This window comes from Undibacterium sp. GW821-FHT11B02 (genome assembly GCF_058808955.1).
The window spans coordinates 57,672-288,357 of sequence record NZ_JBXASD010000006.1 but is presented as its reverse complement, the minus strand read 5'-3'; the positions used below and the strand labels follow the sequence as shown (position 1 = coordinate 288,357).

The 230,686-nt window shown below is 51.1% G+C and carries 209 protein-coding genes, 1 tRNA gene and 2 pseudogenes (2 of these 212 only partly in view); 137 read left to right on the top strand and 75 right to left on the bottom strand.

The genetic code is table 11. The features are described 5' to 3' along the window. Both AC1RVX_RS14815 and AC1RVX_RS14810 read left to right on the top strand, forming a co-directional pair. Positions 1–273, top strand: partial view of a glycoside hydrolase family 2 protein gene (locus AC1RVX_RS14815; protein ID WP_493217359.1) — the 3' end only. 2,280 nt of this gene lie to the left of the window's left edge; only the last 273 of its 2,553 coding nucleotides appear in the window; its start codon lies off the left edge, out of view; its stop codon occupies positions 271–273. A gap of 14 nt (positions 274–287) precedes the next feature. After that, entirely contained in the window at positions 288–2,138 is a 1,851-nt protein-coding gene (locus tag AC1RVX_RS14810; RefSeq protein WP_493217358.1) for an alpha/beta fold hydrolase, read from the top strand. On the opposite strand, the gene AC1RVX_RS14805 is transcribed toward AC1RVX_RS14810, so the two are convergent. Next, on the bottom strand, positions 2,107–3,390 hold the full coding sequence (locus AC1RVX_RS14805) for a lipopolysaccharide biosynthesis protein (protein WP_493217357.1): 1,284 nt from the start codon (positions 3,388–3,390) through the stop codon (positions 2,107–2,109). The genes AC1RVX_RS14810 and AC1RVX_RS14805 overlap by 32 nt on opposite strands. Positions 3,391–3,571: 181 nt before the next feature. Between AC1RVX_RS14805 and queC the strand changes: the two genes are divergently transcribed. From queC to AC1RVX_RS14790, 3 genes are all read left to right on the top strand, one after another. Next, on the top strand, positions 3,572–4,303 hold the full coding sequence (queC, locus tag AC1RVX_RS14800) for a 7-cyano-7-deazaguanine synthase QueC (protein WP_493217356.1): 732 nt from the start codon (positions 3,572–3,574) through the stop codon (positions 4,301–4,303). A 63-nt stretch (positions 4,304–4,366) separates the two neighbouring features. Further along, complete coding sequence (locus AC1RVX_RS14795) at positions 4,367–5,110, top strand: metallophosphoesterase family protein (RefSeq protein ID WP_493217355.1); 744 nt, start codon at positions 4,367–4,369, stop codon at positions 5,108–5,110. Positions 5,111–5,159: 49 nt separating this feature from the next. Continuing rightward, positions 5,160–6,596: a protein kinase domain-containing protein gene (locus AC1RVX_RS14790; protein WP_493217354.1), complete on the top strand. Its 1,437-nt coding sequence runs from the start codon at positions 5,160–5,162 to the stop codon at positions 6,594–6,596. A 171-nt stretch (positions 6,597–6,767) separates the two neighbouring features. On the opposite strand, the gene AC1RVX_RS14785 is transcribed toward AC1RVX_RS14790, so the two are convergent. Both AC1RVX_RS14785 and AC1RVX_RS14780 read right to left on the bottom strand, forming a co-directional pair. Further along, on the bottom strand, positions 6,768–7,523 hold the full coding sequence (locus AC1RVX_RS14785; RefSeq protein WP_493217353.1) for a DUF3108 domain-containing protein: 756 nt from the start codon (positions 7,521–7,523) through the stop codon (positions 6,768–6,770). A 1-nt stretch (position 7,524) separates the two neighbouring features. After that, positions 7,525–8,484 (bottom strand): DUF3108 domain-containing protein, encoded by a 960-nt coding sequence (locus tag AC1RVX_RS14780; protein ID WP_493217352.1) that lies wholly within the window; start codon positions 8,482–8,484, stop codon positions 7,525–7,527. Positions 8,485–8,863: 379 nt separating this feature from the next. Here AC1RVX_RS14780 and AC1RVX_RS14775 point away from each other — a divergent pair, with 379 nt between their 5' ends. The 3 genes from AC1RVX_RS14775 (at position 8,864) to AC1RVX_RS14765 (ending at position 12,070) form a co-directional block, all read left to right on the top strand. Further along, on the top strand, positions 8,864–10,165 hold the full coding sequence (locus AC1RVX_RS14775; RefSeq protein WP_493217351.1) for a branched-chain amino acid ABC transporter substrate-binding protein: 1,302 nt from the start codon (positions 8,864–8,866) through the stop codon (positions 10,163–10,165). A gap of 45 nt (positions 10,166–10,210) precedes the next feature. Further along, positions 10,211–11,086, top strand: coding sequence for a PhaM family polyhydroxyalkanoate granule multifunctional regulatory protein (locus AC1RVX_RS14770; RefSeq protein ID WP_493217350.1), 876 nt, complete (start codon positions 10,211–10,213; stop codon positions 11,084–11,086). A gap of 237 nt (positions 11,087–11,323) precedes the next feature. Then, complete coding sequence (locus tag AC1RVX_RS14765) at positions 11,324–12,070, top strand: substrate-binding periplasmic protein (protein WP_493217349.1); 747 nt, start codon at positions 11,324–11,326, stop codon at positions 12,068–12,070. 71 nt (positions 12,071–12,141) lie between these two features. Here the strand turns inward: AC1RVX_RS14765 and AC1RVX_RS14760 are convergent, their stop codons facing one another. Then, on the bottom strand, positions 12,142–13,116 hold the full coding sequence (locus tag AC1RVX_RS14760) for a hypothetical protein (protein WP_493217348.1): 975 nt from the start codon (positions 13,114–13,116) through the stop codon (positions 12,142–12,144). 402 nt (positions 13,117–13,518) lie between these two features. On the opposite strand from AC1RVX_RS14760, the gene AC1RVX_RS14755 reads away from it, so the two are divergent. The 19 genes from AC1RVX_RS14755 to AC1RVX_RS14665 all read left to right on the top strand — a co-directional run bounded on the left by AC1RVX_RS14755 (position 13,519) and on the right by AC1RVX_RS14665 (position 35,532). Beyond that, entirely contained in the window at positions 13,519–14,763 is a 1,245-nt protein-coding gene (locus AC1RVX_RS14755; RefSeq protein WP_493217347.1) for an MFS transporter, read from the top strand. Positions 14,764–14,917: 154 nt separating this feature from the next. Continuing rightward, positions 14,918–16,303, top strand: coding sequence for a NarK family nitrate/nitrite MFS transporter (locus AC1RVX_RS14750; protein WP_493217346.1), 1,386 nt, complete (start codon positions 14,918–14,920; stop codon positions 16,301–16,303). A 299-nt stretch (positions 16,304–16,602) separates the two neighbouring features. Continuing rightward, positions 16,603–20,331 carry a nitrate reductase subunit alpha gene (locus tag AC1RVX_RS14745; RefSeq protein WP_493217345.1) on the top strand — a complete coding sequence of 1,243 codons (3,729 nt, stop codon included), beginning with the start codon at positions 16,603–16,605 and terminating at the stop codon, positions 20,329–20,331. Then, the gene (narH, locus tag AC1RVX_RS14740; RefSeq protein WP_493217344.1) at positions 20,328–21,881 is read left to right on the top strand and encodes a nitrate reductase subunit beta; all 1,554 of its coding nucleotides are present in this window, start codon (positions 20,328–20,330) and stop codon (positions 21,879–21,881) included. The genes AC1RVX_RS14745 and narH overlap by 4 nt, the downstream gene beginning before the upstream one ends. Before the next feature lie 52 nt (positions 21,882–21,933). Next, positions 21,934–22,593, top strand: a complete 660-nt coding sequence (narJ, locus tag AC1RVX_RS14735) for a nitrate reductase molybdenum cofactor assembly chaperone (protein ID WP_493217343.1) — start codon at positions 21,934–21,936, stop codon at positions 22,591–22,593. Between the two features lie 14 nt (positions 22,594–22,607). Continuing rightward, on the top strand, positions 22,608–23,291 hold the full coding sequence (gene narI, locus AC1RVX_RS14730) for a respiratory nitrate reductase subunit gamma (RefSeq protein ID WP_493217342.1): 684 nt from the start codon (positions 22,608–22,610) through the stop codon (positions 23,289–23,291). Positions 23,292–23,435: 144 nt separating this feature from the next. Beyond that, the gene (locus AC1RVX_RS14725; protein ID WP_493217341.1) at positions 23,436–24,182 is read left to right on the top strand and encodes a peptidylprolyl isomerase; all 747 of its coding nucleotides are present in this window, start codon (positions 23,436–23,438) and stop codon (positions 24,180–24,182) included. A gap of 39 nt (positions 24,183–24,221) precedes the next feature. After that, the gene (locus AC1RVX_RS14720) at positions 24,222–24,650 is read left to right on the top strand and encodes a hemerythrin domain-containing protein (RefSeq protein WP_493217340.1); all 429 of its coding nucleotides are present in this window, start codon (positions 24,222–24,224) and stop codon (positions 24,648–24,650) included. A gap of 55 nt (positions 24,651–24,705) precedes the next feature. After that, positions 24,706–26,001, top strand: a complete 1,296-nt coding sequence (locus AC1RVX_RS14715; protein WP_493217339.1) for a hypothetical protein — start codon at positions 24,706–24,708, stop codon at positions 25,999–26,001. An 84-nt stretch (positions 26,002–26,085) separates the two neighbouring features. Continuing rightward, entirely contained in the window at positions 26,086–27,093 is a 1,008-nt protein-coding gene (moaA, locus tag AC1RVX_RS14710) for a GTP 3',8-cyclase MoaA (protein ID WP_493217338.1), read from the top strand. A gap of 30 nt (positions 27,094–27,123) precedes the next feature. After that, a complete protein-coding gene (locus AC1RVX_RS14705; protein WP_493217337.1) occupies positions 27,124–27,819 on the top strand; it encodes a carbonic anhydrase in 696 nt (231 codons plus the stop codon). A 54-nt stretch (positions 27,820–27,873) separates the two neighbouring features. Then, positions 27,874–29,811, top strand: a complete 1,938-nt coding sequence (locus AC1RVX_RS14700) for a type IV pili methyl-accepting chemotaxis transducer N-terminal domain-containing protein (RefSeq protein ID WP_493217336.1) — start codon at positions 27,874–27,876, stop codon at positions 29,809–29,811. A 145-nt stretch (positions 29,812–29,956) separates the two neighbouring features. After that, the gene (locus AC1RVX_RS14695; RefSeq protein ID WP_493217335.1) at positions 29,957–30,604 is read left to right on the top strand and encodes a response regulator; all 648 of its coding nucleotides are present in this window, start codon (positions 29,957–29,959) and stop codon (positions 30,602–30,604) included. 156 nt (positions 30,605–30,760) lie between these two features. Then, positions 30,761–31,453: a Crp/Fnr family transcriptional regulator gene (locus AC1RVX_RS14690; RefSeq protein ID WP_493217334.1), complete on the top strand. Its 693-nt coding sequence runs from the start codon at positions 30,761–30,763 to the stop codon at positions 31,451–31,453. A gap of 85 nt (positions 31,454–31,538) precedes the next feature. Beyond that, the gene (gene ubiU, locus AC1RVX_RS14685) at positions 31,539–32,543 is read left to right on the top strand and encodes a ubiquinone anaerobic biosynthesis protein UbiU (RefSeq protein WP_493217333.1); all 1,005 of its coding nucleotides are present in this window, start codon (positions 31,539–31,541) and stop codon (positions 32,541–32,543) included. Between the two features lie 2 nt (positions 32,544–32,545). Further along, positions 32,546–33,475 carry a U32 family peptidase gene (locus AC1RVX_RS14680; RefSeq protein WP_493217332.1) on the top strand — a complete coding sequence of 310 codons (930 nt, stop codon included), beginning with the start codon at positions 32,546–32,548 and terminating at the stop codon, positions 33,473–33,475. A gap of 15 nt (positions 33,476–33,490) precedes the next feature. Beyond that, positions 33,491–33,943, top strand: coding sequence for a ubiquinone anaerobic biosynthesis accessory factor UbiT (gene ubiT, locus AC1RVX_RS14675; RefSeq protein ID WP_493217331.1), 453 nt, complete (start codon positions 33,491–33,493; stop codon positions 33,941–33,943). After that, positions 33,943–34,326, top strand: a complete 384-nt coding sequence (locus AC1RVX_RS14670) for a putative zinc-binding protein (protein ID WP_493217330.1) — start codon at positions 33,943–33,945, stop codon at positions 34,324–34,326. The genes ubiT and AC1RVX_RS14670 overlap by 1 nt, the downstream gene beginning before the upstream one ends. Before the next feature lie 60 nt (positions 34,327–34,386). Then, positions 34,387–35,532, top strand: a complete 1,146-nt coding sequence (locus AC1RVX_RS14665; protein ID WP_493217329.1) for an NnrS family protein — start codon at positions 34,387–34,389, stop codon at positions 35,530–35,532. A 9-nt stretch (positions 35,533–35,541) separates the two neighbouring features. On the opposite strand, the gene AC1RVX_RS14660 is transcribed toward AC1RVX_RS14665, so the two are convergent. Together AC1RVX_RS14660 and AC1RVX_RS14655 are read right to left on the bottom strand one after the other, a co-directional pair. Continuing rightward, complete coding sequence (locus tag AC1RVX_RS14660; RefSeq protein ID WP_493217328.1) at positions 35,542–36,126, bottom strand: superoxide dismutase; 585 nt, start codon at positions 36,124–36,126, stop codon at positions 35,542–35,544. A gap of 76 nt (positions 36,127–36,202) precedes the next feature. Next, positions 36,203–36,652 (bottom strand): OsmC family protein, encoded by a 450-nt coding sequence (locus tag AC1RVX_RS14655; protein WP_493217327.1) that lies wholly within the window; start codon positions 36,650–36,652, stop codon positions 36,203–36,205. A gap of 348 nt (positions 36,653–37,000) precedes the next feature. Here AC1RVX_RS14655 and AC1RVX_RS14650 point away from each other — a divergent pair, with 348 nt between their 5' ends. Both AC1RVX_RS14650 and AC1RVX_RS14645 read left to right on the top strand, forming a co-directional pair. Next, positions 37,001–37,213, top strand: a complete 213-nt coding sequence (locus AC1RVX_RS14650) for a hypothetical protein (RefSeq protein WP_493217326.1) — start codon at positions 37,001–37,003, stop codon at positions 37,211–37,213. A gap of 46 nt (positions 37,214–37,259) precedes the next feature. Continuing rightward, complete coding sequence (locus tag AC1RVX_RS14645) at positions 37,260–37,853, top strand: hypothetical protein (RefSeq protein WP_493217325.1); 594 nt, start codon at positions 37,260–37,262, stop codon at positions 37,851–37,853. 91 nt (positions 37,854–37,944) lie between these two features. On the opposite strand, the gene AC1RVX_RS14640 is transcribed toward AC1RVX_RS14645, so the two are convergent. Beyond that, positions 37,945–38,478 carry a PadR family transcriptional regulator gene (locus AC1RVX_RS14640; protein WP_493217324.1) on the bottom strand — a complete coding sequence of 178 codons (534 nt, stop codon included), beginning with the start codon at positions 38,476–38,478 and terminating at the stop codon, positions 37,945–37,947. 168 nt (positions 38,479–38,646) lie between these two features. Between AC1RVX_RS14640 and AC1RVX_RS14635 the strand changes: the two genes are divergently transcribed. Beyond that, the gene (locus tag AC1RVX_RS14635) at positions 38,647–40,662 is read left to right on the top strand and encodes an oxidoreductase (RefSeq protein ID WP_493217323.1); all 2,016 of its coding nucleotides are present in this window, start codon (positions 38,647–38,649) and stop codon (positions 40,660–40,662) included. On the opposite strand, the gene AC1RVX_RS14630 is transcribed toward AC1RVX_RS14635, so the two are convergent. Further along, positions 40,659–40,823: a hypothetical protein gene (locus AC1RVX_RS14630; RefSeq protein WP_493217322.1), complete on the bottom strand. Its 165-nt coding sequence runs from the start codon at positions 40,821–40,823 to the stop codon at positions 40,659–40,661. The two genes, AC1RVX_RS14635 and AC1RVX_RS14630, sit on opposite strands and share 4 nt — an antisense overlap. Positions 40,824–40,902: 79 nt before the next feature. Between AC1RVX_RS14630 and AC1RVX_RS14625 the strand changes: the two genes are divergently transcribed. After that, on the top strand, positions 40,903–41,331 hold the full coding sequence (locus AC1RVX_RS14625; protein ID WP_493217321.1) for a nuclear transport factor 2 family protein: 429 nt from the start codon (positions 40,903–40,905) through the stop codon (positions 41,329–41,331). Positions 41,332–41,333: 2 nt separating this feature from the next. On the opposite strand, the gene AC1RVX_RS14620 is transcribed toward AC1RVX_RS14625, so the two are convergent. Genes AC1RVX_RS14620 through AC1RVX_RS14590 form a run of 7 tightly spaced genes read right to left on the bottom strand, consistent with a single transcriptional unit; the run spans position 41,334 to position 47,203 of the window. Then, positions 41,334–41,792, bottom strand: a complete 459-nt coding sequence (locus AC1RVX_RS14620; RefSeq protein ID WP_493217320.1) for a nuclear transport factor 2 family protein — start codon at positions 41,790–41,792, stop codon at positions 41,334–41,336. After that, entirely contained in the window at positions 41,793–42,560 is a 768-nt protein-coding gene (locus AC1RVX_RS14615; RefSeq protein ID WP_493217319.1) for an SDR family NAD(P)-dependent oxidoreductase, read from the bottom strand. Continuing rightward, positions 42,557–43,114: a DUF3833 domain-containing protein gene (locus AC1RVX_RS14610; RefSeq protein WP_493217318.1), complete on the bottom strand. Its 558-nt coding sequence runs from the start codon at positions 43,112–43,114 to the stop codon at positions 42,557–42,559. Before AC1RVX_RS14610 ends, AC1RVX_RS14615 begins: the two co-directional genes overlap by 4 nt. A 52-nt stretch (positions 43,115–43,166) precedes the next feature. After that, positions 43,167–43,763: a chalcone isomerase family protein gene (locus AC1RVX_RS14605; RefSeq protein ID WP_493217317.1), complete on the bottom strand. Its 597-nt coding sequence runs from the start codon at positions 43,761–43,763 to the stop codon at positions 43,167–43,169. Next, positions 43,760–45,040, bottom strand: a complete 1,281-nt coding sequence (locus AC1RVX_RS14600) for a class I SAM-dependent methyltransferase (RefSeq protein WP_493217316.1) — start codon at positions 45,038–45,040, stop codon at positions 43,760–43,762. Before AC1RVX_RS14600 ends, AC1RVX_RS14605 begins: the two co-directional genes overlap by 4 nt. Further along, on the bottom strand, positions 45,037–45,882 hold the full coding sequence (locus tag AC1RVX_RS14595) for a DUF1365 domain-containing protein (RefSeq protein WP_493217315.1): 846 nt from the start codon (positions 45,880–45,882) through the stop codon (positions 45,037–45,039). The genes AC1RVX_RS14600 and AC1RVX_RS14595 overlap by 4 nt, the downstream gene beginning before the upstream one ends. Positions 45,883–45,886: 4 nt before the next feature. Beyond that, complete coding sequence (locus tag AC1RVX_RS14590) at positions 45,887–47,203, bottom strand: NAD(P)/FAD-dependent oxidoreductase (RefSeq protein WP_493217314.1); 1,317 nt, start codon at positions 47,201–47,203, stop codon at positions 45,887–45,889. A 295-nt stretch (positions 47,204–47,498) separates the two neighbouring features. Here AC1RVX_RS14590 and AC1RVX_RS14585 point away from each other — a divergent pair, with 295 nt between their 5' ends. Beyond that, the gene (locus AC1RVX_RS14585) at positions 47,499–48,119 is read left to right on the top strand and encodes a TetR/AcrR family transcriptional regulator (protein ID WP_493217313.1); all 621 of its coding nucleotides are present in this window, start codon (positions 47,499–47,501) and stop codon (positions 48,117–48,119) included. On the opposite strand, the gene AC1RVX_RS14580 is transcribed toward AC1RVX_RS14585, so the two are convergent. The 3 genes from AC1RVX_RS14580 to AC1RVX_RS14570 all read right to left on the bottom strand — a co-directional run bounded on the left by AC1RVX_RS14580 (position 48,116) and on the right by AC1RVX_RS14570 (position 51,180). Beyond that, a complete protein-coding gene (locus tag AC1RVX_RS14580) occupies positions 48,116–48,352 on the bottom strand; it encodes a DUF2783 domain-containing protein (RefSeq protein ID WP_493217312.1) in 237 nt (78 codons plus the stop codon). The two genes, AC1RVX_RS14585 and AC1RVX_RS14580, sit on opposite strands and share 4 nt — an antisense overlap. Continuing rightward, on the bottom strand, positions 48,330–50,045 hold the full coding sequence (locus tag AC1RVX_RS14575; RefSeq protein ID WP_493217311.1) for an FAD-dependent oxidoreductase: 1,716 nt from the start codon (positions 50,043–50,045) through the stop codon (positions 48,330–48,332). The genes AC1RVX_RS14580 and AC1RVX_RS14575 overlap by 23 nt, the downstream gene beginning before the upstream one ends. 172 nt (positions 50,046–50,217) lie before the next feature. Further along, positions 50,218–51,180: an MBL fold metallo-hydrolase gene (locus AC1RVX_RS14570; RefSeq protein WP_493217310.1), complete on the bottom strand. Its 963-nt coding sequence runs from the start codon at positions 51,178–51,180 to the stop codon at positions 50,218–50,220. A 135-nt stretch (positions 51,181–51,315) separates the two neighbouring features. Between AC1RVX_RS14570 and AC1RVX_RS14565 the strand changes: the two genes are divergently transcribed. Next, entirely contained in the window at positions 51,316–52,107 is a 792-nt protein-coding gene (locus AC1RVX_RS14565) for an IclR family transcriptional regulator (RefSeq protein ID WP_493217309.1), read from the top strand. 57 nt (positions 52,108–52,164) lie between these two features. On the opposite strand, the gene AC1RVX_RS14560 is transcribed toward AC1RVX_RS14565, so the two are convergent. After that, complete coding sequence (locus AC1RVX_RS14560; protein WP_493217308.1) at positions 52,165–52,731, bottom strand: glutathione peroxidase; 567 nt, start codon at positions 52,729–52,731, stop codon at positions 52,165–52,167. Positions 52,732–53,099: 368 nt separating this feature from the next. Between AC1RVX_RS14560 and AC1RVX_RS14555 the strand changes: the two genes are divergently transcribed. The 15 genes from AC1RVX_RS14555 (at position 53,100) to rfaE2 (ending at position 66,844) form a co-directional block, all read left to right on the top strand. Beyond that, positions 53,100–54,116: a sulfate ABC transporter substrate-binding protein gene (locus tag AC1RVX_RS14555; protein ID WP_493217307.1), complete on the top strand. Its 1,017-nt coding sequence runs from the start codon at positions 53,100–53,102 to the stop codon at positions 54,114–54,116. Positions 54,117–54,148: 32 nt separating this feature from the next. After that, complete coding sequence (gene ssuE, locus AC1RVX_RS14550; RefSeq protein ID WP_493217306.1) at positions 54,149–54,739, top strand: NADPH-dependent FMN reductase; 591 nt, start codon at positions 54,149–54,151, stop codon at positions 54,737–54,739. Between the two features lie 126 nt (positions 54,740–54,865). Continuing rightward, a complete protein-coding gene (locus AC1RVX_RS14545; RefSeq protein ID WP_493217305.1) occupies positions 54,866–55,897 on the top strand; it encodes a sulfonate ABC transporter substrate-binding protein in 1,032 nt (343 codons plus the stop codon). A gap of 5 nt (positions 55,898–55,902) precedes the next feature. After that, complete coding sequence (locus AC1RVX_RS14540) at positions 55,903–56,913, top strand: sulfonate ABC transporter substrate-binding protein (RefSeq protein WP_493217304.1); 1,011 nt, start codon at positions 55,903–55,905, stop codon at positions 56,911–56,913. Beyond that, entirely contained in the window at positions 56,910–58,061 is a 1,152-nt protein-coding gene (ssuD, locus tag AC1RVX_RS14535) for an FMNH2-dependent alkanesulfonate monooxygenase (RefSeq protein WP_493217303.1), read from the top strand. The genes AC1RVX_RS14540 and ssuD overlap by 4 nt, the downstream gene beginning before the upstream one ends. 92 nt (positions 58,062–58,153) lie before the next feature. Further along, positions 58,154–58,954 carry an aliphatic sulfonate ABC transporter permease SsuC gene (gene ssuC, locus AC1RVX_RS14530; RefSeq protein ID WP_493217545.1) on the top strand — a complete coding sequence of 267 codons (801 nt, stop codon included), beginning with the start codon at positions 58,154–58,156 and terminating at the stop codon, positions 58,952–58,954. Between the two features lie 2 nt (positions 58,955–58,956). Beyond that, positions 58,957–59,886 (top strand): ATP-binding cassette domain-containing protein, encoded by a 930-nt coding sequence (locus tag AC1RVX_RS14525; protein WP_493217302.1) that lies wholly within the window; start codon positions 58,957–58,959, stop codon positions 59,884–59,886. 67 nt (positions 59,887–59,953) lie between these two features. Next, positions 59,954–60,169 carry a TOBE domain-containing protein gene (locus AC1RVX_RS14520; RefSeq protein WP_493217301.1) on the top strand — a complete coding sequence of 72 codons (216 nt, stop codon included), beginning with the start codon at positions 59,954–59,956 and terminating at the stop codon, positions 60,167–60,169. Between the two features lie 32 nt (positions 60,170–60,201). Next, the gene (locus AC1RVX_RS14515; RefSeq protein WP_493217300.1) at positions 60,202–61,047 is read left to right on the top strand and encodes an EAL domain-containing protein; all 846 of its coding nucleotides are present in this window, start codon (positions 60,202–60,204) and stop codon (positions 61,045–61,047) included. Positions 61,048–61,352: 305 nt separating this feature from the next. Then, the gene (gene cysT / locus AC1RVX_RS14510) at positions 61,353–62,207 is read left to right on the top strand and encodes a sulfate ABC transporter permease subunit CysT (RefSeq protein WP_493217299.1); all 855 of its coding nucleotides are present in this window, start codon (positions 61,353–61,355) and stop codon (positions 62,205–62,207) included. After that, entirely contained in the window at positions 62,207–63,100 is an 894-nt protein-coding gene (cysW, locus tag AC1RVX_RS14505) for a sulfate ABC transporter permease subunit CysW (protein ID WP_493217298.1), read from the top strand. The genes cysT and cysW overlap by 1 nt, the downstream gene beginning before the upstream one ends. Positions 63,101–63,121: 21 nt before the next feature. Beyond that, on the top strand, positions 63,122–64,183 hold the full coding sequence (locus tag AC1RVX_RS14500) for a sulfate/molybdate ABC transporter ATP-binding protein (RefSeq protein WP_493217297.1): 1,062 nt from the start codon (positions 63,122–63,124) through the stop codon (positions 64,181–64,183). A gap of 11 nt (positions 64,184–64,194) precedes the next feature. Next, a complete protein-coding gene (locus AC1RVX_RS14495; RefSeq protein ID WP_493217296.1) occupies positions 64,195–65,127 on the top strand; it encodes a CysB family HTH-type transcriptional regulator in 933 nt (310 codons plus the stop codon). A 122-nt stretch (positions 65,128–65,249) separates the two neighbouring features. Continuing rightward, positions 65,250–66,113, top strand: a complete 864-nt coding sequence (locus tag AC1RVX_RS14490) for a ferritin-like domain-containing protein (protein WP_493217295.1) — start codon at positions 65,250–65,252, stop codon at positions 66,111–66,113. Between the two features lie 251 nt (positions 66,114–66,364). Then, entirely contained in the window at positions 66,365–66,844 is a 480-nt protein-coding gene (gene rfaE2, locus AC1RVX_RS14485; RefSeq protein WP_493217294.1) for a D-glycero-beta-D-manno-heptose 1-phosphate adenylyltransferase, read from the top strand. Between the two features lie 98 nt (positions 66,845–66,942). Here the strand turns inward: rfaE2 and AC1RVX_RS14480 are convergent, their stop codons facing one another. The 3 genes from AC1RVX_RS14480 to AC1RVX_RS14470 form a co-directional block, all read right to left on the bottom strand. Then, on the bottom strand, positions 66,943–69,417 hold the full coding sequence (locus tag AC1RVX_RS14480) for a sensor domain-containing protein (protein WP_493217293.1): 2,475 nt from the start codon (positions 69,415–69,417) through the stop codon (positions 66,943–66,945). Between the two features lie 177 nt (positions 69,418–69,594). After that, positions 69,595–70,065 (bottom strand): tRNA (uridine(34)/cytosine(34)/5-carboxymethylaminomethyluridine(34)-2'-O)-methyltransferase TrmL, encoded by a 471-nt coding sequence (trmL, locus tag AC1RVX_RS14475; protein WP_493217292.1) that lies wholly within the window; start codon positions 70,063–70,065, stop codon positions 69,595–69,597. Positions 70,066–70,078: 13 nt separating this feature from the next. Continuing rightward, positions 70,079–70,822 (bottom strand): phosphoribosyltransferase family protein, encoded by a 744-nt coding sequence (locus AC1RVX_RS14470; protein ID WP_493217291.1) that lies wholly within the window; start codon positions 70,820–70,822, stop codon positions 70,079–70,081. Between the two features lie 94 nt (positions 70,823–70,916). On the opposite strand from AC1RVX_RS14470, the gene AC1RVX_RS14465 reads away from it, so the two are divergent. The 7 genes from AC1RVX_RS14465 (at position 70,917) to AC1RVX_RS14435 (ending at position 76,725) form a co-directional block, all read left to right on the top strand. Continuing rightward, positions 70,917–71,831, top strand: coding sequence for a methyltransferase domain-containing protein (locus AC1RVX_RS14465; protein ID WP_493217290.1), 915 nt, complete (start codon positions 70,917–70,919; stop codon positions 71,829–71,831). A gap of 220 nt (positions 71,832–72,051) precedes the next feature. Continuing rightward, positions 72,052–73,239, top strand: coding sequence for a cytochrome c oxidase subunit II (gene coxB / locus AC1RVX_RS14460; protein ID WP_493217289.1), 1,188 nt, complete (start codon positions 72,052–72,054; stop codon positions 73,237–73,239). A 24-nt stretch (positions 73,240–73,263) separates the two neighbouring features. Further along, on the top strand, positions 73,264–74,859 hold the full coding sequence (ctaD, locus tag AC1RVX_RS14455; RefSeq protein ID WP_493217288.1) for a cytochrome c oxidase subunit I: 1,596 nt from the start codon (positions 73,264–73,266) through the stop codon (positions 74,857–74,859). 49 nt (positions 74,860–74,908) lie between these two features. Beyond that, on the top strand, positions 74,909–75,016 hold the full coding sequence (locus AC1RVX_RS14450; protein WP_493217287.1) for a cytochrome oxidase small assembly protein: 108 nt from the start codon (positions 74,909–74,911) through the stop codon (positions 75,014–75,016). A gap of 12 nt (positions 75,017–75,028) precedes the next feature. Further along, a complete protein-coding gene (locus tag AC1RVX_RS14445; protein WP_493217286.1) occupies positions 75,029–75,613 on the top strand; it encodes a cytochrome c oxidase assembly protein in 585 nt (194 codons plus the stop codon). Next, positions 75,610–75,825: a DUF2970 domain-containing protein gene (locus tag AC1RVX_RS14440; RefSeq protein WP_493217285.1), complete on the top strand. Its 216-nt coding sequence runs from the start codon at positions 75,610–75,612 to the stop codon at positions 75,823–75,825. The genes AC1RVX_RS14445 and AC1RVX_RS14440 overlap by 4 nt, the downstream gene beginning before the upstream one ends. A 39-nt stretch (positions 75,826–75,864) precedes the next feature. Beyond that, positions 75,865–76,725, top strand: a complete 861-nt coding sequence (locus tag AC1RVX_RS14435) for a cytochrome c oxidase subunit 3 (protein ID WP_493217284.1) — start codon at positions 75,865–75,867, stop codon at positions 76,723–76,725. A 136-nt stretch (positions 76,726–76,861) separates the two neighbouring features. Here the strand turns inward: AC1RVX_RS14435 and AC1RVX_RS14430 are convergent, their stop codons facing one another. Then, positions 76,862–77,062, bottom strand: coding sequence for a twin transmembrane helix small protein (locus AC1RVX_RS14430; protein WP_493217283.1), 201 nt, complete (start codon positions 77,060–77,062; stop codon positions 76,862–76,864). A 60-nt stretch (positions 77,063–77,122) separates the two neighbouring features. Between AC1RVX_RS14430 and AC1RVX_RS14425 the strand changes: the two genes are divergently transcribed. The 5 genes from AC1RVX_RS14425 to AC1RVX_RS14405 are packed head-to-tail and all read left to right on the top strand — an operon-like array spanning position 77,123 to position 80,985. After that, entirely contained in the window at positions 77,123–77,839 is a 717-nt protein-coding gene (locus tag AC1RVX_RS14425; RefSeq protein WP_493217282.1) for an SURF1 family protein, read from the top strand. Next, on the top strand, positions 77,832–78,428 hold the full coding sequence (locus AC1RVX_RS14420) for an SCO family protein (RefSeq protein ID WP_493217281.1): 597 nt from the start codon (positions 77,832–77,834) through the stop codon (positions 78,426–78,428). The genes AC1RVX_RS14425 and AC1RVX_RS14420 overlap by 8 nt, the downstream gene beginning before the upstream one ends. 3 nt (positions 78,429–78,431) lie before the next feature. After that, positions 78,432–79,517, top strand: coding sequence for a COX15/CtaA family protein (locus AC1RVX_RS14415; protein WP_493217280.1), 1,086 nt, complete (start codon positions 78,432–78,434; stop codon positions 79,515–79,517). After that, positions 79,514–80,398: a heme o synthase gene (gene cyoE, locus AC1RVX_RS14410; RefSeq protein WP_493217279.1), complete on the top strand. Its 885-nt coding sequence runs from the start codon at positions 79,514–79,516 to the stop codon at positions 80,396–80,398. The genes AC1RVX_RS14415 and cyoE overlap by 4 nt, the downstream gene beginning before the upstream one ends. Beyond that, on the top strand, positions 80,395–80,985 hold the full coding sequence (locus AC1RVX_RS14405; protein ID WP_493217278.1) for an SCO family protein: 591 nt from the start codon (positions 80,395–80,397) through the stop codon (positions 80,983–80,985). The genes cyoE and AC1RVX_RS14405 overlap by 4 nt, the downstream gene beginning before the upstream one ends. A 97-nt stretch (positions 80,986–81,082) precedes the next feature. Here the strand turns inward: AC1RVX_RS14405 and rpoH are convergent, their stop codons facing one another. The 4 genes from rpoH to ftsY all read right to left on the bottom strand — a co-directional run bounded on the left by rpoH (position 81,083) and on the right by ftsY (position 85,201). Continuing rightward, a complete protein-coding gene (rpoH, locus tag AC1RVX_RS14400) occupies positions 81,083–81,982 on the bottom strand; it encodes an RNA polymerase sigma factor RpoH (RefSeq protein WP_493217277.1) in 900 nt (299 codons plus the stop codon). A 249-nt stretch (positions 81,983–82,231) separates the two neighbouring features. Beyond that, positions 82,232–83,146 carry a cell division protein FtsX gene (locus tag AC1RVX_RS14395; RefSeq protein WP_493217276.1) on the bottom strand — a complete coding sequence of 305 codons (915 nt, stop codon included), beginning with the start codon at positions 83,144–83,146 and terminating at the stop codon, positions 82,232–82,234. A 37-nt stretch (positions 83,147–83,183) separates the two neighbouring features. Continuing rightward, positions 83,184–83,858 carry a cell division ATP-binding protein FtsE gene (locus AC1RVX_RS14390; RefSeq protein ID WP_493217275.1) on the bottom strand — a complete coding sequence of 225 codons (675 nt, stop codon included), beginning with the start codon at positions 83,856–83,858 and terminating at the stop codon, positions 83,184–83,186. 269 nt (positions 83,859–84,127) lie between these two features. Further along, positions 84,128–85,201 carry a signal recognition particle-docking protein FtsY gene (gene ftsY, locus AC1RVX_RS14385; protein WP_493217544.1) on the bottom strand — a complete coding sequence of 358 codons (1,074 nt, stop codon included), beginning with the start codon at positions 85,199–85,201 and terminating at the stop codon, positions 84,128–84,130. A gap of 110 nt (positions 85,202–85,311) precedes the next feature. Between ftsY and rsmD the strand changes: the two genes are divergently transcribed. From rsmD to AC1RVX_RS14370, 3 genes are all read left to right on the top strand, one after another. Further along, positions 85,312–85,968 (top strand): 16S rRNA (guanine(966)-N(2))-methyltransferase RsmD, encoded by a 657-nt coding sequence (rsmD, locus tag AC1RVX_RS14380; protein ID WP_493217274.1) that lies wholly within the window; start codon positions 85,312–85,314, stop codon positions 85,966–85,968. 54 nt (positions 85,969–86,022) lie between these two features. After that, positions 86,023–86,517, top strand: a complete 495-nt coding sequence (coaD, locus tag AC1RVX_RS14375) for a pantetheine-phosphate adenylyltransferase (RefSeq protein ID WP_493217273.1) — start codon at positions 86,023–86,025, stop codon at positions 86,515–86,517. An 81-nt stretch (positions 86,518–86,598) separates the two neighbouring features. Next, positions 86,599–86,859: a YfhL family 4Fe-4S dicluster ferredoxin gene (locus AC1RVX_RS14370; RefSeq protein ID WP_493217272.1), complete on the top strand. Its 261-nt coding sequence runs from the start codon at positions 86,599–86,601 to the stop codon at positions 86,857–86,859. 43 nt (positions 86,860–86,902) lie between these two features. Here the strand turns inward: AC1RVX_RS14370 and AC1RVX_RS14365 are convergent, their stop codons facing one another. The 3 genes from AC1RVX_RS14365 to AC1RVX_RS14355 all read right to left on the bottom strand — a co-directional run bounded on the left by AC1RVX_RS14365 (position 86,903) and on the right by AC1RVX_RS14355 (position 90,058). After that, the gene (locus tag AC1RVX_RS14365) at positions 86,903–88,051 is read right to left on the bottom strand and encodes a GGDEF domain-containing protein (protein WP_493217271.1); all 1,149 of its coding nucleotides are present in this window, start codon (positions 88,049–88,051) and stop codon (positions 86,903–86,905) included. Positions 88,052–88,068: 17 nt separating this feature from the next. Next, complete coding sequence (locus AC1RVX_RS14360) at positions 88,069–88,926, bottom strand: MOSC domain-containing protein (protein WP_493217270.1); 858 nt, start codon at positions 88,924–88,926, stop codon at positions 88,069–88,071. Between the two features lie 121 nt (positions 88,927–89,047). Next, complete coding sequence (locus AC1RVX_RS14355) at positions 89,048–90,058, bottom strand: GlxA family transcriptional regulator (protein WP_493217269.1); 1,011 nt, start codon at positions 90,056–90,058, stop codon at positions 89,048–89,050. Between the two features lie 125 nt (positions 90,059–90,183). On the opposite strand from AC1RVX_RS14355, the gene AC1RVX_RS14350 reads away from it, so the two are divergent. Both AC1RVX_RS14350 and AC1RVX_RS14345 read left to right on the top strand, forming a co-directional pair. Continuing rightward, positions 90,184–90,831: a cysteine hydrolase family protein gene (locus tag AC1RVX_RS14350; protein WP_493217268.1), complete on the top strand. Its 648-nt coding sequence runs from the start codon at positions 90,184–90,186 to the stop codon at positions 90,829–90,831. 207 nt (positions 90,832–91,038) lie between these two features. Further along, positions 91,039–94,761, top strand: coding sequence for an ATP-binding protein (locus tag AC1RVX_RS14345; RefSeq protein ID WP_493217267.1), 3,723 nt, complete (start codon positions 91,039–91,041; stop codon positions 94,759–94,761). 23 nt (positions 94,762–94,784) lie between these two features. Here AC1RVX_RS14345 and AC1RVX_RS14340 read toward each other — a convergent pair whose 3' ends face one another. The 3 genes from AC1RVX_RS14340 to ychF form a co-directional block, all read right to left on the bottom strand. Further along, entirely contained in the window at positions 94,785–101,183 is a 6,399-nt protein-coding gene (locus AC1RVX_RS14340) for a DUF4347 domain-containing protein (RefSeq protein WP_493217266.1), read from the bottom strand. Between the two features lie 243 nt (positions 101,184–101,426). After that, entirely contained in the window at positions 101,427–102,602 is a 1,176-nt protein-coding gene (locus AC1RVX_RS14335; protein ID WP_493217265.1) for a GGDEF domain-containing protein, read from the bottom strand. A gap of 304 nt (positions 102,603–102,906) precedes the next feature. Continuing rightward, on the bottom strand, positions 102,907–103,998 hold the full coding sequence (gene ychF / locus AC1RVX_RS14330) for a redox-regulated ATPase YchF (RefSeq protein ID WP_493217264.1): 1,092 nt from the start codon (positions 103,996–103,998) through the stop codon (positions 102,907–102,909). 243 nt (positions 103,999–104,241) lie between these two features. Here ychF and AC1RVX_RS14325 point away from each other — a divergent pair, with 243 nt between their 5' ends. Then, positions 104,242–105,036 (top strand): type IV pili methyl-accepting chemotaxis transducer N-terminal domain-containing protein, encoded by a 795-nt coding sequence (locus AC1RVX_RS14325; RefSeq protein ID WP_493217263.1) that lies wholly within the window; start codon positions 104,242–104,244, stop codon positions 105,034–105,036. 25 nt (positions 105,037–105,061) lie between these two features. On the opposite strand, the gene AC1RVX_RS14320 is transcribed toward AC1RVX_RS14325, so the two are convergent. Continuing rightward, the gene (locus tag AC1RVX_RS14320) at positions 105,062–106,444 is read right to left on the bottom strand and encodes an MATE family efflux transporter (RefSeq protein ID WP_493217262.1); all 1,383 of its coding nucleotides are present in this window, start codon (positions 106,442–106,444) and stop codon (positions 105,062–105,064) included. Between the two features lie 289 nt (positions 106,445–106,733). On the opposite strand from AC1RVX_RS14320, the gene AC1RVX_RS14315 reads away from it, so the two are divergent. Next, a complete protein-coding gene (locus tag AC1RVX_RS14315; protein WP_493217261.1) occupies positions 106,734–107,963 on the top strand; it encodes a glycoside hydrolase family 30 protein in 1,230 nt (409 codons plus the stop codon). Positions 107,964–108,078: 115 nt separating this feature from the next. Here the strand turns inward: AC1RVX_RS14315 and AC1RVX_RS14310 are convergent, their stop codons facing one another. Then, a complete protein-coding gene (locus tag AC1RVX_RS14310; protein ID WP_493217260.1) occupies positions 108,079–109,764 on the bottom strand; it encodes an SgrR family transcriptional regulator in 1,686 nt (561 codons plus the stop codon). A 142-nt stretch (positions 109,765–109,906) separates the two neighbouring features. Here AC1RVX_RS14310 and AC1RVX_RS14305 point away from each other — a divergent pair, with 142 nt between their 5' ends. The 5 genes from AC1RVX_RS14305 (at position 109,907) to AC1RVX_RS14285 (ending at position 113,663) form a co-directional block, all read left to right on the top strand. Beyond that, the gene (locus AC1RVX_RS14305; protein ID WP_493217259.1) at positions 109,907–111,205 is read left to right on the top strand and encodes an MFS transporter; all 1,299 of its coding nucleotides are present in this window, start codon (positions 109,907–109,909) and stop codon (positions 111,203–111,205) included. Positions 111,206–111,370: 165 nt separating this feature from the next. Then, positions 111,371–112,294 (top strand): SPFH domain-containing protein, encoded by a 924-nt coding sequence (locus AC1RVX_RS14300; protein ID WP_493217258.1) that lies wholly within the window; start codon positions 111,371–111,373, stop codon positions 112,292–112,294. 19 nt (positions 112,295–112,313) lie between these two features. After that, positions 112,314–112,769: a hypothetical protein gene (locus AC1RVX_RS14295; RefSeq protein WP_493217257.1), complete on the top strand. Its 456-nt coding sequence runs from the start codon at positions 112,314–112,316 to the stop codon at positions 112,767–112,769. Beyond that, positions 112,769–112,981: a type II toxin-antitoxin system antitoxin gene (locus tag AC1RVX_RS14290; protein ID WP_493217256.1), complete on the top strand. Its 213-nt coding sequence runs from the start codon at positions 112,769–112,771 to the stop codon at positions 112,979–112,981. Before AC1RVX_RS14295 ends, AC1RVX_RS14290 begins: the two co-directional genes overlap by 1 nt. 64 nt (positions 112,982–113,045) lie before the next feature. Beyond that, positions 113,046–113,663, top strand: a complete 618-nt coding sequence (locus tag AC1RVX_RS14285; RefSeq protein ID WP_493217255.1) for an acyl carrier protein phosphodiesterase — start codon at positions 113,046–113,048, stop codon at positions 113,661–113,663. Between the two features lie 3 nt (positions 113,664–113,666). On the opposite strand, the gene AC1RVX_RS14280 is transcribed toward AC1RVX_RS14285, so the two are convergent. From AC1RVX_RS14280 to uvrA, 3 genes are all read right to left on the bottom strand, one after another. Further along, positions 113,667–114,770: a patatin-like phospholipase family protein gene (locus AC1RVX_RS14280; RefSeq protein WP_493217254.1), complete on the bottom strand. Its 1,104-nt coding sequence runs from the start codon at positions 114,768–114,770 to the stop codon at positions 113,667–113,669. Continuing rightward, a complete protein-coding gene (gene pth, locus AC1RVX_RS14275; RefSeq protein WP_493217253.1) occupies positions 114,767–115,339 on the bottom strand; it encodes an aminoacyl-tRNA hydrolase in 573 nt (190 codons plus the stop codon). The genes AC1RVX_RS14280 and pth overlap by 4 nt, the downstream gene beginning before the upstream one ends. A gap of 187 nt (positions 115,340–115,526) precedes the next feature. After that, positions 115,527–118,466: an excinuclease ABC subunit UvrA gene (gene uvrA, locus AC1RVX_RS14270; RefSeq protein ID WP_493217252.1), complete on the bottom strand. Its 2,940-nt coding sequence runs from the start codon at positions 118,464–118,466 to the stop codon at positions 115,527–115,529. Between the two features lie 242 nt (positions 118,467–118,708). Between uvrA and AC1RVX_RS14265 the strand changes: the two genes are divergently transcribed. Beyond that, on the top strand, positions 118,709–119,893 hold the full coding sequence (locus AC1RVX_RS14265; protein ID WP_493217543.1) for an MFS transporter: 1,185 nt from the start codon (positions 118,709–118,711) through the stop codon (positions 119,891–119,893). A gap of 79 nt (positions 119,894–119,972) precedes the next feature. Beyond that, complete coding sequence (gene ssb, locus AC1RVX_RS14260) at positions 119,973–120,461, top strand: single-stranded DNA-binding protein (protein WP_493217251.1); 489 nt, start codon at positions 119,973–119,975, stop codon at positions 120,459–120,461. 479 nt (positions 120,462–120,940) lie between these two features. On the opposite strand, the gene AC1RVX_RS14255 is transcribed toward ssb, so the two are convergent. Together AC1RVX_RS14255 and AC1RVX_RS14250 are read right to left on the bottom strand one after the other, a co-directional pair. Then, positions 120,941–121,138 carry a hypothetical protein gene (locus AC1RVX_RS14255; RefSeq protein WP_493217550.1) on the bottom strand — a complete coding sequence of 66 codons (198 nt, stop codon included), beginning with the start codon at positions 121,136–121,138 and terminating at the stop codon, positions 120,941–120,943. Beyond that, complete coding sequence (locus AC1RVX_RS14250) at positions 121,102–121,257, bottom strand: hypothetical protein (protein ID WP_493217542.1); 156 nt, start codon at positions 121,255–121,257, stop codon at positions 121,102–121,104. The genes AC1RVX_RS14255 and AC1RVX_RS14250 overlap by 37 nt, the downstream gene beginning before the upstream one ends. Here AC1RVX_RS14250 and AC1RVX_RS14245 point away from each other — a divergent pair. After that, positions 121,201–121,326, top strand: a complete 126-nt coding sequence (locus AC1RVX_RS14245) for a hypothetical protein (RefSeq protein ID WP_493217549.1) — start codon at positions 121,201–121,203, stop codon at positions 121,324–121,326. The genes AC1RVX_RS14250 and AC1RVX_RS14245 overlap by 57 nt on opposite strands. Before the next feature lie 424 nt (positions 121,327–121,750). On the opposite strand, the pseudogene AC1RVX_RS14240 reads toward AC1RVX_RS14245, so the two are convergent. Both AC1RVX_RS14240 and AC1RVX_RS14235 read right to left on the bottom strand, forming a co-directional pair. After that, positions 121,751–122,914: pseudogene (locus AC1RVX_RS14240) on the bottom strand (helix-hairpin-helix domain-containing protein); the annotation flags it as partial. An 84-nt stretch (positions 122,915–122,998) separates the two neighbouring features. Continuing rightward, positions 122,999–123,580 carry a GNAT family N-acetyltransferase gene (locus AC1RVX_RS14235; RefSeq protein WP_493217541.1) on the bottom strand — a complete coding sequence of 194 codons (582 nt, stop codon included), beginning with the start codon at positions 123,578–123,580 and terminating at the stop codon, positions 122,999–123,001. 824 nt (positions 123,581–124,404) lie between these two features. On the opposite strand from AC1RVX_RS14235, the gene AC1RVX_RS14230 reads away from it, so the two are divergent. Continuing rightward, entirely contained in the window at positions 124,405–127,260 is a 2,856-nt protein-coding gene (locus AC1RVX_RS14230; protein ID WP_493217250.1) for a TonB-dependent receptor domain-containing protein, read from the top strand. Positions 127,261–128,411: 1,151 nt separating this feature from the next. Here AC1RVX_RS14230 and AC1RVX_RS14225 read toward each other — a convergent pair. Then, positions 128,412–128,801 (bottom strand): annotated as a pseudogene (locus AC1RVX_RS14225) (alkaline phosphatase D family protein); the annotation flags it as partial. Here AC1RVX_RS14225 and AC1RVX_RS14220 point away from each other — a divergent pair. Beyond that, the gene (locus AC1RVX_RS14220; RefSeq protein WP_493217249.1) at positions 128,746–129,135 is read left to right on the top strand and encodes a hypothetical protein; all 390 of its coding nucleotides are present in this window, start codon (positions 128,746–128,748) and stop codon (positions 129,133–129,135) included. The pseudogene AC1RVX_RS14225 and the gene AC1RVX_RS14220 sit on opposite strands and share 56 nt — an antisense overlap. 642 nt (positions 129,136–129,777) lie before the next feature. Here AC1RVX_RS14220 and AC1RVX_RS14215 read toward each other — a convergent pair. Together AC1RVX_RS14215 and AC1RVX_RS14210 are read right to left on the bottom strand one after the other, a co-directional pair. Further along, on the bottom strand, positions 129,778–130,032 hold the full coding sequence (locus tag AC1RVX_RS14215; protein WP_493217248.1) for a HipA domain-containing protein: 255 nt from the start codon (positions 130,030–130,032) through the stop codon (positions 129,778–129,780). Positions 130,033–130,282: 250 nt separating this feature from the next. Then, positions 130,283–131,224 (bottom strand): LysR substrate-binding domain-containing protein, encoded by a 942-nt coding sequence (locus AC1RVX_RS14210; RefSeq protein WP_493217540.1) that lies wholly within the window; start codon positions 131,222–131,224, stop codon positions 130,283–130,285. Between the two features lie 106 nt (positions 131,225–131,330). Here AC1RVX_RS14210 and dsdA point away from each other — a divergent pair, with 106 nt between their 5' ends. Next, positions 131,331–132,677 (top strand): D-serine ammonia-lyase, encoded by a 1,347-nt coding sequence (dsdA, locus tag AC1RVX_RS14205; protein ID WP_493217247.1) that lies wholly within the window; start codon positions 131,331–131,333, stop codon positions 132,675–132,677. A 243-nt stretch (positions 132,678–132,920) separates the two neighbouring features. Here the strand turns inward: dsdA and AC1RVX_RS14200 are convergent, their stop codons facing one another. Next, a complete protein-coding gene (locus AC1RVX_RS14200) occupies positions 132,921–134,816 on the bottom strand; it encodes a hypothetical protein (protein WP_493217246.1) in 1,896 nt (631 codons plus the stop codon). A 35-nt stretch (positions 134,817–134,851) separates the two neighbouring features. Then, positions 134,852–135,859 (bottom strand): ferritin-like domain-containing protein, encoded by a 1,008-nt coding sequence (locus AC1RVX_RS14195; RefSeq protein WP_493217245.1) that lies wholly within the window; start codon positions 135,857–135,859, stop codon positions 134,852–134,854. A gap of 2 nt (positions 135,860–135,861) precedes the next feature. Here AC1RVX_RS14195 and AC1RVX_RS14190 point away from each other — a divergent pair, with 2 nt between their 5' ends. After that, on the top strand, positions 135,862–135,990 hold the full coding sequence (locus tag AC1RVX_RS14190; RefSeq protein ID WP_493217244.1) for a hypothetical protein: 129 nt from the start codon (positions 135,862–135,864) through the stop codon (positions 135,988–135,990). Between the two features lie 884 nt (positions 135,991–136,874). Here AC1RVX_RS14190 and AC1RVX_RS14185 read toward each other — a convergent pair. Continuing rightward, on the bottom strand, positions 136,875–137,288 hold the full coding sequence (locus tag AC1RVX_RS14185) for a VOC family protein (RefSeq protein WP_493217243.1): 414 nt from the start codon (positions 137,286–137,288) through the stop codon (positions 136,875–136,877). A gap of 312 nt (positions 137,289–137,600) precedes the next feature. Continuing rightward, on the bottom strand, positions 137,601–138,158 hold the full coding sequence (locus AC1RVX_RS14180; RefSeq protein WP_493217242.1) for an ester cyclase: 558 nt from the start codon (positions 138,156–138,158) through the stop codon (positions 137,601–137,603). A gap of 101 nt (positions 138,159–138,259) precedes the next feature. Between AC1RVX_RS14180 and AC1RVX_RS14175 the strand changes: the two genes are divergently transcribed. After that, positions 138,260–138,832 carry a PadR family transcriptional regulator gene (locus AC1RVX_RS14175; protein WP_493217241.1) on the top strand — a complete coding sequence of 191 codons (573 nt, stop codon included), beginning with the start codon at positions 138,260–138,262 and terminating at the stop codon, positions 138,830–138,832. A 124-nt stretch (positions 138,833–138,956) separates the two neighbouring features. On the opposite strand, the gene budA is transcribed toward AC1RVX_RS14175, so the two are convergent. Both budA and AC1RVX_RS14165 read right to left on the bottom strand, forming a co-directional pair. After that, entirely contained in the window at positions 138,957–139,739 is a 783-nt protein-coding gene (gene budA / locus AC1RVX_RS14170) for an acetolactate decarboxylase (RefSeq protein ID WP_493217240.1), read from the bottom strand. Between the two features lie 109 nt (positions 139,740–139,848). After that, entirely contained in the window at positions 139,849–140,064 is a 216-nt protein-coding gene (locus AC1RVX_RS14165; RefSeq protein ID WP_493217239.1) for a hypothetical protein, read from the bottom strand. 210 nt (positions 140,065–140,274) lie between these two features. Here AC1RVX_RS14165 and AC1RVX_RS14160 point away from each other — a divergent pair, with 210 nt between their 5' ends. From AC1RVX_RS14160 to AC1RVX_RS14145, 4 genes are all read left to right on the top strand, one after another. Next, positions 140,275–141,585 carry a glycoside hydrolase family 28 protein gene (locus AC1RVX_RS14160; protein WP_493217238.1) on the top strand — a complete coding sequence of 437 codons (1,311 nt, stop codon included), beginning with the start codon at positions 140,275–140,277 and terminating at the stop codon, positions 141,583–141,585. Between the two features lie 67 nt (positions 141,586–141,652). After that, positions 141,653–144,019, top strand: coding sequence for a pectinesterase family protein (locus AC1RVX_RS14155; RefSeq protein ID WP_493217237.1), 2,367 nt, complete (start codon positions 141,653–141,655; stop codon positions 144,017–144,019). A gap of 52 nt (positions 144,020–144,071) precedes the next feature. Then, positions 144,072–146,909, top strand: coding sequence for a TonB-dependent receptor plug domain-containing protein (locus AC1RVX_RS14150; protein ID WP_493217236.1), 2,838 nt, complete (start codon positions 144,072–144,074; stop codon positions 146,907–146,909). Between the two features lie 58 nt (positions 146,910–146,967). Continuing rightward, positions 146,968–148,641 carry a glycoside hydrolase family 43 protein gene (locus tag AC1RVX_RS14145; protein ID WP_493217235.1) on the top strand — a complete coding sequence of 558 codons (1,674 nt, stop codon included), beginning with the start codon at positions 146,968–146,970 and terminating at the stop codon, positions 148,639–148,641. Positions 148,642–148,714: 73 nt separating this feature from the next. Here the strand turns inward: AC1RVX_RS14145 and AC1RVX_RS14140 are convergent, their stop codons facing one another. From AC1RVX_RS14140 to AC1RVX_RS14125, 4 genes are all read right to left on the bottom strand, one after another. Further along, on the bottom strand, positions 148,715–149,068 hold the full coding sequence (locus AC1RVX_RS14140; RefSeq protein ID WP_493217234.1) for a hypothetical protein: 354 nt from the start codon (positions 149,066–149,068) through the stop codon (positions 148,715–148,717). A gap of 97 nt (positions 149,069–149,165) precedes the next feature. Beyond that, the gene (locus AC1RVX_RS14135; RefSeq protein WP_493217233.1) at positions 149,166–149,486 is read right to left on the bottom strand and encodes a hypothetical protein; all 321 of its coding nucleotides are present in this window, start codon (positions 149,484–149,486) and stop codon (positions 149,166–149,168) included. A gap of 283 nt (positions 149,487–149,769) precedes the next feature. Next, a complete protein-coding gene (locus tag AC1RVX_RS14130) occupies positions 149,770–151,155 on the bottom strand; it encodes a PQQ-dependent sugar dehydrogenase (protein WP_493217232.1) in 1,386 nt (461 codons plus the stop codon). Positions 151,156–151,175: 20 nt separating this feature from the next. Continuing rightward, positions 151,176–152,855 carry a GH39 family glycosyl hydrolase gene (locus AC1RVX_RS14125; protein WP_493217231.1) on the bottom strand — a complete coding sequence of 560 codons (1,680 nt, stop codon included), beginning with the start codon at positions 152,853–152,855 and terminating at the stop codon, positions 151,176–151,178. 357 nt (positions 152,856–153,212) lie between these two features. On the opposite strand from AC1RVX_RS14125, the gene AC1RVX_RS14120 reads away from it, so the two are divergent. The 30 genes from AC1RVX_RS14120 to tatC all read left to right on the top strand — a co-directional run bounded on the left by AC1RVX_RS14120 (position 153,213) and on the right by tatC (position 182,272). Then, complete coding sequence (locus tag AC1RVX_RS14120; protein ID WP_493217230.1) at positions 153,213–153,920, top strand: GntR family transcriptional regulator; 708 nt, start codon at positions 153,213–153,215, stop codon at positions 153,918–153,920. Between the two features lie 63 nt (positions 153,921–153,983). Then, the gene (locus AC1RVX_RS14115; protein WP_493217229.1) at positions 153,984–156,098 is read left to right on the top strand and encodes a TonB-dependent receptor family protein; all 2,115 of its coding nucleotides are present in this window, start codon (positions 153,984–153,986) and stop codon (positions 156,096–156,098) included. Positions 156,099–156,564: 466 nt separating this feature from the next. After that, entirely contained in the window at positions 156,565–156,909 is a 345-nt protein-coding gene (locus AC1RVX_RS14110; protein ID WP_493217228.1) for a hypothetical protein, read from the top strand. Positions 156,910–157,042: 133 nt separating this feature from the next. After that, positions 157,043–157,741, top strand: a complete 699-nt coding sequence (locus tag AC1RVX_RS14105) for a transposase (protein ID WP_493217227.1) — start codon at positions 157,043–157,045, stop codon at positions 157,739–157,741. A 374-nt stretch (positions 157,742–158,115) separates the two neighbouring features. Beyond that, entirely contained in the window at positions 158,116–162,804 is a 4,689-nt protein-coding gene (locus AC1RVX_RS14100; RefSeq protein WP_493217226.1) for a glutamate synthase-related protein, read from the top strand. A 115-nt stretch (positions 162,805–162,919) separates the two neighbouring features. After that, complete coding sequence (locus tag AC1RVX_RS14095) at positions 162,920–164,383, top strand: glutamate synthase subunit beta (protein ID WP_493217225.1); 1,464 nt, start codon at positions 162,920–162,922, stop codon at positions 164,381–164,383. Positions 164,384–164,952: 569 nt separating this feature from the next. Beyond that, on the top strand, positions 164,953–165,756 hold the full coding sequence (locus AC1RVX_RS14090; protein ID WP_493217224.1) for an ABC transporter ATP-binding protein: 804 nt from the start codon (positions 164,953–164,955) through the stop codon (positions 165,754–165,756). Further along, complete coding sequence (mlaE, locus tag AC1RVX_RS14085) at positions 165,753–166,523, top strand: lipid asymmetry maintenance ABC transporter permease subunit MlaE (RefSeq protein ID WP_493217223.1); 771 nt, start codon at positions 165,753–165,755, stop codon at positions 166,521–166,523. Before AC1RVX_RS14090 ends, mlaE begins: the two co-directional genes overlap by 4 nt. 190 nt (positions 166,524–166,713) lie before the next feature. After that, complete coding sequence (mlaD, locus tag AC1RVX_RS14080; protein ID WP_493217222.1) at positions 166,714–167,193, top strand: outer membrane lipid asymmetry maintenance protein MlaD; 480 nt, start codon at positions 166,714–166,716, stop codon at positions 167,191–167,193. Further along, positions 167,190–167,972: an MlaA family lipoprotein gene (locus AC1RVX_RS14075; RefSeq protein WP_493217221.1), complete on the top strand. Its 783-nt coding sequence runs from the start codon at positions 167,190–167,192 to the stop codon at positions 167,970–167,972. The genes mlaD and AC1RVX_RS14075 overlap by 4 nt, the downstream gene beginning before the upstream one ends. A 208-nt stretch (positions 167,973–168,180) precedes the next feature. Beyond that, positions 168,181–168,759 (top strand): MlaC/ttg2D family ABC transporter substrate-binding protein, encoded by a 579-nt coding sequence (locus AC1RVX_RS14070; protein WP_493217539.1) that lies wholly within the window; start codon positions 168,181–168,183, stop codon positions 168,757–168,759. Beyond that, the gene (locus AC1RVX_RS14065; RefSeq protein WP_493217220.1) at positions 168,734–169,051 is read left to right on the top strand and encodes an STAS domain-containing protein; all 318 of its coding nucleotides are present in this window, start codon (positions 168,734–168,736) and stop codon (positions 169,049–169,051) included. Before AC1RVX_RS14070 ends, AC1RVX_RS14065 begins: the two co-directional genes overlap by 26 nt. A gap of 189 nt (positions 169,052–169,240) precedes the next feature. After that, positions 169,241–170,161 carry an ABC transporter ATP-binding protein gene (locus AC1RVX_RS14060; RefSeq protein ID WP_493217219.1) on the top strand — a complete coding sequence of 307 codons (921 nt, stop codon included), beginning with the start codon at positions 169,241–169,243 and terminating at the stop codon, positions 170,159–170,161. A 5-nt stretch (positions 170,162–170,166) separates the two neighbouring features. Next, entirely contained in the window at positions 170,167–170,922 is a 756-nt protein-coding gene (locus tag AC1RVX_RS14055; protein ID WP_493217538.1) for an ABC transporter permease, read from the top strand. A 91-nt stretch (positions 170,923–171,013) separates the two neighbouring features. Next, entirely contained in the window at positions 171,014–171,250 is a 237-nt protein-coding gene (locus AC1RVX_RS14050; RefSeq protein WP_493217218.1) for a BolA family protein, read from the top strand. Next, entirely contained in the window at positions 171,250–172,500 is a 1,251-nt protein-coding gene (gene murA, locus AC1RVX_RS14045; RefSeq protein ID WP_493217217.1) for a UDP-N-acetylglucosamine 1-carboxyvinyltransferase, read from the top strand. Before AC1RVX_RS14050 ends, murA begins: the two co-directional genes overlap by 1 nt. Positions 172,501–172,511: 11 nt before the next feature. Further along, on the top strand, positions 172,512–173,165 hold the full coding sequence (gene hisG / locus AC1RVX_RS14040) for an ATP phosphoribosyltransferase (protein WP_186947935.1): 654 nt from the start codon (positions 172,512–172,514) through the stop codon (positions 173,163–173,165). Between the two features lie 17 nt (positions 173,166–173,182). Then, positions 173,183–174,499 (top strand): histidinol dehydrogenase, encoded by a 1,317-nt coding sequence (gene hisD / locus AC1RVX_RS14035; RefSeq protein WP_493217216.1) that lies wholly within the window; start codon positions 173,183–173,185, stop codon positions 174,497–174,499. Between the two features lie 37 nt (positions 174,500–174,536). Further along, the gene (locus AC1RVX_RS14030; protein ID WP_493217537.1) at positions 174,537–175,310 is read left to right on the top strand and encodes a DNA-methyltransferase; all 774 of its coding nucleotides are present in this window, start codon (positions 174,537–174,539) and stop codon (positions 175,308–175,310) included. Between the two features lie 57 nt (positions 175,311–175,367). Next, complete coding sequence (gene hisC / locus AC1RVX_RS14025; protein WP_493217215.1) at positions 175,368–176,444, top strand: histidinol-phosphate transaminase; 1,077 nt, start codon at positions 175,368–175,370, stop codon at positions 176,442–176,444. After that, positions 176,441–177,043: an imidazoleglycerol-phosphate dehydratase HisB gene (gene hisB / locus AC1RVX_RS14020; RefSeq protein WP_162060928.1), complete on the top strand. Its 603-nt coding sequence runs from the start codon at positions 176,441–176,443 to the stop codon at positions 177,041–177,043. The genes hisC and hisB overlap by 4 nt, the downstream gene beginning before the upstream one ends. 31 nt (positions 177,044–177,074) lie before the next feature. Continuing rightward, a complete protein-coding gene (gene hisH / locus AC1RVX_RS14015; RefSeq protein ID WP_493217214.1) occupies positions 177,075–177,713 on the top strand; it encodes an imidazole glycerol phosphate synthase subunit HisH in 639 nt (212 codons plus the stop codon). 73 nt (positions 177,714–177,786) lie between these two features. Beyond that, a complete protein-coding gene (hisA, locus tag AC1RVX_RS14010; RefSeq protein WP_493217213.1) occupies positions 177,787–178,578 on the top strand; it encodes a 1-(5-phosphoribosyl)-5-[(5-phosphoribosylamino)methylideneamino]imidazole-4-carboxamide isomerase in 792 nt (263 codons plus the stop codon). Beyond that, on the top strand, positions 178,575–179,339 hold the full coding sequence (gene hisF / locus AC1RVX_RS14005; RefSeq protein WP_493217212.1) for an imidazole glycerol phosphate synthase subunit HisF: 765 nt from the start codon (positions 178,575–178,577) through the stop codon (positions 179,337–179,339). The genes hisA and hisF overlap by 4 nt, the downstream gene beginning before the upstream one ends. Continuing rightward, the gene (hisI, locus tag AC1RVX_RS14000; protein ID WP_493217211.1) at positions 179,336–179,737 is read left to right on the top strand and encodes a phosphoribosyl-AMP cyclohydrolase; all 402 of its coding nucleotides are present in this window, start codon (positions 179,336–179,338) and stop codon (positions 179,735–179,737) included. Before hisF ends, hisI begins: the two co-directional genes overlap by 4 nt. Before the next feature lie 52 nt (positions 179,738–179,789). Further along, a complete protein-coding gene (locus AC1RVX_RS13995) occupies positions 179,790–180,143 on the top strand; it encodes a phosphoribosyl-ATP diphosphatase (protein ID WP_493217210.1) in 354 nt (117 codons plus the stop codon). A 47-nt stretch (positions 180,144–180,190) separates the two neighbouring features. Next, entirely contained in the window at positions 180,191–180,562 is a 372-nt protein-coding gene (locus tag AC1RVX_RS13990) for a histidine triad nucleotide-binding protein (protein ID WP_493217209.1), read from the top strand. A 138-nt stretch (positions 180,563–180,700) separates the two neighbouring features. Continuing rightward, positions 180,701–180,919 (top strand): Sec-independent protein translocase subunit TatA, encoded by a 219-nt coding sequence (gene tatA, locus AC1RVX_RS13985; protein WP_162060924.1) that lies wholly within the window; start codon positions 180,701–180,703, stop codon positions 180,917–180,919. 46 nt (positions 180,920–180,965) lie between these two features. Next, positions 180,966–181,451: a Sec-independent protein translocase protein TatB gene (gene tatB, locus AC1RVX_RS13980; protein WP_493217208.1), complete on the top strand. Its 486-nt coding sequence runs from the start codon at positions 180,966–180,968 to the stop codon at positions 181,449–181,451. Positions 181,452–181,495: 44 nt separating this feature from the next. Next, positions 181,496–182,272, top strand: coding sequence for a twin-arginine translocase subunit TatC (gene tatC, locus AC1RVX_RS13975; protein WP_493217207.1), 777 nt, complete (start codon positions 181,496–181,498; stop codon positions 182,270–182,272). On the opposite strand, the gene AC1RVX_RS13970 is transcribed toward tatC, so the two are convergent. Both AC1RVX_RS13970 and AC1RVX_RS13965 read right to left on the bottom strand, forming a co-directional pair. Next, positions 182,255–182,932 (bottom strand): DUF2461 domain-containing protein, encoded by a 678-nt coding sequence (locus AC1RVX_RS13970; protein ID WP_493217206.1) that lies wholly within the window; start codon positions 182,930–182,932, stop codon positions 182,255–182,257. The two genes, tatC and AC1RVX_RS13970, sit on opposite strands and share 18 nt — an antisense overlap. A gap of 6 nt (positions 182,933–182,938) precedes the next feature. Next, positions 182,939–184,114, bottom strand: coding sequence for a Do family serine endopeptidase (locus AC1RVX_RS13965; protein WP_493217205.1), 1,176 nt, complete (start codon positions 184,112–184,114; stop codon positions 182,939–182,941). A 7-nt stretch (positions 184,115–184,121) separates the two neighbouring features. Between AC1RVX_RS13965 and AC1RVX_RS13960 the strand changes: the two genes are divergently transcribed. Next, positions 184,122–184,889, top strand: coding sequence for a Nif3-like dinuclear metal center hexameric protein (locus AC1RVX_RS13960; protein WP_493217204.1), 768 nt, complete (start codon positions 184,122–184,124; stop codon positions 184,887–184,889). Between the two features lie 50 nt (positions 184,890–184,939). Here the strand turns inward: AC1RVX_RS13960 and mscL are convergent, their stop codons facing one another. After that, complete coding sequence (mscL, locus tag AC1RVX_RS13955) at positions 184,940–185,359, bottom strand: large conductance mechanosensitive channel protein MscL (RefSeq protein ID WP_493217203.1); 420 nt, start codon at positions 185,357–185,359, stop codon at positions 184,940–184,942. Positions 185,360–185,702: 343 nt separating this feature from the next. Here mscL and petA point away from each other — a divergent pair, with 343 nt between their 5' ends. The 9 genes from petA to AC1RVX_RS13910 all read left to right on the top strand — a co-directional run bounded on the left by petA (position 185,703) and on the right by AC1RVX_RS13910 (position 195,195). Continuing rightward, complete coding sequence (petA, locus tag AC1RVX_RS13950; protein ID WP_493217202.1) at positions 185,703–186,317, top strand: ubiquinol-cytochrome c reductase iron-sulfur subunit; 615 nt, start codon at positions 185,703–185,705, stop codon at positions 186,315–186,317. After that, positions 186,317–187,729: a cytochrome b gene (locus tag AC1RVX_RS13945; RefSeq protein WP_493217536.1), complete on the top strand. Its 1,413-nt coding sequence runs from the start codon at positions 186,317–186,319 to the stop codon at positions 187,727–187,729. Before petA ends, AC1RVX_RS13945 begins: the two co-directional genes overlap by 1 nt. Positions 187,730–187,751: 22 nt before the next feature. After that, the gene (locus AC1RVX_RS13940; protein ID WP_493217201.1) at positions 187,752–188,516 is read left to right on the top strand and encodes a cytochrome c1; all 765 of its coding nucleotides are present in this window, start codon (positions 187,752–187,754) and stop codon (positions 188,514–188,516) included. Between the two features lie 149 nt (positions 188,517–188,665). After that, a complete protein-coding gene (locus AC1RVX_RS13935; protein WP_110256517.1) occupies positions 188,666–189,277 on the top strand; it encodes a glutathione S-transferase N-terminal domain-containing protein in 612 nt (203 codons plus the stop codon). Between the two features lie 111 nt (positions 189,278–189,388). After that, entirely contained in the window at positions 189,389–189,877 is a 489-nt protein-coding gene (locus AC1RVX_RS13930) for a ClpXP protease specificity-enhancing factor (RefSeq protein WP_493217200.1), read from the top strand. Between the two features lie 58 nt (positions 189,878–189,935). After that, positions 189,936–190,011, top strand: a tRNA-Thr gene (locus AC1RVX_RS13925). 359 nt (positions 190,012–190,370) lie between these two features. Next, positions 190,371–192,368: a sensor histidine kinase gene (locus AC1RVX_RS13920; RefSeq protein ID WP_493217199.1), complete on the top strand. Its 1,998-nt coding sequence runs from the start codon at positions 190,371–190,373 to the stop codon at positions 192,366–192,368. After that, entirely contained in the window at positions 192,361–192,801 is a 441-nt protein-coding gene (locus tag AC1RVX_RS13915) for a response regulator (RefSeq protein WP_493217198.1), read from the top strand. The genes AC1RVX_RS13920 and AC1RVX_RS13915 overlap by 8 nt, the downstream gene beginning before the upstream one ends. Positions 192,802–192,996: 195 nt before the next feature. Next, positions 192,997–195,195, top strand: a complete 2,199-nt coding sequence (locus AC1RVX_RS13910) for a S9 family peptidase (protein WP_493217197.1) — start codon at positions 192,997–192,999, stop codon at positions 195,193–195,195. A gap of 53 nt (positions 195,196–195,248) precedes the next feature. Here AC1RVX_RS13910 and AC1RVX_RS13905 read toward each other — a convergent pair whose 3' ends face one another. Beyond that, positions 195,249–195,911, bottom strand: a complete 663-nt coding sequence (locus AC1RVX_RS13905; protein WP_493217196.1) for a glutathione S-transferase family protein — start codon at positions 195,909–195,911, stop codon at positions 195,249–195,251. A gap of 12 nt (positions 195,912–195,923) precedes the next feature. Then, entirely contained in the window at positions 195,924–196,343 is a 420-nt protein-coding gene (locus AC1RVX_RS13900) for a DoxX family protein (protein WP_493217195.1), read from the bottom strand. A 77-nt stretch (positions 196,344–196,420) separates the two neighbouring features. Between AC1RVX_RS13900 and AC1RVX_RS13895 the strand changes: the two genes are divergently transcribed. Further along, complete coding sequence (locus AC1RVX_RS13895; protein WP_493217194.1) at positions 196,421–197,305, top strand: LysR family transcriptional regulator; 885 nt, start codon at positions 196,421–196,423, stop codon at positions 197,303–197,305. Between the two features lie 4 nt (positions 197,306–197,309). Here the strand turns inward: AC1RVX_RS13895 and AC1RVX_RS13890 are convergent, their stop codons facing one another. Both AC1RVX_RS13890 and grxD read right to left on the bottom strand, forming a co-directional pair. After that, positions 197,310–197,903, bottom strand: coding sequence for a UbiX family flavin prenyltransferase (locus tag AC1RVX_RS13890; protein WP_493217193.1), 594 nt, complete (start codon positions 197,901–197,903; stop codon positions 197,310–197,312). Positions 197,904–197,910: 7 nt separating this feature from the next. Beyond that, complete coding sequence (grxD, locus tag AC1RVX_RS13885) at positions 197,911–198,222, bottom strand: Grx4 family monothiol glutaredoxin (RefSeq protein WP_493217192.1); 312 nt, start codon at positions 198,220–198,222, stop codon at positions 197,911–197,913. A gap of 269 nt (positions 198,223–198,491) precedes the next feature. On the opposite strand from grxD, the gene AC1RVX_RS13880 reads away from it, so the two are divergent. Then, a complete protein-coding gene (locus tag AC1RVX_RS13880; protein WP_493217535.1) occupies positions 198,492–200,354 on the top strand; it encodes a sigma-54-dependent Fis family transcriptional regulator in 1,863 nt (620 codons plus the stop codon). On the opposite strand, the gene AC1RVX_RS13875 is transcribed toward AC1RVX_RS13880, so the two are convergent. The 3 genes from AC1RVX_RS13875 to AC1RVX_RS13865 form a co-directional block, all read right to left on the bottom strand. Continuing rightward, complete coding sequence (locus tag AC1RVX_RS13875) at positions 200,355–200,744, bottom strand: DUF779 domain-containing protein (RefSeq protein ID WP_493217191.1); 390 nt, start codon at positions 200,742–200,744, stop codon at positions 200,355–200,357. Between the two features lie 365 nt (positions 200,745–201,109). Further along, positions 201,110–202,630 (bottom strand): aldehyde dehydrogenase, encoded by a 1,521-nt coding sequence (adh, locus tag AC1RVX_RS13870; RefSeq protein ID WP_493217190.1) that lies wholly within the window; start codon positions 202,628–202,630, stop codon positions 201,110–201,112. Positions 202,631–202,915: 285 nt separating this feature from the next. Beyond that, positions 202,916–205,258, bottom strand: a complete 2,343-nt coding sequence (locus AC1RVX_RS13865; RefSeq protein WP_493217189.1) for a Tex family protein — start codon at positions 205,256–205,258, stop codon at positions 202,916–202,918. A gap of 275 nt (positions 205,259–205,533) precedes the next feature. Between AC1RVX_RS13865 and AC1RVX_RS13860 the strand changes: the two genes are divergently transcribed. The 6 genes from AC1RVX_RS13860 (at position 205,534) to AC1RVX_RS13835 (ending at position 211,405) form a co-directional block, all read left to right on the top strand. After that, positions 205,534–206,736, top strand: coding sequence for a toxin-antitoxin system YwqK family antitoxin (locus AC1RVX_RS13860; protein ID WP_493217188.1), 1,203 nt, complete (start codon positions 205,534–205,536; stop codon positions 206,734–206,736). 35 nt (positions 206,737–206,771) lie between these two features. Further along, a complete protein-coding gene (locus AC1RVX_RS13855; RefSeq protein WP_493217187.1) occupies positions 206,772–207,764 on the top strand; it encodes an alpha/beta hydrolase family protein in 993 nt (330 codons plus the stop codon). A 186-nt stretch (positions 207,765–207,950) separates the two neighbouring features. Continuing rightward, positions 207,951–209,474: a COG3014 family protein gene (locus AC1RVX_RS13850; RefSeq protein WP_493217186.1), complete on the top strand. Its 1,524-nt coding sequence runs from the start codon at positions 207,951–207,953 to the stop codon at positions 209,472–209,474. 24 nt (positions 209,475–209,498) lie between these two features. Then, positions 209,499–209,900: a YcfL family putative periplasmic lipoprotein gene (locus AC1RVX_RS13845; protein ID WP_493217185.1), complete on the top strand. Its 402-nt coding sequence runs from the start codon at positions 209,499–209,501 to the stop codon at positions 209,898–209,900. 45 nt (positions 209,901–209,945) lie between these two features. Further along, positions 209,946–210,560: a penicillin-binding protein activator LpoB gene (lpoB, locus tag AC1RVX_RS13840; RefSeq protein ID WP_493217184.1), complete on the top strand. Its 615-nt coding sequence runs from the start codon at positions 209,946–209,948 to the stop codon at positions 210,558–210,560. A 20-nt stretch (positions 210,561–210,580) separates the two neighbouring features. After that, positions 210,581–211,405 carry a hypothetical protein gene (locus tag AC1RVX_RS13835; RefSeq protein ID WP_493217183.1) on the top strand — a complete coding sequence of 275 codons (825 nt, stop codon included), beginning with the start codon at positions 210,581–210,583 and terminating at the stop codon, positions 211,403–211,405. An 80-nt stretch (positions 211,406–211,485) separates the two neighbouring features. Here the strand turns inward: AC1RVX_RS13835 and AC1RVX_RS13830 are convergent, their stop codons facing one another. Both AC1RVX_RS13830 and AC1RVX_RS13825 read right to left on the bottom strand, forming a co-directional pair. Further along, on the bottom strand, positions 211,486–213,111 hold the full coding sequence (locus AC1RVX_RS13830; RefSeq protein WP_493217182.1) for an alkaline phosphatase D family protein: 1,626 nt from the start codon (positions 213,109–213,111) through the stop codon (positions 211,486–211,488). A gap of 84 nt (positions 213,112–213,195) precedes the next feature. Continuing rightward, positions 213,196–213,876, bottom strand: a complete 681-nt coding sequence (locus AC1RVX_RS13825) for an energy transducer TonB (protein ID WP_493217181.1) — start codon at positions 213,874–213,876, stop codon at positions 213,196–213,198. Between the two features lie 433 nt (positions 213,877–214,309). On the opposite strand from AC1RVX_RS13825, the gene AC1RVX_RS13820 reads away from it, so the two are divergent. Together AC1RVX_RS13820 and AC1RVX_RS13815 are read left to right on the top strand one after the other, a co-directional pair. Continuing rightward, positions 214,310–214,963: a response regulator gene (locus AC1RVX_RS13820; protein WP_493217180.1), complete on the top strand. Its 654-nt coding sequence runs from the start codon at positions 214,310–214,312 to the stop codon at positions 214,961–214,963. A 25-nt stretch (positions 214,964–214,988) separates the two neighbouring features. Then, positions 214,989–216,497, top strand: a complete 1,509-nt coding sequence (locus AC1RVX_RS13815) for a sensor histidine kinase (protein ID WP_493217179.1) — start codon at positions 214,989–214,991, stop codon at positions 216,495–216,497. A 31-nt stretch (positions 216,498–216,528) separates the two neighbouring features. Here AC1RVX_RS13815 and AC1RVX_RS13810 read toward each other — a convergent pair whose 3' ends face one another. Beyond that, complete coding sequence (locus AC1RVX_RS13810; protein WP_493217178.1) at positions 216,529–217,425, bottom strand: dioxygenase family protein; 897 nt, start codon at positions 217,423–217,425, stop codon at positions 216,529–216,531. Between the two features lie 201 nt (positions 217,426–217,626). Here AC1RVX_RS13810 and AC1RVX_RS13805 point away from each other — a divergent pair, with 201 nt between their 5' ends. Together AC1RVX_RS13805 and AC1RVX_RS13800 are read left to right on the top strand one after the other, a co-directional pair. Continuing rightward, positions 217,627–218,316 (top strand): response regulator, encoded by a 690-nt coding sequence (locus tag AC1RVX_RS13805; RefSeq protein ID WP_493217534.1) that lies wholly within the window; start codon positions 217,627–217,629, stop codon positions 218,314–218,316. A gap of 2 nt (positions 218,317–218,318) precedes the next feature. Then, entirely contained in the window at positions 218,319–219,554 is a 1,236-nt protein-coding gene (locus AC1RVX_RS13800) for a sensor histidine kinase (RefSeq protein ID WP_493217177.1), read from the top strand. A 21-nt stretch (positions 219,555–219,575) separates the two neighbouring features. Here the strand turns inward: AC1RVX_RS13800 and AC1RVX_RS13795 are convergent, their stop codons facing one another. From AC1RVX_RS13795 to AC1RVX_RS13770, 6 genes are read right to left on the bottom strand one after another with little or no spacing between them, the layout of a single operon-like run. Then, positions 219,576–220,949: a sensor histidine kinase gene (locus tag AC1RVX_RS13795; protein ID WP_493217176.1), complete on the bottom strand. Its 1,374-nt coding sequence runs from the start codon at positions 220,947–220,949 to the stop codon at positions 219,576–219,578. Beyond that, the gene (locus AC1RVX_RS13790) at positions 220,946–222,280 is read right to left on the bottom strand and encodes a sigma-54-dependent transcriptional regulator (RefSeq protein ID WP_493217533.1); all 1,335 of its coding nucleotides are present in this window, start codon (positions 222,278–222,280) and stop codon (positions 220,946–220,948) included. Before AC1RVX_RS13790 ends, AC1RVX_RS13795 begins: the two co-directional genes overlap by 4 nt. 34 nt (positions 222,281–222,314) lie before the next feature. Next, positions 222,315–223,562, bottom strand: a complete 1,248-nt coding sequence (locus tag AC1RVX_RS13785) for an ABC transporter permease (protein WP_493217175.1) — start codon at positions 223,560–223,562, stop codon at positions 222,315–222,317. Positions 223,563–223,569: 7 nt separating this feature from the next. Beyond that, positions 223,570–224,883 carry an ABC transporter permease gene (locus AC1RVX_RS13780; protein WP_493217174.1) on the bottom strand — a complete coding sequence of 438 codons (1,314 nt, stop codon included), beginning with the start codon at positions 224,881–224,883 and terminating at the stop codon, positions 223,570–223,572. Between the two features lie 11 nt (positions 224,884–224,894). Next, positions 224,895–225,647: an ABC transporter ATP-binding protein gene (locus tag AC1RVX_RS13775; RefSeq protein ID WP_493217173.1), complete on the bottom strand. Its 753-nt coding sequence runs from the start codon at positions 225,645–225,647 to the stop codon at positions 224,895–224,897. 17 nt (positions 225,648–225,664) lie between these two features. After that, entirely contained in the window at positions 225,665–226,933 is a 1,269-nt protein-coding gene (locus AC1RVX_RS13770) for an efflux RND transporter periplasmic adaptor subunit (RefSeq protein WP_493217172.1), read from the bottom strand. A 425-nt stretch (positions 226,934–227,358) separates the two neighbouring features. Between AC1RVX_RS13770 and AC1RVX_RS13765 the strand changes: the two genes are divergently transcribed. After that, positions 227,359–227,493 (top strand): hypothetical protein, encoded by a 135-nt coding sequence (locus tag AC1RVX_RS13765; RefSeq protein WP_422983190.1) that lies wholly within the window; start codon positions 227,359–227,361, stop codon positions 227,491–227,493. A gap of 216 nt (positions 227,494–227,709) precedes the next feature. On the opposite strand, the gene AC1RVX_RS13760 is transcribed toward AC1RVX_RS13765, so the two are convergent. Continuing rightward, a protein-coding gene (locus AC1RVX_RS13760) for a DUF4347 domain-containing protein (protein ID WP_493217171.1) crosses the window boundary here: on the bottom strand, positions 227,710–230,686 show its end. Its footprint extends 6,461 nt past the window's final position; only the last 2,977 of its 9,438 coding nucleotides appear in the window; its start codon lies beyond the right edge, outside the window; it ends in the stop codon at positions 227,710–227,712.

Here is a 230,686-nt window from a genome sequence, read left to right as displayed (position 1 = left end):
TATCAGTTTGCCCAGGTGCCTGATCTGGGTTTGCATGCACAATGCACACTAACTGATGATGGCAATGCCATCTTGCATCTGAGTACCCAGAAAATGGTACAGGCGGTGGCGATACAAATACCAGGCTGGCTGCCTGACGACAATTATTTTCATCTGGCCCCCGCAAGCGAAAAGCAGCTCATCCTGCACGCTACGGGGGGCAAACAAATCCAGACCGGGCAGGTGCAGGCGCTGAATGCACAGGGCACTATCCGGATACAGATTCCTCAATAGCGGGCGGACTAGATTTGGCAACGCAACTGTATCCGAGCAAAGACATTCTGTATTCACCCCAGGCTACCTGGTTTGGTGATGAGGCTAGTCCCATGCTGGGCTGGTATCATCCGGCAAAATTGCGTGATGCCGGTGGCAGTCGCCAGTGTGGTGTGGTCTTGTGTCCGCCGTTTGGCCATGAGTATATGGTGTCGTATCTGGCCTACAAACACCTGGCGAACCAGTTAGCGAGGGCTGGGTTTGATGTCTTCTTTTTTGATTATGGTAATACTGGTGATGCTGCCGATGTCGATGCCGGTACCGACAGAATCAGTTTGTGGCAAGAAAATATTCGCCAGGCTGCGGCGCAATTGCGACAAATGGCGGGCGTGCGGCACATCGCCCTGTTTGGCCTGCGCCTGGGCGGCTTGCTGGCGGCCAGTGTGGCTCAGGATATTGACGCCAAGGCCATGCTCTTGATGGCACCAGTGATTTCTGGTCGCACTTATGCGCGTGAAATGCTGGTCTTACGTAATATGAGTAGCATGAGTAGCTTGCAGACCAATGTCGATCTGGATCAGCCGCTTGATCCGACGCATACAGTCACTGATGATGAACTGACCGGCTATGAATTTAGCGCCACCACCCGCAGCAGCCTGGGTAAGCTGGATCTGTTGAAGATGCCCGTGCCAGCCATGCCCGTATTTATCCAGGCCCGTGACGATATCAGCGGCCCGGAAGAAAAACTGGCGAATGTCTGGCATCACCACGATCACGCCCTGTATTTATCCGATTTGCCCGGCTATGCCGCCATGATGACTGAAGACGCGCATGATACCGTGGTACCGGTGGCGATATGGGAATCCATGCAAAGCTGGCTGGCTCGCTACTTCCCGCTGGTAAGTATTGACAGTAGTGCTTATCCACCTACCTGCGATGTTGCTGACATAGGATTTAATGGCCAAGTCATAACAGAAGAATTGCTTGAATTTGAAGGCATGTTTGGCATCGTCAGCCATCAGACTGGTGCAGATCCAAAGACATTACCTGCCGTTATTTTGTGCAACATTGGTGCCAATCACCATGTCGGCAATCATCGTTTGTATGTGACACTGGCGCGTACCCTGGCCAGTCATGGTTTTCATGTACTGCGTTTTGACAAGTCTGGCATAGGCTATAGCAAAATGACGCCGGATGACAGGGAAAACGATGTGCATGCTGCCTCGGGTGTGGATGATGTCAGCAGTGCCATGTATTTCATGCAGGGCAAATACCACAGCCCTTCATTTGTGCTGGCTGGCCTTTGCTCGGGCGCTTACCTGTCGTATATGGCTGCCCTGAATGATGAACGGGTCAGTGGCCTGGTCCTGATGAACCAGCTCACTTATCGCTGGCAGGATGGCGATACCATCGATGCACGCCGTAAAAACACCATCAAATCCAGCCATTATTACCTGCATGCGATAGCCAAAGCCGATACCTGGAAACGTGTATTCAAAGGGCAAGTAGGTTTACGTCAGATAGCTGGCAATATGTTGCGCCGCATAGGCAAGCGCTTGCGCACCCAATGGCAGTTACTGATTACAAGTCTGACGCACAATAATTTATTGCTGGGGCGGGTCGCACGCAATTTCAGAAATATGGAAGCACGTGGTACTGAACTTTTGTTGATCTATGAAGCGAGTGATACTGCTGTTGACGTGATGACAGAGCAGTTGGGCAGACATGCCAGTTTATTGGGGCGTAGTGAACGCATACGTCTGGAAATCTTCAATGGTGCAGATCACACTTTTACCCCGCGCTGGGCGCAGGGCGCGCTGGCAGAGCTAATCAGCAAACACTTGTACAAGCGTTTTAACGTTGCTTCTGCAAACGCGGCAAAATAAAACGCCATACTACGACCAGTTCAAAAACCTCGACCACGATCAGGGCCAGGATCGCCCCGGGTGCACCCATTCTGGGAATGCTGAACGCGGTGATCAGCAATACCAGGACCAGTGTGACACTGCCGAGGAAAAACATTTCCTTGTAAGCGCCGCCACTGGACAACCATGACGTTCCCACCCAGCGTGCTGCATTGATGGCGAAATAGCCTCCCCACAGCATGACCATGGGATCAAGCCCGCTGTATTTCGCACTGATGACGTGGCCTTCCAGCCATGGCAGTGCCATCAACAGCAATGCGACATAGGCAACAACCACCAACTCTATGCCAGCGATGGAAAACAGCGTCAGTCTGCGCAAGCCACGCCAGTTACTTTCCGCCATCAGGCGACTGGCTTCCGGGCGTGCTACGCGCGACCAGGCCGCGACCGCCAGCGGAATCGGCATCAGCATTAGCCGTGATGCATTCAGGTCGGCAATCGCTGCAACACCCAGCCAGGCACCTGACAGATATACATAACTGTAATTCGATAACCAGCCGACGATGCCGCCTGATACTGCCCAGCGTCCATGCCCACGTATGGTTTCATGGTGGGCAACCATGGCTTGCTGGATTTCTTCTTTGGCGTGGGCTTCGGCATCGCTTGATGTCTGGGTCAGGAAATGCTGGCGGCTGGCCAGCGTACACAGAAAGGATGAACTCGCCAGCAAGCCAAATACCGTGATCAGATCAAAATGATGGCTGAAATACAGGGCAGCAAGGCCACCAGCAACCAGGCTGACGTATAAGCCATCCTGTCGCAAGACAGAGACAATGTCTGACTGGATAAAACCGACGGTACGCCCATATTCACGTATGCCGTTGCCGAACAGATAGGCGGCAAAAGCGATGGCCAATACCCAGTTTTTGTTGCTGTAGTGCGTTGCGGCAGGAAAAAATTCAACGATGACAAAGGCCAATGCGCCCATCACCAGTGTCCAGCTGACTTGCCGGTACCAGTAATGGCGCAACAGGGATTTGCGGGTGTCGCCATGGACCGAAGAGGCCACCGTGGTCAGTGGACCAGCTATCCAGGAATCCACGATCAACCCCACCAGCAAACCACCGGCGTACAATTGGCCATATAGGCCATAGTCATCTTTTGTCACCAGATTCATGAGCAAAATGCCAATGACAAAATTCAGGGCACTGAGCATGCCCTGATCGATGACCGATAAAATGGAAGAAGACAGAAATTTTTTATAAAAGCTCATGGGCTTGCACGAGAGGCGCGTTGGCTTATTATGCGGATTGGGCGGCCAGAACTCATAACATGAGTTTTTAAAGCAACTATAAGCGTACTATATTTTTCAACAGAACCTTACCATCAAGGGCTGTTGTTATACAAAGTGTTTCATTCTTTTACAATGGCTTTACCTAATTTTTCGACGAACTATGAATAAAATAACCACCAATGACCGTGCCCTGGTTCTGTTTAGCGGCGGTCAGGATTCTGCCACCTGCCTGGCTTGGGCCCTGTCACGTTATGCGCATGTCGAAACCATAGGCTTTGATTATGGACAAAGGCATGCCATAGAACTGACGGTACGCCCCACACTCATAGAAAAAATGCGGCAATTTTCACCCGAGTGGCAAAGCCGCCTGGGCGAAGATCATATGATAGATCTTGGCCTGATCTCACAGCTGTCGCATACCGCCATGACAGAAGACATCGCCATAGAAATGCAGGACAACGGTTTGCCAAATACCTTTGTACCTGGCCGTAATTTGATGTTTATGCTGACCGCAGCTACGCTGGCTTACCGGCGTAGTTTGAATGTGCTGGTCGGTGGCATGTGCGAGACCGATTTTTCGGGTTACCCGGATTGCCGTGACGACACCATGAAAGCCCTGCAGGTTGCTCTTAATCTGGGTATGAATACCCGGCTCAAGCTGGAAACCCCGCTGATGTGGATTAACAAGGCCCAGACCTGGCAATTAGCAGAACAACTGGGTGGATCGGCCCTGGTCGACCTGATACGTGAAGATACGCATACCTGTTACCTGGGGCAGCGTGGCGAAATGCATCCCTGGGGTCATGGTTGTGGCACCTGCCCGGCCTGTGCATTGCGCGCACGCGGCTATGAAAAGTACCGTGCCGGCGAGTTTGCCATGGGCGAAAATTGATTTGTAAGCCTGAAGTTAGTTAGTGGGTCTACAATGAAGTCTTGATTCAATGAATGAATACCCATGTTGATTGCTATTCTGACCGACCTGCACGCCAATCGCGAAGCTGTAGAGGCTTGCCTGGCGCATGCCCAACAGCAAAAGGCAACACGCTACGCCTTTCTGGGGGATTTGGTCGGCTATGGTGCTGACCCCGGCTGGGTGCTGGATACGGTGATGGAACATGTCCGTCAGGGAGCCTGGGCGCTGATAGGCAACCATGACGCTGGTTTGTTGCTGGGCGACAAGCAGGGCATGAATCCAACTGCGCGCAAGGTGGTGGACTGGACCAAAGAACAATTGCGTCCCGATCAGCTGGAATTCATCACCCAGTTGCCTTACCGCATTGAATGGGAAGACATCCTGTTTGTGCATGCAAATGCCTGGGCACCGGAAAAATGGGAATACATTGATGGCGTCATGGAGGCTACCCGCAGTATGCATGCAACCAAGGCCAGTATTACGTTTTGTGGGCATGTGCACATGCCCACACTGTTTCATCTGAGCCTGACCGGCAAGACCGGTGAGTTTATGCCGACGCCGGAGCAGGGCATTCCTTTAAGCAAGCAGCGACGCTGGCTGGTGATTCCTGGTTCTGCTGGCCAGCCACGTGATGGTAACCCCGCGGCCTGTTATGCAACTTTCGATACAGATACTCAGGAACTGACGTATTACCGTATCCCCTATGACACAGAAACCGCCTGCCAGAAAATCATCAGCGCTGGCTTGCCACCTGCTCTGGGTCACCGGCTGATCCACGGTAACTAAGAAAACAGAGTGACAGCATGCAAATCATTATCAAACGAAAGCGGGCACGATGAGTGTAGGTAGTCCGCACGCCTTGCAAGCCGGTATGGAATTCGATGGCTATCGCCTCGAAGAAAAATTGCACACGGGTGGTATGGCAGCGTTGTGGCGCGTTACCGATTTGCGCGAACGACATCCGGCAACGTCAGATACGGATCAAGCGTTTCCATTGATCATGAAAGTACCCTTGCTGTATTCCAGCGATGATCCCACGGCTATCGTCGCTTTTGAAGTCGAACAGATGATCATGCCCAAGCTAAAGGGCAAGCATGTGCCACGGTACATCGGTGCAGGTGATTTTGATGCACAGCCGTATATTGTCATGGAACAGATCGCTGGCACTTCTTTGCGCAGTCGTTTCGAGCAGGCACCTTTGCCGGTGGAAGAGGTGGTGGATGTCGGTATCAAGGTAGCGCATGCGCTGCAAGACCTGCATAAACAGCATGTGATTCATCTTGATATCAAGCCCAGCAACATCATGTTTCGTCCGGATGGCACGGCAGTGCTGATCGATTTTGGCCTGTCGCGACATGACCGCTTGCCGGATTTGCTGGATGAAGAATTCCGGCTGCCTATGGGAACCGGTCCTTACATATCGCCCGAGCAGGTCATGGGTGTGCGCAATGAACCGCGCAGCGATCTGTTTTCGCTAGGCGTGTTGCTATATCACCTGGCTACCGGTGAAAGACCTTTTGGTCATCCGACTTCAGTCTCTGGTTTGAAAAAACGGCTGTATCGTGACCCCATACCACCGCGCAGCCACAGGGCAGACCTGCCTTTGTGGTTACAGGAAGTCATTTTGCGTTGCCTTGAGGTAGACCCGCAGGCGCGCTTCGACACCGCTGCACAGTTGGCTTTTTTATTGCAACATCCAGACCAGATACAATTGACGGGCAGGGCAGAAAAACAAAGTCAGGATGGTTATTTGTCGGTGTTGAAACGACGCTTCCAGATAGCTGGTGCCGAGCCTTTGCCTACCCACAGCGTGTCGGAACAGTTGGCCAAGGCACCTATCATCGTCGTGGCCCTGGACTTGAATCACGGGTCGGAAGCGCTGGCAGAGAGCCTGCGCAATATCACCCGACGCATGTTGCAGACCGAACCAGGCGCGCGCCTGGCTTGCCTGACGATACGCAAGATCAGCCGCATAGGGATGGACGACAGCCTGATACAGCAGGGTGAAAACATCCATGTAAAACAACTGGTGGATTTAAAACATTGGGCGCGCCCATTAAGTTTGAACCCGGATAAAATCACATTTCATGTACTGGAGGCGCCGGACCCGGCTGCCGCCATCGTCGATTATGCCCACAGTAACCGGGTTGATCACGTCATCATCGGTTCACGCGGCAGTTCTGCCTTGCGCCGCTATTTGGGCAGTGTATCGGCGCAAGTGGTAGCTGAAGCAGAATGCACGGTCACCGTAGTCAAGGTACAGGACAAATGAAGTGGAGATGCGAGGCTTAGAACCTGTTCACGATCTGTAGCGAGCGGGCGTCAGCGGGGAGAAGAGCAGCGCAAAAAGCGGAATGTACTCTAGTACATGAGCATTTTGAGCAGCGCATGAGCCCCGCGTGGTCTCTGATTGCGCCCGCGCAGTAAGATCGTGAACAGGTTCTTAGTTCTTCTTCACGCTTTCCAGAACCTGATCCACAAAATCACCGTCGACATCACTGAATTTCAGGCGTACTGGATACCATTCCAAGCCCGGTGCAAGCCATAATTCAAGTTGCTGGTCTTTAGAATCAGGTGGTGGTGCCTTGCTGACGTGGATTACGGCCATGTCACCCATTGGCGTTTTGATGGTGGCTGGCCCGATGACCTTGAAGGTCCAGGGATCGGCATCACGCCTTCCTGCAACGAACATTTTCCATTCTGTGCCAGCTTTGAAATTGTCGCCGGCTGCGCGGGCGATGGAGATCAGTTGCCAGCTGGCGCTGGTGCGGTCTTGTTCGCCACCTTTCAGCTTATAGGTTTCGCCCGAAGCCGTAAAACTCAGGGTCTTGCTATCCCGATCAAAGCTGGACGTAGTGGCGGGTTTGCCAAAACGCTTTTCGACAAACTTGTCCGGTGCCAGGCCGTAATCGTCGATGGCTCCCTGGCTGCTGGCATCCAGTATCTTGCCCACTATCATGGCACGGGTCTCGGTCAGGATGCTGTATTTTTGATCGGCGTACTGCCATTTGACTGAAGCCGATCCACTTAATGACAAGCCACTCTGGCGCGCCTTGATACTGTATTGCAATTCTGCTGGCGGCGGCAATTTATAGGCATGTTTTACTGCCGTTTCACTGCTTTGATTGCCTTGGGCTGCGGTGCTCAGACTGGTTGTTGCCAGCAACAAGCTGGCCATCAGGATGGAGATTGTGCGCATTTTATCTTTCTGTATTGTTACCGCTGATTATCTTGTTGGCAGTCTGGATCGTGACAGCGCCATTACTTTCTGTATTACGTATTTGTACCGGATACCAGTAGTAGTCAGGTGCCAGCCAGATCTCAAGCCTGGAATTGTATGAGCCAGGTCGTGGCGGGCGGTTCACATGCCAGGTTGTGATTTTCCCCATAGGCGTGTCAATTTCTTCCTTGCCGGTGACGACGAAAAGAAAACTGCTGACATCTCGGTCTTCCGCAACTTGCAGAATGATTTCTCGCCCGGCCTGGAATTTTTCTGGATCAGCATAGGCGATACCAGCCAACTGCATCATGATACTGGCTTTGTCCTGCACACCATTGTTGACGGCACTGGTTTTATTCGATGAAGAAAAACTGACACTACGCTCATCATGATTAAAATGTGTTGCCGTTTCACTGCGGCTGCGTCTGGTTTCAGTGCTGAGCAGAGGGGCAATACCATAGTTATCCTGCTTACCCTCACTGTGCAAGGTGTACAGATTAAGTGAAGTAATCAACAAATTCAGTGACGCTTCGACACGCATACTGTATTGCCCATTTTCAAAGTTCCAATGTATCTCACCCTGGCCATTGACGGGATGGCGATTGTTTTCCGTACGGACGATACGCATCATGATGATACCGGAAGGTGGTAGCCGTACCGGATACGCCGGTTCGCCATCTGTGGCAGGGTTTGCGGTGGCTGGCTGAGATTCCTTGGCTGCGACCTCTATGGGGGGCGTGTTTGCCGCCAGTAGCGCCACGGTATCGGGCACACTGGTTTTTTCCATTATCTTTGGCACGGCCAGGCCGGGCGGGTTCTGCGCTTTCCATAGCGAGGCGGTGTGTGTGCTTGCCGTACCTGCAACGGGCCTGGCCCTGGTAACTACAGGTGTAATGGATGTTGAAATTAGTTCTGGTGGAGAAATTGTACTTTCACGCAAGCTTACCCGCACTGTTTGCTCACTGGTCAAGGACTTATCAGCTACTGACACATTGCTCAAATTGAACAGCACAAGCAAGTGCAACAGCAGAGCCAGGGCGCAAAATGCCAGGCCTTGACCGTTTGGTAAGCAACTGAGCAAGCAACTGAGCAGGCTATAGTTTGCAGGTTTGAAAGTTGGGTTCATCACAAAGTTGTAAACGCAGCAGTCATCAGATGGATGACCGGGCCAAGTCAGCTAAAGGGTAGAATGCTATCTTTATTGCAAGAAACTGTTAATAGTGTGGTGCAGAATGCGTCGCATTTTCTCATGCCTGCGGCCTGGTAAGGAATCTCGGCTTCAGGCATGGCTGTGCAGAAGTGTTCTGGAAGGAATTTGAATGTTCATATTAAAGAAATCTTATAAAAGACCGGCCCAGTTCGCCGACCTGTTGTTGTCTGTCACATTGGTCGTGGCATGCCTTCCCGTGCAAGCAATTGCGGCTGATAAGGCTTTGCCGCCGGTACGCATAGGCATGATAGATGGCCTCAGTGGTGCATTTGGTAATGCTGGCGAAGCGGTGCAAAGAAACCTGCAAATCGCTATCGACCGTGTGAATGCACGTGGTGGAGTGCGTCTGTCGGATGGCCAGCACAAACTGACATTGAGCAGTTTTGACAATAAACAGGGTGTGGAAGAATCCCTGACTGCGCTTAAACACCTGACCGATCAGCATATTCCCTTTGTGGTACAGGGTAATAGTTCTGCGGTTGCCCTGGCGCTGGTAGATGCCATCAACAAGCATAATCAGCGCACGCCGGATAACAGGGTCTTGTTTTTTAACTATTCCGCCGTGGACCCGGTGCTGACCAATGAAAAATGCAGTTACTGGCATTTTCGTTTTGATGCCAATGCCGACATGCGCATGCATGTCTTGACCGAGGTCATCAAAGACGACAGCCGTGCCAAGAAAATCTATCTGATAGGGCAGGATTACAGCTTTGGTCGCCAGGTTGCCAGGTCGGCGCGCAGCATGCTGGCGGAAAAACGCCCGGATATCACTATCGTTGGTGACGATCTGCACCCCATAGGCAAGATCAAGGATTTTGCCCCCTATGTCGCCAAGATCAAAGCCAGCGGTGCCGATGCAGTGATTACCGGCAACTGGGGCAATGATCTCAGCCTGTTGGTAAAAGCCGCCAAAGACGCTGGCATGGCACTGAAGTTTTACACCTTTTACGGCAACGGCCTGGGTGCGCCCGCAGCTATTGCGGATGCTGGTATAGGTCGGGTCAGGGCTGTTGCCGAATGGCATCCGAATGCTGGTGGCAGTGACAGCGATGCGTTCTACAGCCTGTTCCGCCAGCGTTATCCTGATCCCCGTGATGACTATGTACACCTGCGTATGCAAGTCATGATAGAGATGCTGGCCAGCGCCATAGAAAAAGCCAAATCCACCGAAGCTGCTGCGGTGGCGCACGCTTTGGAAGGCGCACAGTACAAGAATGCCTTCCACAATGCCCTCATGCGTGCTGAAGATCATCAATTGATACAGCCTTTGTATGTATCCGTCATGCAAAAAAAGGGTGAGAATGGCGTGCGTTTCGATAATGAAGGCAGTGGTTACGGTTTCAAGACCGAGCGTTATTTCGATGCGCGATTGACGGCCTTGCCGACCTCATGCAAGATGACTAAGATGTAATTACGTGTATTTTTTGTCTGCTGGAAAAATTAAAGGAAGAAACCCATGAGTAATCCGTTTTCTGGTACTGAAATCCCCGGCATGAATGCCATGGGTGACACCCTTTCCTTTGTCAAAAAACTCTGGGGCAGCATGCAGGTACCGGGGATGGTGGCACCGCCGATGTCGCTCGATGAGCTGGATAAGAAAATTCAGGACTTGAAGACTGTGGAATCCTGGCTCACCGTCAACATGAATATGCTGCGCGGAACGATACAGGCGCTGGAAGTACAGCGTGCCACTATCGCCGCCTTGCAATCGCTGGGCGAAAGTTTTGCCCAGCATGCGCAGCAAGCCAGTGCCATGGCCGAGCAGGCCACGGCAAATTTCAGTGCTGCGGGCAGCGCAGGACAAGCAAGCGCTACGGCAAGCAATAGCAATGCTGACTGGCCCATGCATCCTGCAACTGCCAAAGAGCCAGAACCGGATCCAGACGAAGAAGTTGATGAATCGATTGACGACATGCCGCCAGAAACGGCGGAGCCCATAATTAGCCAGGAAGAAGAAAAAACTGCGGAAAAATCTGCAAATCAATCCGATGCCAGTGCCCAATTCGTCAATCCTGCCGCCTGGTGGGGATTATTGCAGGAACAGTTTAAACAAGCTGTCAGCAAAGCCATGGAGGGTGAACAGCCAGATATCACGGCAGATGACGGCCAGGCCTCCGGGTCTGCAGCACCTAAGGCAAAATCGCCAGCCAAGACGAACAAACCAAAAACTGCAACATCAGGTAAGCCGGCCAAGGTAACTGCCGCCAGCAAGACAAAAAGCGCGGCAAGCATGAAGACAGCGGCAAAGGCCGGTGTCAAGGGTAGCAAGCCTGCTGCAAAAGCGGCAGGCAAACCGGCCACCAAAGCTGCCGGAACTACTTCCGGGAAGTAGTGATCAAATAGTGACGAATATGGGGCAGGCAACTGGCATAGGGGTTTGATGCTTGGCCGGCAAATTTCGGCGCTGCGGTGCAGTCAGGGCTTCAGGCAGCATGTTGCCTGCCTATGTAACTAAGCTCCCTTGCAAGCTTGGTTTCCGAAAAGCGATAACCTTGCCGGGACGATTTTGCCTAAGCCCTATTGATGATACAAATTTTATTCAAATGCGCTGGGATAACCGGGAGTAGGCATGCGTCGTGGATTGTTGCTCGTGTTTGTCTGTATGGTGTGTTCTTATCCGGCACTATCCCAATCCAGGGGACGCACATCTGGTCAAGTATTGAATCTGGTGACCGAGCACTATCCTCCCTATAATTTTGTCAAACCCAACACCGCTGAAGTGACGGGGATATCCACCGAAAAAGTTCGTGAGATCATGCGCCGGTCAGACACACCTTATACCATCAGCGCCTATCCATGGTCGCGAGCTTTGCAAATGGCGCGCAGCGACTCCAATACCTGTATTTTTTCAACCACCAGAACAGCAGAGCGTGAATCCAAATTCAAATGGATAGGGCCGCTGATCAAAAAAAATATCTGGACCATTTTTGCCCGTGCCAACGATACGCGCCAACCCAAGTCGCTAGAACAGTTAAAACCCTATGTTATCGGTGCCTATCGCAATGCGGCAGTCGGTGATTTCCTGGCTTTGAAAGGTTTTCGTTCAGAACTGGCGAACGTAGACGCAGATAACCCGCGCAAGCTTTTGTATGAACGTTTTGATTTCTGGGCAACCGGACGGCTGCTTGGCATTGCCATACTGAAGGAACAAAAACTCAGTAATGACATTATTCCCCTGTTCGATTTTCATCAGGTAGAAATGTATCTGGCATGCCATGCCAGCATGTCGCAGAGCAAGGTCAATCAACTCACTCGCATCTTGAAAGCCATGGAACAGGATGGCACGGTAGCTGCGATCGAAGCCAGATACAGATAAGACTAACATTGTCATGAAAGGACACCTGCAGGTGTCCAATTCAAATTTTTATGATAGCTTGCAAGGGCCTTTCAATAGAAAGCGCTTGTTTGTGGGCATTTGATCTTGCTGGCGGGCTTGACTTCAGTCAGTTGCAGCTTGCTATCCAGCATCCAGCCACTGACACGCTTGCGGGTGAGAATATTCCCTTTTCCATAGCTGTCTATACTGATTACAAAGGCCATGGCAGATTTGCCATAACTGCATTCGGTTTCAAATTTCACACCTTCTTTGGCTGTGACAACCGGCAAAGGAAGTGCGTACTGTTTCAAAGGCGGTTTTGCCATCTCTACAGCACTGGCTTTTTCATAGTCGTTAATGGTATCGACAATAACTGCCGCATTTGAATAATGATCAAGTCCAGGGCCTGCCGGGGTGTCATTGGACCGTTGTGCCAATACCTGCACAAATTGGCCAGTGATGAATTCAGCCGTAACCTGGCCCCATTTATCTTTCCATTCCTTGCGCGACAGTGACATCGTGCTGGTGGGCGCGGTGGCCGCGCCAGCGGGCTCAGCAGCCGGGGCGGGCATAGTGCTTGCGGCAGGCGCTGGCGCAGCTGCTTTGGGAGCTGCAGCAACTAATGCTGGTTTGGCAGGAACGGCAGCAACTTCCTCACCCTGGTACGCATATTTACCATCAAAGGGAACATCGCCCCAGGAACCGGCACATGCCTCTACATGCATTTGCATGCCACCGGCAGCGCGTTTCAAGGTCATTGTGCAACGGCCTTCGCTAAAGTTCCATCCGCCAGGCGCATCTGATAATTTACCTTCCCCGGCTCCGCTGCGCAAATTGCCCGGCTTGCCTTTTTCAGAAACTTCCAGTGTGAATTTGCCGTCAGGTTTTACCGTCAGCAAACGCTCAAAACCCTTATCGCTGGCATCATAAATACCGGCTTTGGGATAAGGACTATAGTCCGCCGCCAGCACAGGTGCTGCCAGACAAGACAGTGCCAGACTTGCTGACAACAAACGGATGGTGCCGGAGGTAGTTGATTTTTTCATGTAAGCAAATGAAGTTGAATAGGGTGGATGAACAAAGCCGCATATCCACATGCCCCAGGCATGAAGACAGAGCACAATTGCTGCATTAGGCCGGATGATGGTGCATGACCGTAAAAACCATGTCAATCAATTAATTGCGTGTTTTATATTAATGCGCAACAAAGTGTAAGTGGACTTGTGCTGACTGTTTGACTTTGATAGCTGCACTCTTTGCTCTGACTCGCTTTGTCCTTGAGATAGGCATGCATGATTTGCGGAGAAGGGTATTGAAAGCGGGAAGAACTAGTTCTTTCGGACATAAGCCTTCTCCTTTTGCGTCGCGGAAAACCTCCGTCAGAGGAATTTCAAAATATCCCTGCAGTTCTTAAGCTGATAGCACCTATAAAAGTAAAAGGAGCTGTCATGGCTAGTCAGGGCAAAGCCTATTCGGTGCTGGGTTCCAGCACGCTGGCGTTCACTGTATGTTTCACCATCTGGATGATGTTTGGCGTGATTGGTATCCCGATCAAAGCCGCATTACATCTCAACGAAACGGAATTTGGCCTGCTGACGGCAATGCCGGTGCTGACTGGTTCGCTGATACGCGTACCACTTGGTATCTGGACCGACCGGTTTGGTGGTCGTATTGTCTTGTTCTTGCTGATGTTGTCTACCGTCCTGCCGATTTACCTGATCAGCTACGCAACGGCTTACTGGCATTTTCTGGTATTGGGCTTGTTTGTTGGCCTGGCCGGCGGTTCTTTTTCCGTTGGTACTCCTTACGTCGCACGCTGGTTCAAGAAAGAGCGGCAAGGTCTCGCCATGGGAATATTTGGGGCCGGTAACTCTGGTGCAGCGGTGAATAAATTCATTGCACCGTCACTGATTGCAGCCGCAGGCTGGACTCTGGTACCCAAGGTTTATGCTGTCATGATGCTGGCTGCTGCATTGATATTCTGGGTATTCTCTGCAACTGACCCCAGTCATAACGTCAAATCAAATATCAGCTTTCTGGCCCAGCTCAAAATGCTGAAAGACCCTAAAGTCTGGCGCTATTGCCAATATTACTCCGTCGTTTTTGGAGGCTATGTGGGCTTGAGTTTGTGGATGGTCAAGTACTACGTGACTGAATACGGTTTTGATATCAAGAGCGCTGCCTTGCTGGCTGCTTGCTTCTCTTTACCTGGCGGCGTCCTGCGTGCCTTCGGTGGCTGGCTGGCCGACAAATTTGGTGCCTACAAAGTGACATGGTGGGTCATGTGGGTATGCTGGGTTGCCTTCTTTGTGCTGTCTTATCCACAAACTGATTTCACGATCAAAACCATCAACGGCATGCAGACTTTCCATATCGGTCTCACCCCAATGATGTTCACTGCCATCCTGTTTGTCGTTGGTATTGCCATGGCAGTAGGTAAAGCATCTGTATTCAAATTTATCTCGGATGACTACAACAGCAATATCGGTGCTGTATCCGGTGTGGTTGGATTGGCTGGCGGTCTGGGTGGCTTTATCTTGCCAGTCTTGTTTGGTGCCATTGTCGATATTACCGGCGTGCGCAGTTCTTGTTTCATGCTGCTGTACGGCACGGTTTGCGTATCTTTGGTATGGATGCATTTCCAATTCCGCAGAGAGGGCATGTTGGCAGCCCAGGCCGCTATGCCAGCCTGAAGGCCTTACGAAAAATCGCCCCAGCTCGTTGCAACTCCTCTCCTAGGAGCCGCGTACTAAAGTACTGTCTTCGTCGCTGCGCCTTGCTGGGACAATTTTGCGTAAGTCCTAAACAGAAAATTGTAATTACAAGTGATTTGAAAACCAGGAGCATATGATGAGTCATGTATTAAACCGGTGGGAGCCAGAGAACCTTGAGTTCTGGCACAAGGAAGGCAGTTCGATTGCGAATAGAAATTTATGGATATCCATTCCCAGTCTGATGTTGGCATTTACAGTGTGGATGCTATGGAGCGTGGTTGCGGCTAATCTGGACAAGGCCGGGTTTCATTTCGGCAAGGATCAACTATTCTTTTTGACAGCTTTGCCCGCCCTGTCTGGCGCGACCTTGCGGATTTTCTATTCTTTCCTGGTGCCTGTATTTGGGGGCCGCAAATGGACAGCGATTTCCACAGCGAGTTTGTTGATCCCTGCTATTGGCATGGGCTTTGCCTTGCAAGATCCAACTACCAGTTATTCCACATTGCTGGTGCTGGCGCTGCTGTGCGGTTTGGGTGGTGGGAATTTTAGTTCCAGCATGGCGAATATCAGTTTCTTTTTTCCAAAATCACGAAAAGGTTATGCCACTGGCATGAACGCCGGTATTGGTAATCTTGGCGTCTCGGTCGTGCAGTTCGTTACTCCGCTGGTGATTTCTTCTGCCATGTTCGGTGCTGCGATATCTGGTGACGGCTACCTGTTTCATAACGCCAAAACCGGTGCAGACAATATGTTCTGGCTGGGGAATGCCGGATTTATCTGGGTGCCGTTTATCGTTGTCGCTACCCTGATGGCCTGGTTTGGCATGAATGATATCGCCTCGGCCAAAGCCTCTTTTGCCGATCAGGCGGTGATATTCAAACGCAAACACAATTGGCTGATGTGCTGGTTGTATATCGGTACCTTTGGTTCTTTCATTGGTTTTTCTGCTGGGTTTGCGATGCTGATCAAGGCACAGTTTCCAGAAATTGATGTCGCGAAATTCGCTTTTCTTGGACCTTTGGCTGGTGCACTGGCCAGGCCGATTGGTGGCATGATCTCTGACAAAATTGGCGGTGCCAGATTGACATTCTGGGTATTCGTCGTCATGGCTGCCACAATTCTGGTCGGCATTTTGCCAGCCTTGCACGAGCATCAGTTCATGACGTTTTTAGTGTCCTTTATAGTCATGTTCATTTTGACTGGTTTGGGAAACGGCTCGACCTTTTGCATGATACCGATTATTTTCCAGCTTGACCGCGAACGTGCAGCGAAGGGCAAGGGAGACTCCGCCTTGAAACAAGCCCGGCTGGATGCTGCCAAAGAATCTGCTGCTGTGCTTGGTTTTTCCGGCGCTATCGGTGCTTACGGTGGTTTCTTTATTCCGCAAAGCTTCGGTACTTCCATCAAGATGACTGGTGCTCCTGACATGGCACTGTATGTGTTCATTGCCTTTTATGTCAGTTGTATGGCCATCACCTGGTGGTATTACTCACGCAAAGGTGCTGAGATGCCTTGCTGAAATTTTTGTACACGTCAGCGTCGCTATAAGAACCTCACCCTGTCAATCGCAGGGTGAGGTTTTTTATTGAAAAAACAAAACGTGAATGAAACAGCATTATTCAAACTGTGCATGGGCGGGCCATAGTCACAATTTGTGACGAGGCCGGCCCTAGTTCTAAAGGACTAGATGGACTAGTGCGAATGCGCAGCTTGGTACACCGCACCGAAGAATGGGCGGGACAGCTTTGATTCCCTACACTCTCAGTATGTAAATAAAGAACATGTGGGTACGTCGCCCACCTGATATGGAGAGTTACGATGAGTCATTTTCTGGATAGATTGAAGTTCATGTCGCGGGTGAAGTCTACCTTTTCCGATGGTCATGGCGCCGTGGTAGAAGAAGACCGAAAATGGGAAAATGGCTATCGCAGCCGCTGGCAGCACGACAAGATTGTGCGTTCCACCCATGGCGTCAATTGCACTGGATCCTGCTCCTGGAAAGTGTATGTCAAGAACGGTTTGATTACCTGGGAAACCCAGCAGACTGATTATCCGCGTACCCGCCCTGATCTGCCAAATCATGAACCACGCGGCTGCCCGCGCGGAGCATCCTATAGCTGGTATGTGTATTCAGCACAGCGCGTCAAATATCCGATGATACGTGGCCGCCTGATGGAAATGTGGCAAGAAGCCCGCAAACTCATGGGGCCGATAGAGGCATGGGAAGCCATCAGCCAAAATCCGGAAAAAGCCAAACGCTACAAGTCAGTTCGCGGCCTTGGTGGCTTTGTCCGTGCTGACTGGGATACGGCGCAAGAAATTATTGCTGCATCGAATGCCTATACCATCAAAAAATTTGGTCCGGATCGTGTGGTAGGGTTTTCACCTATCCCGGCTATGTCCATGGTGTCCTATGCTGCCGGTTCACGCTACCTGAGTCTGATCGGTGGTGTACCGCTGTCTTTCTATGACTGGTATTGTGATTTGCCACCAGCCAGTCCGCAAATCTGGGGTGAGCAAACTGATGTACCTGAGTCCGCTGACTGGTATAACTCGACTTACCTCATGGTATGGGGATCGAACGTGCCGCAGACCCGTACGCCAGATGCCCACTTCTATACTGAGGTTCGCTACAAAGGTACCAAGACAGTAGCCATTTCATCTGACTTTGGTGAAATGGTCAAGTTTGGTGACATCTGGATGGCCCCGAAGCAGGGTACTGATGCCGCGCTCGCCATGGCCATGGGCCATGTGATACTGAAGGAATTCCATCTCGGGAATAAATCGGCCTATTTCCGCAGCTATGTTAAACAATACACCGACATGCCCATGCTGGTACGCCTGGTAGAGCGTAATGGCAGCTATGTGCCAGATCAGATGCTGCGCGCTTCACAACTACCTGGCAATTTGAACGAAGCCAATAATCCAGACTGGAAAACCCTGGCTATCGATGAAATTACTGGTGACATCGTGTCCCCCAACGGTTCTATTGGGTATCGCTGGGGCGAGGGGAAATTTGACGACGGAGCCAAAGTCGGTCGCTGGAATCTGGAAGCCAAAGACGGCAATTCCGGCCGTGTAATTGATCCGCAATTGAGCCTGGTCGGTACGCATGACGAAGTGGTCGCCGTTGGTTTCAATTACTTTGGCGGTGCTGATGCCAATGATATGTTGTTGCGTCATTTGCCAGCAAAACGGGTCACTTTGGCGGATGGCAGTGTTGCCCTGGTGGCGACTGTATATGACTTGTCAATGGCGAACTATGGTGTTGATCAGGGTCTGGGTGGTGCGGTTGCGTCATCGTATGACGATGATGTCCCCTACACACCAGCCTGGCAAGAAAAACATACCAGCGTCAAGCGTGATCTGGTCATCCAGGTAGCGCGCGAATTTGCACAAAATGCCCATGACACCGAAGGCAAGAGCATGGTCATCGTCGGTGCTGCCTTGAATCACTGGTATCACAACGACATGATTTATCGCGGCATCATCAATATGCTCATGATGTGCGGTTGTATCGGTAAATCCGGTGGTGGCTGGGCGCATTATGTAGGACAAGAAAAACTGCGTCCACAGTTTGGCTGGGCACCACTGGCATTTGCCAGTGACTGGATGCGTCCTGCACGCCAGATGAATGGCACCAGCTTCTTCTATGCCCATACCAGCCAATGGCGTCATGAGAAACTGGCGCTGGATGAGATTCTTGCGCCGACTGCGGACAAGTCCAGGATCAGCCACATGAGCATGATAGACATGAATGCCAAGTCTGAACGTTTGGGCTGGTTACCGTCAGCACCGCAACTGGAAACCAATCCGCTGGATGTCTGTGACGCGGCAGCGGCAGCCGGCCTGACACCACAAGATTATCTGAAGAACAGTCTGAAATCAGGCACAGTCAACATGAGTTGCGATGATCCGGATAATCCTAAAAACTTCCCACGCAATATGTTTGTCTGGCGCTCGAACATCCTTGGCAGCTCTGGCAAAGGTCATGAATACTTCCTCAAGTATTTGCTGGGTACACAAAATGCCTTGTTTGATGACCCGGATGAAGCGGTCAAACCTTCTGAAGTCAAATACCGCCCGGTGGCGGCAGAAGGCAAGCTTGATTTGCTGGTGGTCCTTGATTTTCGCATGAGTACCACTTGCCTGTACGGCGATATCGTCTTGCCGACTGCAACATGGTATGAAAAGGATGACCTCAATACCTCTGACATGCATCCCTTCATTCACCCATTGAGCGAAGCAGTGCAACCGCTGTGGGAAAGCAAAACGGATTGGGAAATCTATAAAGGCATCGCCAAGAAATTTACTGAAATTGGTGGTGAATATCTTGGTACCCGTAACGACATCGTATTGCAACCGTTGATGCACGATACCCCGGGTGAACTTGGTCAGGCTTTTGAACCCAAGGACTGGAAAAAAGGTGAATGCGACCTGATACCTGGCAAGACTGCACCTAACTTCTTTGTCGTAGAACGGAACTATAAAGATATCTACAAGAAGTTTACTTCGATAGGTCCTTTGCTCGACAAACTGGGCAATGGCGGTAAAGGGATTAACTGGAATACCGAACATGAAGTCAAAGAAATCGGCGGTATTACCAAGGTCGTGACTGAAGAAGGTATCAGCAAAGGTCGCCCACGTCTGGAAAGTGCCATTGATGCCTGCGAAATGATACTTACCTTCGCACCGGAAACCAATGGTCATGTATCAGTCAAGGCATGGGAAGCGCTGGGCAAGATTACAGGTCGTGATCACACGCATCTGGCGGTTGGTCGTGAACATGACAAGATTCGCTTCCGTGACGTGCAGGCGCAACCACGCAAGATCATTTCAGCACCAACCTGGTCGGGCCTGGAATCTGAAGAAGTCAGTTACAACGCCGGTTACACCAATGTGCACGAATATATTCCATGGCGCACGCTGACTGGCCGCCAGCAGTTCTATCAGGATCACCGCTGGATGCTGGATTTTGGTGAGGGTCTGTGTGTCTACAAACCGGCTATTGATACAAAAACTGTGGCACCGATGTTGAATAAATCGCCGAATGGTGAAAAAGAGATTGTTCTCAATTTCATTACGCCGCATCAGAAATGGGGTATCCACTCTACCTATTCTGACAACCTGCGCATGCTGACCTTGAGCCGCGGTGGTCCACACGTGTGGATATCTGAAGGCGAAGCGAAAGAAGCCGGCCTGGTGGATAACGACTGGGTTGAAGTCTTTAACAGCAACGGCACTTTGACAGCACGTGTCGTGGTCAGCCAGCGTGTGCCAAAAGGTATGTGCCTGATGTATCACGCCCAGGAAAAAATCATCAATACCCCTGGAGCGGAACTTAGCGGCAAACGCGGCGGCATACATAACTCGGTGACGCGTGCTGTATTGAAGCCTACCCACATGATAGGTGGCTATGCGCAACTCGCTTACGGCTTCAACTATTACGGTACCGTCGGCAGCAACAGGGATGAGTTCATTGTCATGAGAAAAATGAAGAAAGTTGATTGGTTGGAAGGCAAACTGGAAGAGGAGTCAGCATCATGAGAATTCGCGCACAAGTCGGCATGGTACTGAATCTGGATAAGTGTATCGGTTGCCATACATGCTCAGTCACTTGCAAAAATGTCTGGACCAGTCGTGACGGTGTTGAATACGCATGGTTCAATAATGTTGAAACCAAGCCAGGCATAGGTTATCCCAAGGAATGGGAAAACCAGAAGAAATGGAAAGGTGGCTGGCACCGCAATGAGGCCGGCAAGCTGGAGCCAAAGCAGGGCGGCAAGCTGCGCATACTCGCCAATATCTTCGCCAATCCGAACTTGCCTTCGATTGATGATTATTACGAGCCATTCACATTTGACTATGAACATCTGCAAAATGCGCCCTTGATGCAGACACCGCCGACAGCCCGCCCTATCTCTGTGCTGACTGGCAAGAAAATGGACAAGATAGTCTGGGGCCCGAACTGGGAAGACGATCTTGGTGGCGAGTTCAGCGCACGCAGCAAAGACGCCTTGTTTGAAGGTGTGCAAAAAGAGATGTACAGCACCTTTGAATCCACCTTCATGATGTATTTGCCACGTCTGTGTGAACACTGCCTGAATCCGGCTTGCGTCGCTTCCTGCCCTTCAGGTTCGATCTACAAACGCGAAGATGACGGCATCGTGCTGGTGGATCAGGATAAATGCCGTGGCTGGCGCATGTGTATTTCTGGCTGCCCATACAAAAAGATTTATTACAACTGGAGCTCGGGCAAGGCTGAAAAATGCACCTTCTGCTATCCACGCATTGAGGCTGGTCAGCCTACTGTTTGTTCAGAAACCTGTGTAGGTCGCATACGCTATCTTGGTGTCTTGCTGTATGACGCCGACAAAATTGAGGCAGCCGCATCGGTGCCGGATGAAAAGGATTTGTATGAAGCGCAGCTTGGTTGCTTCCTGGATCCGCATGACCCGGAAGTGATAGCCGAAGCGCGCAAGCATGGGATACCTGAAAGCTGGATACAGTCAGCGCAAAAATCCCCCGTCTACAAAATGGCGATGGAATGGAAGATTGCTTTTCCTCTGCATCCGGAATACCGCACTTTGCCTATGGTCTGGTATGTACCGCCGCTGTCTCCTATCCAAAAGGCAGCAGAAGCAGGTCATATGGGCATGAACGGCATTATTCCTGATGTGAAGTCTTTGCGCATCCCTGTGCGTTACCTGGCCAATTTGCTGACAGCAGGCAAGGAAGAACCGATAACCAATGCCCTGGAACGCATGCTGGCCATGCGCGCCTACAAACGTTCTGAAACTGTGCATGGACAACTGGATCATGAAGTGTTGAAACAGGTCGGACTGAATGCCGCCCAAGTGGAAGACATGTACCAGACGCTGGCGATTGCCAACTACGAAGATCGTTTCGTGATTCCGTCTTCACACAAGGAAATGGTGGAAGACAGCTTCAATGAAAAAGGCAGTTGCGGATTTACTTTTGGTAACGGTTGTTCGGGTGGTACCTCGGATGGTGCCCTGTTTGGCAAGAAACCACAAGGCAGCGTGATTTTTGTGGAAATGCCCAAGTCGCGCAAGAAAATGTCGACCACCGAATAATTTGTCCGGGCGCAGAAAATGCGCCCTGTACTGACGCAAAAAAGGAAATCGTATGCAAATTTATCGCATTTTATCGGCATTGATGAGCTACCCGCAGCCGGATCTCATTGCAGCCTTGCCTGAAATTGAGCAAGCCTTGCAAAATGAGCCAGAATTTCTGGATGCCTTGCAAGTCATATTGAGTTATCTGAAGTCAAACAGTCTGATAGCGCTGCAAGAAAACTATGTAGGTACGTTTGACCGCACACATTCATTGTCCCTGCATCTGTTTGAACATATTCATGGTGAAAGCCGTGACCGTGGGCAGGCCATGGTCGATTTGATAGAAGAATACCGCGCCCATGGTTTTGAGCCAGAGGCCAGTGAATTGCCGGATTTCGTTCCGCTGTTCCTGGAGTTCCTGAGTCTGATGGATGAAACAACGTCTGAAAAACTGCTTGGCGAAGCCATTCATGTGCTGGCAGCGATAGGTATGCGTTTGCAACGCAAGGACAGCCCCTATGCCAATCTGTTTTTGTTGCTGACAACATTGACTGATGTGGTACCACATGAACAGGGGGAGCCTCCGGTACGTGACATGGATGATGCAATGGAAACTTTTGGTCCTGGTGCGGATGGCGTGGAACCTTTATTGAAGCCCAATTTGTCGGGCACGCATCCAGTGAATTTTTATCCCAGACAGCCTAAACAAGGCGCTGTTGCAGCCCAATAATCAGGGAGACCCTCATGACTTATCTGCATCAATTTATTTACGGGATTTATCCCTACATCGCGCTGGCCATTTTTCTGTTTGGCAGCCTGGCGCGTTTTGAGCGTGAACAATATACCTGGAAGAGTGACTCTTCGCAGATGCTACATACCGGCAATCTGCGGCTGGGCAATATCCTGTTTCATGTGGGCGTGTTAGGTCTGTTCTTCGGCCATCTGGTCGGTTTGCTGACCCCGGTCATCGTGTGGGACACAGTAGGTATCAGCCACAGCTTCAAGCAAATGATCGCCATGGTTGCTGGTGGTATCTTTGGCACGCTGTGCATGTTGGGCTTGCTGATCTTGTTGCACCGTCGTCTTACTGATGCCCGTATTGCTGCGGTGACAAAAACGGGTGACAAGGTCTTGCTGTTATGGATATTTGTGACACTGGGCCTGGGCTTGTCGACAATTTTTGAATCGGCAAATCATAGTGATGGCCACATGATGGTGTTGCTGATGACCTGGGCGCAGCACATCGTTACTTTCAAAGGAGATGCTGCCGAGTTCATCGTTGCTGCACCTTTGCTGTTCAAGCTGCATTTATTCATGGGTTTGAGCTTGTTCGTGATCTTCCCGTTCACCCGTCTGGTGCATGTCTGGAGCGGTTTTGCTTCAGTAACTTATATCAGCCGTGCATGGCAGTTGGTAAGGCCACGCTGATTTTTCATAGGACTGACGCAAAACCGCCCCAACTGCGTTGCAGCTCCTTGCCGTACTAAAGTACTGTCTTCGTCGCCGCGCCTTGTTGGGACGATTTTGCGTAAGTCCTGATAACGTAAGTTGAGTTAAGTAAGGGAGAACAATATGCCAGTCATTGTCAATGATTACGAACTGACAGACGCCGATATGGAGCAGGAATTGCCAGCGCATCAGGATGCCCCAGATGCGATGAAAAGTGCCATGACTGCTCTGGTACTGCGTCGTGTCTTGCTCGATGAGGCACGACATCTGGGCTTTCAGCAAGAAGACGAAGATGCCCGCATCGATGCCTTGCTGCTGCAGGAAGTTAAAGTGCCGACACCTGGGCGTGCCGAATGTCTGCGTCAGTACCAGGCCTATCCGGATCGCTTCAAGGTCGGTGAACTGGCCGAAGCCAGTCATATCCTGTTTCAGGTCACGCCCGGTGTTGATCTGGAAGTCTTGCGCAAACATGCCTCCGTGGTGCTGGCAGACTTGCTTGAAAATCCATCTCTGTTTGCCGAATGTGCAAAGGCAAATTCAAATTGCCCGTCAAGTGAAGTGGGTGGCAGCCTGGGACAGATAACACGCGGTGCGACAGTGCCAGAGTTTGAGCAAGCTGTATTTGCGGCAGATGCTGGACGCATTATTCCCAAACTGGTGGAAACACGCTTCGGCCTGCACATCATTCAGGTAGGTCGCAAGATGGAAGGGAACTTGCTGTCTTTTGAAGATATAGAAAACAGTATCGCCAAGGCGATGCATCGGGCCAGTCACGATCATGCCTTGCGCCAGTATCTGCAATTGCTGGTGGGGCGTGCAAAGATTTCTGGCATAGATATACAAGGTGCGGATACTCCGCTCGTTCAGTAAAAGAGAAAGTGAATCATGTCACAGGCAATGCAAAAACTCGTGCTTCAACATAACGAATGTGATGAGCAGTTAAATCGCTGTGAAGCTGCTTTGCACAAGGGGGATATGTCTGCAGCCGGACGTAATTTCCGTTTGTTCAGCGAGCAACTGGATAGTCATTTCAAACTTGAAGAAGACAAGCTTTTTCCTGCACTGGAAAAAGCGACCGGAATGCAGAATGGCCCGACCGTGGTCATGCGCAGTGAGCATGCTGAAATCCGCAGTTTGCGTGATGAGGCAAGTGCTGCCATCGAAGCTGGCCAGGCAGATCAGGCGTTGGCTGTCCTGGATACACTCAACGTCTTGATCCAGCAGCATAATGTTAAAGAAGAGAACATCCTGTATCCCATGTGTGGTGGCAGTATTCCCAATCTGGAAGCGGTTCTGGGTATGGGTAGTACTTGTTGCGGTGCCTGTTCTTGCGGTTAAGACTGGGGCCGTTTGCTCTGTTTATCCGATGAGGTCAAGAACCTGATGCACGTCAATGGCTAGCCTGAAAGTTCTTAACTACGAGCTATCCCCATCACCAGCCACTATCTTTGGCTGTTTATTACCTGCGCCATGGATGGGTATGTTGACGGGTCTGTTGCTGGTGTTAGGCCCTCATCAGGGCTTGCCGGACAGGTTTGCACCTTTGACTTTGGCGCTGACTCACTGTCTGGTACTGGGGATGCTGGCACCCATCATGATTGGTGCCTTGTTTCAATTAATGCCTGTGGTGGCAGGACAAGCAGTGACAGGCGCACGCAGAATAACCCCTTTTGTTGCGCTTGGCTCTGCTTTGATTGCAACGGGCCTTAGCCTGGGATTTTTGCAGGGTATCACCAAAGGTTTCATTTTTGCCGGCATGCTGGCTTTGCTACTGTATGGCGCAGTTATATTGGCTTTGCTGGCAGCGGCGTGCAAGATCGTAGTCGTCGATGCCACCACTCGTACTTTGCGGTGGATAGCACTGGCGTTTTTTCTGGTCGTGGCACTGGGTATCGGCCTGGCAGGCAACTTTGCCGGGTGGTGGCAACTTGATGTCACCTACTTGCTGAACCTGCATGTGGGCTGGGGATTGACTGGCTGGATAGCGACGCTGGTGGTTGGTATCGCATCGACCACGGTGCCCATGTTCTGGCAAACGAAACGACCGTCAGCCTATTGGCAAAGGGCATTACCCGGTGTACTGTGGCTACCGCTATTGTTGGCATTCTGGCCAGCGCTGCAGCAGTTTGCTTTGCTGTTTGCCTGCCTGATGATTTTCCTGCTGGCGTTTGTTTCGGTTGTGCTTGTCTGGCGTGCCAGGCGTCGCTTTGATCCGGTCTGGGGCTTATGGCTGGTGTGTGCTGCCAGCTATATGTGCGCGGCGCTTGTGGCTGCTCTGCCCGCTTTGCTCAAGCATATTGGTGGGGCTACCCTGCCGGGTTTTATGTTGCAGGCACTACCCTGGTGGATTGGAGTGCTGATACTGGTTGGTGGTGCGGTATTACCGGTCAATGCAATGCTGGGTAAAATTATTCCATTCCTGGTGTTTCTGCATTTGAGAAGACAGACACCAATGGGGCAACGCGTACCCACCATGCAGGCAGTACTGCCGCCCCAGCGGCTGATATGGCAAGCGCGTACCGTATTACTGGCATTTGGCTTGCTGTTGTTATTGCCGCTAGCACCGGTCTGGCTTGCTCCGCTGGCAGGAATTACCTTTTCAATATCACAGGCATATCTTGGCACCTTGCTGATTAAGTGTTTATTGCGTTATCGGCATGAATTGAAAGCCGTGTTTCAGACCGGCTAAAATATCCATATACGCCAAAAGAACTATTCATCTTTAGCTTTGCGGCGAATTGTGCCATTGCATGTCAGCGACCACAATGCAGATATGGACACTCCTGCCTCCCATTCATCTGAATCTTCCCTGATAGACCGTTTTGGTCGCCGGGTCAGTTATTTGCGTCTGTCCGTAACTGATCGTTGCGATCTGCGTTGCAGTTATTGCATGCCCAAAGGGTTCTCCGGTTTTGAAGAGCCAGAGAATTGGTTGCGCTTTGATGAAGTCACGCGTGTTGTTGCTGCATTTTCCCGCATGGGAGTGGGGCGTGTGCGCTTGACTGGTGGCGAACCGCTGTTACGTCGCGGCTTGCCACAACTGGTGACACAATTATCCAGCTTGCCAGGTTTGAAAGATATTTCGCTGTCCACCAATGCGACGCAATTGCACAAACATGCTCAAACCTTGCATGACGCAGGCGTGCACCGCATCAATGTCAGTCTGGATAGCCTGGACCGGGCTTGTACAGAAAAAATCACCGGGCGTGACAGTTTCGACAGCATCATGGCCGGGCTGCAAGCTGGCAAGCAAGCGGGTTTCGACCCCATCAAGCTCAACATGGTGGTGATGCGTGGCATCAACGACCATGAAATCATGCGCATGGCGCAATTCTGTTTTGAAGAAGGCTTTATCTTGCGTCTGATCGAAGCGATGCCCATGGGCGAAACCGGGCGCAATAGCCAATATATGGATATTGGACCGATACGTGATCAATTGGTCAGCAAATTTAATTTAATTCCCGCTGCGGCAGAGTTGGGTGGAGGACCTGCCCGTTACTGGATGACGGGCGACAGTAAAGGCACGATAGGATTCATTTCCCCGATCAGCCAGCATTTCTGCGCTACGTGCAACCGTGTGCGTTTGTCGGTAGATGGCACCTTGTATATGTGCCTGGGTCAGGAAGAGAAATTCGAATTGCGCCCTTTGCTACGCGCTGGTGTCAGTGATGCAGAGCTGGAAACAGCCATACGGACAGCAATAGAATTAAAACCAGAGCGCCATGAATTTAAGGAGCAACCACAAAAAATTATCCGTTTCATGTCCCAGACCGGCGGCTAGCAGCGCAATGGAATAAAAGCGGAGTAAAAAATGGAAGTCAGAAATATTCAGCAATTCATCGAAGGTTTTCAGCGCTTTCAGAGTAAATATTTTACGGGTGAAGATCGCCTGTATGAAAAGCTGAATCACGGTCAGAATCCCACGACTTTATTGATCGGCTGTTGTGATTCACGCGTGGATCCTGCCCTGTTACTGGATTGCGATCCTGGGGATATTTTCGTGATTCGCAATGTTGCCAACCTGGTGCCACCCTGCAATGAATCAGCACAGCAGCACGGCGTCAGCGCGGCAATACAGTTTGCCGTCGAGGCATTGAATGTCAAGCGTGTCATCGTCATGGGGCATGAAAAATGCGGTGGCATTCGCGCTCTGATGCAAGGATACCAGCCGAGTCGGCAAATCGATTTTATTGGACGCTGGATGAAAATAGTTGAGCCAGTCAAACAGCAAGTGTTGCAGCAATTGGTGAATTGCTCAGAACCAGAACAAAACCGTGCCTGCGAATTGGGCGCAGTGATTAATTCCTTGAATAATTTACGTAGCTTTCCATGGATATCCGAGCGCGAAGCTGCAGGCGAAATTGCCTTGCACGGATGGTACTTTGATATGAGTAACGGCGCCTTGCTGGCATATTCGGAACGTTCAGATGCATTTTTACCAATGGTATGCCCGCTAAACATTTCTGCTAAAACCAAAATTAAGGACATCTCTTACAGTGAGCCATAAAATATCCTGCAAAGAGCATATACTTCATTTAACTATGCCAATTAAGTACCTGCCATGAATCCAATACAAGGTTCACCTACTGACTTACCCGTAGGTAAACGCCTCACTTTCAGGATATTGCTGACGACCCTGATTGGGTTAGGTCTTACTTTGGCGGCCGTTGGGTATACTTTATTGCTATCTTGGCAATTAGAGGGCGGCGGCGCAGCGATCAATGAAGCGGGTAGTTTGCGTATGCGTTCTTACCGTCTGGCCATGGAACTTGAACATAACCAGAGTGCCACCAGGATCGAGCAAGAACTGGACGATTTCAATCGCACTTTGGCCGATTTGCAAACTGGGGATGCGAAACGCCCCCTGTTTTTGCCAAGCTCCGAGCCTATCCATGAGCAAATGCTATTGGTGCAAAATGAATGGCAGCAACATATTCAAATTAATGCAAGAAAAGTGTTGATTGAAACAAATTCTCAAAATAAGCAATTGGCGCTTGCACGGTATGCAAAAGAGCTTCCGGTTTTTGTAGAGAGCATCAATAAACTGGTGTCGCTGGTAGAACTGGATCTGGCAGAGAAAACGACCTGGTTGCGATTATGCCAAACCACATTGATTTTTATGTCACTGGCGGCCAGTATTGCGCTGTTATATCTGTTGTATTTATGGATAGTCGGTCCGGTGACCCGCATGCAGGCAGGTATCGCCCGTATGTCCAAAGATGATTTGAGCGTGCGACTGCCAATAGAGACAGAGGATGAATTCGGTGTTCTTGCCCAAGCCTTTAACAACATGGCGGATCATGTACAAACTGTGCATCGTACGCTGGAGCAGCGTGTCGCAGAAAAAACAGCCAAGTTGCAAGACCAGAATCATGAGATCAGTACCCTGTATGAAATTGCCGGTTTCCTGGCAGGGCCCCACGCGATAGAAGAGTTATGCCGAGGATTTTTGCACAGGATAATGCAAAGAATAGAAGCCGATGGCGGCACTGTACGGATTCTGGATAACCGTAGTGACAACTTGCATATTACAGTCCATGAAGGTATCTCGGAGCAAATGATAGAAGAAGAACATTGCATCAAGGCTGAAGATTGCCTGTGTGGTACGGCCACTCGCCAAGGTGTTATTGTCGTCAGGGATTTTCGTAAGTTGGATCAGCAACGTCGTTATCGTTGTCTGGAAGAGGGTTTTTTCTCGCTTGCTGTGTTCCAGATACTGTCACGCGAACAAGTCATAGGCAGTTTCTCATTACATTTCTCAAAAGAACGCAACGTCACTAGCGAAGAGCGGCGTCTTTTGGAAATCTTGGGGAAAAATCTGGGTACCGCAATTGAAAACCAGCGACTGATCGCCAAAGAAAAAGAGTTTGCCGTATCGAATGAACGCAACTTGTTGGCTCAGGGTTTGCACGACAGCATTGCCCAAGGCCTGAACTTCCTGAATTTGCAAGTACAGATGCTGGAAGACTCGCTGAGTCGCAATGACGTAGAAGAAATAAAAGATATCACCCCCCTGTTGCGCGCTGGAGTACAAGAAAGCTACGAAGACGTAAGGGAACTATTACTTAATTTTCGCACGCGTCTGCAAGACAGTAATCTGGAATCGGAAATGCGCAATGTCGTCAGTAAATTCCAGCGCCAGACCGGTGTCCATGGTGAGATTGAATTTGTCGGCAATGGCGCGCCACTTGCACCTGAGCAGCAATTGCAAGTACTGTTCATTTTGCAAGAAGCTTTGTCAAATGTGCGCAAGCATGCGCAGGCCAGTGAGGTCAGAGTCAAGGTACATAACGAGCGTGATTTTTCCTTGACGGTGACTGATGACGGCGAGGGCTTCAATATGAATCGCGTTCACGAAAAAGGCGAAGCACATGTTGGCTTGCGTATTATGCAGGAACGAGCAGAACGGCTGGCCGCCAAATTTGATATCCAGAGTCAGGTTGGCGAAGGGACTACAATCGCACTGGAGTTATTGCGGCAAGAACGTCTGGTAGCATGATGTCATTGTCAAGGCCTACGCAAAAACTGCCCTGCTGCGTTGCAGCGCCTCTACTGGGGTCGCGTACTAAAGACTGTCACTACTCTTTGCCGGACAATTTGCGTCAGTCCTCATTGTATAAAAAAACAGAAAGCACGGAAAATAAATGCCAATCAAGATTTTGTTAGTGGATGACCATACTCTTTTTCGTAGCGGTATCCGCTTGCTGCTGCAGCGCAATCCAGAATTTGAAGTGGTGGGCGAAGCCGTTGATGGCCTGGACGGCGTCAAGCGGGCAAAACAATTGCGTCCTGACGTGGTGCTGATGGATTTGAATATGCCGGGCTTGTCAGGGCTGGAAGCGATGCAGCTCATCGTTGAAGATTTACCTGACACGGCGGTTTTAATGTTAACCGTATCCGAAGAAGCCGAAGATTTGACCACGGCATTAAAGAACGGTGCGCGTGGTTATTTATTGAAAAATATAGAAGCCGAATATCTGACGCAGGCAATCAAACGCGCTGCTGCAGGCGAACCGGTGATCGCCGAATCCATGACAGCCAAGCTTGTCATGCAATTTCGTTCCGGTCACAATCAAAGCAACATCCCCAAGAAGGAAAAGCTGACACCCAGAGAACGCGAAACTATGATCTGTTTGGCACGTGGTGAAAGCAACAAAGAAATTGCCCGCAATCTGGATGTTGCGGAAAGCACAGTCAAAATTCATGTGCAAAATATTCTAAAGAAACTGAATTTAACCAGCCGTGTGCAGATTGCCGTGTATGCGGTTGAGCATGGCCTGGATAAAAATTAGAGATTACGAAAAAAATCCTACTTACCGAGGCAGATTAACGCGCCAGCTTTTTATTTTCCTTATCCATTTGCAGCAACTGTCTAGTCCTCCCGGAGTATAGGCACAGGAGCCCGCCACTTCTACACTTGATCTCTATCAGTTTGCCGGAGATCTGTGATGACTAAAATAAATTTGTTGAGTTTGCTGCAAAATCATGCACTCTTCCGTCAAGTTTCGATAGAAGATTTCAGTGAACTGCAAAAGGAAGTCGTCAAGATAGAATTGGATAAAGGCGGGATGTTGTTTCGCAAGGGCGACATCGCAGAAGGAACATACATTGTCGTATTTGGATTGATGAAGCTTTGCATCCCTTCATTGCAAGGTAATGACAAGGTTCTGGAATTAATTCGCGCAGGGCAAAGTCTGGGCGAAGCCATGATGTTCCTCGATGAACCCTATCCCTTCTATGCAGAAGCCCTGGAAAATACTCTGCTGCTGAAAATTCCCCGGCATGCCTTACTGCAATTGCTGGATCGCTCTCCCATGATTTCGCGGCAAATGATGGCAGGGCTGTCTTATCGCTTATTGGGATTTATTCGCAATGTTGAGCGCTATTCCCTGCAAAATTCAACACAAAGAGTGATCGATTATCTGTTGCAGCTATCTGCCTTGCAGAGTAGCAATGATATTCGCCTGGAACTCAAAAAACATCTGGTTGCTTCATTATTGAACTTATCCCCCGAGACTTTATCACGTGTCCTGCACCAATTGACAGATAAGCAATTGATCAAGGTATGCGGTGCCACTATTCACATCGATTCGGCAGAAGCACTGAAATCCTATCAAAAAAATGTTCCGGTTCTGGGTTAATGCACTCTGGAGCAGATAATTGCCAACGCGTTTTATTGACCCAGGACAATGAGCATGCAAATAATTTTCGTTACCATTTATCGTCATGAAACCTATTGATTTGGTGGCTCCTGCCGGTAGTCTGGTTGCCTTAAAAGCAGCGGTGGACAAAGGGGCAAACGCGGTATACCTCGGTTTGCGCAATGCGACCAATGCACGCAATTTTGGCGGTCTGAACTTCGGTGACCATGACATCCGGCAAGGTGTTGCTTATGCCCATGCACGTGGTCGGCAAATCTTGTTTGCCATTAATACCTACCCTCAGGCGCGCGCTGTTGCAGAGTGGCGGACCGCAATTGACACTGCAGTGCAGATGGGGGCAGACGCCGTGATACTGGCTGATCCCGGCCTGATGGCCTATGCGCGTGACCGCTACCCGGATTTACGCTTGCATCTGTCTGTACAGGGATCAGCAACGACGCTCGATGCCATAGAACTGATGCGAGAGCAATTTGCGATCAGGCGGGCGGTATTGCCACGTGTTCTTACCTTGTCAGAAATTGAAAAAATCATCCGTCAGACCAGTGTGGAAATCGAAGTCTTCGGTTTCGGCAGCCTGTGTGTCATGGCAGAAGGGCGTTGTCTTTTATCCAGTTATGTGACTGGCGATTCGCCCAACAACAAAGGTGTTTGTTCCCCAGCCCATGCGGTCAGTTGGGAAGAGAAAGAACAGACCATGTATGCCCGTCTGGGGGGAACCCTGATTGATCGCTATGCGCCAGACGAAGCAGCCGGTTACCCAACCTTGTGTAAAGGGCGCTTTGAAGTCGAGGGCGAGATTGGTTACGCACTGGAAGAGCCAACCAGCCTCAATGCTATAGGCCTGCTGCCCAAACTCATCAATATGGGCGTTGCAGCCATCAAAATCGAAGGCCGGCAACGCAGTCCCAGCTATGTGAGCCAGGTGGTCGGCACCTTGCGCGCTGCCCTTGACGCTGCACAGCGTGATCCCGAACGCTATTCGCCGCGTACCGACTGGCAAGCCAGCCTGGCTCGCCATGCCGAAGGCGCGCAGGTCACACAGGGCGCTTTTGAACGTCCATGGAAATGAATATGTCTGACAACTTACAAGCGACAGCACCTTTACTTTCTCTCGCACCTTTAGCCTACTACTGGTCAAAAGAAGACACTATGCGTTTTTATGTCGACGCGATGCAGTGGCCGGTCGACATTGTCTATCTGGGGGAAGTCATTTGCTCTCGACGACATCTGATGAAGCTGGATGACTGGCTGGCATTGGGAAAGGAACTGCGTGCTGCCGGCAAGCAAGTGGTGTTGTCGAGCCTGACGCTGATTGACAGCGAAGCTGACCGGCGCAATATGCAAAGAATGATAGAGCGTGCCTGTGCTGAAGATTTTCTGGTCGAAGCTAACGATTTCAGTGCCGTGCGTGCCATGCAGGGCAAGGCCTTTGTCGCTGGCCCGCATTTGAATATCTACCATGCAGACACGCTGTCATGGCTTGCCAGCCTGGGCGCCAGTCGCTTTTTACCACCGATAGAAATGGGCCGCGACGATCTTGCCACGCTGCAGCGCCAGCGTGGCGAACAGATGCAGACTGAAGTGCAGGTATGGGGACGGCTTGCATTGGCGTTTTCATCACGCTGCTTCACCGCACGACATCATCGCTTGCGCAAGGATAGTTGTGAATTTCGTTGTGAACAATATCCCGATGGCCTGGCGTTGGCGACGCGTGAAGGCAAGGATTTTTTAACGATCAACGGTATTCAAACTCAAAGTGCCAACTGTCTCGATCTGGGGGCGCAATTGCCCGAACTGACTGCGATGCAGGTTGATATTTTACGTCTGCAGCCGCAAGCACAAGGTATGGCAGAAGTGATTTCAGCATTTGACGACGCCAGGAAAAAAAGCGCTGGTGCTATTGTCAGTGAAAGCTTATTGCCGCCACATGCACAGCGCAGCAATGGTTATTGGGTAGATAAACCTGGCATGCAATGGTTGGCTAACGAACAGATAGGCTAACGAGGACTATATAAAATGGATTTGAGCAATTTTCGTTTTCCTAAAGGCGTACAGATTTTGGGTAGTTATTTGCCTGCACCTCTGGCGAATGCGCCTTTAATGCTGATGCTGGAACTGGCCAGGCGACGTGCGCTGTTGGTAGCGCCGGAAAGCCTGTATGGCAAAAGCTTTCGTATCAAGGTGGAAGATCTGGGTCTGTCACTTTGCTTTTATTGTGATCAAGGTAAATTCAAGTCACGTTCTTCTTTGATTCAGCCGGATGTCAGCCTGTCTGCCAGTGCCATGGATTTTTTCAAATTGGCTTCGGGTCAGGAGGATGCAGATACACTTTTCTTCCGTCGTCGCTTGAAAATGGAAGGCGATACCGAACTGGGTGTCGCCGTGAAATACTGGATAGATGCAAGTGAACGTCCAGTCTGGCTGAGTCAGTTTGCCCAGCGTTTTACCCATGCCGGTGAGACTATGTGATGAAAACCGATCCCTTGCCCCTGGTCTATGCATGTTCAGGCTGTTCCAGCGTTGCTCAGTTGGCTAACGATTGCGCGGTCAGACTGGACCGTGAGCAAAAGGCACAAATGTCGTGCATTAGCGGCGTTGGTGGGGGTGTCAGCAGTCTGGTCAAGCTCGCCCAGTCTGGCAGGATTATACTTGCTCTGGATGGCTGTGCGTTGGCTTGTGCCAAAGCGTGTTTGCAACAAGCCGGGGTAGAGCCAGATGTTCACCTGGTGCTGAATCAGCAGGGTGCACGCAAGCGTTTTCATGCTGATGCAACTGAAGATGAGACGCAGCAGGTATGGCAAACCATAGAGATGGCGTTGCAGTCGTTAAATTCCAAAGTGCTGACAGATTGATGTCAACAATACTTAGCTTGAATTATTCCTGAGCTTTATTTACTTACCGGACCAGCCATCATGAAACGCCTTGCAACCGCCCCCCACAGGCTGTATTTTTTTCTCGGTGCAGTGGCTGTCTTTATCCTGTTTTTCTGGTGGTGGTTGCAGGTTCAACATCCGCAAACGATGGCAATACCTTTGCATGCTTTGCTGATGCCATTGGGTGTTTTTCCCTTATTCATTTTGGGCTTTACTTTTACTGCAGGCCCTAAATGGTTAGGAGTCACAACAAAAGATGACTATTTTTTACTGCATGGCGCTACTTATTTCTGTGGATTGATACTGGCAATGCTGGCGGCTAGCCTTGGATTGCATGCTTTGCGTAGTTCCGGGTTTGCCCTGATGCTGTGCGCCTGGCTTGCCGTGACCTGGCGCTGGGGTAGTCTGATACAGCGCAGTACCGTGCCGGATAAAAAACATGCCATGGCCATTTTCGTTGCCATGTGTGGTGGTGCATGTGCTATTGCTGCGACCCTGATATGGAGCGGTGGTTGGGACGGTGCCTGGATGATTGCCCGGCAATGTGCTTTTTTCGGCTTTTTACTGCCGGTATTTTTGACGGTATGTCATCGCATGCTGCCGTTTTTCAGCAGCAACGTAATAAGACCCTATGACATCTGGCGTCCCTATTGGTTACTGGGTATGTGGCTGGGCGGATGCCTGATACTGGTGGTCGCTGGCATCATGCAATGGCATCTACCTGAGGCCATCACTGCAACAGCATTGAGCCTGAGTTTCATCTATACCTCATGGCGGTGGGGTGTCATGCGTTGCATGGCGAACCGTTTGCTGGCGATGCTGCACTTTTCGTTTGCCTGGCTGTCCATCGTATTTGCGTTGCAGGCAGCATCTGCATTTGGTCTTGAGGTAGGCTCTGCGCCGATACATGCCCTGGGTCTGGGCTTCATGGGAACCATGCTGGTTGCATTCGTGAGCCGGGTTTCCTTTGGACACAGTGGCCGGCCCTTGCAGGTATCGAATCTGTTGTGGTGCATGTATCTTGGATTGCACCTGGCTGCCTTGTTGCGCATTAGTGCGAGCTTGTTCTCGCTCCCCCTGTTAATCACCCTATCCGCAACGGCTTGGTTGCTCCTGCTGGCAGGCTGGATAAGCATGATGTTACCTATCTACCTTAAAGCACGTGCAGATGGCCAATCCGGTTAGGGTGTGTTGTCACAAATCAGCAAAATTCGCTGCAGCGAAATCCCAGTTCACCAGACTCCAGTAAGCTTCCAGATAGGCGGGACGCTGATTACGATAGTCGATATAGTAGGCATGTTCCCAGACATCACATGTCAGCAATGGCTTGTCGACGCCGACCAACGGTGTGGCCGCGTTTGAGGTGTTGGCAATTGCCAGTGAACCGTCAAAGCGTTTCAGCAGCCACGTCCAGCCAGAGCCAAAATTACTGATACAGGATTGAGTAAATTCCTGCTTGAATTTCTCAAATGAACCCCATTGGGCAGTGATGGCGTCACCCAATGCACCTGTAGCGACACCGCCACCGCTGGGTGTCAGGCTTTGCCAGTAAAAATTGTGGTTCCACACCTGGGCGGCATTATTGAATATGCTGCCAGTGGATTTCTTGATGATATTTTCCAGAGACTCGTCGGCAAACTCTGTATCCTTGATCAAGGTATTCAGGTTCGCGACATAGGTCTGATGATGTTTACCATAGTGATACTCCAGCGTTTCCTTTGAAATATGCGGTTGCAATGCATCGATTGCATAGGGTAGCTCGGGTAAAGTATGTAGCATGATAGATCCTTTTGGAACTCGTCTCACCTCTATTGATGAAATGAGTTCTAGTGAGTGTTGATTTGCCTGCGGAATACTATGGCGTGGTATCCACTCGCAGTGTTGCTTGCAGTGCTATCTCTGGAACACCGGCAAGTGCTTTCGATAAAGGGCATTCACGTTTTGCCACTGCCGCAATTTCCTGGAATTGCGCATCATTGATACCTGCAACTGACGCTTCCATCGTCAACTGAATGCGGTCAATGACGAAACCCTCACCCTGTTTGGATAGTCTGATACTGGCCTTGGTATCAACATCTGTGGTTTTCCAGCCAGCTCTTTCGCAGGCAAATGAAAATGCCATGGTGAAGCACGCAGCATGGGCAGCGCCCAGTAATTCTTCCGGGTTGCTGCCACGCCTGTCATCTTCAAAACGGCTGGCAAAGCCGTAGGGATAGTCTTTCAATGCACCGGTTTCCGTGCTGATATTGCCTACCGCAGTTTTGCCTGAGCCTTCCCAATGTACGCTTGCAGTTTTTTCGGTCATGGTAAATCCTTTTCTGTGAATGCTGCTAAAGAGGCTAGCGGAAACAGCTTATTTATCGGCACAAAAATTGGTCTGCGCGTCAATTGCTCTGATCACGAACTTGAATCTGACAGCAGCTTATGCCTTTGCCTTAAACATATCTGTTCGCTAACACACGGAAGAGTGTTAGGACAGTTTGTTATTGGTGCTGAGGCTTACATGTTTTGCCTTCCTATTTATGAAATGAGTTCTAGTCATATGTTTGCCAACGTACAGATTGGTTTCTGGTTTTTGCCTAATCTTCATGAACATGCTCAGTGATGAAAATCCTTTTTTCTGACAATACTCACCGAATGGAATTGGAAAATCATGGTACAGATACGTATACGAGAAAGAAAAGCTCAAATCAGTCGTGATGAAGCTGGTGTGCGTTATCGAGCCAATATTATTTATCCTATTTTTCGCGCAAAAGAATTGGCTATAGCCAGACAGGAAGAAACCGGTCAACGAATTCCCTGCAGGTTGTTTTCAGATCGTTTGCAAGCTGCGCTGATGGATGTGCAGCGGCCGAGGCCGAAATGAAATTTTTTGATATGAAAATCGTCATCATCAGTTTGAAAGAAATAAAATGAACACTTATCTTCATCATGTATCCGGCTTTTTTGCGCAACGTAGCGATGCAGAAAGTGCTCTGAGTACCTTGCTTTTAAGAGGTATTCCTTCAGGCCGTATGCAGATTTTTGACAGCAAGCTTGCTGCGCCTCCGGCGGCGGGCTTGCCGCACCAGCCTGGTCCTGTAGCGGGCAGTGACAAGGCATTGAAAGATATATTGGTTGGCGGCACGATAGGTACCGTGGTCGGCACAGGACTGGGGGCGCTGGCTGAAGTGGCATTGGTTGCTGCCAATGTCAGCCTTTTTATTGCCAGTCCACTGATCGCTCCTCTGGTGATGATGGGATGGGGAGCCAGTATCGGTGGTTTGCTTGGCGCCACTCAAGGTGCGTTCAAGAAAGATGCTGCAAGCACCCCATCTGGCACCGGCGGTGAAACTGGTAAGTATGGTACAGAAAAACAAGGCTGGTTATCCAACTTGATTGACGATGCTATTGCCAGCGGGCAGTTTGTGCTGGTAGTGCAAACCAACACAGAACAAGAGACTGCAATTGCCCAAGGCGTGATACAGGCATCAGTTGGTACCTACAAGGACGACAGCATTGCCTGATACGTCATGTTGCTTGATGATGTTTAAGGCAACATCAGGTTTATCTGGAACTCATCCTTTTTGATGAAATGAGTTCCAGATGAAATGAGTTCTATAAAGTATTGCGCAAAACTTGTAAAGCTTCCTTGGTCCATTGTACCCGGCTCTCTTCAAAGGTGATGCCAGCTTTCAGGATCAGGTAACGCAGTTGGACTTCGCGTGACAGATGCGGTGCACTGAAGTCGCGTTGCTCTATGTCTCTGTAGTTCTGCAATTCCTGTTCGTGCATTTTCAGGCGTCGTTCAAATTCTTCTGTCAGACCCAGTGGGCCTATCGCGGCATCGGCGCGCAATTTGACCATCATATCGTCACGCAATTTCATTGGTGCACTGGTTTCGCTGCCCCAACGACGCAGCTCTTCCCTTCCAGTTGGCAGGATGTTGAAGAGTTTCTTTCCAGCGCGCCCCCCTTCCACTTCTGTAGAGATGACCCAGCCCTGGGTTTCCATGCGTGCCAGTTCCCTGTAGATTTGCTGGTGGGTGGCATGCCAGAAATAGCCTATGGATTTGTCGAAACGCCTTGCCAGGTCGTATCCGGAACAGGGCTTTTCAGCGATTGAGGTCAGCAAAGCATGGGGCAAGGACATATTTAGAGTGGGTATACGGTGTGAATTTAAGACATTTTATATGCAACTGGTTGCATAAATAAAGTTGTTTCGTTATTCTCTTATGCAATCAGTTGCATAAATGCGGAGTTGATCATCAAGATCAACCATTGAGACAGTTTGCAAGCACTTACTTATAGGAAATGTACCATGTCATTTTATCCTCACCTGACCAAGCCACTTGATCTGGGCTTTACCATTTTGCCTAATCGCCTGTTAATGGGGTCCATGCACGTGGGGCTGGAAGAAGTGGACAATGGTTTTAAACGCATGGCGGCATTTTATGCAGAGCGTGCGCGTGGTGGGGTAGCCCTGATCGTTACCGGTGGTATCGCCCCGAATGAAAGAGCGCGCCCTATGCAAGGTGGTGCCATGCTGACCACAGAAGCAGAAGCTGAGCACCATAAAATTGTCACCCAGGCTGTGCACGATGCGGGCGGCAAGATTGCCATGCAGATTTTGCATTTTGGCCGTTATTCTTACCAGCCTACGCTGGTTGCACCTAGTGCCATCAAGGCACCCATCAATCCTTTCAAGCCGCATGCATTGACCACGGAAGAAGTGGAAGAAACCATTTCCGACTTTGTACGCTGCGCCACACTGGCCAAATCGGCTGGTTATGACGGTGTGGAAGTGATGGGTTCGGAAGGGTATCTGATCAATGAATTTATCGCCGCCCGTACTAACCAGCGCGACGATGAATGGGGTGGTGCTTATGAAAACCGCATCCGTTTCCCGATTGAAATCGTGCGTCGCATACGTGAAAAAGTTGGCAGTCATTTCATCATCATCTATCGTCTGTCCATGCTGGATCTGGTTGAAGGTGGTTCGACACTGGATGAAGTGATACAACTGGCACAGGCGATTGAGGCTGCGGGTGCCACCATCATCAATACTGGCATAGGCTGGCATGAAGCCCGTATTCCTACCATCGCCACCAAGGTACCGCGTGCAGCTTTTGCCTGGGTGACCAAAAAACTCAAGGGCCATGTCAAGATCCCGCTGATCGCCACCAACCGCATCAATACACCAGAAGTGGCCGAGCAATTGCTGGCTGATGATTATTGCGACATGGTTTCCATGGCCCGCCCTCTGTTGGCCGACCCGTTGTTCATGCGCAAGGCCGAGCAGGGCAAAGCAGATGAAATCAATACCTGCATAGGTTGTAACCAGGCATGTCTGGATCATACCTTTGGCGGCAAGATCACTTCTTGCCTGGTCAACCCGCGTGCCTGCCATGAAACCGAACTAATCGATGCACCATTGACCAAGGCCAAGCGTATTGCCGTCGTCGGTGCTGGCCCTGCAGGTTTAAGTTTTGCTACCACGGCGGCGCATCGCGGCCATGCCGTTACCCTGTTTGATGCCGCATCAGAAATTGGCGGCCAGTTCAATATCGCCAAGCAAGTTCCAGGCAAAGAAGAGTTTTATGAAACCCTGCGTTATTTTGGCAAACAGATCAGCCTGACAGGCGTGACGCTGAAACTGAATACCAAAGTGAGCGCTGCTGATTTGCAAGACTTTGATGAAGTGGTGCTGGCCACTGGCATTCTGCCACGCACACCGGCGATTGACGGTATTGATCACCCTAAAGTACTGAGTTATCTGGATGTCTTGCGCGACAAAAAACCGGTAGGCAAGATGGTGGCTATCATTGGTGCTGGCGGTATCGGTTTTGACGTTGCAGAATACCTGAGTCATAGTGGCACCAGCCCTAGCCTGGATCCGAAAAAATTCTTTGCTGAATGGGGTGTCGATACTGATTATAAAAACGTCGGCGGTTTGTGTGAAGCAGAAATTGAAAAACCGACGCGCCAGATTTTCCTGTTGCAGCGCAAGACCTCCAAGGTGGGTGATGGCCTGGGCAAGACCACCGGCTGGATACATCGTACTGGCTTGAAGAACCGTGAAGTACAAATGATTGCCGGTGTCACCTATGACAAGGTGGACGATGCCGGTCTGCACGTGACGGTGGAAGGTGTACAAAAACTGATACCGGTGGATAACGTGATCCTGTGCGCAGGCCAGGAACCAAGGCGCGAATTGCAAGCCGCGCTGGAAGCCGCAGGCAAACCCGTGCACCTGATCGGTGGCGCCGATGTTGCCGCTGAACTGGACGCCAAACGCGCCATCAATCAGGGGACACGATTGGCGGCAACGATTTAAATTCGAGGAAAACCTCTCACCACAGAGACACAGAGAAAGGCAAGAGAAAAGCTAATCAGGATTTCAAGCGAACCACGATCTTCTCTCTTTTGTTTTCTCTGTGGTGTGGCGGGAAATTCGAGCGGCATGCCGCTCGCTTGTGTAAGGAAGGCATCCTGCATGATGCCTTTCCTTCCTCTGTACCTCTGTGATTAATGGTCCTTTTTTCTCATTTCTGTCCCCACATTCTAAAGAAACATCATGAAAAATTTGCCTGATACTGTTGCAGCTTCTTTAACGACCTGGCATCAGATGATTGCCAGTGGTGATCTGTCTGGTTTACCAGCGATTGTGCATCCTGACGCAGTATTTCGCTCACCGATGGCGCATCAGCCATATGCATCTTCTCAGGCGGTCGTGCTGATTTTAACTACGGTCAGCAAGGTATTTCAAAATTTTGCTTATCACCGTGAACTTGTATCTGATGATGGCTTGAACATCGTGCTGGAATTCAGCGCGACAGTGGGTGACAAGCAGCTCAAGGGCATAGACATGATACGCTTTGATGAAGCAGGGAAAATCGTCGACTTCGAAGTCATGGTCAGACCCATGAGCGGCTTGCAGGCATTGGGACAAGAAATGGGAGCCAGGCTGGCAAAGTATTTGCCAGCCTACAAGGCTGCGCTTTAAGCCTATTTACGCGCTATCCATTTCAGCACACGCATAAGGCTGCCCAGTACTGGCAGCTTTTCATACAGTTCTTCGGCCACGTCCCAGTAATCGCGGTGAAAATTGACCCGACCGTCATCGTCAAAACGGATATGGGTGGTGCCGCGTATGCGTTGCTGGTTGGTGTGGAAGTGTTTCATCGTGAACAAAAAATCCCAGCACAGGAAAGCGCTATCACCTTCCAGTACGGTGGAGGTGATGCGAAAGCTGGGGTCGTGCACTTGTTCAAACATATGCTGGAACACATGATTGATGGCAGCTATGCCATGCAATTCATTGAAGGGATCTTTGAAGTAAGCGTCTTCTGTGTACACGGCAGATAAATCCGTGCAGGCTTCAAGTGACACGCTTTCAAAAAAATAAATCAGTTTCTGCAGGCTGGCGCGATGATCAATGCTGCCTGGCAAAGATGTCATATTCATTTATAAACCCGTGAATTTGTGAACCAGATAAAAATAACTGCGGTAGGGAAGCAGACGTGCCAGACGTAGCCAATTCGTGAAACGCTTGGGAAAGTGTATATGAAATTCCCCATCAGCCAGTCCCTTTACCAGTGCTTGTGCTGCTGCCTGGGCAGACATCAGTGCAGGCATCTTGAAATCATTTCCTGCGGTTAAATGAGTTGCCACAAAGCCGGGGTTGATCATATACACACCTATGTTTTTCGGCCTTAAATCCAGGTACAGTGATTCGCACAGGTTGATGATCGCGGCCTTGGTCGGGCCATATGCCAGTGCCTTTGGCAAGCCGGACAGGCCAGCAACAGATCCTACTATACCGATTGCGCCGTGTCCCTGTTTCAGCAAGGTAGGCAACACTACGTACAGACACCGATAAATGCCGTGCAGGTTGATATTGATCAGCTGTTCCGCTGCCGCAAGGTCAAAGCTGTCTGCCCGCATTTCATTGTAGCTACCGGCGACGATCAGTATCAGGTCGATTTTTTCCCATCGCTGCATCAGTTGGGCATGGCCACTTACCAAACTTGTGTGGTCCGTGATATCCAGTGCTAATGCACAGGCACGCGAGTAGCGGTGTGCAATACGCTCCAGCGATGACTGGTTTCTGGCCGACAGGGCAACATCTGCACCTAGTGTCAGCAGCAAACGTGCGGTTTCTTCACCTATGCCGCTGGAGGCACCGATGACCCAGACATGCTTGTCACGCCATGTACTGATCTTTGGGTTCATGGCATATTGCTGCTGCGTTTGGTGAAGGACAGCGTCACACTGCCCAGTTCAACACCCAACTTGCGCATGACGGCACGGTTAAGCATCACCTGCTCATCCATCAATACCATGGTGTCGTCAAAATCGACCTTATATACGCTGCCATCGACAGGTAATGCCAGTACATAATTCCAGTGCAGAGTATTGCCTGACACCACACCTTGTGCTTCGCCAATCACATCCGCTGCGTTACCAATGAAGCGGTTTACCCCGACCTTTTTCAGTGTCCAGATGCGTTTCTGCTTGCTGCCATCTGAATAATTGAAGTCTTCATTCAAAGTACCGATGTCACCTGTCCATTGACAAGTCATGACGACAGTAAAGCGTTTGACGATGGCACCAGACCTGTCTTGAAACATGCCCCACGCGTCCAGTCTGCCATTGAAATAAGTCTGCAAATCCAGTGCTGGTTTTTCATTCCTGTAGAGCGCAGATTCATACGAGCTGGCGCACGACGTCAACAAAACAAGCAGGCTGCAATATAGCAGGCGTTGGCACAGCAATAACAGATTCATGGTAATCCTTGGCTTTTTTCAACTGACCATGCGGCCAGAGTCAGGGGCGACTTCAGTTCGTTTCTGCCTTCGCTCCCAGCAACTTGCTGCGCAAGTTTGGGGACGAGGTTTTCCTGTCCAGCCAGATAGCAAAGAAGGCATGCGCAAATTCCGCATCCCTGATTTCACCCAACAGTTTCCCATTCAGATAAAAGCGCGCCGCTTCGCCCGGTATATGTATGCCAGTGATATGTGTTCCCTGCTTCACATCAGGGAACAGGCTTTTCATCTGGGTCAGCCAGCGGTGTCGATTTTCCGGTGTGCCCAGTTTCAGTTTTTCAATTTCATCGATACTGGCATCGGCAATCTTGCTGCCGTAAAGTGAGCGGGCGTATACAAGGTCCAATGCAAAGCGTTGCGGCTTGTCGCTATCCGGCTTGTAACCTTCTGCTGTGCTCCACAGGCTGGCATCATAAATGTGCAAGCCAAACCAGCGAAAGCTGCCACGGCCTTGCAGGGCCGCCTGTGGTATCTCTTCATGTATATGAGCCGGTACTGCTACTGTGGCTTGCGCACTTGCAGACCGCAGTCCATGGAACATCATCAACATCACTGCTGCCACCACGTAGCGCAACGCAGTCATGCTTTGTCTGTCGGTATGGGTATTCACGTTTTTCTCAGGGTAAACTGGCTGACATTGATGCTGCCAGCAGTGAAACCTGCTTCGCAATAGGCCAGATAAAATTCCCATGTACGCAAGAATTCATCGTCGAAACCCTGGGCTTTGACCTGTGCCAGTTTTTCCATGAAGTTATGGCGCCACAATAACAAGGTGCGTGCGTAATCCTGGCCGAAGTGAAAAGTATCAATCACTTCCATACCGTATTCGTTGGCCATCGCATGGAATTTTTCTACCGAAGGCAACATGCCACCAGGGAAAATATATTGCTGGATGAAATCCGTGCCCTTGCGGTAACGTTCAAACAGATTGTCAGCGATGACGATACTTTGCACGCAGGCACGTCCCCCCTGTTTCAGGTTGCGTTGCAGGCATTCAAAATAACCTGGCCAATATGCTTCGCCAACAGCTTCAAACATTTCTATCGAAGCAATACCGTCATAGCTGCCCACGGCGTCGCGATAGTCCTGGATTTTTAAATCGCTCTGCGCATGCAGGCCAGCCTTGTGCAGACGTTCATGGGCATAATGCAATTGTTCAGTCGACAGGGTCAGCCCGGTCACATGGGCACCGCTATCACGTATGGCCATCTCGGCAAAACCACCCCAGCCACAACCGATTTCCAATACTTTTGCCTGTGGTGGCAAGGCCAGTTGTTCAAGGATGCGACGATATTTCGCTTCTTGTGCTTGTTCCAGGCTCTCTGACTGATCACCTGCAAAGATGGCGCTGGAATACGTCATTGATGGGTCCAGCCACAGTTGATAGAAATCGTTACCGATATCATAGTGGGCATGGATATTTTTTTTGCTACCCGCACGTGAATTGCGGTTCAGTAAATGCTTGAGACGGTAAAGCAGGTTACCCCACCAACTGCCATAAATCACCGATTCCAGTTGCGCGCGATTGTGTGAGATCAGCTCTATCAGCCCGGCAAGACTGCTGGTTGTCCAGTGGCCAGCAATATAACTCTCGGCAAAACCGATATCGCCGGATTTCAGCGCCGAGCGACACAGTTGCCAGTCTTTCAGATGCAGGCTGATATGCTGGTGTCCATCATAGGCGCGACCAAAGCTGGCAGTCTGCCCGTCTGGAAGCTGTATGGTCAGGCAACCATGCTCCAGTCTTTTCAACAGACTGAGCACTATTTTCGCTTCAGCCGGAAAATGTTTGCCATTCAGTTTAGTCACACCTGCATGATGATTGTTCACCGGTGCATGAGAAGCATGACTGGTGCCGGACGCAAAAGTAGGTTGTAGGCTGCTCATCGACTTAGCTCTTCAGTAGGTGGAAGTGGTTTGGAAATAAAAGGCACGCGTTTGACCCATAAACGCAATGCCTGCAAATGGATGCGTAACACCACACCCATAGTCATAAATGGGTAACGCAACATGACTTTTAGTATCTGCCAATCAGTCATGCGGTTTTCCATGCCGGATATGCTGGTTAGTAGCAAAGGGCCGCTGGTGTCGTCATAATCTATACGCGCCAGATATCTTATGTTGAGCAATTCGGACGTGGTTTGCTGGTCTGGTGTGGTGGCAATGGCTTGACCGGTTTGCAAAAAACGGAAGCGGTATGCACCTTCTATTTTGCAAAACGGTGAGACGTGGAATAGTTTTTTTGCTTGTAACTCTTCACCATTACTCAGACAATTGCCGTTTTCCAGCAGATATAAGTGTTTTTCGCCAAAGGTATTACGTACCTCACAGACGATGGCACGCAGGCTGCCATCTGCGCGATGGCAAAACCAGAATGAAACCGGATTGAATACATACCCCAATACACGTGGAAAACATTGCAGCCAGATTTCACCATCTGCATCATGAATGCCTTCCGCCGCCAGCAACTTATCCAGCCATTGGGTCAGCGGCTGTTTGCCATCTGCATGGTCTTGCTCGTGAAAAGCCAGAAGGTTGAAACGGTTGAGCGAAAACAGACGAGAATGTTTAGCAAGTCTGCCATCTGCCAATGCACGTAGTGGCAGACGGATAAAAAACACACCATAGCGAAATGCATTTTTTGCCGGACGCAAGCGTTTATGCATGACTTCGCCTGTACACAGCGCAATGCTGTTTTGTTTGGTCGAAGGTACCAACGAAGTCGTCATGGTTTTACGCTGCACGAACGTGCATGTCCTGTGCTGCTTCAACATGTGTCAATATGCTCTCTGCCACTCGCAGGCCAGATTTCAAGCCATCTTCATGGAAGCCGTAGCCAGTCCAGGCCCCGGCGAACCAGATATTTCTCTTGCCCTGGATATTTTGCAACTGACTTTGCGCCCTGATTGCGGTGGCGTCAAACACTGGGTGGGCATAATCAAAACTGGAAATGACGGTTTCTGGTGCTGGTTCCTGTATGGGATTCAGGGTCACGATGACGGGTGTCTTGAACGGTAGCGGCTGCAACTGATTGATCAGGTAGTGCACGCAGACTCGTGCTTCTTCGCCACTTTCGCTTTGATAATTCCAGGCTGACCAGGCTTTTTTGTTTTCTGGCAGAAAGCTGGCATCGGTGTGCAGTACGGCACGATTTGGCTGGTAAGCCACGCCAGACAAGACCTGGCGTTCTGCCAGATTGGCATCGGCCAGCATGGCCAAGCTTTGGTTGCTATGGCTGGCGATGACGACATGGGCAAATTGCTGTACACCGCTGGCTGTTTTGATTTCAATCACACCACGTGCTTTTTCGCGTACGGCCTGTACTGGCGTATTCAGATAGGTATGTGCAATCAGTGGCAGGATTTTCTCCACATACTGCCTGGCGCCGCCCTTCACGGTTTGCCATTGCGGTCTGTCATTCACTTGCAGCAAGCCATGGTTGTGGCAGAAATTGACAAAAGACGACAAAGGAAACGCCATCATCGTCGCTGTCGGGCAAGACCAGATGCAGGCTGCCATGGGCAATAAATACCAACGACGGAATTCCTGACTGTATTTATGCCTGTCCAGAAATTCACCCAGCGGCAGCTGAAAACCTTTTTGCCCTGGTGCATTGGCCATTGCTGTGGTCTGTTTGTTAAAGCGCAGAATATCGCGCAGCATGCGTAAAAATGCCGGGCGCAACAAATTGCTGCGCTGGGCAAATACCGTATCCAGATTGGCGCCAGCCCATTCCAGCATACGACCGCTGCCCGGATGTCCAGCTTTCGGCTGCAACGGCATCTTGACTGAAAACGACATATCGGTTGCCACGGTTTCTATCTGCAGTTTGGCAAACAGATTCACCAGATTTGGGTAGGTCTTATGGTTAAACACCAGAAAGCCGGTATCTACACCGTATGTTTGACCTTCAAGCGTGACATCCACGGTATGGGTATGGCCGCCAAAATAGTCATTTGCCTCAAACAGGCTGACTTCATGACCCGCATTGGACAGTTCGTGCGCACAAGACAGACCGGAGATGCCGGAACCGATGACGGCGATTTTCATAAGCGTATAAGTGCTGTAAATTTATCAATGGACTAATGGATCAATGGATCAATCACTTGTTTTGATAGCAAACTGCAAATCACATTGCAAAATGCACACTGAATACAAGAGTGGGAACCATTCATAGCTATACATACGCAAAGTTTTCACTTTCGGATTCACGGACTTGCCAACAATTAATTGGCGAGATCCGTGCAAAACCTGTTTAGTGCGCTAAAATGTGACTATGAATTTCAAAAAGTGACTGATCAGTCACAAAATATACTACAAAGTTTTTATTTGTGCAGAAAAAATAATGGAAATTAGAATTCCTTTTAAAAAACAACAGTTTGATGCGCGTGAAGAAGCCATCATTGATGCGGTCAACCACCTTTTGTCAGAAAAAGGTTATGACCTGATGACCATGGATGATGTGGCCGATGCGGTTGGTATTGCCAAGGGAAGTCTGTACAAGCACTTTTCTTCAAAAGAGAAACTGGCTGCTGCTGCCCTGACGCGCCTGTTAAAGGCGACTCTGGCAGAACTTGATACCCTGGCGGAAGAGCTGAGTGCCATCGATAAAATCAGGCATATTTTGGCCTGGTCTTTACGTTTGCGTTTGCAAGGTGGTGTTCCCCATCTGCCATCCACCAGCCTGGCCTTGCAACGTAGCCTGATGCTGAATCTGGATTATGTGATGGTGGCTTTGCGTGTCAACAAGCGCTTTTATGCGCTGGTTGCCAAGGCACGCGAGCAGGGCGCACTGACACCGCATGTACCGGATGATGTACTGGTGTACACCCTGTATTCACGCGCCTGTGACCCGACGATGGAATTCCTGTTGCGTGACAAGCGTCTCACTCACGAACAAATCGTGGATTCCATGGTGCATGCGACGATAGGTGGATTTTTGTCTGACCAGGCCAGGAAGTCTTAACTTTCCTTATTGGCAGCAAGGTGTAGAGCTTGCTGCAGAGTATCCAGGTCCCCGATGTGATTCGCCAGCAGCAAGATTAATTTTGCATTAAGTTTGCTGCTGTCTTCGTCGCTCAAACCCCGGTGGGTGTCAATCAGCATCTGGTAAAAATCATCACCGGCAACATAGTCACGCAAGCCCTGTTGCTTGCTGATGTCGGCATAATGAAAATTAGGCTGCAGTTGTAATGGCATGGCCGGGTCCTTCCTGGTATGAGGTGGCGCGAGCTAGTGCGGCAAGCACATTGACGAGTTCAAACTGACGCCAGCGTGCTGCCAGGTGCTGGTCTGGCCGCAGCAGATAATAGCTCGTGTGTTCGGCAACGCGCGCATCATAGCGTTCGGCAAGGACACCCTTGAAGTCATACGCGACCTGCGTGACCTCATAGTCACCGCACTCTGCCGCAGTGGCACTGATGATGAGGGTATGCACCGGTACAGGCAGTTTTTTCAGTGCGGCAAAGCCGGTCAGTGTTTCAACTGGAATCTTGCTGGCATCTTCGCAAAAATACAGACCATAAAAATGATGCTGCAACAGTTCAAGCAGGTAGCCTGCTTTACCCTGATAAATTACCGGGCCATCTTCAACTGCGGCACCCAGCTGTAACTGACCAGCAAATACAGCGCTGTCGGCCGTATTCAAAGCGGATGTATTCAATATGCTGGGCACCGACAGCCGTCCAGAATTCACCAGCTTGCGGGCAAAGGCATGTTCTTGTGCCAGTTCCAGCACTGCATTCCGGAAACATTTGCTGACTGTACTTTTGGGCGTGATGAAATCAGTAGAGCGTGTCGAATTCAGCAAATTTTCGTCGGCAGCAAATACACGCTCATCTGAATAGCTGTCCAGTAAACCTGACGATGCCTTGCCATCAATGACGAGCTTCAGTTTCCATATCAGGTTGTCGGTATCTTGTATGCCAGAATTGGCACCGCGCGCGCCAAAGGGTGACACCTGATGCGCTGCGTCACCGGCAAACAGCACACGACCATGGCGGAATTTTTCCATGCGTCGGCACTGGAAGGTGTAGACGCTGACCCATTCCAGTTCAAATTCCCTGTCGTCACCCAGCATGGCTTTGATGCGCGGGATGACGTTTTCTGGCTTGCGTTCTTCCACCGGGTCGGCATCCCAGCCCAGTTGAAAGTCGATACGCCAGACATTGTCGGCTTCACGATGCAACAGCACAGATTGATTGGGATGAAATGGCGGGTCAAACCAGAACCAGCGTTCGGCTGGAAAATCTGCCTTCATGAGTACATCGGCAATCAAAAAGCGATCCATGAAGACCTTGCCTTCGACTTCCAGTCCCAGCATCTGGCGTATAGGGCTGCGTGCGCCGTCGCAGGCGATCAGCCATTCCGCCTGCATGGCATAATTGCCATCGGCTGTTTCGATGTGCAGGGTAGACAATTCTTTTGTTTGCTCCACCGCAGTCACGCGATTTTTCCAGCGCAATTCCACACCGAGTTCTGTCGCCCGCTGCACCAGGAATTCTTCCAGATAATACTGCTGCAAATTCACCATACCTGGGTGTTTGTGATCTGCTGCCGGCAACAGGTTGAAATTGAATACTTCATCCTTGCGAAAAAAGGTGCGTCCTACATTCCACTCCACACCTTTATTGCGCACGGCATCGGCCACTCCCAGCCTGTCAAGTATCTCCAGCGTGCGCTTGGCATAACACAGGCCGCGAGAACCGACCGAGACCGTATCATCATCATCCAGTACCAGCACATCCAGCCCCTGCAACTTGCAATCAATTGCCGCCGCCAAACCTACCGGCCCGGCACCCACGATGATGACCTGACGGCGAACAATTTCCCCCGCCCGCAATTCAGGCGGAGTCTGATACGGAAATTTTTGATATTGATAAGTGCTAAGCAAAATGCAGCTCCCACTACGACATTAAAGCAAAAACAAAAAGGCACAGAGAGGTATGCTACATACTGACACGAAATTTTTTTCTTCTGCTGTTCTCTGTGGTGCAGCAGGGAATTCGAGCGGCATGCCGCTCGCCTGCGTAACGAAGGCATAGAGGTCTTTAGGTCAAATTTTTCTATCCCTCCAGACTCTTCCACATTTCAACATCCCTTTCCGCCGTCCACACACGCGGATCAATATGCCCTGATGCTTCATCAAACGCCCGCGTCACATCAAATGGCAGGCAGTGATCAAAAATTACCCAGTGACCATACTTGGGTTTCAGTGTCGCATAGGTATTTTTGTAGATGGTATTCAGGTCGTGCTGTTGTTGTTGCCCTGCCTTGACGCTGGCAAACAGATCGCTGATGAAAGAACGGGTTTCACTCAGGCCGGCTGCCACCAGTTCGGGCGAAGTCAGAGCAGCGCCGCGACCTGGTACCAGTTTATCGGCCTTCATGGCTTCCAGATTACTCAGGGTTTGCGGCCAGTCTGAATAATAGGCGTCGCCCGCATAAGGTGTCGCGCCAAATTCAACCAGATCGCCAGAGAACAAGACTTTTTCCTGTGGCAGCCAGACGATGGTGTCACCCTTGGTATGGCCTCGCCCAACCTGCATGATCTTCACTTCCAGTTTGCCCAGCCAGATCGACATTTCGCCCTTGAAGGTAATTGTCGGCCAAGTCAGGCCGGGCACGCTTTCCACCGCACGGAACAGGCGCGGGAAGCGGCCTATCTCACTCTTCATGTCGGCTTCACCGCGTTCAACGATCAGGTCATAGGTATCGCGGCTGGCGATGATATGCTCCAGACCTTCTGCCACATAGCCGCTGGCCCCCAGTACCCGTACCGCATGGTAGTGTGACATCACAACATACTTGATGGGCTTGTCGGTGACTTCACGTATGCGTCGCACCACATCCTGCGCCATGATGGGGGTGGCCTGGGTATCGATGACCATGACGGCATCATCGCCGATAATGATGCCGGTATTCGGGTCGCCTTCTGCCGTGTAGGCATAGGCATGTTCGGACAGTTGCTGGAAGCTGACTTTCTTTTCTTCCAGATCGGCGTGCGAGGCAAATTGCTTGGTCGTCATGACAGCATCCTTTTAATTAATTCAAGATTGCCCAAAGCTTGAGCAAGTTAACTGAATTAAGAATAAGCATTAATTCGTTATTTGTAAATGCATTTGTTAATAGTAAAATGGATTCTAGTGTAATCAGGGGCTAAGATGACAGAAAAAAACAAGGAAAGACGCGGCATAGGTGCCATAGAAGTGGGTGGTCTGCTCTTGAATGCCCTGGTCAGTTCTGGCCGGGCCATGTCGCTGGGTGATCTGGCGCGTGAAAGCGGCATGCCGGCGTCCAAGGCACATGCCTATCTGGTCAGCTTTGGTAAACTGGGTTTGATACAGCAGGACGGTACAACTGGTACTTACCAGCTTGGCCCTTTTGCCCTGCAAATGGGTCTGGTCAGCCTGCAACAGATGTCGCCGGTGAAACTGGCGATACCCGAAGCCACCCGCCTGGCGGCCAGCATAGACCAGACGGTGGCACTGGCAGTCTGGGGCAGCCATGGGCCTACCGTGATCTATATTGCAGAATCCAGTCGCCCAATTCATGTCAACATGCATGCGGGCACAGTCATGTCCATGCTGGGTACGGCTACTGGACTGGTGTTTTCTGCTTTTTTGCCAATGGCACTGGTAGATAAAGTCATTGCCAGGGAAATGCAGGATGAGCTGGTGATAGGGCAGGCCGGTGTACAACTGAATAGCCAGGATATTGCCAGCGTGCTGGCAGAAGTGCGTCAGCAAGGTTTGGCAAGGGCACAAGGTTTGCCCATCCCTGGCATCAATGCCTTAAGTGCGCCAGTGTTCGATCATACCGGTGCACTCAGTCTGGTGATGACAGCGACCGGCACAAAAGGCAGTTTTGATGCAGACTGGAAGGGGGAGTTGGCGCTTGCCCTGCGTGACAGCGCCAGCAGGATATCGCATCAGTTGGGCTATCTGCCCGGTTGATTCAGGCTACCTACAAGGACGCATTTCATCCAAGGAGATGAAATGCGTGCCAGATGATTATTGCGCCAGGGCTTTTTCTACGTCAGCCACCAGCTTTTTATCATCCGGTGTTGTCACACTGGAATAGGCGGCAACGACATTACCTTTACGGTCGATCAGGTATTTATAGAAATTCCATTTCGGTGTTGTGCCCGTTGCTTTGATCAACTGCGCATGCAGCGGGTTGACATCCTTGCCCATGACCGAGGTTTTGGTAAACATGGGAAACTTCACACCATAGGTGTTAAAGCAGAAATCAGCGATCTGCTGATCATTGCCTGGTTCCTGTTTACCGAAATCATTCGACGGGAAACCCAATACCACCAGACCTTTTTCGCTGTATTTGGCATACATCGCCTCCAGCCCCTCATATTGCTTGGTGAAGCCGCAATAGCTGGCAGTGTTCACGACCAGCGCGACCTTGCCCTTGTACTGGCAAAGATCCTGCGTTACTTCATCCTGCAGGCGTTTGAATTTATGGTCCAGTACGGCAGGGCAGGCATCGCCGGTATCCGCCCACGCGCCCAAAGAGCAACTAATCAGACCCAGAAAAACAGCAAGTTGTATCGGTGTGCGTCGCAGCATGGCTAACTCCTGAAAAAGATGATGTCATCTTAGCGCAGATTTAGAAAAAATGTAGATCAAAACCTTGCGATTTCATAGGCAAATCAGCAAGCTGAAAATCTATTAACAAAGAGACACCAAAAAATATAAAGCGCAACGAACAGATCGTCAGTAACCCCGTCTTGCTACCAGCCCACAATCGCCTTCTCTGTGCACTTCTGTGTCTCCGTGCCTCTGTATTGAGTCTTTTGGTCTTTCATTTTGAGAGGGGCAGTGTTTTCGCTTATGCGTAAATCATATATAAAACATCGAAACACTTCGTTTTAATTTATATAGCCCCGTTTTATTCTGTACTCCTCATAAAAATATTCCCACTTCAGGACGTACAGATGACTATCAAAAAAATATTTCTCGCCGTTTCTTTTGCCACTGTCGGTACTTTTTCTGCTGCTGCTGTGCATGCGGCCGACGTGACCCTGCTCAATGTATCGTATGACCCTACCCGTGAACTGTATCAGGATGTGAATCAGGCTTTCGCCAAGCAATGGAAGGCAAAAACCGGTGACAACGTCACCATCAAGCAATCGCACGGCGGCTCTGGCAAGCAGGCGCGCGCCGTGATTGATGGTCTGGATGCCGACGTAGTCACACTGGCACTGGCCTATGATACAGATGCGTTAGCAGACAAGGGCTTGCTTGACAAGGCATGGCAAAAACGTCTGCCGCACAATGCTTCACCGTATTCCTCCACCATCGTATTTTTGGTACGCAAGGGTAATCCTAAAGGTATCAAGGATTGGGCGGATATCGTCAAACCCGGTGTCGCCGTCATCACACCTAACCCAAAAACTTCTGGCGGTGCCCGCTGGAACCATCTGGCAGCCTGGGGTTATGCCCTGAAACTGCCAGGCGGCAGCGAAGCGACAGCCAAGGAATTTTTATCGAAACTGTATAAAAACGTACCTGTGCTCGATTCCGGCGCGCGTGGTGCGACAACGACTTTTGTTGAGCGCGGCATAGGTGATGTCTTGCTGGCCTGGGAAAACGAAGCGTTGCTGGCGATCAAGGAACTGGGTCCGGACAAGGTAGAAGTCGTTGCGCCATCCACCAGCATCCTGGCTGAACCTTCTGTCTCCGTCGTGGATAAAGTGGTGGATCGTCGCGGTACCCGCAAAGTGGCGGAAGCTTACCTGAACTACCTGTACACCGACGAAGGTCAGGACACTATTGCCAAGCATTACTACCGTCCAACTACAGAAAAAGCGTCCAAAAAATATGCGGCGCAATTCCCGAAAGTGAAACTGTTCACGATTGATGACACCTTCGGTGGTTGGACCAAGGCGCAGAAAGAGCATTTTGCCGATGGCGGTATCTTCGACCAGATTTATCAACCGGGCAAAAAATAAGTTTTGTTGCGGACGCTATAGAAAGTACGATCATGACCATATTGCTGCTATCGGGAAGCCCTTCTTCACCTTCAAGGTCGGCACGCTTGCTAAATTTTATCGGTGAAAGACTGAATGAACTGGGGCAGCGTACGGTCAGCTTGCATGTCCGGGATTTGCCAGCACAGGCTTTGCTGCATGCAGATTTTTCTGATCCGGAATTGCAGGCTGCCAAAGCCCTGCTGGTCAGGGCCGAAGCCATCGTGATTGCTACGCCTATCTATAAGGCAGCCTATAGCGGCCTGTTGAAAAGCTTTCTGGATATTTTACCGCAAGACGGGCTGGAAGGAAAAATAGTCTTGCCCGTGGCAACCGGCGGCAGTCAATCGCATATGCTGGCGCTGGATTATGGCCTGCGGCCAGTACTGGCGGCTCTGTCCGCACGCCACATCCTTCCCAGTATTTATGCGACCGATGCACAGGTCATATGGACGGACGGGCAGGGTTTGCAACTGGACGATGCCATATCCAAACGCGTGCAGGACGGCACCCACCTTTTGCTTGAAAGCCTGTTGTCTTTGCCCGGTCGCAAGTCAATTGTGCAACCTGTACAAAGCCAGGTCCTGAATGGCTTGCCCTGTTGATGCAGATCGAATGCGCCTGCAAATAAAGAAGCCAATCCACCGACACACTTGAATTGCATTTCCCTCTTGGTTTTTTTGCCGCGCCTGACGGCAGGGGGAGGTCTTGCCAAAAATTGAAAGTAAAGTATGAGCGACGATAAAAAGAGACTGTTCTCAAGCAATATTAGCAATACCGAAAAGCATCAGCAACGCGAAGCTAAACGCCTTACCCTGAGCCGTCTGTCTGCACTGTCTGCGCTTGCTCTTGGTGTGATATTGCCCAAGGCTTTTGCTCAAAACAAGGCACCTGCTCCCGGCACATTGCGCATAGGTTTTCAAAAATATGGCACGTTGACTCTGTTGAAAGGTACGGGTGCCCTGGATAAACGCCTGGCTGCCCTGGGTGTGGATGTGAAATGGGTAGAGTTTCCTGCCGGGCCGCAATTGCTGGAAGGGCTTAACGTAGGCAGTATCGATTTCGGTACCACTGGCGAAGCGCCGCCGATTTTCGCCCAGGCCGCTGGCGCGGATTTGCTGTATGTCGGCAACGAGCCGCCAGCACCAGGCGGCGAAGCCATCGTCGTACCCAAGAATTCCCCATTGAAATCGGTTGCAGAACTCAAGGGCAAGAAAATCGTTCTCAACAAGGGGTCGAATGTTCATTACCTGCTGGTCAAAGTGCTGGAAAAAGCAGGCATTAATTACAAGGATGTGGAAACAGTGTTCTTGCCACCGGCAGATGCACGGGCGGCCTTTGAACGCGGCAGTGTTGATGCCTGGGCCATCTGGGATCCTTTCCTGGCCGCTGCTGAAAAACAGATTGGTGCCAGAATACTGGTCGATGGCAAGGGGGCAGTGAGCAATCACCAGTTTTATCTGGCAGCACGTCCGTATGCACAAAAAAATCCCGAAGTCTTGCGCATCGTTCTGGACGAACTGACGAAGGTCGATGAATGGGCGAAAAAAAACCTGAAAGAAGTCAGCAGCATACTGTCTGGACAGATCGGTCTGGATACCAGTGCTGTTGAATTATCCACCGCACGGTTTGGGTTTGGTGTCAAACCTTTGAGCGATCAGGTAATACGTGAACAGCAAAATATTGCTGACACTTTCGCCGACCTGAAATTGATACCCAAGCGTATCAATATCCGGGATGCAGTATTCACTGTCAAGCTGTGAGGTCCATGATGTCACTGCGGTCACTGGTTCGACGTATCCTGGCGCTGAGCTTATTCACCCTGTTGCCGGCCTTGAGCCAGGCTGCACCAGGTGCTGGTGATGGGCCGAAAGAAGTCCGCATTGGCTTTCAAAAAAGCTCGGTCAACCTGACATTGTTAAAACACAGGCAGGCGCTGGAACAGCAATTGAAGGGCGTGAAAGTCAGCTGGTTTGAATTTACTGCCGGTCCGCAAATGCTGGAAGCACTGTCTGTTGGCAGCATCGATTTTGCCACCACGGGTGAACCACCGCCTATCTTTGCCCAGTCGGCTGGCAGCAATCTGGTATATGTCGGTGCCGAACCTGCCAAGCCAGGTGTCAGTGCCATACTGGTCAAGCCGGAATCATCGATACGTGCGCTGGCCGACCTTAAAGGTAAAAAGATCGCTTTCCAGAAAGGCTCCAGTGCTCACTACCATGTCTTGCGTGCAGTCCAGCAAGCCGGTTTGCAATGGGCGGATATCACACCGGTCTATCTGGCACCTGCTGATGCACGTGCTGCCTTTGAGCGCGGTAGCGTCGATGCCTGGGCCATTTGGGATCCGTACTGGGCAGCAATAGAACAAAACACACCAGTGCGGGTGCTGACGACAGGTAAAGGACTGGTCAACAATCTTTCGCATTATCTGTCATTACGCAGCTTCGCCGACCGCTATCCGAAAGTGATACAGCTGTTGTTTGAAGAACTGACACGCAGCGACACGTTCGTGCAGAAAAACCGGGATGAAGCGGTTGCCATTATCGCTACCAGCACTGGTCTGGACAAGCCGACTATTGCCAGCTTTCTGGAGCGCAGACCGCGTTCGCCAGTGGTCTATCTGACGCAGAACATTATCGATGAACAGCAGCGCGTTGCCGACAATTTTTATCAGCAAAAGTTGATACCCAAGGCGGTCAATGTGCGGGATGCGGTCTGGTTGCCACTTGCCGCCAAAATCGCAGTAAACAAGACAGAACAAGGAAAGGAAACAAGATGAGCTTGAATATATTCTGGTTTATCCCTACGCATGGCGACAGCCGCTATCTGGGTACGACCAAAGGTGCACGCCAGATCAACCATGATTACCTGCGTCAGATCGCAGTGGCGGCTGATACCCAGGGTTATGATGGCGTGCTGTTGCCGACTGGGCGTTCTTGCGAAGATGCCTGGGTAGTTGCATCCAGCCTGATCAGTGCCACCACTAAATTGAAATTCCTGGTGGCGATACGTCCTGGTCTCAGTACTCCGGGCCTGGCAGTGCGTATGGCGTCGACCTTTGATCGTTTGTCGAAAGGGCGTTTGCTGATTAATATCGTCACCGGTGGTGATCAGGGCGAACTGGAGGCAGACGGCCTGTTTGCCGATCATGAAAAACGCTATGAAATCACGGAAGAATTCCTGCGTGTCTGGCGTGCTTCGCTGGCTGGCGAAGGTGGTGACACCGGCTACGATTTTGAAGGCAGGCATATCACAGTCAAGGGTGCTAAGACCCTGTTCCCACCTGTGCAAAAACCTTATCCACCTTTATATTTTGGTGGCTCATCTGAACCTGCGCATGAACTGGCAGCCGAGCAGGTTGATGTTTACCTTACCTGGGGCGAACCGCCAGCAGCTGTAGCCGCCAAGATTGCCGACATGCGCGCCCGCGCTGCAAGGCATGGCCGGACTCTGCGCTTTGGCATACGCCTGCACGTGATCGTGCGCGAGACCAATGAAGAAGCCTGGCAGGCGGCAGAAGACCTTATCCGTTATGTCGATAATGATGTCATCGACAGAGCGCAAAGAGCCTTTGCCAAGATGGATTCTGTCGGCCAGCAACGCATGGTGGCACTGCACGGCGGCAAACGCGACAAGCTGGAAGTATCGCCAAACCTGTGGGCAGGTGTCGGACTGGTGCGTGGTGGTGCCGGTACGGCCCTGGTGGGTGATCCGGAAACCGTGGCCGCACGTATCAAGGAATATGCGGCGCTGGGTATCGATACCTTCATCTTCTCTGGCTACCCGCATCTGGAAGAGTCGTATCGCTTTTCCGAACTGGTATTTCCATTGATAGGCAAAGAAGTACCTGATGTATCCAGCAGCCTGACCGGGCCATTTGGCGAAGTCATGGCAAACGGTATCGTGCCCAAGGTGTCACAAAGCTAGGAGGCTATATGGGTCCCATCATCACTGAAGTAATGCAATTTGCCGAGTTGCCTGGTCATCTGCGGCAGGGTGGCGGTTCCGTGCCTGGAGGAATGATCAACAACATCGCGTGGCGTCAGTTTGGCGCGCAGGTGACCAGGAAGTTATTGCCCTGGGCCCTGCCTCTGATCTTGATACTGGTGTGGCAGGTTGCTGCGCAGACGGGGTATCTGTCCAGCCGTATTTTGCCAGAGCCGCTGGCGGTGGCGCGGGCTTTCTGGGCTCTTGGTGTGTCGGGTGAAATCTGGATCCATGCAAAGACCAGTTTGTGGCGTGCCATTTCCGGTTTTATTGTCGGTGGCGGCTTGGGCTTGTTGCTGGGTTTGCTGACCGGCAGTTTCCGGTTTGCCGAAACCCTGCTCGACACCACACTGCAAATGATCAGGAATATTCCGGCTTTGGCCCTGATACCGCTGGTGATCTTGTGGTTTGGTATCGATGAGTCAGCGAAGTTATTCCTGGTATCGGTCGGGGTCTTTTTTCCGGTGTACCTGAATACCTTCCACGGCATACGCACGGTGGATAAAGGCTTGATAGAAATGGCGCAAAGCTATGGCCTTTCGGGTTGGGCTTTGTACCGTGATGTGATCTTGCCGGGTGCATTGCCATCGATACTGGTAGGGGTACGTTTTTCGCTGGGCCTGGTGTGGGTATTGTTGATCGTTGCCGAAACCATTTCTGCCCAGGCCGGCATCGGTTATATGACCATGAATGCCCGTGAATTTTTACAAACCGACGTCGTACTGGTAGGGATATTGCTGTACGCCTTGCTGGGCAAGCTGGCCGATGTCTTGTCAAGGGCGCTTGAACATTATTGTCTGCGCTGGCATCCGTCGTATCAAAGGAGGGTATGAGCATGCATCACTTTTCCGAATTTCCACTGAGTGCAGTCGCGGAAATCGCGGCCCTGCGTGAAGAACTGGACGGTGGTTGGGAAACCACCGCTGCTGGCGAATGGGGTAGTGCGGTCAACGACCAGGGTGAAGCTGGACGTGGCGCATCGCTGGATTTGCGTGCCATACAAAAATCTTATCAGGGACGGCAGGTATTGAAATCACTGAACCTGCAAGTGCAGGCCGGTGAATTCGTGGCTGTGATCGGTCGCAGCGGCTGTGGCAAAAGCACGTTGTTGCGCCTGATTGCTGGCCTGGAACAGGCCGATAGCGGCAGCCTGGAGTTCGATACAGATCAGGCCCAGGGGCAAGCCGGAAAAAAGCCGGATACCCGCGTGATGTTTCAGGATTCGCGCCTGCTGCCTTGGAAAACCGTGATTGATAACGTCGCACTTGGGCTTGGCAGTGATCAGTCCAAAGCCCGTCAGGCCTTGCAGAAAGTCGCGCTGGCAGAGCGCGCTGATGAGTGGCCATCTGTCTTGTCAGGTGGCCAGCGTCAGCGCGTTGCGCTGGCAAGGGCATTGGTACATGAACCCGCTCTGTTATTGCTGGACGAACCTCTGGGCGCACTGGATGCACTGACCCGTATAGAAATGCAAAACCTGATTGAAAGTCTGTGGCAGCAGCGCGGCTTTACTGCCGTGCTGGTGACGCATGACGTACAGGAAGCGATAGCCCTGGCTGACCGTGTGATCCTGATAGAAGACGGTCAGATCACTTTGGACAGCAGAATTGATTTACCCAGACCGCGTTCACGCGGCAACCCAAGGTTCGCCGAACTGGAAGAAAGCATATTAAGGCGGGTGCTGCAAAAACCGTCACCAGAGCCGGATACGGAACTCGGTGATGTGTCGCTGTTAAGAACCGTAAGTCAGGTTGCATGGGCGATCTAAAAGATTGCTGCGCATACTTTTTTGCATTGCAGACAGTTTTATATTTAAAATTTTTAAAGGAAGCATCATGAGCATACAAGCCATTAACGTCCGCAATCAATTTCGCGGAAAAATCAAAGCCATCATCGAGGGACCAGTTGTCTCTGAGGTGGATGTAGAGACGCCTGCAGGTATCGTGACTTCGGTAATCACTACCCGCTCCATCAAGGACCTGAACCTGGTCATTGGGTCTGAAGTAGTGGCACTGGTCAAGGCAACAGAAGTGTCGATTGCAAAATTATAGAAATACCACTGTCATTGAAATGTGAGGTCTGCATGCACTATCCCGCATTGCAAAACTATCTGAGTCGCCTGCAAAGTACGCTGGCCACCACCAACCTCTGGCTGGATGAGCAGGGGCGTGCCCGTGGGCGTTATTTCAATTCCACCCTGACCAGCGCCTTCCAGGCGATACGCTCGGGAGATGATGGACGTGTCGTGGCCTATGAAGCCTATGCACGCAGTTATGCCAGCGACGACCAGGGACTGAATATCTGGAAGTTGTTGGAAAACGCAGCCAACGATGATGAATCGGTCGAATTGGATCGGCTGTGCCGTCTGCTGCATACCCTGAACTTCTACCGCCAGCCTGAAAGCGCGCAGTTAGATCTGTACCTGAGTGTGCACAGTCGCTTGCTGGCAGCGGTGGAAGGAAATCACGGTATGGCGTTTCGCCGCATTCTGGATGTGCTGGAGTTACCGCATCACCATGTCATCTTGCAATTACCCCAGATTACGCCCAGTCAGCGCTGGGTATTGACCCATGTGGCAGAAAATTACCGCCGCAATGGCTTCCGTATCGGCCTGCATGCCGCCAGCCTGGAGCAGGCCGCAGATTTACTGGACCGCGTACGGCCCGATTCGATCAAGGTCGATATCAGTCTGGCCGTTGATGCGCAAGCACAGGTTCGTTTGCTGGAACAGGCTGACCGTGGCAATTGTCATGTGATTTTCCGACGCATCGAAAATCAAAAACGCTTGCAGGCCTTGCGGGAGGGCAATCAGGCCGCCAGTCCGTATCTGGTGCAAGGTTTCCTGTTTGACTTGCCGAAAGCCAGCTTGCTGAGCCGGGCAGAACACCAGCAAACAGTGTTGTTTGAAGATACTGTTAAATTTGCATGATTTTTATTGCGCCACCGATTAATTGTTTCATTGTTATCAAAAATAGGGAAAAGTAAAATAAATAGGACTTACGCAAAATCGTCCCAGCAAGGTGTAGCGACGAAGACAGTACGAACAGTACGCGGCTCCTAGGAGAGGAGCTGCAACGCAGTTGGGGCGATTTTGCGTAAGTCCTAATAAAAAGCCGAATTTACCTGCTCTATATGCGGAAAACAAATTTAGGAATAAGAAAAAATTCGTTTTCTATATAACCAAATGCTGCCAATATTACTCATCAATAGTCGCATTCGTAATAAAGGCTGCATATGGCAAGGTTTTTTGGCAACAATCCGCAAGTCAGACGTGTCCTCCCGGGGTTTCATCTTTCCCTGGGATTTACCCTGTTTTATCTGGGGCTGATCGTCCTGATACCGCTGTCGGCGGTATTTCTTAAGACCTTTACCATGACCTGGGAGGCGTTCTGGAATACCGTTACGTCCGACCGCGTCATCGCTTCCTACAGGCTGACTTTCGGCGCGTCCTTGCTGGGTGCGCTGATCAATGTGTTCTTTGGTGGCATTGTTGCCTGGGTCCTGGTCCGCTATAAATTTCCAGGCAAAAGACTGGTGGATGCGCTGGTTGATTTACCGTTTGCCCTACCGACAGCCGTGGCTGGTATCACCCTGGCAACCCTGTATGCACCGAACGGCTGGATAGGCAAATTGCTGACACCGCTGGCTATCAAGGTGGCTTACACGCCGCTGGGGGTACTGGTTGCCCTGACTTTCATTGGTCTGCCTTTTGTCGTACGTACCGTGCAGCCAGTGCTGGAAGAGGCTGAAAAAGAACTGGAAGAAGCTGCCGTCAGTCTGGGTGCCAGCCATTTCCAGACCTTTGCCCGGGTTATCTTCCCCAGCATTTTGCCAGCCTTGCTGACCGGGTTTGCGCTGGCATTTGCCCGTGCTACCGGTGAATATGGTTCTGTCATTTTCATCGCCGGCAATATGCCCATGGTTTCTGAAATCACACCTCTGTTCATGATTACCAAACTCGAACAATACGATTATGCCGGTGCAACCGCGATTGCGGTGGTCATGCTGGCGCTGTCCTTCAGTCTGTTGTTGTCGATTAATGCCTTGCAGGCATGGACCCGCAGCCGACAAAACGCAGGGAGAGAATAATGACTGCCATCACCATCAATGCACCCGTGGCAGCACGCAGGCATGAACCCGTCATCACCCCCGCTGCCACCATAGAAGCTTTGTGGGTACGCGTCGGTTTATCGGTGACGGCGCTGGCTTTCCTGACGCTGTTCCTGTTCGTGCCGCTGGCAGCCGTGTTTGCCGAAGCACTGAAAAAAGGCTGGCAAGTGTATCTGGCAGCGATCGTCGAGCCCGATGCTTTGTCGGCCATCAAGCTGACCCTGATCGCAGCGGGCATAGCCGTCCCGCTGAATCTGGTGTTTGGCGTGGCTGCGGCCTGGACCATCGCCAAATTTGAATTCCGTGGCAAGAATGTTTTGCTGACACTGATTGATTTACCGTTTTCGGTATCGCCTGTTATTTCCGGTTTGATTTATGTGTTGCTGTTCGGCGCCCAGGGCTGGTTTGGTGAATGGTTAAGGGATCATGAAATCAAGATTCTGTTTGCCGTGCCTGGCATCGTGCTGGCGACGATCTTTGTCACTTTCCCCTTTGTTGCACGAGAACTGATTCCACTGATGCAGGCACAAGGTAGTGAAGAGGAAGAGGCTGCTCTGGTACTCGGGGCATCCGGCTGGAAAACTTTCTGGTATGTGACCCTGCCGAATATCAAATGGGGTCTGCTGTATGGCGTGATCTTGTGTAATGCCCGTGCCATGGGTGAATTTGGAGCGGTGTCGGTGGTGTCTGGCCACATCCGTGGTGAGACCAATACCATGCCGTTGCAAGTCGAGATTTTATATAACGAGTACAACTTCACTGCTGCCTTTGCGGTCGCTTCGCTGTTGACTTTGCTGGCTTTACTGACGCTGGCACTCAAATCATTAGTCGAGTGGCGCACTAATGAAAACCGCCAGCTGCCCCAGGAATAAAGAGAAATAAGGGAGTTCACCGTGAGTATCGCTGTTAATCAATTACAAAAACGCTTTGGCAATTTCACTGCGTTGGACAAGGTATCGCTGGATTTTCCGAATGGCGAACTGACGGCCTTGTTGGGACCATCAGGCTGTGGAAAAACCACTTTGCTGCGCATTATCGCTGGTCTGGAATATGCTGATAGCGGCCAGGTTTTGCTGGATGGCCAGGATGCTTCGGCCCAGCATGTGCGTGAGCGCCAGGTGGGTTTCGTATTCCAGCATTATGCGCTGTTCAAGCATATGACGATCTTTGAAAACATCGCCTTCGGCCTGCGTGTCAAACCGCGTCATCTACGCCCGAAGGAAAGCGAGATCAAGGAAAAAGTCACCAAGCTGCTGGAGCTGGTGCAGCTTGACTGGCTGGCTGATCGCTATCCACCGCAATTGTCCGGCGGCCAGCGTCAACGTATTGCGCTGGCGCGTGCGCTGGCAGTGGAACCACGCGTGCTGTTGTTGGACGAGCCTTTCGGCGCGCTGGATGCCAAGGTCCGCAAGGAATTGCGTCGTTGGCTGCGTCGCCTGCATGATGAATTGCATGTGACCAGTATCTTCGTCACCCATGATCAGGAAGAAGCGCTGGAAGTGGCCGACAAAATCGTACTCATGAACCATGGAAAAGTAGAGCAGGTGGGCGCACCGGCTGAGGTCTATCATCATCCGGCTACACCTTTCGTGTATGGCTTCCTTGGTAATGTGAACCTGTTCCGCGGCCGTATCCATGAAGGCATACTGGATGCCGATGGCGTACCGTTTGAAGCGCCGGGTCATGCCGACACGCGGGATGCCTTCGGCACCGGTTATGTGCGACCGCATGAGCTGGAAATTGACCGTTATTCCCCGGGTGCTGCCGGGCTGGTCGTGCAATTGCGTCGCGTCCACGGCATAGGTCCGCTGGCGCAACTGGAACTGGAACGGGATGACAACGGTGAACTGGTGGAAGCCATGATTTCCACAGACCGCTATGAACAACTGAAACTCAAAGTCGGTGAAGCATTGGTAGTGCGCCCCAAGCGTCTGCACGTGTTTGTCGACGCATAATAAGGTAAATCATGAATTTCCAACAATTACGCTCCATCCGTGAAGCTTCGCGCCGTGGTTATAACCTGACGGAAGTCGCCAATGTCTTGTTTACTTCACAGCCTGGCGTTAGCCGCCAGATTCGTGAACTGGAAGAAGAACTGGGCGTCGACATTTTTGAACGCAATGGCAAGCGCCTGACTGGCTTGACCGAACCAGGCCGCGACATCCTGCCTATCATAGAACGTCTGTTGCTGGAAGCAGAAAACCTGCGCCAGGCGGGTGAAGATTATTCAGACCAGACCAAAGGCACGCTGACCATCGCTACTACCCATACCCAGGCCCGCTATGTGTTGCCGAAAGTGGTGCAGGGTTTCCGCCAGGCTTTCCCGGATGTACGCATCGCCTTGCAGCAAAGTTCACCGGAACACATCGCCGAATGGGTCTTGTCTGGCAAGGCAGATATTGGTATCGCTACGGAAGGTCTGTCACAGTTCAAGGATCTGGCATCTTTCGCCTGCTATGAATGGAATCACGTGGTGGTAGTTCCTGAAAATCATCCCTTGCTGAACAAGGACGTGCTGACGCTGGAAGACCTGTCGAATTATCCGCTGATTACCTATGACGTAGGGTTTACCGGTCGTGGTCATATCGATGACGCCTTCCGTCTGGCTGGGCTACGTACCGATATCGTGTTGACAGCCATGGACTCTGATGTGATCCAGCAATATGTGGCATTGGGTCTGGGCGTCGGGCTGGTTGCTTCGATGGCGATAGAAGTACAGCATGCGCATGGACTCCGGACCATCGAAGCCAGTCACCTGTTTGCGCCGAACGTAACCCGGCTGGCAGTACGGCGTGGGGCTTACCTGCGCAGTTACACCTTTGAATTCATACAACAGTTTGCCCCCAATCTGGACCGCGAAGAAGTAAGACAGGCCATCAGCGAAAATGAAATCAGTTGAACAAGGAAACTTGCCGCAAAGCTATTTGTTGGGGAATTCACGCTTGTCGTGAAGCCGTCACATCTCTCTGGTAAAATTGGGTAAAAGATTCTAATTTTTGCTATTTTTATCAGAGGTTCACCATGCTTTACCCTGAGTTATTCAAGTCTTTAGAGCAAGTGCGCTGGAATATGGAGTCAGATATCCCCTGGGATAAATATGACGCCAGCAAGCTGACGCCAGAGCAGGCACAAACCATCAAGATGAATGCCATCACTGAATGGTCTGCCCTGCCTGCGACAGAAATGTTCTTGCGTGACAACCGTGGTGACAGTGATTTTTGTGCTTTCATGTCGATCTGGTTTTTTGAAGAACAAAAACACTCGCTGGTGTTGATGGAATATCTGCGCCGCTTTCATCCCGAACTGGTACCGACAGAAAAAGAACTCGACAATGTACGTTTCGAGTTTGACCCGGCACCACCACTGGAAACGCTGATGCTGCATTTCTGTGGTGAGATACGTTTGAATCACTGGTATCGCTGCGCGTCTGACTGGCATACTGAGCCGGTGATCAAACATATCTACAAAATCATCAGCCAGGATGAGGCAAGACATGGTGGTGCCTATTTGCGCTACATGAAAAAATCCCTGGCTGAAGTTGGCGACGTGGCACGTGCAGCATTTTCCAAAATCGGTGTCCTGATGGCATCGGCCAGACGTACAGAAAAGCCTTTGCACCCTACCAACCTGCATGTGAACCAGGCGTTGTTCCCCAACGACACCATACAGTCGCGCCTGCCAGACCCTGACTGGCTGGAACGCTGGCTGGATGGCCAGATCAAGTTTGACGGTGTGTGGGAAAAGAAAGTCGTGGACCGCATCCTGCACAATATGTCGTTGCTGTTTGAACGCACATTTGAAACCGTGCAAGACCTGAATCGTTATCGCAAAGAAGTGGCACAACGTCTGGTTGTCATGCCTGGTATTTTGCCAAGCGCAGCATAAGTTTGGTCGGCTGACTGCAAGCAGGTACAATCGCCGCTGATACCAGCGGCGTTTTTGTTTATAAATTCAAGACCGCTCAACACAGAGACACAGAGGTGGCACAGAGGGCACAGAGAAAAACAAGGGAGAACATTTGTAGAACAAGTGCAAAACGCAGTCTCGTTCCGCTACTTAAGGTTTTCTCTGTGCTCCTCCGTGTCTCTGTGCCTCTGTGTTGAGAGGTCTTTTTCGTCAATCACCCATAACTCAGCATGCCAGAATTCGAAAAAAAACTTACTACACGCAATGCATTGGCTGAGCGTGTGCTTGCGTTGCCGAAACCGGTGATCATGACCAATGGGGTGTTTGATATCCTGCATCGTGGGCACGTCAGTTACCTGGCAGATGCACGGGCGCTGGGGGCGTCGTTGATTGTGGCAGTGAATACCGATGCTTCGGTCAAGCGTCTGGGCAAAGGGGATGACCGGCCTGTCAATACTTGCGAAGACCGCATGGCAGTGCTGGCCGCGCTGGAAGCGGTCAGCCTGGTCGTTGAATTTGATGAAGATACGGCCTTGCAAGCGGTGTTGGCAGCCCACCCGGATATCTATGTCAAAGGTGGTGATTACGATATGAGCACCATACCCGAAGGCCAGGCAGTGCTGGCATACGGCGGGCAAGTTGCTGCGATCGAGTTTGAGCATGACCGTTCCACCAGCAAATTATTGGCCAAAGTCAGGTCAGCTGGCTGATGTTTTTTGTTTAGGACTTACGCAAAACCGCCCCAACTGCGTTGCAGTAAAGTACTGTCTTCGTCGCTACGCCTTGCTGGGACAATTTTGCGTAAGTCCTATTGTTGTTGCAGCAAGAGTTCGAATTCTTCTGGTGGCAGGGGTTTGGCAAACAGATAGCCTTGCGCAAAATCACAGGCAGCCTGTTTCAGCAACTGACTTTGCTGTTCTGTTTCCACACCTTCTGCGACGACTTTCAGGCCCAGCTTGTGTGCCATCATGATGATGGCTTCGGACAGCGCGATATCGCTGGAATCCTGTGCCAGATTACGGATGAAGGACTGATCTATCTTCAGGTAATCGATGTCGAATTTCTTCAGGTAAGACAATGAAGAATAGCCGGTGCCAAAATCATCCAGCGCCACCTGAACACCCGCATCGCGGAACTGCAACAGTTTGCTGGTGATTTTATGGCTGGCATCCAGCAACAAACCTTCGGTAATTTCCACGATGATGGCCTGACCCGGCAGGTTTTGGTCTGCCAGATGCCGTATCCAGTTCACATAGCGTTCCTGATCACCCTGGAATTCCATTGGGGACTGGTTGACGCTGATCTGGAAGTCAGAGTGATAATCCTGACGCCATTTCTTTACCCATTTGACTGATTCGCGAAACACCAGATCACCAATCGCCAGGATAAGTCCACTGGTTTCAGCAATTGGTATGAATTCCATGGGGCTGATGAAGCCTTGTTGTGCATGCCGCCAGCGTACCAGCGCCTCGGCCTTTTGTATGCGCCCAGTGTCCAGATCAATGATGGGTTGAAAGTAGACTTGCAGATGCTGCTCTGCAATTGCAGCTCGCAAGTCGTTGGTTATGCGCAGGCGCGTCAACGCTGCGGTTTGCAAGCTGGGAGTGAAATAACTGAAGCGGTTACGGCCCTGGTCTTTGGCTGCATACATGGCCTGATCGGCATGTTTGATCAGGTCATCGAGATTGTCAGCATCACGTGGGTAAATGGTGATACCTACACTGGATGACAGATATATTTCTTCGCCCGCAATCTTGAACGGGGTAGACATGGCACGGATAATATTTTGTGCAATAATCTCAGCCCTGTCGTGGTTATGCATTTCTGGCAAAGAAACCGTGAATTCATCACCTCCCAGGCGAGCCACGGTATCGCTTTCCCTGACGCAGTGGCGTAAGCGCTGGGCAGCTTCCACCAGCAGGATATCACCGGTTGCGTGCCCCAGTGTATCGTTGACTTCCTTGAAAAAATCCAGATCAATGAACAATACTGCCAGCGACAATTTGTGACGCTTGCTGAGTTTAATGTCGTGATCCAGCCTGTCATAAAACATGCGGCGGTTGGGCAGACCTGTCAAGGTATCGATATTTGCCTGCTGCCAGATCAGTGCTTCGGTCTTTTTCTTTTCCGTAATATCGAGCACCGTACCCAACATGCGCAATGGCTTACCGACACTATCCCATTCGACGATGGCACCGACCGAAAGTATCCAGCTCCAGTCCCCTGTAGATTTTTTTTGCCTGAACTCGACGCGATATTCTTTGGTTCGGCCTTCCACGTGATTTCTGTAGGCGCGGTCAGCTGCCGCGAAATCTTCAGGGTGTAAACGGGCTTCCCAGTTTTCCCTGTTTTCCACGAAGCCTTGATGAGCATGGCCCAGCATATTTGCATATTCTGCACTGACGATGGCTTCACCAGTCTGTACATTCACGTCATACAGACCCTGATTGGTGGCTGACAGCGCCATGCGCAGACGCTCTTCGCTTTCGCGCAAGGCAACTTCAGCCTGTTTGCGTTCGGAGATATCAGTATGGGTACCAATCACGCGAGTGGGTTTGCCCGTGGCATCTCTTGCTATGACCGTGCCACGCGTCAAGATCCACTTCCAGCGCCCATCCTTGCATTGCACGCGGTGCTCATTGATGTAGATAGGCGTCAGTCCGTCAAAATGCGCCTGCCGGTCAAGTCGCATTTGTAGCAGGTCATCCGGATGTGTGCGGCGGTCCAATTCGTCTGACAGGTCGGCAATGTCGTCTTTGCCGTAGCCGTAGATCTCTTTCAGGCGATCCGAAAGGATTTCCACGCCAGTTTGCGGATACCAGTCCCAGACACCGTCACCAGAACTTTCCAGCGCAAGCTGCCAGCGTTCTTCATTGACATGTAATTGTTCTTCGTCATGTTTGTGCTGGCTGATATCGACGATCATTGCATAGCAACCACACACATCTCCTTTATTGTCGAATACAGGAAATATTTTTGCGGCGATATCTCTGCTGCCGCCATACTGATAGGGGACGGTGGTCTCATAAGCAACCGTTTGGCCGCTGAGCGCCTGCGCAACGTGGTTTTTTACATGCGAAAACGCATCCATACCGATGACTTCGGCCATATGCCGACCCACTATCTCGGATTTTGCGATGCCGAACCAGTCTACATAGACGGCATTGATGAATTGGTAACGATATTCTTTGTCGACATAAGAAATGCACACTGGCAGTGCATCAATCAGATGCTGCAGTTCAGAAATATCGTCTCCAAATTGCTCCCTGTCAGAGTTTTTCACTTTCTTGCCTTGGCTTTCCAAGTTGCGACACGAATCAGGGCTGATGTTTTGATCTTGTTACACACTAATAAGTTGATATGCGATTTATGAATGCTAAAGGATTTTCCAGGAAAACAGACAAATTTCCTTGGTAAGCGTGGTAATTGCGCAATTTATTGCTTGCCCTGTGTGCAACTCTTAGGCACCACCAGCAAAACCATTTTGTCGCCATGCTTCGTAGACTACTACTGCCACCGTGTTTGACAAATTCAGACTACGGTTGTTTGGCCGCATCGGCACACGAATGCGCTGACCTGGCGGGAATGATTCTCGCAATGTTGGTGCCAGACCGCGTGTTTCAGCACCAAATACAAAATAATCCCCTGGCTGAAAAGCCAGGTTGGCAAAGGGGGTGGAACCATGTGTTGTCATCGCAAACATGCGTTGCCGGTCTGGTTGTTCCGCAGTCAGGAAGGCATCCCAGTTTTTATGTACTTTCATGGTGGCATAGTCATGGTAATCCAGACCGGCACGCTTCATCTTGCTGTCGTCCAGTGGAAAACCCAAAGGTTCGATCAGGTGCAGTTGCACTCCGGTGTTGGCGCACAGACGTATGATATTGCCAGTATTTGGCGGTATTTCCGGTTCAACCAGGACGACATGAAACAAGGTATTTCCTTCATTAAGTATAGGGAAGGGTGCGGGCGAATATATAGGTGCTGACTTTGGCCGCACCAAAACGTTTTAGCATTGTAGCGATTTCATGCATGGTCATGCCAGTGGTCATCACGTCGTCGATGATACCGATGTGCAAGTCCTTTACCGTATGTAACTCGCGCTCATCAATGCTGAAGGCTTGCCTGATATTGTGGGCACGGGCGTCGGTTGGCAGGCTGCTTTGCCTTGCTGTTTCACGGCTTCGATGTAAAAGTGTTGTGTGCAAGGGCACACCCAGTTGCTGTGATAACGGTCGGGCAATTTCCAGTGCCTGATTGAAGCCGCGCTCGGCCAGTCTTTGCGCGCCCAGTGGGACGGCGCATAGGTAATGTGGCAATTCAAAAGCAGGCCGATGCAGGATACTATCCCTCAGCATGGCGGCAAACCACGGAGCGAGCGCTAACTGATGTCCAAATTTGAGCGCCAGCACCAGTTGATCTTGTGGGGCTGCATAGTCACAGACAGCTATTGTCATGTCAAAAGCGGGTGGATTGCGTAGACAATCACCACAACGCGGACTGGCGGCGTTGGCTGGCAAGGGCAGGGCGCATTGCAGGCAGCGCTCCTGGCGGCGCTCAAGATAGGCATGGCGACAGGCTGCACAGACTGCCATGTCGGCCTGTTGCTGGCACAAGGCGCAACTGCCGGGTAACAGTGCGTTGAAACTATTTTTCAGGTGGCGCAACAGGGTAGCGGGTAAGCCTTGCATGACTTTATCTGTGATGAGGGAGGCAAGCGTGTGAGCAAGCGTGTAAACTGCCAGCTTATCGCATCTTCAGTGTTGTTAAAATCATTATTTGCTTATGTTGAGTGCACCCATAGACTTGCAACTGGTTCGCCGCCTGTTTGCTCAACCGGAAAAAATCCGGCCATCCGCCTTCTTGCGACGTGAAATCGCCAGCCGCATGCGGGAAAAACTGGAATTGGTGAAAATCCAGCCACAAAGCCTGCTGGATGCCGGCTGCGGTGAAACCGATGATGTGGCTGAGTTGCAAAAAAGTTATCTAGGTGCAATTGCTTACGGTGTTGATGCTTCTTTACCAATGCTGCAAGCGGGATTGCAAAAACAACAAGCTACTATGTCGGTGTTAGGTCGTTTGTTGGCGAAGTGGGTACCGGGGGTATTGCGACCAGATGCCGCCCAGCAACTACTATGCGCTGACTTTGCCCGTTTACCATTGGCGAATGCGTCCATGGACTTGATTTGGTCGAATCTGGCCTTGCATTGGCATCCGCAGCCCGATCTGGTATTTGCCGAATGGCGCCGGGTATTGCGTACGGAGGGCTTGCTGATGTTTTCCTGCTTTGGCCCGGATACCCTGATTGAGTTACGTCAGGCTTTTACCGGTGTCGATGAGTTGCCACACACCATACCTTTTGTTGATATGCATGATTTTGGTGACATGCTGGTCAATGCCGGATTCTCCACGCCAGTCATGGACATGGAGAAAATAACGTTAACCTATGCCAACGCAGAAAAACTGTTGCAGGATGTTCGTGCTATTGGCGGCAACCCTTTGATGACGCGCCGCCAGGGTTTATTTGGCCGCTCTGCTCACCGCAAATTGTTGGCTAATCTGGAAAAACAGCGCAATGCACAGGGACAGTTAGAGTTGAGTTTCGAAATTGTATATGGTCATGCATTCCGCCCCGTATCCAGAAAAACGGCTGCAGGCGAAGCCATTGTACGTTTTGATCCGCACAAAAAGGGCTTTTAATTCACATCAAGAAATAGGCAGAAAGAGAGATTTCCCAGTACAAATCTTTGTGACATTTGAGCCAGATCATGGCTGAGCATTATGTATTCTGCTTGATATCACCGTGCTTTACGCCTTATACTCTCGCAGTTGTGGAAGTTGCCGGTACGCATTTGTGATTTTTGAATCTGTGTCCCTGGCGCTCTGTTAAAAGAATTCTAATCGGGTTTTGGGGAAATTCATGAAACATGCTAAGCGATTAAAGTCGTTCATGCTGGGTGCTTCGCTGTTGGCGGCAAGTCTGTCGTCTTGGGCGGTGGTGAATGGTCCGGCTGTTGATAGTCAGGGCGGTCCGGCAGTAAAGCAGTTAAATCTGCAGCCACCTGTCACACAAATTGCAGAGCAAATTTATTCCATTCATAACCTGATGCTGGTTATCTGTCTGGTGATTTTTGTTGCAGTTTTCGGAGTGATGTTCTACTCCATTTTGAAGCATCGCAAATCTGTTGGTCACAAGGCTGCCACTTTCCATGAAAGCACGGCAGTTGAAATTGCATGGACTATCGTCCCATTCATTATCGTTATCGTCATGGCTTTGCCTGCAACCAAAACGGTAGTGGCAATGAAAGACACGTCGAATGCCGACATCACCATTAAAGCCACTGGCATGCAGTGGAAATGGGGTTATGACTATCTGAAAGGTGAGGGCGAAGGCATATCTTTCCTGTCTACCCTGTCTACTCCCCGCACTCAAGTTGGTGCCCCAGGTGTGGAGCCAACTGAAAAACGCGGTGACAACTATCTGCTGGAAGTCGATAACGAAGTGATCGTGCCAGTGAATAAAAAAGTCCGCATCATCACTACTGCTAATGACGTAATTCACTCCTGGACTATTCCAGCTTTTGGTGTCAAGCAAGATGCGATCCCTGGTTTTGTGCGTGATACCTGGTTCAAGGCCGAGAAAATCGGTACTTACCGTGGTCAGTGTGTGGAATTGTGTGGTAAGGAACATGCTTTCATGCCTATCGTGGTGAAAGTGGTTTCTGATGACGATTACAAAAAATGGGTAGACGTCAAGAAAAAGGAAATGGCTGCCAAGGCGGATGATCCAAGCAAAGTCTGGACTATTGATGAACTGAAACAGCGCGGCGAAAAAGTCTATACAGCAAACTGCGTAGCCTGCCATCAGGCAACTGGTAAGGGTGTGCCAGGTGCATTCCCTGCGTTGGATGGTTCTGCTGTGGTCGCAGGGCCAAAAGAAGTCCAGGCCGGCATCGTGTTGAACGGTAAAAATGGCATGCCATCCTGGAAGGCGACTTTGTCAGACACTGAAATTGCAGCTGTAATTACTTACACGCGCAATAGCTGGTCCAATAAAGCGGAACAAAACATCATCCAACCGGCTGAAGTTTTGGCTGCGCGTAAGTAATAAACAGGAAGAACAGGAGAAAAGATGAGCACTACTACAGCTGATCACGCTCACGATCACTCTCACGACCACGCGCATGACCATCCCCATGGTTGGCAGCGCTGGTTGTTTGCAACCAACCATAAAGATATCGGTAGCCTCTATCTGTGGTTCGCTTTCACGATGTTGCTGGCTGGCGGAGTGATGGCGCTGGCTATCCGCAGCGAATTGTTCCAGCCTGGTTTGCAATTGATGCAACCAGAGTTTTTCAACCAACTGACCACCATGCACGGTCTGGTCATGGTGTTCGGTGCGATCATGCCGGCTTTCGTTGGCTTTGCTAACTGGATGATTCCACTGCAAATCGGCGCATCCGATATGGCGTTTGCCCGTATGAACAATTTCTCGTTCTGGTTGATGCCTCCAGCAGCTCTGTTGTTGATGGGTTCCTTCTGGGTACCCGGTGGCGCAACTGCTGCTGGCTGGACCCTGTACGCACCATTGTCCACGCAAATGGGCCCTGGTATGGATATGGCGATTTTCGCTGTCCACATCATGGGTGCATCTTCCATCATGGGTTCGATCAACATCATCACTACCATCCTGAACATGCGCGCTCCTGGCATGACATTGATGAAGATGCCGATGTTCTGCTGGACCTGGTTGATTACTGCTTACCTGCTGATCGCTGTGATGCCGGTTCTGGCTGGTGCGATCACCATGACTTTGACTGATCGTCATTTCGGTACCTCGTTCTTTAATGCTGCTGGCGGCGGTGACCCAGTCATGTATCAACACATTTTCTGGTTCTTCGGACATCCAGAGGTGTACATCATGATTTTGCCGGCATTCGGTATTGTTTCCCAAATCGTTCCGGCGTTTGCCCGCAAGCCTTTGTTTGGTTATGCATCGATGGTGTATGCAACCGCATCCATCGCGATTCTGTCTTTCATCGTTTGGGCGCATCACATGTTCACAACCGGTATGCCAGTCACGGCACAGTTGTTCTTCATGTATGCCACCATGCTGATTTCGGTACCTACCGGCGTGAAAGTGTTTAACTGGGTCGCCACAATGTGGAAAGGCTCGATGACTTTCGAGACACCTATGTTGTTTGCTGTCGGCTTTATCTTCGTGTTCACCATGGGTGGTTTTACAGGCCTGATCCTGGCGGTGACTCCGATTGATATCCAGTTGCAAGATACCTACTACGTAGTTGCCCACTTTCATTATGTGTTGGTGGCGGGTTCTCTGTTTGCATTGTTCGCCGGTTATTACTACTGGAGTCCAAAGTGGACAGGTTTCATGTACAACGAACTGCGCGGCAAGATCCACTTCTGGGGCTCGCTGATTTTGTTCAACGTGACTTTCTTCCCTATGCACTTCCTGGGTCTGGCTGGTATGCCACGTCGTTATGCTGATTACCCTGCACAGTTCACTGATTTCAATCAGCTTGCAACTATCGGTGCGTTTGGTTTTGGTTTGATGCAGGTGTACTTTATTCTGGCAGTGGTTATTCCTTCCATCAAAGGTGGCCAGCCTGCACCTGCGAAACCATGGGATGGTGCTGAAGGCCTGGAATGGACAGTGCCTAGTCCTGCGCCTTTCCATACGTTTGAAGAACCACCAGAATTTAAATAATAGTTGTATGGCTTAGGCTTGCTCCGGTCGTACCGGAGCAAGACAAAAAATGAGTAATCAAAAGAAACCGAATAACTTGAAAACAGCAATTATTTTGTTTTCCGTGGCGTTGGTATTTTTTGCCGGGGTCATCATTAAACAGACCTGGCTACGCTGATAGGATAGTTGTATGTTGCAAGAATCCGGTTCAGGTGGCAAGCGCAAGCTGAATGCAAAGATGCTGGGCAAGTTGCTTGTCATTGCAGTCCTGATGTTTGGTTTCGGTTATGCGCTGGTACCGATTTACAAGCAGATTTGTGAATTGACAGGGGTTAATATTCTGACTCCCAAGGATATTTCGGTAAAAGAAATATCGAATTCCCAGATCGACAGAAGTCGTGAAGTTACCGTAGAGTTTGATGCGAATACGCAAGGTCCATGGCGGTTTCGACCCACTGTGGCAAGCATGAAAGTGCATCCTGGTGAGATGACGCAAGTCGTCTACGAAGTAGTCAATAAGCAGGCTTATAAAATGGATGCGCAGGCGATACCAAGCTATGCACCGCAGCAGGCAAGCAGCTACTTCAAGAAAATGGAATGTTTTTGCTTCAAGCAGCAAACGCTGGGACCGAATGAAGCGCGGCAAATGCCTGTAGTGTTTTATATAGACCCGGCCTTGCCCAAGGATGTAAAGACGATTACCTTGTCTTACACTTTCTTTGAAGTGGGTGGCAAACCGCAAGTGGTAGCGGGTGAAGGGCAGGGTAAGACATGACTGATTTGAAAGAGGCCAGCAAACGTAAGGCTTCGTTTCTGGCAACAATGAAAGCCGTATTCTGGTCGTTTTTAGGGATACGCAAGAAAAATGATTATGAGCAGGATGCAGCGCAGTTGAATCCTGTTCACGTGATAATTGCAGGCATCATAGGCGCGTTGATTTTTATTGGAACGCTGATCATGATCGTGAAGCACGTTGTCGCGAAATAACAATTCAAGTAGTACATTAAATTGCATCGGGAGATGGAAATGAGTTCTCAACACGCTAAAGCGCCATATTATTTTGTGCCTGGCCCATCCAAGTGGCCAGTGCTTGGTGGCTGCTCCTTATTGCTGACCATGCTTGGTGCTTCTGCCTGGGTAAATGGTCAGGCCTGGGGTTCTTACCTGAACTTCGCAGGTATCATTCTGACCCTGGTGGTGTTGTACAACTGGTTTGGTGACGCGATTGCCGAATCCGAAGGCGGTAAATACAGTGCACGTATTGATGTATCCTTCCGCTGGAGCATGAGCTGGTTCATCTTCTCTGAAGTGATGTTCTTTGCGGCTTTCTTTGGTGCTCTGTTTTATGCGCGCAGTATCAGTATGCCCTGGCTGGCTGATCTGGATCATAAGGTATTGTGGCCTGACTTCGCCGCCAACTGGGGTAATACTGGTCCAGCTGGCACGATTGAGGCTTTCAAAACCATGGGCCCTTTCCCTATCCCGACCATCAATACGGCATTGTTGCTGACTTCTGGTGTGACACTGACGATTGCTCACCACGCCTTGCGTGAAGGTCATCGTGCGAAAACTGCATTCTGGTTATTTGCCACGGTGTTGCTGGGTGCAGTGTTCATGGGCTTTCAGGCATATGAATACATCCATGCTTATCATGAACTGAACCTGAAACTGACTTCCGGCATCTATGGTTCCACATTCTTCATGCTGACTGGTTTCCATGGCTTCCATGTGACCATGGGCGCGATCATGTTGTCCGTCGTACTGTATCGTGTGATGAAGGGTCATTTCACTCCGGAACACCATTTCGCATTCGAAGGTGCGGCTTGGTACTGGCACTTTGTTGACGTGGTCTGGCTCGGCCTCTACGTTGTTGTATACTGGCTGTAAGTGTTTGTTAGCTACCTAGCGTGGCGTAAAAAAAGCCGCACAGATCGTGCGGCTTTTTTACATATATATAAAACACTTGACGGGCAGTAATTAGTCCAATTCGTGGATTAACTGATCAGGGGTTTTATAGTCAGACTCATCTGATGCCGGTTGGCTGTATCAGGCCATAATGATTGGCCAGCAAGATCAGCAAAAACAGGCTGATGGAAAATCCAACACGAAATGCCAATGCTTTGACGGTGCGATTGCTCTTCCCTTTGTCCTTCATCAGATACACCAGCGCTGATCCCAGGCTGAATATGATGAGGAAAAACGCGATGGCGACAAGAATTTTCATACTGAGCTATTGTTCGAGCTGGTTAGATTGATGCTCTCATTGTAATACCTTAAGACCCGAATGCCTATTTCCTTCCGTTTTCGTCTGCTTCCCTTTATTGTTTGCCTGCTGCTCGTCAGTCTGGGAATCGTATTGGCACAATGGCAGACCAGGCGTGCGCAGGAAAAAGAATTGATCGCTGGACAGTTGGCTGATCGCCAGCGTTTGCCGGTACTGGCTTTAACGACTACTACCCCATCAAGTGAAATACTGGCGTTTCGTAAGCTACAGTTGCGTGGTCAGTTCATTAGTGAATGGGCCATCTACCTGGATAACCGTCCTTTGCAAGGCAAGGCTGGGCTGTACGTATTGACGCCTTTCAAGTTGGCAGGCAGCAATCGTTATGTGTTGGTAGCCAGAGGCTGGCAGCAACGCGATGCGCGTGACCGCCTGCATGTGTCAGCCATGCCCGCACCAACAGGTGAGCTGGTTCTGGAAGGCATAGTCAGAGACAAGCTTGATCGTGTCATGCAACTTGGGCAGCCAGAAGAAGTCAAACCGGGCAGTATTATGCAGAATCTGGAGTTGGAAGCATTGGCGCAGCGAACCGGATGGGATTTCTACCCCTTCGTGCTGGAACAAACCACGGCGACCCAGGATAACTTGTCACGAGACTGGCCTTTACCTTCCGCTGGTGCAGATAAACACAGGGGCTACGCCTTTCAGTGGTATGCGCTGGCCCTGATGGCTTTTGTATTTTTTGTTGTTACTGGATTTCGTCGTGGAAAAAATGGATAAAAAAACTTCTGGTGGTCGCTGGAAATTATTGCTGGTGCTGGCGGTTTGTGCTGCTCCCATGATTTTTTCCTATTTGGCTTACTATGTCATCAAGCCCAGTGGTCGCACCAATTACGGCATCATACTTGACCCACGCAATTATCCCATGCCGAAAATAGCCGGCCATCCTCTGGGGGCTTCTGCAACTGATCCCGTGGTCGGGCTGGAAGCCTACAAAGGCAAGTGGATCATGCTGCAAGTGGACAGCGGTGCCTGTGCCGAAGCATGCCAAAAGAAAATGTATGACATCCGTCAATTGCGTGTAGCTCAGGGCAAGGAAATGGACAGGATAGAGCGTGTCTGGCTGATTACGGATGATGTTGCCATCGATACCACATTGATACGCCAATACGACGGTGCTCGCATGTTGAAGGTGGATCCGGCGGTGCTCAAGTCCTGGTTGCCGACAGATAGTGGCACGCAGATCAGCGACCATATCTATATGATTGATCCTATTGGTAACCTGATGATGCGCTTCCCCAAAGATGCTGACCCGAACAAGATCAAAAAAGACCTCGGCAAATTATTGCGTGCTTCCGCGATAGGGTGACGTATGTGGTTGCAACTTGCATTGACGGGTTTGATGGTAGCGGTCATACCGCTGACCCTTGTCATTTTTTCCCGGGAAAAGAACAAGTACCGCAAACTGATCGCGGTTACGGTGGCGCTGACCTTTGAACTCATCATGTTTGGTGCCTTTACGCGGCTGACCGATTCCGGCCTTGGCTGCCCAGACTGGCCGGGTTGCTATGGTCAGGCCAATCCCCTGCAATCTCATGCGGCTATCAAGGCAGCAGAAATTGCCATGCCTACCGGACCGGTGACCTTGCAAAAAGCCTGGATAGAAATGGTTCATCGCTACCTGGCCATGAGCGTGGGTGTACTGATCGTGGCACAAATGGCGATTGCCTGGGTCCGTAGAAGACAATTGAATGCAGCTCCCTGGTTATCCACTTTCCTGTTTTTCTTTGTCTGCCTGCAGGGAGCCTTCGGTGCATGGACGGTAACCCTGAAGCTCCAGCCTGTCATAGTGACTACTCACTTGATTCTTGGCATGGGCTTGTTGGCATTGCTCAGTGCCAGTCTGGAACAACAAAGCCGTCAGGGCGATGCGTTGCAACAGGCAGATGCCCGCCGTCTGCTCTGGCCAGCCAGTCTGGCTTTGCTACTGCTCTTCATGCAAATTGCCCTGGGAGGCTGGGTAAGTACCAACTATGCTGCTTTGGCTTGTCATGATTATCCTTTATGTAATGGTCAAGCGGTGCCAGCCATGGACTTTGAACACGGTTTCAGCCTGTGGCGACAATTGGGGCAAACCGTGAGTGGCGACTATCTTCCTTTCAATGCCCTGGTAGCGATACAATGGGGGCATCGTAATTTTGCCTTGCTGGTGGTGGCCGTTTGCCTGTGGGTTGGCTGGAAAACCCTCCAAACCCCTGGCCTGGAAACCTTGGGCAGGAACATCCTCTTGGCGATTGTTGCCCAGTTCGTGATCGGTGTGTCCACCGTCTTTTTTTCCTGGCCGCTGTTACTGGCAGTTTTGCACAATGGTGGCGCAGCGACCCTTGTGCTATTGCTTACCATGTTAAACTACCGCATAAGGCATGTGAGCCTTGCCGCTGCCAAAGATAGATCATGACCACTTTAAGTTTGTCCTCCAACCGCTTAGCTCAGTACTGGGCTTTGACCAAGCCCCGTGTCACCCAGCTTGCCGTGTTTTGTGCCGTGATAGGCATGTTTCTGGCAACGCCGGACTTGCCCGACTGGCGCATAGTCGTTGCTGCCACAATCGGTATCTGGCTGCTGGCCGGAGCCGCCTTTGCAGTTAATTGCCTGGTGGAAAAAGAAATTGATTCGCGCATGGCAAGAACCGCGCGTCGTGCGACAGCCCAGGGGGAAATCAGCGTTCTCCAGACACTGGTATTTTCTGGCGTTATTGGCGGCATGGGTATGTGGATACTGTTCACCATGGTCAATCCGCTGACGATGTGGCTGACCTTTGTCACCTTTGTCGGCTATGCCGTGGTGTATACCATTATCCTGAAACCAGCGACGCCACAAAATATCGTCATCGGTGGCCTGTCTGGGGCCATGCCACCGGCATTGGGTTGGGCCGCTGTTGCCAACGATGTACCCATGCAGGCCTGGTTGCTGGTCCTGATTATCTTTGTTTGGACGCCACCACATTTCTGGGCGCTGGCGATGTATCGCCGCGATGATTACGCGCGCTCGGGTTTGCCGATGTTGCCGATCACCCATGGCCTGGAATTTACGCGTTTCCATATCTGGCTGTATACCATTGTCCTGTTCGCCACCACCATGCTGCCTTATGCAGTACACATGAGTGGCATGATCTATCTGGTCAGTGCAGTGATACTGGGTACAATTTTCTTGTGGTATGCATGGCGTATCTACAAACATTATGACGATGTGCTTGCACGCAAGACGTTTGCCTTTTCCATCATTTACTTGTCTTTGTTGTTTGCAGCTTTGCTGATTGACCACTACATCAAGCTATGAAGATATCCAATCTATTCAAGGGCTTGGCGGTCGCCTTGCTTGCGGTGTCCCTGCTGGCCTGCCAGAAACCGGCAGAAAAGTTTATCAATACCGATTTGACCGGACTCGATTACGCCAGGGACTTTGCCCTGACCGACCACAACGGTAAACCACGTACCTTGGCGGATTTCCGTGGCAAGGCAGTCGTGATTTTCTTCGGTTATACCCAGTGCCCGGATGTTTGCCCGACTACCATGGTGGAAATGGCGAATGTCATGAAAGGTCTAGGGCCGCTGGCGCAAAAAGTGCAGGTCCTGTTTGTGACGATAGACCCGGAAAGGGATACCCAGGCGTTGCTGGCCAATTATGTACCGAATTTTGATCCCAGCTTCCTCGGCTTATATGGCGATGCTGCCGCTACCGCCAAAGTTGCCAAGGACTTCAAGGTGTTTTATCAAAAGGTTGAAGGCAAAACGCCTGGCAGCTATACCATGGATCACACAGCAGGCAGCTATGTATTTGATCCCGAAGGCCGTATTCGCCTGTTCCTGCGGCATGGACAGGGGCCAGAGCCGATTGTTCATGATTTGAAGATGTTGCTGCAATGATCAGGTCGACAGCAGCATAGAAAAATCGACACAAAATCAGACGCAAAAATTAAAAAAGGCACTCAATTGAGTGCCTTTTTCATGCAGTGCCGGAGTTTCAGGAAGTGAAACTGGCGAGACTGCCTTTCATTTTCTTCAGTGCCGCACTTTCGATCTGACGTATGCGTTCGGCAGATACGCCATATTCATCCGCCAGCTCATGCAAAGTAGCACCGGTACCGTCATCATTTTTCAACCAGCGTGCTTCAATGATGTGACGTGAACGGTCATCCAGCTTGGCCAGTGCAGATTCCAGACCTTCGCTTTGCAGGCGATCATACTGACGTGTTTCCAGAACACGGGTAGGCTCGTCTGACTCTGTTTTCAGATAGGCGATAGGAGCAAATTTTTCATCATCGTCGTCGGTAGGCGCATCCAGGGCAATATCATGTCCAGACAAGCGCATTTCCATTTCAATGACTTCTTCGCGTTTGACATCCAGCGTTGATGCCAGGGCATCAATTTGCTTGGGTGTCATCGCGTCCAGGCCTTCTTTGTGGCTACGCAGGTTAAAGAACAACTTGCGTTGTGCTTTGGTTGTTGCCACTTTGACCAAACGCCAGTTTTTCAGGATGTATTCATGCATCTCAGCCTTGATCCAATGCATGGCATAGGACACCAGACGCACACCTTGATCAGGGTCGAAACGCTTGACGGCTTTCATCAGGCCGATATTACCCTCCTGAATCAGATCAGCGTGGGGCAGACCATAGCCGAGGTAGCCGCGTGCAATCGAGACAACCAGGCGCAGATGCGACATAACCAGTTGTTGCGCTGCTGCGAGATCATTGTCGTTACGCAATTTTCTTGCATAATCAATCTCTTCCTCATGCGTAAGCATGGGCAGGCGATTGACTGCCGAGATATAGGCATCAATATTTCCCAGCGTGCCGCTAAAGCCCAAGGCCAATGCGGTGCTGTCAGTAGCGGGGACTAATTGTGTCGTAGTTGTTGCCATTTTTCCTCCTCATTGCTGCCATTCTGAGTATGAATTACCCAATTTGGCTCTTTCAAGTTCTTATATTAGCACTCTCTTGCGAAGAGTGCTAATACTGTGATCCTATGAATTACATCAAAAAAATCTATCAAAAAACTTGTATTAATATGAAGTACTTATGAAACTTAGATAGCTACCTGCTCTGAAAGTTGCAATAGTTCAGGTAAATTTTCACTTTACAAGACTATCTGGATGTAAAGAGCCACGAATTTAACTTGCCCGTGCCAGTTGTCGTCTGACAGATAACCAGACCCCGATCAGTCCCAACAACATGCTGACAGCCAGTAATATCAGGCTGGGCAGCATGCCCAGAGGTGCCAGATGGAATTCGGATGCATATAATTTGGCAAATTCAGCAATGGCACGATTCAAGGGTTGTAGGGCCGCCGCAATCAAACCCAGCGCCGTACCACCGGCTAGCAAGCCTAGCAGAGCACCTGTGTAGTAATAAGGCTTGTGGATGAAACTATTGGTCGCCCCCAGCAGGCGGGTGACAGCAATTTCTGACTGGTGCGAGATGACTTGTAGCCGGGTGGCATTAAATACCACCACCACCACGACCACAGAAAGTGTTGCCGCCAGGAACAATAAACCCAGTTGCATGATTTGAACCAGTGCCGCCAGCCGCTTGACCCAGGCTGAATCCAGTTGCACAACATCCACATCAGGCATTTGCTTGATATCTTCTACCAATGCGTCGAGCTTGCCTGCATCATTGTTCGACAGCGACAGGATATACGCATCTGGCAAAGGGTTGCCACCCAATGTGGATAACACTTCGGCAAGATTGGAAGATTGTTCCAGGCTGGCCAGTGCCTTGTCCTTGGGGATGAAATTCAGACTGGCAGTAATATTTTTTTCTTTGAGTAACTTTTTGATCGGTATCGATAAAGCGGTGGCCGTTGGACGTGGCGTGTCCGGGGCTACAAAGATGCTGATTTCTGGCTCTATCGACAATTGTGAAGAGATCGGCCGGATATTTTCTATCAGCGTGAGGCCGGCGATGGGCAGTGCCAGTGCAATGGCGACCACCAGCACATTGAACAAGAAATTACCGGGGCTACCCCGTAAATGTGTCATTGCACTTTTTAGGGCAAACAGATGCTGGCGAAACCAGATGGTCATGAATTCTTCCTCTGTGGGCAGCTAATAACAATAATAATCAGGCGGCAAGCGACGATTTCCAGGTATTCACGACCTGGCCCCGGCTCAGATAAATCACGCGGCTGGCCTGGTCAAGAAACTGTTCGTCATGACTGGAAATAATGCAGGTCACGCCTGCGCTCTGGAAAGCCTTGAGCGCACCCAGGACCTTGTTGGCATTTTCGCGATCCAGAAAGGCAGTCGGTTCGTCTGCCAGTATGATCTGTGGTCGATTGACGATGGCGCGGGCAATCGCAGCCCTTTGCTGCTCTCCACCAGATAAAGCCATGGGCAAGCTGGATGCTTTGTCCGGTAAACCAACTTTTTCCAGGGCAATGCGGGCGCGTTGCTCTGCTTCGGAAGATGAAGCGCCAGCGACGATCAGGGGCAGCATGACATTAGACAGTACGCTGCGGTCGGTCAATAATTTCTGGTCTTGCAGTATCAGGCCGAGCTTGCGGCGCAGATAGGGCAGGCTGCCAGCCTTCAGTTTGCTGACATCCTGGCCATTGACGCTGACCTTGCCGCCAGTGGGTTTCTCTATACCTGCGATCATTTTCAACAGGGTAGATTTGCCGGCACCAGAAGGGCCTGCCAGAAAAATCAGTTCACCGTCAGCTATCGATAGTGACACATCTTTCAAGGCATAAGCATCTTGCGAATATTGTTTGCTGACGTGTTCAAAGACTATCATGGTCGGCCAATTCAGAGTGAACGAAAGAAGTGGTAGTGAGCATTCAAATTCTGTTTTATTTAGGACTTACGAAAAATCACCCCAGCTGCGTTGCAGCTCTTCTCCCAGGACGCCGCGTACTATTCGTACTGTCTTCGTTGCTGCGTCTTGCTGGGACAATTTTGCGTAAGTCCTATTGTTAATACGGTAGTGCCGAAGCAAAACTACTGCAGTTGCGTAAGTCCGGCACTGCTGTGATGGTTATAAAGCTTAAACCGCAACAACCCAGCTCAGTTCAGTAAGGCATCCACAAATTCCTGGGCATTGAAGGGTTGCAAGTCTTCAATCTGCTCGCCTACACCAATGAAATACACTGGCACCGGGCGATTTTTGGCAATCGCTGCCAATACCCCGCCTTTGGCCGTGCCATCCAGTTTGGTGATCACCAGGCCGGTAAGCTGCAATGCATCGTCAAATGCCTTGACCTGTGCCAGGGCATTTTGGCCGGTATTGCCATCGATGATCAGCAGCACCTCCTGTGGTGCACCTTCCATACCCTTACCTATCACGCGCTTGATTTTTTTCAGTTCTTCCATCAGATGCAACTGGGTAGGCAGGCGTCCGGCAGTATCTACCATTACCACGTCAGTGCCGCGAGCGCGGGCCGACGCGACGGCATCAAATGCTACTGCCGCCGGGTCGCCGGATTCCTGCGAGATGACAGTGACATTATTGCGTTCACCCCAGATCGTCAACTGCTCACGGGCAGCAGCGCGGAAGGTGTCGCCAGCTGCCAGCAAGACCGACTGCTGATGGTTTTGCATATGCTTGGCCAACTTGCCTATGGTCGTGGTCTTGCCGGCACCGTTGACGCCGGTAATCATCATGACCAATGGCTGATAACGTCCCAGCTCCAGCGGTTTTTGCAAGGGAGTGAGTAATTCCAGCAGCAATACTTTCAGTGCGGCTTTGACTTGCTCGGCTTCGGTCAGTTTTTCTTCCTTGACTTTTTTCTTCAGCCCGTCCAGCAGGAATTGTGTGGCTTCAACGCCAGCATCTGCGGTCAGCAAGGCAGCTTCCAGCTCTTCATACAAATCATCATCAATGCGAGCGCCGATGAAGAGGGTGGTAAGATTCGTGGATGTCTTGGCCAAACCCGCTTTCAGGCGGCTTAGCCATGAACGTTTTGGTTCTGCTTGAGCGACTTCAGCAATGACTGGCGCTGATGGTATGGTGGTTTCGGCTGTTGTGACGGCAGGTGCTACAACAGCAGGAGGCGCAATAACGGGTGCAATAGCAGGCGCAATAACGGACGCAACAACTGGCGCTTCTTCTTTGGGCTTCTTTTTAAAAAAACTAAACATCGGGAATGATTTACCGGAATGCGGATGGCCAGAATGCCCATCCTGATATGAGAATGCTGCCATTCTAACAGACAGCGACCGGTAACTTATGCTCCAGTATCAAGCATGCAATGAAAACAAACAGTAAAAAAATTACAACGATCAAACGTCCCAGTCACCAAGTCAGGATTATTGGCGGGCAATGGAAGCGCACAGCCCTGAGCGTCATAGAAGCAGAGGGCCTGCGCCCTACACCAGACCGCGTGCGTGAAACCGTATTTAACTGGCTAAACCATTTATTGGATAATGCTTGGGAAAACAAGACCTGCCTGGATCTGTTTGCAGGCAGTGGTGCATTGGGTTTTGAGGCGGCCAGTCGGGGCGCGCTGCAGGTGCACATGGTGGAAGCACATACGCCAGCTTTCCGGCAATTGGAACTGATCAGGGAAAAATTGCAAGCAGGGCAATGCATTCTGATACGTGGCGATGCCATCAAAGCTTTGCAGGTATTTGCTGATAAACAACAGAAGATGGATGTTGTTTTCCTGGACCCACCGTTTGGGCAAGATTGGCTGGCCCGTATCCTGCCTTTGTGCCCTCAGGTGATGCATGCCAAGTCCTTTTTATACGTGGAAGCAGAATTTTCACTGGCAGAATCAGATGATGAAAATTTGGCAAAAATACTTTCCGCATGGCAAATTATCAGGGCGGATAAGGCAGGTAGTGTGTTCTTTTATATATTGCAACGCAACATCTTGCCGCATGAGGCGCACGAAAATCAGGCATAATGCCTGCTCAACTTGGTGCATATCCTTATGCAAATTGCGAAAAAGGGAGTGAAGATGGTCACAGCCGTTTATCCGGGAACATTTGATCCGTTGACACGTGGTCACGAAGACCTGGTGCGTCGCGCATCTGGTCTTTTTGATACTTTGGTAGTGGGTGTGGCAGATAGCAAGAGCAAAAAACCTTTTTTCTCTCTGGAAGAACGCCTGACGATTGCCAATGAAGTTTTAGGGCATTATCCAAATGTGAAGGTAGAGAGTTTTTCAGGCCTGCTAAAAGATTTTGTGCGCAAGAATGATGCGCGTGTGATTGTGCGTGGCTTGCGTGCCGTATCCGATTTTGAATATGAGTTCCAGATGGCGGGCATGAATCGTTATCTGTTGCCAGATGTTGAAACCCTGTTTCTGACTCCGTCAGATCAGTACCAGTTCATTTCTGGCACCATCGTGCGTGAGATTGCCATGTTTGGTGGCGATGTATCTAAATTCGTATTCCCTTCCGTTGATCGCTGGCTCAAGCAAAAAGTGGCAGCGCTGAACGACAATAGTTAATGGTTTGCCGGGACATGTTGTGTAAGTCCCGGGTAGTAATAACGGTTTGACACAAACCGATTGAATGAGAAGTGAGCTGGTATGGCCCTGATGATTACGGATGATTGCATCAATTGCGATGTCTGCGAACCTGAATGCCCGAATGATGCAATTTACATGGGCCCGGAAATTTATGAGATCGATCCTCATAAGTGCACCGAATGTGTAGGGCATTACAAAGAACCACAATGCCAGCAAGTGTGTCCGGTCAGTTGCATCCCCTTCAATCCAGAATGGCGTGAAACGCCAGCGCAATTGCAGGCAAAATATGAAAGTCTGCAGGCAGATAAAAAGCCTGCTTAATAAGTCGGCGTAAGCGCGACTAATTCAGCAGCGCCATGTGGATTCAATAGCAGCGCACCTGGTTGCGGCCACTATTCTTAGCTTGATATAGCGCCCGGTCTGCGCGTTGCAGCATATCCCGTGCCACGATGCTGGCGTTGTCCTGGTTGGACTTTTCATCGATGGTGGTCAGGCCTATGGATATCGTTGCCTGACAAGTGCCGGATTCCGTCAAGGTAAACATCTGGCTGCCGATACTCTTGCGTATCCGTTCAGCCACCAGGATGGCGTCGTGCAGATTGGTGTTGACCAGTATCACCACAAATTCTTCTCCGCCAAATCGCCCCAGTGTGTCGCTCAGGCGCAGCTCTGCCTTGATGCGCCTTGCCACTTCTTTCAGCACGTCATCACCACCTTCATGACCATAGCGGTCATTGATTTGCTTGAAAAAATCAATGTCCAGATACATACAGGCGATGCTGTAACGCTGCCTGCGGGCGCGCGCGATTTCTTCCAGCGCTCTTTGTTCCACATAACGGCGGTTGCTGACATTGGTCAGTGGATCAGTCATACCTATGTAGGTCAGGCGCTCATTGTTGATGACATTTTCCAGGCAGATGGCGATGATGGAGCCCAATCGTTCGATAAAATCGGTCGCCATATTCGGCTGGAACCGGTCGGCACGGAAACTTCCTACATTCAGGCAACCTATCAGCCTGTCCTGACGCCGCATAGGAATGATGGCAATGCTTGCCGGTTTCTTGCTGAAGCTGGTGAAATACGATGCATATGCCAGGCTTTGGTAAAGGCCCAACTGCGGCTTTCGCAAGGCCGATTCGGGCTGGCTCAATTCCACCTCATGCCGCAGAAACAGCAGGTGGGGGAATTCATTGAGGTCGATTTTAAGGTCCGCCAGCATTTGCTGCAGGTCGCCGTATTTATCGAACAGCACCAGTGACACCACATCCAGTTCGGAAGTAATTGCCAGTGCGCTGAAAATATTCGTGATTAATTCACGGAAACTGTTGGCACCTATGATTTTCAAATCAAAGCTTTGATGGCGCGCCATGATGCTTTGATTGCGGTGTGCCAGTTCCAGCAGGTTTTCCAGCCGCGCACGCAAGACCTGATTCTCGCGCTGCAAATCCTGCAGTGCGTCCTGAGCATCAAGCTCCAGGGTATCATCGTCGGGGGCGGGGATGGTGTTATCCATATTTACCGGCTTTGCTATTAAAAGGCAATCTGCATATTTACTTCGTCGCCAAGTCGCAAGCTTTGCCCTGCACCGCTATCCAGAATGACATTCATGCCAAAAGTAATGCCACCATCCACCAACGGGTTGGCACGGTAAGTCTGCAAGATGTCCAAAGGGTCGGGACCGATTTCCCCGGTCAGTTGATCTACCGATGGGATAGGGCAACGCGGACAGGGTTTGACTGGTCGTAGCTGTATGTCCGTACCGATTTCAAAACACGCTGCATAATCCTCTTCAAAAGCTTCCATTTCATCCAGCACCACATTCGGACGAAAGCGGTTCATGGGCAAAGTAGCACGCCCCTGTTGTTGCAGGCGATCATTCAAGTCATCCAGGGAGGCAGTACCAGTCAGCAAGATAGGGTAGCCGTCAGAAAAACGGGTGGGCACAAGTTTACCCCCGGTCCATTTTTGATTGGCAAAACGGCGGGTTTGCGGGCCTGAGCGTACCAACCTGCAGCTTATGCCCAGTACCCGGCCAAACCAGGCTGCAGCCTTTTCACCAACGTCCAGAGCTGAAAAATTTTCTTCCCAGATCGTCACCTGTACAGGCGAGCTACCGGACTGCTCAGGCGGTAGTTGCAAGGCAAGTTGTAAAATGGGCATGTCAGGCGCGTGTACCAGCAGTTCACCAGCACCAAGTTCTGGGCGTATGGTTGCCATCAGCGGATATTCCCTTTGCGTCAGGAACAGACCCTGTTCATCAACCAACATCCATTCCCTGTCATGCACGCCGCCAGCGCTGAGGCCGGTATCCGTCAGGACGGCAGTGTTCAGCCGTATGCCAGCACAGGATTTGATCGGGTAAATGTTCAGTTCAGCGATGCTTGGCATGGTAATTGGCTACATTAAGGGCGCTGGGAAGCGGTAGCAGCTATTTTAAAGGGGATCATGGCGTTCATGCGGGCAATTTGCAGGCATATTGTATGCCAGCTCGCGGGCTCAGCGCTGGAACTCAGTGATCAACGTGAAATGCACGGCGGTAAGCCGAGGGTGAAATCCCGAATTCCCGGGCAAAATAGCGCCGCAGTAACAAAGCGGAGCCAAAACCGGTATCCATGGCAATATCATCAATAGAACGCTTGCCTGCTTCAAGTTGCCGCTGAGCCAACACCAAACGTTGATTCAGCAGCCATTTGCCGACGGTAGTGCCAGTTTGCTGCTGAAAATGACGGGTAAAGCTACGTCTGCTCATTAATGCTCTGGCGGCCAACGCATCCAGATGCTGGGTTTCGGCCAGATGCGCCAACATCCATTCCAGCACTTTGGCCAGACGCTCGTCCGTGGCCAGTACTGGCAGTGGCTGCTCTATGTATTGTGCCTGCCCGCCCTGGCGATGCGGAGCAACCACCAGCCGGCGGGCCACATGGGTAGCGGCCTCTGCACCGTAGCTGGTACGCAAGACATGCAGGCAGCAATCAATGCCAGCGGCCGTGCCTGCCGAAGTAATCACGTCACCGTGATCAACATACAACACATTCGGGTCCAGCCTGATCTGCGGATAACGCGCTGAAAATTCTTTTGCCAATGCCCAATGTGTGCTTGCACTCCGCTGATCCAGCAAACCTGCTTCTGCCAGCACAAAGGCACCCAGACAAAGACCTATGATACGAGCTCCAGCCTGATGAGCACGGCGTATTGCTTTTAGCAAGTCAGGCGGGGCCGGACGCAAATCGTCGTGCCAGGAGGGTATCACCACCATGTCGGCACGCGCCAATACATTCAGTCCATAACGTGTCTGTATGTTGAAACCAGCATTGGTGCGCACAGTGTTGACATTGCCTGCCCTGGCATTGTTGCCCGATTTGGGTGGTGCGCTGCACACGCTAAGATTGAATTGTGGCAAGCCGGCACTGCCATGATGTTCACCAAACACCATGCAGGGTACGGACAAGTGAAAAGGGCTGATGCCATCAAAGGCCAGCACTGCAATATTCACACGATTGTCAGAGGTATTTTTGTGCATGGCCCAATTGTATCGAATATTGGCAATTGGGTCACTTATTCAAAAAAGGATTTTCACCGAAAATGATCTACATGGACAGCACGAAGCTGACTATTTTTGATGAACCCAGACAAAAGGAATACGAAATGACTACCCCTGCAGCAAGCCAAAAAGTAAAACGTGCCTTGATCGTCATTGATGTGCAAAATGAATACTTCACCGGCAACATGCTGATTGAATACCCTGATCCTCAAGTATCTTTGCGCAATATAGGCAGGGCGATGGATGCAGCCAAAGAGGCTGGTATTCCCGTACTGGTAGTCCAGCATTCTGCACCTGAAAAGTCGCCTATTTTTGCCCGTGGTTCGCAAAGCTGGCAATTGCATGAAGTCGTCGCCAGCCGCCATGCCGATTACCGCATAGAAAAAAACATGGCCAGCGTGTTTACGGGTACCGATGCCGCAGCATGGCTACAGAAAAATGAAATCACAACGGTCACTGTTGTTGGATACATGACCCAGAACTGCAATGCCAGCACCATTTATGAGGCGGCCCACAATGGGTATACAGTTGAAGTGCTGACGGATGCCAGCGGTGCGCTGCCGTATGCAAATGCGGCTGGCTTTGCCAGTGCGGAAGAAATTCATCGCATCTTTAGCGTAGTGTTTCACTCGAATTTTGCAGCGGTGACAAGTACTGATGACTGGTTGCAGGCGGTGCAGACTGATACCGTGATAGCAAGAAGCAATGTACTGGAATCACATCTGGCTGGTCGCGGGCATCAGGGTAATTAAAATACCAAGCTACATTATTGATACAAAGGACACCTGGTCTTACTTGAGGCCAGGTGTGATCTTTATCACTTATAATGACAGGGCTAGAACGTATCGCTCCAGTTGACGAAATGTGTTTTGGTAGCAGACCAGAAAAATCTGGTCTTCCTATGTTTTCGTGTCAGGGAAATCTGGTTTTATCAGTGACAGTATCCACAATGATTGGCCATGCAAACTTCAGTTTCATTTGAACCACGCGCACCGCGGCTCGACATTTCCCTACTGGGCTCATTCCAGTTGAAATTGGACGGGCAGGATATCTCTGGCAAGATCAAATATCGCAAGGCGATTTATTTGCTGGCTTACCTGATTGTTGCCAGTGGTCGCTGGGTGGCCAGGGAACAATTGGCGGATTTGTTGTGGCCAGATTTGCGCAGCGATGCGGCTCTCACCAATTTACGCCAGGTGCTGAACAATCTCGGCAAGCTCATTAATACCGCGACAGGTGTTGATGTTATACAAAGCCGGCGTGACAGTATTGCTTATTTTCCGGATGTGCGGGTGCATGTGGATATTGCATTCCTGCTTAACGATTGGCAGGCAGATGATACAGATAGTCTGTTTTGCAAATGGCTGGGGGATACTTTTGAACCACGCTTAAACCAGCTTGGACATGATTTCCTTGAGCGCCTTGAGCTTAATGTCGGCACTGACCTGCATGCCTGGATCAATCTGACGCGAAAACAACTCAGGGAACGCTGGCGCGATCTGGCGTCAAGATTATGTCGCGAGATGGAAAAATCAGGGCGTGTTGCATCTGCCGTTGCTATTGCAAATCAGTTATGGGAACAGGATTCTTTAAATGAACATATAGCGACACAACTGATCAGTCTTTTACTCGCTTGCGGTGATTTCAAACGTGCCAATTTTGTACTGAGTGAACTGGATCAGAATTTACTGTCAGCCTTTGGAACGAGGGCCTCTTCTGCTACCCGCAAATTATTGCATCAAGCGCCCTTGCTTGTTACCTCCGGGCTGGATAAGAATCCGGATCAGCTCACCCATACGATCATCAAAGCCGTGTCGGAAATACGGTGGTTGACCCTGATGTACGTAGAATTTAATTTATCGCACAATACCCATGTCTCTGGGGCCGGCGATGTATTGCGAATGGATCAGATACTCAGTGACGCGCAGGAAAAGGTCCGATTGTGGGGTGGGAATTGTCATGCCATATTTGGACAAGGTTTTCATGCAAGTTTTGGCATGCACTCGGAGCCGGAACAAGCAGCGCTCAGGAGCATTTATGCTGCTCAAGAAATCATGCTGTTTGATGAATCTCAACAGCAGTTGCGTATTGGGATTTGCGCAGGCAACGTGCAGTGTTCGCAGGATGAACTACGTTTTCTTGGCCCCTTACCCAGATTGGCGCAGGAGCTGTGCTGGTCTGCGGGTACTGGTGGCCTGGTATTTGATCAAATGATTGCTGATCAGGTCAGGTTGCAACTGGCAATTGATGCTATTTCGGCTGAGCAGCATGATCGCTATGCGCCCGGCGTCAGCAAGTACGGACTGGCCAGACAGTTGGCAGCGATTGATGATCAGCAGGAATTTCCGTTGATAGGTCGCGGCGAAGAAATGCAGTTATTGATGGAACGCTGGAATCTGGCCAGCCACACTCAGCCGCAATGGCTGGTTTTGCGCGGTAATGCCGGTATTGGTAAAACCCGGTTGGCCAGTGAACTGGCGCGCCAGTTAGATACTGCAGAAAACCGCGTTATACGCATTTATTGCTCGCTTGAATATCAGCATCAGCCATTAGCACCGCTGCGGCTTGCACTGGCAGAGTTATTTGCCTTGTCCTTGCCGAGGACAGATGATGTCCGGCAAAAAATAATTGAACAACTGCGAGTATTGATTCCGGATTACGAACCAGAAGAGGAGCATCTGCATGCTTTTCTTTCTTTGTTTGATCAGCGCATGCTGGCAGAAGCTGACAACAAGAATCAGATATTTGCAGCGCTAGGCATGTTGTTTGACAAATTATCCCGGCATCAGGCTTGCCTGGTCCTGATAGACGATTTGCATTGGTCTGATTTTGCTACGCGAGAATTTCTGGCCCGCTATGCCGGGAGTCTCGAACATCAACGCCTTTTGCTGCTGGTGACGACCCGACCAGATTCGCCGCTTGAATACGCAGGTGCCTCGCCTGTCATCACCGATTTGTCGCCCCTGCCTTTGGCCGCTGCTGAACAAATGGTCGCTGCCTGTGATCAGCATCAATTTTTGTCAAAGCAGGAATGCGCACGCATTGCACATGATTGCGGTGGTATCCCCCTGTTCATCGAGCGACTTACGCGGAGTCTGACAGAAGATGGACCGCATCATCTGGTGCCAGTCAAGGAGTTGTTGCAGAGTGAACTGGATAAGCTGGGGCCATACAAGAATATTTTACAACTGGCATCAGTCATTGGTCACAACTTCAACGCGCGCATCCTGACCAGGTTATTGCCGGATGCAGATGTGGGCGGCCCTTTGCAACTTGCCATTACCTACAGGCTGATACAGACCAGTAAAAAACAAGGGCATTACCGCTTTCTGCATGCATTGATTGCTGACGCTGCTTATCAGAGTTTGCCGGAAAAACAAAGACGTCTTGCGCATCAGCATGTTGCCGAGCAATTGCTGGATGACCCTGGCATACCCGGTACTGAATTGGCCCGACATTTTGAGGCAGCGCATAACTGGCCAGAAGCAGTTAACTGGTGGGCCAGCAGTGGGCAGCAGGCTTTGACGAATGAATTTGCCATGGATGCCTTACATCATTTTGGCAAAGCCCTGGACATCGTCTTGCAGCCGCAACATGGTCTGAACCATTTGCTGACATCCTTACGTCTGTCGGCTGGCAGTGCGGCAATGCTGTGTCAGGGTTATGGATCGGAACTCGGGCATCAGCATTTCCGTGCCGCATGCGATAGTCTGAATGATTTGCTTGCACCAAGTACGGAAGAGACCGAGGCCTTGTTTCGAGCACTCAGTGGTTTGTATATGGGTGGCGGCTCACAGGGCAAGAGCGATGGACTGGGTATCGCACGACGTCTGGAGGAATTGGCGGATACGCCCACCAAACGCCTGATGGCATGCTTTGCACTTGGTAACTCACTGTTTTGGCGTGGACTGTTTACAGAAGCGCTCCGCTACCAGCAAGAGGGGCTGGAAATTGCCAGGACCTTAAGTGCAGAGCAAAGACAAGGGTTTTGGGGCGAAGACCTGGAGATATTGATACGTGCTTTCATGTGCTGGAATTTATGGTTCCTTGGTGATGACAGAGCACATGCGTTTGCTCTTGAAAGTACGGCGCTTGCCCGCGAGCGCAAGAAAAGCCATGCACTTTGTTTTATGCTGGCTTTCAATACTGGCATGTACTGGACAGCAGGGAAAATGGATGAAGTAGCAGTCTGTGCAGTAGAGGGGATAGAGCTGGGAACAAAATTTGGTTTTCCTTTATGGCAAAGCATGAATAGCCTGTTCTATCTGTCAGCACAGGCAAACAGGAACAAGTTGAAGGATGTAGGGCCAGCCCTGCAAGCTGCAAATAACCTGCATAGTGCCTACCGGGCGGGTACCACTACCGCTAGCTGGGTATTGGTCAATACCCTGGTCAGTGCGCATTGTTGGAATGAAGCGAAATCTTTGCTGACAAAAACCTTAAGCGAAATCGACAAGTACGAAGATTATTACTGTCATGCAGACTTGCTGCGTCTCTGCAGTTTGTGTCATATGCATGATGGCAACATCGAGCTTGCCCGTGAGACGCTCGAACAGGCCTTGCAGATGGCGGTAGCGCAAGGTGCCCATGGTTTGTTGCGGTCTATCCGGCAAACACTATCCGACCCACGGCTGCAACAGCGAGAATCTTCTTCGCTGGCAGCCGCAGACCTGAGGGAGTAGCTCGCCAAATTCCTGTTATGGAATCAGAGCATAAATCTGCCATGATATTCCTGAGAATTGATGAACTGCCCAATCAGCGTCACCACATCCGTCCCCTGCTGCGCCAGCAACTGATTAAACGTCGCCTGATCCGGTGCATGACCCAGCAAGCCAATATAATCCAGCGTCAGTGACACCTTGGATTGGGAACTGGCCTTGAACTCCGTCGATTCCGTAAAGCCCGCCAGCAAATCCCCCCGGCTCACCCCATTGCTAAGCTGCCCCAGCCAGTACGCCTTACCTGCCGCATCTGAGCTTCTGTGCAGCACATTCTGGTATACCCGGTCCACAAAGGCACTATTGTCCAGGCTGCCATACGTAGTCTGGAACTCCGTACTGGCTACAAACGAGCCACTGATCTGAGACAGATTCATGCCCGCCTTCTCTTGCTGCATCCAGTACGCCAGACCGTCCTTGTCCGGCAAACGGTCAAAGGCACCAAAGTACAGACGCGTCAGACTACCGATCCCATTCTGGAACTCCGACGACGCCATGAAGGACGCCGCGACTTGTGCTCTTGTCATCTTGCCACTGTCAATCTGCTGCTGCCAGTACTGCACCCCGGCCGTATCAGCTTCCCGGAACAGCACATCGCGGTACAACTGCATGGCAAACAGATCAGAACGATGGAACACATCATTGTCCTTCACCAGCGGATTGGTACCCAGTGTCAGTTCCACCGCATCCGGGATACCATCTGCATCCTTGTCATTCGGCAAACCAGTCACTGGGGTGGTGGCCACTGTCTTAAAGCCCAGTGCCCCCGTCATCAGGATCTTGCCATTGGCCAGGCCATCGCTATCAAAGGCACCGCCATCGGTGAGTTTAAAGTCCACTTTGAGCTTACCGTTGACGGTAGCGATATTGGTGGCGATATTCACCCAGTCACCGGCCTTGTTCTGTACCCAGTAGCCATTCACCGGTGCCAGGGCATCGGTGTAGAGTGACATGGTGGCATCACCACCGGTGCTGGCCCCTTCCAGTTGCATGCTGATCGTGCCATAAGAGAAGTTCAGTTCCGATGGCAAATTTACCGGTGCCGGATTAGTCAGCGTATGGGTTTGTGTCAAATGCTGATTATTCGCCAATGTCACATAATGGCCGGAAGATAAACTGCCGTTCCAGAGTAATGAACTGACATTGGTCTGGGACTGATCTGGTAATCCATCACCGTTGCCGTCACCGGTGCCACTGCCGTTGAGATTGGGAACCTGGTTTTCCACTCGCTGTGAAATGCCATCGCCATCGGTATCGGCATCACCGATGTTAGTACTGTCGCTGTAGTTGAGTATTGTGTAGGCCTGTGTCAACGCTGGCCCTGTATTACCTGCAAGGTCAGCAACGCGGACTTGCAGGGTTTGGCTGCCAGCCAGGGTCTGGTTGGCCAGCGACCAACTGCGGGCACCAACTGCGGTGGCAGTGTTGATCCATGAATTGCCACTATCGAGTGATACCTGTACTAACTCACCAGCCAGCAAGCCGGTGCTGAGTGTACCGCTAATGGTTTGCGAGGAAGCAGTAGTAATGAAGTCAGCATTGCTAAGGCCATCATCACTGGAGAATTTCAAATTGCCAGGCGAGGTGGTTGGTGCACTATGGTCGACAGTATAGGTCTGGCCAGTCAAACTGGTAGTCAGTGGTAGATTGGTGAGGTCTTTGACGGGAGATGCCACCCCATTCAAGTTCAAGCCCAATGTACCGTCGCCAGTCACATTGTTCAGATGTACGCTATAGGTGCTGGCATTGATCTGGGTGACCGCTCCTATGTTTGCACCTGCAGTTCCGCTGGTGACCAGGCTAAAGGCACTGGCGCTGACGCCACTGACGGCTTCGCTGAAGCTGACGGTGTAGTCGAGGCTGGACAGGTTGTTCAGTTCGTTCTGGACGCGGGTGATGCCTGTGGCGACGGGAGGCACATTGTCGGTGACGCTGATGCTGAGGCTCTTGTCATAGGTGGCACTGGAAGCATCAGTGGCCCGTACCAGCACGGTATAGGTGCCTGGCGTCATACCCAGCGTACTCTTGGCCACCAGGCTGTTACCAGAGATGAGGAATTTGCCATTGTCGCGGTCATTTGTGCCATTGCCAGCCACCAGACTAAAGCTGGCGCTGTCGCCCGGATTGGGGTCGATAGCGGTCAGGGTGCCGACGCTGGTGTTGTTGCCGGAACCTTGTTGTATGCTCGTATTGGAGAGTGAAATATCGGTCGGTGCCGCATTAATGCCAGTGGAAATGAGGGTGGTAGTGTTGTTCAGTACCGCAGAAGCAATCCCATCATTGGCGCTGATGGTGAAGGTGGTGGTTTCGGTACCACCAACCGCTACCCGGCCACTAGCAGGCTGGAATACCAGGCCACGGATGGCAGCCTGGACGGTAGTTGGGCTACCGGCAGCATGGGTATAAGTAACGCCCCCATTGGCAGTCGAGAAGCCAGTCGCTGCCAGGGAAGCGGCAGTGAAGGCCCCTTTGGCGGCCAGATCAGGGGTGATGATGATGGTTTCTGAAGCACCCACATCCGGGTCGGTGATGGTGACACTGCTGAAGGGGGCAACGGTCGTGGTTTCGGTCACGGCCTGACCAGCGACACCACCACCTATAGTGGGGGCGGTGTTGGTATAAATGACGATGGCTTTGTTATTGCCAAGTGAACCGGCTGCACCCGGTGCAGCCAGCGTCAATGTGGCATTGTTGCCGAGTACATCCTTGATTGAGCCACCATTGAGACTCAACGCAGTGCTGCTCTGGTAATCGAGATCAGCACTGGCATCGCCCGCTTGCACGGTGTAATTAAAGGTGATGGTATTGCTGCCAGATCCACTGACATAATTGAGTACCCGGTCTATGGCACCTGTTTCCAGCGTCAGTTGCGGTGTCCCAGTCACATTGGCGGTTTCATTGAAGGTGATGGTGACCGGTATGACTGTGCCCGCAGCATAGGTGGCATTGACTGTGCTGGAGCTGACATTCGTTACCACAGGGCCACTATTGTCCAGCGTATATAGCTGGTCGCCCGTATGTCCGCCAACGATGGCATTGCCAGCCACGTCGGTGACACCGGTGCCGCTGTTCTTGAAGTCCAGTCTTAAAGTGCCGTCACCTGTGACAGTATTTACCCGCACGGTCCAGACATTGCCAACGGGGCCCGACAGTGATGCAATGCTTCCGTTGGCCGTGCCGGTTGCCACCAGCGTGAAATCGGAAATATCCAATCCACCATTTGCCAGACTCTCCGAGAAAGTGACCTGGAAATCGACAAAGCTGCTGTTAGTGGGGCTGGCTGACGCCCGGTTGATGCTGGTGATGGTGGGTGCAACACCATCGACCAGTACAGCCGTCGTATTGCCAACAGCATTCAGATTGAGAACAGCATTATTCCCGGCGATGTCTTTAATGCTGCCGCTGTTTAAAGCAAGGCTACTACCCAGACTAATGCCATTGGTATCGAGATTGCCGCTGACAACTGTGTAACGGAATACAAGTGCAGAAGTGCCGCTTCCACTCACGTATGAAGCCGCTACAGTGCCACCAGTATCTAACGTCACTGGAATGGTCGGTGTTCCCGTTACGTTGACGACTTCATTAAAATTGACCGAAAAATTCAGGGCTTGTCCTGGTGCATAAATGGCGTTGGCAGGAACTGTGACGGTACTGATAGCAGGGGCTATGCCGTCAACATTGACGGCGCTTGTGCTGGCTACACCATTCAGGTTAAGAGCGGCATTATTGCCTGCACTATCCTTAATCGTACCGCCATTGAGCGCGACGCTGCTGCCGATGGAAATACCGTTGTTATCCTGATTGCCATCAACGACGGTATAACCAAATAACAGTGAGGTGCTGCCACTGCCGCTAATATAAGTCGCTGCAACTGTGCCACCAGTATCCAGTGTGACGGGTATGCTGGGTGTACCAGTGACAGTTACCGCTTCATTAAAATTGACGGTGAAGTTCAGATTTTGTGCGGTCGCATAGGTGGCATTTGCTGGCACACTGACCGTGCTGACAGCAGGTATTCCCGTGTCAAAAGTCAGTGCTGGGCTGGTGCCTGCGCCCCCATTATTGCCCGCAGCATCCGTGTAGGTCGCCGCAGCAACAGTGATGCTGGCCGTGCCGCCATTGGTTGCCGCATCAGGTGTGAATACTGCCGTGCGTGTGGTGCCAGAACCACTGAGACTGCCCAAAGTGCCACCCGTTACAACAATATCACCGGCTGTAAAACCGCTAGGTGCTTCGCTGAATGTGAATGTGACAGTCGCAGTTTCACCAGCCTTGAGTGTGCTGACATTGCTACTGATGGCAAGTGTTGGTGGCTTGGTATCTATACTGAAATTGCTACTGCTGGTGGTGCCTACACCCGGCGTATTGGTGGAATTAAACGTCCCGGCCATGTTGACCGAAATCAGGTTGCTGGCACTTTCTACGTTTGCATTGGGTGTATAGGTAGCCGTATAGGTAATGTTGTCGGCAGTTGACAGTGCTAACAAACTGCCGTTTGAGAGTGAAATATCGGCAATGGCAAAGTCGGTGACTGCTTCAGAAAAGGTGAAGGTCAGTAATGCCGTGTCGCCAGCTTTAAGGGCTGCCTTGGACATGCCTATATTAAGTGTCGCCGGTGTGCTGTAAGGAGTTATTGTGCCCAAACTGGCGTCTATGCTGCTGCCATTGGTGCCTGCGATATTACCCGTGCCTGAGGTAGTGCCTCCAAAGCCGCCAACCCCTTTGTTTCCAGTACTTAAGGTGGCGACAGATGCCGCATCCATCAATAGTGTACCCGTTGACCAGATGCCGCCTATACCTTGGCCGCCAGCACCACCATTACCGCTATTTGAATAATTGGCTGCTGCACCGCCACCGCCACCACCGCCTGCGGCAACATTATTGCTAATGATGCTGTTGGCGATCTTCAATGTTCCGGTGTTAAAGATGCCGCCGACTGCATTTCCGCCTGTGCCACCTATAAAAAAACCACCACTGCCGCCACCGCCACCACCGATGGAGATTGTGCCGTTGCTGGCTGTCGCACCCGCTCCGCCCACTGAATAGCTTTGACCAAGAAACTGCAGGTGTGCACCACCGCCAGCACCGCCAGTGGTGCTGCCTCCATAGCCACCGCGCTGGCCGCCTGATGTGCCTGAACCGTTACCCCCATGACCTGCAGTTGGTGACGTGGGTGTTTCACCAATCCGGTCCATCCCGCCAGTACCACCCAAGCCAGCTCCATAGCCACCACCGCCGCCGCCGCCACCACCCTTGGGGAACCCGCCACCTGTGCCACCGCCACCAGACGCTTTGTTTGCTGTGACCGTACTATTGCTAATTGTTAATGTGCCAGCATTACGTATTCCGCCACCTGCGCCATCGGAGCCGGACCTGCCATCCCCCGCCAGATTGCCAGTATTATCTCCACCATTCCCTGCTGCCAGACCATTGGTAATGGTCAAATTCTGGATTGTTGCCGTTGCACCTGCAGAGACATCAATAACCCGGGTTAAATTTCCTGCATCGATGGTGACTACTCCACCTGCATTATTTTTGCTGCCTATAATGGTCAGTGAGTGCCCGGAGTCGGCAGCGATGTTGATCGTGTTATTGCTTGCTGTGAAAAGGATATCGCCAGTCAGCGTCAGCGTATCATCAGCGCCATTTGAATTTGCTGTTGCCATGGCAGCTTGCAGACTTGCCAGATCAGACGCGGACAGTGTCGCCGCAAGATGATTCCAGTTGGCCAGTTTTTGTGTATCCAGCACGGCAGAAGTGGTGGCAATGCTGCCGGTAGAAATTTCCAGCACCCAGTCACCTGCGCGACTGGCGGTCCCGGTGTCATTGGTGGATGCGGCCACATCGGCACCAGTTGCATTTGCCATGTCTTTGATAAAGGTTTGTCCGGTAGCACCGGCACCCACATTACAGCCATATAACAGCAGGTCGCCACCAGGTTTCAGGGATGCGCCTATGGTCTGTAACTGACTGTGATAGGCTGCGATGTCGCCGTCATGCAAAACAGCACTGCCCAGCAACATCACCCCCCTGTCACCGTGCGAGATGATGGAGATAGAGTCAACATCCTTGCAATTTTTGAGGGCATCAGCAATTTGCTGTAAACCGTCCTGATCTTTATTTATCACCACCACGGTTGTGCCGGGTTTGACCGCATCCACGATTTGCTGAAAATCAGGCAAGCGGCTGTCGATGAACACCATGGCTTTTTGCATGGGAGCCTGCTGCAGTTGCTGACTGAGGCTAAGTGCAGACGCAAACACAGTTGGTGCCAGGTTGAATGAATTCACCGATGAATCAACAGGTGATTTTGGAGCTGACGCAGGCGCATCAGCATTGGCATCAGTTTTTGTTTCTTGCGAATGGACGGGGTCAAACAGCATCATGGCGATCAATTTCTTGAGTTGAGAGCGAATGCAGGCAGGGCAGCATTGCGCCAACTGAAAACATGGCCATAAAATTCATGATGTTTTGTAGCGGGCAACAAGACTGACAATCATGCAAGCAAATGGCTGATTGTAGATATTGACCGTAAGTGCTTCGTAAGAGAGGTCTTTTGACTATGTTGTGCCGCGAGGGCTAACCAGGGCTATTGTGTCGAGGTTCTGACTGATGGATGCAATAAGATCTCAGGCTGCCTGGCGGGTTTCCGAATGCAGGGCAACGCGATTACGCCCAGCATTCTTTGCACTGTAAAGGGCATGATCTGCAGCTCCAATCAGGGCAGTCAAATCAGCGCCTACGGTTAATGAATCTGAAACCCCTGCGCTCAAAGTGCTGTGCAGAATTTCGTTTTTCCATTCTATGTGTAGCTCTGCATATAACAGGCGCACGCGTTCGGCCAATTGCGCGGCCCCTTGTTCACCGGTGCCGGCCAGCAAAATACAAAACTCTTCACCACCGTACCGGGCCAGACAATCTTCACTTCGGATGACGGCATGCAGCAAACTGGCCAGGCGGCGCAAGACCTCATCACCCGCCTGATGGCCATAATCATCGTTGACCCGTTTAAAAAAATCCACATCGATCATGATGACAGACAGAGGTTCGCCGGTTCTGATCGCACGCGCAAGTAAGCGACTTGCCTCATCTTCAAACCGACGCCGGTTCATGGCACCTGTCAGGCTGTCATAGGAGGCTTGTTCATGCAAGTCGCTGACCAGACGGAAAGTAATTAACAATACCAGCGAGAGCGTGATGGCAAGTTGGGAAAGACCCCCAAGGATAAGGAAGACAGGATTGATATCGCCTTGCGCAAATAGCTTGATTCCTTCAGCAGGCGTCAGGTAAATATTCGTCGCCCTGAGCAAGCTCATCAGCGCGATAAATGAGAAGGAAGCGGCGGCCAGACCATATGCAGTTTTAAGTGGCTGCGATGTTTTTACTATCAGGTTCAATGCACAAGCCGAAAATACGCAACAGGCTAATGTGGAGTTGAACAGTAACATGGTCCGGACGTCTTTTTGCGCGACACCAAACCACAGGCTTTGCGTCATCATTTGCAAGCCAATCCATGCTGGTATCCAGTAGTTGCAACGCTTACCCTTGAAGGCTTGGATGCCATTATAAATAAAACCAAACCCGCAACCAGTGATGAGCGGCATTGTGGCGAGTATCCACAAAGGCCATTCCGGTGATAGTTGGGTACTGGTAAAAATGCCTATAAACATGCAACAGTGCCCCAGTGCCCACTGACGCACTCCTCTGACATTATTGGCATGAAAACTGATGAGCGCCATCATCCCCGCACCCAGAAGGTTGATCCCGCTCAGCATTAGCATGATGGTTCTGACATCAAGTTTCATGTCGGATTCGCATCAATGATGTGTTGGGGATTCGTGTCAGGCAAATTTTCTCCGTGATGGGGCGTGCATAGTTGGATAGTGTAGCGTCAAAATATTATATCGCAGAGGTTGTTGCAAATTGAAGCTGGCGTTGTTGCGTCACCTCAATGTGTCGCTTGCACTACAGTACTGTCTGGGGCGATAGTGCTTAGCTGAAGGTAAATGAATTAACTTTTCTGCAGCACTCTCAGTGTTCAATGCGAATAAAAAAGCTGCGAATGTCGCAGCTTTTTAGTGAAATCTTCTGAATACATCCTTTGACGTTTTAGACGTTAAACAAGAAGTTCAGCACATCCCCATCCTTGACGATATATTCCTTGCCCTCGGCGCGCATCTTGCCTGCTTCCTTGGCACCGGATTCGCCTTTGTAGGTGATGAAATCTTCAAAGGCAATCGTCTGCGCACGGATGAAGCCGCGTTCAAAGTCAGTGTGAATGACACCAGCAGCTTGTGGTGCGGTGTCACCGACATGAATGGTCCAGGCGCGTACTTCCTTGACGCCGGCCGTGAAGTAAGTTTGCAGGCCCAGCAATTTAAAAGCAGCGCGGATCAGGCGGTCAAGGCCAGGTTCATCCATGCCCATGTCGGCCAGGAAGTCAGTCTTGTCGGCATCGTCCAGATCAGCGATCTCGGATTCAATGGCGGCACAAATCGCCACGATAGGGGCGTTCTGAGATGCGGCATAGGCCGTCAGTTGGTCCAGCAAGGGGTTATTGGTGAAACCACTGTCGGAAACATTGGCTACATACATTGCTGGCTTGGCAGTGATCAGGCACAGTGGTTTGATCAGCAGCATTTCTTCTGCATCCAGACCCAGTGCACGCACAGGCTTGGCATCATTCAGGGCAGGCATGATGCGTTCCAGCACCGCGACCAGTTTGGTCGCATCTTTGTCACCGGAACGGGCTTTCTTGTTTTCGCGATGGATGGCTTTTTCTACCGTACCCATGTCAGCCAGGGCCAGTTCAGTCTGGATGACTTCGATATCGTCCAGAGGACTGACCTTACCGGCAACGTGGATCACGTTGTCATCTTCAAAGCAGCGTACCACGTTGACAATAGCATCAGTTTCGCGGATGTGCGCCAGGAACTGATTGCCCAGACCTTCACCCTTGGAGGCACCTGCCACCAGACCAGCGATATCGACGAACTCGACGATGGCGTTCTGGATGCGCTCAGGTTTGACGATATCGGACAATTGCTTCAGCCGTGGGTCAGGCACTTCAACGATACCCACATTCGGTTCTATCGTGCAGAAAGGATAATTTTCTGCCGGTATGCCAGCTTTGGTCAGCGCATTGAACAGTGTGGATTTGCCGACGTTAGGCAGGCCGACGATGCCGCATTTGAGACTCATGATGTTTTGCCAGTTGGATTTGATTAACCCGCTATTTTACCGGAACTGGCAGCCTTACTGACTGATTCCGCAGTGAATTCACAGAAATAGAATCAAGTACCGCATCCCGATGAGGCACAAAGCTCCCTGTTTTAGACAGGGAATGTGCTCGTCCGCCATATTTTGATGCGATTTTTATCAAGAAAACAGGTATGAAATTTGCTCTAAGCTATATGAAACCAACAAATGTACAGGAGCAACAATATGGACAGACGTGGATTTATAGGTAAAAGTGTGTTGGCTGTGGGTAATCTGGCGGTCATTACTTATGCCATTGCCCAGGTCATCAATCTGAACGAGGCAATTAATAAGTCTGGCAAGCAGCGCATGTTGTCACAGCGTATGGCCAAGGCGTATTTGCAACTTGGGTTGGGTATAGAAGTAGAACAGTCAAAAAAGATACTCGATACATCCCTGACCAGTTTTGAGCGGCAATTGGGTGAGTTGAAAACCTTCGCGCCCACCCCTGACAACCGGCACATGCTGGCAGAAGTGGAAAAAAACTGGCTGTTGTATAAAAAAGTATTGCTGGAAAAAGCGCCGAATCAGCAGGACGCTAAAGTCATCATGGTGCTCAATGAAGAAGTGCTCAGCCTCGCGAACAAGGCCACTGTACAGTTGGAAGCATTTTCCGGTACAGCGATGGGTCAATTGGTGAACGTATCTGGTCGCCAGCGTATGTTGTCGCAAAGAATGGCCAAGTTTTACCTGGCCCAGCAATGGGGTGTGGCGCCACCGGATGTGATGGCCAAGCTGGAGGCGGCACGCAAGGACTTTGTTGCCGGTATGGCGATCTTGCAAGCTTCATCTTCCAATACCCAGCGCATTAAGGACGAACTGGCACTGGCACAACAGCAATGGATGTTTTTTGATGATGCATTGCGTCAGATTGCAGACGCAAAAAATGCGCATCAATATGCCATCAATGTGGCCACGACCAGTGAAAGAATCCTGAGCACCATGGATGGTATTACCAGCATGTATCAGCAATTGAGCTGAGTTACCTTGGGGCTTGAATGTTGGTTCAGGCAGTTTGCCTGGTGTGTTTGATACGCCTGGTGCTCAGACGTTGCAGGAACATGGTTAACAAGATGCCGGCAATGGTCAGGCCCAGTACCAACCCTATCCAGAAGCCGCGGGCTTCCATCGCCTGTTGTGGGTGCCATGGAGCCCATGCTGGTGCCAGTCCCAGCAGGCAACCTATTGGCAATGCAAAGCCGTAGAAAGCCATCAGGTGTATCAGCATGGGAGTGCGTGTCACCTTATAGCCGCGTATGGCGCAGGAAGCGGTTACTTGCGCGGCATCCGATAACTGGAAAATCGCCGCATACAACAGCAGTTCTGACGCTAGTGCCTGCACCGCCAGGTCAGAGGTATAGGCTGCAGCAATCTGGTCACGCATCAACATGATGCCCAGCGCCGACAACACTGCAAAGCTCATGGACAGGGCGAAACCTACCCAGGAAACAAAGCGTGCCCGCATAGCGTCACCTTCACCCAGCGTTTGACCGACGCGGGTGGTCAGGGCTATGCCCAGACTCATTGGTACCATGAAGACCAGGGAAGAAAAATTCAGGGCGATCTGGTTGGCAGAAACCGGTACCACACCAAAGCGTGCGATCAGCAGGCCGACCGCACCAAAGGCAGATACCTCGGCAAAATAGGTGATGCCTATCGGCAGACCCAAGCGCAGGGTGGAACGTATCTCTGTCCAGTTGGGGGCTTCAAAATGGGTGAAAGGAAACGTGCTGTGATACACCTCTGAGCGACGCATCCATAAAATCATCGTACCCAGCATCAGCCACAGGCCGACACCGGTCGCCAGTGCACAGCCAGTGGACCCCAGTTTCGGGAAGCCCAGGTGACCATAAATGAACAGCCAGTTGACAGCGATATTGAAACACAGGCCACCCAGCGCAATCATCATCACTGGCTTGGTCTGGTTCAGACTTGTTGTGTAACCGTACAACGCGCGGTACATGGCTAAGGCAGGCATGCCGATACTGATAACGTGCACGAACTGCGATGCCTTGGCATTGATAGCGTCGTCCAGTTGCAGGTAATTGAAAATCAGCGTCGAAATATTCAGCAACAGGCAGGCAATCAGGCCTAAGCCCAGACCCAACCACAAAGACTGGCGCACCATATGCGGTACACGTTCATGATTTTCTGCGCCGACTTCGTGTGCAATCACGGTGTTGACTGCCAGCATGGTACCCATGACAGTGACCAGTATGATGGCCCAGACATTGGCACCCAATGAAACCGAAGCCAGGTCATTTGCGCTCAGATGACCAGTCATGGCCACATCCGCCACACCCATGCCCACGGTCGCAAGCTGGCCTATCAAGACAGGCCAGGCGATATTCCAGAGAGAGGCGACTTCAGTACGGATACGGGTTTTCATGCGGGACAGCTGAATTGAATAGGAATGCGGACCAGCATCTTACCGTATAAAGGAAATTTTCCGCTTTACGTCCGGTTTTTACCTCGCTTAAATTAATAAACATGCAAGTTGTACTATGACTCTTATTAAGTTAATATCCGCGGAGTTTGGATAAATTCAGTATTTTGAGCTGGAAAAAATAATCTGGCCGTCACTGGAATGGGAAGCCGTAGTTTCACTCTGATTTTGAGGGGAAAACTACCTGTATTAAAAGTGTTATATCAATATAAACTTAATATGGAGACTTCTTATGAATACGTTTTTATCAATAAAAAGAACTTGTTTGAGCTTTCTGGCGAACTTGTTCTTGATCTTGTTCAGCGCCAACGCTGTTGCTCAAACCGTAGCTATCAATCCCAATACCGCCTATCAAACCATGCGTGGATTTGGTGGATTCAATGGCGCAGGGTGGATAGACGATTTAACCAGCGCACAAGTTGACAGTGCCTTTGGTACGGGCACCGGGCAGATCGGTCTGTCGATCATGCGCATGCGGATAGACCCTTCAAACAGCAACTGGCAAAGGCAGGTGCCAACTGCACAGTTGGCCAAGGCCAAAGGTGTGACCTTGTTTGCGACGCCCTGGTCACCACCAGCCTATATGAAGACCAACAATAGTCTCATTTCGGGCAGGCTATCACCGACTTACTATCCTGATTATGCGACCCACCTGCTCAATTTTGCATCCTATATGGAATCGAGTAACGCGGCCTTATACGGAATTTCTGTTCAAAATGAACCAGATTGGGACCCCACATATGAGGGCTGCCAATGGAATTCTACAGAGTTCATTAATTTCCTGGCGGCGCAAGGATCACGATTTGGCTCGCTGAAAGTCATGACCCCGGAATCCTTGAATTTTAGTAAAACGCTGGCCGACCCTATTCTCAATGACGCAAATGCAGCGCCGCAGTTTGACATTGTTGCTGGTCACCTTTACGGCGTCAGCCCCAGTGATTATCCACTCGCACGCAGCAAAGGAAAAGAGCTGTGGATGACAGAGCATTACACTGACAATTCTGACGCGAATGACTGGACCAAGGCCATGCCTGCCGCATTGGAATTACATAACAGCATGGTCGCTAACTACAGTGCTTATGTGTGGTGGTATATCCGCCGCTCTTACGGCCTGATTACCGAAGACGGCAACGTCAGCAAGCGTGGCTATGTCATGTCGCAATACGCAAAATATGTTCGTCCCGGATATACACGTATTGCAGCAACTGAAAAACCTTACGCTGATGTGTTCGTCACCGCGTACAAAGATAGCAGTGGGAAAATAGTGGTGGTGGCGATCAATAACGGTACTTCGCAAAGACAAGTGAAGCTGCAATTGAGTGCAGGAAGCGCTGCTTCGTTTGTGAAATACAGAACATCGTCCAGCTACAATAATGAATATGCTGGTCAATATACGGTTTCAAGTGGGCTGGCTACCGCGTATATTGATCCAGGCAGCGTCAATACATTTATAAGCCAGTAAACAGTTGAGTTGTCTCTGAAGATTGTTGCACGGATTCTTCGACACTTTCTTCAGTATTTTTTTCAGCACGGCACCACGGTCCTTCGCTTGTGATCGTGGTGTTTTTTTATGTGCTTTAATGTCTTAACCACATTTCGTCAAACGATACAAAACCAAACGGCGTCATCCTGACACCGGCCACATGTGGCGCGATGCTGATTTGCTGGTTTTCGTGTGAAATGGGGATCAACCAAGCTTCCTGCACCAGGCGTTTTCCTATCCGCGCATAAGCCAGCATGCGGCGTTTGCTATCTGGCAGTGTCTTGATTTTCATCAGATCAATGTCGATTGGTTTCAGGGCAGAGTCCGGCATCCAGCGGCGGAATACACTGTCGGCGGCAAACCATTCATAACAACCAAAGTCCAGATCATCATGCATGACTTCACGCGTGACTACCAGGTCGGCATCTTTCATCCAGTCACGTGCCAGCAATTGATCAAACGGCAGGCTAGTCCAGATGACGTTGACACCACCTGCTTCCAGTCTTTGTTTGATGGATGCTGCGAGACTCAACATTTCCTGGGTTTGACCACTGACCATACGTAATTTGCAGCCAACTTTGAAGCTGCTGCATTTGGGCTTTTTTGCGACACGGTGTTTCCAGATGGCCAGCAAACCGGATGCAGCCTTCCTGCTGCGCTCATCTGGGTCAAACAGCACTTCAGGCGCCAGCCAGTCTGCCAGCGCCAGTCTTTGTTCCGCCGTTTTGAAAAAACTGCGCGATGGATTACAGATGATATAGGTGCAGCCCGATTCTGCACCGGCGATGGTTTGTTTTTTTGTGCAATCTTCGTTAGCGTAACCAAACTGTAAATCAAACCCCGATGGACCGGACGGTGGCGGCAACATCCACAAGTCGATTTCATCCAGCAAGGGGCGTTCACGGAAATAGTCCTTGAAAGCCTGCAAGGTCAGTTGGTAGGTATTATTGCGTGTCACGCGAAAAGCACCACTGCCGACAGGACAGCGTTCAAAGTCGGCTGCACGTCGCCTTGGCACGATGGATGAGTTGGCAGTGGCCAGACAGTGCGGCCAAAGTTGATCAGGATGATCCAGATAAAAGCTGACGCGTCGACTGGGACCAGTATCGATGCGTTGCATGTGCCGGTATAAACGCTGGTAAATCGCAGATTCATCACGCAGGCGTAAAAAACTGGCTTTGACATCTTCAACGCCTAATTCAGTACCGTCGTGGAAGCTTAAACCTGGGCGCAGCCAGAAATGCCAGATGCTGCCATTTTTCTCGCTTTCCCAATGATGGGCAATCGCCTGGCGCAAGGCCTGTTGCTCATGATCAAAGGTCGTGAGGCGTGAAAAAATCTGCCGGACCAGATGTGCTTCCAGCCGCCCATGGACTTTCAATGGGTCCAGGCTTTCAACCTTGCGGAATAGCGGCATGCGCAAGCTGCGGCAGGCACTGTCCGGCATGCCCAGATAATCAGGCAGACGCATTGCCAGTTGCAAGCGCTGGTTATCGTCAAGGCTGGCAAAAGCCTGCTCCAGGTCGCCATGTGCCAGAAATTGCGACAAATGATCCAGCGCCAGACTATCTGGCGTTTGCAGCAGTTGCAGTTGCGAATAATTGCCACGTCCTCGCCTTGCCTCCCAGTTCAACCAGCCTTGGTGCTGCATTTTTGCCAGCAGATTGCGCATATTGCGTTCGCTGCAATGCATGGCTACCGCCAGGGCAGGCAGACCTGGTTGTTGCTCATGATGCTGCAAAAAAGCATACAGCTTACGGTATTGGTCGAGTAGTCTCATAACGGGTAGTTGGTTTCGACTGCTATTCCATAAAAGAGGAAAAATATTCCTGAATTATATCCATTTTTCTTTTCTGCTTTTTTTCCCATACTGTCAAACGGCAGCAAGTCCCTGTTTTTGAATTTGCAGAAAAAGGAAAACGATGTTTCGCTTACCCACCACCGTGATACGGCTATTATTCAGCTCCTTCGTCTTTGTCATGGGGCGTGCTGTTGCGCTGCCTTTCATGGCACTGTACTTGAACGAACATCTTGGAATAAACCAGCAAATCATAGGTTGGGTGTTGGGTGGCAGCATATTTTTTTCTACCTTGTTTAGCCTCTATGCGGGTTATCTGGCAGACAGATTTAGCAAAAATTCTCTGATGAAAGTGGCTGGTATCGTGGTCGCTCTCAGTACCGCTGCACTGACGATAGTGCCGAATGCCTATACTGCCACGCTTGCCCTGATTTGTATTGAATCGGCATTAAGCTTGCGCAGTATTTCGCTGAAAGCCATGCTGGCTGATTTGTTACCGCCTGAGCAAAGACCAAAGGCGTTTTCGCTTAACTATATGCTCATCAATATGGCCTTTGCGACAGGCCCTTTGTTGGGTGCCTGGCTGTTTGCGATCAAGGTATCCGGGCCTCTATGGCTGGCTGCGGGCTTTTCCTTAATGGCATCACAGGTACTGGGAAGGCAATCTGCGGTATCCAAAGCGACGACAGAAGTCAAACCTGTTGCTGCCGGTTTCAAGGCAACCATGGGCGTTTTGAAAAGTGATCGTCGCCTCATACTGTTCACCCTGGGTAGCGTCCTGACGTCCTTTGTGTTTGGCCGGTTTGTCTCGGGCTATTTGTCGCAATACCTGATCGTCAGCAAGGGCACACAAGCGACAGCACAGCTACTACCGTTTATCCTCATTACCAATGCAGTAACGGTAGTGCTCTTGCAATACCCGATAGGCAGACTCATGCAGCAGAAATACCTGTTTCGCTGGGTGAGTTTGGGGGCCATGTTGTATGTCGTCGGCTTGTTGGGCTTTATGCATGCCAGCAGTTCCCTGAGCTGGGTCGTGGCGACGCTGGCTTTCACGATAGGGGAGGTCATCGTAATTCCTTGCGAGTACATGTTCATTGATATGATCGCTCCTGCAGACAAGCGCGGCAGTTACTATGGTGCGCAAAGTCTTGCCATGTTTGGTGCTGCTCTCAATCCCTTCGTGTGCGGTTACCTGTTGGTGCATTTTCAGAGCGATATCATGTTCTGGGTCTTGATCGCCGCTGCCATGCTGGGTGTGCTCTTGTATTTTGCCGGTACCCGCCAGAAGCCGCTTGAAGAAGGCAAGGCTCCCCCTGAGCAATTGCCAGAATCGAATAACTTGCAAACGAACACGTCTGTCTTGCTGGCCAGCCAGCAGCTTGCAGGCAATCGTGTGAAGACCTTGTTTCCCCTATCCTGAATTCCTCTCTCTTCTCATAAGACCACCCGCAACGAGTGGCCTTTTTGTTATTTGCAAGCGGTCACTGTGGTCGTGCCGGGATTGGTGAATGTCCTTGACATTCGTATGCTTACATCCTAAAGTGATATCACTTTGATTTCAAAGTGCCATCTATCAGGAGAAAGTATGAGTACTACCTCAGTGTCAGCGACTGGTAAAAAATTAATACAAGAGCGTTCCCGCCCATCGCTAGACGGTTATTTCATGATCATTGTCGGCCTGCTCTTGGTGGCAGGCGGTGCCTACAGCTTTATTGGACTGGTGAGTGCTGGCGGCGACCCCAGTGTACCGGGGGTATTGTTGCGATTGGCGGTTGTCGTGCTTGGGATTTTCATTCTTACCGGTCTGTATATGCTGCAACCGAATGAAGCAGCCTTATTGTCGCTGTTTGGACAGTACAAGGGCACAGACCGCAGCGAAGGTCTGCGGTGGGTGAATCCTTTTTATTCCAAACGCAAACTCAGCCTGCGCGCCCGCACTCTGAACACAGCGCCTTTGAAAGTGAATGACAAACGTGGTAACCCCGTCGAAATCGGTGCTGCCATTATCTGGCGCGTGCAGGATACGGCCCTGGCAATTTACAATGTCGATGATTTTGAACGCTTCGTCAACATCCAGGCTGAAGCGGCAATACGCCATCTGGCGACGCAATATGCCTATGACGATGGCGAAGATCTTGCCGAAGGTGAGACTACCCTGCGTGCAGGTATGGACGTGGTTGCCGGTGCCATGCGTGACGAATTGCATAAGCGTTTTACGGCTGCCGGTATCGATGTGGAAGATGCCAAACTCACCCATCTGGCTTATGCCGCAGAAATTGCCCAGGTGATGTTGCGTCGCCAACAGGCAGAAGCCATCATCAGCGCCCGTAAGAAAATTGTACATGGTGCAGTCAGCATGGTGGAAGCCGCATTGCAAGGTCTGTCCGAGCGCAAAATATGTGAACTGGACGATGAAAGAAAAGCGGCCATGGTCAGCAATTTGCTGGTGGTGCTGTGTTCCGACAAGGAGACCCAGCCTGTCATCAACACTGGCACTTTGTACAATTAACAGCTAATGGACTAAGCATATGCAACACCCTATTTATGTGGAAAGGCAGTTATTCAAGTTTTTATGGATATTCCTGCCGTTGATGGGCTTGGTTAATCTGTGGATGCATATGCATGCGGATGGTCCTCGTCCTGTATGGGCACCATTCATTGTGTTGCTGGTTAACCTGCTGGTGTTAATGGTGCTGGGTAGTCTGACAATACGGGTAGATGCTACTCATCTATCCTGGCGTTTTGGCTGGCTTGGTTGGCCAGTGTGGAAGGTCGCACTGGCAGACATCCAGGTGGCGGGCCCAACCAATACCAGCTTTCTGGACGGTTGGGGCATACGCAGAACCAGGCAGGGCATGCTGTACAACGCCCATGGCAAGCAAGCGATACGTCTGAGCCTGCGTAATGGCAAGACCATACTCCTCGGTACGCAAGACCCGCAACGTCTTCTCAGTTACCTGACACCGCGTCTGAACGGCAGATAATGGCCAGCCCCGGAAAAAAATCCTTCCCCCTGCGTATTGATCCCGTGTTGTGGAGCGAGATCGAACGCATGGCCGCCCAGGAACTGCGCAGCGCCAATGCGCAGGTTGAATATTTACTACGGCAAGCCCTGCAGCAGCGTGGCAGGCATATTCCCTTGTCAGGCAAGACGGAAGAGGATGATGCTGCGCGGACCAATGTCGAAGGGACGTAAGGTGAAACTGCTGCCAGCCTCTTCGGCAGCTTTACCCAAAGCGGGGTAAACTCTGGCTGACCCTATGAACTATCTCGCTCACATCTTCCTGGCGCAACAAAGCGACCAAGCCATGCTTGGTGCCTTGCTGGGGGATTTCGTCAAAGCCAGTGATACCGCGCTTTATGCGCTGCCGATACAGACCGATATCATCCTGCACCGCAAGATAGACAGCTATACCGACAGCCACCCGCTGGTACTGGATGCCCGCCGGCTATTCCAGCCACAGCACCGGCGCTATGCCGGTATCTTGCTGGACGTATTTTATGACCATGTGCTGAGCCAGCATTGGTCACGGTATTCTGACGCACCCATGCAAGATCTGATCACCCGCTTTTACATAGCCTTGCAGGCGCATGAAAGTATCTTGCCAGATAAGTTGCAACGCGCATTACCGTACATGGTCAGCCAGGACTGGCTGGGTTCTTACCGGGACTTTGCCGGTGTTGATTTTGCCTTGCGTCGGGTGTCGCAAAGATTGTCAAAGAACGGTCATCTCTTGCGCGAAGGTATAGCTGATCTGGAAACCCATCATGTTGCTCTGTCAGCAGGCTTTCTGGAATTCTTTCCTGAGCTGATTGCCTACGTGGCAAAGCAACGGCAGAACACTGCGCTGGTGTTGCCACCATCCGCCTTGACGTAGAAATTAAAAATTCAGCGGTATGACCTGGCTCATATCCGGCTTGTCTACAAATGCAGCAAAGTCATCACGTATGCGACTGCTTTCTGAAATCGCCAGTTTCCAGTTCAGTATGCGGAAATCGTGGTCTGTGCCGTAGTAAAAAAAGTCTTTGCGGTCAGGCAGTTTGCTGCGTGACAGGGTTCGCAAAAATGCCGGTGACGGCGCGATCATCAGCACATTGTCCAGCCATTCGCGGTTCCTGCCCAGACCGGCGCGCCGCCATGGCAGGGGTTTGTCCAGCCAACCTGGCACAATATGGTCAGTGAAATGCGGGTACAACACCAGGCCGCCATCCTTGTCACCAGCCACGCGTGAATACGGCAATGCCAAATGGTAATCGATAATGCCGCCATCCCAATAACTGCCGGCAGGTGCGTGCGGTATATTTATCACCGGCTCCATGATCAGCGGCAGCGTGCCGGATGCCAGCAGGGCAGGGGCCAGATTGTCTTCTGTCAGCTGGCAGAAATGGGTATCAAAACTGTCAAAGCGGGCCTTTAACCAAAACAGCGGATCACGCATGTCACCCACCACCACGCGGTCCATATGCTTGGCAAGCCGTGAGCGTGAAGCCAGATTGGCAAAGCTGGCCGCCACAAAGCCAGCCTTGGCCTTGTGCCGGGATTTGGGTGCATTCAGCAAGCCGCGACCACGTCCTGCCAGCAGATGCAGCCTGTGCAGTGGCTGATGCACGATGTCTGATTCATGGCCGCCGATAAAGGCGTGCAGCAATTGTTGTATTTCGCGGGTGACGTATTGTGCCGTCGGTTTTTCCGGGTAACGCTGCTCACAATACAAATCACCCAGACGGGCAAAGGCAGCCACCGGGTCAGACTGGCTTGCCGCTGCCATGCGCCAGGCACCGATAGATGCGCCTATCAGCGTACGTTCACGCGGGGCGGTTGGTAACCATTCTCCAAAAATCCATTGATCCAGCGCTTGCAGTATCAAGCCCTTGGGGCCACCAGCCGCAGCGGGAATGATAGCCACATCCTGCGCCCGTAAACCATACTGACTAAGATGGTCAAAGGCTTTGCGGCCTGCATGAATTTGGATGGCTGACTTCATTTTGTGGTGTGTAGTTGCATCATCGCTTCAGGGAATTTTCCTTCAACCAGCATGGGTAATACATCAAGGCTCTTTGCAATCGCTTCTTCAATCAGGCTTTGTTCTTCCTTGCGCGGGCGGTGCAGTACAAAGTCAGCAACGCCCTGTTGCAGGTTCAGGCTGCGCGGGTGGCCTATGCCTATGCGCAAACGCCAGTAATCCTGGGTACCCAGTGCGGCGGTAATATCCTTGAGCCCATTGTGCCCGCCGGACGAACCACCTTGTTTAAGTTTGGCGACACCAGGCAACATATCCAGCTCATCATGCACCACCAGCACCTGGTCTGGCGTGATTTTGTAAAAGCGGCAGATGGCACCCACCGATTGACCAGAACGGTTCATGAAAGTCTGCGGTTCCAGCAACCAGACTTCGTGACTGGCGATACGGGTCTTGCCAACCAGGGCATTAAAATTCTTGTCCCTTTGCAGGCTGACCGGCAACTGGTCGACCAGCCAAAAGCCCGCATTATGGCGGGTTTGTTCATATTCGGGGCCGGGGTTTCCCAGGCCAACTATCAGACGTATGCTCATGGTTGCGGCAGATTCTTTATTATGTTTTGCTGCGGCATGCCGCGACGGATTAAATTCTATTATAACCAAGCGCTGTCGCGCACCTGTAAATATGGACTTGGTGCTGCAGTTACCAAGTTGCCACAGATAGTAAAAAACCGCATTTCCCGTTCAGGAAATACGGCCTTTCAGCTACGATGGAGTATGACTATTTCGACTTTTTCAGCAAGGGCAGCAGATACTTACCAGTGACGCTGTCCGGATTGGCTGCCACTTCTTCCGGTGTACCCGTGGCAATAATTTTGCCGCCACCAGCTCCACCTTCAGGGCCAAGATCGATCAGCCAGTCAGCCGTTTTGATCACATCCAGGTTATGTTCAATAATGACCAGCGTATTACCCTGGTCACGCAGCTTGTGTATCACCTTCAGCAGCAGGGCGATATCATGGAAATGCAGGCCCGTGGTAGGTTCATCCAGAATGTACAGGGTGCGGCCGGTATCACGCTTCGACAATTCAAGCGAAAGCTTCACACGCTGAGCTTCACCGCCCGACAGCGTGGTGGCACTTTGCCCCAGCCGTATATATCCCAGACCCACATCCAGCAGGGTTTGCAATTTACGCGCAATGATAGGTACCACCTTGAAGAATTCAAACGCATCTTCAACCGTCATGCCCAGTACTTCATTGATGTTCTTGCCCTTGTAATGCACTTCCAGGGTTTCGCGGTTATAGCGTTTGCCGTGGCAGACATCGCAAGGCACATACACGTCGGGTAAGAAATGCATCTCTACCTTGATGACGCCATCGCCCTGGCAGGCTTCGCAACGACCACCCTTCACATTGAATGAGAAACGGCCAGCGCTGTAGCCACGCTCTTTTGCTGTTGGTACAGTCGCAAACAAATCGCGTATCGGTGTGAACAAACCGGTATAGGTAGCCGGATTGGAACGCGGGGTACGACCGATAGGTGCCTGATCGACAGAAATGACTTTATCAAAATGCTCCAGACCGCTGACATGGTCAAACACTGCCGGTTCTGTTTGTGAACCATACAAATGGCGCGCAGCCACGTGGTACAGCGTGTCATTCACCAGCGTTGATTTGCCCGAACCGGATACGCCGGTCACGCAGGTCAGCAAGCCCACCGGCAATTTCATCGAGACTTTTTTCAGGTTATTGCCACGCGCACCGGCAATCAGCAATTGCTTGGCTGGGTCAGCTTTCGTACGCTTTTTGGGAACGGCAATTTCCAGTGCGCCACTCAGGTATTGTGCCGTCAATGAACGCTTGTTACTCATGATGTCTTCCAGCGTACCCTGGGCAATAATTTCGCCACCATGTACACCTGCACCTATGCCCATGTCGACCACAAAGTCGGCACAGCGTATGGCATCTTCATCATGCTCCACCACTAGCACGCTGTTGCCTATATCGCGCAAATGCTTGAGCGTGTCGATCAGTCTGTCATTGTCGCGCTGATGCAAGCCGATAGACGGTTCATCCAGCACATACATGACGCCAGTCAGGCCAGAACCGATTTGCGAAGCCAGGCGTATGCGCTGGGCTTCGCCGCCAGACAGGGTATCGGCGCTGCGTTCCAGCGACAGGTAATCCAGGCCAACGTTATTGAGAAAAGTCAGACGGGCCGTGATTTCCTTGATGATACGGTCAGCGATGTCGCGCTTGGCACCGGTCAGTTTCAGGTGTTCAAAGAAATGCAGGGTTTCACGCAGTGGCATGGCGCTAATGTCGTAAATTGCTTTCTCTTGCTTGCCAGTGCCGACCTTGACGAAACGTGCCTCTATACGCAGGCGTGCACCGTCACAGGATGGGCATTGTTTTTCATTGATGAACTTGGCCAGCTCTTCCTTGACGGCCATGGAATCAGTTTCGCGATAACGGCGTTGCAGGTTGGTGACCACGCCTTCAAAGCTATGTTCCTTGATGACGGTACGGCCTTTTTCATTGATATAGGTGAACGGTATATGCTGCTTGCCAGAACCATACAAAATGATTTGCTGCGCCGATTCCGGCAATTGCTCAAAAGGTGTGTCAATATCAAATTCATAGAATGCTGCCAGGTTGGACAGCATCTGGAAATAAAACTGATTACGTCTGTCCCAACCCTTGACGGCACCACTGGCCAGCGACAGATTAGGGAAGGCGACAATACGTTTTGGATCAAAAAATTCTATATGCCCCAGGCCATCACATTCAGGGCAGGCACCCATGGGGTTATTGAAAGAGAACAGACGCGGTTCCAGCTCTTGCAATGAATAACCGCAGATAGGGCAGGCAAACTTGTTCGAGAACAGTTGTTCATGATTGCTATCCATATCCACAATCAGCGCACGACCATTTGCCAGACGCAAGCAAGTCTCGAAAGATTCTGCCAGGCGCTGTTTGATATCCGCCTTGACCTTGACGCGGTCTACCACGACATCGATGGTGTGCTTCTCGGTCTTCTTCAGCTTGGGCAGGTTATCGACTTCATAGATTTTGGCATCATGCGTGCCGCTCTGCACGCGAAAGCGCACAAAACCCTGAGCCTGCATCTGCTCAAACAAATCCATGTGTTCACCCTTGCGGTTGGCAACCACGGGGGCCAGTATCATCAGCTTGGTATCTTCCGGCATGGCCAGCACGGCATCCACCATTTGCGATACCGATTGTGCTGCCAGCGGGTTCTCTGGATGGTCAGGGCAATACGGCGTACCGACGCGGGCATACAACAGACGCAGGTAATCATGAATTTCGGTGACAGTACCGACGGTGGAACGCGGATTGTGTGAAGTGGCTTTTTGTTCGATGGAAATCGCAGGGGACAGACCTTCAATCAAATCCACATCCGGCTTTTCCATCAACTGCAAAAACTGGCGTGCATAGGCCGACAGCGATTCTACATAACGGCGCTGGCCTTCGGCATACAGCGTATCAAACGCCAGTGAAGACTTGCCCGAACCCGACAGACCAGTGATGACCACCAGCTTGTTGCGCGGCAGGTCAAGGCTGATATTTTTCAGGTTGTGCGTGCGGGCACCGCGTACGCGTATCAAGTCCCGCTTTTGTGCCAACTGAATATCAGTGGCATCAAAATCGATTTCTGCGGGTTTAGCCGCTTTTGCTGCTTTTGTACGTGTGGTCATGGTATTGGAGCTGAATTTGGGCCGAATTTGGAGGAAGTAGGCGTGCAACCTGATACTATAACGGGTTTTGAAAATTACCGTGGGCTCGTCTTTGCTTTTCGCAAACTTAGGGCGGGTTGACGCCTGTTTCAGGCAATCCAGAAACCGGTGTTAACGTGTCCTTACTCATTAGGCGGGTTTTGAATATGACTATTGCAACACCTTCAGATGCTTCTACGCTGAACGAAATGGAACCTGCCGGCATGAGCCGGCAAGAGGTCAGCGCCAGTACCTCGCTGGCATCCATTTTCGCCCTGCGTATGCTGGGCCTGTTCCTGATCTTGCCGGTTTTTGCCATTCATGCCAAAACCTTGCCGGATGGCGATAACGCCAGCCTGGTTGGCTTGGCCATGGGCATGTATGGACTGAGCCAGGCATTTGGGCAGATCCCGTTTGGCATCGCCTCAGACAAGTTCGGGCGCAAGCGCATTATTGTGATTGGCCTGCTGTTGTTTGCCATCGGTGCTTTTGTTGCCGCATCGGCAAGCACGGTGGTTGGCGTTATCATCGGTCGGGCTATCCAGGGTGCGGGCGCGATTTCTGCCGCGATTACTGCCCTGATCGCTGACTCCACACGGGAAGAACACCGCACTAAGGCCATGGCCATGGTTGGCGGCTCTATCGGCCTGACCTTTGCTTTTTCGCTGGTGGCTGCGCCACTGTTGTATCAACGCATAGGTATGGGTGGTATTTTTGCCATGACCGGCGTGCTGGCACTGATCGGTATTGCCGTTGTGGTATTTGTGACACCAGATGCACCTGCCATCCGCCATGCACCCGTACCTTTTTCTGTCATTCTTAAAAACCGCGAGCTGATGCGCCTCAATTATGGCGTGTTTGCCCTGCACATGACACAGATGGCGATGTTTGTCGTCGTGCCATCCGCCCTGGTGCAATATGCCGACTTGCCGGTGACCGCCCACTGGAAAGTGTATCTGCCGGTGATGTTTGCCTCTTTCATTGCCATGTTGCCTGCCATTTTTATCGGTGAAAAATTTGGCAAGATGAAACAGGTCTTCGTCGCAGCGATTTCTTTGTTGCTGGTGGTGGAGCTTGGTTTATGGCAATACTTGCAATCCCCAGCCATGCTGGTAGGCTTGCTGTTTGCATTTTTTATTGCCTTTAACATACTGGAAGCCTGCCAGCCGTCACTGGTGTCACGCATTGCGCCACCTTCGGCCAAGGGCGCGGCGCTGGGCGTGTACAACACCTTGCAGGCAATTGGCCTGTTTTGTGGCGGGGCAATCGGGGGCTGGCTCAAGCAAAGCGTCAACCCATCATCAGTTTTTGTAGTTAGCGCAGTGTTGACCGCAGCCTGGCTTATAATCGCTGTCTACATGCCGAATATACCGAAACGCAGCAAGGCTGCCGCGCCGGTACAGGCTTAAATCTTAATAGGCCAGGTCGGTTGTGTTGATCTGGTCAGTGCCTTACATATATTTGAATCAGGAAAAATAGGAGAACTACATGGCATCCGTGAATAAAGTCATCATCGTCGGCAACCTGGGGCGCGACCCCGAAACACGTTATATGCCAAGTGGTGACGCCATGACCAGCATTACCGTGGCAACCACCGATAGCTGGAAAGACAAGGCTAGCGGCGAAAAGAAAGAACAGACAGAATGGCACCGCATCACCTTTTTCGGCAAGCTGGCAGAAATCGCTGGCCAGTACCTGAAAAAAGGCTCGCAAGTGTATGTAGAAGGCAGCCTGCGCACCCGTAAATACACCGACAAAGACGGCGTAGAAAAATACGCGACCGACATCAAAGCCGACAGCATGCAAATGCTGGGCAGCCGCCAGGGCATGGGCGGCGGCGCACCGATGGATGAAGGTTACGGTGGTGGTGGTGGCGCCCCAGCACCACGCCCACAGGCAGCACCACAACAACGCCAGGCACCAGCATCACGCCCAGCACCGAATTTCTCGGATATGGATGATGATATTCCGTTTTAGCGTATAGGTTTTAAGCATTGTAAACAAGAGCCCATTTCTCTATGAGGAATGGGATTTTTTTTGTTTACACTACAATTAAAAATTTGCTAATGTACATGCTTATCTACTAACTTCCATAAATGTAAACAAGCGACATCTCTTTGGAATTTTGAAATTCGCAATCTCGTATTTGCTTCCGGTGAGAGATTTCCTCTTATTATTGCAAATGAAACAGGCGTCTCTGATTTTGAAATTACTTTTTATGTGTTGCCCTCGATGATTTTTCGCGGATTCTAGTTTATGTTAATGACTAGATAAGTATAGCCAGTAACTGATTTGGCGCGAAAAGTGGCGCGAATTTATTTGCGCGCCACTTTTTAACGCAATAGTGTTTTTGGCACTAATTAGCTGTGAACATTTTTGATATTAAAACGCTCCATATTATTGTGGTCGCTTTTATCAATGTTCGAGTCGAAAATTGCAATATTCTTCACATTTGCCTATGATTCTGGATCGTTCCGCTTGCGCCAGGCGATGACGCTGAGGTTCTTTTCAAGATGCCCCAGCAACCTCTCCTTCTGACCGGCGAGCAGCATCGATCCCTGGATCATCGGCAGCCAAGAGCGCATGGCCTGATCTACCGTCTGGGCGACGACATCCTTCAGGCGTGTTTCCGGAATTTCCCAAATATTGGCCAAGTGCCGTAAAACCCCGGAGTCAATTCGGCTCGTGCGGCTTGGTCGGGATAGAACTTGAGCGCATGACCCTTACCGTCGATATAGGCAGCGTAGGCGACAATATCGTAGGCAGGCGACAGTCGGACTTGCCCGTCTGCGCCATAGAGCAAGCTGAAATTCTTCACGTGAGCATCGCTTATAGCTGGTGAATTATTAGACGAAGCTCACAAGGCCTTGTTACGCATAGCTTTAGTTGCCATCTAATGATACTGTTCATTAGACGAATATATCATCTATCACAGCACCTGCGGTTTTTAATGAAAGAACTTCATCAGCAGTTATTGAACTTGGCGATTTTTTGAGTGCCGATAACCATATTGATTTTATTTTTTCCAAAATCTAAAGTTTTCTACAGTCTTTTAGATATAAGAAATATATGTAATTTGGTAAATTAGTTTGCATGATTTCGAAATTGCATTAGAGTTGCCAACAATAAATTATCAGTCCTCATTAATTGCAAAATTAAAATGCATTTTTATTATGCTACGGTCTAGCATTAAAATCACGCTGGTTTGGTGTTTTTAATAAATTTTCACAAAATCGATAAATTTAACAGAGGCAACATCAGCCCTTTCAACAAAAATCCCGGCTCTTTGTCTCCAGTTCACCAAGCATGTGAGACAAATCCACCAGCCTCATAGCAATCAGGTGCTGCACATTATTCTGACTCTGCCAACGCCCGTAAACCCCAATAAGTGAAGCCCCATAAATCTCCCTGCGAAACTCTTCAACTACGCTCTACCAGCAGATCACATTCACGGTCCCAGCCTCGTCCTCAATCGTCAGGAACACCACACCATTTGCAGTCTGAGGCCGTTGTCGCACAATCACAATCCCACATCCGCGTGCCAGCATCCCGTCTGCGCTGACGTGCAATACGTCTGAACACAAGAATCGCATTTTCCGCAGTCGTTCACGTAGCAATGCCAAAGGATGTCGTCCAAGTGTCAAGCCCAGGCTTTGGTAATCCGCAACAATCGTTTCTCCTTCGGATGGCGCAGGCAGTTCGAGATTTTCTTCAAGTACACTGGCATCACGCAAGAGTCCTTTGTCTGGAATGCTGACGACCGATTGCCACATGGCCTGGCGACGATTGCCTACCAGTGATTCCAGCGCATTTGCCTTGGCCAGTGCCTGGATATCATTTCTATCCAGTTTGGCTCTACCTGACAGGTCACTGACGCTCGTGAACTGCGCAATTGCCCTTGCTTCCTCGATACGCCAGGCAGCGTCTTGTTTGAGACCACTGATATTGTTGAGGCCGAGCCTGACTGCTGGTTGTTTATCCGCGATAGGTTCCAGACTGGCATCCCAGTTGCTAATGCGCACATCCGCAGGTCTGACGATGAGGCCATGACGTTTACCATCCTGCACCAAGGCTGATCTCGAATAGAATCCCATGGGGAAGCTGTTCAACAATGCGCATAGGAATGCGGCTGGTTCATGGCATTTCAGCCAACTGCTGGCATATGCGAGCAAGGCGAAACTGGCCGCATGACTCTCAGGGAATCCATATTCAGCGAAGCCGCGTATCTGTCCTATGATGCCTACCGCAAATTCAGGTGCATAACCACGCTCAGCCATTCCTTCAGTGAGCTTTTGTTCAAACTGCTCCAGATTCCCTTTTTTCTTCCAGGCCGCCATGGCTCGCCGCAAGGCATCGGCTTCACCGGCACTAAAGCCAGCCGCGACCATGGCTATTTGCATGACTTGTTCCTGGAAGATCGGCACACCTAGGCAAGTGCTAGGATGTGACTGACATGTGACGCCTAACGCCTGAATAAAGCCAGCCTGCTGAGCGGGCTCGACTTGAACGAATTGTTAGGCGGTACCGGATTGCTTGCGAGTTCCTGGCAAGCAATAGTACGGCCCTTCAATACTGGGTTCGAAGCCAAGCGCTAGGGCGAGCGCGAACGAAGCAAGGTTTTGTTTCCTGCAGGACCAAACCGGTTGAAGTCCCTCAGCGAGACAATAATCAATCATGGCCGCCCCAGCATGCTTTGCGAGCCCCATGCCACGAAATTCCGGGTACGTCTCGACTCCAATTTCTAATTGGTTACCTAGGCGAAACGATGTAAATGCGAGCGAAGCGACTTGCCCGCGATCAGTAATACAATAACCACCACCGTGAGCCAAGAAGCTACGAGCATCAGGCCAGAACCGATGCGGCGAAACGGAAATGTTGGGAAGTGCGAAGTCATCTGCAGACATTGGCCGTACGAGAAACCGGCTCGGCAGTTCGTATCGTGAAACCAGTTCCGCATATCGCTCTGGCACGAATGTGAAGTTACTGCGAGCGTGACGCTGAATCCGAAAGGCAGAGGCCGAGCTATTGGGCGCCGCTGGCTCTACATCGAGGCTAACATCAATTAACGCTGCATATCGTTTTGGGTGCACTTGCATCCAGATATCTTCCAACCGGTCGCGGCAGGAATTTATATGGTTCCGGAGCACAACCAGATCAGGGTTCTCTGTGCGGAACAGGAGCAAGGACATTCCGTACGAATGAACTATGTGAACCAGTGTTGGATCGACTTCACAGTCCGTCCAGACTTCGCCATTCGCTAAGCCTTCTATAACGCTCCTAGCAAAAAGGCAGTTGAACTCGATGTCTTGCAACATTGGAGATAACTTTACATAGGAGGCCGGGGGAAGTTTGAACAAGTCTATATCTCCGAACAGGAAGTCGATTAAAGAAAATAACCGAATTAAAAAAAAATGGCAATTTTCTTCACCTCGAAATTTTAGAAATATGCTCTAGTAATAAGTGCCAACCCTCGCGGCAGTACCAATCGTAGCTTAGAGGTGGCTGTTACTGTGGGGATTTTCAGCATTTCGCATGGAGTACACGGTGCGTGGCAGCATGCTTAAGCGACCTTAGGCTTCGGGGATTCTCAGTCGAGCAGAACATAGCGAGCATGTCCTACTACGCTGCCATCTCGCTTGTCCCCTGGATGCCCAAGCGCTTACAAAGCCGGAACCAAGAAAAGTGGGACGCAGTGCGTTCTGGACTTCATCAGTGAATTACCTCTTTTTTCCGACAAAATTAAAGGTAATGAGACCCATAAAACTTTATCTATTGTCATCAAGTGCATGCTCAAGACGACGTTAAATATTAGGTCAAATCTAGGGGCGCAATAATTTTTTGTCCTGATGCTGTCCCGCTTGAGATTTGGTGCGTATTACGTGTATGGCACCAAACCAGATAAAAAATAAAGGAGACAAACTTGCGAACTAAAAGAAAAAGAATAGCCTTTCTTTCGGGAAACATTGCTCTAGCGATTCTGACAACATCCTTTAAGCTTGCGCCAGCCTATGCCCAAGCTCAGAGCTACACGCTAGATATTCCATCACAGGAACTGGGGGCCGCCCTGGTAGCGCTGGCGCATGCCACCCAGCAGCAGTTCGCGTTCGATAACAATTCAGTTAATGGGAAGCGCTCATCGGCTCTCAAGGGGCGCTACGGTTTGCAGGAAGCAGCAGATACGTTACTTGTTGGATCAGGTTTCCACATAGAGCGAGGGCGATCGGGTCTTTTGATTGTTCGCGCAGATGCTCCAACGGTTATAAAAGCAGAAGCCCCCACAGCTACAAGCATGGTAGAAACTGGTAGCAATGTGGTTGACAACGTTATTGTAACGGGTTCACGCATTGCCCGTTCATCAAAGTCGATCCCAGGTTCGGTCACCATCTTTGATAAGGAGAGCATCGAGCGTAGCGGGGAGGGCTCAGTGCGCGACGTAGTGGCGCAAAACAGCCAGGCCGGTATGACGCCTACGCCTACGAGCGCCTTTCTGGGTGCTGCACCGATCCAGCTCAGGGGCCTGAGTGCAGGCACGACCTTGGTACTCATCGATGGCCGGCGCGTTACACCTTCCGGCGCCAACGGGGTGGCATTCGACATAGGCAGCATTCCTCTGTCGGCCGTCGAGCGGATTGAAGTGCTGGCCGATGGTGCCTCGGCAATCTATGGCGCAGACGCAGTGGGCGGTATCATCAACGTCATCCTCAAGCGTTCAAGCAATGGGTTGACCTTTGATGGCCGCTACGGCGTCGCAGAAGGCGGCGTGGGGCAAGAGCGCCGGGTATCTGCCAATTACGGCTTCTCGTCAGGTGCTCTGCATGGGTCGCTGAGCGCCGACTACTTCAACACCGATGGCATTCGCTTCAGCGATCGGGACCGCACGCGCGACCTGGACTACAGGCGGTTCGGTTTCACAGATCGCCGCCTGCCCTATACCAGCCAAGGTACCGTGTACTCGCTCAATGGTGGCAATCTTCCCGGGCTGACATCGAGCCGAGCCACCATCCCCACAACAGCCAGCGCCACACCATTGATGGCCGACTTTGCGGCAACTGCAGGGCAAGAGAGCCGCAGCAGCGAATACTATCAACAGGCCTATCTGCAGTCTCCCGTCGAACGCTTCGGCACCGTAGCAGATCTGACCTACAACTTGGGCGGTGGAACCTCGGCATTTGCGACCCTCTTGGCTTCCCGTCAGAACGGCCAGTACTTTTCCACACTGCCGTTTGTGAGCACATCAATCATTGTTCCGAAGAGCAATCCCTACAACCCGTTTGGCGTTGACGTGGGCGTCAATAAATTGCTGACGGGCGTTGGCTCCGATCTCAATAGGTCTAGCGATACCTTCACGCGTTTTCTCGTCGGCGTCCGCGGGAAACTGGGCAAGGATTTGCGCTGGGAGCTCGCTGCGAACTACTCGCGTGATGACAATCGCGTCCACGAAGACAATTACTACGACACGAGCAGGATTCAGGCAGTCCTGAATAATCCTGACCCGACAGCAACGCTGAACCTGTTCACGACAGGGCCTATTGCCAGTACGTCTGTTCTGCAATCGCTGCTGCCAGCGGTAGACAGGCGCTACCTGGCCAGTGCCTTAAGCACAGACGCTCAGCTTAGTGGGGCGCTTCTCGATTTGCCGGGTGGTCCCTTATCCTTTGCCGTGGGTGCTGAACTACGCCGGGAAAAACTCGACATCACTTCTCCCTTCGATAACACCCACGGCAGCCGTAGCGTGGCCAGTGGTTATGTCGAAGTACGGGCACCAATTCTGGAAAACTTGGCACTGTCGGGCGCCGGACGATACGACCATTACAGTGACTTCGGCAACTCGTTCAATCCAAAGATGGGCTATGAGTGGGAGCCAGTGGAAGGTATGCTTTTTTCGGGCACTTGGGGAACCTCTTTCCGTGCTCCGCCGCTGTCGTATGTCAGCAGCGTGCCTTATACTGTGCCGGCCAGCGCCACCGATCCTACGCGTGGCGGTGCCGTCGTCACGGTGCCGACAACCCGCGGCGGAGGTGCAAACCTGAAGGCGGAAAAAGCGGACACCTACACGGTCGGCGTTCGATTCACCCCCATCGATGCGGCCACCCGGCATCTGGACGTGAGTCTGTCAGCCTGGTGGGTATCGCAAGATGACAGGGTGGTTTCGCCGGCCTACCAGATTCTTGTGGACCATGCCGATCTGTTTCCAAACCGCGTAGTCAGGGCGCCGCAGACGGCTGAAGATATTGCCCTGGGTCGCCCGGGAGCGTTGCAGTCGATTGATGCGGGTTACGTCAACTTCGGCACATCTAAGACCAATGGCATTGATGCGCAGGTCAATTACCGTGCCAAGACTGGCTCTGTACGCTGGTCTGTGAACGGCAATGTAACGCGTGTTCTGAACTATAAGGCTGAACTTGTGCCGGGCGTTATCGAAGACCGCCTGGGATCGTTTTCCTTCGACGGCTTTTCTCCCAAGTGGCGCGGCTCGGTGGCCGGCTCGATCGAATATGCCAACTTTGATCTCTCGCCCACAATCCGCTACGTAGGTAGCTATCAGGATCGCCGCGGCGTGCCATACACATTGAGTGCGCGGGCATTCCTTGATTTGCAACTGGCGTATCAGGACAAGGCAGCCACGGGATTCATGAAAGGCACGCGCATTGCAGTTGGAGCATCGAACATCCTGGGAACCAAGCCGCCATTCTTTAACGCATCCTTCGGCTTCGACCCATACAACTATAACAACCGTGGCCAGTTCATCTACGTCAACTTTCAAAAGAAACTCTGATGTTCCTAGCAAGGACTGTTCTACCTTTTTGGCCCGCAAAGGCAGTCACTTTTTCCGGGTAGGCTTGTTGAAGTGCTCGGCTATTCCTAAAGGCTGGGGTATAAACATGAAACCGATGCGGCGATGTTGATCACGATGGTTTCGCAATCGGATCTTCATCCACGCACGGTGCTGGGTGAAATCACAGTTGGTGCAATTCCAAAAGAAGCGCGACCGCTGATGATGTAAACGGTAACCAGTTGGTCTACTATCACAAGAGGTAACTACCCGCTGTCGAGCGATTTGCCGAGCACGGCACAACTGTGCACTGATCGCTCATCTAAACCCCGTGTCCGTGACGCCATTTGTGATCTGTGGCATCAAACGCAATGCCGACGATGTAGAGTGCACCACCTGCTGCCTGCCACCAGAAACCGTCCATTGTGAAGGGTAATCGTACTTTTCGTGCAATTTGACACGGTTACGAAAATTCCCTAAATATTTCAAAAACTTACAGCCATGTTGGCCCCGAGTGCTATAGAAATCCTTACGTTTGTCTAGCGATGCATTCGTAAAGTATGAAAGAATTCAACAAATTCTGTTGTGCGTGAGATTTTCCTTGCAACGGGATCCGTCGACACGTTCAATGCTCGAAATTGTGTAGACAATTCGTGCTCAAACAGTTGCCTCCTTGATTATGAAAGCATGGGAAAGCCGAATCAGATCAGGCAAAGATACGCAGGCAGATTTGTTCAGGAATTCTGTAAGTCAGGTCGCACTACAATCGTGCAGCTGCCGAAATAAAGAATGGGGGGAAATCCCATTGGTGACGCGTTGCTCAAGCACGTTGCGCCGATTCACTGGAACCATATTAATTTGACCGGCGACTATGCCTGGAAACAGCACAGGTGGGTCGAGAAGGGCGGATTCAGGCCGTTGCTACCGATTTCAAAAGCTTAGCGTACATTAATTTCCCTTTCGTCAAATGCCCCCTTTTAGGCGAGGATCGCCTTGGTCGCTGTGCGACTGACCAGCAGAGCTGGCCAGCGGCGACGCTACTATGATTGACCTGGGCCAGGCTGACCTTAAACTGAAAATTCAAGGGTCAGGTGATATTGCGGTTTCAGGTAGTCTTTTAAGGATTTGCAGAGGATCGTTTGTTATGAACGCAGTTACAAGTGAGCTGGTTGCACCGCCTGGAGGTGGTTCGAAAAACCATTTTCGGTTTCACATCGCCAGGTTGCCCACAGCCTGCAATTCGTCCCACCATCCCCCATATCTAGTTCCAATGCAAGCCAGTTCCTTGCCGGCATCACATATCGGTTATGCCCGGGAAAGAGCATCATCTCCACCACATGTTGGACATCGATTACCTGAGGCTTGCTCGCCGTGCTATTGAGTAGATATAAGAAAAGACGCTCAGCGACTCCCATCAGAGATGGATGCACAACTGCAGACGAGGTAAATTGATGGATGTGTGCCCAGGTAGCTGTAGGCGATATATCCTTGCGATACGCAGTTCCCCAGGCTGCAACATGGACATCCCCAGATACGATTGATATTGCTGGCGCAAGATTAGATGATCTTTACGAAGTCGGCGGACAAGCAATAGTATCTTTGAGATATAAATGGAGGCCTGAAGAATTACTAAAGCACATTGTAAGAAGGGAGTCTTCAGGGGTATTAAAGGGTAAGCGGTTTTATCATGGTAACGCATCTGGCATTGAGCAGATTAAAAAAGCGCTCAAATATACTGAAGTAAAATTTGAATTTGCCATTGCGCAGCCTGGAGTAAAAAAATCTTCAATTTCATCAGATATGCATGATTTTCTTGGTTCAGTGTACTCTACAGTTATAGAAATGACCGAAACAAAACTGAAGTGTTATTTCAGCTAATACGCTAGAATAAGTTACGGAGATTGATCATGGATAACTATCACTACGAGATTGATCTATAGAATAATGAAGCAATTTCGGTGGTGATTAGTCAACTGCGCCAAACCACATTTAATCGCGTTCTTCTCTGATAGGAGAGGTTGAATGTATTGATTCATACTCAAATTCCCCCCTACGTTTAGCGCGCGATTCTACTTAACTTGATGAGTAGGAGACTAGAGTGATAAAGACGGGATTACTCGCCATTAATCGACTCTGGCATATTCTTGACCAGATTTCATGACAGAGATCGCCAGACTACTGGACATCTCCCGCAACACTGTCCGGAGCCATCTGCTCTGAAATAACAGAGTCGACCTATGCGGAGCGACAGGCAACGAGTGTATCGATAAATATGCACTGCATTCCAAGATGGCTTAAACCAAAGCTGGCAAAAACATTGGAATCGGCGCAGTTTGTAACAACTTCATCTTAATTTAAAAGAACTGGAATTTGAAGCGTCATATAAACGTGTGGCAGCTTTTGCCAGTATGCGCATGGTGGATCAAACTGACAGGAACAATTCAGCTAGCAAACGAACAGTCAAAGTTTATTAGAATTATGGAGCAGACTAATCTGAAACACGCAATAAATTAACTACATCTAATGACTTGTCGTCGCGTCTATAACATCGAAATTGCCCAATAATTCGTTCACTTTGATGCGGCGAAGCAGCTCGAACAAATCCTGCTCTGCGGTGGAGGACGCGATCTGCAGCACAGCACTGATCACCGCATAGTTGCCCTCATAATTGGATTCCAGCCGCAATTCCAGCTCTTGTGCGAAGTCTTCCATATGCAAGCGACCCGTTGGCGTGGCGGCATTGCGATCGAAACGACTAACTGTAGCGACCTGCATTCAAAAACGCTCCAACCTGCATTCAGCGGCTTTTTCGACCGGAATTAACTGCGACCGGCGCCCACCTCAAACCAGAGATAGCAGCGAACCAGCAATAACTGCGACTGACCGGACGGCGCTGGCCAGCCACGGCACTAGCACGCGCGGCCCTATGTGGCCGCTATATCGGTAACCCCGCAGCCTACATGCGCTCGCGGATTTCTGCCGCGCCCCTACCGCAACAAAGCCGTGCCGATTGATACTTGGATAACTAGATTGCTAACAACTGCTGCCGCAGTTCGCTGAAGCGGCGGCACTCCTCCTTCAGCCATTGGGAAAACACTGCCACACGCCGGTCGTCTTCGCGCTGCACCAGCAGCATATAGCGCGCGGGTGCCCGTATTAGTCGGCCGAACACGTTAACCAGCCGGCCGCTCTTGATCTCGTCGAGAACCAGGGCGGTGCGTGCCATAGCCACGCCCTGGTGATTCAATGCCGCCCCGATGGCCAGGATCGACAGGTTGAATTGCACTCCGCCGAGCTCCCCTAGCCAGTCGGGGCGCTCCGCCTCCAGCCAGGTTCGCCATTCGATGAACTCGGGCGCCCCGGCCCATGGAGCGGAGTCATGTAGTAAGGTGACATCCCCGATCCACTCCCCTGCGGCGAACTTGGGGTGGCGTGCAAGGTATTCCGGGCTTGCCACCGGCATCAGATATTCGTCGAGGATCGGTTCGGCGTGCAGGATCTCATATTGCCCCGGATCGAAGCGGATCGCGACATCAATGTCGTCAGCGCTCATGGCATGCTGGTCCAGCGCTTGGAACTCTGCCTTTAGGCGCACCGTGACTTCAGGCTGGAGACGGTGGAAGTCGACCAAGCGGGGCATCAGCCATTGCAAGGCGAAGGATGGCAGGCAGTTGACCTGCAGCGGACTGTCCAACGTGCCCAGGCGCTTGAGTGTCTGTTCGATATCGAGAAAGGCCCTGGCTGCACATTCGAACAGCATTTCGCCTTTGACGGTGAGTATCAGGTTCCGATGCCGGCGAAAAAACAGCGGATAGCCCAGACGTTCCTCGAGTTGCCGGATCTGCTGGCTAACCGCGCTTTGGGTGAGATTCAGCGCCTCTGCCGCCTTGGTGAAGCTGAGCAAGCGTCCCGCCGCTTCAAAGCAGCGAAGGGCGCCGAGAATCGATGAGTTGAGTTGCATTCGAATTAGTATAGCTAATGGAAACAGTAGAAAATATCACTTTTCGCTGGAGGCCTGTAGTCTATAGTTATAACACGATTACCAATGAAATTCACTCGCTAGGCTACTTCTCATGAATACTATGTTGAAAGCATTCCCCCCTGATCTATTAGCACAACTACAGTCTCGCGTACCCCTGCTGTGGCTCAATCCCCGCTTGGGCAGCGCCATGCCCGAGGATGCACCCACGGTTGCCGACGTGCTTACCGCCGAGACCAGGCTTGCGCGCTGTGCCGGGCTGATGTCGGTGCTCTTCGGGGAACTGGAAGCCCGCGGCGGCGTGATCGAATCCGAACTGGTCGAGGCGGCGCGCATGCAGCGGGCCATGGGAAGCGTTCCGGAGCGCGACGGTACCTGGTTCATCAAGGCTGACCACGCGCTGCCCATCGCCGGTTCCATCAAAGCCCGTGGCGGCTTTCATGAAGTGTTGGCGCTAGCTGAGTCCATCGCCGTGGCCCATGGCGTACTTAGCCTCGATGGCGATCGGAGGCAGCTCGCATCCGAACCGGCGCGCGCCCTGTTCGCGCGCCATACGGTAACTGTCGGCAGTACCGGTAATCTAGGCCTGAGCATCGGCGTGATGGCTGCCGCACTGGGCTTCAAGGCTGTCGTACACATGTCAACTGATGCCAAGATCTGGAAAAAGGATCGTCTGCGCATGCGAGGCGTGCAGGTGGTCGAGCACGACGGTGATTACGCGGCGGCGGTGGCCGCCGGGCGAGCACAGGCACAGGTAGCCCCGCACTGCCACTTTATCGATGACGAACGTTCGCTCATGCTGTTTCTCGGCTATGCCGCCGCGGCCCGGCATCTCGCTATGCAACTGGCAGAAGCAGGGCGCACTGTCGATGCCAGCCATCCGCTCTTCGTCTATTTGCCCTGCGGTGTCGGCGGTGCGCCCGGCGGTATTACCTTCGGCCTTAAGGCGCTGTTTGCCCAGCATGTTCACTGCTTCTTCGCCGAGCCGGTTGCCTCGCCCTGCATGCTGGTACAGCTGGCATCGCAGCAGAACGCCCCTCTCTCGGTCTACGACATCGGCCTGGACAATCGCACCGAGGCCGATGGCTTGGCGGTGGGGCAGGCTTCTCATCTAGTGAGTCCGCTGATGGCAGCACAGTTGTCCGGCGTCTTCACTGTGAGTGACCAGCAACTGTACGCTCAACTGCTCCAAGTGTTGCAAGCAGAGGGGATTGAACTCGAGCCTTCGGCTGCGGCTGGCGTTGGTGGGCCAGCGTGGCTGAGCAGCAGCAATGACGGCCGTGATTATCTGCGCCGCCACGGACTGGAGCTGGCCGGCGCTACCCACATCATTTGGACCACCGGCGGAGCGCTGGTGCCGCAGGAAGAGCACCAGCGCTTTCAGGATCATGGCAGGAAGATAAGCGAGCAAAGCAAACCATGCCAGAGCCATATCGGCTAATACCAAGCCATACACATAATAAATAAGGAGACAAGACACCATGAACCAGTCTGAAACAGCTACACGCATCGCTGACCCGGCCGCAGCCGCGTCAACCTTCCATGATGCCACCTACCGCAAGGTCGCCTTGCCCTGCATTCATCTGTGACGATGAGGGCGCAGGCTCTTGAACAAAAGCCTGCGACTTGCCTTGGTGCTGCCTGCGGTACTTCTCTCTATTTCACTTCTCTGTTTCACCTCTCCCTATTCATTATCGACATTGCGCAAGCGGCGGCTTAGCTCGGCAAAATTGGGCTTGCCGTTTGGCTGTTGCTGGGGCGCGATGCTGGCACCGACTGGTGCCGGTGCTGGTGCTGGAGTGGCAGTGGCCACCGTGCGGATGCTGACTTTTTCTGCCAGGTCGACTGGATGGGGCAGGGCTTGCGTGAGGAAGTTGTTGAGCAGGCTGCGCTGGCCGACTGTCATGTCGCGGGTAACGGGCATGAAGAGGTAGCTTTCAAAGGCTTTTGGGTCAGTCAGGCGATGCAGGATGCTGGCGTAGTTGTGGACTTGCACGGGGTTGGCCAGGTCTAGCCAGTTGTCCATGCAGGGGGCCATGGCGTTCCAGTTGATGAGGACGTTTTTATACACATTGTCCCAAGTTGGGGGCAGGGCGGCGGTGGCGCTGTCGGCGGGCAGCACGCGCACGTAGGCATAGGTGTAGGTCTGGGTATCAATGCCGTTGGTCAGGTCGGGTGGAGGCAAATTTTTGCCAAACAGGGGAAGGTAGGCATACACCTGGCCGGCGCTGGCGTCGGCGCTGATGACGAGCTGGCCCTGGGCATTGGTTTTGAGTTCTTGCGTGCCGGTGATGGTTTGGCCAGTAGCATCGGTTTGATAGACGGTGATGTCGCTGATTTCGTGAAGGGGTTTGCCATGCAGGTAGACTTGCATTTTGGTGTTGCCAGTCGGCCCCTGGTCGAGATAGAGGTTAGGGCTTTGCGGGATGATGCGGGTCGCCGATTCGCTCAGCAACAAGCCTTCTTTGCTGCTGCGTAATTGCCAGTCGGCCAGTTCGGCATGGGCCAGGTCGGCGGCGCTTAAGGCTGGGTTGAGAGGCAGGCTGACGATGCCGGCGCTGGCTTCATAGGCGTGGCGGTCATACTGGGGGTAGTTGAAGCTAGCCAGTTGGTATTCTTTTTTGCTGGCGGCATCGACAGCCACCACTTGCAGTGTGCCCAGGTTTTGTTTGATGAGGTCAGCACCAGTTTCGCTGATGCTGTTGGAGAGGTCGAGGTTGACATGGCCACGGTCTATGCGGGCATGGGCAGTGGCGACAAAGGCTTTGGCATTGGCATCGGGCAGGAGGGCGCGGTCACTCGGTTCGTGCGTGGCTTCGCCCTTACGCCAGACGCCGATGGTGCCGACGATGAGGCTGCGGGCGGGATTGGGCTGAAAGCCTCCGGCCTGCAGTTTTTTGTAGAACAGATCGCGCTGTTTTTGTACTGGTATGGGGATGCCATTTTGCAGCGTGGGGTCATCAAAATAGATGGTGCGGTAGGCATTGAAGCTGACCAGCAGGCCAAGTGCGTCGGGCTCATGCAGGGCTTGCTGCAGCGCGTGCAGGGCATCACTGCCGTGGCTGTCGATAGTGAGGCCAGCAGTGGCAAAGGCGGTTTGCCAATTGACAGAGGCGCCGCCAGCAGTAAAGCCGAATGAGTTGCGGTTAAAGTTGATGTAGCGGGCGGTGAAGCGTTCATTGCGCGGGGCGACAATGCGGCAGCCGCCGTCTATGCCAAAGCGCAGCGTGTCAAAGAATAATTGTGAGGTGCAGGAACCATACGGTTCCAGGTCAACCAGCATGGCGTTGAGGAGAGCCGGTGCGCCGCATAGTTTGTCGGTGGTGACCGCGCCATGGCCGAGGTCAACGGCGGTGACGCTGGTCTCAAAGAAGGCGGAACGGTGGGTGCCGTCCGGGTTCCAGTTGCCACCTTTGGCAGCTTCGATAGCGGCCTGGCGGAACTGATTCATGTTCTCAGTTGGTGTCAAGACGGGTTGGGCGGTGTCTTCATTATAGAACTTGGGGTAGTTGTTGGTGACGATGGGGTCCCAGGACATTTGTCCCTTGAAGTGAATGCGTGGTAATTGCAGAATGCTCATGCTGTTTCTCCCGTGATCGTTGCGGTGTGCCGTGTTCAGGCAGCGTGGTAGATGAAGGCCGGGCCGGCCACTTTGCTCTTGTCGGCCAGCGGTGTCTGCAGGACGTGGATGGCGGCCATGCGCAGGTCAAACATGCGGCGTACGGCAATGCCAAGCTGGGCGGCATCGCCATTCAAGGCCAGGTTAAGACTGTCGACCATGCCGGTGTAGGCAACGGTGCAGGCTTGCTGGGCGGCGCGGGCGGCATCTGGCTGTTTGCTGTAGTCGAGCAATTGTGGGTCGGCAACGGCAGGGTAGGATTTGCTAAAGTCGACGCCTAGCGGCTCGCCCCAGGCAAAGCCAGGTTTGGCTGGGATGCTGGTGAGCACCTGGTTGCGGTAGATTTCTTCAAAACGGTAGAAATGCGCGAGTTCATTGCTAAAGTCGAGCGGGCTGGTGCTGGTGGCTTCGCCTTCTGAAACGATGACTTGGATGGCGCGGTGGGCATCGGCATAGTTGTTAACGGGAAAGATCTGGCCAGGGAAGAACTGGGCATCGCTGATCTGGTTGCGGTTGATCTGCCAGGCAGTGGCCGGCAGGGTTTTCAGGTAGGCATCAAGGGCTTCATAGAACTGGCCTATGGTGACAGCCTTGGTGGCAGTCAATGTGGTCATTTTGAGTTGTGGAAAGTCGATCGGGTCGACTGGCATTTCTATGTCCATACCCTGTTGCATGGCGTCCTTGCCAAACGGCAGCAGGTGCAGGGTCAGCACTTTGCCGTCAAAGCCAATGTCGCCAGGCAGGGGGCCAGGATAAACCGGTGCCACCAGCTTGGGGCTGCCGCCGAGTGCATTGAGGATGTTGGCGCCCAGGCAGAGGTGGATCATTTCCTGATGGGTAATGGTTTGCAGGCGCGCCATGGCGGGGGCATTGCTGCCCGGCAGTATGCTGAGCTGAGCATACAGGTAGGGCGGCAGGGTGCCAAATTCAACGTTGATGGCGGTCTGCAGCATGGCCTGGGCATCGGCGACGCTGGCAATGGGATTGAGTAGCAGGCGTATCATGCTTGTCCCCTGCTGGAGTGGGGGTGGTGGTGGCTGGCAAGAATCAAAGAGGTGTTCATGGCGCTTCTCCTATAGCTGGCAAGGTGGTGTCGCGGGTGGAAAGGATGGAGCAAAAAGCAGGCTGGCCATAAGGCCAGTCTGTTGCCTGCCTGCAAGCTACCTACCGCCTCTTACAAAGGCAGCAGACAAGCGGCAGGCAGGCTAGTAAAAAATTAATATAATGACTTTACTATATGATAATAAAAACGCCAGCATTATTTTGCTAAATTTGCATTAATGAGCCATTTGGCAACATTTGAGGCGAAGCAGGCTGGTTTTCAAATCCTTCGCGGCAAGCGCTGTACGATTCCCGCCGTGCTGTTGATCGGGTATTCATGGTGGTCTGCCGTGTGTTGTTGAGGTGTGGACGTGCTGTTTACCGCTGGAAAAATACGGTTGTTATTCCTTGTAGACAGGTGGCGAAGGATGAGCCGCGAGCTGGCTCGTGAGTGTGCCTACCAGGCCGGATAAATTGCTTGACTGCTGCATCTATCTGGAAGGGGGAAGGCAATTTGATTAAAAAAAGTCTGTCAACATGCCTTTGGAACGCTGCATCTGGGGGCCGGGCGGAGTAAGTGACTGCTGATGGTGCCTATGACGGCACGCCCACCTACCAAACGATCGCCGGTTCAGTATCTGGAAGACTGGAGGAAGAAACAAAATCAAGAGAATCTGGCTGCATGACATTCACCTGATGGTGAACTAATTACCGAGGGAAGCTCAGTTGATATTCTGTTCTGAGCGCTGTCAGGTTAATTTTGTAAACGCCTTGCCAGATTTTTGATTTGCAAGGCGTGTTACTTTTATAGACACTTGTTCATGTGCGGGTCATGGTAGCAACAGTTTTGTGTAAGCTATCTTCCGGCTTTACATCTATTCTGAAGTTTGGGCGTCAGACACCTTGGATTCACAAATGATTTACAGATGTGTGATCTGCTGCAGGGCATCTGAAAGAAACACTTGTGATAGTCGCTGACTAAGGTTGCGACACATTCACCATCCACGACAAACCAAAGCGATCGACCACCATGCCGGACAGCGATGACCAGAAGGTCTTTGCCAGTGGCATTTGCACCGTTCCGCCATTGCTGAGTGCGGCAAACAGGCGTTTGGCTTCATCATCATCTTTGGCTGCCAGGTTAAGTGTGATGCCCTTGAAATCCGGTTGGCTCAAGGTTTCTACACCGTCAGTTAACATCAGTGTGGTTTCGCCGATACGAAATGAAGCATGCATGATTTTTTCCGGGTCTGAAGAGACTGTCCGTAGCGTCGGGTCAGGGCTGTCTTTCCAGCGCATCATGACGATCACCTCAGCGCCGAGTGCTTCGGTATAAAATTTGAGTGCTTTTTCACTATGGCCACCAAAGGCCAGAATTGCTTCAACTTGCATGGTAATTTCCTTCGCAATTATTGAGTGACTTGAAAATGACAATTCCGTTACAGAAGGCGTGATCACAGATCAGATGTTGGACGGGCTCTATTACAATCTGTGCGGACTGTTGATGACTGGCTGTTCTCCAGTTTTCCTGTTTTACTTGGCAAGTTTAGTCAGGAAATGGGACGTGACCAAACAGGTCGGACCTATTGTACAAGCAAATACGGGGCGTTGCGCTGACCTGCTATTAACTCAAAACGCCCTTGACGTTAGCATATTTGGCTTGGAAATCCAGACCAAATATGTCGTTAATGCAGGGTAAGCTGTTTATTTGCTCTTCAATTGTTCCAGGAGTGCACTGACATCTTCCACATGGTGATTCGCTACAAATTTATTGTCTTTGATTGTGAAAATATCGACGCCGACAAAGGACACTTTGTTTCCAGTTGGAGGGGATGAAAAGAACGGGCCGGAGTGTGTGCCAGTGAACGTAAAATAAACCAGCACCCGATTTTCACTCATGGGTTCAATCATTGTAAAACTGCGCTTTCCGTCTGGAAAACCGTCTGACAGATTTTTCAGCAGGTTCAATACGCTTTGCTTGCCACTGACGCCAGGCGCACTCTTGCGGGGTGGATAACTTTGATAGTTCTCATCAAAGAAGCTGGATATGGCTTCCTCACTGTATGGTTTCGTCTCGGCTGCCTGATAAAAGGCCCGGACCATATTTTCATCGTTATTTGCGGTAGATGTGGCATGTACTTCGGGATGCATAGTGGTCTCCTCTGGAGTTCTCGCCCAAGGCGTTGATGGAAAAATTGACGCATATGTGACGGCAATCAAGGCAATGGCTGGAATTTTTTTCAAAAAAACAAGTTTCTTCATATGATTTCCTTTTAGTATTCATATGCAATTTGTTGCATATGAATACTACCATGGCAAATATGGCTATGCAATAAGTTGCATAGTTGTGATATTCTTCAATCATGGCCCTCGCACACGCAATCCTTTCATCTCTCCTGAAGCACCCAAGTAGCGGTTACGAACTGGCGAAAGAATTTGATCGTGTCGTCAGTCATTTCTGGAACGCGACGCACCAACAGATTTACAGAGAGCTTGCCAGTATGGAGCGGGATGGCCTGGTGACGGCAGAATTGATCGAGCAAAAAGATCGTCCCAACAGTAAATGGTATTCCATCACAGACCAGGGGCGGCAGATGTTGGCGGCGTGGATAGCCCAACCGATAGGCGTATCAGCCATGCGCGAGGACTTGCTGATTAAACTCCGGGCAGAATCACTGGTCGATCACCATGTATTGATTGAAGAAATAGAGCGGCATCGACAGATTCATCTGGATAAGCGAGAATTTTATGAGTCGGTGATTGCGCGCGATTTTCCGGACGTGAAGACGTTGTCGTCAGCAGCGCTGGCGGACTATCTGGTAATTCGTTGCGGGGTTCGTTACGAGTTAGCTTATGTCGATTGGTGTGATGAGGCGATTGCAGCACTGAATGCGCAGCTCAGTACAAAACTTTCTAGTGTCACACAAGCAGAATAGTTCAACCATCTCGGCCATTACATCGCAACGGCCTTTGTTTTAGCGATGTGGATATACCAGGTGCTCCAGTCAGCGTCATGTCGCAGGTATGCGTTAGCACCGACTGGAGACTACCAAGCTAGGTTTAATCCTTCCGCAAGCCCTCAACTGCCTTCAATTCTTTCGACCGGTCAACAGTTTGATTGGCCGTGGCGAACTGATTGTTGGTTGGCAGTTTGATTTCTACACCAGATACCGCTCCGACCTTGATTGTGCCCTGGCTAAGGTTGAGTGCCAGCACGTGGCCGCCGGCTTTGCGGTCGTTGGAAAGATAATGCCAATGGTAACCGGGTACATTAAAACCCTTGGCAAAACCAGGGCTGCGAAAGGCGACCAGTACGCCTTTGGTGTTGGTGAAGTGGAACAGGGTTTGCGTCTTGGTGACTTCGGCCAGTGGTTTGTAGGGCTTGTCCTGTGGCGCAATGGCGCGTGTGGTTAGCTCTTTAAAATCACCTTCCACCCGGATCGCATAAAAAAGATTTTTATTTTCCAGACGCTGATCCAGCATTTCTTCCAATTCTTTCATGCTGGTTTCTTTGCTGACGTCATAGCGATAGTCAGTGTTGAATTTGGTGACCACGGCAAACGGTGTCAATTGCGTGCCGCTGGCTTTTACTACGGTGCCATCGGCTTTGAACTGGAAGACTTCGCCATCAAGGACGATCATCTCGCCATCAACCCGGTTGAAGGTGCCGATACCAAAATCGCCCTTCAGTTTAAGTTCATCGACTGTCAATTCACCTTCATAGGCACCAGCTAACAGCGCATCTATGGTGGAGTAATGAAACGCTTTAGGCTCTTGGGGTGTTTGGGCGTAACTTAGTGTGGCGACGAGGAAAAGCAGGGATGCAAGACTCAGATTTTTCATGTTTTTAATAAATATTAGCGTTGATAAGGCATGTGGATGATAAAAGAAGTGTAACCGGGCCTGGCCAAAGACAATGCTGTTTATGGTTAAATAATCAATGCGCATTATGCTATAAAACCATGGGGAGGCGTGAAATAAAATCATGGCGGATACCACAATCCGCGCAGTACGCCATATCACCATGCTTACATGGATTGGTGTTTTGTTTTGACAGTTGCAGTCTTTCAATGAAAATCGGCAACTCTTGTGCGTCAAAGAATTGCGAAAACCACCAAGTCGGATAACGATTCTTCCCACCAGTGGTCAAAGCCATGGTCTGTTTCATTTTCATCTGATAGTCTTTTCAAAGTCGAAGCAGATGCTGTTCTGACGGTGGTATCACCATTTGCAAGACTTTAAATATAGACGACCGTGCGACCTCGGCCATTGCTTGACAATGGTCTTCGTTTTAACGGCGTGGAGTACGCGAGGTGCTCCAGTTAGCGTCATGCATGCAGGCATGCGTATTAGTAATGACTGGAGACTATCAATGTACATGTTCACTTCCGTTCGGGCTCGTCAACACATCCTGAGTTTGCAAGTATTGGCTGGAGTTGCGGCCATCACTTCCTTGGCTAACCTGGCACAGGCACAGGATACGCGTGACGTGCACGAACCAGTGATACCGCCCGCATGCGCGGTGTTGCTTGCAGAACCTCTCGCACTCAATCGCAACGATGCACCACGTATTCAGGCTGTGATGGATAAATGTGCTTCGGGTCAGGCAGTGCATTTGGCACCCGGCAATGGCAACACTTCATTTACATCTGGTCCACTGAAGTTGCGTTCCGGTGTAACGCTGGTGGTGGACGCTGGCGCTGTATTATATGCCAGCACCAATCCTTTGCTGTTTGACCGGGGTGCCAAAACCTGTGGCACCAACGATGAAGCAGGAAAAGGCTGTCAGCCATTTATTAGCGTCGAAGGCGTACACGGCACAGGTATCATGGGCGAAGGTGTTATTGATGGCCAGGGTGGCCAAGTTATTGAAGGCAAGAGTGAAACCTGGTGGCAAATTGCACGTCGGGCACAGGCAGAAAAACAGCGTCAGAACGTGCCACGCCTTATCCAGTTGGACAAGGTGCAGGATTTCACCATGTACCACATCACCTTGCGTAACTCCCCCAATTTTCACGTGGCGATGAATCGTGTTGATGGTTTTACCGCCTGGGGTATACGCATCGATACCCCACATGATGCCCGCAATACCGATGGTATTGATCCAGGTGCATCGCGCAATGTGACGATTGCGTATAGCTATATCCGCACTGGTGACGACAACGTTGCCATCAAAGCGGGCAGCAGTGGGCCTAGCGAAAACATTTCCGTGCTGCATAATCATTTTTATAGCGGCCATGGTATGTCCATCGGCAGTGAAACCAATGGTGGCGTGCACAATGTATTGGTCGACGACCTGGTGATGGATGGAACCACATCTGGTCTGCGTATAAAGAGCAATGACAGGCGCGGCGGCATCGTGGCTGGCATCGTGTACCGTGATGTTTGCCTGCGTGATATACGCTGGCCGCTGTATATCAATACCCAATACGAGCCAGGCGCTGCGGCGGGTCATTTAATTCCATCTTATACCGATATCCGCATGGAAGCCGTGCATAGCCTGACCCCGGGGCAGGTGATACTGCAAGGGTATGACGAACAGCATCCGTTACAGCTTGCGCTGAAAGACGTGGTGGTTGATGGCAAGCCAGTCATCAAACTTGAATTTGCCAAACTGACAGGGCAACTCAATACCCCTGGCGCACAGTCACTTAATTGCAAAGATCGCTTTGTGCCGTTTCCACAATAGTCGTTAAGAAGCATCAATGGCTGACGCCAGATGATGCTTTTATCTGCAAAATCCTTAACACATACCAATGAAAACAAGTCATTTATTGTTTGCTTTGCTGACGGCCATGTCGGCATTGAATGCTGCCGCCAGCGATTGCCCTGGCGGTGCGACCTGGTGCGACGATTTTGAGAGTGGCCCGGCACACTGGATAAACAAGGAGACTGATGCCCATGATGCGGCAGTGCGTAGCCAGGATGGATCGAATAATCACATCCTGGTACTGAATGGTCAGGGTGGCCCGGTGCTGGCACCTGACTCTGCTCGCACTAAAGGTGCTTATTTTGCAGAGGCACGTATGCGGCCTGCTGCCAGCTCTGGGGAAGGGCAAGCTTATCTTATCGCCCGCTATCTGGATGACAATAATTGGCTGGGAGCCAGTCTCAGCGTTCATCACGACAAGCCAAGGCTTTCCGTCGATCTCGTCAAAATGCAGAACGGCAAGTTGCTCAGGCTGAAGCAGTCAGGAAAAGGTGCAGGCCCCAATGGCAGCTTTTACACTGTCAGGCTCGAAGTTGCCGGTGATTCGCTGGTGCTGTACCTGAATGGTGAAGCACTGATCAGCACCACTGATTCTTCGGAGCTTGAAGGTCGCATAGGTTTGCTGGCGAAAGGCCAGAGTGTTGAATTCGATGATGTGCGTATCGGTGCGGCAGCAAACAAACCGGTACGTCTGGGCATGGCGCGCATGATGGATCGTGTCAGCCTGCAAGCTGGTGATGCTCCTCATCATTACCCGGTACTTGCGTACACAGGCAAGGATAAACTCACACTGCCTGTTACCGCACAATCAAGTGATACCAGCATTGCAGACGTTGCCGTTGAAGATGGCAAGCTTGTACTGACCGCGAAGCGCCCCGGGCTGGTGACCGTCGCGGTAAGCAGTCAAAAGGATGTCAACGTGGCCGCATATATCGCAGTGCGGGTTGATCCGGCTTTCACTACATCGTCACAGAGCTACATGCTACATGGCAAAGTCAAGCCGGTTGCCCATGCTGATGAAGTGCCAGTGGATACGCCATTGCAGATGGAATTTGACCAGGTACCGACCTTGGGGCAAGGTGGTTCGGTACGGATTTTTCGTGTATCAGATAATGCCCTGGTCGATGTTATTCATGTTGGCGAAGACGTTGATGAAATTGGTTACGACAGTCAGGAATTGAAGCGTGTCGTGCGCTACAAACCAATCACGATAGACGGCAAGACATTGACTATCCGCCCACATAATGCGCGTCTGGCATATGGTACCGAGTATTACATAGCCGTCGACCAGAGTGTTTTCATCAATAGCACCCTTGGAGGGCAAACATTTAACGGCCTGGGGCAACAAGCCGGGTGGACTTTCAGCACGCGCAAGCATGCGCCGACTGGTATTCATCTCACGGTTGGTGTTGATGGTCCGGCGGATTTTCGCACGCTGCAGGGGGCTTTGAATCATGTGATGCGCAATTTACCGCGCGCAGAACCGGTGTCCATACGCATCGCCAATGGCCGTTACGACCAGCTACTTTATCTGAGAGGTAAAGACAATGTCACCCTGCTCGGTGAAAGTCGTGATGGCGTCATCCTGCAAGCCTACAACGACGATGGTAACAACCCGGGAACAGGTGTTAGTCAGACACCATTGACACCGTCCATCACCGGTGGCCGTTCAGTGTTCCTGATAGAAGATGCGGACATGCTGACGCTGGATACGCTCACGCTTGTTAACACAGCGGTACGTGCCAAAAGTGTCGGCGCACAGGCAGAAGCCCTGGTTTTCAGTAGCGACCGTGGTCGCCTGGTCGCACAGAATGCCAGCTTTTTCAGTGAACAAGACACCATACAGGTAAAGGGTTATTCGTGGTTCTACCACTCTCTTATCGCCGGTAATGTGGATTTTATCTGGGGTGCCAACAGGGCAGCCCTGTTCGAAGAAAGTGAGATTCGCTCTGTCGGTGACAGTGCCAATCCGGGCAAGGGCGGCGGCTATGTGGTGCAGGCGCGCACCGTCGCCGCCAATGAACCAGGTTTTGTCTTTCTCAACAGCCAACTGACACATGGCTTTGGCCCAGGGAAAAACGATGTCTTGCCCGCGACGACCTATCTGGCACGCCAGGGGCCACCCACAACGTGGGATAGCGTCAGCTTCATCAACTGTCGGATGGATGCCCATGTTGCCCCTGTTGGCTGGCTGACACCACGGCCCGAATCAGCGCAGGCGCAACCCGGCGCAGGCTGGGGTGAATACGGCAGCATGGATATGAACGGCAAGCCATTGGATGTATCACGGCGCTTGCCGGGTCACACTTTAACGGAAAAACAGGTGGCGGCGCGCTTCGCCAATCGCCGCCTGGTTTTCGCAAGTTTCGATAACGGCAAGGGCTGGAACCCATTGCCATCGGATAGTAGGTAAGGCTGTAAAACTGCAAAACACATAAAAAAACCATAAAACAAGGAGACGTACAATGAACAAAGGCAAGCGCACAACTGCCCCACGGTTAGCACTCAGCACGGTCACCCTGGCCGTGCTGACCTTAATGAGTCAGGTCCAGGCTCAACAGGTACAGCAAAGCCAAGCAACATCACCACCAGTGACCAAGATAGAAATAACTGGTTCGTCAATTAAGCGGCTAGCCACAGAGAATGCTCTGCCTCTGACTATCTATAAGGCGGAAGAACTTGAAGCACAAGGGTTGACCACGATGTCTGAAGTTGCCACTTCATTTGTCATGGGGGCCACCAATGAACCCGTCGGTGGTGGTGGCGGTGGCACCATGATCAATATGCGCGGCCTGAACACCAACCGTACCCTGGTCTTGCTGAACGGCCGTCGCCTTCCCAACGAAGCCATCGGCGATAGTTCAATTAATGTCGACGTTGTTCCCTTGAGTGCGATTGAACGTGTTGAAGTCTTGCGTGATGGCGCGTCATCGATTTACGGCACCGATGCCATTGCAGGCGTCGTCAATTTCATTACCCGGCGCACGCTGACCGATATCAAATTGACTGCCAGTGTGGTGGCACCGGAACGGGCGGGTGGCGGTGATCAGCGTCGCTTTTCCATCGCTGGTGGCAAAGGTGATTTGAATAAAGACGGCTGGAATGTGTATGCAGTATTGGATACTCAAACGCGCTCATCCTTGTTGCAAAAGGACAGACCTAACATTACGGATCCGGATGCCATTGCCCGTTTAGGGGGAAGCGTATTCAGCACTAATACTTCTGGTTCTTCATCCTCCCCTGCCAACTTTACGGTGTACACCAATGGCAAGGCGACCAGCACCACTGGCAACCCGTATTGGGCTACCGGTTGCACCAGCACGTATGGTGCGCAATACAGCCTTCCCTCGATCAAGACTTCTGGTTCCGGCATCAAGACCTGTATCCTTGACCCTGTTCTTTACCCACAATTGTTACCTGAAAATAGGCAGACTACTTTATTTACAAAAGGGTCGCTGCGTCACGGCGACAATAAATTGCTGACAGTTGAAGTGCTTGCCAGCGAATCCTATATTGATGCACTCAATCCACCGCAGGTGTTTGGTGCGCAAACGGATTACGATAAGTTTAACCCCGGTGTACGCAAACCGCTGTTTATTACCAAGAGCAGCAAATGGTATCCCGGTGGCAGTGGTGGTGTACCTGCAGTTGCCGGGGTAACGGGGCAAGATTTGGCATTGACCTGGAGCTTGGATGAGCTTGGCCCCGCAGCCACAGATGACCGCCAAAATACCAACCGTCTCGTTATCGCTGACGAAGGTGACATCATGGGCTGGGATTACCGTGTTGGCTTTAATGCAGCAATGAGCAAACGGCGCGTAGGCTGGAAGAGCGGCTTTGTCAGTACCCCGAAACTGTACGATGGCGTGGCAAACGGTATCCTCAATCCATTTGGTGCGCAGGATGCGACTGGACAAGCCTACCTTAACAGTATCAAGGTGGATGACACCACTTATCGCACAGCCAGCGTGAAGTACTTTGGCCCTGATTTCAACCTGACACGCTCACTGACAGAATTGTCCGGTGGTTCATTGTCGGTGGCAGTGGGTGGTGATTTGCATAGAGAAACTTATACGGATTCCACCAGTCTTCTTACCAACGAAGTCGTCTACAAGGTATCTGGTACGCCCGGCGCCAATCCAAGTGGCGCCCGCACCATTGCGGGTCTGTATGTGGAACTGGATGCCCCGCTTACCAAAGAGCTTGATTTAACTTTTGCTGCGCGTGCTGATCATTTCAGTGATTTTGGATCTACCGTGAACCCCAAGGCGAGCGTACGTTGGGAACCGCACAAATCCATCATGTTGCGTGGTACCGCCAGCACGGGTTTCCGCGCGCCAACCTTGCCGGAACTGTATGGCACACCACGCACCAAGACACCATCTACCAATCGCTGGGATGATCCCTTGCTTTGCCCAAGCACCACACCGTCGCAGCCAAATACCGGAACGCTGACTACGGACCCCAAGTATGCCAGTTTGAATCTTGATCCGGCCCGCGTATGTAATACCCAGCTCACTACATTGACAGGGGCGAATCCTGATCTGCAGCCAGAAACTTCACGTACACTGACTGCAGGCATCGTGCTTGAACCTGTGCAAAACATGATGCTGTCGTTTGACATCTGGGATATCCGCATGAAGGGAACCATCGCCCAGATTACGGAAGAAACGATTTTTTCAGATGTTAACAAATACGCCAACCTGTTTGTCCGCAACCCTGATGGCACCCTGAATTACATCGTGGTCACGCGTCTTAACATGGGGGGCGTGCATACACGTGGCGTTGACGTTAACTTCCGTTATCTGTACCCAACTGCCAGATGGGGTAAATTTGGTGTGAGCATGGATGGTACTTACGTTAACAAATACGAAGGGCAAAATGACGTAGGTGGCCCATGGGTGGACAGTGTGGGCAGGCCGGGGGCATTGGCGACAGGCTCAACGTCTGCCAATACCTACATATTCCGCTGGCGTCACAATTTGCGTCTTTCCTGGGATATGGGTAAATTCTCAACCCAGTTGTCGCAATCGTATACTTCCAGCTATGAAGACACCAATGCACTGCCTACTCAAAAATTGGGGCAACCGTATTACAACGTGATCGATTCCTACATTATCTATAACCTGAGTGCTAACTATCGTGTCTCCAACAAGTTCAGGTTAAACTTTGGTGTCAACAATTTGTTGAACGTTGATCCACCTTTGTCGAATCAACGATTGAGTTCACGTGTGGTGTTTGCGCAGAATGTCGCCAAACCTATAGGCCGTGCTTATACGCTCAAAGCAGAATATTCATTCTGACCATTGAGGTTCAAGCCATTGAAGAGCTGCGCAAGCAGCTCTTCAGAAGAGAAAAACCATGACCAATATAAGAATGCGTATTTTCACCTGTTTGACCCTCCCCCGAATTGTCTCTGCCGCCCTTCTGGCATTTGCCCTGTGTGCCTGTCAACACGTTCCAACTACTCAACTGGACAGGACAAGCGAGCCATGGGTAGCTGATCTTGGCGATGGTCGCTACAAGAATCCGGTGTTGCATGCTGACTATTCTGATCCAGATGCAATCCGGGTCGGCGATACCTATTACATGACGTCATCCAGCTTTAACAGTTCGCCTGGCTTGCCCTTGCTGCAATCTCAGGATATGGTGAACTGGGAACTGGTCGGCTACGCTTTGCCGAAATTAGTGCCGGGCGATTATTTCTCTGTGCCACGTCACGGCGATGGTGTCTGGGCACCATGCCTGCGCTATCACGACAATCAATTCTGGATATTTTATCCTGACCCTGATTTTGGAATTTTCGTGATCACGGCAGAACATTTCACGGGGCCGTGGAGTGCACCACAACTTTTACTCGCAGGTAAAGGCATTATCGACCCTGCGCCTTTATGGGACGACGATGGTAAAGCCTATCTTTTGCATGGCTGGGCCAAGAGCCGGGCGGGGATCAACAACCTGCTAACGCTGCGCGCCATGGCACCGGATGCCAGTCGTCTGCTCGACACGCAGGGCCAGGCTATTATTGATGGCAATAAATTACCTGGTTACCGTACGCTGGAAGGTCCGAAGTTTTACAAAGCCAATGGCTATTACTACGTATTTGCGCCAGCGGGCGGGGTAGAACAGGGTTGGCAAGCGGTGTTCCGCTCACGCAGTATCAATGGGCCATATGAAGTACGTACGGTCATGGACCAGGGTAATAGCCCTGTCAATGGCCCGCATCAGGGGGCCTGGGTACAGGCGCAAGATGGCAAGGACTGGTTCCTGCATTTCCAGGATAAGGAAGCCTATGGCCGTGTCATGCATTTGCAACCCATGCGCTGGGTGGACGACTGGCCTGTCATTGGTGAAGACGGCCCGAAAACCGGCACGGGGCAGCCGGTGCTGACGTATGCCAAGCCCGTATCCGGCGCAGCAGTCAAGGTGCCGCCGACATCTGATGAATTCAATGGGACTACACTGGGTCTTCAATGGGAATGGAATGCCAACTTTAGTGAGCAATGGTATTCATTGAGTGAGCGTCCTGGCATGCTGCGTCTTTATACGCAAATTGAACCTGAAGTGATCAATAATGTACGGCGTGCACCATCGGTACTGTCGCAAAAATTGCCAGCACCAGAATTTGTGATCAATACCCATATCCAGTTAAACAATGCAGCAGATGGGGATCGTGCCGGCTTGATTCTGAATGCCATGCAATACACTTGGCTGGGTTTGCAAAAAACGGCAGGCGTGACTCAGCTTGTGTATGTCACTTGCACATCATCTGGTGATCGTTGCAAGGAATCACCGCTGGTGATCTTGCCGTCCGCACCATCTGCTATGTATTTGCGCATGAGTATGACCGACGGTGCGATGGCGAGGTTCGCTTACAGTACCGACAATGTGAATTTCCAGTCAGTTGCTCAAGCCTTCAAGGTAGGCAAGGGGCGTTGGGTGGGGGCGCAGGTTGGGCTTTTCAGCATAGGAGAAAAAGCGGCGACACCACGTTCCAGCCTGGATGTTGATTATTTCCGGGTTACGGCGAAATAAAAAAAACGCCCAATAAAAATGGGCGTTCTTCTTTAAGCGGCGATCTCTTGGCGAGATCGCCATTCTCAGCGGATTATTTCGATGCTGCTGGTGTTGATGCAGCAGGTGTTACTTTCGCATCGTCCGCTTTCATGTCTGTTTTCGCGTGCTTTTCATGCTTCGCGTGTTTTCTATGTTTCATTGTCTTTTCTGTTGCTGCCGGTTTTGCTTCAGGTGCCGATGGCGCTGGTGTCGCTGCTGAAGCGGATGCCGATGCTGCAGTTGCTTTGGCAACAGGTGCTGCCGGAGCCGATTTGGCGACGCTGGCTGCGGCAGTCGCAGATGCTGCTTTCACTGGTGTACTTGCCGGTGTATTGGCTGGGGTTTGAGCAAATGCACTACCCATAATAACGGTGGTAGCAACGAGGGCGGTGATGAGCTTGTTCATGATTAATTCCTTGGTATCTGTTGTACGTTTTGATTGTCTGTTTTTTCCGGCAGCTTTCGCTGCCGGTAATACATGTTTTATTGATATGCTTTATTGCTTATTTCGATGCTGCGGCAGCGGAGGCTGATGCCGCTTTAACGTTATCTTTCTTGACTTCTTTTTTTGCATGCTTTTCAGTTTTTTCATGCTTCATCGCTTTGTCTGTCACCGGTTTCACTTCGGTTGTCGCTGCTGCAGAAGCAGAAGCTGAGCTGGCTTTGGCGGCAGGAGCGGATTTCGCTACACTGGCTGCTGCGGCTGCCGATGCGGCTTTCACAGGTGTGCTGGCAGTTGTTGTTGCGGATGCTGCTGGAGTTTGAGCAAATGCGCTACCCATAACAACAGTGGCGGCGATGAAAGCGGTGATGATTTTGTTCATGATGTTTTCCTATTCCTGTTTGGGTTTGCTTGTTTTGTTTTTCGTAGTCAGCCTACGTAAGCCAAGAACGCGGTCGGCGACAACAGCGTTGACGGAAAAAAGACAGTTTCGGCCTGTTAGTGTTGTTGATCTAATCGCAGATCAGGTTGTCAACCAAATGCCTGGTTCATACGTTAGGATTTATAAATCTTGGAAAACAAGAGAACAAAAAAAACGACACCGGCATATTGCCTGATGTCGTTTTTTTATAGACCCTTAACCTGGCCTGCAGCAAGGCTGTCAGCTAGTTTTTGATTTTTTCGCTATAACTAACACGATAGATGCGCCCGCCAAAGTCATCCGAGATGAGCATGGACCCATCTGGCAGAAATGCGATGTCAACGGGGCGACCAATGACCTTTTCATCTTGCAAAAAGCCATCGACGAACACGGTGTCACTGACTACCTTGTTGTTGTACAAGGTGATCAGGGCGACGCGGTAGCCAATTTTTTGTGTGCGGTCCCATGAGCCGTGTTCTGCAATAAATAGCTGATTCTTGTATTGCGCAGGAAATTGCGTGCCATCGTTGTATGCCAGACCCAATGAGGCAACGTGTGGCCCCAGCTTGGCTGCGGGTTCTGCAAATTCTTCACAGCGCCTGTTTTTGTGGAACTCCGGGTCTTCCACGACCCCGCCAGCGCAATAAGGAAAACCAAAATGCATGCCGGGTTTGGGGGCATAGTTCAATTTATCAGAAGGCATGTTGTCGCCCATTCCATCGCGGCCATTATCGGTGAACCACATTTCTCTGGTCACAGGATGCCATGCAAAACCGACGGAATTTCTGATACCGCGTGCATAGATTTCAAAACCTGAGCCATCTGGATTCATGCGATATATCTTGGAATGTGGCGCATCTTCCTTGTCGCAGACATTGCACGGTGCACCTATGGGTATATACAGTTTTCCATCCGGGCCTGCTTTGATTATTTTCTCGCCATGCCATTTGTCTTTGGGGAAGTCATCTTTGACCACATGCAGTTGCGGTGATTTGTCGTACTTCTTTTCGATGTCGTCAAAGCGAACGACGCGGGTCATCTCTGCTACATACAGTGAACCATTGAGCAAGGTCAGCCCGATAGGGGAATCCAGTCCTTTGGCGACGGTGACCACTTTGGGCGGTACAGAATCTTTGCCGCTATTGATGACGGCATAAATTTTTCCCACTTTACGTGAGCCGACAAAGACAATGCCGGATGCAGTCACGGCCATGCCGCGGGCGTTTTCAAGTTGGTCGCTGTACACGGAGATGGAAAAACCGACCGGCAGGTGGAATTTTTTGAGTTCAGGGTAGGGATCTGCCCTTGTTTCTTTGGCTGTTGCTTGCGCCACCAGCTCAGGCAGCAACAGATATTCAGCCAGCGCAGCAATTTGCTTCTGGTTCAAGACATTCTTCCATGCGGGCATGCCGGTGTTGGGCGAACCTTCGCTGATGAAGCGTTGCAGACTATCCTTTTTTTCATCAACCTTTACCCATGGCCGCTTAAGCAGGCTGGGTCCCAGACCTCCTTCGCGATGGGCACCGTGACATTGGGCACAACTTTGTTTATACAGATCGCTACCTTCCCCCGCAAAGACAGAAGAGGTGTTCAGCAGCAGCAGGGGGGCGAGCAGGGTAATGATTTTCATAGTGTTCTGTCAGTGTCGGACTAGTAGCTTAACTTCACCAGGGAAACCGCCTGGCGCGGAAGCTGCATGTGTATGGTCACTTGTTGTTCACGCACTTGTAGTTGCGTAGGGGCTTCGAGTTCAGTCAGTTGGCCAGATTTTTCCAACTCTGCAATCTGTGCTGCGCTTGGTGTTTGTGGCGAACCCATCTTTTTCCAGACCGCGTAGGAATTACTGTGTGTTTCATCAATGCGATAGTGGTGCACGGTCAGTTTATCAGCAGGTATCCCCTTGATGCTTAATACTACTGCCGAGCCTGCGTCGATGATGTCGGTATCATGGTAATTCCACACCAGAATACTGACACCGTTTTTGTCTTTGGCGGCAAGCGCATTGATGTCGGTTCTTTCTGCACGTACGCCGGTCTTGATAACGGTTTCTGTGTCGTAGGCAATATCGCCGCTGACTTCGACCCGCTTACCTGACATCATGCCCAGCATGCGAAATACATTCAGTACCGGTTTGTCGACACCGTTAGTGGCCAGGTCGCGAAAGCCAGTAAACCATGGCTGCTCTTCAAATTCAAACGACCAGTTAACGGCGCCGAGCAGGTTGACACCACGATGGTCAGCAATCTCGTATTCACGGGCAATGGAGGCGGCGGTGTAGCTGGAATACAGGGAGCCATTGCGATAGGCATTTTCTGGATTGGTATGCATGCCACAGGCTGCACAACCTTCCGGGTCAGATTCACCAATGATGACGGGGATGTTCTTCAACTCGGGATAAGAGGCAATGATGGAAAAGCCGCGATCAATTTTACTGAGATGCGCCATGATACCCATTTGCACCACGCCATTCACCAGTCTGGGTGACCCCTTGGCATGAAAGGCGACAAAGTCAAGCGGTGCGCCAATCTTGCCTGTCGCCATATTGGATTCGTACAGCGCATGCTTCAGGAAGTTATCAAAAAATTTGCCTATGCCGGCGGTATGCGGGCCACCCATGTGTGCTGTTGGCAAGGCGCGTTTGACGGCATCGGCCGCAAAATCGTACATCTTGAAATATTCGCGTTCTGTATTTCCCGCTTTTAAATACGCGCCATCCGGTTCATTCCATAATTCCCAATACCAGCTTTCGACTTCGGCCTGGCCGTAGCGATCGACGCAGTGCTTTACCCATTGATAAATCAGTTCTGCCCATTTATGGTAGTCCTTGGGCGGGTAAGCCCATCCGGTCATGATGTCTTTGTATTTTTTGCCTGGTTCCCAATTGTGGCGGTAGGGTTGCGGTACCACGGATAGCGCTTCCGGCATGAAGCCAATTTGTGCCAAAGGCTTCATTTTGCGTTCGACATAGGTATCGAAAATCTTGTCGATGATGGTCCAGTTATAGATAGGCTTGCCGTCTTTGCTTTCTTTGTACATATCGGTTGACCCCCACTTCAGCGCGGCAGTGCCGTCGCCGGAAGTCATCAGATTGTGGGCGCGTACATACACCGGGACCGGGCTGAGCGCAGCGATCTCACTGAGTAATTTCTTGCCGTCCTTCATTGTCGTGTAGTTGGGTTCGTCATAACCAAACCATGCCCATATCGGCTTCATCTCACCTTTTTCCCTGGCCAGGTCGACTTGCAATGCAACGGCAGGGGCCTGACTATGCGCAGTGACGGATGCACCCAAAGCAACCAACAGGCAGCAACTAAGAAAGATACTTTTCATGGTCTGGTCATTTTTCAGATAGTGAATACAGATAGTGAGCGCGCAATGGCATATGGCTACGCGACGTAAGCTCACTGCAGTGTCTTTGGCAACACTGCGTCAAGTAAGGATTGTTATAGTGGGACAGTAGCCTTGTTTGCCTGGGCCAGTATTGTGGTCGAGATGAATATTGTCAATAATATTGCTCTCAAGTTTTTGATTGAATTCTGATTTGTGTCGTTAATCTATTGTTTTTCAATATAAAATTTAATCCAGGTATTGATTGCTATTTATTCGCTGTATTCGATATTATCGATAATATGTGACTGGTAGATTCTCATCAAACCGACCATATTCCAACCCTGAAGAGCTTTACCCATGTCTCAAGCACAGCGCAGCACTATTGACCCATCCCCAGATACCGGTCTGCAGGATATCGGCGAAGCCGAGTTGGTCATGCAACTGGAGGAGGACATACTTTTTTTGCGTCTAAAGCCTGGCGAGCGGCTGGTAGAAGATATCTTGATGCAACGCTTTGGCGCAACGCGGCATTGTGTGCGGCAGGCTCTGAATCGCCTGGAGCGTACCGGAATAGTCGTGCGAGAACCCAACAAGGGGGCACGTGTGCGCTCGTTTTCGCAAGAAGAGGTGAGCCAGATTTATGAGGTACGTGAGTTCTTGCAGCGCCAGGCCGTGTTGATGTTCAAACTTCCGGCACCGCAGAATTTCATCGATGAATTGAACGCTATACATCAGGCCTATTTAACGCATGTGAAGAACGGCTACCTGCGAGGTGTGCATGAATTGAATGATCAATTCCATTCGAAAATATTTTCCCTGTGTGGCAACAGCTATCTGGAGCGTTCGATTCAGGATTATATGAACTTGAGTTATGCAATCCGTACCAATTCGCTGGCGGTACCAGAAAAATTGCAGATTTCTGTCGCGCAGCATGCGTTGATGATAGAACTGCTGAAAGGACGTGATAACTGGACGCTGGCACAGCTTTGTGTTGATCATATCCTGCCCAGCAAACATGAGTACCTTGCGCAGCGCAAGGGTAGCGAGGCTGGGGATGGCGCCTGATTGGAGCGTGCGGCTCTCTGCATGCCTGGTTGTTTTCCTGATTACTTGAAGCAAAGAAGATATATGCGTAAAAAGAGAGTTTTGCTGGTGTTGAGCCTGCTTGCTCAGTGTAGTCTCGTTAGCCTGGTGCCAGCCTATGCCGATACACCAGGTGATATCGTAGTCATCAGTGGTAGTCGTGTTGAACGCAGCAGCTTTGATCTGGCGGCGGCGATTGATGTCGTTGATGATACGCGCATGAGTGAGGCGCAGATGCGTGTCAATCTGTCGGAGGCGCTGGTATCGGTGCCTGGCCTGGTGGTATCGAACCGGCAAAATTATGCGCAAGACCTGCAAATATCTTCCCGTGGTTTTGGTGCACGCTCCGCCTTTGGCGTACGTGGCATGCGCTTGATCAGCGATGGCATTCCAGCCACCATGCCTGATGGTCAGGGGCAGGCCGCCACCTTTAACCTGGATGTTGCCAGCCGCATAGAGGTCTTGCGTGGGCCGTTTGCCGCCCTATACGGAAATCACTCTGGTGGCGTGATGCAGTTGCTGACAAAAAACGGTAAAGGCCCAGCTTCCGTGGAGTTGAATGTGCTTAGCGGCAGTGATGGTGTTAGTAAGATCGATGTCAACGCGCAGGGTGAAAGTGCAGGCATTGCCTATGTGGTGGATAGTTCGCGTTTTCAGACTAGCGGATACCGCGAGCATAGCGCTGCCAAACGCGAGGCTAATTTCGCCAAGTTAGCACTTGTCCTATGGGAGAGAAGCAAGCTGACACTAGTAGCAAACAGGCTGGTTCAGGCGGATACCCAGGACCCGCTGGGTGTGCAATGGCAGACATTTCTTAATAATCCACGACAGGCGGAAATTGACAGTTCTGATACGCAAAATCCAAAGCGCTCATTTGCTGAACGTTATAACACCCGCAAAAGTATCAATCATGTGCAAGTCGGGCTGACGTATGAACAGCTGATGGACGCAGGTCGCTTGCGGATCAGTTTGTATGACGGTGACCGTCAGGTGAGTCAGTATCAGGCGTTTTCCAAAGCGTTTCAGGCAACTGCCAGCCAGTCGGGTGGTGTGGTTGATTTTGACCGGCATTTTTACGGCGCGGAAGTTAACTGGCTTAATACGACTGAATTGGCGGGCGGCGTGTTGACCACGACATTGGGATTAGATTACGCAAGGTCCAGCGACAAACGTCAGGGATTTGAAAATTTTGTGCTTGTCCAGTATGGTGTGAAAGGTAATTTGCGACGTGATGAACAAGATATCGTCACCAGCCTTGACCCCTATCTGCAAACGGAATGGGTGACAGGAGCATGGCGATACAGTGCGGGCTGGCGACGCAATCAGCTTGATATCCAGGTGCGAGATTACTTTCTGGCGAACGGCAATGATAGCGGTAGCCTGAAGTATGCGAAAACCACGCAATTTGCCGGGATATTGTATCAATGGAACCCTGATCTGAACCTGTATGTCAGTGCAGCGCGTGGCATGGAAAGCCCAACGCTGAATGAATTATTTTATTCAGGTAGTGGCAGTGGATTTAATTTCAATTTGCGGGCCGCGCAAAATACCCAGGTGGAAGCAGGTGCAAAAGCCATCTTGCCAGGTGGCGCACGCCTGAATGCAGCCATTTTCCAGGTGCGCAGCACGGATGAGCCGGTGGTCGACACCGCAGTCGGCGGACGCACCAGCTACCGGAATGCCACCAGAACTTTACGGCAGGGCGTGGAAGTGGCGCTGGACTGGTCCTGGCACAACGGTGTCAGTGCCCGGTTTTCCGGCACGGCGTTGCGGGCAATCTATGATGAAGCCTATGGAAATATCGCGGCAGGTAACAAGCTGCCAGGTGTGCCGAATACCAACTGGTATGGTGAACTCGCATGGCATGCCCGGGATGAACGCTGCAATGTGGGACTGGAATTGCTAGCCAGCGGCAAGTTATATGTCGAAGACAGCAATAAAGAGACAGCTGCACCCGCTTATGCTGTTACCAATTTCCGCATTGGTGCCAAACAAAACGCTGGCGCCTGGCGCTTCAAGGAATTTTTGCGTATCAATAATTTATCGGACAAGGCGTATGTCGGCTCAGTGATCGTCGGCGATACAAACCGGCGCTTTTACGAAGCTGCCCTGGGCCGTAACTGGTTGCTCGGTGTAAGCGCACAGATAATGTTTTATTAAAAGTTTATTCTCGAAATGTCAGGCAGCGATGCTGTCCCTATTTACTGATGACAACTTATGCGCAACTGGATCTGTGGTGTTTATTGCAATAACTGTGCTCATCACCAGGCGATTTATGTTTCATTGTTCATTCAGGAAGTGGCCACCATAAATCCGGTTAACTGAATCTGCAAACGAAATATGGTGCGGCTGGTGTATTTTTTGACATTCATTTCGTATGCCGGGGCGCAAAAAAGCGTTTTAAGTTGACTCCGTAGTTGTTACAAATTGTTAAAGAAAAATACCAAAAAGCCTATTTTTATTGCAAAAACCGGCCTTTTTGTTGTTTTTTTATAAAAAATATGAAAAAATTTCGTCCTTATGTAACTTTTCATGTCAACTAAACGGTAAGTCAGATCGTTTTCGGACTAAAGAATCTTTGCTGATCACTTCCATTAAGCAAAGTTTCACTTACAGGAGTCAGAAAATGATTTACGAAATACTGGTTCGCCCTTCGGACAAAAGCAAGAAAATGACTTCAGATCATCTGATCTGGATAGAAAGCGAGATGACTACCCGTTCTTTTGAGAATTGGCTGCGCGAAAAATCCTTGCTAGATGGTAGTGGCCATGCGCCTGTAGCGCGCTGGAGTATCGTACAGACGCAGCGTGCTGCGCATTTTAAGCTGGCTACCCAAGCCAAGGCCCTGAAAAGCCGTATTTCCGAATTGATGACCGGTGTGCCAGAAGTGGTCGCCGTACCAGATGCGAAACGTGCACTGAAAGTTTTCCGTCTGAAAAGTCCGGCAGCTCCACAGTTGATCGCAGCCTGATTGTAATCTGATCGCACTGTAGTCTGGCTTGTTGAATCGCCCTGATCCTGCGTCAGGGCAATATATTTTGACAAGTGCGCCTGGGGCAAGCACAATCCAGTCTCTTTTTTGGATTGAACCTTGCTTGCCCGCCATGGCCAGATTAGCCCGACTTGTTATTCCACATCAGCAACACCATGTCATCCAGCGCGGAAACGCCGGTGCCATGGTGTTTATTGATGCGGAAGACCACACTGCCTTTCTTGATTGGCTGAAGCAGGCGGCCGGCTTGTTTGACGTTGCTATCCATGCATATGTCCTGTTGCCTAACCACCTGCACCTGTTGCTGACGCCTGGTGATGAAACCGGCCTGGGCAAGATGATGCAATGGCTGGGGCGACACTATGTCCCTTATTTCAATCGTAAATACCAGCGTAGTGGCACTTTGTGGCAGGGGCGTTACCGGGCAACCGTTATCGAATCTGCAAGCTATTTCATTCCCTGCAGTATTTATATCGAAAGTAATCCCCAGCGTGCGGGCCTGGTGCAGGATCTGCTGGATTATCCGTGGTCCAGTTATCGTCATCACATAGGTCAGCACATTGATCCGCTGATCACCGATCACAGCACATATTGGGCTCTGGGCAATACACCATTCCAACGTGAAGCCGCTTATCGCGAAAGTATGGAGCAGGGATTATCCAGCCAGCAGATCATGGAAATTACCCAGGCAACCTCCAAAGCCTGGATGCTGGGTTCTTCCAGATTCAAGATAGAAATGAGCAAGCTGACCGAAAGACGGGTAGAACCCATCAAGCGTGGTCGCCCTCGCAAAACGCCTTCTGATGCCTGAACAACATAATTTGTAGTGCGCTGAAACCGCAAGGCCAATAAATTTGAAATACCGAAATGCATCGTTAATGCGCTCCTTTTCACTATGTCCCTAATTAAATAAAATAAGGAAATGATTTATTTTAATTTGACACTGACCCTAAATAAAGTTGTTGAATAATATTTTGCACCGCAGTATTCTCTTCCCTAGTCCTTTTCAGGACTTACGCAAAACTGTTTGCTTGCCCTGCCTTCATAATCAACAAGCAAGTTTTTGACAAAACTAGTGACTTAATCCGTTTGCCAGGCCAGATTGCTGTAACAAGCTTCGCGATTGAGCAGGAAATAGCGGTTTTGCGTAAGTGCTGAATTTAAATTTGTTTTCCGGAGATCGCTATGCATGCTCAAGGTTTATACGACCCATCCAATGAACACGATGCCTGTGGTGTCGGTTTTGTTGCTCATATCAAAGGCAAAAAGACCCACGCCATCGTTGATCAGGGTTTGCTGATATTGAAAAACCTGGACCACAGGGGTGCCGTTGGTGCGGATGCGTTGATGGGTGACGGTGCCGGTATCCTGATCCAGATTCCAGACCAGTATTATCGTGAAGAGATGGCTAAGCAAGGCATTGACCTGCCACCACCAGGTGAATATGGCGTTGGTATGATCTTTTTGCCTAAGGAGCATGCATCCCGTCTGGCTTGTGAACAGGAAATCGAACGTGCTGTCCGTGCCGAAGGCCAGGTAGTACTTGGCTGGCGCGATGTACCAGTAGACCGCGACATGCCTATGTCGCCTACCGTGCGTGAAAAAGAGCCGGTCATACGCCAGATTTTCATTGGTCGTGGCCCGGACATCATGGTGACTGATGCGCTGGAACGCAAGCTGTATATCATCCGTAAATCTGCGGTACATGCAATTGAAGCATTGAAGCTCATCCACGGCAAAGAATACTTTGTCCCGTCCATGTCGGCCCGCACCATTGTGTATAAGGGTTTGTTGTTGGCGGACCAGGTAGGTGTCTACTATAAAGACTTGCAGGACGAACGCTGCGTGTCTGCGCTGGCACTGGTGCATCAGCGTTTCTCTACCAATACTTTCCCTGAATGGCCATTGGCTCACCCGTACCGCATGATTGCGCACAACGGTGAAATCAATACTGTAAAAGGCAACTTCAACTGGATGCGCGCCCGCGAAGGTGTGATGAAATCTGCCGTACTCGGCGATGATTTGCAAAAACTGTATCCGCTGATTTTTGAAGGCCAGTCTGATACAGCAAGTTTCGACAATGCGCTGGAACTGCTGGTGATGGCTGGTTATCCTATCGCCCAGGCGATGATGATGATGATCCCGGAAGCCTGGGAAAATCACACCATGATGGATGAAAACCGTCGCGCTTTCTATGAATACCATGCTGCGATGATGGAGCCATGGGATGGCCCGGCTGCGATGGCATTCACCGATGGCCGCCAGATTGGTGGCACGCTGGATCGTAACGGCTTACGTCCAGCACGTTACGTCATTACTGATGATGATCTGGTTGTCATGGCGTCCGAATCTGGTGTTTTGCCGATTCCTGAGTCCAAGATTATCAAGAAATGGCGTCTGCAACCTGGCAAAATGTTCCTGATTGACCTGGAAGCAGGTCGCATCATCGACGACAAGGAAATCAAAGACACCTATGCCAATGCCAAACCTTACAAGCAGTGGATACGGTCGGTACGCATCAAGCTCAATGATCTGAAAGCTGGAGAAGACAACGCTAAATACAGCGCCAGTCTGCTCGACCGCCAACAGGCATTTGGCTATACCCAGGAAGACCTGAAGTTTCTGATGGCACCAATGGCCATTGGCGGCGAAGAAGCGATCGGCTCTATGGGTAACGATTCTTCACTGGCAATCATGTCGAACAAGCTGAAGCCATTGTATAACTACTTCAAGCAATTGTTTGCTCAGGTGACCAATCCACCTATCGATCCGATTCGCGAAGCGATGGTGATGTCACTGGTGTCCTTCATCGGTCCGAAACCGAACCTGCTGGATACCAACAACATCAATCCACCTATGCGTTTGGAAGTATCGCAGCCTATCCTGGATTTTGCCGATATTGCCAAACTGCGCAATATCAGCGCCAATACAGGCGGCAAGTTCCAGTCATATGAACTGGACATTTGTTACCCGGTTGCCTGGGGCAAGGATGGTATTGAAGCTCGTCTGGCTTCCATCTGTGCTGAAGTCGTGGATGCGGTCAAGTCCGGTCATAACATCATGATCATCACTGACCGCAAGATGGATGCCAACTACGTGGCGATTCCGGCATTGCTGGCGACATCGACCGTGCATCAGCACCTGGTCAGCAAGGGCTTGCGTACTACCACTGGTCTGGTCGTCGAAACTGGTTCGGCCCGTGAAACGCATCACTTTGCTTTGCTGGCGGGTTACGGTGCAGAGGCGGTTCATCCCTACCTGGCAATGCAGACACTGGCAGACATGGCGAAAGAGCTGTCCGGCGATTTGTCGGCAGATAAAGCCATCTACAACTATACCAAGGCAATTGGCAAGGGCTTGATGAAAGTCATGTCCAAGATGGGTATTTCTACCTATATGTCTTACTGTGGTGCGCAGATTTTTGAAGCCATTGGTTTGAACAAGTCACTGGTGGACAAATACTTCAAGGGCACAGCATCCAATGTCGAAGGCATAGGTGTATTCGAGGTGGCAGAAGAAGCCCTGCGTTTGCATAAACTGGCTTTCAGCAGTGACCCTGTGCTGGAAAATGCTCTGGATGCCGGTGGTGAATATGCCTACCGCGTTCGTGGCGAGGACCATATGTGGACGCCGGACGCAATTGCCAAACTCCAGCATTCGACTCGTTCCAACAACTACAATTCGTATAAAGAATACGCCCAGATCATAAATGACCAAAGCAAGCGTCATATGACTTTGCGCGGCCTGTTTGAATTCAAGATTGATCCTGCCAAGGCCATTCCCCTGGACCAGGTAGAACCAGCTAAAGAAATCGTCAAACGCTTTGCGACTGGTGCGATGTCTCTGGGCTCCATCAGTACGGAAGCGCACGCCACTTTGGCTGTTGCGATGAACCGCATAGGTGGTAAATCCAATACGGGTGAAGGTGGTGAAGATCCTGCCCGTTATCAGCAAGAGCTGAAAGGCATCCCGATCAAGCAGGGCCAAACTATGGCATCGGTGGTAGGCAAAGACCAGATCGAAGTCGATATTCCTTTGCAGGATGGTGATTCATTGCGTTCACGCATTAAACAAGTGGCTTCTGGCCGCTTTGGTGTGACTGCTGAATACCTGTGTTCTGCAGATCAGATACAGATCAAGATGGCACAAGGTGCAAAACCAGGTGAAGGTGGTCAATTGCCAGGTCATAAAGTGTCCGAATACATTGCCAAGTTGCGTTTCTCGGTACCTGGTGTAGGCTTGATTTCGCCACCACCGCATCATGACATTTATTCGATTGAAGATCTGGCGCAGTTGATTCATGATTTGAAAAACGTCAACCCAAAAGCATCGATCTCAGTCAAGCTGGTATCAGAAGTTGGTGTTGGCACGATTGCGGCAGGCGTGTCCAAAGCCAAGGCTGATCACGTCGTGATCGCCGGTCATGATGGCGGCACTGGTGCTTCACCTTTGTCTTCCATCAAGCATGCTGGTACACCGTGGGAACTGGGTTTGTCTGAAACTCAGCAAACACTGGTCTTGAATGGCTTGCGTGGTCGTGTACGTGTACAGGCTGACGGTCAGATGAAAACCGGTCGTGACGTTGCCATCGCTGCCATGCTGGGTGCCGATGAAATTGGTTTTGCGACAGCTCCGCTGGTTGTCGAGGGCTGTATCATGATGCGCAAATGCCATCTGAACACTTGCCCGGTTGGCGTGGCAACACAAGATCCGGTATTGCGCGCCAAATTCTCTGGCAAGCCTGAATATGTCGTGAATTACTTCTTCTTCGTCGCTGAAGAGCTGCGTCAGATCATGGCGCAACTGGGTATCCGTACTTATGACGATCTGATTGGCCGTGTTGATTTGCTCGACAAATCCAAAGCAGTCGGACACTGGAAAGCCAAGGGCCTGGATTTCAGCCGTATCTTCCATCAGCCTGAAATGGCTGAAGGCGCTGCCATCCGCCATGTGGATGGACAGGATCATGGTCTGGATAAAGCCCTCGACAACAAACTGATAGCGCAAGCCAAATCTGCGTTGGAAACCGGCGAGAAGGTGTCGTTTATCTCTCCTATCAAAAACCGCAATCGCACTGTCGGCACCATGCTGTCTGGTGAAGTGGCGAAAAAATATGGTCATGCAGGCTTACCTGACGACACTATCCATATCCAGTTGCAGGGTACAGCCGGGCAGTCTGCTGGTGCCTTCCTGGCGCATGGCGTGACGCTTGATCTCGTGGGCGAAGGTAATGACTATGTAGGCAAAGGTTTATCCGGTGGTCGCATCATCATCCGCCCCAATACCGAATTCCGTGGCTGGGCAGTGGATAACATCATCTGCGGTAATACCGTGTTGTACGGTGCGATTTCTGGTGAAGCCTTCATCAACGGCGTTGCTGGTGAACGTTTTGCAGTGCGTAATTCCGGTGCGCTGGCAGTGGTCGAAGGTACTGGCGATCACGGTTGCGAATACATGACCGGTGGTACGGTCATTGTATTGGGTGACACTGGCCGTAACTTTGCTGCCGGTATGTCAGGTGGTATCGCATACGTGTACGACCCTGAAGGTGAGTTCGAAGCCAAGTGCAATATGGCCATGGTGACACTGGAGCCTGTTCTGGCTGGTGACGTACAGGTGGCTACTCTGGATAAATCCATCTGGCATAGCCGCGTGAGCGGTGGTGAAAGAGAGACTGACGAAGCCATCCTGCGTAATCTGATAGAGCGTCATTTCAAACACACAGGCAGCACTCGTTCCCGCAACTTGCTGGACGACTGGGCGCGTAGTCGTGCCAAGTTCGTCAAGGTATTCCCTACCGAATACAAGCGTGCATTGGGCGAGATGTATGCGGCAAAACAAGCTGCAGCCAAAAAAGAAAAAGTCGCAGCATAGGTAAGATGAGTGCCTCGCAGCCTGGCTGCGGTGGCGTCTTCGTGTGTTGTTCAGACTATACAGCTTATTCGGATTAAGACAGGGCAGATGCCCGCAACGATATTGAGGTTAGAAAATGGGTAAAGTTACCGGTTTCATGGAATACCAGCGCTTGCAGGAAGCAAGTGAAGCACCGCAGTCACGTAAAAAACATTACAAAGAATTTTTGGCTCATCTTGATGATGGACAGGCTAAAGTACAGGCGGCACGTTGTATGGATTGCGGTATTCCTTTCTGCAATAATGGCTGTCCCGTCAATAACATCATTCCTGACTGGAATGACCTGGTTTACAACGGCAATTACAAATTGGCGCTCGATACGCTGCATTCCACTAATAATTTCCCGGAATTCACTGGACGTATTTGCCCTGCTCCGTGCGAATCAGCCTGCACTCTGGGTATCAATAATGATGCGGTAGGTATCAAATCGATAGAACATTTCATTATCGATAAAGGTTGGGAAAACGGTTGGGTGGTACCACAGCTGCCTTCTGCAAAAACTGGCAAGAAAGTTGCGGTTGTTGGCTCTGGTCCGGCAGGCCTGGCGGCAGCACAGCAATTGGCGCGTGTTGGACATGATGTGACCGTGTTTGAAAAAAATGACCGCGTCGGTGGTTTGCTACGTTATGGCATTCCTGATTTCAAGATGGAAAAATCACATATCGACCGCCGCGTTGACCAGATGAAGGCAGAGGGCGTCACTTTCCGTACCAGCGTGTTTGTCGGCAAGGACTTCCCGGCAACAGTGACCAACTGGGCCAAGGAAACCGTTTCACCAGAACAACTGCAAAAAGAATTTGATGCAGTCATCATTGCCGGTGGCGCAGAAACCCCGCGTGATTTGCCAGTGCCAGGCCGTGAACTGAAAGGCGTACACTTCGCCATGGATTTCTTGCCATTGCAAAACAAGGTCAATGCCGGTGACAAGGTCAAAGACCAGATCATGGCCAGTGGCAAGCATGTTGTTGTTATCGGTGGCGGTGATACCGGTTCCGATTGCGTCGGTACCTCGAACCGCCATGGTGCCAAGTCAGTTGCCCAGTTTGAATTGATGCCGCAGCCGCCAGAACAAGAAAACAAGCCCATGGTCTGGCCTTACTGGCCTACTAAATTGCGCACCTCTTCTTCACATGAAGAAGGTTGCGAACGGGACTGGGCAGTCGCCACCAAACGTTTGGAAGGCAAGGGCGGCAAGGTTGACAAGCTGATCGCCTGCCGCGTCGAGTGGAAAGACGGCAAAATGCAGGAAGTGCCGGATTCTGAATTTGAAATGAAGGCCGATCTGGTTTTGCTGGCCATGGGCTTTGTGTCACCAGTCCAGCAAGTACTGGATGCGTTCGGCGTAGATAAAGATGCGCGTGGCAACGCCAAGGCGACCACAGATGGTGCTGGCTGCTACAAAACCAATGTCGATAAGGTATATGCCGCAGGTGATATGCGCCGTGGTCAGTCGCTGGTGGTGTGGGCGATACGTGAGGGCCGTCAGTGTGCGCGTGAGGTTGATGCTTTCCTGATGGGGGAATCGGTACTGCCCCGTTAATCTGGTTGGCGTAGCGCATGTCGCGCGTGGCGGATCTAAGAACATGATTACACTCTGTAGCGAGCGTAAGCGGGGCAGGGCAACATTCAGGGTAACTAAGCACAGCGCAAAAAGCGCAATGTACTCTGGCGCATGAGCATTGTTGAGCAGCACATGAGCCCTGATCACGCACGTGCAGTTAGACTGGAAACAGGTTCTAAGGGGCAAGCGCACAGTGCTTGCCTCATTTTGTTTGTGTTGTTATTGGCACATACATTACCCACGTGCGATCATGCGCTGGCAGTTTTTGTGTATGCTTGACACATAAATCAAGCTGGCTAGATAGCAAAGAAATTAATTAAAGGGTAAGTTTTCGCATATAACTGACTTATTGTTCATTAAAAGAATTATTTTTCACCCCTCATTTTTGAATAAAATTTTGGGATGATCAACTTTGCTACATTTTGCATGGAATTACTTGATTATTCCGAATTTATCTCAAATTGTTGCTGTTTTGCCATAGTTGTCTGTACAACCCTCTTTGCTGTTCTGCATTACAATCTAGGTTTTACAAAACTATCTCCTCTGTTGTGCCAAATCTTGTAGAAATTCGTGATATCCACTTTGGATATGGAGACCGGGCTATTTTGTCCGGGCTGCATATGGATTTTCCACGTGGTAAATTGATTGCTGTGATGGGCGGTTCTGGATCAGGTAAGACGACAATACTGCGTCTGATCGGTGGACAGATTCGGGCCCAGCAGGGTAGCGTCTGCGTCAATGGACAGGAAATCAGCGGGCTAGATACCGGGGGGCTGTACGCCATGCGCCGCAAAATGGGCATGTTATTTCAGCATGGGGCTCTGTTCACTGATCTCAGTGTGTTTGATAATGTGGCTTTTCCATTGCGCGAGCATACGGATTTGAGCGAGTCCATGATACGCGACCTGGTGCTGCTGAAATTGCAGGCAGTCGGTTTGCGTAATGCGGCTGGACTGATGCCGTCCGAAGTGTCGGGTGGTATGGCCAGACGGGTGGCGCTGGCACGTGCCGTAGCGCTGGACCCGCAATTGATCATGTACGATGAGCCCTTTGCTGGCCTTGACCCGATATCCATGGGGGTCGCCGCCAATCTGATACGGAACTTGAACGACGCTTTGGGGTCTACATCGATTCTGGTTTCACATGATGTGCACGAGACCTTTGCGATTGCGGATTATGTCTATTTTTTGTCCAAGGGCAAAATCGTCGCACAGGGTACGCCGGAAGAGATGCAGGTTTCGGATGATCCTTACGTCAGGCAGTTTGTGCATGCCGAGGCAGACGGTCCGGTTCCTTTTCATTACCCTGGCGCTTCCCTGCAGGATGATCTTGGACTGGAGAAGCGTGCATGATAATTGAAAAAATTGGTGGTACTGTCAGATCAACAGTAGCTGATCTTGGCTATTCTGCACGCAGTTTTTTTTCTATCTTAAGTAATTGTCTGGGTTTGTGGCGCAGGCCACGCCTGGTCACAGACCAGATACATTTCATCGGCAATTATTCCATGTTGATTATTGCCGTGTCAGGACTGTTTATCGGTTTTGTCCTGGCATATCAAGGTTATTACGTCTTGAACCGGTATGGTTCAGAAGAAGCCCTGGGTTTACTTGTGGCCTTGTCATTGACGCGTGAACTGGGGCCGGTCGTGACAGCATTGTTGTTTGCTGGACGGGCTGGTACTTCTTTGACGGCAGAGATAGGCTTGATGAAGGCTGGTGAGCAATTGGCCGCAATGGAAATGATGGCAGTCAACCCCATACAAAGGGTGTTGGCTCCGCGTTTTCTGGCGGGCATCATTGCCATGCCGGTGTTGACGTCCATATTCAATGCAACGGGCATCATTGGTGGCTATATCGTTGGTGTAAAACTGATCGGTGTTGACAACGGCGCGTTCTGGGCACAGATGCAGGCAGGCGTAGAGGTTTGGCAAGACATAGGTAACGGCGTCATCAAAAGTATAGTTTTTGGTTTTGCAGTAAGCTTTGTTGCATTGTTCCAAGGTTACGAAGCGCAGCCTACGCCCGAGGGCGTGGCACGCGCTACCACCAGAACGGTGGTCGTTTCTTCTTTGCTGGTGCTGTGTCTGGACTTCATACTGACAGCCTGGATGTTTCAATGATCCTGGATGACACGATGACGAAATATGCGTCTTGTATATAACAAGTGCAGCGAACAAGTGCAGCATGTCTGAATTTTAAATATTGCCCTGTTTGTAATGGTGAACTGTTTTACTCATACAGATAGCGTGTACGGATTGATTTGTTGATGCCTTGCTGAAGGCTGGCTGACAAAATGTAGGAAAAAAGAAAATGCAAAAAAAATCTCTGGATTTCTGGGTTGGCTTGTTTGTGGTGCTGGGTGCACTGGCTTTGCTGTTCCTGGCGTTGAAGGCTGGTAACCTTAGTTCACTGTCATTTGAGCAAACCTATGCTGTGACCGCACGTTTTGACAATATCGGTGGTCTGAAACCCCGGGCTGCGGTGAAAAGTGCTGGCGTGGTTGTTGGCCGTGTCAGTGAAATCAAATTTGATGATAAGACTTTCCAGGCTACCGTTGTGATGGAATTGGAAAAACGCTACAAATTCCCACAAAACTCGTCCATCAAGATTTTGACGGCAGGTTTGCTGGGGGAACAATATATAGGACTGGCACCTGGCAGTGACGAAGATAAATTCCTGGCTGCCGGTGACAGAATTAAATTTACACAGGACGCTATTGTGCTGGAAAACCTCATCAGCCAATTCCTGTTCAGTAAAGCCGCAGATGGCAATACGGAAGAGAAAAAATGAAACCCCAATCCCCATTTCCTGCATTCTCCGGCTTAAGCAGGCTGCTTCCCCTGTTTTTACTACTTGCCAGCATCGTTCTGACGGGATGTAGCACGGTAACTGTAGAAAAGATCAAGGACAAGGCAGACAAAACCCTGGACGTACTGAGCACCAAGACCAATATTGGTAAAAACCCGCGTGATCCGCTCGAGGGCTTTAACCGTGCCATGTTCAGCTTCAATGACACCATCGATCAGGCTATCGTCAAACCGGTGGCCGAAGGCTATCGTGCTGCCCTGCCTACGTTTGTGCAAACTGGCGTCGGCAATTTCTTCAGCAATATTGGTGATGTGTGGAACGCGGTGAATAATATATTACAGGGCCGCGTGAACGATGGCGTGACAGATGTCATGCGGTTTGCTGTCAATACCACACTTGGTATCGGTGGTTTGCTGGATATCGGCACTGCTGCAGGTATGCCCAAGCACAATGAAGACTTTGGACAGACGCTTGGGCACTGGGGTGTCAGGTCCGGCCCTTATCTGGTGTTGCCGGTGCTAGGCCCTTCTACTGTTCGTGATGCGCTGGCTACTCCGGTTGATATGAAAGGTGATCTGTGGACATATAAGCGACCTGTGTATGTGAAAAACATAGGTACAGTGTTGCGCCTGGTGGACAAGCGCGCATCGGTGCTGGATGCCGGGAGTTTGCTCGAAGAGGCAGCACTGGATAAATATGTATTTTTCCGGGATGCCTATTTACAACGCCGTGCAGGTCAGGTGAATCCTGACGATGATTAAGATCATTGCATTTGTGTAAATTACCTGCTGGATTTTCTGGCACCGTCTACACAAATTGTAAGAAATAATAACGGCCGTCAACCTGCTTGCAGGTTGGCAGGTTAACGCGATATGCATATCGCATAAAAAGGAATAAAAAATGAAAAATTTAATCACAAAAATAATTGCCCTGACCTTGCTTGGCGTGACCCTGATCAGTGGCAATGCCATGGCGCAGCAAGAAGCGCCGGATGTACTGATCAAGCGTCTTAGCCAGGAAATTCTCGACTTGGCCAAGAATGACAAGGAAATTCAGGCGGGCAATCAAAAACGTGTTTATGACATGGTGGAAAGCAAGATTCTTCCTTATATCGACTTTCCGCGCATGACCTCACTGGCAGCAGGCAAAAGCTGGAAAGATGCTACTCCAGATCAACAAAAGCAGCTGACCAACGAATTCCGCACCTTGTTGGTGTTCACTTACTCTGGCGCTATCTCGCAGATCAAGGACCAACGTGTTGAATTCAAGCCTATGCGTGCTGCTCCTGAAGACACTGAAGTGGAAGTGCGTTCCCAGGTAATACAGACTCGTGGCGAGCCTATCCAGTTGAACTATCGTCTGGAAAAACTGCCAGCTGGCTGGAAGATTTTTGACATCAACGTACTTGGTGCCTGGTTGGTAGAAACCTATAAGGGCAGCTTTGCAGCAGAAATTACCAAGTCTGGTATTGATGGCCTGATCAAGACGCTGGCTGAAAAGAATAAAAAACTGGCAACTGCAGGTGCAGCCAAGACTGCTGCCAAATAATCCTGACGAGGTATTTGTGTATAAAGTAACAGGTGAGCTATGCCATGACAATGCACCCGCAGCAGTGACTGCGGGCTTGTCTGCGATTGCTGCAGGGCAATTGGCTTTCGATTTGTCTGACCTGGGTAAAATAGACTCCAGCGCAGTGGCTGTCATGATTGAATGGCAACGTAGTGCCTTGCAACGAGGTGCGCAATTGCAATTCCAGGGGCTGCCAGATAGTTTGCTCAGCCTGATCGATTTATATGGCCTGAGCGAACAGTTTCAGGTTGCCGTTCCAGAACGACATTGACGCTTCCCACCTGGCAGTGTCGTGCTGCCAGTCGCTGAAATGCACGGTGTATACCCATGACTCTGTGCCATTTCAGATCAAATCCGGAAAATCCCCTATAATCAAGGGTTTCGCCACTTGAATGGCGCTAAATGCAAGCTTCCGGTTCTTTCTACCCCTGATGAGCACCAAAAGTGCAAACAACGCCAGATGGCAGCCATACAAATTACCAATATACAAAAACGCTACCAGTCGCTGCAAGCACTGGGTGGCGTCTCGCTCACTGTAGAAGAGGGTGAATTTTTCGGTTTGCTTGGCCCCAATGGTGCTGGCAAGACGACGCTGATTTCCATATTGGCTGGCCTGAACCGGGCCGATGCCGGGAATATCACCGTGCAAGGACACGATGTTGTCAGCGATTACCGCAATGCGCGCAAGAAGCTTGGTGTCGTGCCACAAGAACTGGTGTTTGATCCATTTTTTACCGTGCGTGAAACCTTGCGCATGCAATCGGGCTATTTTGGTCTGAAGAATAATGACAAATGGATAGACGAGGTGATGGAAAACCTCGATCTGACCAATAAAGCCGACACCAATATGCGCGCCCTGTCCGGTGGCATGAAGCGCCGTGTGCTGGTGGCGCAGGCACTGGTACACAAACCACCTGTCATCGTGCTGGATGAGCCTACTGCTGGTGTCGATGTGGAATTGCGTCAGACGCTGTGGCAATTCGTCGCCCGCCTGAACCGCGAAGGCCATACCGTGGTCCTGACCACGCATTACCTGGAAGAAGCGCAAGCGCTGTGCAACCGCATCGCCATGCTGAAACTGGGCAAGGTGGTTGCGCTCGACAGTACAGCCAACCTGATCAAACGCATTTCCGGCTCACAATTGCGGATTACGCTAGCAGCTAGTGGTGTCGTCACTCTGCCAGCAAGCTTGCGCGAAAAAGTCATCAGCCATGAAATTCAGGCAGACCCCCGCCAGTTTGCCTTGCGAGTGACCGATTACAATGAGGTCGAAGGCATCTTGGCAGCTTTCCGCACGGATGGCTGTGTGATTGAAGATATGCATTTGCTGCAAGCTGATCTGGAAGATGTCTTCCTGCAAATTATGGAGGGCTCCAAATGAGCAGTATGACCGGCTTTAATACCCTTTTTTACAAAGAGGTTTTGCGCTTCTGGAAAGTGGCGACACAAACCATTACAGCACCAATAATGACAGCCTTGTTGTACCTGTTAATTTTTGGTCATGTACTGGAAGATCATGTACAAGTCTATCCAGGGGTCAAGTACACGGCTTTTCTGGTACCTGGTCTGGTGATGATGAGCGTTTTGCAAAATGCTTTTGCAAATTCTTCTTCTTCGCTGATACAGTCCAAAATCACCGGTAACCTGGTGTTCATACTGTTGCCGCCACTGTCTCATTGGGAAATCTTCAGTGCCTATGTGCTGGCAGCGATCTTGCGTGGCGTTGCTGTTGGTGCCGGCGTCTTTATCGTGACCGCCTGGTTTGCTGATCTGCATTTCGTTGCTCCCTGGTGGATCGTCATTTTTGCCTTTCTTGGAGCGGCCATGTTGGGTACCATGGGCTTGATCGCTGGTATCTGGGCAGAAAAATTTGATCAGCTTGCTGCTTTTCAAAACTTTCTGATCATGCCTGCCACTTTCCTGTCGGGAGTGTTTTATTCCATTCATTCCCTGCCAGGTATCTGGCAAAGTATTTCACGCTTCAACCCGTTTTTCTACATGATAGATGGCTTCCGCTTTGGCTTCTTTGGTAAGTCCGATGTCGATCCTTTGCAAAGTTTGCTGATCGTTTGTCTGTTTTCGCTGTTGCTGGCCACGATAGCCATCAATATGCTGAAACGTGGATACAAGTTACGACACTGAACATAAGACTTGCTGCGACAATGAGTACGTCCCTGAGTTAGCATTAATGAATAAACCAGTTGCTTCACCATTTTGATCAAGAAAGTTAGCCGTGTTTCCTACGCCCGAACAAATTAAAAATTACATTGCAGAAGGTCTGGAATGTACGCATCTGGAAGTCGAAGGTGATGGTCAGCATTTCAAGGCCGTGATCGTTTCTGCTGCCTTTGCCGGCAAACGCCCGATACAGCGACACCAACTGGTGTATGCAGCGCTGGGTGAACGCATGCGCGAGGAAATACATGCCCTTTCGATGAAAACACTGACGCCTGAAGAGTACGCCGCATAATGGATAAATTATTGATTACAGGCGGCAAGCGCCTGAATGGTGACATACCTATCTCCGGTGCCAAGAATGCGGCATTGCCTATCCTGTGCGCAGGCTTGCTGACCTCGGGTGACGTGGTTTTGCACAATGTGCCGTCCTTGCAAGATGTCAGCACGATGCTGAAACTGTTGCGCCAGATGGGTTTGCAAGTCACGCAGGAAAATGGAGTGACCACCCTCAATGGTGCAGCCGTAGACAAGCTGGAAGCACCGTATGACCTGGTGAAAACGATGCGCGCATCGATACTCGTGCTAGGCCCTTTGCTGGCGCGTTTTGGTGAAGCCAAAGTATCCCTGCCTGGCGGTTGCGCGATAGGTTCGCGCCCAGTGGATCAACACATCAAGGGCTTGCAAGCCATGGGTGCCGAGATCACCATAGAAGCCGGCTACATCCACGCCAGAGCAAAAAAACTCAAGGGTGCGCGCATCGTCACTGACATGATTACCGTGACTGGCACCGAAAATCTGCTGATGGCGGCAACGCTGGCTGAAGGTGAAACCGTGCTGGAAAACGCAGCACGTGAACCGGAAGTGACTGACCTGGCCAACCTGCTGGTTGCCATGGGCGCCAAGATAGAAGGCATAGGTACTGATCGTCTGGTCATACAAGGCGTTGACAGCCTGCATGGCGCTACCCATACCGTAATCGCCGACCGTATAGAAACTGCGACCTTTCTGTGCGCGGTAGCCGCCACCGGTGGCGACATCACCTTGAAAAATACCCGCAGTGACATCCTGGATGTCGCCTTGGATAAATTGCGTGAAGCTGGCGTCATCCTGACCACAGGTCCGGACTGGATACGTGCGCAAATGAGTGGCCGTCCCAAGGCTGTTAGTTTTCGTACGACTGAATACCCTGGCTTCCCGACAGACATGCAGGCACAATTCATGGCGCTGGACTGTATCGCCCAGGGTACCAGCATCGTCACTGAAACGATATTTGAAAACCGTTTCATGCATGTGCAGGAAATGAACCGCCTGGGCGCGAAGATAGAAATCGATGGCCACACCGCGATCGTGAATGGCGTCGATAAGCTGGTTGGCGCACCGGTCATGGCAACCGATTTACGTGCTTCAGCTTCGCTGGTGATTGCAGCCATGGTGGCGGAAGGCGAGACACTGATTGACCGTATCTACCATCTGGATCGTGGTTATGACCGCATGGAAGTCAAACTCTCGGCAGTTGGTGCCCAAATACAGCGAGTTAAATAATGTCTTCCCCAATATCTTCGCAACTGACCCTGGCCTTGTCCAAAGGCCGCATCTTTGAAGAAACCCTGCCCCTGCTGGAAGCAGCAGGCATACGTGTGGCAGAAGACCCGGAAAAATCACGCAAACTGATTTTGGCCACCAATGATCCTGATGTGCGCGTTATCATCGTGCGCGCTTCCGACGTACCCACCTATGTGCAATATGGTGCTGCCGATTTCGGCGTGGCTGGTAAGGATGTCTTGCATGAACATGGTGGTGCCGGCCTGTATCAGCCCATTGATCTGAATATAGCCAAATGTCGCATGTCGGTAGCGGTCTCGGTTGGCTTTGATTATGAAAACGCCGTACGCCAGGGCGCGCGTCTGCGTGTCGCTACCAAGTACACAGAAACTGCGCGTGAGCATTTCGCCAGCAAGGGTGTGCACGTTGATCTGATCAAGCTGTATGGCTCGATGGAACTGGCACCATTGGTAGGCCTGTCAGATGCGATTGTCGATCTGGTCAGCACCGGCAGCACCCTGCGGGCGAATAATCTGGTGGAAGTTGAACACATCATGGAAATTTCTTCACGTCTGGTAGTCAACCAGGCGGCGCTGAAGTTGAAACGTGAACGCTTGCAACCCATACTGGAAGCATTTGATCGTGCCTCCAAAGCAAATGCATAATTGACCAAGAGAATAGCATGGCATCCCTGATTACCCGGCTCGATACGACCGATGCAGATTTTTCCAGGAAACTGACATCCCTGTTGGCATTTGAAGCCAGCGAAGATGAGGCGATAGACCGTGCCGCCGCGCAGATTCTGGCCAGCGTCAAAACCAGTGGCGATACCGCTGTGCTGGAAGCCACCAATCGCTTTGATCGTTTGAATGCCAGCAGCGTAGCGGCGCTGGAATTGTCGCAAGAAGAAATGCAGGCTGCACTGGCATCATTGAGTGCCGAGCGTCGTGTCGCGCTGGAAACTGCAGCAGCACGCGTACGTGCTTATCACGAGATTCAAAAGAAAGAATGCGGCTCTGCCGGTTTCAGTTACACAGAAGCCGATGGCACAGTGCTTGGTCAAAAAGTCACGCCACTGGATCGCGTTGGTATTTACGTACCTGGTGGCAAGGCTGCTTATCCTTCCTCAGTATTGATGAATGCGATACCGGCCAAGGTGGCAGGCGTCAAAGAAATCATCATGGTCGTGCCGACACCAGACGGCGTGAAAAACCCACTGGTATTGGCTGCAGCGGCAATTGCCGGTGTCGATCGCGTGTTCACCATCGGTGGTGCCCAGGCTGTGGGAGCGCTGGCGTATGGCACGGCGACCATACCACCGGTCGACAAAATTGTAGGTCCAGGTAACGCCTATGTGGCCGCTGCCAAGCGCCGTGTGTTTGGCGTGGTTGGTATAGACATGATCGCTGGTCCGTCTGAGATTCTGGTTTTGTGCGATGGTACGACCGACCCTGACTGGGTGGCCATGGATTTGTTCTCCCAGGCGGAACATGATGAGCTGGCGCAATCTATTATGTTGTGTCCGGATGAGGCGTATATCGAAGCCGTGCAGGCCAGCATCGTCAAACTGCTGCCAGCTATGCCCAGGCATGAAGTGATACGTACTTCACTGGCAAATCGCGGTGCGCTGATCAAGGTGCGCGATATGGATGAAGCCTGCGAAATTGCAAATAGCATTGCGGCTGAACATCTGGAAATTTCTGCAGAAAATCCGCAGCAATGGGCAGACAAGATACGTCACGCCGGTGCCATGTTCCTTGGACGGTATACCTCTGAATCGCTGGGTGATTATTGTGCTGGTCCCAACCATGTATTGCCGACTTCGCGCACTGCGAGATTTTCTTCGCCGCTGGGCGTGTATGATTTTCAGAAGCGTTCATCAATGATTATGGTCAGTGAGCAGGGCGCGCAGACGCTGGGTAAAGTGGCGGCAGAGCTGGCCTATGGCGAAGGCTTGCAAGCCCACGCACGCAGTGCTGAGTTGCGGCTCAAGTCATGAAAGCGAAACCGCTGTCTGCTATGAATACCTGTATATGATGGCCGAATGGCGTAACCAGGTCTTTTGTGAAGACGCGCTGAGGGGTCTGGCGCGCTTGCCCGATGCCAGTATCGATTTATTGCTGGCTGACCCGCCGTATGGCTTGGGCAAGGATTATGGCAATGATTCCGACAAGATGGAATCTGCCGCCTACCTGGAATGGATGGCGCAATGGATAGATCTGGCCCTGCCCAAGCTGAAAGCGAATGGTAGCCTGTATATCTTTCTGACCTGGCGCTATTCACCTGAAGTCTTTGTCATGCTCAAGCAACGCATGAGCATGATGAATGAAATCATCTGGGACAGACGGGTGCCATCCATGGGGGGCAGCGTGCGCAAGTATTCATCGGTGCACGATACCATAGGCTTTTTTGTCAAGGCCAAGGATTATTATTTTGACCTGGATGCCATACGCATCCCGTACGATGCAGCCACCAAAAAAGCGCGCAGCCGGAAGATTTTCGAAGGCGCGAAGTGGCTGGAAATGGGATTCAATCCCAAGGATGTCTGGAGTGTCTCGCGCCTGCACAGAGAGCATGCCGAGCGCGAAGAACATCCTACCCAAAAACCGCTCGAAATCATCGAGCGCATGATCAAGGCTTCCTGCCCACCCGGCGGTGTTGTTCTCGATCCCTTCATGGGCAGCGGCACCACCGCTGTTGCTGCCAAACGTTGTGGGCGTGATTTTGTCGGTTTCGAACTGAATGCCGATTATTGCGCAATGATAGAAAATCGCCTGGCCCTGATCGATACGGAAGAACTTTCTGCCTGATTGATCCTGGTGGCCTGCGCGATTTTCAAGGAACAAGCCCTGAACATGGAGTAAGAATTGAGCATCACCAAATTGATACGCCCTGAAATCGCCAGCTTGTCCGCTTATCATGTGCCGGACGCCAGCGGTTTCCTGAAGCTCGACGCGATGGAAAACCCTTACCTGCTGCCGCCCGACATGCAGCAGGACCTGGCGCAGCATCTGGCAGGCGTGGCACTGAACCGTTATCCCCAACCCGCGTATGCCAGCCTCAAGCAATTGATCGCCGATAAGCTGGGCGTACCTGCTGGCCATGACATCGTGCTGGGCAATGGCTCGGATGAACTCATCAGCATGGTATCCATTGCCTGTGCGAAACCCGGTGCCAAGGTTTTGGCACCAGTACCCGGCTTTGTCATGTATGCGATGTCGGCCCTGTTTGCCGGACTGGAATTTGTTGGTGTAGATCTGAACCCGGATTTCACGCTGAACAAAGCAGCCATGCTGGCTGCCATTGCCGAGCACCAACCGGCGATTACCTATCTGGCGTATCCCAATAACCCCACAGGTACACTATATGATGCCGACGATATGCTTGCTATTTTGCAAGCTGTTGGGGACAAGGGCATCGTTATCGTTGATGAGGCGTATCAACCCTTCGCACAGGCCAGTTTCATGCCCAGGCTGGCAGAATTTGATAATCTTGTGGTCATGCGTACTGTTTCCAAGCTGGGTCTGGCAGGTATACGCCTGGGTTATATGGCGGGAAACAATGCTCTGATGCATGAATTTGAAAAAGTGCGCCCCCCCTACAATATTAATGTACTGACGCAGGCAGCCGCAGAATTTGTGTTGGCAAGAGTGGAAGTGCTGGATGCACAGGCAACAGAATTGCGTCAACAGCGCACGGAATTGATGGTGGCGATGGCAAGCTTGCCAGACGTGCAAGTGTTTCCATCGGCTGCCAATTTTGTGTTGATTCGTGTTGCGAATGCCGAACAAGTCTTTGTGAAATTACGCGAACAAAAAATTTTAGTCAAAAATGTAGGTAAAATGCATAATCTGCTGGGAAACTGTCTGCGTATTACCGTCAGTACCCGGGAAGAGAATGCTCTTTTTCTTGCTGCCCTGGCAGCATCTTTATCATCAAAATGAACAAGCCAATTGAACGCATTGCGGCGGTTACCCGCAATACCAATGAAACGCAAATCCGTGTTGCCATCAATCTTGACGGCACCGGCCAGCAAAAACTGAACACCGGTGTGCCTTTTCTTGACCATATGCTGGATCAGATCGCCCGTCATGGCCTGATTGATCTGGACATTGAAGCCGTTGGTGATTTGCATATTGATGCCCACCACACCGTGGAAGATGTCGGTATTACACTGGGCCAGGCATTTGCCAAGGCAATTGGCGATAAAAAAGGTATACGCCGTTATGGCCATGCTTATGTGCCACTCGATGAGGCATTGTCACGCGTGGTCATCGATTTTTCTGGCCGTCCCGGTCTGGAATACCATATCCCCTTTACCCGCGCCATGATAGGCAATTTTGACGTTGACCTGACCCGCGAGTTTTTCCAGGGTTTTGTGAATCATGCTTTGGTCACGCTGCATATCGATAACTTGCGTGGCGACAACTCTCATCACCAATGCGAAACGGTGTTTAAAGCTTTTGGCCGCGCTTTGCGCATGGCAACTGAGCTTGATGCACGTGCCGCTGGAACCATACCTTCGACCAAAGGCAGCCTTTAAATCCTGATACCAGCCTTGCTGGTAAATCATTATGAACAAAATTGTTGTTGTAGATTACGGTATGGGCAATTTGCGCTCGGTAGCGCAGGCCCTGCGTGCTGTTGCGCCAGAAGCCAACGTATTGATTTCAGGTGAAATCGCCGATATCAAAAGTGCTGACCGTATCGTCTTGCCGGGACAGGGGGCCATGCCGGATTGCATGAGTTGCCTGCGTGAATCCGGACTGCAAGATGCCTTGCTGGAAGCCGCCAGTAATAAACCCCTGTTTGGCGTCTGCGTAGGCGAGCAAATGCTGTTTGACATCAGTGAAGAGGGTGAAACACCCGGTCTGGGCTTGTTGCCAGGCAGAGTGGTACGCTTTGCACTGGAAGGTCAGTTGCAGCAAGATGGCTCACGTTACAAAGTGCCGCAAATGGGCTGGAACCGTGTGCATCAGTCGCAGTCTCACGCTTTGTGGCAAGATATTGCAGACGATGCTTACTTTTATTTTGTACATAGCTACTATGCGCGTCCCACTGATAGCCAGCATACGGTCGGTGTAACCGACTATGGTAGTCCGTTTGCCTGTGCAGTGGCGCGTGACAATATTTTTGCGACACAGTTTCATCCTGAAAAGAGTGCGAAAGCCGGCTTGCAACTGTATAAGAATTTTGTACACTGGAAACCTTAAGCGCCTTTTTCCTGAACAGGTTTTTTGCTTATCACTTTATTGTCTATCTGACGCCCACACTTTTTCTCATATCATGCTGCTCATTCCTGCTATCGACCTGAAAGATGGTCACTGCGTACGCCTTAAACAAGGTGATATGGACCAGGCTACCGTGTTTTCCGAAGATCCCGCTGAAATGGCGCGCCATTGGCTGCGTCAGGGCGCTCGCCGCCTGCATCTGGTGGACCTGAACGGTGCCTTTGCTGGCAAGCCAAAAAATGAGGCTGCGGTCAAAGCCATCATCCAGGCTGTACGCGACTATGCCGAAGAAACCGATACGGAAGAAATTCCCGTCCAGCTCGGTGGCGGTATCCGCGACCTGGACACGATAGAACGTTATCTCGACGATGGCCTGTCTTACATCATCATCGGCACCGCAGCGGTCAAGAATCCTGGCTTTCTGGCAGATGCCTGCAGTGCCTTCCCTGGCCAGATCATCGTCGGTATCGATGCCAAGGATGGCAAGGTAGCGACCGATGGCTGGAGCAAATTGTCTGGCCATGAAGTCATCGACCTCGCCAAAAAATTTGAAGACTATGGCGTTGAAGCCATCGTGTATACCGACATAGGCCGTGACGGCATGATGGGCGGCGTGAACATTGAAGCCACAGTCAAGCTGGCGCAAGCCGTCAGCATTCCTGTCATTGCCTCTGGCGGCGTGCACAACCTGGCGGATGTGGAAGCCCTGTGTGCCGTGCAGGATGAAGGTGTGGAAGGTGTGATTTGTGGCCGTTCGATTTACGAAGGCACTCTGGATTTGTCGTCTGCGCAAGATCGCGCGGACGAACTCAGCGGTGAATTCGACGATGAAGAAGAGATGGAATGAGCTTAGCCAAACGTATTATCCCTTGTCTGGATGTGACTGCTGGTCGCGTCGTCAAGGGCATTAATTTCCAGGAACTGCGCGATGCCGGTGACCCGGTAGAAATCGCACGTCGCTATGACGCGCAGGGTGCAGATGAAATTACTTTTCTTGATATCACCGCCTCATCTGACGGGCGCGATCTGATTTTGCCGATTATCGAAGCCGTTGCTTCACAAGTGTTTATCCCGCTGACAGTCGGTGGTGGTGTACGTACAGTGGCCGATGTGCGTCGTTTGCTCAATGCCGGCGCCGACAAGATTGGCATCAATACCTCGGCAGTGACCAACCCGCAACTGGTGGCGGATGCAGCGCATAAATATGGCTCGCAATGCATAGTTGTGGCGATTGACGCGAAGAATGTGGGGCCGGGAAAGTGGGAAGTATTTACCCATGGAGGCCGTAATGCCACTGGCCTGGATGCTGTCGAATGGGCACAGCACATGGCTAAACTGGGTGCAGGTGAAATTTTGCTGACCAGTATGGACAAGGATGGTACCCGTTCCGGTTTTGATCTGGGCCTGACTCGTGCGGTGTCGGATGCTGTATCCATTCCTGTGATTGCTTCTGGCGGTGTAGGTGGCTTGCAAGATCTGGCTGATGGTATCAAAGTAGGTGGTGCAGATGCGGTACTGGCTGCCAGTATTTTCCATTATGGGCAACATACAGTAGGTGAAGCAAAGCAATTTATGGCGGCACAACATATTCCCATGAGGTTGTCATGAGCGCGGCGAAATGGTTGAACAAGGTCAAATGGGACGAAAACGGCCTCGTGCCTGTCATCGCTCAGGAAGCCAGCAGCAACGATGTACTGATGTTTGCCTGGATGAACCGCGATGCACTGTCGAAAACAGTGGAGCTGGGTGAAGCCGTGTACTGGAGTCGCTCACGCAAGAAACTGTGGCACAAAGGTGAAGAATCCGGACACATCCAGAAAATCAAGGAAATTCGCCTTGATTGTGATGAAGACGTGGTCTTGCTGAAGATAGAACAGCTTGATAGTATCGCTTGCCACACCGGACGCCATTCCTGCTTCTTCCAGAAATTTGAAGGTGGCCTGAATGATGGAGACTGGCAAGCCGTTGATCCAGTACTCAAAGACCCGGAAAATATTTACAAGTAAATATTTGCAAATAAGTATCTACAAATAAGCATTAATAAATGAGTATCGCGAAATGACCGCAACACAAGAACAGACTTTGCAGCGTCTGGCAGAAATCATAGAGAGTCGCAAACTGGTTAATGGTGGCGACCCGGACAAATCGTATGTGGCCCGCCTGTTTTCCAAGGGTGACGACGCCATACTCAAAAAAATAGGTGAAGAAGCAACAGAAACCGTGATGGCCGCCAAGGATGCGCGGGTCTCAGGGGATGCCACCAAGCTTTTATATGAGTGTGCCGACCTGTGGTTTCACTCACTTGTCATGCTGGCACAGTATGATCTCAGCCCTCAACAGGTGCTGGACGAACTGGCAAGGCGCGAAGGCATTTCTGGTATAGAAGAAAAAGCGGCACGCAAGGATGTGTGATCCACATCAAAATAATCATGCATTTTGTTGAAATGAACGGAAAAAACGTGGATAACTGCATTTTTTGTAAAATAGCTGCGAAACAGATTCCTTCGTCCACGGTATATGAAGATGAAGAATTGCTGGTTTTTAAGGATATCAACCCGGCTGCCCCGGTGCACCTGCTGATTATTCCTAAAACACATATCGATACTTTATCGGCAGTACAGATTGAACACACGGTTTTGCTGGGAAAAATGCTGGCATTGGTACCAAAGTTGGCGCAGGAGCAAGGTTGTGCACCAGTGCAACAGGCAGACGGTAACTTGTCTGGGGGCTATAAAACCCTGATCAACACCGGACCGGATGGTGGGCAGGAGGTGTATCATCTGCATATGCATGTGATCGGCGGCCCCAAGCCATGGCGCGGGCAACGTTGAGACTGACTTGACTGGACAATAGAATAAGCGTTATGGTCTGCGAATTCTGATGGGGACTTATGTAAGGCGCTTTAATGATTTTGTAGCAGTCTTGCTTATCATATTTTTCGAGAGTAAGCCTCTCACAAGGAGTAAGTAATGGGTTCATTAAGTATTTGGCACTGGCTGATTGTTCTGGTAGTCATCGTACTGGTGTTTGGTACCAAAAAGCTGGGTAATGTTGGTTCCGACCTGGGTAAGGCCGTCAAGGGATTCAAGGATGGCGTTAAAGGCGAAGAGGAAAAAACTGCCGCTTCCCAGCAGGTAGCTGATAAAAGCACCATAGACGTAGAAGCCAAAGAAAAATCCAAGCTGTGATATTTTTTTTGACTGTTCATCCGGATTTCTTGCCCAGGTCTGACCAATGATAGATCTGGGTATCAGCAAACTCGCCCTGATTGGCGTGGTTGCTCTGATCGTGATAGGCCCTGAAAAATTGCCAAAAGTGGCAAGGATGGCTGGCACTTTGCTGGGACGTGCACAACGTTATATCAATGAAGTGAAATCCGAAGTCAGCCGCGAAATTGAGTTGGAAGAATTGCGCAAGATACAAAAAGATGTGCAGGAAGCCGCCCAGAATGTCGAGCAATCGATACATCAGACCTGGACAGAAACAGAAAACGAACTGCGTAACATCGGTCAGGAAACCGAATCTGCTCTCTTGCATACCGCTACACCGGAACAACTGACGGTGAAGGCGAAAGATTTCCGCCGCAAGAAACTTGCCCGCACTTCTGCCGTGCCAGCCTGGTACAAAAATCGTCACGGCCAAAAGCAAAAAATCATCTCTGGCTCGGCCAGAATGGCGCGCCATCGGGTGACAGCCCGTTCTGGCAGCAGCTTCTTTTAATTGTCGCTTATGTCTTTGCGTTTTTATAATCTGGCGGTATTCGCATGAGCGAGCAAACGGAACATAGTCCTGAAGAAAGCTTTATTTCGCACCTGGTCGAGTTGCGCGACAGGCTGGTGAAAGCCATGTATGGCTTGCTTATCGCCTGTGCAGGGCTGATGGCATGGCCAGGCCCATCGGCGATTTATGACTTCCTTGCAAAACCCATGCTGGCATCCCTGCCAGCAGGTTCAAAAATGATAGCGACAGGCGTCATATCACCATTCCTGGTGCCGATGAAAGTCACCTTGCTCATGGCTTTCTTGCTGGCGCTACCCTGGATTCTGTACCAGGCCTGGGCTTTTATCGCGCCTGGCTTGTACACCCATGAGAAGCGACTGGTTGCACCCTTGGTGATTTCTTCATCCATCCTGTTTCTTACCGGAGTTGCGTTTTGTTATTTTCTGGTGTTCGGTCGTGTTTTCAAATTCATCAATGAATTTGCTCCTGCGTCCATCAATGTGGCGCCGGATATAGAGAACTACCTGGATTTCATTATTTCTATGTGTCTGGCGTTTGGGGTGACGTTTGAAGTGCCGGTCGTCGTCGTCGTACTGGTACGCATGGGTCTGGTACCACTGGAAAAACTCAAAGCAGTACGCCCTTATATCATTGTCGGCGCGTTTGTGATTGCCGCCATCGTGACGCCGCCAGACATCGTCAGCCAGTTTTCACTGGCGCTACCGATGATCATTTTGTTTGAATTAGGCTTGCTGATTGCGCCCCTGTTCGTGAAGGCAACCCAGGCCCCCGAATCGACCGAATCAAACGGCGGGAACTGACCTTAACCAGCTTACCAGCGGCATCGCGCTCTGGTAAGCCTTCAGCAGCGTGGCTTTCAGTTTGTCTGTATCCATGCCCTGCATCGAACATTCCGTCCACACCATGAAGTTTTTCAATTTGATGTGTTCAATGTGAGGCAGGTCAGCATCAAAGCCTTTCGGCGGGCGTTGCAACTTGCCTTCATCCTGCAAGACACCAAAATACTGTTTGAGCTTTTTATCTTTCAAGACCTTGGCAAAGCCATCAGGGTCAGCCACGATCTGATTGCGTATTGCTTTCAGACGGTCTGATGGTGGCATATATTCACCACAGGCATAAAACAGCCGTCCAGTACCATCCATCTGGAAATAATAGGCAGGCCCACCACCTTCGCTGGGTTTCTTGCGCCCGCTGGGCACGATAGATGAAGAAAACGTGGTCTTGTAGGGTGACTTGTCATGCGCAAAGCGCACGTCACGGTTGATACGGAACAGGGCTTTTTTCGGCTCCAGTCCGGCAATTGATGGATCGAACTTGCTGATGTCAGCAATCAGCTCGGTAACCAGTTGCAGAAATTCTGCACGCAAGATGTCGTAACGCGGCTTGTTCATGACAAACCAGGCGCGGTTATTGTTATCGCCCAGTTCGGACAGATAGGCTTGCAAATCAATCAGGTGCATGTGTTTTTATTCTCTCTGTTCTTCTTTGCGTGCTGATGGGCGTTTGCCTATCAGGACTTCCAGAGTGGGTTCCTTGGTGTCACGCAGTACAGTGATTTTAGCCTTGTTGCCAGGTTTTAGCTGGGCCACCAGATTTAACATCTGGGTGGTGTCGCCAACAGGTTTGCCTTCTATTGCGATCAGGATATCACCAGGCTTCATGCCAGCCTTGTCAGCAGGGCCGCCGCGGATGACGCCAGCAATGATGGCACCGGATTTTTGTTTCAGGCCAAAACTGTCAGCCAGTTCAGGTGTAATGTCTTGCGGTTCAACGCCTATCCAGCCGCGCACCACGTGACCATTGCTGATGATGGATTCCATCACCAGTTTAATGGTGGATACCGGGATGGCAAAGCCTATGCCCACCGAGCCACCGCTTTGCGAATAGATCGCCGTATTCACGCCCAGTAAATTGCCGTTGACGTCCACCAGCGCACCGCCGGAATTCCCCGGGTTGACAGCGGCATCGGTCTGAATGAAGTTTTCAAAGGCATTGTCAGTCAGGTTATTACGACCCAGGGCCGAGATAATGCCCATGGTGACAGTCTGACCAACGCCGAAGGGGTTACCTATGGCCAGCACCACGTCACCTACACTGGCCTGGTCCGAGCGGCCAAAGGTGATGGCTGGCAAATCGGTTAAATCAATTTTGATGACGGCCAGATCGGTTTCGGGATCAGTCCCGACTAGCTTGGCATTCGCCTTGCGGCCATCGGCAAGGGCGACTTCAATATCATCTGCAGATTCGACCACATGGTTATTCGTCAGTATGTAACCCTGGGTACTGACAATCACACCTGAACCCAGGCTGGACAGCCGTTCTGCCTGCGGATTTTGCTGGTCACCGAAAAAACGCTTGAGGAAAGGATCATTCAGCAGCGGATTACGACTTTGCCTGACCTCTTTTGACGTGTAAATATTCACCACTGAAGGCATGGCATGCTTGGCTGCTGCAGCGTAGGAGCTTTGTGCCGGCACACTGTTGGCAGGTGCTTCCTTGACAGTGACACCAGCATTCAAAGGCAGATCCTGACCTGGGCGATAACCACCTTTTACCCAGCCAGGTTTCAAGGTGGTTACAATAAACCATATCGCCAGACCGACAGTGACAGTTTGGGCAAACAATAACCAAAGACGACGCATAGTGAGAATGAGTATGAAATCAGTGAATCGGGATGAACTGGGACAGTTTTTGGCAAAAGAATTGCAAGTCAATTACTTTCGTGATTATTGCCCAAATGGCTTGCAGGTGGAAGGGCGAGATACAATAAAACATATAGTCAGCGGGGTTACTGCCAATCTGGCCTTGTTAGAAAAAGCGGTGGAATTACAGGCGGACGCTGTGTTGGTGCATCATGGGTACTTCTGGCGCGGTGAAGACATGCGCGTAATTGGGCAGAAGCACCGCCGTCTGAAACTGTTATTGAAGCATGATATCTCATTGTTTGCTTATCATCTGCCGTTGGATGGGCATGCAGAACTGGGCAACAATATCGGCTTGGCGCGTTGCCTGGGGTTGGTGCCGGATGGGCGTTTTGGTGAAAATGACCTGGGTTGGTTAGGGCAGACAGATAATATACAACTAAGTACCGTGGCTGACCTGGCGCTGCATGTAGAACACAAGCTGGGGCGCAAGCCTTTGTTGGTTGGTGATCCGACGACACCGCTGGGACGCGTCGCCTGGTGTACAGGTGCTGCGCAAAATATGCTGGATCAGGCGATTGCTGCAGGTGCAAGTGTCTATCTGAGTGGGGAGATTTCTGAACCAACGGTACACCTGGCGCGTGAATCAGGTGTTGCCTACCTGGCTTGCGGACATCATGCTACAGAGCGTTTTGGTGTCCAAAGCCTGGGTAATTTCATTGCCGCGCAACTGGGCATACAGCATAGCTTTGTAGATATTGATAATCCGGTATAACTGGTACTTGAAGCGATTCTCCCCTTGCCGAACAAGGGGAGAGTACCCCGTTACTTTTTCAACGCATCGCGTATTTCACGCAGCAGCAAGATGTCTTCTGCTGTCACTTCTGGCGCGGGTTCTGGTGCCGGCTCTGCCTTTTTCATCGCATTTACCAGTTTCACCATCTGGAAAATCACAAAAGCCAGGATAACGAAACCCACGCTGACCGTAATGAAATTACCGTAAGCGATCACGCCACCAGCTTTTTTGGCTTCGGCCAGTACCAGATGCGTACCCTGGCCATTTAACGGAATATAGTAATTGGAAAAGTCCAGGCCACCGACAATACGGCCAATGACAGGCATGACGATGTCACCGACCAGCGAATCGACGATTTTGGCAAAGGCAGCGCCAATGATGACGCCAACTGCGAGGTCGACGACATTGCCGCGACTGACAAAGGTTTTAAATTCTTGCAACATGCTCATGAAAATCTCCTGTTTGACGGGCGGGATGGGTATGAATGCCATGCCCCAAAATATAAGTGACAAGATTTTAATGCCCAAATCATACGAAAAGGGCAGGGAATTTTGTCAATTTTGTTTTCCATCTCTGTTCAAATGCCAAATCCGGAGCAGAATTTTGGCCTTTAAACAGGCTTAAGCGTAGCTGAAACGTGTGAATCAGGGGCTAATTGTCGAAAAAAGCGTCCAAGTTAGTGATTAGGATATCTTTTTCTTTAAAACCATACCCGCCTCATTTATAATTTAAGGTTGCTAGAAGCTGGGTTTTGCTTCATCAAGTTTTGATTATTGACAGAATGGGGTTGGTATGAGTATCGAAAAGCAGGTCGATTCCGGCCGTCGCGGTTTGCTCGTCGCCACTTGCGCGGCGGGTGGTGTGGCAGGCTTGGCAACGGCAGGGGCGCTGGTAAGCACTTTCCAGCCATCCGAGCGTGCCAAGGCAGCAGGTGCGCCGGTGGAAGTGGATATTTCGGCCTTGAAACCGGGTGAAATGACGACCACAGAATGGCGTGGTAAGCCAGTATGGATACTGAAGCGCACACCTGAAATGATGGCGAGTCTGGCCAAGACAGAAGACAAGGTAGCTGATCCAAAATCGGAAAAGCCCTACACCATGGAAATGCCGGACTATTGCGACAAACAAAGCCGCTCACGCAAAGAACACAACGACATCCTGGTGGCGGTTGGCATTTGCTCACATCTGGGTTGCTCTCCAAGCTCCAAATTCCAAGAAGGTGCGCAGCCATCCTTGCCAGATGACTGGAAAGGCGGCTTTCTCTGCCCATGCCACGGTTCGACCTTTGATCTGGCTGGCCGTGTATATAAAAACAAACCAGCTCCACAAAACCTGGATGTGCCTCGTCACATGTTTTTATCAGACACCAAAATCATCATCGGTAAAGATGAGAAAGGCGAGGCTTAATCATGGCATTTGTTGAGAAAAAACTCCCGGCGGACGCTCCTGTCGTGGACAAAGCCTTGAACTGGGTAGATTCCCGTTTTCCGCTGACCAAGCTGTGGAATGACCAATGGGGCAAGTATTACGCGCCTAAGAATTTCAATTTCTGGTACATCTTTGGTTCCCTCGCCATGCTGGTGCTGGTTATCCAGATCGTTACTGGTATTTTCCTGGTCATGCATTACAAACCAGATGCAACGCTGGCATTCGCTTCGGTTGAATACATCATGCGTGATGTGCCATGGGGCTGGCTGGTGCGTTATATGCACTCTACCGGCGCTTCGGCTTTCTTCATCGTGGTCTATTTGCACATGACCCGTGCTTTCCTGTACGGCTCTTATCGCAAACCACGTGAGCTGATCTGGTTGTTCGGTTTTGCCATTTTCTTGTGCCTGATGGCCGAAGCTTTCTTCGGTTACCTTCTGCCATGGGGCCAGATGTCTTACTGGGGTGCTCAGGTTATTGTTAACCTGTTTGGTGCTATTCCTTTCATCGGTCCTGATCTGTCCTTGTGGATCCGTGGTGACTATGTGGTTTCTGACGCGACGCTGAATCGCTTCTTCTCTTTCCACGTCATTGCTATTCCTCTGGTCTTGTTGGGCCTGGTGGTTGCTCACTTGATCGCCTTGCATGAAGTGGGTTCCAACAACCCTGACGGTATCGAAATCAAGGAAAACCTGGATGCTGATGGTCACCCTGTTGATGGCGTGCCTTCTCACCCTTACTACACTTTCCACGACATTTTTGGCGTGACTGTGTTCCTGACGATTTTCAGTGCAGTAGTCTTCTTTGCACCGGAAATGGGTGGTTACTTCCTGGAATACAATAACTTTATCCCGGCTGATTCCCTGAAAACGCCTCCGCACATTGCTCCAACCTGGTACTTCACACCTTTCTACTCGATCCTGCGTGCAACCACTTCCGAGTTCCTGTATGTCGTGCAAATTGGTGCGGCAGCTTATGTTGCACTGATCTGGCTGACAACCAAGCTGCCACAATTGCTGAAGATCGCAATTGCCCTGATCGCTCTGGTTGCTATCGCTGGCATGACACCTTTCGGTCTCGAAGCAAAATTCTGGGGTGTGGTATTGTTCGGCGGTTCTGTCGTGATCCTGGCTTTCCTGCCTTGGCTGGATGTATCTCCTGTTAAATCGATACGCTATCGCCCTGACTGGCACAAATATGTGTACATCGTATTTGGCATTGTGTTTGTAACACTGGGTTATCTGGGCGTGGAACCACCTTCACCAGTTCGTGAGCGTATTTCTCAAGTTTGCGCGGTCATTTATTTCGGCTTCTTCATGCTGATGCCATGGTGGAGTGCAATGGGAACATTTAAGCCTGTACCCAAGCGCGTTACATTTGCAGCGCACTGAGAAAAAGCGAGGAAGAATAAGCATGAAATTACTTAAAAAACTGATCGCTGTGTTGGCTTTTGCACCTGCATTGGCACTGGCAAATAGCGGTACTTTCCCACTGGATCACGCACCTGACCGTTCTACGGATATGGCAGCGCTGCAAAATGGCGCAAAATTATTCGTCAATTACTGTCTGAATTGCCATTCTGCGTCTGCGATGCGTTACAACCGCTTGAAAGATATCGGTTTGACCGATGACCAGATCAAGCAAAATCTGTTGTTCACCGGTGAAAAAGTCGGTGACCTGATGAAGACCACCCTGGCAGCAAAAGATGCCAAGGCATGGTTTGGCGCAGTGCCACCAGATTTGTCCGTGATTGCCCGTGCCAAGGCATCCGAAGCAGGTTCCGGTGCTGACTGGATTTACACTTATCTGCGTACCTATTACAAAGATGAGTCGCGTCCAACCGGCTGGAACAACATGGTATTCCCGAATGTCGGTATGCCTCATGTACTGTGGGAATTGCAAGGTACGCGTACTGTCAAAATGGTAGAAGAAAAGGACGCGCATGATGAGTCCAAAACCGTTCATAAATTCGACGGTTTTGAAACAGTCAAGCCAGGTACCATGACTTCTCTCGAATACGACAATGCAGTGGGCGACCTGGTTGCTTACCTGCAATGGATGGGTGAGCCAGCACAAAGCACACGCAAACGCCTGGGCGTTTGGGTATTGCTGTTCATGGCAACACTGGCGACACTGGCATGGCGTTTGAACGCGTCGTACTGGAAAGAAGTCAAATAAATGTAATGTTCCCGGTTTGTGCTGCTATCAGCATGGATCGGGGGTTTTTGAGATCGTCCGTTTTTCTCCGTCGTAAACGGACGTGTAATCCCAGGGGTGAGGCGCGCTAAACTGGCTCCTCGCCCTGATCGTTTCTAAGGAACTATAAAATGATGGTTCTCTACTCGGGCACAACTTGCCCATTTTCTCAGCGTTGCCGCCTGGTTCTGTTCGAAAAAGGCATGGATTTTGAAATCCGCGATGTTGATCTGTTTAACAAACCTGAAGACATCTCGACCATGAATCCTTATGGTCAGGTGCCAATTCTGGTCGAGCGTGAATTGATATTGTATGAATCCAATATCATCAACGAATACATCGATGAACGTTTTCCGCATCCGCAACTGATGCCGGCAGACCCGTTGCAACGTGCACGAGCCCGTCTGATGTTGTTCAACTTCGAAAAAGAATTGTTCATCCACGTCCATACCCTGGAAAACGACAAGAACACTGCGTCGGCCAAGGTACAGGACAAGGCGCGCGCAGAAATCCGTGATCGCCTGACTCAACTTGCTCCTTTGTTCGTCAAGAACAAATACATGTTGGGCGATGAATTTTCCATGCTCGACGTGGCCGTTGCACCATTGCTGTGGCGCCTCGATCACTACGGCATAGAATTGTCGAAAACTGCAGCACCGTTGATGAAATATGCAGAACGCATTTTCTCTCGCCCTGCCTATATCGAAGCACTGACGCCTTCTGAAAAGGTCATGCGCCGTTAAGCGCTGCCAGTTACAGATTAGGGATAACAAGGCTGATGCACTACGTCAGCCTTGTTGTTTTTGGGCTCCGCGCCTATTCTTGAAATACACTTTCCGCCTGATGGTATAAGCATGCAAGAAATATCCACCAAACCTTATTTTATGCGTGCCATTTATGAATGGTGTACCGACAATGGCTACACCCCGTACATGGCCGTCAAAGTCAATCATGCTGCACGCGTCCCCATGGAGTTTGTGCGCAATGGCGAGATCGTCCTCAACATCAGTTTTGGTGCCACCAGTGGTTTAAAAATGGATAATGATGCCGTCGCCTTTAAAGCCAGATTCGGCGGCGTATCACGCGATATTCATGTGCCTGTTGAAAACGTCATGGCGGTCTACGCCAGCGAAAATGGCCAGGGCATGGCGTTCGAAGTCGATCTGAGTGAAGCGAACGAGACCCCAGCAACGGATGAGGGGGCAGAAGAACCCGTCAAACCTGTACTTGGCCTGGCCGCAGTGAATAGCAAGCCCACACCAGTGGAAACAGCTGCCCCACAAGAGGAAGTAAAAAAACCTGAAAAAAAATCAGAAAAACCCTCGCTAAAAATAATAAAATAGCCTATAATCTTGGTCTTCGGGAATGCAACGGAAACGAAGCAAGAACGGAAACAGTTTCGCCGACTTAGCTCATTTGGTAGAGCAGTTGACTTGTAATCATCAGGTGGCCAGTTCGATTCCGGCAGTCGGCACCAAATTAAAATCCCATCGTTAGCAATAACGGTGGGATTTTTCTTTTTGTCTCTTCTTTGTTGCAAAAGGCTTTCATGGTTTTTTGCATATCTGCATTTTTGCCGCTCATTTGAGCCTTCAACATAGTGCCGCGTCTGGTGTGAGAAATTTTTCACGTTTAAATGTGATAAATAATCGCTTGCGATAATTGCTGGCAAAACCATCTTTTTCTGATATTCTCATTTTGTCAATTGTTGAAATTGCCATGGATTACATGTCCTGATGCCTTATGCGGCGGTTCAGGACAGGTAGTCTGAATCAGGTACAGAAGTGATCTGTGCTTGAATATGCATCAGACTTTGATACTAAGGAGAGCCCGACAATGAAGCGTCTTCTCACTCAACCAGGACTGATTGGGCTAGGCCTGGTGCTGCTGGGGTCAGAGACGATGGTCGGCTGGGTGTTGCGGCAACCACTGTGGGTTCTGGTTTTTCCTAGTAGTACGGTCATGGTGTTTTCAACGGCATTTTGTTTTTTCTGCGCAGGAATTGCATTTGTCTTGCCGATGTTTCGAGCAGTACATACCTTGTTGATCCGCAATATGGCTGGCATCCTCATCATGTTGATCGCCAGTCTGATGTTGTTCGAAAATCTGTTGTCCATCGACACGGGTCTGGATATGCCCGCCCTGCATAGCTGGTTTGGCGATGCCAATCCACATCCAGGTCGCATGGCACCCAATACGGCGCTGGCATTCCTGGTTGGTGGCATTGGGCTGTTGCGCAAGGAAGGTAGTTCTTATCTGAAGCCACGCATGTTGGCAGTCGTCATGTTGACCATCAGTGTGTTAGGTATGGTCGGTTATGCATTGTTGCTAGATCTGGCTTATAGCTGGTACGGTTTTCCGCGCATGGCATTTTCAACTGGTCTGGGCATGAGTTTATTCGCCTGTGCACTGTTATTTGAAAGATCCGGGGCAGATGGGCCTGCCAAAAATGAATCGAATATCTATTTGTTTCTGGGCGTCTCTGTTACTGTACTCATCACTACCATGTTTGTTTCTTATGGCAGCTTGCGCGCGCTGGATGCGCGTACCAATTGGGTAGACCATACTTATCAAGTCAGACTGTATGCAGATGAATTGATTTCCACCTTGCAGCAAGCCAGGCGCGCCGGCGATCAACATGAATTCAATGCCGTCACCGCTGCCCTGGACGATAAAATGCTTGCATTGCAGCGGCTGGCCAAAGACAATCCCTTGCAGAAAAACAGACTCACGCAATTGCGTCAGATATTGCCATCTCATCTTGACGCAGCAAGGCAGATTTTGCCGGAACAAGCCAAAGATGCTGATGCTGCACGGCTGGATGTGGAATTCAAACCTTTGATACAGGCGATGCAGCAATTTGCAGATGCAGAAAGTCTTTTGCTGGTACAAAGAAAACAGGATTCAATCCAAAGTACATCCAGTACAATACTCCTCATTGTGGCCGGCAACCTGTTGGGTTTTGCTATTTTATTACTTACTTTTTTGCTGCTAAAAAATCAAAATGTGCAGCGTTCTGCCCTGGAACTGGCATTGCAAAAATCGAATGCTGAACTGGAGAGCAAAGTCGAAGAAAGAACGCGCCAGCAGGCGATACTGAACGATGAGCTGCAAGAACTGAATCAAACGCTGGAACAGCGAATTGATGAGCGTACTTCAGACCTGGAAAGTTTTACCTATTCCGTTTCCCATGACTTGCGTGCACCTTTGCGGGCCATTGATGGTTTTGGCCGCATGCTGGAAGAAGATTATGCTGCCAGCCTGGACAGGAACGCTGCACGCTACCTCGCTGTCATACGCAACAATAGTCAGCGTATGGGCAATCTCATCGACGATTTGTTGGCTTTTTCCAGGTTAGGGCGGCAGGAGGTTGTCAAATTTCCCATCGACATGACAGCACTGGTGCAGGAAGTCATTGCAGAATCGGTGCAGCAAATACCTGACCCGCCAGAGATACAATTGTCGGCCTTGCCACCGGCACTTGCTGATCGCAGCTTGATGAAGCAGGCCTGGATGAATCTGCTCGCCAATGCCATTAAATACAGTAGCAAAAAAGAGCATGCGCGTATTGAGATCAGTGGTAACGTCGAAAATAATATGCTGCAGTACGTGATCAAGGATAACGGTGTTGGTTTTGATATGGAATATTACGACAAGTTGTTTGGCGTATTCCAGCGGTTGCACAATGCTGACGAATTTGGCGGTACTGGCGTTGGCCTGGCTATCGTACATCGCATCATCAGCCGGCACGGCGGACGTATCTGGGCGGAATCAACGATCGATGAAGGTGCAACTTTCTTTTTCACCTTGCCTATAGGAGAGCACAATGGATGAACTGGAAGCAGTAGAAATCTTGCTGGTCGAAGACACAGAAGAAGATGCGGAACTGACGATACGCGCGCTAAAGAAAAATAATCTTGGCAATAAGCTGATCTGGGTCAGGGATGGCGTCGCTGCGCTGGATTTCATCTTTTGTACTGGTATATACGCCGGTCGCAACAAAGCGAATCCCAAGCTGATTTTGCTGGATGTCAAAATGCCTAAAATGGATGGCATTGAAGTGCTCAGGCGACTTAAGGCCGACGACAGAAGTAAAACCATACCGGTAGTCATGCTGACCTCTTCCGCTGAGAGTCGCGACGTGGCCGAAAGTTATAAACTGGGTGTCAATAGCTATCTCATCAAGCCAGTTGATTTTGATGCCTTCATGAGTGTCGTTGCCCAAACTGGCTTGTACTGGACGGTGATGAATAAGGTTCCGAAATAGGCAAGCTCCTTATGCCTCAAGGGAAATACCTGCATGTCTGATTGGTAACGCGGCTTTGTCTTATTTTCTGCTCATGCCTGTTGGGCAGGAACCCTATCCCTTGACCACGGTCATAATTCCTTTGAAGATTGATCACGTTTCGTGACTTATCATGAAATGGCCTGATTTCCCCGGAATCGATTTGTGAGGAATGTTATGAAGTTGCGCAATGCATACTACAGGTTAACGCTGTTTTCTTTGTGGCTGGCTGGTATGGCTGTCACCCAAGTGCAGGCGCAAGACGGCATGCTAAGTCTGGAAATGCTGTATCACCCAACAAAAAAAGAAAAATTTGATACCACACCCCTCACTCGCCTGGCATGGGATGCACAAAACCGCCTGATAGAGACCCAGAGCACCAATGGTGTTGTGCAGCAGTTGCTTGTCAATCCTGTCACCTGGGAAAAACAGGTGCTGCCAGCAGATGGCAATATCCTGGCCATGATGACGGCGGCCAGCATTCCCGAACGCGAGGCCAGAGCCCAGGTGGATAAGCTGACGCCGCTGATCAAGCCTGAACTGAAGTCTTATCTGTTCACTTACAAGAATGACTTATGGTTGCTGGATCTGCAGCAGGGCAAGGTCAGGGAGTTGACCCACGCACCTGATGTGGCAAAAGATGAAGCCCTGCTGTCCCCTGATCTGCAATCGGTCGCTTACCTGAAGGGTAATGATCTGTATGTGACCAATGTCGCCAGTGCCACCGAAAGAAGGTTGACCACAGGTGGCAGTGAAACGGTATTCAATGCTCGCCTGGACTGGGTGTATATGGAAGAGGTGTATGGCCGTGGTCGCTTGCGCGCCTTCTGGTGGGCACCAGATTCACAAAAGCTGGCCTACCTGAGTTTCGATGAAAGCAAGGTGCCGGTGTACACGCTTAGTGGCGATCATGTGCAACCAGTCAAGACCGAGCGCACCCGTTACCCCAAGGCTGGCGATCCCAATCCTGATGTCAAACTGGGTGTCGTCGATATGGCGGGTAAAACCAGCTGGACGGAGAATCCTTATCCTGGCAAGGAAACCCTGATCGTACAAGTAGGTTGGACGCCGGATGGCAAACTGCTGGCATCCTGGCAAGACCGGGTGCAGACCTGGCTCGACTTGCGTTTATATGATGCCGGATACCGCAGCAGACAATTGCTGCGCGAAAGTAGTCCGGCATGGACAGATCGTTTACCGCTGCCCCAGTTTTTGAAAGATGGCAGCTTTGTCTGGGAGTCTGACCGCAGCGGCCACCGGCATTTATATCGTTATGACGCACATTACCAGTTGAAGGGGGCCATTACCCAGGGTGAGTGGGATGTCCGTAATGTATATGGTGTGGATGACAGCAGGGGGCGGGTATTGTTTGCCGCCAATGAACGCAATCCCATAGGCAACGACGTGTATGCAGTCAGTCTGGAAGGCGGTAAACCGCAAAGACTGACGACAGAATCCGGCACGCATATGGCGCGTTGGAATACTGCCTACACCCATTTCATCGATAGCTGGAGCAGTTTGAAGCAGCCACCACGGCAGGCAGTGTTCGATGCCGAAGGCACATCTCTGAAGCTGGTTGATGATGTAGGCATACCAGAAAAAATGCAGGGTCTGAAGCTTGCCACTGTGACGCAACAGCAAATCAAATCACGTGATGGCTTTTTGATGGAAAGCCTGTTGTTCCTGCCACCGGATTTTGACCCCAGGAAAAAATATCCTGTTTACCAGCACCTGTATTCCGGTCCCATGGCACCGCAGGTTATTGATCGCTGGAATAGCAACCTCTGGCATCACTTTCTGGCGCAGCAAGGCTATATAGTGTGGATACTGGATAACCGCAGCGCCAGCAACAAGGGCGCAGTCAGCGCCTGGCCGATACATAAGAAACTGGGTCAACTGGAATTGCAGGATCAACTCGATGGCCTGGAATGGCTGCGTCAGCAGGGCTGGGCCGATATGGACAGGATAGCCCTGAATGGCTGGAGCTATGGCGGCTACATGACATCGTATGCGATGACCCATAGCAAGGCATGGAAACTAGGTTTTATCGGTGCACCAGTCACCGATTATCGTTTGTATGACAGTATCTATACCGAGCGTTATATGGGTTTGCCGCAAGAAAATGCCGAAGGCTATGACAAGGGCAGCGTATTGAAAGCGGCCAAGGATTTGAGCGGTAAAATCCTCATCATGCATGGCACCATGGACGACAATGTGCATCCGCAGAATACCGTTATGCTGATTGATGAGCTGATCAAAAATGGCAAGGACTACAACCTGCAGTTGTATCCGGGTGCCGGGCACGGCCCACGTGGTGACTGGACCATCTGGTCTTTACAAAAAGCGAAGTGGGAATTTTTGAAGAACAATCTTTGATGATATCTTCAGCTTGAAAAGACGGCGCAGATGAACAATCTGCGCCGTCTTTTTTATTCCATGCGGCGTGACAATGCAGAACCGCGTGCACCTAAGAATGCATACAGCAAAGCCGGATAATTTCCCGTTACTGCGCTCTGTACAGACGGACGCATTTGCAAAGCGTTTCGCCATGCCCTGAGTCTGGGCTGGTTTGCAAAAAGACCAAAATCGGCTATTTGCTCAAACACATCCATATAGCGAAACACAGGGGCAAATGCTGCATCGACCAAACAGAAGTGTTCACCAGAAAAATACCGACCATTTGCCAGGCGAGCTTCCAGTTGCGCAAATCTGGCTTGCAATTCTGCCGTCTTGACGGTCAATGTTTGCTCATCTGGGGCATTATAAAAACCGGCGATACTATTCAGCGTGGCGGATGCAAATTCTATCCAGGCGCGGTGTTGTGCTCTGTCCAGTGCAGCTTCGGGATGTAGCCTGGGCGGCGTGGTTTCATCCAGGTATTCGCAAATCACAGCTGACTCAAAAATTGCCTGTCCATCCACCAGCAATACCGGTGATTTACCCAGCGGTGATACTTCAAGAAACCAATCTGGTTTGTTGGCAAGATCGATGTCGATACGTTCAAATGCCAGACCTTTTTCAGCCAGGGTTATTGCCACCCTTTGCACATAAGGGCAAAGCGCATGACTGATCAGGGTGTATTTATTGTCCATCGCGGCTCCTTTTTATGCCAATGAAAATCGCGTGCTGCGACGCAATGCAAATGCACCGTCACCAAGCAGCCAGACAGCAATCGAGGTGGTGATCAAAAAGACTGGATATTCCCAGCCACCGTTCGGACTGGTGTGTACCCAGCCATTCCCAAAATGTACAGTGGCTGCGACCGTCATGATGGGTACCAGAGCCAGCGCAGTCTGCCGACCATAGATGCCAAGCACCAAGGCTAAGCCACCCAGCAATTCCATAGCAAAGACGGGATAAGCAAGAAAACCTGGATAACCTATGCTGACAAAAAACTGGGCGGTACCAGGCAGAGTGAAAACAAACAGCTTCAGCAAGGCATGGGCAAGCCACATGATACCCAGGCTGACGCGTAACAGCGTGATGCCATAGGCAACGCTGCTGTGGATGGATGAGTCAGACATTTTGTTCTCCAGAAAAAGTCAGATGGCGCTAATATAGAATTTCGGGTATGCAATGGAAATAGGCGTAAATACAAGCTATGAATGCAAAAATGCAATACAGATTAAATGCCACTGATCTGGAGGTAGTGCTGGCGCTGGTACGCACGGGCAAGTTGGCAGAGGCCGGTGAACGTCTGTCATTGGATGCATCGACCGTATTTCGCAGCATACAAAAACTGGAGAAAGGTTTGGGCCAGCGTCTGTTTGAACGCTCACGCACAGGCTATCAAGCCAATGAGCTGGCGCAGGAATTGGCCAGGCATGCAGAGCAGATGGAAGCGCAACTCGAAGCTGCACGCTCAGCCATGCAAATGCAGCCGGATCAGATTGCGGGTGCGGTGCGTATTACCACTACCGATACCATATTGCACGGCTTGCTGGCACCAGTCTTGAAACCTTTGCAGTTGTTGCACCCTTTGCTGAGCCTGGACTTGAATGCCGGTAACGAACTGGCCAGCCTGACCAGGCGTGATGCTGATATTGCCATCCGGGCCAGCAAGCGACCGCCACAACATTTGATAGGCAAGCACCTGGGTCCCATCAAGGTAGCCCTATATGCAGGAAGCAAAAGCAAGATCAAACATTTTGACGCTGACATTGCCCAGCGAAGCAACTGGATAGCACCTGATGATGCCTTGCCTGATCACCCTTCCGTTGTCTGGCGCAAGAAACATTTTTCCAAGCTGCAAGCTAGCTATAAGGTCAATAGCATACTGACCGTGGCCGAATTGGTCGGGCAAGGACTGGGTCTGGGAATATTGCCATTGTTTCTTGCTAAAGGCCGCAAAGACTTGCTGCAATTGACGGAGGTTCTGGATGAATGTCAGACAGAATTATGGTTGCTGACCCATACCGAAGCCCGGCATTTGCGCCGTGTATCAGCGGTGTATTCTTATTTGTCGCAAGAGCTGGTACTGGAGTGAAGAATCAGGAATTTTCTTTGATACCCTGCCAGCGCGGTGTCAGCTCATGATGCAAGGCAAACATATCGAGTACCCGACCGAGAGTATGGTCGACCATATTTTCTATGCTTTGCGGGCGGTGGTAAAAGCCAGGTAAGGGCGGGAAGATGACGCCACCCATTTCGGTGACAGCAGTCATATTGCGCAAGTGTGCCAGATTGAAGGGCGTTTCACGCACCATCAGGACCAGGCGACGGCGCTCTTTCAAGACCACATCGGCAGCGCGGGTGATCAGATTGTCGGACAAACCATGCGCCACTGCCGCCAGGGTTTTCATCGAGCAGGGCGCGATGACCATACCATCTGACAAAAACGAACCACTGGCGATACTGGCACCGACATCACGCACATTATGAACAACGTCGGCCAGGGCTTCGACATCCTTGCGCTTCAACTCCATTTCCTGATGCAGATTCAATACACCCGCTTCTGAAATCAGCAGATGGCTCTCCACCCCGGGAATCTCACGCAATACTTGCAACAACCGCACACCGTAGATAGCACCTGTCGCGCCGGTAATGGCAACAATCAGGCGCTTCGGTGCGGCATGAGTTGTCATTCCTGTCTTAATCTTTCAGCAGGGCTTGCAATTCACCGTTTTCAAACATTTCATTCATGATGTCTGAACCGCCGACGAATTCACCCTTTACATACAATTGAGGGATGGTAGGCCAGTTGGAAAAATCCTTGATGCCCTGGCGTACTTCTGCGTCGTCCAGCACATTGATGGTAACCAGGTTTTGCACGCCACTGGCTTTCAGTAATTGTACGGCGCGGCCAGAGAAGCCACATTGAGGGAACTGGGCAGTTCCTTTCATGAATAAAACGACAGGGTTTCCTGTGACGGTTTCTTTAATCCAGCTTTGTACGTCGCTCATGGCTATCTTCCTTAAATAACGAATCCCCTCATTATAGAGGAAAGCTCAATTCAGTGTAGCTGACCTGTGTCAAGACGATGGGAGAAAGGAAGGGCTAAAATCCACTTGAAGTTCCCGACACCGGATACCAATAATGTTACATTAAGACCTCAGAGCCGTTATAACAGGCCATGTTGCTGGAGACCCGTATGCATATACGTGATACAAGAATTCCATCAGGGCAAGTACCACCTGGCCTTGGCATAAGTTCTGCTTCATCTACCCGCATGATGATAGAACAGGCACATGAACGTTCCGCCGCCTACGGCTTGCCGCGCACAGCCGCGCCGGATTATGGTCCTTTGGGCAAGACTGACCTTAAAGCGATGCTGGAGCAAAACCAGGTCTTGCACCAGCATGCGGTGCCAGTCATGGAAACCTTGTATGAACAAATAATCAATACCCACAATATGGTCATCCTGACCGACGTGAATGGACTCATCATTCATACTCTGGGGGATGCCGATTTTCTGGAAAAAGCCGACAGGGTGGCCCTTAGCCCCGGTGTGGCCTGGTCAGAACGTAGCAAAGGCACAAATGCCATAGGCACGGCCATTGCCGAAAAAATACCAACAATAGTCCACGCAGATCAACATTACCTGGAAGCAAATAGTTTCCTGACCTGTTCTGCCGCACCGATTTTTGATGTCAATGGCAATGTCATTGGTGTGCTGGATGTGACTGGTGACCAGCATAATTTCCATAAGCACACCATGGCTCTGGTGCGCATGTCGGCGCAGATGATAGAAAATCAATTGTTTGCGTCTTCTTTCCAGGATGCGATCAAACTCAGCTTTCATAGCCGCCCCGAATTTCTGGGTACCTTGATGGAGGGGATTGCCTGCTTTGATAGCGATGGCCGCTTTTTATCGGCCAGCCGCAGTGGCCTGTTCCAGCTGGGTTTACCCTTGTCTGCCTTGCAAACGCATACTTTCTCATCTCTGTTTGGCTTGCCGGTATCTGCCCTGCACGAGCATTACCGCACAGCAGCGCCGGGTTTGTTGACGCTGTGCCTGCACAATGGCGTGCGTGTTTTTGCCAAAAGTCAGAGCCTGAAGCGCCAGTCCGCAGCAGCCAGGCATGTGCTCGACAATGCACGTGAAGCGCAACCAGTACAACAAGCTGATGCCAGACCCAAACTGTCCAGTCTGCATTATCTGGATACCGGGGACGAACAAGTTGCCCGCGCGATAGATAAACTCAAGCGCGTCATTGGGCGGGATATCTCCATCCTGGTGACAGGGGAAACCGGCACCGGCAAGGAATTGCTGGCCCAGGCCGTACACAATGATTCGCCGCGCAAATCCGGCCCCTTTGTTGCGGTCAACTGCGCCTCGATACCGGAAACCCTGATTGAGTCAGAATTATTTGGCTATGAAGACGGTGCTTTCACCGGGGCGCGCAAGAAGGGCAATATAGGCAAGATACTGCAGGCGAATGGCGGCACGCTTTTCCTGGATGAAATTGGTGATATGCCATTGAACCTGCAGGCACGTTTGCTACGCGTCCTGCAAGAGCGCATGGTGACCCCACTGGGCAGCAGCAAATCCATTCCCGTCAACCTGGCCCTGATCTGTGCCACCAATCGCAACCTGCGCGAGATGATCAGCAAAGGCGAATTCCGTGACGACTTGTATTACCGTCTGAATGGGTTAGTGGTACGACTGCCCCCTTTGCGTGAACGCTCAGACCTTGGCATCGTTATAGAGAAAGTGTTGACGACAGAGAGCGAGGGCCGGCAGTACAAAATTACAGCCGAAGTCATGCAAGTCTTCCACGCGCATGGCTGGCCAGGCAACTTCCGTCAATTGACGAATTTATTGCGCACAGCCATCGTCATGACGGACGCTGATATGGAAATCCGGCTGGAACATCTTCCCGAAGATTTTTTGGAGGATGTCGCTTTGGTGAAAGCGCCAGTCACCTTGCCTGCAACGGCTACCCAGGCTGCATCAAGCCTGGAAGCATTGGAAATGGATGCCATACAACTGACTTTGCAACAGCATCAGGGCAATGTATCTGCCGCTGCCAAAACCCTGGGTGTGTCGCGTAATACGATTTACCGCAAACTGGCGACTTTGAAGGACGAATGATTAAACTTGCGGACCATGCAGCACGGTGGTGCCGAGCAAATCATTTTCTTCATCGGTGAACAGACGCGAACGTGTCAGGAAGCGTTTTCCCGTACCATTGTCGAGAGAAAACATGCCACCCATGCCGTCCACTACATCGATGATCAATTGTGTGTGCCGCCAGTATTCAAACTGTTCACTACCCATGTAAAACGGCGTGCCGTCAAGCTCACCCAGATACACATCGGCATCGCCTATGCCATATTCATTCCTGGCGTAGCAGAGCGGTGAACTGCCGTCACAGCAGCCACCAGACTGGAAGAATAACAGCGGTCCGTATTTGGCTTTCAACGCACTAATAAATTCCAGCGCGGCGGGAGTAGCTGTGACGCGGGCGGGTGTTGTGGTCATTTTGCTTATCGTGTTTGTTTATGTTTAAGTCCAAAAAGCTCACCACAGAGACACGGAGGAGGGAATAAACTTTTGCAAAAATTTATCGTTACGTAAGCAAGCGACATGTCGCTTGAAACCCTTACTTCACCACAGAGGAAGGCAAGAGAAAACTAGGAATGATGCCTCTTAAATTTTGTCTTTGCGCTTCTACTTTTATAAAGACACAGAGATAGAATACAAGAAAGTGTTTTGACCTTCTCTTACTCTTCTCTGTGGTGCAGCAGGGAATTCAAGTAGCATGCTACTTGCCTGCCGAACGAAGGCGGCATGCGAGCCGCCTTTCCTTCCTCTGTGCCTCTGTGTTGAGAGGTCTTAAATGTCAATCAAAAGAACCCCATCGCATTCGGGTTATAGCTCACCAACAGGTTCTTGGTTTGCTGATAGTGATCCAGCATCATCTTGTGATTTTCACGACCTATGCCGGATTGTTTGTAACCGCCAAATGCTGCATGGGCGGGATACAGATGGTAGCAATTGGTCCAGACGCGGCCAGCTTCTATCCCACGGCCGACGCGGAAGGCGCGTGAACCATCGCGTGTCCACAGACCAGAACCGAGGCCGTACAAGGTATCGTTGGCAATAGACAGTGCTTCTTCTTCATCCTTGAACGTGGTCACCGACACTACTGGGCCAAAGATTTCTTCCTGGAAGATGCGCATCTTGTTGTGGCCCTGGAAAATGGTAGGTTTGACGTAGTAACCATTGGCCAGGTCGCCATCCAGCATATTTCTTTCACCGCCCAGCAAGAGTTTGGCACCTTCCTGTTTGCCTATGTCCAGATAGGACAGGATTTTTTCCAATTGTTCATGGGACGCCTGCGCACCTATCATGGTTGTGCTGTCGAGTGGATTGCCTTGCTTGATGGCGGCAACACGCTTGATGGCTCTTGCCATGAATTGATCATAGATCGATTCCTGTATCAGCACGCGGGAAGGGCAGGTGCAGACTTCGCCCTGGTTCAGCGCGAACATGGCAAAACCTTCCAGGCATTTATCAAAGAAGGCGTCGTCGTGATCCATGACGTCGGCAAAGAAAATGTTTGGCGATTTGCCACCCAGTTCCAAAGTCACGGGGATGATATTCTGCGACGCATATTGCATGATCAGGCGGCCAGTACCAGTTTCACCAGTGAAGGCAATCTTGGCGATGCGTTTGCTGGTAGCCAGTGGCTTGCCAGCTTCCAGACCAAAACCATTGACGATATTCAATACACCGGGTGGCAATAAATCCTTGATCAAATCGATCAGCACCATGATGGACGCTGGTGTTTGTTCAGCTGGTTTCAGGACGATGCAATTACCTGCTGCCAGCGCGGGTGCCATCTTCCAGACAGCCATCAGGATAGGGAAATTCCATGGAATGATTTGTCCGACCACACCCAGAGGTTCATGGAAATGATAGGCGTAAGTCTGGTCATCAATTTGTGCGACTGAACCTTCTTGCGCCCGTATGCAGCCAGCGAAATAACGGAAGTGATCGATGGCAAGAGGAATATCGGCTGCCATGGTTTCACGTATGGGTTTGCCGTTGTCTATGGTCTCTGCCGTTGCCAGCAGGCTCAGATTGGCTTCCATGCGGTCGGCAATTTTATTCAGTATGTTGGAGCGCTCAGCCAATGAGGTTTTTCCCCAGGCTTTCTTGGCAGCATGGGCGGCATCCAGTGCCAGTTCCACGTCTTCTGCTGTCGAACGTGCGACTTCACAAAAGGCCTGGCCCATGATGGGGCTGATATTCTCGAAATACTCGCCTTTGACCGGTGCAACAAATTTGCCGCCGATAAAATTATCGTAGCGCTTGGCGAAAGGATTGCTGATACCCAGTTTGCTGATGTCTGCCATGTTCATGATGGAGGTCTCCGTATGTTTGTGTGAGGGTGCGCATACTCAATGCGACACATACAACAACGCAAATGGCGTGCCAAGCCGGATATGTTTGCCATAAAGAAAAACAGTGTGCACGCTGATAGCGTGAGACGGTTTGTATAGAGGGAGCAGGGAAGGTGGGGTGTGGCCAGGGCGGAGATCAGGGACTGGCGCGAGGATTACTTGGAGCAGGGAGAGTGTCACTTTTTTTCGCAACACTGGTCAGACTGTCACAAATTGGGACAGTCTGACGATCAGGGAAGTAACTTAGCCGCGCAATTTGGCAAACGCGGCAGCCATCGCATTGCCTGCCGGGGCAGGTGCTTGTGCACGATGCTGATTCATGCGTTTGGCATCGTTACGGTCACCGCGCTGTTCAGGCTTGCTGCCTGCTACCGGTGCAGCGTCTGTCAGACGCATGGTCAGCGCGATACGCTGGCGTTTGACATCCACTTCCAGTACTTTCACCTTGACGACCTGGCCTGCCTTGACCACGGTATGCGGGTCTTTGACGAAGGTGTTGGACAAGGCAGAGATATGTACCAGACCATCCTGATGCACACCAATATCAACGAAAGCACCAAAGGCGGCGACGTTGGTGACTACACCTTCCAAAATCATATCTGGACGCAAGTCCTTGATTTCTTCGACGCCATCTTTAAACGTCGCAGTAGTAAATTCAGGACGTGGGTCGCGACCAGGTTTTTCCAATTCGCCGATGATGTCGGTAATGGTGGGCACGCCGAATTTCTCGTCGGCGTATTTGGCTGGGTTCAGGGATTTCAGCAGACCAGTATCACCAATGACACCCTTCACATCCTTTTTGATATCCGCCAGGATTTTTTCTACCAGTGGATAAGATTCCGGGTGGACTGCAGAAGCATCCAGCGGGTTACTGCCATTCATGATGCGCAAGAAGCCGGCCGCCTGTTCAAAAGTTTTGTCACCCAGGCGCGGTACCGCACGCAAGTCTGAACGCGAGTTGAACATGCCCTTGGCATCGCGGAAATTGACGATGCTTTGCGCGACGCTGGATGACAAGCCAGACACGCGCGCCAGCAAAGGCGCGGACGCTGTATTCACATCCACACCAACCGCGTTCACACAATCTTCGACCACTGCATCAAGTGAGCGCGCCAATTGCGACTGGCTGACATCATGCTGATATTGACCTACACCGATGGATTTAGGATCAATCTTTACCAGTTCTGCCAATGGATCTTGCAAGCGGCGGGCAATCGATACCGCACCGCGGATGGACACATCCAGGTCAGGCAATTCCTTTGAAGCAAATTCAGAAGCAGAATATACCGATGCGCCTGCTTCAGATACCACGATCTTGGTCAGCTTGAGTTCAGGCTTGAGCTTGATCAGATCGCCTGCCAGCTTGTCGGTTTCACGCGAAGCCGTACCATTGCCGATAGAGATCAGCGAGACATTATGTTTGGCTGCAAGTTGTGCCAATACGTGCAGGGAACCATCCCAGTCATTGCGTGGCTGATGCGGGTAAATGGTCGCATACTCAACGACCTTGCCGGTTGCATCCACTATCGCTACTTTGACACCGGTACGCAGGCCAGGGTCCAGGCCCATGGTGGCGCGCGGGCCAGCAGGGGCGGCCAGCAACAAGGCTTTCAGGTTACGGGCAAACACATTGATGGCTTCGATTTCTGCGGTTTCGCGCAGCTTGCCCATTAATTCGGTGTCCAGATGCATGAAGACTTTAACGCGCCAGGCCCAGCGTACGGTATCGACCAGCCATTTATCTGCAGGGCGGTCTTTCTGGCTGACACCAAAGCGGGCCGCAATACGGCTTTCGCATGGGTTCAACGGCGCATCCCATTTTGGTTTTTCTTCTTCGCTATCCAGGCGCAGGCTGACCGTCAGCATTTCTTCACGACGACCACGGAACAGCGCCAAGGCGCGGTGGGAAGGGATAGTGCCCAGGGTTTCGGAATAATCGAAATAGTCGGCAAATTTTTCACCGGCTTCTTCTTTGCCAGCGACAACCTTGGATTCCACGATGCCATGGTCATTCAGGTATTCACGCAAGGCTTGCAGCAGGGTCGCATCTTCGGCAAAACGCTCCATCAAGATCTGGCGGGCACCGTCAAGCGCAGCTTTGGCATCCGGTACACCAGGGTTGTCACCATTGTCGGTCGTGAAGGCTGGCTTCAGGTAATTTGCTGCTTCCGTATCCGGGTTCAGCATGGGGTCAGCCAGCAAGGCATCGGCCAGCGGCAACAGGCCAGCTTCGACGGCGATCTGGGCTTTGGTGCGGCGCTTGGGTTTGTATGGCAGGTACAAGTCTTCCAGACGGGTCTTGTCTTCAGCATGGGTGATGGCGTCCAGCAGTACTGGTGTCATCTTGCCCTGTTCTTCTATGGAAGCGATGATGGCGGTGCGGCGGTCTTCCAGCTCGCGCAGGTAACGCAGGCGTTCTTCCAGCAGGCGCAACTGGATGTCATCCAGGCCGCCAGTCACTTCTTTACGGTAACGGGCGATAAACGGAACGGTCGCACCTTCATCCAGCAAGGCAACAGCAGCGGCAACCTGAACTGGCTTGGCAGCCAGCTCTACGGCAAGTCTTTGTTCAATCGAAGGCAGCATAAATCCAGAATCCAGACAATAAAAAAGCAATCAAGGCGCAGATGATACGCAATTTGTGGCTTTGCGCCAGTCTTGACAGAGGAAGAGACTAAGGTTAGAAGGCGATAATTATCAAAAAGGCATGTTACGATGTCACCTGTGCCCCTATCGTACTCCCCCTTTCATTTGTGACTGTTCCCTGCTTTTCTCACTTACCAAGTTTTACAGGATATGGGTTTAAGTAATGCTAAAGTTGAGAGTATTGATATTTATTTTGACACTTATTCCTGAGTTCTATGAAAAATCTTTCCTCTTATCCAATCCCATTTCGGGGACGACTGGTGTTGGCCGTCATGTTGCTGATACCGGTTACTGCAGCATTCGCCATTGAAGACTGCGAGCTGAATAAGGAATCAGTCAACCCAGCGAATGGCAGCACGACAGCAGGCAAGACCGGCATCATGAAATGCGTGGACAGGAATAGCGGCAAGCTGGTGCGCGAGCAGGAATTGCAGGCTGGTGTTTTCATGGGGGTGCGGCGTTATTACAAGGATGGTGTGTTGACGAAAGAATATAACGTCAATGAACGTGGCAACATGCATGGACGTTCGCGCGAATTCGCCCCGAATGGGCAAGTGCTGCGTGAAGAAAACTATGTGAATAGCAACGTGCGTGGCCTGGTGCGCGAATGGCATCCAAACGGCGTGGTAAAACGCATCGCCTTTATCGGTGAGGATCCAAAAGAAAAAGCCGCAGTCAAATACACGCAAGACAAACAGCTAAGTGAAATTGAATGTGCTGATAAGCCCTTGTTGGCACCGCATGTGAATGACGCTGCCTTGTGTGGTTTCAATGGTAAGCCATCGCAGGTGCAGTTGTATGCTGAAGGTGGCCGCCTGCGCAGCCAGTTCACCTTGCTGGCTGGTATCCGCCAGCAAGCTACCTTTTTTCATGACAACGGAAAACCGGAGACAGTGGAAGAACTGGGCAGCAAACAAAAGACCCGCAAGCAATATTCCGATGCGGGTGTTTTGCGCAAAGAGACAGTCTGGAATATCACAGAAAAACCTGCAGCCATCGAACGCGAAGTCGAATATCACGAAAGCGGCCCGAAAGTGCATGAACAGTTGTACGCCTTGACCGAAAAAGATGGTCGCCGCCAGAATCGCCTGGTGTCGGACGCCAGTTTTTATCTGAACGGTCAGCCCAAACGCAATGAAAAATTCTTTATCGACGGCAAGGACGATATCAAGGAAGTGCGCAATTATTTTGATAATGGCCAAATGTCCAGTCTCGAACGTTATGTGTATGAAGGCCGCTATCGCGAACGCCCGGTCGGCATCCATCAGGGTTTTGCACAAAATGGAAAACTGGTGCGTGAATCCCATTATGATGAGCGCGGGCGCATACAGCGCGAACGCACCTGGGACGATAACGGCAAGCAATTGTCGGATGATCTGCTCTATGAAGATGGGTCACGCAAGGCATTTTCAAAATGAGCTGCAACAAGTGGTAATCAGCTAAGCCACGAATCATGACAATAGCTGACTTCAAATTCCTACGTAAATATGCGTCAGTGTTGACGGGCACGATACTTTGCTGTCTGATGTCCGCTTGTGGTATGGCCGAACTGCAACGTGGACGGACGCAGGTGCAACTCAGTCAATTCCAGTTTAGCGATGGTGGCAAGGCGATTTACTATCAACTCGAAAAAAAGCCCTGGCAACAAGAGGATATCAACGCGCCGCTGGCGAATCTGATCTTTGTGATTTCGGGTTCGGATTGTGTCAGCATGGGCGCATTTTTGCCGCAGTATTTCTCTGGAATGGAAGGGGAGTCTGGCCGTACGCGCATTCTTATTCTGCACAAGCGGTATATTTTTCCTGGCTCAAATGGCCAGTCATGTGGTGATGCTTTTGTACGTGCCGATCATCCCTCTCAGTGGCAGGCAGATCAACTGGAATTCATGCAGGCACAATTGGCCAGCCTGCAACGACAAGGTGTCACTCCGCAGCGTCTGATTGTGTGGGGCGTGTCTGAAGGTGCAGAACTGGCACCAGTATTGGCGCAACAACTACATGCGACGCATTTGGTTTTGCTCTCCCATTCAGGCATGAATGCACTGGATGCCTACGGGGCATTAGCCAAACATTACCCACATATGCAACAGGGGTGGCTGTCTTTGCAGACAGCGTTGCTGACGGTGCCAGCTGATCCTGATGCCGTACGCATACACGCGCGCAGTTGGCGTTATTGGTCCGAAATTGCTGCGATTCCACAAACACAGAATTTGCTGCATGCAGACATACCTATCTTTCTGGCAGTGGGGGAGGCTGATCCTGTGATACCCGCTGGTGCTGTTGATGATTTGCAGCAAGCGTTTAATCTTGCTGGCAAGCAAATTCATATCAGTCGCTTTCCCGGTGTTGGGCATAGCCTTGGTGGCAAGGACATCAATCGCCTGCCAGATTTCATGCATCAAGTTGATAATTGGCTGGCGGAAACAGATGCACGAAAACTTCAATAAAGTTGTGTCATTTTGAAATATGTTGATTACAACTCGTTACATAACTGTATTTTTGTAGCAGTTCTTTCAATGACATTATTGCAAAGCCTTACTATACTTATCGGCTGTGCTCGCGCCGTAACATGTTGAAGGAAGCGTTTTGCATGTTGTATTTCTTTTGTTTTACCCATAATCATAATCATAACTATGCGCCTATCGACCGTCTCCTATACCCCTATTGTTGCAGCACTTTTGCTTGCCGGTTGTGTGACAACACCAACCCATGACAGTAAAGTAGCAGCTTCCCTTTCTGTCGCCAAAAGCGGCCAGATTGATGAAGCAATCAAACAAGTGGAAGCACAAACGCAAGGCAGCAATAAAACTGATCTGTTGCTGAATCTGGAAAAAGGTGAATTGATGCGCATAGGCAAGCGCTACAAGGACAGCCAGGATGCGTTTGATGTTGCTGACACCAAAGTGAAGGTATGGGAAGAAACCGCCAAGTCCTCACCCCAGAAATTAATGGGCCAGATTGGTGCCACCATCATGGGGGATGTCAGCCGTGATTATGAAGGTCAGGACTACGAAAAAGTCATGTTGACCACGCGCATGGCAATGAACCGCCTGAACCTGGGTGATCTGGATACAGCACGTGTCGATATCAAACGTACCCATGAACGCGAAGCCGTGATTGCCGAATTCCGCGCCAAGGAAACTGCAGAAGCTGAAAAAGAAGCCAAAGACAAAGGCGTCAGCGCGACAGGCAAGGAACTTAATGGTTACCCGGTAGAAACCTTGAATGACCCTGAAGTTCTGAAACTGAAAAACGGCTACCAGAATGCGCTCAGTCATTACATGGCTGGTTTTGTGTATGAAGCCCTGAACGAACCTGGTCTGGCAGCACCTGGCTATCGCAAGGCGATAGAATTGCGCCCCGATTTGCCAGTACTGGAAGATGGCCTCAAGGGACTCGATCAACGCACCAGCTTCCGCCGCAAAAAAGGCGTGACGGACGTATTGTTCATTATCGAAGCCGGTAATTCGCCTGCACGTCAATCCAAGAAAATTGCTTTTCCTGTGCCAACGGGCAGGGGGCTGGTGACGGTTTCCTTCGCTTTCCCGGTGATTTATCCTGATGCCAATGCACCTGTAGTTGATAGTGTGCGTGTGGGTAGCCAGGTGTTGCCAACGGCGCTGGTCACAGACTTTAATGTCATGGCGCGTAAAGCATTGAAAGATGAATTGCCGGGTATACAAATGCGTGCTGCAATTCGTACCGTAACCAAGGCGGTGGTGCAGGATCAGGTCAACAAAAAATTCGGTGCGCTTGCTGGCCTGGCTGCAAACGTTGCTGTGGTGGCGACTGAAAGTCCGGCGGATGACCGCATGTGGCGTAGCTTGCCTGAGCGCGTCTTTGTTGCGCGTGCTTTTATTGCACCTGGTGAATATGAAGTGAATTTTTCCAACCGCCCGGGTGACAGCATGAAGCTGACGGTGGATGGTCGTTACATGGTGGTGCCGGTCCGCATGTATCAGGACAAGACTTACCTGGGTGACCAGGCCAGATTTGGCAGCGTGACACCTGTGGCACAATTACAGGCCGAGCCGGAAGCCAAACCCGCTGAAACAGCTAAAACCAAGACCAAGACAAAAGCAAAGCCAGCAACCAAGGCTGCTACGGCCACCACGGCGACGACGACAACCAGTACCAGCAGTGCCAAATCCAATTGACATCCAGTTGATAAAAGAGGGTATATGAAACAGTTTTCCAAACAATTTGCAGCATGCGCCACTTTGCTCGCAGTCTGTTTTGCTGCACCAGTCATGGCGGATGATATTCCTAATGCAGTGTCCCCTGGCATTGCTGCCAAGCTGATCGTGCGTGGCACGCTGGAAGGTGTGCAGGTCACTGACCTGCGCTCACAACGCAAAAATGATGTCATGGTGGTGCAGGCAGAACTGGTCAATCAGATTGTCAGAGACGTACGGGTGTATTACCGTTTCCGCTGGACAGACGCTGCAGGCATGCAGGTTGGTGACGGTGAAGTATGGAAACCGTTGATGATATTGGGCAAGCAAAGCCAGTTCATCAAAGGTACAGCCTACGGTCCGCAAGCGACTGATTTCAAAATTGAAATGAGTGCAGAACCACGTTAATTTGATACAGACCTGATACAGATAAAATTTATTTACGGAGTACCTATGAAAAGCATTTCCTCACTGTCCAAATCCTGCCTCATGCTGGCTCTGGTTTGCGCTTCACTCAGCGCCTGTCAGACAAAATTGTCTCAACCTACTGTCAGCCTGGCGCGTCAGACGACTTATGGCGACAACAAGGCAGTAGAAACCGTCACCAATGAATTCGGTTCCACGGATTTGCAGATGATTGCAGAAAAAATGGTCGGTTCCCTGCTGGAAGATCCGGTATTGGCAAATCGCCCGACCATGACACTGGCTGGTGTACGCAACAAGACCAGTGAATACATCGATACCAAATCCATCATGAACAGCATCCAGACTGCTCTGGTTAAAAGTCACAAGGTCAAGTTCACCCGTAGTGCCGATGAGATGCAGCAAGGCGTTGACGAGCTGCAACGTCAAAATCAAAGTGGCTTGTACAAAAGCGCCGGCAAGGCAAAAATCGGTAATATGTCAGCCGCCAAGTATTCCCTGGAAGGTGAGATTGTTTCCATCGTCAAACAAAGTGCAAACACCAAGGACGTGTTTTATAAAATGACCTTGAAGTTGTATGACGTGGAAGATGGTTCCATCGAATGGCAAGACGAAAAAGAAATTCGTAAAACTTCCAAGCGCTAATCCTTCAAAAAGGAAATACGATGTTGAATCTGAAAAAATTGATGGCAGGCCTGTTTTGCTCGGCTGCTGCATTCAGCGCTTACGCGGCTGAACCAAAAATTGCCGTGACTGATCTGACGTATGAAGAAAAAGTCAGCGAATATTTTCATGTGGTGTCTGCCTCCAGCAAAAGCAGTGTCAAGGGAAGTTATAGCGAGCGTGAAACAGATCGCAGCTATTCGCAACGCGGCAATGTCAACGCCAAGAGCGAAAGCAATTACTATGAAGCCGAAGGCTTTTATACCTATATTGACCGCGGCGAACTGAAAACCTATACCGCAGACCTGAAAGGGGCACTGATCAAGGGTGGTGGCGTTGCGCTAGTACAGGCACGCCCTTATGTCGGCAAGCCTATGGAAAAAATTTACGACATCATTGGTCGTATCAAGCAGGGTATGTATCCTGGTGCTGACTATGTCTTGTTTGGCACGCTGAGCAATATCCAGTTCCGCCAGGAAAGCAATCAACTGCAATATGGTAATTCCATGACAGCCAGCCTGTCACTGGACCTGGTTGCCGATTTCAGTCTGATCAACACCAGGACCTATGAAGTCAAGGCAGCGTTCAGTGCCAGCGGTTCAGGCGTGGATACCAAGATCATCAGCCGTGCTGGTGACCGCGTGGTGTTCAATCGCGGTAAAGTCATGCAAGAGACATCACGCACGCTGGCAGACAATGCCTACAATGAGCTGATGGTGCAGTTCGGTTATCCACGGGGCAATAACCGTGGGCAAGATGTCCGTATGCAGGGGCAGCCTGTGGTGCCACCAGTACAGAATACTGAACCGGTGACTGTCTATAAGTAAGCACACATCCGTGTGACTGCTGCAAGTAAAAAGGCTGACATTGTCAGCCTTTTTTACGTCTGAAGAATGCATTTGATGCATCAAGCTTCAGGATCAATATCCACTTTATACAAATTCTTGCCGTCGATATCATGAAGAGAAACCGTCATGACCTTGGTTTTCGCGTCAATTTTGGCAATGCCAAAGAATTGTAATAGTTCGGCAGGTGAACGGTTCTGCTTCATATCCTTGGGGACACTGACATAGCGCACGTCAGGGCCAAAGGTCTGGTCGACTTCGTTTGGACCAAAGGTACCTGCATTCAAGGGACCGCCGACAAATTCCCAGAAAGGCTTGAAGTCGCTGAAACTGGCTTTCTCAGGCATATAGTAAGTGGCTGCCGCATAGTGGACATCGGCTGTCACCCAGACCACATTCTTGATATTGTGTTGCTTGATGAATTTCAACAGGTCTGCAATTTCCAGCTCGCGCCCTAATGGCTTGCCATTGTCGGCATTGGCCCATGCTTCATAAGTACCCTTGGGAACATCCGGGTTCAGATCAGGCACGACAAGGGAAATCGGCATATCACTGGCGATCACTTTCCAGGTCGAGTGCGAACGCAGCAATGCCTGTTTTAGCCATTGCAATTGTGGTTTGCCCAGAAAGGCTGAATCATCATTCAATTCCGTTTGCAGATTGGGTGAATTGTTACCGCGATAGCTGCGCTCATCCAGCATGAAGACTTCCAGCATGGGGCCATAACTGAACATGCGGTAAACGCGGTCAGGGTCATGCTGGTTAATGCGATACGGGTTGTATTCAAACATGGCGCGGCGCGCATTGCCAGCCAGGGTGTTCAGGTCACGTTGTTGATAACGTTTTTCTGCTGCGCCTATTTGCTGGCCAGGATACCAGTTATTACGTACTTCATGATCATCCCACTGCACCAGGAAAGGCACTTCAGCAGCAAAGCGGCGCTTGTTGGCATCCATGAAGTTATACGCAAAATTACCGCGATAATCATCCAGTGTTTCCGCCACTTTGGACTTGGCTGGTGTCACCAGGTTATTCCAGATACTGCCATCGTCCAGAGTGACCTGTGCCTGAATGGGACCATCGGCATAAATCTGATCGCCCGAATGAATGAAAAAATCGGGTTTAAAACGGCGCATGCTTTCATAGATGCGATAACCACCAAATGCCTCATTGATGCCCCAGCCCTGGCCCGCTTCATCACCAGAAAACGCAAAGCAGATATCACGCTGGGTACCGCCTGGCAGTAACAGGCTGCCGCTGACAGCCTCGCTGACGGCAGAGGGATTTTGTGCATCCTGAAAACGCACGCGATAAAAAGTAGGTTGGCCAGTATGCAGGCCACTGAGATCTACGCGGGCAGTATAGTCCGTGCCCGGCAATGCCAGCGGACCTGCAATGCGATGTGCATTCTTGAAAGCTTCGTTATTCGCATATTCAACCAGCATGTGTGCTGGCCTGTCCGTGCGACTCCAGATGATGGCCTTGTTGCCGGTAATGTCACCACTCATGACGCCGCATGGCATTTGCGGCCTGGCTTTGTCAGCAGTGAGCAAAGCAGGTGCTTGCGCCTGTTCCTGCCCCAGACTGGGCAAGGCAGTACCACCCAGCAGTGCCCCTGCACCGGCAGTCATGTGGCGCAGGAACTGTCGGCGCTGCGGCTTATTGCGTGAGGTAAGATCGTCAGACATGGCATTTCCAAAGAGGGGCAATGAAGCCCCCAGATTGTAAAGTGCTTGTATGACCAAAGTATGTCAAGCACGCCGGATTTCTGGCTAATCCAGCTTCCACACATACTGCACCCTGGTCCAGCTTTGCTGTGCTACGCCATCAATAGTGCCGGGTGTGAAGCGGCACAAGGATAATGCCTGGCTGGCCGCGCGGTCCAGATTACGATAGCCGCTACTGCCTTCTGTTTTGGTATCCATCACACGACCATTGGTACCGATGAGCATGGCGAGGGTTACGGTGCCTTCTTCACTGTTGCGTATGGAGCTGGAGGGATAAACCGGTTTTTCGCAGCGACTCATATCAACTACCGCTGCCACATGAACCGGCGCTTTGGCCTGCGCGGGCACATCGCTTACCCCAGTGCCTCCGTTGCCACTACCTGTACCTTCTTTTCCCAGCGTGATTATTGGTCCATCATTGTCTGTCGTTTTGGGTGGTGGCGTATGAATCACCGGTCCATCAACAACGGGTGGATCAATGACAACAGATTTTAGTGGCGGTGGTTTGGTCGGTTCAATCACCGGATCACGCGTGACAGGTTTTTCTTGTTTGGGTTTTTCAAAATCCACGATCAGCGGATCGGTGTGCGGCAGCGTAATCTTGATCTTCATGTCATTCAGTACTACGGCAAGCAAGACCACATGCAAAGCCGCGACGACACCCAAACGTGACAGGCGCCTAATTGATTGATGCTGGGATTGATGCTGGTTTTCTGTGAATTCCATATTTTTCTCCAGGTTTGGGGTACGGCCAATCACGGTTTATGTAAGCCATGCTGGGCATTAACTTGGACTGGCACGCTATTCCTTTTTCTGTGAAATAACCGAGAAAGTAGTTTTTCGCGCAATCTATGTACTTTAATGTAGCAATTAAAAATGCTTTTGAAAAGCATTTATATTTAAAATAGAAAGAACTCCCTTTTTCATTTTCGTGCTGGATGTTGTTTTTAAGCTTAAAAAATCAGATTTAAATGCTTTTTGGCAATTGAAGGGACAGCAGGGGCGTGGTGTTACGGGGGCTTACTGCGTGGGGCTATAGAGCGGAGAGGAAAAAATGAGAAATAAAATCGTCTGGCAAGTGTCGATGGATGATATTGCTAATAAAAAGCATTATGATTGCGTGTGAAGGGTAGTTTGCCCAGTAAGACAGGAAAATAGGATGAATATAAAAAAGCAATACGACATCACAGTGTTACTGGCTGACGATCATCCCATCGTGATGACGGGCTTCGCCATGTCGCTCGGTAATCTGGGAATAAAAGTGCTGGGACAGGCCAAGACACCACAAGAAGCCTTTGAGCAATATGCAGCATTGCAACCAGATGTAGTGATACTGGATATACGCTTTGGTGCTGAACTGACAGGACTGGATGCGGCGCGTGAGATTCTGGCGAAATTCCCGGATGCGAAAATCATCTTTCTCAGTCAGTTTGATCAGGATACCCTGATCAAGGAAGCCTACAGGCTGGGTGCCAGGGCTTTTGTTACCAAAGACTGTGATCCGGCTGATTTGGCAAATGCAGTGCAACGTGCTCACCAGGGGGAATTGTATTTCTTGCCCCCCATTGCCGAGCGTCTGGCGAATCTGTCGGTGCGTGGTGATGAATCACCGCAATCCTTGCTGAGTGTGCGGGATCTGGAAATTTTCAAGCTGATGGCAGAAGGATTGACCAATGCCGAGATTGCCGAGCGGCTGGACCTGTCGCTAAAAACCATCAGCAATGTCAGCCAGGCCATCAAGGAAAAACTTGGTGTACACCGGCCTGCATATATTACCAAACTGGCAGTCAAACATGGGCTGATTGCCCCATGATCCAGTCCCCCATGGCCGGCTGCTAATGTCGGATATGCATATCTTCAACTGGAAGAATTGGGGCATACGCACGCGCTTGATACTGATCACCTTGCTGCCGGTTATTTACATGTTCTGCTCCATCGTCTGGTATTCCTATCATTCGCGCTTGCAGGAAGCCCGCACCGAACTGGCAGAACGGGCCTACGTGGTGTCGACCGCGCTGGCAGAAAGTGTGGAATACAATCTGTTGTCCAAAAACATGCCCGGCTTGCGAAGCACCATGACGGATGTCATGCAGTCGGATCACAGCATTTTCAGGATCGATGTCCTGGATACCGACAAAAAAGATATCATCCACATCATTTCAGCGAATCGTGTGCAGGGTGACGAGCGTTATGTAGAAGTAGCCATCAAGAAGCAACTGGTATGGGTCAATATCCTGAAAAACCCCGGGAAGGCGGTTTTATCCAGTCGCAGTATGGAAGGCGAAAAAAAAGCTGGCAAAGATAACGACATCATTGGCTTTGTGCGGGTCACCATGTCGCCCACGCGCTTACAGGAAAAGCATAGCCAGCGCTTCCAGTTTGAACTGGCGCTGAGCGCACTGGCGTTGCTGGTCAGTGCCATGGTGGCAGTGTTCCTGTCGCAAAGCCTGACCTATCCTTTACAGCGATCCATAGAAACCCTGCGTGAAATACGCGAAGGCGATTATTCCACCACATTGGAATTGAGCACAGGTGGGGAACTGGGGGATTTGCAGACTTCCATCAACACCATGTCGGTCAGCCTCCAGCAGTCCAAGCAAGACCTGGAAAACAAGGTACAGGAAAGAACCAGGGATTTGCTGGAGTCACGCAATGAAGCCCTGAAAGCGAACGCAGAAAAAAGAAAGCTGATACAGAAAGTGCATACCATCGTCGAAGACGAACGCAAGAGCATAGCGATAGAAATTCATGATGAGTTGAATGCATCCCTGATCGCTGCCCGGCTGGAGTCGCAACGCATCTTGCACCTGGCGGAACAATTGGATCCGGGTCCGGCGGCAGATGAAATACAGGAAAGAGCCAAAGCCATCACCACATTGATGCTGGATCTGTATGCCAATGGCCGCAACCTGGTACGTCGTCTACGCCCTGAAGTGTTGGACATGCTGGGTTTGCAGGGCGCGGTTGAAGATATGCTCAGGCATTACAACAGCAATGCACATGGCTGTCAGTTTCACTTTGACAGTGAGGGTGACTTTTCCCAGCTTGACAATGCATTGGCGATTTCTGCCTACCGCATTATTCAGGAAGCATTATCGAATGTACTCAAGCACGCCAAGGCTGCACAGGTAGAGGTAGCATTGACGCTGATGCCGGAACAGCAGGTGTTACAGATAGAGGTCAGTGACGACGGTGCCGGTTTTGATATCAGCCACAATAATACGGCTGGTATAGGGATAACCGGCATGCGCGAAAGGGTAGCTGCTTTTAGTGGCGAGTTTGACTTGCGCTCTGCAGTTGGTCAAGGAACTCAGGTGACCATACGCTTGCCGCTGACTCAGGCATAAATGCATGAGTCAGCGTAAAACATAAAAATTTTTATACAGAAATTGCCACGCTCAAAGTAACAACATAACCCAGTGTCGCGTTCCCGGTCACAGTAGCCATTTGCAGGCTGGTGCCATCACTGAATACATTGTCGGTCGCATAGCTGATTTGTGCCAGATTGGTCACGCTGGCGCTGTAACCGGTGGACTGATATGCCTCGTTCAGCGTCGCCATGGGGAAAGTGAATTGCGAAGTTTTCACCTTGTTGGCAGCACTACTGACTTTAGCCAGGCTAGGGTATACCTCAAAATGCACATGAGGAATGCGGCCAGAATAGCAAGCGGGGAATATGGTCGTGAAAGTAACATTACCACTGCTGTCGGTTTCCTGTACGCCGCGTAGATAATTTTCACTAGTGACACCTGACGAATACATGGAGTAATTGCCACCACGGTCGCAATGCCACAGATAAATCGCATAGCCAGCCAGCGACGCACAACTGGCATTGGTGTTAACCAATTGTAATTTGATCGTCAGCGGTATGCCCACCGCAACACCGGTGGCACCAGCAATGCTGGATCGTATGTCACTGCGCACTATGCCTGACAGCAACAAGGCGTTGGCAATTCCGCTGCCGTTGCTATTAGTACCGTCACCGGGATAAGGACCGGCTGTTTCTTCCGGTATCACAGTGCATGAGGCAGTACCACTGGTCGTGGTACTGGTGCCTGTCGTTGTGCCTGTACTGGTTGTGGTGCCTGTTGTCGTGGTGGTGCCAGTCGTACTGGTCGTGCTGCTTGTAGTGCCACTGGTGCCGCTGCTGCCACCACATGCCAATAAGGACATGGCGCTGCCTGCCGTCAGCCAGCGCAACATTTGTCGTCTGTTAGCCGCTGCTTGCAGCAGATTATTCAGGTCGGTTTCGAGATGAGAGCTAAGCTTGGTCATGGCATTTTATGTGGAAGTTGAAGGTTGTCGTATTTTGTCTTTTTCACTTGTAAAGCGCAGTAAATCGAACGTAAAGATAGGTAAGGAATTTGTGTAATTGGTCTGAAAAGACTGTAAAAGCAAGTAAATTTGCAAAAGATCAGGGTGAATTTTGCTATGATCACCACACTTGCATATTATTTTTATTACTGGCTGGCCCCGATGACCAAGGTATTACTCGCTGACGATGATGTCGAACTGGTAGGCATGCTCAAGGAATACCTTGAGCGTGAAGGTTTTGTCATAACAACAGCATATGACGGCGAACAGGCAGCACGGGAAGCCTTGACCGGCGAGCATGAAATTGCAGTGCTGGATGTGATGATGCCACGTATGAATGGTATTGATGCCTTGCGCCGTATTCGCGCCGAAAGCCGCATTCCGGTATTGATGCTGACAGCCAAGGGTGATGATGTGGATCGCATCATCGGACTGGAACTGGGCGCGGATGATTACGTTCCCAAACCCTGCACACCTCGCGAATTGCTGGCCAGGTTACGTGCCATCTTGCGACGTACCCAGATCGGTACCAATATTGAACAGGATCGTCAAACTCTGGTTGTCGGTTCCTTGCAGATATGGCCAGGACAACGCCGGGCTGAATGGAATAATAAATTACTGGATCTGACCAGCACTGAATTTAGTCTGTTGGAATTGCTGGCAAGAAATGCTGGGCAAACCGTCAGCAAGAGTGATTTGTCGGAACAGGGCCTCGGTCGGCCATTGACCCGGTTTGATCGCAACATCGACGTACATCTGAGCAGCATACGACAGAAAATCAGCGCGTTTTCTGATGGCCGTGCTGTTATACAGACGGTTTACCGGCAGGGCTATATGCTGACCCGCGAGTAATCATGGGGCGATTGTTCTGGAAATTTTTCTTCTTTATCTGGCTGGCGCAACTGACCGCAATTGCTGGGATCAGTGCGACTTTCTGGCTCAAGCATCGTGATCAGGACAACTATAGTGGCGCACCCGCAGGCAGTCCTGATTTTGATAAGCCTCACCGGTATGCTGAAGGTCCACGTTTTTCTGACAACGGACCACCGCCGCAACCCCCATCTGGCCAGCCGCCAGGGGAGCCGCCGTCAAGAGGTGGACCGACCATGCGAGGAGAACCACCGCAAGGGCAGCCACCTCAAGGGCAGCTTCTTCAAGGGCCGCCGCATGATGACAATTCTCGTGCGCTGGTGCCCATGGTCGGTGCTTTCTTCGCCAGCCTGTTGTTTGCTGCTCTGATGGCATGGTACATGGCGAAACCAATACGGCGGCTTAGTGAGGCGTTTCATTCCTTGGCAGGCGGTAGCCTGCAGACACGCATAGGTAACAGCATGGGGCAACGTCAGGATGAATTGACTGCACTTGGCCGTGACTTTGACCGTATGGCGGAACAATTAACAGGTGCCTTGCAAAGTCAGCGCCGTCTTTTGCATGATGTTTCCCACGAACTGCGCTCTCCGCTGGCACGTTTGCAGGCAGCTATCGGCCTGGCCAGACAGCAGCCGCAAAAAGCCGAAGAATACATGGCAAGAATGGAGCGCGAAGCCATACGTATGGACAAACTGGTGGGGGAGCTATTGACCTTGTCCAGACTGGAAGCTGGTGCCAGTATCGGACAAGACATCATTCATATGGATGAACTCATCACCGAACTCATGGATACCGCATACTTTGAGGCGCAAGCCATACAAAAAAAATTCAGCACTACATGCCAGCCGGACTCGCTTGCCCAGGTCTGTGTGATGGGCAAATACGAGTTGCTATACCGTGCCTTTGAAAACGTATTGCGGAATGCTTTGAGGCATACCCGGCCAGATAGCACGGTGACGCTGGAAGTGACGGTACTGGATAGCGAAGTTCAGGTGACAGTGCTGGATGAAGGTGATGGTGTTCCGGAAGCAGAACTGGACAGTATTTTCCGGCCGTTTTATCGTGGTCACGATGCCGAACGCAATATGGATGGCTATGGACTGGGCCTAGCGATTACCCAACGTGTTATGCAGGCGCATGGAGGCCGCATCGTTGCCAGCAACCGTCAGGCGGGCGGTCTCTCCATGCGGATGAACTTGCCGTTGGTGGCAGCACAGTAGACTGCCTTCAAAGATGGATGCCTACCTGGCGCCATGATTGACGGGTAAAAACAAACTGACTGACAAACCGCCACCGTCTCTGTTATTCAACGTGATCCTGCCTCCGTGGGCCTCAATGATTTCCCGTACCAGCGCCAACCCAAGTCCGGTACCGCTGCGTTTGGTTGAATAGAATGGAATCAGTGCGTTTGACATCACGGTATCCGTCATACCACTGCCCCTGTCCATGATTTCTATACGGGCGATGTCTTGCACGACACGTATCGTCATGCAGATTTCGTTTTCTGCAGATCCGGATTCATGTGCATTTTTCAGCAGATTGAGTAGCGCATGCTCCATTTGTGCCGGATCGACACTGATGCCTTCATCTGGAATGTTATCTTTTAACGTAAATATAATTTGGGATTTCAGATCGTTAATGAAAATCGTCCAGTTGATACTCTCCAGGCGCGGCGCCGGCAGTTTCGCAAACCTGGCATAGCCATCGATAAAACTTTCCAGATGACGGGTACGTTCTTCTATGGTGTGCAGGATAGCGGGCAGGCGCTCTGTCTGCCCGCGTCGTACCAGTTCTGCTGCCGAGTTGGCCAGCGATGCGACGGGGGCCAGTGAATTATTCAGTTCATGGCTGATGACCCTTATTACTTTCTTCCATGTCTGCACTTCCTGACGACGCAATTCCACGGTCAGGTGCCGTAACAGGAACAATTCATGATGCCGCCCATTCAGGCTGAAATGACGACGGGCGAGGTGATAGACCTCTTCCTCCTCATCCACGCTTGTCGCGCTGACCGTGAACAAGCCATCACCACCACGTTGTATGGCGTCGCGCAATGACGGAGATAGCTGGGTCAGCAATTCATCGAAATGATGACCTTCCAATTTTCGCCCCTGATTGAGCAATTGTCGTGCCGCGATGTTGCCAAATACAATCACATTCTGGTCGGTGATGAGCAGCATGGCAACTGGCGTGTTCTGTAACATGGTGTCAAGCAAGAGCTCGCGTTGTACCAGGTCCAGTCGTTGGCTACGCAATACATCGCCCAGTGCATTGTGTGCGTCGACCAGCTCACCCAACTCATCTGCACGTGGCCAATGCACACCAAAAGAAAAATCGTTATCCTGATAACTGATGACGGTTCCAGCCAGGGCATGGAACAGACGTATGATTGGGTGCAACTGGCTGCGTATGACGATCAGGCCAATTGGCAGCATGATCAACAAACTGAGTGAAATTGCCAATAGCAGATGCTGATCGAGCCAGTAGTACAGACCCGCTGTCAATAACACGCTAAGCGTCAACAAACCGCCAACAGTGATGCTGAAGCGGTTGAGCAGTGATAGCACCAGACCTTGCCTGGCTTTGCCCCGGGTGCTTGCGGAATCAGCCATCATGCGTTGCGGCTGATGCCCAACCTGTCCATGCGGCGATACAGGGCCTGACGGCTCAGCCCCAGTTCTGCAGCTGCCTGTGCCACGACACCAGCGGCCTTACCCAGCGCGCGTTCTATGGCTTCCTTATCCGGTTCATTGTCACTGACCCAGGATGTATGGACTGGCAAACCTAAATCTGACGGCATGATTTCATCTTTGGCTGCCAGCAGGCAAGCGCGTTGCAAGACATTTTTCAATTCCCTGACATTACCTGGCCAGGCATATTGCTGCAGGCAGTTTTGTGCTGTGGGATGCAGGCTTTTACCATCAGACAGAAAACTCTCTGCTAATGGCAAGATGTCGCCAGTCCGTTCCGCCAACGGTGGCAGGTGTAATTCAATCACGTTCAAGCGGTACAGCAAGTCTTGTCGAAAACTGCCAGCTTTGATCATGGCTGGCAAGTCTGCGTTAGTTGCGCTCAGCACCCGGACCTTGACCTGTTTTTCTTTATTGGAGCCCAGGCGCTCAAAACGCCCGGTTTCCAGGACACGCAATAATTTCATTTGCCCTGCCAGCGGCAGGTTGCCAATTTCATCGAGAAATAAAGTGCCGCCGTCGGCTGCTTCAAATTTGCCTTCGCGCGCCTTGCCTGCACCAGTATAGGCACCGGCTTCTGTTCCAAACAATTCAGCTTCTATCAATTCGGATGGCAGGGCACCGCAGTTCAAGATGACAAAGGGGCCATCCCTGACACTGGAATTGGCCTGGATAATTTGCGCAATCCTTTCCTTGCCCGCTCCATTGGGGCCAGTAATCAGCACGGGCAGATCGGCACGCGCCACCTGGCAAGCTACACCTAATACCCGTTCAGTAGCCGGATCATTCCAGACCAGTCCGCATAAATTGAATTTTTGCTCCAGCTCGCGTTTTTGCCGGCGTTCTCTTTGCAATCTTTGTTGCAGGGCACGGTTAGTCTGGCCCAGTTCTATCAGGTTACGCACTGTTGCCAGCAGCTTCTGGTCATTCCAGGGTTTGCCCAGATAATCGGCGGCACCTGACTTGATCAAGTCAACGGCAGTATCGAGGTGGGTCCAGGCAGTCAATAACACAACAGGCAAATCAGGGAAGCGTTTGCGGATGTCACTAAACAAAGCCTTACCTTCGTCACCCGAGGTAGTGTCTGCCGTAAAGTTCATGTCCTGTATCACCAGATCAACCGCGTGTTGCTCCAGCATCGCCAGACCCTGTTCCGGCGACGTGGCGCAAATTGCATCGATATCATGCAACGAGAACAGTACTTCCAGCGCCACTGCGACGGTGGAATTATCATCAATAATCAATACGGTAGGCATGGTCAGGATGTAGATTGTCAGGGCACCAGGTGCGTCAGGTACTACGGGTGGCAGTTGCCGGTGAGATGGCTGCCGCACGTGCAGCAGGTCCCACTACTGCGATGATACCAAGTATCCAGAAAATAGCACTTCCTCCCACCAAATATTGCACAGGTAATTTAGGTAGTTCGAGCTGGCTGACCAGAAGCTGGTTCAGGGCGATGGCCAGCGCCACGCCGCACAAGATACCAATACTGGTGATCATGAGATTTTCTGTAACGAAGTAACGCAAGATGTCAAAGCGACGAGCACCCAGTGCACGGCGTACACCGATATGTTTGCGTCGCTGGGTCACCCACAGGCTGGAAATGCCGACGATGCCGCTGGCAGTCACCAATAAGAGCAACAAGCAGACAGCAATCAGCATCCAGGCCAGGCCATTGTCAGCGCGATAGCGTCTGGAGCGATCTTCCTCCATGCTACGGGTACGGATGATCAAAGGCGTTGCCGACGCCGCCCGCAATGCCGCCTCTACATCCTTCGTTACCCTGTCACGTTGACCGGGTTCAGTGCGTATGGAATACACGGAGTAAGTGTCGTTCGTCATGCGCGCTGGCACAATTAGCGATTCTTCACCTTTATTCCCAATTTGGGCACCATGCGTCTGCAATCGCTCGACGACACCAATGATACGTGCAGCTGTGGCATTATCGCCCGTCCCGAAGTAGATGGTTTTACCAATAGCTGTCGGTTGTCCGGGAAATAGCTTGCTCGCCAGCACCCTGGTAATGATGACCGTATCTGGCCATTCCTTGCTACTGGATGTGTCCAGATCCAAAAACTCACTGGCATTGAAATCACGCCCTTCAGTCAGTTTCAAGCCCCAGTTTTTCATCAGGGACTCTGCCGCAACGTAGACAGACACACTGGCACTGGATGTAGCCTGTTTCCGGTCTAAGGCAATACCATTGGTACTGCCCGACCGCGATAAGGGGACCTGGCTGACGAGGGTCACTGCCAGCACACCTGACACATTGCGTATAGTCGCTTCATCCTGCTTTTGCATGCTTATTTGGGCGGCGTGTTCACCCAATTGGCGGTTACTGATGCCAAGGGAAAACATGTCGTTTTCTGCGACCACTCCGCTGGGACGGGCTACTACAGCCAGCCGCAGTTTGACGATGTATACGGCATTGGCCAAAATTGCCAGACTGATAGCCACCTGTATGGCCACCAGAATGGCACCTGTTTTGCTGCGCATGAGCGCAGACAGGATAGGGCGAATTTCCAGATTGAGTTTCATATTGCCCTCATTGTGATTTGAGTTGAATAGCAGGCGTTACCTGACAGGCACGCCAGGTTGGGAATAATCCCGCCAGGATGGCTGCCGTGACAGACATCACGAAGGTGATAGACAGCATTTGCCAATCCATGTGTGCCACCACAGTAAGTTGTTTTGATTGCAGTGCTATCAGTGCCAGTGCCGCAAAAGCCAACACCAGGCCTGTCAAACCGCCAGCCAGACCGATGACACTGCTTTCGATCAGAAATTGATTAAATATCTCTTTGCGTGATGCCCCCAGTGCACGTCGCACACCAACTTCAGATGCACGCACAGAAAATTTTGCCAGCAGTAGCCCGATGGTATTCACCAGACATAGCAACAGGAAACCAAATGCCAGCCAGGCAGAGAGTTTGTTATCGTTGCCAACCACATTGGATTCTTGCAGCCATTCCATGACGTTGAATAACTTATTCTTTGCCTGGCGCATGTAGCGACCTAATTTGTGCTGTTCTGCCGTGTAATTATCCAGATAGCTTTGCAATTCCTGACGTTGCCCCTCTGACTTCAACTCAAACCAGAAATGCAGCCAGGTACACTCTGAATCCAGACGTCCCTGCCAGCCTGGCTCATTTTCGGCGGTACATCCCATACCTCCTGAATGCGTGATTTCATGACGGACTGCGCTGGCAAGGGGGATGAAAAATTCATCCTGTACTCCAAAGGCGGCACTGCGCCCGACAAAGCGGTAAAAACGTGGACTTGGGTCCCAGTTATTCAGGACACCGACGATCTTGAATTCATGTCCTATCATGGTCAGGTACTGACCAATGGGGTCTGATTTTCCATACAGCTTTTCGGATAATGCACGTGTTAACACGACTACATCGGCTGCTTTGCTGTCGCTGTCTGCTTCCCACGCCTGGCCGTACAGGAAAGGCGTGTCAAACATGCCGAAGAAATCACGGGTGGTTGCCACGCCTTCAGACGACATGGCTGGTAAGTCTTTGCGGGCAGGTTCTATCGCCATTTCGACACCATACAGCGCAGTGCGCCTTTCTCCGATTTTTCCAGGTAAAAGATTGGTGACATCGCGATAGCTCATCTGGTGATCGTTTGGTCGCTCACCTGGGGTATAACTTTTGAGTGGGCCGTTATCCAGCACAGGCATGAACAAGCGTTTGCTCTTTTGTGGGATGGGATCACCAGACATGACATGCAAAATAGTCAGCGTGGATATACTGGCTGCAACACCTATTGCCAGTGTCAATACCATCAATGCAGTCAAGGCCGGGTTGCGGCGCAGGCTGCGTATGCCCAGTAAAAAATAATATTGAAACATTAGCTTGCTCCTCAGGCGACTGCCGACCGGTCAACTTCGTTGGCAGAATCTTCTGTCTTTCCTTCAGCCCTGGCGTCATATAGCGATGGCATTTTGCGTACCAGATCACTGACCTGACCATCGATGATGTGTACATTGCGCTGGGCGCGTACTGCCAGTTCCGGATCATGTGTGACCATCAGTATGGTGGTGCCCTTGGCATTGATTTCTTCCAGCAATTCCATGACACTGCGCGCCATTTGTGTATCCAGGTTGCCGGTTGGTTCGTCGGCCAGCAATAGTTTGGGAGAACCAGCCAATGCGCGCGCAATAGCGACACGTTGCTGCTGCCCCCCCGATAATTCTGCCGGATAGTGCTTCATGCGTGACGCCAGGCCAACCTGGGCCAAGGCTGCTTCTATACGTTCCCTGCGTTCAGCCGTATTGAATCCGCGATAACGTAATGGAACATCGACATTGTCGAACAGGTTCAGATCGGGAATCAGATTGAAACCCTGGAAAATGAACCCCAGCTTTTCATTGCGCAAACGGGTACGCGCATTGTCGTTCATGCCTTTGACATTGATGCCATCCAGCAGATAGTCGCCCTCATTGAATTCTTCCAGCAAACCAGCGATGTTCAGGAAAGTGGTTTTGCCGGAACCGGAAGGGCCGGTCACGGTGACAAATTCACCTTCCCTGACATGGATGTCAAAGCCACGCAGGGCATGGGTTTCGATCAGGTGGGTGCGGTAAACTTTGCTCAGATTGTTCATGCGTAACATGGGATGTTTCCTTAAATTTAGTTATTGATGGAGACACTGACTGCATTATCAAATGTATCGGTACCGGAGATGACAACTTTGTCGCCATCCTTCAAACCACTGAGAATTTCTACTGCTGAAATACTGGTCGCCCCCAGTTTGATGGCACGGCGATGGGCCACACTGTTTTCCACGACATAGGCAAAGCGTCCGCCGTCTGCATCCACGAAAGGGCCGCGTGGCAGCAACATGACATTGGTCTTTTCTTCTATCAGCAGACGTGCTGAAACACGCTGGCTTTGGCGTAGACCTTCCGGCTGCTGACCACTGAAGCGCACTCTGGCCAGGATCTGGTTCTTGACGACTTCCGGTGAGATGGCCGTCAGTGTGCCCATGACCTTGTTACCGTTGATGGTGATTTCTGCTTTCATGCCAAGACCCAGGTCGGTCATATACGATTCCGGAATTTCCACTTCCACCTCCAGTTGAGACAGATCCACCAGCGTCATCAGTGCAGTATTGGCTGCGACCACGCTACGGTTGGCAATTGCCAGACTGCCGATGATGCCATCCACAGGGGCGCGCAATTTCAATTCATCGACGCGGCGTTTGGCATAGTCCAGGCTCAGGCGCTGACGTTGTAGCTGACTCATTTTTGTTTTCAATTCCAGCGTGACATCTTCGTTTTCCAGATCGGCAGCCTGGGCGGCATGTTTGGCACGAATTTCTGTCGAGTGCATGGCATCCTGGGCTTTCAGGAAATCATTCTTGGCGACCACGCCGACCACACCTGCAGCTTCTATACGCTGAAAGGCGCGCTGCGCTGCAATGCGATCAATTTCCGCCTGGTCAGCATCGCGGCGGGCGATCAGCTTTTGTTTTTTGGCCAGTATCTGCTGGCGAGCGACTTCGGCTTCCAGTTGTTCGGTATTCGACTGCTCGCGCTTGAACTGGTCGGTCAGGTCGGGTGATTCTATCTCGGCGACGATGTCACCTTTCTTGACGGTGTCACCGGCACTTACCTTCAACGTGACCGTGCCACCAGCGCTGGAATACAGGGTCGGGCTGATTGCTGCCACGATCCTGCCATTGACTGCTGCATCCCTGACCAGAGTGCCATGGCTCACTTCGGCAATACGTAGACGTGATGCATTCACCGACTGGCTGCTGCCACGCCAGGCTGACATCAGCAAAACCAGGCCGATGAGACTAGCAAGGCTGATCCCTGTCACGATCAACAGGCGCTTGCGGGTTTGTCCCTTATTGGCGGACAACACAGTATCTTGGGCTGAAGTATCTCGTATCATGATGTGCTTATTAAACTTAATGCATGACTTTTAGCAGAAACTGTGCCACTTGTAAGTTATTGAATATTAAGGGAAATTTTTTAACATGTATTGTCCGTACTGTCCGATATTTGTCCGCATTCAGTATGCAGACAAGCAGAATGCAAATACAGGAAACTTACCCACAAGCTATCCACAGCTCATCCACAGGTTTTGGGAGGCTTATACATGGCTTGTCCACAGTTTATCTACAGCCCCCCAGGGAAAGGCCTGTTTTCGACTCATCTCCCTATGTAGCAGGGTGTAAATTTTTTTGGATCGGAAGGGGGGAAGCGGTAACCAGTTCTGAATGCCAGAGGGAATATATTTTTGTGGTGGCGGTTATGTCAGTCGCATGAGCCTATACTGGTTAGTCACCAAATTCTTGGTGTTACCAGGAGATCATCGTGAGTAAGGTACAACAGAGTAATAAAGAAACCAAGAAGCAGGCTGCCAGCACACCCAAGGAAAAAAAAGCAGCGAAACAAGCCAAGAAAGAGGCTTCGACTGTAATTCCATGGACGCAACGTAACGTTGCCTGATCTGAATCTGATCCATAGCCTACACCATAGCGTGTAGTCTGCCATTACCAGCACTGCCCCTTATTTTTCATCTGTCAGACTGGAAAATAAGGGGCAGTTCTTTTTACTTTATTAGGATTTACGCAAAATCGTCCCAGCAAGGCGCAACTGGGGCGGTTTTTCATAAGACCTATTTATAAAGCTACATCAGCAAAGATTGATACCAGGTTTAAGCCATCAAACCGGCAAGAACCGATCATGATATTCCTGAGAATTGATGAACTGCCCAATCAACGTGACCGCATCCGTCCCCTGCTGAGCCAGCAACTGATTAAACGTCGCCTGATCCGGTGCATGACCCAGCAAGCCAATATAATCCAGCGTCAGTGACACTTTGGATTGTGAACTGGCCTTGAACTCCGTCGATTCCGTAAAGCCCGCCAGCAAATCCCCCCGGCTCACCCCATTACTGAGCTGCCCCAGCCAGTACGCCTTACCTGCCGCATCAGAAGCCCGGTGCAAGACATTCTGGTATACCCGGTCCACAAAGGCACTATTGTCCAGGCTGCCATAAGTAGTCTGGAACTCCGTACTGGCCACAAACGAGGCACTGATCTTACTCAGATTCATGCCCGCCTTCTCTTGCTGCATCCAGTAAGCCAGCCCATCGTGGTCCGGCAAACGGTCAAAGGCACCAAAGTACAACCTTGTCAGACTACCAATCCCATTCTGGAACTCCGACGATGCCATGAAGGACGCCGCGACCTGTGCCTTGGTCATCTTGCCACTGTCGATTTGCTGCTGCCAGTACTGCACACCAGCCGTATCGGCTTCCCGGAACAGCACGTCGCGGTACAGCTGCATGGCAAACAGATCAGAACGGTGGAACACATCATTGTCCTTCACCAGCGGATTGGTACCCAGTGTCAGTTCCACTGCATCCGGGATGCCATCAGCATCCTTGTCATTCGGCAAACCAGTCGCTGGGGTGGTGGCCACTGTCTTAAAGCCCAGCGCCCCCGTCATCAGGATCTTGCCATTGGCCAGGCCATCGCTATCAAAGGCACCGCCATCGGTGAGTTTAAAGTCAACTTTCAGCTTGCCGTTGACGGTAGCGATATTGGTGGCGATATTCACCCAGTCACCCGCCTTGTTCTGTACCCAGTAGCCATTCACCGGTGCCAGGGCATCGGTGTAGAGTGACATGGTGGCGTCGCCACCGGTAGCACCGCCTTCGATTTGCACCGTCAATAAGCCGTATGGCATCGTCAGGTCAGTTGGGGCATTGGCCGGTGCCGCCATGGTCAGGGTCTTGGTTTGTGGCAATTGCTGGCCATTTGCCAGGGTCACATAATGGCCAGCGGCCAGAGAACTGCTCCACAGCAGGGAGCTGACATCTTTCTGGGACTGATCCAGGATACCGTCGCCATTACCATCACCATTGCCTATACCATTGAGGTTAGGTACGGCGTTTTCTACACGTTGCGGGATACCATCGCCATCCGCATCCGAATCACCCGGATTGCTGTTGTCGGTGGTGTTATTAATGGTATAGGCCTGCGATATCGTTGGCCCGCCATTTCCCGCCAGGTCAGCCACCCGGACTTGCAGGGTATTGCTGCCACCCAGTATCTGGTTGGCCAGCGACCAGCTGGTGGCACCAGTGGCGGTGGTGGTATTGATCCAGGTATTGCCATTGTCCAACGAGACCTGCACCGTTTCACCAGCCAGCAAACCCGTACTGAGGGTGCCGGTAATGGTTTGTACGGCAGCGGTGGTGATGAAGTCGGTGCTGCTGAGGCCATCATCATTGGAGAATGCCAGGTTGCCAATGCTGGTGGTTGGGGCCGTATGGTCGACCTGGTACAGCTGACCGGTAAAGCCGCCATTCAAAGGCAGGGTGGCGGTATCGACAATGCCGGTACCTGTGCCTTTAAGGTTCAGGCCCAGGGTGCCGTCGCCAGTCAGACCGGTGATCCTGATGCTATAGGTGGAAGGATCAAGCTGGGTGACGCTGCTGATGGTGCCTGCCACGGTACCGGTGGTGGCCAGTACAAAGGCGGCGGCATTCACGCCGCTGACAGATTCACTGAAGCTGACTTTGTAATCGGCAGTCGTCAGGTTGGTGTTTTCCGGGTTGATGCGGATGATGGCAGTCGCTGTTGGCGGCACATTGTCACCGACGATGATGCTGAGGCTCTTGTCATAAGTGGCATTGGAGGCATCGGTGGCCCGTACCAGCACGGTATAGGTGCCTGGGGTCATGCCCAATGGGTGCTTGGCCACCAGGCTGCTGCCGGAGATAAGGAACTGACCATTATCTTTGTCATTCGTGCCATTGCCTGCCACCAGCGCAAAGCTGGCAGTGTCGCCCGGGTTCGGGTCCGTCGCACTGAGGGTACCGACAATAGAATTGTCTACCGCACCCTGATTGATGCTGGAAGAAGACAGGCTGATATTGGTCGGTGCCGCATTGATGCCAGTGGAAATGACAGTGGTAGTGTTGTTCAGTACCGCAGAAGCAATCCCATCATTGGCGCTGATGGTGAAGGTGGTGGTTTCGGTACCACCAACAGCGACCCGGCCACTAGCAGGCTGGAACACCAGGCCACGGATGGCAGCCTGGACGGTAGTCGGGCTACCGGCAGCATGGGTATAAGTCACGCCACCATCGGCAGTCGAGAAGCCAGTGGCTGCCAGGGAAGCGGCAGTGAAGGCCCCTTTGGCGGCCAGATCAGGGGTGATGATGATGGTTTCTGAAGCACCCACATCCGGGTCGGTGATGGTGACACTGCTGAAGGGGGCAACGGTCGTGGTTTCGGTCACGGCCTGACCAGCGACGACACCACCTATGACGGGGGCGACATTGTTGCCGGAGACGGTGACGGGGTTGCCAAACAGGTCAGCGATGACAACAGCGACAGCGGCACCGGTATTCCAGTCTTCCAGCATGCCGATATTGTAGGTGGTGGTGTCGGTGGAAGAGGTGCCATCCTTGTTCAGACGCAGGGCCAGGGCCGCCTTGTCGTTGGCACTCATGGTCATGGTGAAGCTGGTGTTGTTGGTGATATCAACGTTGGGCGTATTGGTCAGGGTGTAATTGAACGCACCTTGGCCCAGGAAGCGGATACGGTTGGCAGTGATGTCGTTGTTGGCCCCTGCCAGTGACAGGAAGTTGTTACCTGTCACGACCAGCACGCCGGTGGCGACGTTG

Coding starts and splice junctions, on each gene's coding strand:
- AC1RVX_RS14095 (WP_493217225.1), top strand. CDS start 162,920: ATGGGTAAAGTTACCGGTTTCATGGAATACCAGCGCTTGCAGGAAGCA.
- AC1RVX_RS14145 (WP_493217235.1), top strand. CDS start 146,968: ATGACCAATATAAGAATGCGTATTTTCACCTGTTTGACCCTCCCCCGA.
- AC1RVX_RS14395 (WP_493217276.1), bottom strand. CDS start 83,146: ATGACCATCTGGTTTCGCCAGCATCTGTTTGCCCTAAAAAGTGCAATG.
- ssuC (WP_493217545.1), top strand. CDS start 58,154: ATGATCAACAACATCGCGTGGCGTCAGTTTGGCGCGCAGGTGACCAGG.
- AC1RVX_RS14465 (WP_493217290.1), top strand. CDS start 70,917: ATGTTGAGTGCACCCATAGACTTGCAACTGGTTCGCCGCCTGTTTGCT.
- AC1RVX_RS13995 (WP_493217210.1), top strand. CDS start 179,790: ATGACCGCAACACAAGAACAGACTTTGCAGCGTCTGGCAGAAATCATA.
- AC1RVX_RS14295 (WP_493217257.1), top strand. CDS start 112,314: ATGCAACACCCTATTTATGTGGAAAGGCAGTTATTCAAGTTTTTATGG.
- cysW (WP_493217298.1), top strand. CDS start 62,207: ATGACTGCCATCACCATCAATGCACCCGTGGCAGCACGCAGGCATGAA.
- AC1RVX_RS14290 (WP_493217256.1), top strand. CDS start 112,769: ATGGCCAGCCCCGGAAAAAAATCCTTCCCCCTGCGTATTGATCCCGTG.
- AC1RVX_RS14365 (WP_493217271.1), bottom strand. CDS start 88,051: ATGGATAACACCATCCCCGCCCCCGACGATGATACCCTGGAGCTTGAT.
- uvrA (WP_493217252.1), bottom strand. CDS start 118,466: ATGACCACACGTACAAAAGCAGCAAAAGCGGCTAAACCCGCAGAAATC.
- AC1RVX_RS14695 (WP_493217335.1), top strand. CDS start 29,957: ATGCCAATCAAGATTTTGTTAGTGGATGACCATACTCTTTTTCGTAGC.
- narI (WP_493217342.1), top strand. CDS start 22,608: ATGACTTATCTGCATCAATTTATTTACGGGATTTATCCCTACATCGCG.
- AC1RVX_RS14100 (WP_493217226.1), top strand. CDS start 158,116: ATGCATGCTCAAGGTTTATACGACCCATCCAATGAACACGATGCCTGT.
- AC1RVX_RS14635 (WP_493217323.1), top strand. CDS start 38,647: ATGTCATTTTATCCTCACCTGACCAAGCCACTTGATCTGGGCTTTACC.
- AC1RVX_RS13785 (WP_493217175.1), bottom strand. CDS start 223,562: ATGAAACTCAATCTGGAAATTCGCCCTATCCTGTCTGCGCTCATGCGC.
- AC1RVX_RS14615 (WP_493217319.1), bottom strand. CDS start 42,560: ATGAACCCAAAGATCAGTACATGGCGTGACAAGCATGTCTGGGTCATC.
- AC1RVX_RS14135 (WP_493217233.1), bottom strand. CDS start 149,486: ATGAACAAAATCATCACCGCTTTCATCGCCGCCACTGTTGTTATGGGT.
- AC1RVX_RS14415 (WP_493217280.1), top strand. CDS start 78,432: ATGTGGTTGCAACTTGCATTGACGGGTTTGATGGTAGCGGTCATACCG.
- AC1RVX_RS14285 (WP_493217255.1), top strand. CDS start 113,046: ATGAACTATCTCGCTCACATCTTCCTGGCGCAACAAAGCGACCAAGCC.
- AC1RVX_RS14110 (WP_493217228.1), top strand. CDS start 156,565: ATGATTTACGAAATACTGGTTCGCCCTTCGGACAAAAGCAAGAAAATG.
- AC1RVX_RS13815 (WP_493217179.1), top strand. CDS start 214,989: ATGTCGGATATGCATATCTTCAACTGGAAGAATTGGGGCATACGCACG.
- AC1RVX_RS14345 (WP_493217267.1), top strand. CDS start 91,039: ATGCAAACTTCAGTTTCATTTGAACCACGCGCACCGCGGCTCGACATT.
- AC1RVX_RS13795 (WP_493217176.1), bottom strand. CDS start 220,949: ATGATGGCTGATTCCGCAAGCACCCGGGGCAAAGCCAGGCAAGGTCTG.
- AC1RVX_RS13940 (WP_493217201.1), top strand. CDS start 187,752: ATGAAATTACTTAAAAAACTGATCGCTGTGTTGGCTTTTGCACCTGCA.
- hisA (WP_493217213.1), top strand. CDS start 177,787: ATGCTGCTCATTCCTGCTATCGACCTGAAAGATGGTCACTGCGTACGC.
- AC1RVX_RS14055 (WP_493217538.1), top strand. CDS start 170,167: ATGACCGGCTTTAATACCCTTTTTTACAAAGAGGTTTTGCGCTTCTGG.
- AC1RVX_RS13810 (WP_493217178.1), bottom strand. CDS start 217,425: ATGACCAAGCTTAGCTCTCATCTCGAAACCGACCTGAATAATCTGCTG.
- AC1RVX_RS14620 (WP_493217320.1), bottom strand. CDS start 41,792: ATGAATATGACATCTTTGCCAGGCAGCATTGATCATCGCGCCAGCCTG.
- AC1RVX_RS14195 (WP_493217245.1), bottom strand. CDS start 135,859: ATGATACGCCTGCTACTCAATCCCATTGCCAGCGTCGCCGATGCCCAG.
- AC1RVX_RS14525 (WP_493217302.1), top strand. CDS start 58,957: ATGCATCACTTTTCCGAATTTCCACTGAGTGCAGTCGCGGAAATCGCG.
- AC1RVX_RS14105 (WP_493217227.1), top strand. CDS start 157,043: ATGGCCAGATTAGCCCGACTTGTTATTCCACATCAGCAACACCATGTC.
- AC1RVX_RS14590 (WP_493217314.1), bottom strand. CDS start 47,203: ATGAAAATCGCCGTCATCGGTTCCGGCATCTCCGGTCTGTCTTGTGCG.
- murA (WP_493217217.1), top strand. CDS start 171,250: ATGGATAAATTATTGATTACAGGCGGCAAGCGCCTGAATGGTGACATA.
- AC1RVX_RS14785 (WP_493217353.1), bottom strand. CDS start 7,523: ATGCGCACAATCTCCATCCTGATGGCCAGCTTGTTGCTGGCAACAACC.
- AC1RVX_RS14115 (WP_493217229.1), top strand. CDS start 153,984: ATGCGTAAAAAGAGAGTTTTGCTGGTGTTGAGCCTGCTTGCTCAGTGT.
- AC1RVX_RS14540 (WP_493217304.1), top strand. CDS start 55,903: ATGATGTCACTGCGGTCACTGGTTCGACGTATCCTGGCGCTGAGCTTA.
- AC1RVX_RS13960 (WP_493217204.1), top strand. CDS start 184,122: ATGAGTATGAAATCAGTGAATCGGGATGAACTGGGACAGTTTTTGGCA.
- mlaD (WP_493217222.1), top strand. CDS start 166,714: ATGCAAAAAAAATCTCTGGATTTCTGGGTTGGCTTGTTTGTGGTGCTG.
- AC1RVX_RS14335 (WP_493217265.1), bottom strand. CDS start 102,602: ATGAAACTTGATGTCAGAACCATCATGCTAATGCTGAGCGGGATCAAC.
- AC1RVX_RS14300 (WP_493217258.1), top strand. CDS start 111,371: ATGAGTACTACCTCAGTGTCAGCGACTGGTAAAAAATTAATACAAGAG.
- AC1RVX_RS13790 (WP_493217533.1), bottom strand. CDS start 222,280: ATGCCTACCGTATTGATTATTGATGATAATTCCACCGTCGCAGTGGCG.
- AC1RVX_RS14755 (WP_493217347.1), top strand. CDS start 13,519: ATGGCTAGTCAGGGCAAAGCCTATTCGGTGCTGGGTTCCAGCACGCTG.
- AC1RVX_RS14680 (WP_493217332.1), top strand. CDS start 32,546: ATGTCTGACAACTTACAAGCGACAGCACCTTTACTTTCTCTCGCACCT.
- hisI (WP_493217211.1), top strand. CDS start 179,336: ATGAGCGCGGCGAAATGGTTGAACAAGGTCAAATGGGACGAAAACGGC.
- AC1RVX_RS14650 (WP_493217326.1), top strand. CDS start 37,001: ATGGTACAGATACGTATACGAGAAAGAAAAGCTCAAATCAGTCGTGAT.
- AC1RVX_RS14440 (WP_493217285.1), top strand. CDS start 75,610: ATGACTGATTTGAAAGAGGCCAGCAAACGTAAGGCTTCGTTTCTGGCA.
- mscL (WP_493217203.1), bottom strand. CDS start 185,359: ATGAGCATGTTGCAAGAATTTAAAACCTTTGTCAGTCGCGGCAATGTC.
- AC1RVX_RS14745 (WP_493217345.1), top strand. CDS start 16,603: ATGAGTCATTTTCTGGATAGATTGAAGTTCATGTCGCGGGTGAAGTCT.
- AC1RVX_RS14370 (WP_493217272.1), top strand. CDS start 86,599: ATGGCCCTGATGATTACGGATGATTGCATCAATTGCGATGTCTGCGAA.
- dsdA (WP_493217247.1), top strand. CDS start 131,331: ATGAATACTATGTTGAAAGCATTCCCCCCTGATCTATTAGCACAACTA.
- AC1RVX_RS13890 (WP_493217193.1), bottom strand. CDS start 197,903: ATGACAACTCATGCCGCACCGAAGCGCCTGATTGTTGCCATTACCGGC.
- AC1RVX_RS14235 (WP_493217541.1), bottom strand. CDS start 123,580: ATGCAAGTGCACCCAAAACGATATGCAGCGTTAATTGATGTTAGCCTC.
- AC1RVX_RS13920 (WP_493217199.1), top strand. CDS start 190,371: ATGAAGCGTCTTCTCACTCAACCAGGACTGATTGGGCTAGGCCTGGTG.
- AC1RVX_RS14565 (WP_493217309.1), top strand. CDS start 51,316: ATGACAGAAAAAAACAAGGAAAGACGCGGCATAGGTGCCATAGAAGTG.
- AC1RVX_RS14130 (WP_493217232.1), bottom strand. CDS start 151,155: ATGAAAATCATTACCCTGCTCGCCCCCCTGCTGCTGCTGAACACCTCT.
- AC1RVX_RS14430 (WP_493217283.1), bottom strand. CDS start 77,062: ATGAAAATTCTTGTCGCCATCGCGTTTTTCCTCATCATATTCAGCCTG.
- AC1RVX_RS13780 (WP_493217174.1), bottom strand. CDS start 224,883: ATGTTTCAATATTATTTTTTACTGGGCATACGCAGCCTGCGCCGCAAC.
- AC1RVX_RS14435 (WP_493217284.1), top strand. CDS start 75,865: ATGAGTTCTCAACACGCTAAAGCGCCATATTATTTTGTGCCTGGCCCA.
- AC1RVX_RS14655 (WP_493217327.1), bottom strand. CDS start 36,652: ATGACCGAAAAAACTGCAAGCGTACATTGGGAAGGCTCAGGCAAAACT.
- rpoH (WP_493217277.1), bottom strand. CDS start 81,982: ATGGCAACAACTACGACACAATTAGTCCCCGCTACTGACAGCACCGCA.
- AC1RVX_RS14490 (WP_493217295.1), top strand. CDS start 65,250: ATGCTTTACCCTGAGTTATTCAAGTCTTTAGAGCAAGTGCGCTGGAAT.
- AC1RVX_RS13850 (WP_493217186.1), top strand. CDS start 207,951: ATGCGCCTATCGACCGTCTCCTATACCCCTATTGTTGCAGCACTTTTG.
- AC1RVX_RS14705 (WP_493217337.1), top strand. CDS start 27,124: ATGGAAGTCAGAAATATTCAGCAATTCATCGAAGGTTTTCAGCGCTTT.
- AC1RVX_RS14325 (WP_493217263.1), top strand. CDS start 104,242: ATGGACAGACGTGGATTTATAGGTAAAAGTGTGTTGGCTGTGGGTAAT.
- tatA (WP_162060924.1), top strand. CDS start 180,701: ATGGGTTCATTAAGTATTTGGCACTGGCTGATTGTTCTGGTAGTCATC.
- AC1RVX_RS14160 (WP_493217238.1), top strand. CDS start 140,275: ATGTTCACTTCCGTTCGGGCTCGTCAACACATCCTGAGTTTGCAAGTA.
- mlaE (WP_493217223.1), top strand. CDS start 165,753: ATGATAATTGAAAAAATTGGTGGTACTGTCAGATCAACAGTAGCTGAT.
- AC1RVX_RS14610 (WP_493217318.1), bottom strand. CDS start 43,114: ATGAATCTGTTATTGCTGTGCCAACGCCTGCTATATTGCAGCCTGCTT.
- AC1RVX_RS14520 (WP_493217301.1), top strand. CDS start 59,954: ATGAGCATACAAGCCATTAACGTCCGCAATCAATTTCGCGGAAAAATC.
- adh (WP_493217190.1), bottom strand. CDS start 202,630: ATGAACATGGCAGACATCAGCAAACTGGGTATCAGCAATCCTTTCGCC.
- AC1RVX_RS14360 (WP_493217270.1), bottom strand. CDS start 88,926: ATGCCAAGCATCGCTGAACTGAACATTTACCCGATCAAATCCTGTGCT.
- AC1RVX_RS14775 (WP_493217351.1), top strand. CDS start 8,864: ATGTTCATATTAAAGAAATCTTATAAAAGACCGGCCCAGTTCGCCGAC.
- AC1RVX_RS14725 (WP_493217341.1), top strand. CDS start 23,436: ATGCCAGTCATTGTCAATGATTACGAACTGACAGACGCCGATATGGAG.
- budA (WP_493217240.1), bottom strand. CDS start 139,739: ATGAAAAATCTGAGTCTTGCATCCCTGCTTTTCCTCGTCGCCACACTA.
- ubiT (WP_493217331.1), top strand. CDS start 33,491: ATGGATTTGAGCAATTTTCGTTTTCCTAAAGGCGTACAGATTTTGGGT.
- hisB (WP_162060928.1), top strand. CDS start 176,441: ATGAACAAGCCAATTGAACGCATTGCGGCGGTTACCCGCAATACCAAT.
- AC1RVX_RS14125 (WP_493217231.1), bottom strand. CDS start 152,855: ATGAAAAGTATCTTTCTTAGTTGCTGCCTGTTGGTTGCTTTGGGTGCA.
- AC1RVX_RS14340 (WP_493217266.1), bottom strand. CDS start 101,183: ATGATGCTGTTTGACCCCGTCCATTCGCAAGAAACAAAAACTGATGCC.
- AC1RVX_RS14625 (WP_493217321.1), top strand. CDS start 40,903: ATGAAAAATTTGCCTGATACTGTTGCAGCTTCTTTAACGACCTGGCAT.
- AC1RVX_RS14450 (WP_493217287.1), top strand. CDS start 74,909: ATGAGTAATCAAAAGAAACCGAATAACTTGAAAACAGCAATTATTTTG.
- AC1RVX_RS14070 (WP_493217539.1), top strand. CDS start 168,181: ATGGCGCAGCAAGAAGCGCCGGATGTACTGATCAAGCGTCTTAGCCAG.
- AC1RVX_RS13900 (WP_493217195.1), bottom strand. CDS start 196,343: ATGTCTGACTCATCCATCCACAGCAGCGTTGCCTATGGCATCACGCTG.
- AC1RVX_RS13825 (WP_493217181.1), bottom strand. CDS start 213,876: ATGGAATTCACAGAAAACCAGCATCAATCCCAGCATCAATCAATTAGG.
- AC1RVX_RS14640 (WP_493217324.1), bottom strand. CDS start 38,478: ATGTCCTTGCCCCATGCTTTGCTGACCTCAATCGCTGAAAAGCCCTGT.
- AC1RVX_RS14425 (WP_493217282.1), top strand. CDS start 77,123: ATGCCTATTTCCTTCCGTTTTCGTCTGCTTCCCTTTATTGTTTGCCTG.
- AC1RVX_RS13830 (WP_493217182.1), bottom strand. CDS start 213,111: ATGTCTGACGATCTTACCTCACGCAATAAGCCGCAGCGCCGACAGTTC.
- AC1RVX_RS14120 (WP_493217230.1), top strand. CDS start 153,213: ATGTCTCAAGCACAGCGCAGCACTATTGACCCATCCCCAGATACCGGT.
- cysT (WP_493217299.1), top strand. CDS start 61,353: ATGGCAAGGTTTTTTGGCAACAATCCGCAAGTCAGACGTGTCCTCCCG.
- ssuD (WP_493217303.1), top strand. CDS start 56,910: ATGAGCTTGAATATATTCTGGTTTATCCCTACGCATGGCGACAGCCGC.
- AC1RVX_RS14165 (WP_493217239.1), bottom strand. CDS start 140,064: ATGAAACAGACCATGGCTTTGACCACTGGTGGGAAGAATCGTTATCCG.
- lpoB (WP_493217184.1), top strand. CDS start 209,946: ATGAAAAGCATTTCCTCACTGTCCAAATCCTGCCTCATGCTGGCTCTG.
- hisD (WP_493217216.1), top strand. CDS start 173,183: ATGGCATCCCTGATTACCCGGCTCGATACGACCGATGCAGATTTTTCC.
- AC1RVX_RS14075 (WP_493217221.1), top strand. CDS start 167,190: ATGAAACCCCAATCCCCATTTCCTGCATTCTCCGGCTTAAGCAGGCTG.
- AC1RVX_RS13865 (WP_493217189.1), bottom strand. CDS start 205,258: ATGCTGCCTTCGATTGAACAAAGACTTGCCGTAGAGCTGGCTGCCAAG.
- AC1RVX_RS14155 (WP_493217237.1), top strand. CDS start 141,653: ATGAAAACAAGTCATTTATTGTTTGCTTTGCTGACGGCCATGTCGGCA.
- AC1RVX_RS13910 (WP_493217197.1), top strand. CDS start 192,997: ATGAAGTTGCGCAATGCATACTACAGGTTAACGCTGTTTTCTTTGTGG.
- hisF (WP_493217212.1), top strand. CDS start 178,575: ATGAGCTTAGCCAAACGTATTATCCCTTGTCTGGATGTGACTGCTGGT.
- AC1RVX_RS14580 (WP_493217312.1), bottom strand. CDS start 48,352: ATGCCATTACAACTGCAGCCTAATTTTCATTATGCCGACATCAGCAAG.
- cyoE (WP_493217279.1), top strand. CDS start 79,514: ATGACCACTTTAAGTTTGTCCTCCAACCGCTTAGCTCAGTACTGGGCT.
- ctaD (WP_493217288.1), top strand. CDS start 73,264: ATGAGCACTACTACAGCTGATCACGCTCACGATCACTCTCACGACCAC.
- AC1RVX_RS13800 (WP_493217177.1), top strand. CDS start 218,319: ATGGGGCGATTGTTCTGGAAATTTTTCTTCTTTATCTGGCTGGCGCAA.
- AC1RVX_RS13835 (WP_493217183.1), top strand. CDS start 210,581: ATGTTGAATCTGAAAAAATTGATGGCAGGCCTGTTTTGCTCGGCTGCT.
- AC1RVX_RS14555 (WP_493217307.1), top strand. CDS start 53,100: ATGACTATCAAAAAAATATTTCTCGCCGTTTCTTTTGCCACTGTCGGT.
- AC1RVX_RS13860 (WP_493217188.1), top strand. CDS start 205,534: ATGAAAAATCTTTCCTCTTATCCAATCCCATTTCGGGGACGACTGGTG.
- AC1RVX_RS14060 (WP_493217219.1), top strand. CDS start 169,241: ATGGCAGCCATACAAATTACCAATATACAAAAACGCTACCAGTCGCTG.
- ssb (WP_493217251.1), top strand. CDS start 119,973: ATGGCATCCGTGAATAAAGTCATCATCGTCGGCAACCTGGGGCGCGAC.
- hisH (WP_493217214.1), top strand. CDS start 177,075: ATGAACAAAATTGTTGTTGTAGATTACGGTATGGGCAATTTGCGCTCG.
- coaD (WP_493217273.1), top strand. CDS start 86,023: ATGGTCACAGCCGTTTATCCGGGAACATTTGATCCGTTGACACGTGGT.
- AC1RVX_RS13880 (WP_493217535.1), top strand. CDS start 198,492: ATGATAGAACAGGCACATGAACGTTCCGCCGCCTACGGCTTGCCGCGC.
- AC1RVX_RS14665 (WP_493217329.1), top strand. CDS start 34,387: ATGAAACGCCTTGCAACCGCCCCCCACAGGCTGTATTTTTTTCTCGGT.
- AC1RVX_RS14805 (WP_493217357.1), bottom strand. CDS start 3,390: ATGAGCTTTTATAAAAAATTTCTGTCTTCTTCCATTTTATCGGTCATC.
- tatB (WP_493217208.1), top strand. CDS start 180,966: ATGATAGATCTGGGTATCAGCAAACTCGCCCTGATTGGCGTGGTTGCT.
- AC1RVX_RS14355 (WP_493217269.1), bottom strand. CDS start 90,058: ATGCACAAAAATACCTCTGACAATCGTGTGAATATTGCAGTGCTGGCC.
- AC1RVX_RS14185 (WP_493217243.1), bottom strand. CDS start 137,288: ATGCAAGTTGAAGCAATTCTGGCCTTTGGTGGCCATAGTGAAAAAGCA.
- AC1RVX_RS14495 (WP_493217296.1), top strand. CDS start 64,195: ATGAATTTCCAACAATTACGCTCCATCCGTGAAGCTTCGCGCCGTGGT.
- AC1RVX_RS14715 (WP_493217339.1), top strand. CDS start 24,706: ATGGCTAGCCTGAAAGTTCTTAACTACGAGCTATCCCCATCACCAGCC.
- AC1RVX_RS13875 (WP_493217191.1), bottom strand. CDS start 200,744: ATGACCACAACACCCGCCCGCGTCACAGCTACTCCCGCCGCGCTGGAA.
- moaA (WP_493217338.1), top strand. CDS start 26,086: ATGGACACTCCTGCCTCCCATTCATCTGAATCTTCCCTGATAGACCGT.
- AC1RVX_RS14175 (WP_493217241.1), top strand. CDS start 138,260: ATGGCCCTCGCACACGCAATCCTTTCATCTCTCCTGAAGCACCCAAGT.
- pth (WP_493217253.1), bottom strand. CDS start 115,339: ATGAGCATACGTCTGATAGTTGGCCTGGGAAACCCCGGCCCCGAATAT.
- AC1RVX_RS14305 (WP_493217259.1), top strand. CDS start 109,907: ATGTTTCGCTTACCCACCACCGTGATACGGCTATTATTCAGCTCCTTC.
- AC1RVX_RS14320 (WP_493217262.1), bottom strand. CDS start 106,444: ATGAAAACCCGTATCCGTACTGAAGTCGCCTCTCTCTGGAATATCGCC.
- AC1RVX_RS14265 (WP_493217543.1), top strand. CDS start 118,709: ATGAGCCGGCAAGAGGTCAGCGCCAGTACCTCGCTGGCATCCATTTTC.
- AC1RVX_RS14215 (WP_493217248.1), bottom strand. CDS start 130,032: ATGCAGGTCGCTACAGTTAGTCGTTTCGATCGCAATGCCGCCACGCCA.
- AC1RVX_RS14660 (WP_493217328.1), bottom strand. CDS start 36,126: ATGCTACATACTTTACCCGAGCTACCCTATGCAATCGATGCATTGCAA.
- coxB (WP_493217289.1), top strand. CDS start 72,052: ATGAAACATGCTAAGCGATTAAAGTCGTTCATGCTGGGTGCTTCGCTG.
- tatC (WP_493217207.1), top strand. CDS start 181,496: ATGAGCGAGCAAACGGAACATAGTCCTGAAGAAAGCTTTATTTCGCAC.
- AC1RVX_RS14770 (WP_493217350.1), top strand. CDS start 10,211: ATGAGTAATCCGTTTTCTGGTACTGAAATCCCCGGCATGAATGCCATG.
- AC1RVX_RS14280 (WP_493217254.1), bottom strand. CDS start 114,770: ATGAAGTCAGCCATCCAAATTCATGCAGGCCGCAAAGCCTTTGACCAT.
- AC1RVX_RS13855 (WP_493217187.1), top strand. CDS start 206,772: ATGACAATAGCTGACTTCAAATTCCTACGTAAATATGCGTCAGTGTTG.
- ychF (WP_493217264.1), bottom strand. CDS start 103,998: ATGAGTCTCAAATGCGGCATCGTCGGCCTGCCTAACGTCGGCAAATCC.
- AC1RVX_RS13935 (WP_110256517.1), top strand. CDS start 188,666: ATGATGGTTCTCTACTCGGGCACAACTTGCCCATTTTCTCAGCGTTGC.
- AC1RVX_RS14600 (WP_493217316.1), bottom strand. CDS start 45,040: ATGAGCAGCCTACAACCTACTTTTGCGTCCGGCACCAGTCATGCTTCT.
- AC1RVX_RS14470 (WP_493217291.1), bottom strand. CDS start 70,822: ATGCAAGGCTTACCCGCTACCCTGTTGCGCCACCTGAAAAATAGTTTC.
- narJ (WP_493217343.1), top strand. CDS start 21,934: ATGCAAATTTATCGCATTTTATCGGCATTGATGAGCTACCCGCAGCCG.
- AC1RVX_RS13915 (WP_493217198.1), top strand. CDS start 192,361: ATGGATGAACTGGAAGCAGTAGAAATCTTGCTGGTCGAAGACACAGAA.
- narH (WP_493217344.1), top strand. CDS start 20,328: ATGAGAATTCGCGCACAAGTCGGCATGGTACTGAATCTGGATAAGTGT.
- AC1RVX_RS13770 (WP_493217172.1), bottom strand. CDS start 226,933: ATGATACGAGATACTTCAGCCCAAGATACTGTGTTGTCCGCCAATAAG.
- AC1RVX_RS14545 (WP_493217305.1), top strand. CDS start 54,866: ATGAGCGACGATAAAAAGAGACTGTTCTCAAGCAATATTAGCAATACC.
- ftsY (WP_493217544.1), bottom strand. CDS start 85,201: ATGTTTAGTTTTTTTAAAAAGAAGCCCAAAGAAGAAGCGCCAGTTGTT.
- AC1RVX_RS13970 (WP_493217206.1), bottom strand. CDS start 182,932: ATGCACCTGATTGATTTGCAAGCCTATCTGTCCGAACTGGGCGATAAC.
- AC1RVX_RS13805 (WP_493217534.1), top strand. CDS start 217,627: ATGACCAAGGTATTACTCGCTGACGATGATGTCGAACTGGTAGGCATG.
- AC1RVX_RS13965 (WP_493217205.1), bottom strand. CDS start 184,114: ATGCGTCGTCTTTGGTTATTGTTTGCCCAAACTGTCACTGTCGGTCTG.
- AC1RVX_RS14765 (WP_493217349.1), top strand. CDS start 11,324: ATGCGTCGTGGATTGTTGCTCGTGTTTGTCTGTATGGTGTGTTCTTAT.
- AC1RVX_RS13775 (WP_493217173.1), bottom strand. CDS start 225,647: ATGTTACGCATGAACAATCTGAGCAAAGTTTACCGCACCCACCTGATC.
- AC1RVX_RS14645 (WP_493217325.1), top strand. CDS start 37,260: ATGAACACTTATCTTCATCATGTATCCGGCTTTTTTGCGCAACGTAGC.
- AC1RVX_RS14795 (WP_493217355.1), top strand. CDS start 4,367: ATGTTGATTGCTATTCTGACCGACCTGCACGCCAATCGCGAAGCTGTA.
- rfaE2 (WP_493217294.1), top strand. CDS start 66,365: ATGCCAGAATTCGAAAAAAAACTTACTACACGCAATGCATTGGCTGAG.
- AC1RVX_RS13895 (WP_493217194.1), top strand. CDS start 196,421: ATGAATGCAAAAATGCAATACAGATTAAATGCCACTGATCTGGAGGTA.
- AC1RVX_RS14570 (WP_493217310.1), bottom strand. CDS start 51,180: ATGACGACCAAGCAATTTGCCTCGCACGCCGATCTGGAAGAAAAGAAA.
- AC1RVX_RS13845 (WP_493217185.1), top strand. CDS start 209,499: ATGAAACAGTTTTCCAAACAATTTGCAGCATGCGCCACTTTGCTCGCA.
- AC1RVX_RS14310 (WP_493217260.1), bottom strand. CDS start 109,764: ATGAGACTACTCGACCAATACCGTAAGCTGTATGCTTTTTTGCAGCAT.
- AC1RVX_RS13905 (WP_493217196.1), bottom strand. CDS start 195,911: ATGGACAATAAATACACCCTGATCAGTCATGCGCTTTGCCCTTATGTG.
- AC1RVX_RS14585 (WP_493217313.1), top strand. CDS start 47,499: ATGGAAATTAGAATTCCTTTTAAAAAACAACAGTTTGATGCGCGTGAA.
- AC1RVX_RS14405 (WP_493217278.1), top strand. CDS start 80,395: ATGAAGATATCCAATCTATTCAAGGGCTTGGCGGTCGCCTTGCTTGCG.
- AC1RVX_RS14390 (WP_493217275.1), bottom strand. CDS start 83,858: ATGATAGTCTTTGAACACGTCAGCAAACAATATTCGCAAGATGCTTAT.
- AC1RVX_RS14150 (WP_493217236.1), top strand. CDS start 144,072: ATGAACAAAGGCAAGCGCACAACTGCCCCACGGTTAGCACTCAGCACG.
- petA (WP_493217202.1), top strand. CDS start 185,703: ATGAGTATCGAAAAGCAGGTCGATTCCGGCCGTCGCGGTTTGCTCGTC.
- ssuE (WP_493217306.1), top strand. CDS start 54,149: ATGACCATATTGCTGCTATCGGGAAGCCCTTCTTCACCTTCAAGGTCG.
- AC1RVX_RS14200 (WP_493217246.1), bottom strand. CDS start 134,816: ATGAGCATTCTGCAATTACCACGCATTCACTTCAAGGGACAAATGTCC.
- AC1RVX_RS14700 (WP_493217336.1), top strand. CDS start 27,874: ATGAATCCAATACAAGGTTCACCTACTGACTTACCCGTAGGTAAACGC.
- AC1RVX_RS14245 (WP_493217549.1), top strand. CDS start 121,201: ATGACCCTTACCGTCGATATAGGCAGCGTAGGCGACAATATCGTAGGC.
- AC1RVX_RS14315 (WP_493217261.1), top strand. CDS start 106,734: ATGAATACGTTTTTATCAATAAAAAGAACTTGTTTGAGCTTTCTGGCG.
- AC1RVX_RS14515 (WP_493217300.1), top strand. CDS start 60,202: ATGCACTATCCCGCATTGCAAAACTATCTGAGTCGCCTGCAAAGTACG.
- AC1RVX_RS14030 (WP_493217537.1), top strand. CDS start 174,537: ATGGCCGAATGGCGTAACCAGGTCTTTTGTGAAGACGCGCTGAGGGGT.
- AC1RVX_RS14560 (WP_493217308.1), bottom strand. CDS start 52,731: ATGCTGCGACGCACACCGATACAACTTGCTGTTTTTCTGGGTCTGATT.
- AC1RVX_RS14140 (WP_493217234.1), bottom strand. CDS start 149,068: ATGAACAAGCTCATCACCGCCCTCGTTGCTACCACCGTTATTATGGGT.
- queC (WP_493217356.1), top strand. CDS start 3,572: ATGAATAAAATAACCACCAATGACCGTGCCCTGGTTCTGTTTAGCGGC.
- rsmD (WP_493217274.1), top strand. CDS start 85,312: ATGAAAACAAACAGTAAAAAAATTACAACGATCAAACGTCCCAGTCAC.
- AC1RVX_RS13930 (WP_493217200.1), top strand. CDS start 189,389: ATGCAAGAAATATCCACCAAACCTTATTTTATGCGTGCCATTTATGAA.
- AC1RVX_RS14690 (WP_493217334.1), top strand. CDS start 30,761: ATGACTAAAATAAATTTGTTGAGTTTGCTGCAAAATCATGCACTCTTC.
- AC1RVX_RS14790 (WP_493217354.1), top strand. CDS start 5,160: ATGAGTGTAGGTAGTCCGCACGCCTTGCAAGCCGGTATGGAATTCGAT.
- AC1RVX_RS14760 (WP_493217348.1), bottom strand. CDS start 13,116: ATGAAAAAATCAACTACCTCCGGCACCATCCGTTTGTTGTCAGCAAGT.
- AC1RVX_RS14445 (WP_493217286.1), top strand. CDS start 75,029: ATGTTGCAAGAATCCGGTTCAGGTGGCAAGCGCAAGCTGAATGCAAAG.
- AC1RVX_RS14420 (WP_493217281.1), top strand. CDS start 77,832: ATGGATAAAAAAACTTCTGGTGGTCGCTGGAAATTATTGCTGGTGCTG.
- AC1RVX_RS14630 (WP_493217322.1), bottom strand. CDS start 40,823: ATGCAGGATGCCTTCCTTACACAAGCGAGCGGCATGCCGCTCGAATTT.
- AC1RVX_RS14180 (WP_493217242.1), bottom strand. CDS start 138,158: ATGAAGAAACTTGTTTTTTTGAAAAAAATTCCAGCCATTGCCTTGATT.
- AC1RVX_RS14670 (WP_493217330.1), top strand. CDS start 33,943: ATGAAAACCGATCCCTTGCCCCTGGTCTATGCATGTTCAGGCTGTTCC.
- grxD (WP_493217192.1), bottom strand. CDS start 198,222: ATGAGCGACGTACAAAGCTGGATTAAAGAAACCGTCACAGGAAACCCT.
- ubiU (WP_493217333.1), top strand. CDS start 31,539: ATGAAACCTATTGATTTGGTGGCTCCTGCCGGTAGTCTGGTTGCCTTA.
- AC1RVX_RS13820 (WP_493217180.1), top strand. CDS start 214,310: ATGAATATAAAAAAGCAATACGACATCACAGTGTTACTGGCTGACGAT.
- AC1RVX_RS14350 (WP_493217268.1), top strand. CDS start 90,184: ATGACTACCCCTGCAGCAAGCCAAAAAGTAAAACGTGCCTTGATCGTC.
- AC1RVX_RS14750 (WP_493217346.1), top strand. CDS start 14,918: ATGATGAGTCATGTATTAAACCGGTGGGAGCCAGAGAACCTTGAGTTC.
- AC1RVX_RS14595 (WP_493217315.1), bottom strand. CDS start 45,882: ATGACGACTTCGTTGGTACCTTCGACCAAACAAAACAGCATTGCGCTG.